Source organism: Micromonospora sp. NPDC048871 (genome assembly GCF_043198155.1).
In the GTDB taxonomy this organism is placed as follows: Bacteria; Actinomycetota; Actinomycetes; order Mycobacteriales; family Micromonosporaceae; genus Micromonospora.
Genome location: NZ_JBICUM010000003.1, coordinates 112,589 through 340,180, shown reverse-complemented (window position 1 = coordinate 340,180; position 227,592 = coordinate 112,589). Strand labels below are relative to the sequence as shown.

Here is a 227,592-nt window from a genome sequence, read left to right as displayed (position 1 = left end):
TGCCCGGCAAGCCGGTGGACATCGCCGCAGTGGGGGCACACCTCGAACTGGTCTGCGGCAGCGCCCGGTTCACCCTGCCCACCATGCCGGTGGAGGACTACCCCACCCTGCCGGAGATGCCGGAGAGCGCCGGCACGATCGACGCGGCCGCCTTCGCCGCCGCCGTCGCCCAGGTGGCCGTCGCGGCCAGCCGGGACGAGACCCTGCCGATGATGACCGGGGTCCGGGTCGAGTTGTCCGGTGGCACCCTGTCCATGCTCGCCACCGACCGCTACCGCCTGGCGCTGCGCGAGATGGAGTGGAACCCGGACGACCCGCAGATCAGCATCAACGCCCTGGTGCCGGCCCGCACCCTCAACGACACCGCCAAGGCCCTCGGGCCGCTGGGCGGCCAGGTCACCATGGCCCTGTCCCAGGGCTCGGCCGGCGAGGGGATGATCGGATTCTCCGGCGGCACCCGGCGCACCACCAGCCGGCTGCTCGACGGGGCCAACTACCCGCCGGTGCGCTCGCTCTTCCCCGCCAGCCACAACGCCGAGGCCCGGGTGCCGGTGAGCACCCTCATCGAGGTCGTCAAGCGGGTGGCCCTGGTCGCCGAACGCACCACCCCCGTACTGCTCAGCTTCAGCGCCGACGGGCTGGTCGTCGAGGCCGGCGGCACCGAGGAGGCCCGGGCCAGCGAGGCCATGGAGGCCACCTTCACCGGCGAACCCCTGACCATCGGTTTCAACCCGCAGTACCTCATCGACGGGCTGTCAAACCTCGGCGCCCAGTTCGCCGTACTGCAGTTCGTCGACGCCTTCAAGCCCGCGGTGATTTCCCCTGCCGGCGAGGATGGCGAGCTCATCGGTGGGTACCGGTACCTCATCATGCCGATCCGCGTATCCCGCTGATCGCAGAGCACCAGCACCCCACGAAAGGTAACCACGAGATGCAGCTCGGCCTGGTAGGCCTCGGTCGGATGGGCGGCAACATGCGCGAGCGACTGCGCGCCGCCGGACACGAGGTGGTCGGTTTGGACCACAACGCGGAGCTGAGTGATGTCGCGAACGTCGCGGAACTGGCCGAGAAGTTGGCGGCCCCCCGCGCGGTCTGGGTGATGGTGCCCGCCGCCGTCACCGACGCCACCATCGACGAACTGGCCGAGGTGCTCGGCGAAGGCGACATCATCATCGACGGCGGCAACTCGCGCTTCAGCGACGACGCCCCGCGCGCCGAACGCCTCAACAAGCGCGGCATCGGCTACGTCGACGTGGGGGTCTCCGGGGGTGTCTGGGGCCGGCAGAACGGCTACGGCCTGATGGTCGGAGGCTCCGAGGAGCACGTCGAGCGACTCATGCCGATCTTCGAGGCCCTCAAGCCCGAGAGCGAGTACGGCTTCGTGCACGCCGGTCCGGTCGGTGCCGGCCACTACGCCAAGATGGTGCACAACGGCATCGAGTACGGCCTGATGCACGCCTACGCCGAGGGCTACGAGCTGATGACCGCCTCCGAGCTGGTCACCAACGTGCCCGGGGTGATCAAGTCCTGGCGGGAAGGCACCGTGGTGCGCTCCTGGCTGCTGGACCTGCTCGACCGGGCGCTCGACGAGGACCCGGAGTTGGCCCAGCTGACCGACTACACCGAGGACACCGGCGAGGGCCGCTGGACGGTCGACGAGGCGGTCCGCCTGGCCGTACCCCTACACGTCATCACCGCCTCGCTGTACGCCCGGTTCGCCTCCCGCCAGGAGGAGTCGCCGGCCCTGAAGGCCGTCTCCGCACTGCGCCAACAGTTCGGCGGCCACGCCGTACGCAAGCGCTGACCGGCACCCGGCCCCCGTGTACGTCCGCCGGCTCGAACTGGTCGACTTCCGCTCGTACGAGCGGATCGGTGTCGACCTCGAACCGGGACCGAACATCCTGATCGGCGCCAACGGGGTCGGCAAGACCAACCTGGTGGAGGCGCTCGGCTACGTGGCGACCCTGGACTCCCACCGGGTCGCCACGGACGCGCCACTGGTCCGGATGGGTGCCTCCGCCGCGGTGATCCGGTGCGCGGTCGTACACCAGGGTCGGGAACTGCTCGTCGAACTGGAGATCGTGCCCGGTAAGGCCAACCGGGCCCGACTGGGCCGCTCCCCGGCCCGCCGCGCCCGCGACGTGCTCGGCGCACTACGGCTGGTGCTCTTCGCCCCGGAGGATCTCGAACTCGTCCGGGGCGACCCCGCCGAACGCCGCCGCTACCTGGACGACCTGCTGGTGCTGCGCCAACCCCGCTACGCGGGCGTACGCGCCGACTACGACCGGGTGGTCAAACAACGCAACGCCCTGCTGCGTACCGCGTACCTGGCCCGCAAGACCGGCGGCACCCGCGGCGGGGACCTGTCCACCCTGGCCGTCTGGGACACCCACCTGGCCCGACACGGCGCCGAACTGCTCGCCGGCCGACTGGAACTGGTCGCCGCGTTGACCCCACACGTCGCCAAGGCGTACGAGGCGGTCGCCGCCGGGCGGGGCGCGGCCACCATCGCCTACCGGCCCTGCGTCGAACTGACCGAGCCGATCGCCGACCGGGAGAACCTCGCCAAACTGCTCGCCGCCGCCCTGGAGCAGCAACGTTCCGCCGAGATCGAGCGGGGCACCACCCTGGTCGGCCCGCACCGCGACGACCTGACCCTCAGCCTCGGACCCCTGCCCGCCAAGGGGTACGCCAGCCACGGCGAATCCTGGTCGTACGCCCTGGCGCTGCGGCTGGCCGGCTACGACCTGCTGCGCGACGACGGCATCGAACCCGTACTCGTCCTCGACGACGTCTTCGCCGAACTGGACGCCGGCCGCCGGGAACGGCTCGCCGAACTGGTCAGCGGGGCCAGTCAACTGCTGGTCACCTGCGCGGTCGCCGACGACGTACCCGAGGCCCTCCGCGGCGCCCGGTACGAGGTGGCGGAGGGGACGGTACGACGTGCCGGATGAGTCGAAACACCCCGCCGAGGGCGGCGACCGGACACCGGGCGGGACTCCCGAGGTGCCGGAGGGGGTGTCCGGGCCGGAACTGGCCCGGGCGGTGCTCGACGCGGCCAAGGCCCGCCGGGCCACGGCCGCACGCCCCCGCCGCCGTACCACCGACGGGGCCGGCGGTGAACGGCGGCTGCGCGGCTACTCCGGCCCCGGACCGGACCCCCGCGACCCCCAACCCCTCGGTGCCGTGCTGAACCGACTGGTCAAGGCGCGAGGTTGGCAACAACCGGCCGCCGAGGCGACCGTCTTCGGGGCCTGGGAACGGGTCGTCGGGCCGGAGGTGGCCCAACACAGTCGACCGGTCAAGCTGGAGAACGGCGAACTGACCGTGGAGGCCCGGTCCACCGCCTGGGCCACCCAACTGCGCCTGCTAGCCGGCTCCCTACTGCAACAGATCGGCCGTGAGATCGGCCACAATGTCGTACGCAAACTGCACATCCACGGCCCGGCCGCGCCCTCCTGGTCCCGGGGCCCCCGCCGGGTACGCGGCCGAGGCCCCCGCGACACCTACGGCTGACGGCCTACGGCTGGACCGCCCGGCGCGGCGCCGCCGAGTCCGCGTACACCGCGAAGCCCCGGTCCGCGCAGCGCCGGTAGAAGGCCGCCACCACACTCAGCTCCGCACAGGTGAAGGTCCACTGGGGTGCGGCCCCGCTGTCGTCGCGCAGCGCCTCCAGCCGACTGTCCAGCCAACGCAGCTGCTGCTCGGCCAGGCGACCGTCGGCCAGCAGCGAGCGCAGCACCACCCCGACGGACTCGAAGCTGACCGCCTCACCGTGCGGCCGGTGCGCGGCGACGAACCGCTCGATGCCGCCGGCGATCCAGGCGCACCCGTCCGGGTCGATGACCGGATCCTCGTCCTCCGCCGCCGCCTCGGTGGCGTAGAGCACCCCGTCCAGACCGAGGATCAGATCCACCACCTCGGTGTACGCGGTCGCCCGGACGGTGCCGGTCTTCGCGATCAGTTCCGCTAGCGCGGCGGTCGGGGCCGAGATCCCCGGCACATCGACGATGTCGCCGAAGTCGACGAACTCGGCCGGTGCGACCGGGTCGTAGAAGCGGCCGGTCCGCGGCCACTGGACCGCGACGTTGTCCAGCCCCATCTGGTGTCCACCTCTCACATGCACAGGTCGAGTCTGATCGGGTCGATCGTCCGGTTCCGGCCCAGAAAGATCAAGGCCGACCGTTGACCCTGGTGCCGGAAAAAGCCCGCCGTGGACGGTACCGGCTCCGGGTCGGGGAGTGTCGGACCCCCGGCCTGCATCGCCGTCACGCGGCAGATCGGCTGATCATGCCTTGGCGTGTAGGGGGAGTCGCAGACGGCGCGGTTCGGCCCGCTACGTGAATCTGAGCCCCCGCGAAGGGGTGCCGAGTGGTGGTTCTATCGCCCCCGCACAGTAAGATTGGCGTGAGACGAAGACCCGGTGCGGAGCGACGCTTCGTGGGCCCGGTGCGGGCCGGCGAAACTTGTCCGACTCGGGTCGAGCCGATCGCGATCCGCGGGCAACCGCGGCGACCGGCGCGTTCGACCCGTACTCCGGAATTGTCCCAGGTACCGGTCCGCGCGCCGACGTCGCGCCCTGTCCGCCGAACCCGCGTCCGACGTGCCTGACGGCACGCCGGGTGCGAGAAAGTGGCCGAGGGTGGCAGCGCAGGAAAATCAGCAGTACGGGGCCGAGTCGATCACCGTCCTCGAAGGGCTGGAGGCGGTCCGCAAGCGGCCCGGTATGTACATCGGCTCGACCGGCGAACGCGGTCTGCACCACCTGGTGTGGGAGGTCGTCGACAACGCGGTCGACGAGGCGATGGCCGGATACTGCGACACCATCGACGTCGTGCTGCTCGCCGACGGCGGGGTCCGGGTCACCGACAACGGCCGGGGCTTCCCGGTCGACCTGCACCCCAAGCTGAAGAAGCCCGGAGTCGAGGTCGCGTTGACCGTGCTGCACGCCGGCGGCAAGTTCGACGGCAAGGCGTACGCCGTCTCCGGCGGCCTGCACGGCGTCGGCGTCTCCGTGGTGAACGCGCTCTCCACCAAGATGGCCGTCGAGATCCACAAGGACGGCTTCGTCTGGCGGCAGCAGTACGACCACTCCAAGCCCAGCACCCTGGAGAAGGGTGAGCCCACCGACCGCACCGGCTCGGCGGTCTCCTTCTGGCCCGACCCGGACGTCTTCGAGACGGTCGACTTCGACTTCCAGACCATCTACCGGCGCCTTCAGGAGATGGCCTTCCTCACCCGCGGCCTCACCATCCACCTGCTCGACGAGCGGGTCGCCGAGGACGAGGACGGCAAGCCGCGCGAGGTCACCTTCAAGTACGACGGCGGCATCGCCGACTTCGTCCGCCACCTCAACGCCTCGAAGACCCCGATCCACAAGACCGTGATCGAGTTCGGTTCCGAGGAAGAGGGCATGTCCCTCGAGATCGCCATGCAGTGGAACGAGTCGTACGGCGAGTCGGTCTACACCTTCGCCAACAACATCAACACCCACGAGGGCGGCACCCACGAGGAAGGCTTCCGGGCCGCGCTGACCAGCGTGGTCAACCGGTACGGCGCCGACAAGAAGCTGCTCAAGGGCGATGAGAAGCTCTCCGGTGAGGACATCCGCGAGGGCTTGGCCGCGATCATCTCGGTCAAGCTGACCAACCCGCAGTTCGAGGGTCAGACCAAGACCAAACTCGGCAACACCCCGGTCAAGAGCTTCGTCCAGCGGGTCTGCAATGACCGGCTGGTCGACTGGCTGGACCGCAACCCCGCCGAAGCGAAGATCATCATCACCAAGGCCTCCCAGGCCGCCCGCGCCCGCATCGCCGCCCAGCAGGCCCGCAAGCTGGCCCGCCGCAAGTCGCTGCTGGAATCCGGCTCGATGCCCGGCAAGCTGGCCGACTGCCAGTCCACCGACCCGCGCGAATCCGAGGTCTTCATCGTCGAGGGCGACTCGGCCGGCGGCTCGGCCAAGCAGGGTCGCGACCCGCGTACCCAGGCGATCCTGCCGATCCGCGGCAAGATCCTCAACGTGGAGAAGGCCCGGATCGACCGGGTGCTGAAGAACAACGAGGTCCAGGCGCTGATCACCGCCCTGGGCACCGGCATCCACGACGACTTCGACATGGAGAAGCTGCGCTACCACAAGGTGGTGCTGATGGCCGACGCCGACGTCGACGGCCAGCACATCCAGACCCTGCTGCTGACCCTGCTGTTCCGGTTCATGCGGCCGCTCGTCGAAATGGGCCACGTCTACCTGGCCGCCCCGCCGCTCTACAAGATCAAGTGGAACAAGAAGGGTGACGACGCCCAGTACGCCTACTCCGACCGGGAGCGCGACGGGCTGATCGCACTGCGCCAGCAGAAGAAGCCGAACGCCAAGCCGGACGACATCCAGCGGTTCAAGGGCCTCGGTGAGATGAACTACCCGGAGCTGTGGGAGACCACGATGAACCCGGCCACCCGTACCCTGCGCCGGGTCACCCTGGACGACGCGGCGACCGCCGACGAGTTGTTCAGCGTGCTGATGGGTGAGGACGTCGAGGCGCGCCGCTCATTTATCCAGCGCAACGCCAAGGACGTCCGCTTCCTGGACATCTGACCGGCCCGGCGGCCGGCCGGAGTCGATCCCGCGCCGGCCGTCGATCCACAGAGTTATCCACAGCTTGGCCGCTATCCACAGCTGTTATCCACAGCGCAAGTACGACTCTGAGTCTGATAAGGGTAAACAGTGACCGAATCTCCCGAGTCCACACCCAACGAGCCCGAGGTCCCCGAGGCGCTGGCCGCCGTCGTCTCGCACGACCGGATCGAGCCGGTCGGGCTCGAGGTGGAGATGCAGCGCTCCTACCTCGACTACGCGATGAGCGTGATCGTCGGTCGGGCGCTGCCGGACGTCCGGGACGGGCTCAAGCCGGTCCACCGCAAGATCCTGTACGCCATGTTCGACTCGGGCTACCGGCCCGACCGGGGCTACGTGAAGTGCTCCCGGGTCGTCGGCGACGTGATGGGCCAGTTCCACCCGCACGGCGACTCGGCCATCTACGACGCCCTGGTCCGGATGGCCCAGCCCTGGTCGCTGCGCTACCCCCTGGTCGACGGCAACGGCAACTTCGGTTCGCCTGGAAATGATCCAGCTGCGGCGATGCGTTATTGTCTGACCGGAGATGTCCGTATTCGTGCTGTCGACGGCAGTGTGCGGATCGGGGACGTGGTCCCGGGCGCAGCGCCGAGCAGCGAGACCGACATCGACCTCAAGGTCCGCGACCGCAACGGCGACCTGGTCCGGGCGTCGAAGTTCTTCCACTCCGGCGAGCACCCGACGCTTCGGCTGCGCACCCGCGAGGGGTACGAGCTGACCGGTACCCACAACCACCCGGTGCTCTGCCTGGTGGACGTGGCCGGGGTGCCGACCCTGCTCTGGAAGCTGCTCGCCGAGGTCTCCCCGGGCGACCGGGTGGTCCTCCAGCGCAGCGTGCCCGACGAGATCGGCTACCCGATGCTGGAGCACGTCGAGGCCGCCGTCCTCGCGGGCGCCTTCGTCAGCGAGGGATGGGTCTCCGAGAACCGAGCCGGCTTCAACAATGTCGACCGCGAGTTCTTCGTCCGCGTCTTGGCGGCCTACGACCTCGCCGTCGGCGGTTCTCGGTACGCCTCCGAGCGGGTCATCGCCTCCGGGAGCGTCCTGCACGAGCTCGACATCCAGGATCTGTCCGCGCTGCGGGCCAGCATCCTCGGTGAACTGGTCGGCGCGCGTAGCGCGGACAAGTTCGTGCCGGAGTTCGTCTGGCAGGGGCCGGCCGCGATCAAGCGAGCCTTCCTCCAGGCCCTCTTCGAGGGGGACGGCTCCTCCTCGCTGCTGCCCCGCAACACCATGCAGATCTCGTACTCCACCCGCAGCGAGCGACTCGCCCGCGAGGTGCAGCAGTTGCTGCTGGAGTTCGGTGTCGTCAGCTGGCAGTGCCGGTACGACGACGGTGAGATCAAGGTCGTGATCACCAACCGCCGCGACGCCCGGATCTTCGCCGCTCACGTCGGCTTCCTCGGCCGCAAGCAGGCCAAGCTGGAGTCGGAGCTGGCCTCCGTGCCAGCCAGCAGCACGGCCCTCTCCAGCGACCACGTGCCGCTGGTCGGTGACTTCATCCGCGAGCACGGCGCCAGCCGCTGGACCGAGCGGGACTGGCTGCGCCGGCACAACGTGGACCGGATCGAGCGGTGGGAGCGGGACCGCGACGAGATCGCCGCCCGGATCACCAACGCCGAAGTGCTCGACGTGGTCGAGCCGTTGGTCGACGGCCGCTTCTACTACGCCGAGGTGGCCGAGGTCGCCGACGCGGGCGTGCAGCCGGTCTACAGCATCCGGGTGGACACCGACGACCACTCGTTCGTCTCCGACGGGTTCGTCAGCCACAACACGGAGTGCAAGCTCGACCCGCTGGCGATGGAGATGCTGCGGGACATCGACGAGGACACCGTCGACCTGCAGGACAACTACGACGGTCGGGCCAAGGAGCCCACCATCCTGCCGTCCCGGATCCCGAACCTGCTGGTCAACGGCTCCGAGGGCATCGCGGTCGGCATGGCCACCAAGATCCCGCCGCACAACCTGCGGGAGATCGGGGCGGCGGTGCAGTGGTGCCTGGAGAACCCGGAGGCGGACGAGCCGACCACCCTCGAAGCGCTGCTGGGAATCGTCAAGGGCCCGGACTTCCCCACCTACGGTCTGATCGTCGGCCAGGCGGGCATTCAGGACGCGTACCGGACCGGTCGTGGTTCGATCCGGATGCGGGCCGTGGTCGAGGTCGAGGAGGACAAGCGCGGCCGGCCGGCCCTGGTGGTCAGCGAGCTGCCGTACCAGGTGAACCCGGACAACCTGGCCGAGCGGATCGCTGAGCTGATCAAGGAGGGCAAGCTAGCCGGCATCGCCGACATCCGCGACGAGTCCTCCGGGCGTACCGGTATGCGGATCGTGCTGGTGCTCAAGCGCGACGCCGTTGCGAAGGTGGTGCTGAACAACCTCTACAAGCACACCCAGCTTCAGGAGACCTTCGGCGCCAACATGCTGGCGCTGGTCGACGGGGTGCCGCGCACCTTGAACCTGGCGCAGTTCCTCCGCTACTACGTCGAGCACCAGATCGAGGTGATCCGGCGGCGGACGGCCTTCCGGCTGCGCAAGGCGGAGGAGCGGGCGCACATCCTGCGCGGTCTGTCCAAGGCGCTGGACGCCCTGGACGAGGTGATCGCTCTTATCCGGCGTTCGCCGACGGTGGAGGACGCCCGGCAGGGCCTGATCCGGCTGCTGGAGATCGACGAGATCCAGGCGACCGCGATTCTGGACATGCAGTTGCGTCGGCTGGCCGCGTTGGAGCGGCAGCGGATCCTCGACGACCTGGCCAAGTTGGAGCTGGAGATCGCCGACCTCAAGGACATCCTGGCCAAGCCGGAGCGGCAGCGGCGGATCGTCTCGGAGGAGTTGGGTGAGATCGTCGCGAAGTGGGGCGACGATCGGCGTACCCAGATCATCCCGTTCGACGGCGAGGTCTCCATGGAGGACCTCATCGCCCGGGAGGACGTGGTGGTCACGATCACCCGTACCGGGTACGCCAAGCGGACGAAGGTCGACCTTTACCGCTCTCAGCGGCGTGGTGGCAAGGGTGTCAGCGGGGCGACTCTGCGGCAGGACGACATCGTCAGCCACTTCTTCGTGTGCTCGACGCATGACTGGATCCTGTTCTTCACCAATAAGGGGCGGGTCTACCGGGCCAAGGCGTATGAGCTTCCTGAGGCCAGTAGGGTGGCCAAGGGTCAGCATGTGGCGAACCTGCTCGCCTTCCAACCGGATGAGCAGATCGCGCAGATCATCGAGATTCCGAACTACCAGGTGGCTCCCTATCTGGTCCTGGCGACGAAGAACGGCCTGGTGAAGAAGACGCGGCTTGAGGAGTTCGACTCCAACCGGTCCGGCGGCATCATCGCGATCAACCTGCGCGATGAGGACGAGCTGGTCGGTGCTGCGCTGGTTGGCCCCACCGATGATCTGCTGCTGGTCTCCAAGAACGCCCAGGCGATCCGGTTCAACGCCACTGATGAGGCGCTGCGGCCGATGGGTCGGGCCACTTCGGGTGTGATCGGTATGCGGTTCAGCGATGATGACGAGTTGTTGGCCATGGAGGTCGTCCGGGAGGGCCTGGACGTCCTGGTGGCCACGAACGGCGGATACGCGAAACGTACCCCGATCGAGGAATACCCGGTGCAGGGCCGGGGAGGTAAGGGTGTGCTGACTGCGAAGATCACCGAGCGGCGCGGTGGTCTGGTCGGCGCTGTGGTGATCGACCCGGACGACGAGCTGTTCGCCATCACCAGCAACGGTGGCGTCATCCGGACTCCGGTGAAGCCTGTACGCCGCACGCGTGACAGGAACACAATGGGGGTCAAGCTGATGGACCTTCCGGATGGCGTGACTATCGTGGCGATTGCTCGCAATGCCGACGAGCCTGACGAACAGGACTAGTTGAATGACGGAGACACAGGCGAAGTCGGGGAACGCGGGGACCTCGGCCAACCCGGTCGACGAGGAGGCCGCGCAGAACGGCACGCCAGCGACCGGCCGTGCGGCCGTAGGCCGGGCCACCGTTCCCGCCGACGCGCCTGCCCCGAAGTTCACTCGGGCTCCCGGTATGGCCCCGCCGCCTGACAAGCCCGGTGAGGATCAGGCGGCCGAGGCGGGGGCGGACGAGAAGTCGGGCGGCGAACCTGCCGCTGCGGCGGGGTCCGCCGGCGCCGCGGGTAAGCCCTCGGTCACCCAGCCGATCGCCACCCGGGCCGCCGGCCAGCCCGCCTCGGCGGGCACCACGGGTGTGTTGCCGACGACCGGTACGGGCATGACCGGCAGCCAGCCGCGGGTGACCGGGCTGGCCCCGAAACCGGACTCCTCCCGGCCGCTGAGCACCGGTCGTCCGGCCAACGGGGGCGGACTGCCCCCGGGGGTCGGCACGGCCGCCGTGGGAGCGGCGCGGGTGGGTGAGGCGGTACGCGCCGCCCGTTCCTCGGTGAGTTCGGCCGCCTCGCGTGGACCCCGCCGGGCCCGGCTGAACCTCAAGCGGATCGACCCCTGGTCCGTGATGAAGTTCGCCTTCGCCGTGTCGGTGGTGCTGTTCATCGTGATCGTCGTCGCGACCTCGGTGCTGTACCTGGCCTTGGATGCGATGGGCGTGTTCTCCAGCGTGAACGACAGCCTGAGCGATCTGGTCAACGCCGGTGGCGGTCAGGGCACCAACGGCTTCCAGATCACCGCCAAGGGCGTGATCTTCAGCTCGATGTTGATCGGGGCGGTCAACGTCGTGCTGTTCACGGCCCTGGCGACCCTCGGTGCCTTCGTCTACAACGTCTGCGCCGACCTGGTGGGCGGCATCGAGCTGACCCTCGCCGAGCGCGACTGACAGTTCTTCTGGACATCTCAGCCGGGCCGACCTCCAGGTCGGCCCGGCTGACTGTCTCCCGCCCCACCAGCCCGGCACCGACAGCGCCGACGCGCGGCGCTGACGTGGGGCGGCTGGCGTGGGGCGGCTGGCGTGGGGCGGCTGGCCCCGCCGTTTCGGCGTAACGGCGGGGTACGTGGTGCTGGGAAGCCGCCGTTTCGGCGTAACGGAGTCGATCACCGTGCAGCCGCCCGACCGGACTCCGCCGGCACGGGTATCTCGGTGGGCTCGGCGCCTGCTCTCCGGTAGGTTCAGGGGCGACGGCGTTGAGCAGGCTCCAGGCCGACCCCGATTTGGGGTGGCGTGGGCGGATGGGTTAATGTTGCTCGTCGCTACGCGGGGCTATAGCTCAGTCGGTTAGAGCGCAGAGCTGATAACTCTGAGGTCGCTGGTTCGATTCCAGCTAGCCCCACCGCACATGGTCCGACGGCCACGTCGAGCGTGAGGGGTAACCCCGATGTTCAAGAAGCTGCTGATCCTGGCTGGTGTCGTCGGTGTGGCCGCCGTGGTGGCCATGAAGATGAAGGAAGCCAACGACGAGCGCGCCCTCTGGCACGAGGCGACCACCTCGCCGGACCTGCGCTGATCGCGTACGCTCCGACCGCCCGGCGGCTCTGGCCGCCACGGGGCCCTAGCTCAACTGGCAGAGCACTGCCTTTGCAAGGCAGGGGTTAGGGGTTCGAGTCCCCTGGGCTCCACCAGCACTTTCCTTGGCTGATCTCGTTCCGAGTACAGCCAGCCGCTTACTTCGCGCGCACAGGAACCGCCCCGTTGACCATGAGGTTGACGGCAGTGTGGAGATCAACGAGTGCCGTCAACCTCATGATCAACCCGCTGTTAGTGGGTGGAGTTCGGGGTTAGGGGGCGGTGTATACCGCTAGGGCCCAGGAGGCGGGGGAGGCCGAGGGGATGTCGGCGAAGGTGTCCAGCTGTCGCCAGGCGAGCCGGAGTTGGTTCCCCGTCCGGGGCAGCCAGGCAGGGTCGATGGTCCGGGTCAGGTCCTGACCGTGGCGGTGCGGGCAGAGAAGGAACTGAGCGTCCTGGGTTTCCGGGGTGTCGGCCGCGTTGCCGCCGGTACGGGTCCACGACAGGTCCAGTTCGAGCGCGGAGTTTGCGCTGCTGGTGTGCAGGACCGCTAGCCGGCAGGAGGCGCGTACCACTATGGGTTGGGAGGTCGCCGGCACCTGGACGTCCACCGAGTCCTGGAAGGTCGTCCTCAGCGTGACCAGGTGGACCCGGTCGTAGGTTGCGCCGTTCACGGTGATCGACTGCGGCAGGTCGCTGGTGTTGGCGGTGGGCGGGAGGGTGAAGCCGATGATCAGGCCCGCGGCCAGGGCGACAGAGACGACGGCGACGGCCGCGACACCGATCAGCCACCGGGGTCTGTTGCCCTGCCCGATCACCATCATCCGAGTCTATGGACGAGGTCGTTCGGTTCGTCGAGCCCGATTCACGCGTTTCTTGGTCAGCCAGCGCATGACGTCCAGGGCGTGTGCCGCCGGGTAGCGGATCGGATGGAAGACATGCTCGATCAGGTCGTCGGCGACGATCAGGGTGAGTCGTTCGTACAGGGTCATGTCGCCGGCGGTGAAGGTGGGCAGGCCCAGGGCGGCGGCCAGGGTGAGTCGTGGGTCCGGGATCAGTGGGTACGGCAGCCTCAGCCGGTGTACGAGTTCCCGCTGGTAACCGGTGGACTGTGCGGACAGCCCGTAGACCCGGTCGGCCCCGGCGGTGCGCAGTTCGGCGTGGTGGTCGCGGAACCAGGTGGGTTGTTCGGTGTCCCGCAGCGCGCCGGTCACCTCCAGCAGGCTGTTCGGCAGGTCCAGGCCGGGGCGGCCGGTGAGGGGGTAGATGAAGATGACGCTTCGCCCCGGGCCGAGGGCGGCCAGGTCGACGGGTCGGCCGTCGGTGGCGTAGAAGTGCAGTGCCGGCAGGGGACGGCCGATCAGGTCATGCGGGTCGGTGCCGGTGGGTGACCGGGCGGGTACGAGGAGGCTGGCTGCCGCGTCCAGCCGGGCGTTGAGGGCGTCTCGTTGCGCGGTCAGTTTGCCGATGCGTTCCTGAAGTGCGGTGACGGTGCCGCGATAGGTGGCCAGTGCGGCGGCGCAGACATCGTCCTCGTCGGCTCCGGCGGCGATGGATTCGACGAAGGGTCGGGTCTCCTCGACGCTGAGTCCGAGGGCCATGAGTTCCCGGATCTGGGCTACCAGCCGGACCGCGATGGGGTCGTACTCGCGGTAGCCGTTGCCGAGACGGCGGGGGACGACCAGCCCGACGGACTCGTAGTACCGCAGGGCTCGGATGGTCGTTCCGGTTCGGCGCGCCAGCTCACCCACCCGCACGAGCCGATGCTAAACCCGCACCCTTGGGTACGGGTCAAGGTCGTGGGCGGACTTGACCCGTACCCCGAGGTGCGGGTTTAGCGTGCCCCGCATGAGGGGTGGCGCAGGTGACTTCGACTACGAGACCAAGGGCCAGGGGTACGCGGCGCAGCGGCGTACCGATCCGCGGATCGCGGAGCTGGTCCACACGGCGTTGGGTGAGGCCCGTACGGTCCTGAATGTGGGGGCGGGGGCCGGTTCCTACGAGCCCACCGACCGGTACGTGGTGGCGATCGAGCCCTCGGCCCGGATGCGTGGTCAGCGGCCGGCGACGACGGCACCGGCGTTGGATGCCACTGCCGAATCCATCCCGTTCGACGATGACGCCTTCGACGCGGTGATGGCGACCGTCACCGTGCACCAGTGGGCGGACACCGCCCGGGGCCTGGCCGAGATCCGCCGGGTCGCGCGGGGCCCGGTGGTGGTGCTCACCTTCGACGGTACGGCCCTGGATCGCTTCTGGCTGGCCGAGTACGCCCCGGAGTTGATCGCGGTGGAGCGCCGACGTTACCCGGCGATCAGCAGTATCGCGGCGGCCATCGGCTCCCAGGTGGAGGTCGTCGAGGTGCCGATTCCGGTGGACTGTGTGGACGGTTTCACGGAGGCCTTCTATGCCCGTCCGGAGCAGTTGCTCGATCCGGCGGTGCGGGCCGCTCAGTCGGCGTGGGGATTCGTCGACGAGGCGGCGGCGAGCCGGGCGGTCGAGCGGCTGCGGGCCGACCTCGACTCGGGGGCCTGGGAGGCCAGGTACGGGCATCTGCGCCACCAGCCGACCTTCCACGGCTCGCTGCGACTGATCGTGGGTCGGCCCTGAGGTGACCTGGGAGTCGACCGGTGGTGGCAGCGAATGTGATGAAGGGTCGGGGGTGCGGCGTCGGGTGACCGGCCACCGGCTAGCGTCGGGGGCGTGAACAGCGGCTCTCCTCGTGTCCTGCCCGCCGACGGTGATCTCGCCGAGGCGGCGTCCGTGCTGCGTACCGGCGGGTTGGTGGCTTTTCCCACCGAGACCGTCTACGGCCTGGGGGCGAACGCGTTGGATGCGCGGGCGGCGGCCCGGATCTTCGAGGCGAAGGCGCGGCCCAGCTTCGATCCGCTGATCACCCATCTGGCGGAGGTGGCCGACCTGGAGCCGCTGGTGGGGTCGGTGCCGCCGGCGGTGGCCGCGTTGGCGGCACGGTTCTGGCCGGGTCCGCTGACGCTGATCGTGGACCGGCCGGAGGTGGTGCCGCCGATCGTCACCTCCGGGCTGGCGACCATGGCGGTACGGGTGCCGGACAACGAGTACGCGCGGCGGCTGATCGCGGCAGCGGGGGTACCGGTGGCCGCGCCGAGCGCCAACCGGTTCGGTCAGCTCAGCCCGACCCGGGCCGAGCACGTGGTACGCGGACTGGGCGCCGCCGTGGACGTGGTGCTCGACGGTGGGCCGACCCGGTGCGGGATCGAGTCCACGATCGTGGACGCGCGGGGGGATCATCCGGTGGTGCTGCGGCTCGGCGCGTTGCCGGTCGAGGAGGTGGAGAAGGTCACCGGCCCGGTGATCATTCGGCTGGGCAACTCGGGCCAGCCGGTGGCGCCGGGTGCGCTGGCCGCGCACTATGCCCCGCGTACGCCGTTGCGGTTGCTGGCCGCCGGTGAGCCGCCGGCCGAGGGCGGAGAGCGGCGGGGTTACCTGGCCTTTCGGGACCGGCCGGCGGGCGACTGGGCGGCGGTGGAGGTGCTCTCGGTCTCCGGTGACCTGACCGAGGCGGCGGCGCGACTCTTCGAGGCGCTGCACCGGCTGGACGCGGCCGGCGTCGGCGAGATCGTGGCCGAGCCGGTGCCGGAGAACGGTGTCGGCCGGGCGGTCAACGACCGGCTGCGGCGGGCCGCCGCCACCTGGCGGCCCCGCTAGGCCGGGTGGACCGGGCCGGCCGGCTCGGGCGGGCGGCGCGGAGCCGGTGGTCGGCAGTGTCCGTCGAGTGCTCCCCACATCCGGTGTACCGATCGGTACAGAACGTGGGCCAGGTCACCAACTGACCGGTACAAAACCCTGCTACGGTTGACCCAGAACCGAGCGGTACAAAAAGCGGACATGTGTCCGCTCCGCTCGGACGGTCGATCGGGGTCAACCGGTCGGCGCCAAGAGAACGGAAGAATGATCATGGGCTCTGTTGCGACTGACTCGCGTATGTCTACCCAGGAACTGCGCGACTTCTACCTGCGGTATGTCGAGTTGGCGAACAAGCGTGAGTTCGAGCGCATGGCTGATTTCGCCCACGAAGAGGTCATCATGAACGGCACCCCGGTCAAGATGGCCGACATGGTGGCCGAGTTCTACAAGCACGTCGACGCCGTGCCGGATCTCCACTGGGAGATCCAGGAGATCGTCGTCGAGGGCGACCGGATCGCCGCTCGTCTGATCGACACCGGGACGCCGGTCAAGGAGTGGAACGGCCTGAACCCCACCGGGGCGTCGGTGACGTTCGCCGAGACCGCCTTCTACCAGCTCGAGGACGGCAAGTTCAAGTTCATGTGGTACCTGATGGACACCGACTCGGTGCGGCGACAGCTCGCCGGCTAACTGGTGCGGACCGGCTCGGCCCCGCCGTCCGGCTCGGGTGGACGGTGGGGTGTTCCGTCGGGCTGCGGCAGCCGGGCCACCAGGCGGGTCAGGGCGCCGTTGGCGAAGGTGGCGCCAAGGGCGGAACCGGTGGCGATGGTCCACCCGACCGGCCCCAGGGGGGTGCACCCGAAGAACTGACTGACCCCGGGGGTCTGCACCACCGCGGCCAGCGCGCCGAACGAGACGGCAGTGGAGGCGAGCACGGTGGGACTGGTGCCGCCGGCCAGCACGGTCTGCCCTAGTTGGGTACCGACCAGGGAGACCAGGGCGATCGTGCTGGCGCGGCGGCGACGACCGGTGTAGCGGGCCAAGGTCCAGCCGGCGGTCGCGCCCAGGGTGGTGGCCGCCGCCCGCAGCCCGATCTCCTTGGTCATGGTCTGGCCGAGGGAGGTGTCCGGGCCCTCGCGCAGCATGTCGTCGGCATGCTCGTCGGCGGGTGGCCGGACGGCGATGGCCATCGCGGGGGCCATGTCGGTGAGCAGGTTGACCAGGAGCAGTTGGCGTCCGTTGAGGGCGGCCTGACCGGTGGCGGCGGCGGTCAGCACGCTGAAGGCGATCTCGCCCAGGTTGCCGCCGACCAGGATGCTCAGGGCGTGGCGTACGGAGGACCACATCGCGCGGCCTTCGACCAGGGTGGCGATGATGGTCTCCAGCCGGTCGTCGGTGACGACCAGGTCGGCGGCGGCCCGGGCGGCCGGGGTTCCTCGTTGGCCCAGGGCGATGCCCACGTCGGCCAGCCGGATGGCGGGGGCGTCGTTGGCGCCGTCGCCGGTCATCGCCACGGTCCGCCCGCGCTTCTGCAACGCCTGGATGATCCGGACCTTGTGGGTAGGGGTGCAGCGGGCCACCACGTCGGTGGCGGTAAGGCGGTCGGCCAGGGCCTCGTCGTCGAGGTGGTCCAGTTCGGTGGCGGTGACGACCCGTTGGGCGTCGCCGTCGCTGATGGTGGCGGCGATCGCCTCGGCGGTGGCCGGATGATCACCGGTGATCATGATGGTGTGCACCCCGGCCTGCCGGATGCGGTGGACGGCCGGTGCGGCACTGGCGCGTACCCCGTCGGCGATGGCCAGGAATCCGGTGAAGGTCAGGCCGGTCACCTCGTCGTCGGTGATGTCGGGATCGGTGACGATGCATTCGGCGACGGCGAGGATGCGGTGCCCGGCGCCGGCGCGTTCGCTGAGTTGCCGTTGGAGGTCGGCTCGGCCGGCCTCGTCCAGGGGCTCCTCCCGACCTCCGGTGCGGTGGGTGGCGCACCGGGGCAGCACCTGCTCGGGTGCGCCCTTCACGCTGAGCAGCAGTCGGCCCTGGGTCTGCCCGACGCTGGCGTGGTAGCCCCGGGAGGGTTCGAAGGGCAGCCCGCCGGCCGCCCGCCAGTCCGGGGCCGCCTCCTGCTCGCAGACCCCGACGGCGCGGGCACCCTGCAGCACCGCCCGGTCGGTCTGCATGGCCAACTCTTTCGGATCATCCGCGGTGGGGGTGGCGCGCAGTGCGGCCGCCAGGGTTCGCCGCAACCGGTCGTCGAGTTCCTCCGGGCGGGCGTAGCCGTCCGCATCGCCGACCCCGGCCAGCACCAGGTGTCCTTCGGTCAGGGTGCCGGTCTTGTCGAAGCAGAGCACGTCGACCCGGCCCAGGGCCTCGATGGTGCGCGGGTTGCGGACCAGCGCGCCGTGCCCGGCCAGTCGCCGGGCGGCGGCCAGTTGGGCGGCGCTGACCAGGAAGGGCAGCCCCTCGGGCACCGAGGCCACGGCCAGGTTCGCGGCGGTCGCGGCCGTCTGGGCCAGGGGTACGCCGCGCAGCAGCCCGGCCCCGACCACCGCGACCGCCGATCCGGCGGCCAGGGGGATCGCGGCGCGGGTCAGGTTGCCCAGTCGGGCTTCCACCCCGCTGGCCGGTGGTGCCTGTCGGGCCAGGGCCAGGCTGCGTCCGGCCTCGGTGTCGGTGCCGATGGCCACCACCACTGCGGTGCCCTGTCCGGCGGCGATGGTGGTCCCCTCGTAGAGCATCGATCGGCGTTCGGCGACGGCTGCGGCGACCACCGGCTGGTCGGTCTTGGCCACCGGTAGGGACTCGCCGGTCAGGGAGGACTCGTCGGCCTCCAAGCCGACGGATTCCAGCACCCGGCAGTCGGCCGGTACGGCGTCGCCGGATTCCAGCACGATCACGTCACCGGGTACGAGGTCGTCGGCGGGTACCACTCGTTCGGTGCCGGAACGGCGGACCCGGGCGGTGACGGCGGACCGGGACAGCAGTTGGGCCAGGGACTTCTCGGTGTTGCGCTGGTGCACGGCGCCGATCAGGGCGGAGCCGCCGACCACTCCGCCGACCAGGGCCGCGTCTACCAGGGAGCCGAAGTTGGCCGACAGGGCCGCCCCGGCGATGAGGACCGGGGTGAGGGGGTTGACCAGTTCCTCGGCTACCGCCCGGAGCAGTCCGCCCGGCCCGGCGGCCTCGGCGGGACCGGCGGCCTGGCGCTGGTCGGCCTCGGTCTCGGTCAACCCCTCCGGGCTGCTGCCGAGCTGATCCAGCACGGTCGGCACCGGCATCAGGTGCCAGGCGGTGATCGCCGGGGCGGGTGTCTCGGCATGTTCGGAGAGCCGGGAGGCCCGCCACACCCCGTGACCGAAGGCCAGGGCCGCCGCGCCGTTGACCGCGGTCAGGGTACGGATGGGCAGGGCGGCCCGCTCGGCGGTCAGTGCGCTCAGGGCGCCGAGACCGGTGCCGGCCAGGCCGACGCGCAGGTTCTGGGCGGTCATCCGGCGGGCCACCCCGGCGGCCTCGATGATCAGGGCGGCGATCCGCAGGTCGGTGCCGATCAGCAGGTGGGCGCCCCAGGGCGGCAGGGCCTGCGGGTCGGCCACCCCCAGGCCGCAGTCTGCTGCGGCCAGCGCCGCCCGGTCGCCGGAGACGAGCATCACCATCGCGCCTTCGCGTTGCAGCCGGCGGATCGAGGCGGCCAGTTGGTCACCCCCGGGCAGCAGGGCGTCGGCGGTGGCGTGCCGTTGCGCGTCGTCGCCGGCCACGATGAGCCGCAGCCCGGCCTGCCGGGCGACCGCCGGCAGGCTGTCCACCCCGGGGGCGGGTTCGGGTTCCACCCGCAGCACCGCCGCCAGGGCGTCGCCCTGGGCCAGGCCTAGCAGGTTGCCGCCCCGCTCGCGCAGCCGACGGCTCTCCTCGGTGTCGCCGGGGTCGTGGGCGTCGAGCCGGTCCAGCGGGCCGAGTTGCCAGCCGTCGCGTCGGCGTACCTCGTCGGGGGCGTCCGGTTCGAACAGGGCGAACGCCCGGGTGGCCACCTGGGAGGTGTCCGCCCCGGGCAGCGGGGCCAGGTCGGCCAGGACGCCCCGGTCGGTGCCGAGGACCCGGGTGTCCAGCACCAGGGTGTCGATCCGGTCGAGTTCACGCAGCACGCTTCGGTCCATCGCGATGACCCCGCGCTTGGCCAGGATCCGGCCGAGCTGGGCGCCGTAGCCCTCACGACCGCTGCCGGGGGCCTTGGGCAGCGCGGACAGGCCCAGCGCGGCGGCCCGTTTCGGGCCGATCACCGGGCTGGCCGCGGCGAAGGCCGCCACCCCGGCGCCGAGCATCCGGGTTTTGTACTGGTCGACGGTGCTGTCCGGCTTGGGGCAGGGGCGCTCACCGTCCGGGTTACGGGCGACGGCCCGATCGGGTTCGCCGGTCAGTCGGGGCTCGGCCTTCTCCCAGGTGCGCAGCTGGGCCAGCCCTTCCCCCCACTGCACGATCCGCTGGGCTCCGTCGAGCACGATGCCGGTCCAGCCCCCGGCCAGCCCCTGCACCACCGCCTCGGCCAAGGGGAACAGCAGGTCGGCGCGGGGGTCGCTGCGGATGCCCAGCCCGGCCAGGGTGTGCAGTTTGGGGTGCAGGTCCACGGCGCCGAGCAGGCCGGCCACCTCGGCGGGGATGGGGGTGATGGGCAGGATGCGGGTGGCCGCGGAGATGGTCAGGCCCAGGGCGTCGGAGGCCAGGGCGCCGAGGGTACGGGCGGTTCGGGGTCCCTCCTCGGGCGGCTGCGGGGGTGGGATCTCCGGGTCCGGCTCGTGCGGGCAGGTGCGTTCGGTGCGGGCGATGGTGGCGATCAGGTCGCGCACCTTCGGCCCGGGTATGTCGACGGCGACGATGACCCGGCCGGAGGGGGCGTTGACCCGGGCCCACTGCACCCCGGGCATCCGTTGCAGGTCCGTCTCCACCTGGCGGGCCAGGAGGTCGCCGCCGTCCTGGCAGACCCCGTGCACCTCGATGTGGTGGCGTCCCGGCCGGGACCAGACCCGTCGGCTGCTCAGCCCGATGGTGCGGGCGAACCTGCTGACGGTGGCCCCGGCGTCCCGGGCGACATCCTGCACCAGCGGTACGTCGACCGGTGGCCGGAGGCGGCGGAGCAGACCGCCGAGCGATGTCATCGACGGCCGGGACGGATCGGGTGGTCGATCAGCCTTCCGCTGCTTCTGCCGTACCCCATCTCGCCTCCTACCGGTCGGGCCCGGCGGCCTGGCTTCCCGCCGGGGCGTCCCTTATGCCCGTCCGGGTGGGGGAAGTTTTCCGGTTCGGTCGGGCATGAGCTGGTTCGGTGGGTGGAATGCCGGATGACGACGGGCACGGGGAGGTCTGGATGAGGGTTGGCCGGTCGGGTCCGGCGGTGATCGGCCGCCGATGAGCTTCCTGACCTTGCTGCCCCTGGCGGTGGTCATGATCGCCGGAACCCAGTTGGTGGCGGCGGTCTTCTTCGCCTCGTCCGACCGACCCCGGGCCGCCTCGTGGGGCTATCTGGCCGGTGCGGCGATCGTGGTGGGCGGCGGTACGACAGTGGCCTGGGCGGCCCTGCGGCTGTTCCGGATCAGGTTCTCCACCGGGACGGAACGCGACGGGGTGGAACGGACCATCGACTGGCTCGTCCTCGGACTGCTGGTGGTGCTGGCGATCGCGGTCTTCCTGCTTCGTCACCGGGGTCCGCCGAGCTGGATGGGTCGGCTTCAGCACGCCAGCCCCGGGTACGCCTTCCGGGTCGGCCTGCTGCTGTTCCTGGCCAATCCGACCGACGGCCTGACGATGATCGCGGTCGGTGCTACCGCCGCCCGTCATGATCAGAGCTGGTGGCACCTGCTGCCGTTCGTGCTGCTGACCCTGACCCTGCTCGCCCTGCCCCTGCTCGCCCTGCTGCTGCTGGGCGACCGGGCCCGGGTGCTGCTGCCCAGGATCAGGACCTGGGCGGACACCCACTCGTGGATCGTCAGCGAGGCGGTGATCGCGCTGTTCTTCCTGCTCACCGTCGTCGACCTGGCCCGGTGACACCTTCGGGGGAACGGCGCCGAGGCGGGCCTGGTCCCCGGTCGGCCCGACCTACGGTCGAGTCATGCTCACGTTCGTCGTCACCAGCGTTCTGTACGTCTGTGGATTCGTCTTCCTGTACGGGGTGATCCGGCTGGCCGTCCGACACGCCCTTGAGGACGCCGAGATGCGCAGGGTGCAGACCCAACGCGCGGAGGAGGCGGCCGCGGCCCGGGATCGGGCCCTGCTGCACAAGCACGGCTTCCTCAACAACGGCTGAGACCCCTGCGGCCAGTTCGGGGAGACCGGGTGATTCGGGGCGGCTGCCGGCGGCCTGACCTGCGGCGGATGCGACGATCTCAGCTGTGATGGGAACGTTGAAGACCGAGCCTGCCCGTACCCGCCCCGACCTGCTGGCCGCGCCGGTGGCCGCCGCGCTGGCCGCCTGGCCGGCCGACGCCGTGGAGGTCGACTCGGTGCTGGTGGCACCGATCGACGCCGAACTCGCCGACACCGCACAGTTCTGTGCCGCGTACGAGGTGGGGCTGGACGAGTCGGCCAACTGCGTCGTGGTCGCCGGCAAGCGGGAGGGGGTCACCCGGTACGCGGCCTGCCTGGTGCTCGCCACCACCCGGGTGGACGTCAACGGGGTGGCCCGCCGGGCCCTGGACGTGCGCAAGGCCAGCTTCGCCCCGATGACCGACGCGGTCGAGTTGACCGGGATGGAGTACGGCGGGATCACCCCGATCGGCCTGCCGGCGCAGTGGCCGATCCTGGTCGACGCGCGGGTGGTGGCCGCGCCGTACGTCATCGTCGGTTCCGGCGTACGGCACAGCAAGATCGCGTTGCCCGGGGCGGCGCTGGCCACCCTGCCCAACGTGCGGGTGGTGGAGGATCTGGCCAAGCCGGTCTAGATACTCATCCTGCTCGATGTTGTTGCACGTGAAACATCGGGCGGCTCAGGCGCCGACGGCCTCGCGCTTCTCGACCTCGGCCAGGGCGGCCAGCAGGGTGGCCGGCTCCTGGGCACCGGCGACGACGTACTTCCCGGCGAACACGAAGGCGGGCACGCTGGTCACCCCCATCTGGCGGGCGGCATCCAGCTCGGCGGTGAGTTCGGCGACTCCCCGGTCGGAGTCGAGGAAGCCGCGGGCCTCGGTGCCGTCCAGGCCGACCTCGGCGGCCAGGGTGGCCAGGGCCTCCGTGGAGCCGATGTCCACCCCGTCGGTGAAATGGGCGCGGTGCAGCACCTCGACCATCTCAGCCCCGCGGCCCCGCTCCCCGGCCCAGTCGATCAGCCGGTGCGCGTCGAAGGTGTTGGCCGCGATCGCCCGGTCGAAACGGAAATCCAACCCCAGGTCCGCGCCGATCCCGGCTACCCGGTCGACCATCTGCCGGACCCGATCCGGTCCGCCGAACTTTGCGCTAAGCGCCTCCAGTAGGGGCCGGGGCTCCGTCACCGGGGTGGGATCGAGCTGGAAGGGCCGCTGCCGGATGGTGACCGGGCCTTCGTAGGAGGCGAGGGCCAGGTCCAGCTTGCGCCGACCGATCCAGCACCAGGGGCAGACCACGTCGGAGTAGATGTCGATCTCCATAACCCGGGTCAACCCCTCGGTTCGGCGATCTGTTCCCGCACCTGCCGCTTGAGCCGGCCCAGGATGGCGGTGCCGCCCCGCACCCGCAGCGGGGTGATCGCCTGCGCCAGACCCATCCGCTGGTACAGGTCGTCCGGCACGGCGAGCACCTGCTCGGCAGTGGCCCCGGCCAGCCCTTCGGCGAGGATGCCGGCGAAGGCCCGAGTGGTCGGCGCCTCCGGTGGGCAGTCGAACAAGGTCCGGACCGTGCCCTCGGGGGTCACCTCGGCGCGCAGGAAGAAGGGGGTCTGACACTCCGGCACCTGCTCCATGCCTTCGTGGCCCTCCTGGCCGGCGGGCAGCGGGGGCACCGCCTCGGAGTACTCCAGCAGCATCTCCAACACCACGTCCCGTGGCGCGGCGGCGAACTCGTCGACGATCTCGGCCAGCTTGCTCGGCATCTCGGGCATCCCGCCAGGCTACCGGCGTACCCCGGTCACAGGGTGGGGGCCTGCTCGCTGATCTGCCCTAGGGCGGACTGGGGGTCGAACTGCACCGCCAGGTCGCCGAGGGAGACGATGCCGACCAGCTTGCGTTCGACATCGCAGACCAGCACCCGGCGTACCCCCCGTTCGCGCATCAGGGCCGCCGCGTCACCGGCCGAGCAGTTCTGCTCGATCATCACCACCTCGCGGGTGGTGATCGAACCGATCGTCGTGGTGGTGGGGTCGCTGTTGGCGGCCACCGCCCGGACCACGATGTCGCGGTCGGTGAGCAGCCCGGCCAGGGTGGCCCCCTCGGTGACGACCACGTCACCGATGTCGGCCTCCTTCATCACCCGGGCCGCCTCGTCGAGGGTGGTTTCCGCCGGCAGGTAGATGACCTGTCGGGTCATCACGTCAGCGACGCGATAGTCGGACATGAGAGCCTCCAGAGAACGTTAGGTCGATCGGAATGCGGTACCCCGTTCTCCGGCTGCTACACCCCATCCGGCGCAGGCTCACCGGTCCTCGGTCAGATGGGGGAGCAGGTCGGCCAGCGGCAGTTCGGTGTGCTCGCCGGTGGCCCGGTCGCGCACTTCGACGTACCCCTCGGCCAGGCGGCGGCCGACCACGACGGTGCGGGGGATGCCGATCAGCTCGGCGTCGGTGAACTTCACCCCGGCCGAGACCCCGGTCCGGTCGTCCACCAGCACCCGCAGACCGGCCGCGGACAGCCGGGCACCCAGGTCGACCGCCGCCTCCAACTGCGGACCCTTGCCCGCCGCCACCAGATGCACATCGCAGGGTGCCACCGAGCGGGGCCAGACCAGTCCCCGCTCATCGTGGTGCTGTTCGGCGATGGCCGCCACCGCCCGGGACACCCCGATGCCGTAGCAGCCCATGGTCAGGCGTACCGGTTTGCCCTGCGGTCCGAGCACGTCCACGGCGAAGGCGTCCGTGTAGCGGCGGCCCAGCTGGAAGATGTGCCCGATCTCGATGCCTCGGCGCATCGTCAGCCGACCCTGGGCGCAGGCCGGGCAGGGGTCACCGGCGCGTACCTCGGCGGCCTCGACCGTGCCCTCGGGGGTAAAGTCCCGGCCACACACCACATTGGTGGCGTGCCGGCCCGGTTCGTTGGCACCGGTCAGCCAGGCCGTCCCCGGCACCACCCGGGGATCGACCAGGTAACGGATGCCCAGCTTGTCGAGCACCTGGGGGCCGAGGTAACCACGAACCAACTCGGGACGGTCGTCCCAGCCGTCGAAGATGTCCACAGTGGCGGGCGACAGTGCGGCGGCCAGCCGCTTCAGGTCCACCTCCCGGTCGCCCGGCACCCCGACGACCAGGAGCTCCACCTCCTCGACACCCGGATGGCGCAGGGTCAGCACCACGTTCTTCAAGGTGTCGGCGGCCGTCCAGTCGGTCCGACCGGCCAGGGCCCGGTCGTTGGCCAGGGCTACCAGGCCGGCGATGGTCGGGGTCTCCGGGGTGTCGTGCACCTCGACGGCGGGCTGCCGGTGCGGGTCACCGGCCGGAGGTGCCGGGGTGGTGACCGCCTCGGTGTTGGCCGCATAGGCGCAGTCGGTGCAGCCGACGTAGGTGTCCTCCCCGACCGGGGTGGTCGCCAGAAACTCCTCCGAGGCGGAACCCCCCATCGCCCCGGACACCGCGTGCACCACGCTGTAGTCCAGGCCCAGCCGGTCGAAGATCTTCTGGTACGCCGCGCGGTGCCGGGCGTACGCCGCCCGCAGGCCCTCGTCGTCCAGGTCGAAGGAGTACGCGTCCTTCATCAGGAACTCGCGTCCGCGCAGCAGCCCGGCCCGGGGACGGGCCTCGTCCCGGAACTTGGTCTGGATCTGGAACAGCGTCATCGGGAGATCCCGGTACGAGGTGAACAGGTCCTTCACCAGCAACGCGGCCATCTCCTCGTGGGTCGGCGCGAGCAGGTGCTCGGCCCCGCGCCGGTCGGCCAGGGTGAAGATGTCGTCGCCGTACTCCGTCCACCGTCCGCTGGTGCGGTACGGCTCCGCCGGCAGCAGCGCCGGGAAGTGCACCTCCTGGCCACCGATCGCGGCCATCTCGGCCCGGACGATCTCGGTGACCCGGTCCAGCACCAGCTTGCCCAGCGGCAGCCAGGTGTAGCCGCCCGGCGCGGCCCGCCGCAGGTAGCCGGCGCGCAGCAGCAGCCGATGGCTCGGCACCTCCGCATCGGCCGGGTCCTCGCGCAGGGTCCGGAGCAGGGTGGTGGACATCCGAAGCAGCATTGCCGCAGGGTACGACCGCAGGGGCGGTCTGGGCCAACGCATTGGGCACTAGGGCTCGCTGAGCCCGGACCGATGCGCGATCACCGCCAGGGCGGTACGGTCCCGGGCGTTCAGCTTGGTCAGCAGGCGACTCACATAGGTGCGTGCGGTCGCCGGACTGATGAACAGGGCCCGGCCGATCTCGTCGTTCGTCTCCCCCAGCCCGACCCGGGCCAGCACGGCCCGCTCCCGCTCGGTCAGCACGGCCAGCCGAGGATCGGGGCGGGCCGGTCGGGGCGCGGCGGCCAGCCGTTCCATCACCCGACGGGCGACCGAGGGGGACAACAGGTTCCCGCCCGCCGCCGCCGTCAGCACCGCCCGGCGCAGCTCCTCCGAGGGGGTGTCCTTCAGCAGGTACCCGGCGGCGCCCAGGCCGACCGCCTCGATGATGTCCTCCTCGTCGTCGAAGGTGGTGAGGATCACCACCCGGGTGGCGGCCAACTGCTCGTCGGCCCGGATCGCCGCGGTGGCGGCCAGGCCGTCCAGCACCGGCATCCGGATGTCCATGAGTACGACATCGGGCCGATGCTGCCGGGCCAGCCGCAGCCCGGAGCGGCCGTCGGCGGCCTCCCCGACCACCTCGATCCGAGGATCGGCCGACAGCAGGGTACGAATGCCGGCCCGGACCAGATCCTGGTCGTCGACGATCAGCACCCTGGTCATGCCGGCCCGACCAGCGGAAGTTCGGCGTGGACGGCGAAACCCCCCGGCACCGGGTCTGCGGTCAGCCGACCCCCCAGGCTCTCGGCCCGCTCCCGCATCCCGGCGATGCCGTGCCCGATGCTGGCCTTTGGTGCTTCGAGGCCCGGGTCGGCTCGGGCGTCGGCGCCGGTGTCGGTGACCGACAGGGTCAGGCGGGCCTCGTCCTGGCGTACCCGGACTTCGACCCGGCTGCCGGCGGAGTGTCGTACGACATTGGTTATCGCCTCCTGCACGATCCGGAAGGCGGCGGCCTCCACCGGACCCGGGACGGGGTTGTCCAGGTCGACCCGGAGGTCTACGTCGAACCCGGCGGCGCCGGCCGCCTGGGTTACCGCGTCGAGGTTGGCCAGCGAGACCACCGTGCGGCGCTGGTCCTCCGGTGAACGCAGCAGAGTCACCGTGCGGCGCAGGTCGACAAGGCTGCGGCCGGCCGCCGACCGGATCAGCTCCAGCGCCGAGCGGGCGGCGGCCTCGTCGCGGCCCAACGCCTCCCGGGCCACATCGGCGTGCAGGGCGATCACCGACACGGTGTGCCCCAGGGAATCGTGCAGGTCCCGGGCGATGGCCATCCGTTCGTGCTGGACCCGGGTGTGCGCCTCCTGCCGGTACCGTGCCGCGATCAGATCGGCGATCCGCCGGGCGTCCGCCTGCGCCGCCCGGCGCGACCGCACGCTGTCGCCGAGAGCGATCGCCGCCCCCATCAACAGCAGGTGCCCGGCCAACTCGTAGCCGACCACGAAGGAGAAGTCCTGCCCCTCGGCCAGGCGGAAGACCACCGAGACCACGGTGACCAGCACGGCGGCGGTGACGGCGGCGGCCAGTCGGGCGTACTCGGCGGCGGAGAAGAGGGCGGCGGCGACCGGCACGGCCAACCCGATCGCCGGGTAGCCGACGGCGTAGTAGGCGCACAGGCCCAGCACCGTAGCGGCCAGCACCGGCACCGGGTAGCGGCGACGGGCCAGCATCAGCGCCCCGAGGCCGACGGCCCACAGGTACGCGACCCCTTCCGGCCCGTGTCGGCCACCCTCGTTGGCACTGATCACGATCGAGACGACGGCGGCGACACCCACACCTAGCAGGAGGTCGAGGACCCAGGGGCGGCACGCCTGCTTCCTCGCACGACCGGCCACGAACTCAGCGTACGGCGCGGGCCCGACCCGGTGGAGTCGTCAGGAGGCGACCCCGACAGTCGCCCACGGACGTACCCGGTCCGGTGGGAAGGATCAGGGGCGTTTGGCGAAGGCGATGAAGCGACGCCAGGTGGGTGGGTCGAAGGTGAGCACCGGGCCGGTGATGTCCTTGCTGTCGCGTACGCCGATCACGCCCGGCAGGTTGTCGGCGACCTCGACGCACTCGCCGCTGGCGCTGCGGCTCGACTTGCGCCAGGTCGCCCCGGTCAGATCGTCCACGAGTCCATCACTTCCTTCATCAGCAGCTCGGACTGCGCCTTGGGCAGGGCGACGCTGCGGATGCCCTCCCACCTCGCCAGCACAGTTGCCATCTCCTCGTTTTCGTCGATGGTCGCGCCACCGACGTGGTTCTCCAGGTGTCCGACCCACTCGCCCTCGACACCGCGGGCCAGGGTCAGCGGGCCGGCGTGGCCGACGTGCACGCTCACCTCGGCGGGGATCAGGTGCACCAGCACACCGCCGCGTTTCACACAGTCGAGCAGGTGGTTGATCTGCTGGAGCATGATCCCTCGGAAACTCTCGTCGGCCCGGCGGAGCGTCGTCTCCTCGATCACCGCGATCAGCATCGGCGGATCGGGCCGGGTAAGGATGGCCTGCCGGTCCATCCGTACCGCCAGTCGCCGCTCCACCTCGTCGTCGCTGAGCAGATCATCGGCGCGGATCACCGCTCGGGCGTAGTGCTCGATCTGCAGCAGACCTGGCACCAGTGTGGGGTGATAGCAGCGCAGTTGGCGGGCGGCGCGTTCGGCATCCAGCCACGGCCGCAACCAGCTCGGCTGACCGTGCAGCTCGGCGATGCGCAGCAGCCCCAGCAGCAGGCCGTCGCTGTCGAGCACCTCGTCGGCGCGTTTGAGGAAGAGTCGGTCGAAGGGGCGTTGCCCCAGCTCGATGGCGGAGATCTGGGAGCCGGAGAAGTGCACCAGCCTGCCGAAATCCTCCTGGGTCATCCCGGCGGCCAGTCGCAGCCTGCGCAGCTGGGCCCGGATCAGTTCGGCGGTCGGCTCCGATTCCACAGTGCCTCCACGATCTCTTGGCCGCTCCCACGGGGTTCCCGGGCCGGCGTGGAGAACACCCCGGCCCGCGCGTTTGCCTTCCGACCGTAGTCGTGCGATCAGCAGAATGTCACGTAGCGGTCTTGCTCCCATCCACCGGGGACGGGGTGGGGCTGCCCAGGGGTCGCCTCAGACCAGATGGGACGGGGCGGCCCCGGCAACAGTCAGCGGGATGCCCGGCGGGCCACCCGGAAACCGACATCGTCGACCGTGAACGTCGGATGGCTGCGACGGCGTACGGAGGCGCGGCAGCTCCACTGCTCGTCGAACCAGCCCCCGCCGCGCAGCACCCGATAGCTGCCGTAGACCTCGGCGTCGTAGACGTCCCAACACCAGTTCCACACGTTGCCCAACATGTCGTACAGGCCCCAGGCGTTGGGTTGCTTGCCGGCCACCTCGTGGATCCGCTCGGCGGAGTTGCCGCGATACCAGGCGATCTCGTCCAGCGGTCCGTATCGGGGGCCGGTGGTGCCGGCCCGGCAGGCGTACTCCCACTCGGCCTCGGTCGGCAGCCGGTATCCCTCGGCGTCGACGGTCCAGTCGACCTGCTCGCCCTCGATCCGGTACGCCGGGGTCAGACCCTCCTGTTGGGACAGGGCGTTGCAGAAGCGGATCGCATCCCACCAGGAGACACTCTCGACCGGTAGCCGATCGCCGGTGGCCGCGCTGGGGTGCTCGCCGGTGACCTGTGCGTACTGCTCCTGGGTGATCGGGACGGCGGCGATGTCGTACGGCTGGAGTCGTACCGACCAGCGCCGCTGAGTACGCCGGTCCGACAGCGTCACCAACCCGGCCGGGACGGAAATCATGGCTAGCTGCGCCGTCACGAGCAGGGAGCGTACTCCAGTCGACGGGCAATGACCTCCGCCACGATCGCGTGTCCGGGGCAGCCGGACATGCCTGCCGGGTGCCAGACTCTGCGACGTTAAGAAGGGGCCCTTCCCATACCGCAGGCGTTAATAAGGTGCCCTTCCTTACTCCGCTCAAGGGAGCAGTGGTGCGCTGGGGTAGTTATGTCGCGGTCGGGGACAGCTTCACCGAAGGCCTGGACGACCCGTATCCGGACGGCACCTTCCGGGGCTGGGCCGATCTGGTCGCCACCCGCCTGGCGGCCGAGGCCGGCCCCGATTTCCAGTACGCCAACCTGGCCATCCGGGGACGCACCTTCCCGAACGTGGTGGCCGAGCAGGTGCCCATGGCGTTGGCGATGAGGCCGGACCTGATCAGCTTCGCTGCCGGTGGCAACGACGTGCTGCGTCGTACCTTCGACCCGGATGCCCTGGTCAGCCGCTTCGACCAGGTGGTGGGCCGGCTGCGGGCGGACGGCGCGGACGTGGTGCTGTTCCGGTTCGCCGACGTGATGGCCCGACTGCCCGGTCAGCGGTTCATCGCCCCCCGGGTGGCGCTGCTCAACCGGGCGGTCGGCGAGACCGCCGAGCGGCACGGCGCCATCCTGGTCGACCTGTACGCCGACGACACCTACCTGAACCCGATGCTGTGGAGCACGGATCGGCTGCACCTGTCTGCGGTCGGTCACCGTCGGGTCGCCGCCCAGGTGCTCACCGCCCTCGGGGTCGGCTGTGACGAACAGTGGTTGCTCGTACCGCCCTCCCCGCAGCCGACGCCCTGGCTCTCCGCCCGGGCGGCCGACCTGCGCTGGGCCGGACAGCACCTGGCTCCCTGGATCAAGCGCCGGATCACCGGCCGCTCCTCCGGCGACACCCTGACCGCCAAACGCCCCCTGCTCGGCCCTTTCTCGTCACCGCCGCCGCGCTGACCGGGAAGCCGCCGGCACGACGACTTCCCGGTCAAGCGTGCAGGGCTAGGCGTGCGGCAGACGGTTGCGGCGTCGGGTCAGCAGCAGCATGAGGCCGCCTCCGGCCAGCAGGACCAGACCGATTCCGGCGATCAGGGTGGTCTGTGACCCGGTGATCGGCAGCTCACCCCCGCCCCCGTTGCCGCCGTCGTCCCCACCGCTGCGGGGGGCGGCGACCACGACGGAGAAACCGTCCTGGTTGTCGCTGGCATCCACATCCGCCGCCGGTACGGCCACCGCGTTCGCCGGCAGCGTGGTGCCCACCCGGTCGGACTTGGCGACGACCTCCTCGGTCAGGCCCTCGACCTGCACGGTCCCGCCCTTGAAGGTGACCGGGGCCTTGGTGTCGGCCGGCACGGTAATCAGGTTGTGCAGCTCGACCGCGGAGTGGATGTCGTCCTTGGGGTCGGTGTCCTCGGCGACTGGTACGAGGGCCAGGGTGTCGTAGGTGCAGACCGCCGAGCCTGCGTCCTCGTCGACCGCGCACTCCTTGGGAGGCTGGGTGAAGGCGGTTCCCTCGGGCAGGCCCAGGGTGACCTTGACCCCGCTGACCGCCTTCCGGCCCTGGTTGACGATCCGGTAGCGCACGGCGGCCGTCTCGCCCGGGTTCAGCGGCCCGGTCGCTTCGAGCTTGCCGTCCGCCGCTACCCGCACGGACTGCTTCACGTCCGGGGCGATCACCGAAAGGTCAGCCTCGTCTTCGTCGACGATCTTGATCGTGAAGGTCTTCTTGACATCGGGCGACCTGACGTCGTCCCAGTACGCGAACACGGTCATCGACAACGTGCCCTCGAACGGTTCCTGCTTGTGCACATGTAGGTCGAGCGGAATCTCGACCGTCCCGCCGGGAGACGGCATGAACTCCGGATACCAGGAGTCAACAATGTGGCAGTAGAAGTGGTCGGGCTCGCCGTCGCACTCACCGATGTCAGTGCCCCGTCCCGGCCACTCGACGGCGGCATTCTGCCACGGTTCCGAGTTCATGGGGCCGAGGCTGAACTGCCACCCGGTCGGGGTCTCGTCAGACGTCAGGTTGGTGAATCTGAGATAGATTCGCTTCTTTTCGACTCCCACTGAAGCCGTCGTGCCGAGCAGATCGAAGTCGAACTTCGGCTCCGGATCCATTGCAGCGGCGGGACCAGCGGGAAGAGCTGTACCGGCAAGGACTAGCAGTGCGGCGGCCACCGTTCGTGACAGCCAGCGACGACCAACAGTCACAGCGAAACCTTCCAGGGGAACGGCGAGTGTCATTGCCGACGATATTCGGCCAGGCGCCGTCGCGCTGTCCCGTCATCGGAGCGGCCACCCGGCAGCTCACGACTGGGTACCTTGGGGACCATGCCTGTGCCGAGTGATCCCGATTCCCGACTCCAGTCCTACGCCGATCCCCAGCGGCTGGTCACCACCGAGTGGCTGGCCGAGCATCTGCACGACGAGGGTCTGGTCGTCGTCGAATCCGACGAGGACGTGCTGCTGTATGACACCGGGCACATTCCCGGTGCGGTGAAGGTCGACTGGCATCTGGAGTTGAACGACCAGGTGACCCGCGACTATCTGGATGCCGAACGGTTCGCCGAACTCTGCGCCGCCAAGGGCATCGGCCGTGACGACACGGTGGTCTTCTACGGCGACAACTTCAACTGGTGGGCCGCGTACGCCCTCTGGGTCTTCACCCTTTTCGGGCACGCCGATGTGCGCCTGCTCGACGGCGGGCGACAGAAGTGGATCGCCGAGGGGCGGGAGTTGACCCGTGACAAGCCGAACCGGCCCCGGGCCCAGTACCCGGTGCCGCAGCGCGACGACGCGCCGGTGCGGGCCTTCCGCGAGGAGGTGGCGGCGCACGTAGCGGCGGGTCAGCCGCTGGTGGATGTGCGTTCACCGGGTGAGTACACCGGCGAGATGCTGCACATGCCGGACTATCCGCAGGAGGGTGCGCTGCGGGGTGGGCACATCCCGGGTGCGGTGAGCAAGCCGTGGAAGTCCGCCGCCAACGACGACGGCACCTTCAAGTCGGCCGAGGAACTGCGCGCCATCTACGCCGATCAGCTCGGGCTGAGCCCGGAGGACGACGTGATCGCGTACTGCCGGATCGGGGAACGCTCCAGCCACACCTGGTTCGTGCTGCGCCACCTGCTCGGCTACCCCCAGGTTCGCAACTACGACGGTTCCTGGACCGAATGGGGCAACCTGGTGCGCGCCCCCGTCGTCAAGGGCCCCAACCCGACCTGATCCCTCGGGCCGATCGTCGAAGTCGCCGGGCGGGCCGTCCCCGGCGACTTCAACGATCGACGGGGGTCTCGTCCATCAGATAGCGCTGGATGGTGGGGGCCAGCCAGCCGCGCAACTCGGCCAGGGAGATGTCGACCATGGGTGGTATGCGCAGGACGTAGCGGGTGAGGGCCACCCCGAGTAGCTGGCCGGCGATCAGACCGGCCCGGCGGGGAGCCTGGGTGGGATCGGCGATGACCCGGGCCACTGCCGTGCCGAGCTGGGTGGCGCAGATGGTGCGTAGCCGCTCCGCTCCATTGGGGTTGGTGGACGCCGTACGCAGCAGGGCGGGCAGGGTGTCGTCGGCCTCCCAGCGGGTCAGGAAGTGTCCGACGAGGGTGTCGCCGAGGCGCTCGGGGGGCACCCCGCCGAGGTCCGGCAGGCGCAGGTCGAAATCGGCCGCCGCCGCGAACAACCCCTCCTTGTTGCCGTAGTAGCGCATCACCATCGAAGGATCGATCCGAGCGTCCGCCGCGATGGCGCGGATGGTCGCCCGGTCATAGCCGTCGGCCGCGAATCGGGCCCGGGCCGCTCGCAGGATGGCCGCCCGGGTCGCCTCCGAGCGACGCGTTCCCCGCACCCCGGCTGCCGGCTGCGCCTGCGATCCACCCTGCCGCTGGTGTACGCCTTCCGTCATCTGACCGACAGTATGCCAACGATCGTTGACTTCCGGTTCCGGGTCGACTTACCGTCAGGTCAACGGCTGTTGGCAAACAGATGTTGGCAGATGCCTCGGAGGTCGCCATGCTGCCCGAACGAACGGATGTCCTGATCGTCGGCGCCGGCCCGACCGGGCTGACCGCGGCGCTCACCCTGGCCCGTCACGGTGTCCAGGCCACCCTGGTCGACGAGCGGGAACGGCCCCAGGTGACCTCCCGGGCGGCGGTGGTGCACGCGTACACCCTGGAGATGCTGGACCGCATCGACGCCGCAGCCCTCCTGGTGGCGCGGGGATTGCCCTCCCGTCGGATCACCGTGCGGGACCGGGACCGGGTGCTGGTCACCGTGCCGTTCGACGGATTGCCGAGTCGACATCGGTACGCCCTGACGGTGTCCCAGTCGGTCACCGAGCAGGTGCTAGCCGAGCAGCTGGCCGAGGCGGGGGGTGAGGTGCTGCGTCCGTACCGGCTGACCGGCCTGGACCTCGACGATGCCGGCGCCCTGGCGCGGTTCGACGGCGCCACCGTGCGGGCCCGGTGGGTGATCGCGGCCGACGGAATGCACAGCACCGTACGCACGGCGGCCGGCATCCCCTTCACCGGGCGGGCCGACACGGAATCCTTCGTGCTGGCCGACGTGCTCATGGACAGCACCATGTCCCGCGAAGGGGCCTCGATCTTCCTGGCCCGGGGCGGTCCACTGGTCTGGGTGCCGCTGCCCGGCGACCAGGTCCGCCTGGTCGCCACGGTCACCGACCCGCCGGCCGAGCCCGATGCCGCATACCTGCAACGGATCCTCGACGAACGCGGCCCGGCCGCCCGCCCCGACCGGGTACGCGAGGTGCTGTGGTCCTCCCGTTTCCGGCAGCACCAGCGGGTGGCCGAGACCTTCCGCGCCGGGCCGATCCTGTTGGCCGGTGACTCCGGTCATGTGCACAGCCCTGCCGGGGGGCAGGGCATGAATCTGGGCATCCGTGACGCGATCGACCTGGGGGAAACCCTCGCCGAGGTGCTGGCCGGGGGGCCCGACCGGCTGCTCGACGAGTACGCCGCCCGGCGTCGTCCGCTGGCCGAGGAGGTGGCCGGCTTCGCCGGCCGGCTGACCCGGCTCGCCGTGGTGCCCCCGCCCGCCCGGCCGGCCCGGGACGTGCTGCTGCGCCTGGTCTCCGGGCTGCCCCCGGTACGCCGCCGGATCGCCCTGCGGCTGTCCGGGCTGCACCAGCGGGCGTGACCTCCAGCGGCCGATCCGCCCGCTGAGCTGGTGCGGGTGCTGTTCGTGACCGGTCGTCGGCGGCCATCGCCACGTGGGCGTTCCCGGCAGGCGGACTGGCGGGTAACCAAGCCTGCCCCCGGTCATCGGCCTCGGTCTAGGCTTGCCCGGTGACGGTGGAGCAGCGGGCCCGCAGCGCGAACAGCGGGGCTACGGGGACGGGGCGGCGCCGGTCCCGCAAGGACGAGATCCTGGAGATCGCGGTGGGGCTGTTCGCCTCCCGCGGCTACCACGGGGTGTCGATGGACGACATCGGCGCGGCGGCCGGGGTGACCGGCCCGGCCCTCTACCACCACTTCGCCGGCAAGGAGGCGATGCTGGTCGCCGCGCTGGTGCCGGTGAGCGAGGGACTGCTCGACGGAGGCCGTCAGCGCGCCGCCGGCCACCCGGGCGATCCAGGTGCCGCCCTGGAGTCGTTGATCGACTTTCATGTCGACTTCGCATTGGCCAATCCCGCAGTCATCGCGTTGCACCTGCACGAGTTGGACCGGCTGCCCGAGGAGCCCCGACGGCGCATCCGGCGCCTCCAGCGGCTCTACGTGGAGGAGTGGGTCACCGTGCTGACCGCCCTGCACGACGGGCTGCCCGACGGGGAGGCGCGGGTGCTGGCGCACGCCGCCTTCGGCCTGATGAACTCCACCCCCTTCCTCGGTGGTGAGGTGGACCGCCGCCGCCGGGCCGAACTGCTGCGCGCCGCCACCCTGGCCGCGCTGCTGGCCCCCACCGGACCGGCCTGAGGTCTCCTCCCCGGGGCTCCAGCAAGAGGGCCCTTCCTTGCTCCATGGCGGTGGGCCTGCCTAGCATGCGGTCCCACCATCTGGACGCTCGGAGGACCCATGATCGAGTCGTTGCTGGTCGCCAACCGGGGCGAGATCGCCCGCCGGATCATCCGTACCGCCAGGCGGCTCGGCGTACGCGCGATCGCGGTGCATTCCGAGGCGGACGCCGATCTGCCGTTCGTGCGGGAGGCCGACGAGGCGGTCTGTGTAGGGCCCGCCAACCCGGCGCAGAGTTACCGCAACACCGAGGCGATCCTCGCCGCCGCCGCCTCGACCGGGGCCCAGGCCATCCACCCCGGCTACGGCTTCCTGTCGGAGAACGCCGACTTCGCCCGTACCGTCGAGGCCGAGGGCCTGGTCTGGGTCGGACCGGGGGCGGACGCGATCAGCGCGATGGGCGACAAGATCAACGCGCGGAACCTGATGGCCGCCGCCGGGGTTCCGGTGGCCCCCGGCACCACCGAGCCGGCGGCCGACCTGCCCGCGGCGGTCGCGGCCGCGAACCAGATCGGGTACCCGGTCATGGTGAAGGCCGCCGCCGGCGGTGGCGGCATGGGCATGGGGGTGGCCGCCGACGAGAGCGCTCTGCGCACCGAGTACGACAAGGTGCGCGCGTTCGCGGAGCGGATGTTCGGCGACGGCTCGGTGTTGATCGAGCGCTACTTCCCCCGGGTACGGCACGTCGAGGTGCAGATCCTGGGGCTGGCCGACGGCCGGGTGGTGGCCCTGGGTGAGCGGGAGTGCTCCGTGCAGCGCCGCAACCAGAAGCTGGTCGAGGAGTCCCCCTCCCCGGCGGTGTCGCCGCAGCTGCGGGAACGCCTGCTGGCCGCGGCGGTACGGGCCGGTGAGGCGGTCGGCTACCGCAACGCCGGCACGGTGGAGTGTCTGCTGGTCCCGGGCACGGACGAGTTCTTCTTCCTGGAGATGAACACCCGGCTCCAGGTGGAGCACCCGGTCACCGAGCTGGTCTACGGCCTGGACCTGGTCGAGGAGCAGCTGCGGGTGGCCGCCGGCCTGCCGCCCACCTTCGACCCGGACGCGCTGAGTCCGCGCGGCCACGCCATCGAGTTGCGGATCAACGCCGAGGACCCGAAGCGGTTCCTGCCCGGCCCAGGGGTGATCAAGACCTGGGTGGAGCCCACCGGCGAGGGGGTACGGGTCGACTCCGGCTACGTCGAGGGCAACACGGTCACCCCCTTCTACGACAGCCTGATGGCCAAGCTCATCGTGTACGCCGACACCCGCTCCGAGGCCATCGCCCGGGCCCGTACCGCCGTGGCCGACTTCGCCCTGTCCGGCCCCAAGAACAACCTTCCCTTCTTCACCGAACTCCTGGACAACCAGGAGTTCACCTCCGGCACCTACGACACCACCCTGATAACCCGCATGCGCTGAACTTTTCGATCAACAGGGGTCGGGTGGGTGGGGTGGGATGCTGGAAAGGAAGCAGGGCTCGATGGGTGTCACAGTGAGGTGGCCAGGATGACGGAACTGCCGGGGTTTGTGTCCATCCGGGAGGTTGGACCGCGTGACGGGCTCCAGAACGAGGAGCCGATTCCGACCGAGGCTAAGGTGCGGCTGCTCGACGCGCTGTCCCACACCGGGGTACGGCGGATCGAGGCGGTGTCGTTCGTGCACCCGAAGGCGATCCCGCAGATGGCCGACGCCGACGAGGTGTGGCAGCGGGCGACGAAGGTCGACGGGGTGAACTACTCGGCGCTGGTGCCCAACTCCCGGGGCGCCCAGCGGGCCCTGGCCGCCGGGTTCACCGAGATCGAAGTCGTCGTCTCCGCCAGCGACACCCACAATCGGCGCAACGTCAACCGCGGCACGGACGAGTCGCTCGACGACATCGCCGAGCTGATCGACCTGCTGCACGGCGCCGGCGCCACCGCCGAGGTGATCATCGCTACCAGCTTCGGTTGCCCGTACGAGGGGGACATCGACCCCGGCCGGGTGGCCGCCATCGTGGACCGGGTGGTCCGTGACGGCGCCGACCGGGTGGCCTTCGGCGACACCACCGGCATGGGTACCCCCCGACGGGTCCGGGACCTGCTGGCCGCCGTACGCGAGCGCAACGCGGACATCCCGGTGCTGCTGCACTTCCACAACACCCGGGGTACCGCCCTGGCGAACCTGTTGACCGCGTTGGAGTTCGGGATCACCGAGTTCGACGCCAGCGTCGGTGGCCTGGGCGGCTGCCCGTACGCCCCCGGTGCCAGCGGCAACCTGGCCACTGAGGAGGCCGTGCACATGCTGCACGACATGGGCATCGACACCGGCATCGACCTCGACGCCCTGATCGAGGCCGCCAAACTCGCCGAGGAACTGACCGCCCGCCGCCTCCCCTCCGGCGTCCTCCGCGCTGGCCCCCGCACCCTCCTGACCCCCCTCCCCTAAACCCACCCCCACCCTCCCCCGCGATCTTGCAGTTTTGGTCGCCATGTATCGCCATGAAAGGTGCATATGGGCGACACAAAGTGCAAGATCGCGGGAGGGGTCGCGGGGGCGGGGCAGAGGGCGGGTGGGTGAGGCGTGGTGGGGGGTGGGGGGAGTGGGGTAGATTAACGATCGTTCAGGTCGGCTGGGGGTGGGGAGCCGTGGTGACGGTAGACGGTGGCGCGCTGGAGCAACTCGGTAAGCGGGTTCGGGCCGGCGGTGCGGAGAAGTACCACGCGGCGAACGCGGCCAAGGGCAAGCTGTTCGCCCGGGAGCGGGTGGCGCTGCTGGTCGATGAGGGATCCTTCGTCGAGGATGGACTCTTCGCCAACGCCCTAGCCGAGGGCCTGCCCGCCGACGGGGTGGTGACCGGCACGGCCACCATCGACGGGCGTCAGGTCTGCCTGATGGCCAACGATTCCACCGTCAAGGCCGGCAGCTGGGGCGCGCGTACCGTCGAGAAGATCATTCGGATCATCGAGCGGGCGTACGACACCGGGGTCCCGATGGTCTACCTGGTCGACTCGGCCGGGGCCCGGATCACCGACCAGGTGGAGCTGTTCCCGGGGCGCCGGGGTGCCGGCAAGATCTTCTGGAATCAGGTACGCGCCTCCGGCTCGATTCCCCAGGTCTGCGCACTGTTCGGGCCTAGCGCGGCCGGCGGCGCTTACATCCCGGCGTTCTGCGACGTGGTGGCCATGGTGGACGGCAACGCCAGCATGTACCTCGGCTCCGACCGGATGGTCGAGATGGTCACCGGGGAGAAGACCACCCTGGAGGCGATGGGCGGTGCCAAGGTGCACTGCGCCGAGTCGGGGGTCGGGCACTTCCTCTGCAAGACCGAGGCCGAGGCCCTCGACGTGGTCAAGCGCTACCTGTCGTACCTGCCGGCCAACTGGACCCAGCAGCCGCCGACGGCGGAGCCGGTCGAGGCCCCCGCCAAGGCGGACCTGGCCGCGCTGGTGCCGGCCAGCGAGCGGCAGGCCTTCGACATGCGGCGGTACGTCAAGGGGCTGCTCGACGAGGGTTCCTTCTTCGAGATCCAGGCCCTCTGGGCCAAGGAGTTGACCATCGGGTTCGGCCGGCTGAACGGCGAGGTCGTCGGCGTGATCGGCAACAACTCGATGTTCAAGGGCGGGGTGCTCTTCGTCGACTCGGCCGACAAGGCCAGCCGGTTCGTGCAGCTCTGCGACGCCTTCAACGTGCCGCTGCTGTTCCTGTCCGACGTGCCCGGATTCATGGTCGGCAGCGCGGTGGAGAAGCAGGGCATCATCCGGCACGGTGCAAAGATGATCACCGCGATCTCCGAGGCGACCGTACCCAAGATCTGTGTGGTGGTCCGCAAGGCGTACGGCGCTGGTCTTTATGCCATGGCCGGGCCGGGCTTCGAGCCGGACGCCACCATCGCCCTGCCCACCGCGAAGATCGCGGTGATGGGCGCGGAGGCCGCGGTCAACGCGGTGTATGCGAACAAGATCGCCGCGATCGAGGACGAGGCCGAGCGGGCTGCCTTCGTCGCCGCCAAGCGCGCCGAGTACGAGCAGGACATCGACATCGTCCGGTTGGCCAGTGAACTGGTCATCGACACGATCGTCGAGCCGCACGAGTTGCGCGCCGAACTGGTCCGCCGCTTCACCGCCGCCCGGAGCAAGGATCGGCACTTCTCCCGGCGTCGGCACGGCGTAACCCCCGTCTGAACCGGCGTACCCGCAGCAGTCATCACCGGCACCGTCGGCGGCGCCACAAGCGTCCGACGGCCGTCCACACAGGAGGAACCCGATGGACTTCCGGCTCTCCGAGGAGCACCAGGCCCTGCGCGACAGCGTGCGGGACTTCGCCCGCGAGGTGGTCGCGCCGGTCATCGCCGAGCACTACGAGCAGCACACCTTCCCGTACGAGATCATCCGGCAGATGGGCAAGATGGGCCTGTTCGGCCTGCCCTTCAGCGAGGAGTACGGCGGGATGGGCGGCGACTACTTCGCCCTCTGCCTGGCGTTGGAGGAGTTGGCCCGGGTCGACTCCAGCGTGGCGATCACCCTGGAGGCGGCGGTCTCCCTGGGCGCGATGCCGATCTACCGGTTCGGCACCGAGGAGCAGAAGGCCCGCTGGCTGCCGAAGCTGCTCAGCGGCGAGGCGCTGGCCGGGTTCGGGCTGACCGAGCCGGGCACCGGCTCGGACGCCGGGGGCACGGAGACCCGGGCCGTGCTGGAGGGCGACGAGTGGGTGATCAACGGTTCGAAGGCCTTCATCACCAACTCGGGCACGGACATCACCTCCATGGTCACCGTCACCGCGGTCACCGGCACCCGACCGGACGGCGCCAAGGAACTGTCCACCATCATCGTGCCGAGCGGCACCCCGGGCTTCACGGTCGCCCCCGGCTACTCCAAGGTCGGCTGGACCGCCTCGGACACCCACGAGTTGACCTTCGACGACTGCCGGGTGCCGGCGGAGAACCTGCTCGGCGAGCGGGGCCGGGGCTTCGCCCAGTTCCTGCGCATCCTCGACGAGGGTCGGATCGCCATCGCCGCCCTGGCCGTGGGGCTGGCCCAGGGCTGCGTCGACGAGTCGATCAAGTACGCCCGCGAGCGGCACGCCTTCGGCCAGCCGATCGGCAACTACCAGGCGATCCAGTTCAAGGTCGCCGACATGGAGATGAAGGCGCACACCGCCCGGCTGGCGTACTACGACGCGGCGGCCCGGATGCTGGCCGGCGAGCCGTTCAAGCGGCAGGCGGCGATCGCCAAGCTGCACGCCAGCACGATCGCGGTGGACAACGCCCGGGAGGCCACCCAGATCCACGGCGGGTACGGCTTCATGAACGAGTACCCGGTGGCCCGGTTCTGGCGGGACTCCAAGATCCTGGAGATCGGCGAGGGCACCTCCGAGGTGCAGCGCATGATCATCGCGCGGGACCTGGGGATGTGAGCCGAGCCGGGCAGCCGGGGCCAGGGCTCGACGGGCCACCTGTCCTGGCGCCGGCCCTGCGCGGCTGACCCCGGCTCATCCTGTCGGCTTTCCGCATCGACCGGTCGGGTGGCTGACGCTCGTGTGTCGGCTGTCGGTCCTGGCCCGTAATGTCCGTGGCCATGACGCTGGGTCATGATCCCTTCTCGGCCTCGGTCGAGCCGTCCGACCTCGCGCAGCTGCTGCGCGGCCACCGTCGAGCCGCCGGCCTGACCCAGGCCGAACTCGCGGCCCGGGCCGGTGTCGGCGTACGGACGGTCCGGGACCTGGAACGGGGACGCTCCCTGCGTCCGCAACGGACCACGATCGAGCTGCTGGCCGGTGCTCTGGGACTGACCGGTGCCGCCCGTACGACCTTCGTGGCAGCCGCTCGGGGAGCCGGTGACGACCCGGTCGGCTCCGGTACCCCGACACCCATCCCGCCACCACCCGAGCTGATCGGGCGGGAGGGTGACCTGGCCGAGCTGGTGGCCCTGCTGACCGGGCCGCACGGCCCCCAGGTGATCAGCCTGGTGGGCCTGGCCGGGGTCGGGAAGACCGCGCTGGCCCTGGCCGTCGGTCATGCCGTACACCCTGGGGAGGCCCGGGGGGTGCAAATCGGCGTCGGATCGGATGTCGCCGAGGTGCTCGCGGCCGTGCTGGAGGTCTTCGGGGCTGCCCGGGTCGCGGACCTGGCCGCCCGGATCGGCGATCGTCCGGGGTTGCTGTTGGTGGACGCGGCCGAACGGGCCCCCGAGGCGGTGGCCCGGACGGTGCCCCGCCTCGCCGAGGCGGCGCCCTCCCTGCGGGTACTGATCACCAGTCGGCATCCGCTGGGGCTGCCGGAGGAATGGGTCCGACCGGTCCCGCCCCTGGAGGTGCCGGCGCCGGAGGTCATCGATCCGGCGACCCTGGCGGCCTGTCCGGCGGTGGCCCTGTTCACCGCCCGGCTGGCGCAGGTCCGCCGGGAACCACCGGCCACCGAGGAGCTGCCTGCCCTGGCCACCCTGGTACGACGAACCGGCGGGCTGCCACTGGCCATCGAGCTGATGGCGGCACGCGGTCGACTGCTCAGCCTGACCGAACTGCTGGACCGGTACGGCGACCGGGTGCTGGATCTGGACCTGGCTGTCCGCAGCGGCTGGCAGGGTGGGCAGATGCGGCGGGACGAGCCCCGCGTACCGGTGCAGGAGACGCTGCGCGACGCGGTGGCGGCCAGCTACCGACTGCTGGACGACGAGGAACGTGCGGCGCTGCGGCGGTTCGCCGCGTTCGGCAACCGGTGGTCGCTGGAACTGGCCGAGGAGATGCTAGCCGGCACCGCCATCACCGCCGACCCCGTACGGTTGCTCGACCGGTTCCTGGAACTGGGGCTGCTGAACCTGCGCGGGGATGCACCGCTGCGCTTCCGGTTGCTCGACGCGGTCCGGGACTACGCGCTGGAGCGCGCCTCCGGCGCCGGTGAGTCGACCGTCATCCGTCGTCGGCACGCCCGGGTGATCGCGCGATTCGTGGAGCGCACCGTGGCGGGACTGGTCGACACCGAGGCCTGTCTACTCGACGAGGTCCGCGGGGACATCGATGCCGCGCTGGCGTACGCCGCAGTCGACGATCCCGGCACCGCCCTGCGTCTGGCGGTTGGCCTGCCGCCCTGGTGGCGGCGCCGCGGGCAGGAAGCCGTGGGGCGGGAGTGGCTGTCCCGGCTGCTGACCGATCCGGGTACCGCTGATGTCGATCCGCAACTGCGCGCCCGGGCGGCGCTGGAGGTGGCGGCGCTGGCCGGTGCGGGTGAGGCTGCTGGGGAGGAGTCGCCGAAGGGCCGGGATCGGTCGCGGCGACGGGGGGTGGTGGCGCGGACGAGAAAGCCCCCTGTTGTCACCCCTCGCTCATCGTCCGCGCCGGCACCCCCCTGCACGCCCCCGCGGACCCGAGACTAGCGAGACGGGGACAGGTCATCTGTCGGATTTGATGGTCTATCCCCGTTTGATCGATGGATTCTGCCGCCTTTTCTGCCGCTGCTGTCACCCTCGGCTGGTCGGCCGAACACCGGTAGTTCACAGCGGGGGTTGATCAGTAGCCACGGTCACGCGATGATCAACCTTCGGTGGGGCTGGTGTCCTCCGTACGGACGGACTCGTCGCTGCCGGCGGTCGCGCAGGGATGCACCGCATCCCGCACCCGGCGCAGGCCGTCGAGCAGTGCGCTCAGGGCTGCGGGATCCAGTTGGCCGGTGAACCAGTCCTCGATGAGTTGGAGGTGGCCGGGCAGGCATTCATCGAGTCGACGCAGGCCGGCGGGGGTCACCACGGCGAAGGAGCTACGTCGGTCGGAGGGGCAGGCCTGCCGGACGATCAGGCCGTCGCGCTCCATCCGGTCGACCACCCGGGTCACCCCGCTGGTGGACAGCGAGGTCTGGGCGGCGAGGTCGGTCATTCTCAGTTGGTTGTCGGGCGAGCGGGTCAGTCGGGTGAGCACCTCGAACTCGACCGAGGAAAGCCCGTGTTCTTCCAGCTGCGCGGCGAATCGTGCCGACAGCCCGGCGTACACCTCGAAGAGGAGGCCGACAGCGGTGATGCGTGAGTCGTTGAACACGTTCGGGTTCACCAGGCCATCCTATCAGTACTTGACACACGGAATATTGTTGAGAGTATAGTTGCTGAGTCAGTCGTTGACTTGCCGAACATTATCCCTGGAGGAAGTTCCCATGACCAGCACCGAGTCGGTTACCCGCGAATGGAACGGCCTGACCATCCCGGCGGCCGGCACCTACCTCCTGGACGCCGCGCACAAGCGGGTCGGCTTCCTGGCCCGGCACATGATGGTCTCCAAGGTGCGGGGTGAGTTCACCGAGGCCACCGCGACCATCACGATCGCCGAGGAGCCGTTGGAGTCGACCGTCAGCGCGACCATCCAGGCGGCCAGCATTACCACCGCCCAGGCCGACCGGGACGCACACCTGCGCAGCCCGGAGTTCCTCGACGTCGAGAAGTTCGCCACCCTGGAGTACCGCAGCACCGGGGTGAAGTCCCACAGCGGCAACGAGTTCGTCCTCGCCGGTGAGCTCACCATCAAGGACGTGACCCGCCCGGTCGACCTCAAGGTCGAGTTCGAGGGTGTCGGTCGCAGCCCCTTCGGCCAGGACATCTTCGGCTTCTCGGCGAGCGCCGAGATCGACCGTGAGGAGTTCGGCCTGACCTGGAACGTCGCCCTGGAGTCCGGTGGCGTCCTGGTCGGCAAGAAGATCAAGATTGAGATCGAGGGCGAGGGCGTCCGCCAGGCCTGATCCTGACACCCGCCGACAGGCCCGCGCTGAAGCTCGCGCGGGCCTTTCGGCGTTGTCCACCACGTCGCGCTGCCACCGGTGGCACGTGTCGGCGAAATGTCGGGAAAACCACGCCGGATGCCCGGACAACCATGCGGGACGCTGTGGCAACCACGGGGGCCGATGCTTAATGTCACAGATTGTTCGTCAGTTGGACCGTTGGCCACGACAGCCCGGCTGGGTAGGAAGTCTTCTAGCGCGTCCGATCGGGCCCGTCGCTGGTCAGAGCGGCGTTGCTGGGCGGTGGACTGCGGCAGGGAACCGATGTTCGGGGCAGCCAGGTTCGGCGCGTCAGCGAGTATGGTTCACACTGCGCTGCGGAACGGCACCGGTTCCGTCGCGTCGCGCCCCGGGAGGAACACATGGGCAGGGATGTCGACCGAGCCACATTCTCCCGTGAGGATCGGGTCCTCTACCGGCAGAAGGTCCGCCGCTGCCTGGATGTCTTCGCCCTGATGCTCGACGACTTCGGCTTCGACGCCGACCGGCCGATGACCGGGCTGGAGATCGAGCTGAACCTGGTCGATCAGGCGGCTGAACCCGCCATGCGCAACGAGGAGATCCTCGCCGCCATCGCCGATCCGCTGTTCCAGACCGAGCTGGGACAGTTCAACCTGGAGCTGAACGCGAGTCCGAGACTGATCTCCGGTGACGGCTTCGCCGACTACGAGCGGGGCCTGCTGGGCAGCCTCAACCGGGCGGGTGAGCGGGCGGCCCGCTCGGACACCCGGATCGTCCTGGTCGGCATCCTGCCCACCCTGACCGAGTGTCATCTGGTCGCCGACAATCTGTCCACGAACGAGCGTTACCGGGTGCTCAACGACCAGATCGTCGGTGCCCGGGGCGAGGACATCGAACTGGACATCCGCGGGGTGGAGCGGCTGCGTACCCACACCGACTCCATCGCCCCCGAAGCGGCCTGCACCAGCCTCCAGTTCCACCTCCAGGTGGCGCCGGACAGCTTCGCCGACTACTGGAACGCCTCCCAGGCGATCGCCGGAGCGCAGGTGGCGGTGGGGGCCAACTCCCCCTTCCTGTACGGCCGGCAACTATGGGCGGAGACCCGGATCGCCCTGTTCGAACAGGCCACCGACACCCGCCCGGATGAGTTGAAGGCGCAAGGGGTGCGACCCCGGGTGTGGTTCGGGGAACGCTGGATCACCTCGATCTTCGACCTCTTCGAGGAGAACGTCCGCTACTTCCCGCCGCTGCTGCCCATCTGCGAGAGCGAGGACCCGGTCGAGGTCCTGCACGCCGGCGGGGTGCCCGAACTCGCCGAGCTGAGGCTGCACAACGGCACGGTCTACCGCTGGAACCGCCCGGTGTACGACATCATGAACGGGCGCCCACATCTGCGGGTCGAGAACCGGGTGCTGCCGGCCGGGCCCACCGTGGTCGACATGCTGGCCAACGCCGCCTTCTACTTCGGGCTGGTCCGGGGCCTGGCCGAGGCAGACCGTCCGATCTGGAGCCAGCTGACCTTCAGCTCCGCCGAGGAGAACTTCCACGCCGCCGCCCGACGGGGCATGGACGCCGTAGTGCACTGGCCCCGCCTCGGTGAGGTGCCGGTGACCAAGCTGGTCCTCGACGTGTTGTTGCCCATCGCCTTCGACGGGCTGGACGGCTTCGGGGTGGCCCCGGCCGAACGCGACCGGCTGCTCGGCATCATCGAGCAGCGCTGTCGTACCGGCCGTAACGGTGCGGACTGGCAGACCTCGACCGTGTGGGCCGCCCAGCGGCAACGGGGCATGGACCGGCGGGCCGCCCTGCACCACATGCTTCAGCGGTACGCCGAGTTGCAGGGCAGCAACGAACCGGTGCACACCTGGCCGATCGACTGACCTCAGCGGGCTCGCCGCGAGGGCCGGGCAGGTCCCCTCCGGGTCTGCGGCCCCTCCGGTGACCCCTCGGCCCCGGGAGCCACATCCGACCCCTCCCGGACCCCGCCGGAGGTGATCTCCGCAGGCTCCGCCCCGGCCTGCTTATCCGACCTGGTGGGCTTGGCGCCGGCCACCCCGGCACCGTCCCCGGCTGCATTGGGGCGGTCGCCGGTCGGCTCGCCGGGGCTGTTGTTCTCGGTCGGCTCGCCGGTGACCCCGGAGGCGATGTCGTCGTCCCCGGAGCGCTGCCGAGGCAGCGGCGGGGTGGAGGGCTGATCGGCGACCGGCTGGTCCGACCGGCGTCGGGCGGCCCGCTGGGCGAGCGCGGCGACCAGGACGGATCCGCCGACTCCGACTATCGCCGCGTACGGGGCGATGAGGTGGGCGGACACCTGCTCGGGGCTGATCGCCGTCAACCTCGGTACGGCGAGGAAGTAGGCGATCGCCACCAGCAGAGGGCCGGCCGCACCGGAGGCGGTGGGGCCGACCCGCCGATCGGAGTCGCGTACCCCTCGCCAGGCGGCCAGGGCACCGATCGCCAGTGCCGAACCGAGCGAGAGGAGGGCTCCGGGCCAGTAGAAGTAGTCCCGGATCCAGAACTGGTCGCTGTCGGAGCTGAGCTGCCAGATGCCCAACTGTGCGGTGGTCAGACCCCGACCGGCCAGCACCGAGTCGACCACGGCGACGACCGCGAGCAGCCACAACCAGCCGGCGGTGGCGATCACATTGGTGGCTGCCGCCCGACAGCGCAGCGACCAGAGGGCCACCAAGGCACCCACCAGTACGCCGACTGCGGCGTACCCGGCGGCCATGTCCCGGGGCGCGGGGGTGTCCGGTACCACCGCGACCCGGGCGGGTACCGCGACCAGCAGCACGGTGATCAGTGCGCCCAGAGCGGCGGCCCCGGCCAACGCGATTGACCACCCGCCGTCACCGGGGCGTCGGCCGGTCTGCGAGGGTCGATCCGGGTCGCCTGTCGAGGTCGGGTCGGCCGGGCTGGGGTGCCGGTCGCGGAGCCGTTGGGCGCAGACCGCACCGAAGATGGTCGAGTTGGCGGCGATCCAGGTGGCCCAGATCAGACTGGCCACCCAGGCCGCCGTGCCGGCCGTCGGATCAGCCGGTGCCCAGTTCAGAATGCCCAGGCCGTACGCGAAACCCAGTTGGGCGGCACCGGCGCCGGCGGCTACGCCGGCTGCGGTGGCTATCGATCCTCCCCAGCCCTGTCTGGCCATGCCGGGCAGCGTAACCTCCTGTGCTCGGTGCGGCGAGTCGTGCGCCGTACCGGAGGGTGATGGTGACCGAGGGTGTCTGGCGTCGGTGATCACAGACGCCGATGATTGGGCGGTGGGGGCGATTCCCGGGTGTCGAGTACCGACCCGGAGGCCGGCAGCCTGGTGAAACGCGGTGTCGTAGTCGTGATCAATGTGATCGGGTCGCCACCGCCGACCGAGGTGCCGAACGTGCTGGGGACGGACTGCCGGGCGGCGGCGGCCGACCTCCTGCGCTACGGATTCGTCCCCCGCCATCCGGCCGGGCTGGACGGCGCGGTCACCGCCCAGGAACCTGCCGGTGGCACCCTCGGCCGGTGGGACGACGAGGTGCGCCTCGTCTGCGGGACCCCGGGGGACAGCCCGGATTCGCAGTGACCGGACGCCCGACACGCTGATGCCGGCCGATGGCCCGAGGAGGCGCTAGGTTGACCAGGGTGGGGATGTCGAGATGAGCGAGCGGGGCGAGGAACAGCCGGACGACCGGACACGTCCGTTGCCTTCGTCCGCCGCAGATCCCGACCACACCCGCCCCTTGCCTCCGGCTGCCGCAGATTCCGACTCCGCCGCAGATTCCGACCAGACCGCCATCCTGGGCGGCACCTCTGGACCCCCGGCGGCGGACCCGACCGTACCGGTGCCTCCGGTGCGACGGGCGGAGCCATGGTCGGGACGGGCCGAGGTGCCGCCGGCGGGTTCCGGTCAGGAGCGCGACCTGGCCGCCGGCGAGTGGTACGGCGACGACCCGGCCGGGCGGCGCTGGTGGCTGCCGATCGTCTGGGGCATCGCCCTGCTGCTGCTCCTGGCGCTGCTCGGGACAGGGCTGTGGCTGGCCCGTCAGGCGGTCGACGAGGGAGACTCCGGCCCGCCCTCGCCGCAGCCGACCACCTCGGCGGCACCCACGAGCGACTCGCCGTCACCCACCCGCTCGCCCTCGGCCACGCCGACGACCAGTGCGGCGCCGACCACCCTGCCGCTGCCCCCACTTGTCGGCCTCACCGAGGAGGCCGCCCGGGCCCTGCTGGACCGGCTGGATCTCGAACCCCAGGTGGAGTACCGCCCGTCGAACCAACCGGCGGGGACGGTGATCGCCACCGACCCGGGGGCGGGGGATCCCGTCGAGTCGGGCGACGTGGTCAGGTTGGTGGTCGCCAGGGCCGATCCGAGCCCGTCGACACCGGCCCCGGAGCCGCCGAGCACCGAGCCGACCACTGCACCGACGACCACTGATCCGACGGCCACGGCCAGCCCCACCAGGTGACCGTCGGAGGGCTCACCACTGGCGGCGTCTGGTACCCACCAGCCCCAGCCCGGCCAGGGAGATGGCCAGCCCGAACACCCCCGACCAGAACAGCGACCGACTGAGTTCGTCCGCGCTGTGCTCGCCGACGGTGTGACCGGTCCTGCCCGCCCGGTGGGGGGCGGAGGATTCGGGGCCGCCGGGCAGGTTGGCCGAGCCCTCGGGCGGCACGGCGAAGTCCTCGTCGGTGAACTCCTCCCAGGTGGGTGGGAAGTCCTCCGTCGGGGTGGCTTCCACCACCGTGATCTCGGGGGCGGGCACCGGTTCGGCCAGCCGGGTCGACGACAGGGCGGGATCCCGGATCAGCACCGCCAGGGTGGCGGCGGCACCCAGCAGTGCCAGGATTCCGAAGGCGTAGGCGATACGGGACCGATGGGGCCGCCGCGCGGACAGATTGACCATGGCCATCCCAGGTTCAGGGTCCTGGAGGCGCGGTGGAGAGGTGCCGGGGTGGGCACACCGATTCTATGGTGCCGGTGTGCCCCTCGGCGGCTGTTCCGAAGGCTCAGCCCGTCGTGGCTCGGCTGCTCAGGCCGTACGGATCGGGGTCCGGCTCACGGGCCGGCGGAGCGAGCGGACGGTGTGCGGCTGCGGCTGCGGCGCGGCCTGAAGCAGTCGCAGCCCATCCCGTTTGACGAAGATGGACCGGCGGTTGACCGCGTCTCCCACCGCGTTCAACTCGTAGCCTTCCAGCCAGAGCCAGCCGTCGTAGGTGGGCCGGTCCAGCACCCGGATCACCCGGAAGTGAATGGGCTTGGCGAACTGGACACTGGCCGCGCTGTTCACGTGCAGTACGTCACCGGAGCGGGGAAGCACATGGGCTCCTGAAGGTCGGCCGGCGGGGAAGGCCGGCAAGGCTGTGTGGGGGGCAGTGCGGACTTCCGGCGAGGAGGTCGTGTCTCTACACCGGTGCGGGACGATGACGGGTCGAGCGGTGCTGGTGGCCACCGGCCCGTCATGTCTCGGCTGTCACGGAAAGCGGCTGACGCTACCGCCTCCGATTGCACCGCGGTGATCACAGGGGGAGACTGGATCGAAACGGTGCGTAGCCTGGGTCATACGGACAGAGTGCATCAGCGTCGTGCTTCATGCAAGTTGCATGTCGACTTTTGCCGATACATGAGCGGCTCGCGCGAAACGACGCTTGAACGTTCCACCACCCAAACGGCACACTGGGACCGGTTTCGCCCGTCGCGGCCGGTCGAGGACCGGCTTCATCCCCCTTTGCCGCGAACGTCCGCCGCCCCATGGATCGCGCCCCAGGCGGCGGCACGCAGCGGCGCGTCGAGGCGGAAGGTGACACCGTGAGTGAGCGGCGTAGTCCGACCATCCGGCGACGCCGACTCGGCGCGGAACTTCGTCGCCAGCGGGAGACGGCCGGAATCACGATCGAGGCGGTCGCCGAGCAACTGGAGTGCTCGGCGTCGAAGATCTCCCGGATCGAGACCGGCCACACGACCGCGACCCCCCGGGACGTTCGGGACATGCTCCGCATCTACGGGGTGGTCGGCGCCGAGAGCGACGAGTTGGTGCAGATCGCGCGGGAGGCGCGGCAGAAGGGATGGTGGCATCCGTACAGCACGGTTCTGGTCGGGGCGTACGTGGGCCTGGAGGCCGCGGCCAGCTCGATCCGTGCGTACGAGCAGCAGGTCGTTCCGGGCCTACTGGAGACCGAGGACTACGCCAGCGCGATGATCCGTGCGGCCCGCCCTGACTTCACCGAGGAACAGGTGCGGCAACGAGTGCGTGTCCGACTCGGTCGTCAGTCGTTGTTGACGCAGGACGATCCGGTCGATCTGTGGGTGGTGCTCGATGAGGCGGTGATGAGCCGTCCGGTGGGCGGGGACGCGGTGATGCGCGCTCAGCTCCAGCAGTTGGTGGAGGTGGCCAAGCTGCCGAACGTGACGTTGCAGGTCCTGCCCTTCGAGGTGGGAGCTCACGCCGGCATGGACGGCACCTTCACGATTCTGGGCTTCCCTGAACCCGGTGATCCGGATGTCGTGTACGCGGAGAACGCCACGGGTGGGCTCTTCCTGGAGAAGAGCGACGAACTACAGAAGTACAACTTCATCTTCGATCACATTCGAGCAGCGGCCATGCGTCCGGAGGAGTCCGTCGGGTACATCGCAAAACTGGCAGAGGAGCCGCTGTGGAAATGGCGACGCAAGGATTCCCCGTGAACCTGACGCAGGCGCACTGGTTCAAGAGCTCGAAGAGCGGGCCGAACTGTGACAACTGCGTTGAGGTGGCGTATGTGACCGGGGCGGTCGGCGTCCGGGATTCGAAGGACAAGGCCGGACCGGCCCTGGTCTTCGCCCCGGGTGACTGGCGCGCCTTCGTCGCCGGCACACGGGACGGCGTCTTCGGACGGGACTGATCCCGTAGTAGTGACTGGTCCCCGATCGGCTCGTCCGGTCGGGGACCAGTTCGTGCCGACGGTCGGCACGGCTGCCGTCGCCACTTCGTGTCCGTCTCGTTGTACCTCTCGGTACGCGCTGGTCGACATCCCCCCGAGCAGGGCGGGTATCCGAACGAGGCAGGCGAGACGATGACGAGTATCGGGTCGGACAACCTCACCAACGGGCCGGGCAAGCCGGAGCGGTTCGGTGGGAAATATCGCGGGGCTCGGCGGGACACCGTGTTGACCGAGGTGGTCTCTACGGACCCCGAACACCCTGGGCGGGAGGCCAGCCCGACGGGCGAGCCGGCGGCTTCGCCGCTCACCCTGCCGTCGCTGGACCCCAATCCGCTCACCGAGCCGTCCTTCCCGGCGGCCGGTTGGTCGACCATGGACGAGGGCTCCCTGGCGGATCATCCGCTGCTGCGCGGCCTGCTGCTGGAGTTGCCCCCCAGGGGCAGTGTGCCGCCGCCGGGCTGGCTCGACCGCTGGTTCGAGGCGACCCGGGCGATCCTGGAACTGCTATACGTGCAGGGCACGGGCCGGGCTCGGTGAGCTGACGGCCCGCTGCGGCATGGCCCGCTCGGCCAGCCGGTTGTGCCGCAGCGCGTGGCGGACCCCGATGGCCACCACGCCCAACACTCCGATGGTGACCGCCGGTCCGGTGGCACCGGGGCCGAAGAACTGACCGACGCCGCTGGCCGCGATCAGGGCGGGCAGCAGGGCCAGTCCGGTCACCTGCAACGGCAGCCCGATCATCGGATGGGCGGCGGCGGCCCGCAGCCCGTGCGGGGCCGGGGTCGTGGCGGTGGCGGCCAGTGCCCCCGCTCCGGCCCGGAGCCGACGCACCCGGCGTACGGTGCAGATCGCCACCGTCAACGCGGGCAGGGCGGCCAGGGCCAGGCCACCGGCGGCCCGGTCGGCCAGGGTGGCACCGGCGGTGGTCAGGCCGGCGATCGGCAGAGCCACCGTCAGACCGAGCCCGACCAGGGTCAATCCGAGCAGCCAGCCGGTGTGTCGGCGCAGCCCGCGCGCGTGCCGCATCCGGGGCAGCCCCTCCGCGAGGTAGCCGGCGGCCCACCAGACGACTGCGACCGGGAGCAGGAGGACCAAGTGGTTCTGCATACCGGTCAGCCTTGCCCGTTTTTCGTGTCGGCGAATCCGGGTTGGTCCCCGGTCCCTCCCGTACCCGTACCCGTAGGGGGACCATCGCTTCGTGTTATGGGTGATCCGACATGTTTATCTGGTTGAACACCTCGAACTACCCTCTTCTTGATCGGCATCCTTCGATCTAGCTGTCCCGAGCAGGTGACGAAGGCTGTCGATGAGAGGGAGGTAGTAGGAAGATGGCTCTTCCACAAAGGTCCGTTCTCGTCGGGTTGGCTGCGTTGGCCATGGTGGCGGCAGCGACGCCGGCCATGGCCGCCGAACCGGTCGGCACCATCCGAAGCGCCGGCGGCGCCACCGCCGTCAAGGACAGCTACATCGTCGTGTTCAAGGACAGCGAGGTGAGCCGTACCGCGGTCGGTTCCTCGGTGGAACGCCTGCTGCGCCGCCACGGTGGAGCCACGGCCCGCACCTACAGCACCGCCATCCGGGGCGCCGAGCTGCGGATCAGCGCCAAGGCGGCGGCCCGGATCGCCGCGGATCCGGCGGTGGCGTACGTCGAGCAGAACCACACCGTGCAACTGGCGGCCACCCAGACCAACCCCCCGTCCTGGGGCCTGGACCGCATCGACCAGCGCAACCTGCCGCTGAACAGCTCCTACACGTACCCCAATACGGCCTCGAACGTGACCTCGTACATCATCGACACCGGCATCCGGACCTCCCACTCGGACTTCGGCGGCCGGGCGACCTGGGGCACCAACGCGGTCGACTCCAACAACACCGACTGCAACGGCCACGGCACCCACGTCGCCGGTACGGTCGGCGGCACCGCGTACGGCGTCGCCAAGGCGACCCGACTGGTGGCCGTCAAGGTGCTCAACTGCTCCGGCAGCGGCACCAACGCCGGGGTCATCGCCGGGGTCGACTGGGTCACCGCGAACGCGGTCAAGCCCGCCGTGGCCAACATGAGCCTCGGTGGCGGGGCGAACACCACCCTCGACAACGCGGTGATCAACTCGATCAACTCCGGTGTCACCTTCGTGGTGGCCGCCGGTAACGGCAACAGCCTCGGGGTCCGGCAGAACGCCTGCAACTACTCCCCGGCCCGAACCGCACCGGCGATCACGGTCGGCGCCACCCAGAACAACGACGCCGCCGCCAGTTTCTCCAACTTCGGCACCTGCGTCGACATCCTGGCGCCCGGCGTGAGCATCACGGCCCCGTGGATCACCAACGACACCTCGACGAACACCATCAGCGGTACCTCGATGGCCTCGCCGCATGTCGCCGGTGCCGCCGCCCTGGTGCTCTCGGCCAACCCGTCCTGGAGCAACCAGCAGGTGCGGGACTACCTGGTCAACAACTCCACCCCGAACGTGATCAGCAACGTGGGCACCGGTACCCCCAACCAGCTGCTCTACGTGGTCAACGGCAGCACCCCGCCGCCGACCAACGACTTCTCGGTCTCGGTCTCGCCGACCTCGGGTTCGGTCGCGCCGGGCGGTTCGGCGACCGCCTCGGTGTCCACCGCCACCACCAACGGCTCGGCCCAGTCGGTAAGCCTCTCGGCCAGCGGCCTGCCGTCCGGGGCGACCGCCTCGTTCAGCCCGGCCACGGTCACCTCGGGCGGGTCCTCGACCCTGACCATCAGCACCTCGGCCAGCACCCCGGCCGGCACCTACCCGGTGACCATCACCGGTAGCGCGGCCTCCGGCACCAAGACCGCCACCTACACCCTGACGGTGACCGGCAGCGGTAGCGGCAGCTGCTCCGGCACCAACGGCACGGACGTGTCGATCCCGGACGCCGGGTCGGCGGTCACCAGCTCGATCACCATCGCCGGCTGCAACCGCAACGCCTCGTCCAGCTCCACCGTCGCGGTGAACATCGTGCACACCTACCGTGGTGACCTGGTCATCGACCTGCTCGCCCCGGACGGTTCGTCCTACCGGCTGAAGAACAGCAGCGGTTCCGACAGCACGGACAACGTGAACACCACCTACACGGTGAACCTGTCCAGCGAGGCGGCGAACGGCACCTGGCGCCTTCAGGTGCGCGACGTCTACCGCGCTGACACCGGCTACCTCAACACCTGGACCCTGAACCTCTGACCCTCGTACGACATCGGGCCCTCGACCACTTGGTCGGGGGCCCGATCGTCGACACTTGCGGGAGTGCGGTCAGACCGCGAAACCGGTCGGTCGTTCGGTCGCCGGCGCGGGCGGCCGGGCCTTCCACAGGCCGACCTTCTGCGCGAACAACCGGCTCAGGTAGGCCGGGTTGAGGATCACATACCGCCGCCACAGCCGCTTCGGCTCCAGGCCGAGCCGCCAGAACCACTCCAGCCCGGCCCGCTGCATCCACGGCGGGGGCTGACGCAGCAGCCCGGCGTGGTAGTCGAAGGCGGCGCCGACGGCCATCAGGGGCATGTCCAGCAGCGGGCGCATCGCGTACGTGAAGACCTCCTGGCGGGGGCAGCCCAGGCCGACCAGGACCAGCCGGGCCCCGCTGGCCTTGATCCGGTCGGCGATCTCCACGTCCTCCCCCGGCTGCACGGCACGGAACTTGGAGGGCTCCACCCCGGCGATCTTGAGGGCCGGGAACATCCGCTCCAGTTCGGGAATCAGCCGGGCCAGGGTCTCCTCGGTCGAGCCGTACAGGTAGACCGGCAGGCCCTCGTCGGCGCAGCGGGACAGCACATGCAGGGTCAGTTGGGGCCCGTAGACCCGATCGGTCAGGCCCGCCCCGTGCAGCAGATTCAGCGCCCAGCGCACCGGCTGGCCGTCCGGGGTAACCAGGTCGAAGGAGTTCAACCGGGCGTTGTGCGCCGGGTCCAGCACCCCGGTCATCACCCCGTGCACGGCGAGCGCGGTCAGCGCCAGCGGGCGGCGCTCCTGGGCGGCGGCCACGACCTGCTCGGTCGCGGTCGCGTAGTCGGTGGCGTCGACCAGGACGCCGAGCACGTTGCGCTTGCTCACGACCGGACCTCGCCGTTGCTGGTCGGGACCCACTTGCCCACGTTGGCCTCGTAGATCTCTCGCATGATCATGGGTACGTCGTAGACCTGCTTCCAGTCCGGGTAGTCGGCCTGGAAGGCCTCGTTGGAGCCGATCCACCACTTGTGGTCGCCGATCCGGTTGGCCTCGACGTACTCGGTGATCATCTCCTGGCCGGTGATCTGCTCGGCCAGCGCGAACGCCTCCCGGTTGGAGATGTTGGAGTGTCGGCCGCCACCGAGGTTGTAGACCGCTGCCGAGCGGGGGTTGCGGAAGAAGGCCTCGAAGGCGGAGACAACGTCCGAGCTGTGGATGGCGTCCCGGACCTGCTTGCCCTGGTAGCCGAAGATCTTGTAGGTGCGGCGCTCCATGTTGGCCCGCATCACGTACCCGAGGAAACCGTGCAACTCCGTGGCGGAGTGGGCCGGCCCGGTCAGGGTGCCGCCCCGGAAGCAGGCCGTCTTCATCCCGAAGTACCGGCCGTACTCCTGCACCATCACGTCCGCCGCGACCTTGGAGGCCCCGAAGATGGAGTGCAGGCAGGCGTCGATCGACATGTCCTCCCGGATGCCCCGCTCGTACGGGTGCCCCGGCTCGATCTCCCAGCGGGTGGCCAACTCGACCAGGGGCAGGCTGTTCGGCCGGTCGCCGTAGACCTTGTTGGTCGAGCAGTGGATGAACGGCGCCTCGATGCAGTGTTCGCGGACGTTCTGGAGCACATTGAGGGTGCCCGCGGCGTTGACGTCGAAGTCGGTGAACGGATCGCGTACCGCCCAGTCGTGCGAGGGCTGGGCGGCGGTGTGGATCACCACCGCGATGTCCCGGCCGTACCGCTGGAACAGCGCACCCAGGGCGCTGCGGTCCCGGATGTCGATGCTGTGGTGCGAGTACGCCTCACCCAGCTCGTCGGTGAGCCGGCGTACGTTCCACGCGGTGGAGGCCTCCTCGCCGAAGAACTCCTGCCGCATGTCGTTGTCGATGCCGACCACGTCGAGACCCAGGCCGGCGAAGTGCCGGACCGCCTCAGAGCCGATCAACCCGCCCGAGCCGGTCACGAATGCGACACTCACGAGCCACTCCTGGTCCGTTGGAGGCAGAAACCAGCGAAGCATAGCGTGACATTCGGTATGCCCGATAAGCAGCGAGGGCCCCGCGAATTCGCGAGACCCTCGTCGACTGGTGGGGAAGGGGGGAGTTGAACCCCCACGTCCTTTCGGACACACGGACCTGAACCGTGCGCGTCTGCCATTCCGCCACTTCCCCGTGGCATGACCTCGGTCAGCGTAGTAAACCCCGACTCCGCTGTCTCCAGCGGGGCCTCGGCAATGCTACGTGGCTCCGGTCTTCGCCGCGAATGGCGTTCGCTGCTTCCAGCGGTTACCGTTCGTGGCGGACGAAAGAGTAGCACGACAATCCTGAGCCGTCCGAACGAGGCCTGGCCTGCCGGCCGAGCGGCGTGTGAGCTGCGTGCGCTCTGGACGGATACCATCATGTCCTCGGGACCCGAGGAGGAGCCGGTGAGCGTGCTGCAACGCTTCGAGAAGCGTCTGGAAGGCCTGGTCGAAGGAGCTTTCGCCAAGGTCTTCAAAGGGGTCGTGCACCCCGTGGAGATCCTCAACGCCATGCAGCGGGAGGCCGAGGCGCACAAGGCCATCCTGGCTGGCGGGCGCACGTTGGTGCCCAACCGCTACGTGATCGATCTCTCGCCGTACGACCACAGTCGGCTGGCGCCGTACGCCGCCGCGCTGGCCCAGGAACTGGCCCAGTCGCAGGCGGAGTTCATCGGCGAGCAGGCGTGGACGGTCTACGGCGACGTGATCGTCGAGATCGAGCGCGGGGAAGGGCTGGACACCGGCATGTTCCGGGTCACCGCCGAGGTCTACACCGGTGGCGAGGTCGCCCCGGTCGCCGCCCCGGGCTACGACGCCGGTCCCCCCGGATACCCCGCCTACGACCAGGGCGGCGGCTACGGCGCGCCGCCGGCGCACAGCGGCGGTCGTAACGTGCGACTGGTCTCCGGCGACGGCCGCACCTACCCCCTCCAGATGGGGTCGACCGTGATCGGTCGTGGCGACCAGGCCAATCTGCGCCTGCCGGACGTCGGCATCTCCCGCCGACACGCCCGGCTGGACTTCGACGGTGGGCAGGTTGTGCTGACCGACCTCGGCTCCACCAACGGCACCATGGTCAACGGTCAGCGGGTCTCCGCGGTGGCGCTGAACCCCGGCGACATGATCCAGCTCGGCACCACCACCCTCACCTTCCGCGTGGACGGCTGATCCGCCTTGCCGGAACTCGTCATCACCGTCGCCCGGTTCGGATTTCTCGTCCTGCTGTGGATTTTCGTGTTCACGGTGGTCGGCGTCATCCGGCGGGACCTCTTCGCCGGGGCCCGCTCCGGTCGGCTGGTGGCCGCGCCCCGCGCGGTAGGTGCGTCGACCGGCCAGGCGACGGCGAAGCCGGCGAAGGTGAAGCGGGGACGGGCGGCGCATCAACTGGTCGTGACCGCCGGTCAACTGGCCGGCACCAGGATCACGTTGGGCGAGGCTCAGATAACCATCGGTCGGGCCGAGGATTCCACCCTCGTCATCACGGACGACTACGCCTCGGCGCGACACGCCCGGCTCTTGCCCCGTGAAGGGCAGTGGTTCGTCGAAGACCTCGGTTCGACTAACGGGACGTACCTCGATCGCGCTAAGGTCACCGGACCGACCCCCGTACCCCTCGGCGTGCCGATCCGGATCGGCCGCACCTCTCTCGAATTACGGCCATGACTCTGACCCTGCGCTATGCGGCCCACAGCGACCGCGGTCTGATCCGAGACGGCAATCAGGATTCCGTCTACGCCGGACCGCGGCTACTCGCCGTCGCCGACGGCATGGGCGGTATGGCCGCCGGTGACGTCGCCAGCAACATCGTCATCGGTGCCATGGCGCCGCTCGACGAGGACGTCCCTGGGGATGCCCTGGTCGACGCGCTGCGCTCCGCCGTGGGCACCGCCAACCAACAGCTCCGCGAGACAGTGGACGCCAACCCGCAGTTGGAGGGGATGGGCACCACACTCACCGCGACCCTCTTCTCCGGCAGCAAGCTGGGGATGGTCCACATCGGTGACTCGCGCGCCTATCTGCTGCGTGACGGTGACTTCAACCAGATCACCAAGGACGACACCTACGTCCAGATGCTCGTCGACGAGGGTCGGATCAGCCCGGAGGAGGCCAGCAGTCACCCCCAGCGGTCGCTGCTGACCCGGGCCCTCGACGGTCGGGACATCGACCCGGAGTACTCCGTCCGCCAGGTGTTGCCGGGGGACCGCTACCTGATCTGCTCGGACGGCCTGTCCGGGGTGGTCAGTGCGGAGACCATCGCCGAGACCATGCGCGAGTACGCCGACCCGCAGCAGTGCGTAGAGCGACTCGTCCAACTGGCCCTGCGTGGCGGCGGTCCGGACAACATCACCGTGATCATCGCCGACGCCACCGACCGCGACATCGTCGAGGCCGCCCCGATCGTGGGTGGTGCGGCAGCCCGGGACCGGGGCATGGCGACCTCGGCGGACGTCTCCACCCCGGCGGCCCGCGCTTCGGCACTGTCCGCTCCCCGGCCGCCCGCGCCGGAGGAGCCGGCCGGAGATGACGACGAGCCGGAGGCCCGCCGCCGTCCGCTGCGTGCCGTGGCGATGACGGCCGCCCTCCTGGTGATCATCGGGGGTGGGGTCTTCGCCGGGTACGAATACACCCAGCGGCAGTACTACGTCGGGGCGACCGAGGACGGTCAGGTGGCCGTGTTCCGGGGCATCCAGGGTGAGATCGCCGGGATGGATCTCTCCTCGGTGCATTCCACCAGCACCGCTCGGCTGGACGACCTCACCCTCGCCGCTCAGGAGCAGGTCAAGCAGGGCATTCCGGCCAGGAGCGAGCCGGACGCGGAGCGCCGGCTGGCGGAGCTGACCATGGACAGCCCGACGAATGTCAACCTGAAGCCGCTCTGCCCGCCCACCTCGTCCCCGAGCACCGACCCCACGGCGGACTTCTTCTCCCCGGAGCCGAGCGCTCCGCCGAGCCGGGCCGCCAGCGGTTCGCCGGCACCCGACAGCAGTTCCCTGGCCCCGCCGGTGAGCACACCGGACGCCCCACCCGCCGATGCCTTCACGCCCACGGTCGACCCGGCGGCCTGCCGGTCGCCCGAGTAGGCGTCGGCTTCCGACCCGAGGACGATCGTGACCGCAGCGGCCACTCCGGCATCCTCGCCCGCCAACGCGGGCGAGCGACCCGGCGTACGCCTGGCCCGGTCCCGACGCAACGCCGAACTGTCGCTGCTGCTGCTGGCCATGGTGCTGGTCGCCGCGTACGGCGCGATGGTCGAGGCGAACGTGCTCGACACGGTCACCCCGAACTTCTGGGTGCCGGCCGCGGTGCTCACCGCCGTGTTCCTCGGCATCCATGTGGCGATCCGGTTCCTGGCCCCGCACGCCGACCCGGCCCTGCTGCCGGCGGTGGCGCTGCTCAACGGCCTGGGGGTCGGCTTCCTGCGCCGGCTGGACCTGGCCTACGCCGACCCGGAGGAGCGGGCCGACCTGGCCATCTTCGCTGGTATCGGTGGTCGGCAACTGGCCTGGACCCTGCTGTCGGTGCTGCTCGCGGCCGGCCTGCTGGTCCTGGTACGCGACCACCGTTCGATCTCGCGGTACGCGTACACCCTGGGGTTGGCCGGCATCGTGCTGGTGATGATCCCGGCGGTGCTGCCGGACCGGATTTCCGAGGTCAACGGCGCGAAGCTCTGGATCCGCATCGGCAGCTTCTCGATCCAGCCCGGCGAGTTCGCCAAGCTGGCCCTGCTGGCCTTCTTCGCCTACTACCTGGTCCGCAAGCGCGAGGTGCTCTCGCTGGCCAGTCACCGGTTCCTCGGCATCGACTTCCCGCGCGGCCGTGACCTGGGTCCGGTGGTGGTGGTCTGGGTGATCAGCCTGCTGGTGTTGATCTTCCAGAAGGACCTGGGCACCTCCCTGCTCTACTTCGGCATGTTCGTGGCGACGGTCTACATCGCTACCGAACGGGTCAGTTGGCTGCTCATCGGTCTGGTCCTGTTCTTCGGCGGCGCCTACCTGGCGTACGTGCTCGGCGAGGCGATCGGTGGGCCGTTCGCCAACTTCTACGTGCGGGCGCAGATCTGGCTCGACCCCTTCGCCAAGCCGTACGACGAGGGCTACCAGTTGGTGCAGGGGCTGCTGGCCCTGGGCACCGGTGGGTTGTTCGGGGCCGGGCCGGGCGGCGGCCAGCCGACGGAGCTGCCCGAGGTGCAGAACGACTTCATCTTCGCCGGGATCGGTGAGGAGATCGGCCTGTTCGGGCTCACCGCCCTGCTGGTGATCTACCTGCTGATCGTGGAGCGAGGACTGCGGGCCGGCCTGGCGGTGCGGGACTCCTTCGGCAAGCTGCTCGCCGGTGGCCTGGCCTTCACCCTGGCGTTGCAGGTCTTCGTGATCGTCGGCGGGATCAGCAAGCTCATCCCGCTGACCGGCCAGACCACCCCCTTCCTGTCCGCCGGTGGCTCCTCGCTGATGGCGAACTGGCTGCTCATCGCGGTGCTGCTGCGGGTCTCCGACGCCGGTCGTCGGCCGGTCACCGGCGGCGGCAAGGTGAACCGACCGACCGGGGGCCCGCCGGAGCAGTTGCACGGTGCCCCCACGGAGGTGATCAAGCCGTGAACGCACCCCTGCGCCGGGTCGGTGTCGTCGTCATCGTCCTGTTCGGTCTGCTCTTCGCCAACCTGAACTGGGTTCAGGGGTACAAGGCCGACGAGTACCGCACCAGCGACTACAACACCCGGGTCCAGTTGGCCGAGTACGAGCGTCGCCGGGGCAACATCGAGGCAGGCGGCACCGCCCTGGCGGTCAGCAAGGAGACCGACGGCAAGCTGACCTTCCTGCGTACCTACCCCGGTGGGGCGAAGTACGCCCATGTCCTCGGCTACAAGCCGGTCAACCTCGCCGACACCGGCATCGAGCGGTCCGAGAACGACTTCCTGGCCGGCACCAGCGACAAGCTCTTCGCCAACCGGATCAAGGACATGTTCACCGGCAACCGCACCGCCGGTGGCAACGTGCTGCTAACCCTCTCCCCGCGTGCTCAGGACGTCGCGTACGACCAGTTGCGCAACAACAACCGGGGGGCCAGCAAGGGGGCGGCGATCGCGATCGATCCGCGTACCGGGGCCGTGCAGGCCATGGTCTCCATGCCCAGCTTCGACCCGAACCCGCTGGCCAGCCACAACACCAACGAGGCCGTGGCGGCGTACAACAAGCTGGACCAGGACCGGTCCCGTCCGCTGCGCAACCGGGCCCTCGCGGAGGTGCTGCCACCCGGTTCCACCTTCAAGATCGTGGTGGCCGCCGCCGCGCTGGAGAACGGCATCGGCAAGGACACCAACATCTCGGCAGGCCCTAGCTACACCCCGCCCACCTCCGGTCAGTCGATCACCAACGCGGCGCCCTCGATCTGCCCCCAGGCGGAGGTGACCCTGATGAAGGCGGTCACCGACTCCTGCAACACCGGCTTCGCCAAGCTGGGGGTGCAGCTCGGCCCCGACGTGATCAAGAAGAAGGCCCAGGACTTCGGCTTCGAGCAGGAGGACCTGACCGTGGGCCGGCTCGGTGAGGGCGGTCAGGGCGTCGCGGCCAGCCGTACCGGCAGCATGGAGAACCCGGACGGCGGTCCCGACCCGGCCGCGCTGGCCCAGTCCTCCATCGGGCAGCGGGACGTGCGGATGACCCCCCTGGAAGGGGCCATGATCGCTGCGGCGGTCGCCAACGGCGGCAGCCAGATGCGGCCCTACCTGGTGCGTCAGCTGCTCGCGCCGGACCGCACCACGGTCTACGACACCGCCAACCCGCGCGAGCTGCGCCGCTCGGTCAGCGGTCAGGTCGCCGGCGACCTGCGGGACATGATGGTCAGCGTGGTGCGCAACGGCACCGGGCGCAACGCCCAGATCAACGGGTACACCGTGGGGGGCAAGACCGGTACCGCGCAGTCCGCGCCGGACCGGCCCGACCACGGCTGGTTCATCGGCTTCGCACTGGACTCCGACGGCAACCCGGTCTCGGCGGTCTGCGTCGTGCTGGAGGAGGCGGGCAGCGGCGGCAGCGCCGAGGCCGCCCGGATCGCCGGCCAGATCATGCGCGCCGCCATCGCCGACCCCGGGGGGCGCTGATGCTCAGTCCGGGAGTACAGCTGGGCAACCGGTACCGCCTGGACGAGCGGATCGCCAGCGGCGGCATGGGTGACGTCTGGCGCGGCACCGACCAGGTGCTGGGGCGTACGGTCGCGGTCAAGAGCCTGCTCCCGGCGTTGCTGGACGAGCCGGGTTTCGCCGAGCGGTTCCGGGGCGAGGCCCGGACCATGGCGACGATCAACCACCCCGGCGTGGTCGACGTCTACGACTTCGGCAGCGACCAGCAGATCGCCTTCCTGGTGATGGAGTACATCGAGGGTGATCCCCTGTCGGCCACCCTCAGCCGGGTCGGTCGGCTAACCCCGGCCCGGACCATGGCGCTGGTCGCGCAGGCCGCCGACGCCCTGCACGCCGCCCACGTCAAGGGGATCGTGCACCGGGACGTGAAGCCCGGCAACCTGCTGGTCCGCCCCAACGGCACCCTGGTGTTGACCGACTTCGGCATCGCCCGCTCCGAGCTGGTGGGTCAGCTCACCGCGGCCGGTTCCGTGCTCGGCACCGCCTCGTACATCTCGCCGGAGCAGGCCACCGGTCAGGTGGCCACCCCCGCCTCGGACGTGTACGCCCTCGGGGTGGTCGCCTATCAGTGTCTGGCCGGGCGTCGGCCGTTCGAGGGCGACAACCCCCTGGACATCGCCATGCGGCACGTCCGGGAGACCCCCCGGTCCCTGCCCTCGGACATCCCGCCGCAGGTCTGCGCGCTCGTCGAGCGGGCGATGGCCAAGGATCCGAAGGACCGCTGGGCCAGCGCCGCCATGCTGGCCGGAGCCGCCCGGCAGTTGAAGGCGGCCCTGTCCCGGCAGGCGCGCTCCGGTGGGTCGGCCCCCATCTCGGCGGCGCCGGCCTCCCCGGCCCCGGGGCGCCCGGCGGCATCCCCTCCCGGGCGGGCCCAGGTGCCGGCGCCGCAGCCGCCCCGCCCACCGGCCGCCCCGCACTCACCGGCCGCGCCCAGGCCGCAGGCTGCCCCCCACTCGCCCGCCGCACCCCGGCCGCCGGCCATCAACCGGCCCCCGGCGGCGGGCCACCTGCCGGTCGCCGGGCGGCAGCCGGTCGCCCAGCCCCGTCCGACGACGGTCGCACCGGCGGTGACCGGCTATCCACGCGGTGCGGCCCCGGTTCCCCCGGCGTACGCTCCGCAGGGCGGTCAGTCACGGCCTGCGCCCAGGCGGTCACGGTCCGGCATGGTGTTCCTGGCGATCCTGCTGGGCACACTGGTCGTGGTCTGTTCGGGCGTGGTTTCCTACAGGCTGAAGGACAGCATCAACAGCGGCATGCCGGTAGTGGGGTCCGTGCAGTCGGTGACGTCCGGCGCGCTGGGGCCCGACGGACGAGACGATCCGGCCCGGACGGCGTACCGTCGACTGGATCAGCCCCGAGCGGGCTACGAGACGATGACGAGCGAAGGACGACGGACGCGATGACAGCGCAGGCCCGCCTGCTCGGTGGCAGGTATCAGGTCGGCGAGCTGCTCGGGTATGGCGGCATGGCCGAGGTGCACCGGGGGCGTGACCTTCGGCTCGGCCGCGACGTCGCGATCAAGATGCTCCGCACGGACCTCGCCCGGGACGCCACCTTCCAGATGCGGTTTCGTCGGGAGGCCCAGAACGCCGCCTCCCTGAACCATCCGGCGATCGTCGCGGTCTACGACACCGGTGAGGAACAGGCACCCACCGGCGAGACCCTGCCGTTCATCGTGATGGAGTTCGTCAACGGGCGCACCCTCAAGGAGGTGCTCGGCGCCGAGGGGCGACTGCAACCCCGGCGGGCCCTGGAGATCTGCGCCGACATCTGCGCCGCCCTGGACTTCAGCCACCGGCACGGCATCATCCACCGCGACATCAAGCCCGGCAATGTGATGCTCACCCAGACCGGCCAGGTCAAGGTGATGGACTTCGGCATCGCCCGTGCCCTGGCCAGCGGCGCCACCACGATGACCCAGACCAGTGCGGTCATCGGTACGGCGCAGTATCTCTCCCCGGAGCAGGCCCGTGGCGAGGCCGTCGACGCCCGCTCCGACGTGTACGCCGCCGGTTGTGTGCTGTTCGAGTTGCTCTGCGGGCATCCGCCCTTCGTCGGTGACAGCCCGGTCAGTGTGGCGTACCAGCACGTCCGGGAGGCCCCGCCGACCCCGAGTGATATCAACCCGGACGTCAACCCGGCGGTCGACGCGATCGTGCTCAAGGCGCTGTCGAAGAACCCGCTCAACCGCTACCAGAGCGCCGGCGAGATGCGCGCGGACCTGCTCCGGGCGGCGGCGGGTCGGCCGGTGATGGCCACCCCGGTGCTGCGCGAGGACGAGACCGTGCCGATGGCCGCGGCCGGTGGCCCGGGCTACCCCTCGGCGGGAGCCACCCAGACCCGCCAGATCCCGGCCCGGGTGGGCGACCCTCGTCAGCGGCGTGCCTCGTCCTGGTTGATCGCCATGTTCGCCGCCCTCGGGGTACTGGCGGTGATCGCCCTGGTGGCCGCGCTGCTGCTCAACGACAAGGCGGCCGAGGAGGTGCCGGTCCCCACCCTGGCTGGGATGACCCAGCAGGAGGCGTTCGCCCGGATCGAGGCGGACGGCCTTCAGCCGGTGCGGGGTGACGACGAGTTCACCTCGGACTGCCGCAAGGGCCGGGTGACCACCCAGACCCCGCCCGCCGGAGAAAGGGTCGCCCCGAACAGCACGGTCACCGTGCGGCTCTGCGGCGGCAAGCCGGAGGCGATCGTTCCGGAGGGCCTGGTCGGCAGCAAGGTCGAAAGCGCCACGGCCCGCATCGAGGAGCGCAAGCTCCGGGTCAAGGTCGTGCAGAAGGACAGCGCCGACGCCGCCGGCCTGGTGCTTGACGTCGACCCCAAGGAAGGCGAGAAGGTCGCCGAGAACACCGTGATCACCCTGACCGTCTCCAACGGCAACGTGGTCCGGGTACCCAACGTGGAGAACCTCACCGAGGCCGACGCCAAGCGGGAACTGGAGAACGCCGGCTTCAAGGTGGATGTGGAGATCGGCCCGGAGGTACCCGCCGACCGGGCCGGCCGGGTGACCGACCAGAACCCGAACGCCGGCAGCCAGCGGACCAAGGGCAGCAAGGTGACCATCTTCGTCTCGGTGCCGGAGCCGGAGGACGACGAGCCTGCGCCCCCGACCCCGCCGACCGGGGAGCCGACCACCCCGCCGCCGGACGATGACGGTGGTGGCAGCGGTGGCGGCAGTGGCGACACCGGTCAGCTCTGGCCGGGCGTCCCGCCGTTGCGCCTACCCGTCGACTGAGCGGGCCCGACAAGCCGGATGAGTCGCCGATGGGCGGGGTGAGTCGGCGGCGACTCGTGCGCCGGGTGGCCCTCCTGGGGCTGATCGTCCTCCTGCTCACCAGCCTGCCCTGGATGTGGACGACCGCCACCGCGTACGGCCACCGTCATGCCGTCGACGAGGCCCCGGCCGTGGAGGTCGTGATCGTCCTGGGTACGGCGGTTACCGAGGAAGGACGTCAGCCGGGCATCCGGTTGGCGGGCCGGCTGGAGACCGCCGCCGAGCTGATACACCGGCAACGGGCCCGGGTCGTACTCGTCTCGGGCGACGGGAACGGGGCCTCCGGTGACGAGACTGCGGCGATGACCGCACACCTCACCGAGCGGCTGGGGGTCGATCCGCAGCGGGTCGTCGCCGACCCCTACGGCCTGGACACCTACGACAGCTGCCGCCGGGCCCGGGAGGTGTACGGGGTGCAGCGGGCCCTGATCGTGACCCAGTCCTACCACCTGTCCCGGGCGGTGACCCTCTGCCGGCAACTCGGTGTGGAGGCCGACGGGGTGCCGGCCCGCTGCTCCGGCTGCGGGGCGGGGCTGCTGGCGGAGAAGGCGGTACGGGACTACTTCGCCAGCGGCAAGGCCGCCTGGGACGCGATCCGGAACCGCCCCGCCGCAGTCGACTCCCCGGCGCACCCCGGGGTCAGGGACGCGCTGACCCGCTGAGAGCGGCAGATGGGCCTGGTCGGCCGTAGACCACGCCGCGGCGGATCTTCCCGCCCTCTCGGCTGACCCCGGCCGTGCTGCTCAGCTGGTGGCGAAGGCGGCCAGGCGGCGGGCGTCGACCTCGGCGGCCAGTTCCGGGGCGCGGTCCAACGCCTCCCGGTGACCACAGGTGGCCAGCCAGTTGGCCAACATCAGGTGGCCGCCCTCGGTGAGCACCGACTCGGGGTGGAACTGGACGCCCTCAATCGGCAGGGTGCGGTGCCGCATAGCCATCACGATGCCGGACTCGGTCCAGCCGGTGACCTCCAACTCCTCCGGCAGGGTCTCGCGGAGCACCGCCAGGGAGTGGTAACGGGTAGCGGTGAACGGGTCGGGCAGCCCGGCGAGGACCCCGGAGTTGTCGTGGTGGACCTGCGAGGTCTTGCCGTGCAGCAGCTCCGGGGCCCGAGTGACGGTGGCACCGAACGCCTCACCGATCGCCTGGTGGCCCAGGCAGACCCCGAAGATGGGCAGCTTGCCGGCGTACTCGCGGATGACCTCCAGGCAGATGCCGGCGCGATCCGGGCTACCCGGACCGGGCGAGAGCAGCACCCCGGCCCGGCCGAGTCGACCCACCTCGGCCAGGTCGATCTCGTCGTTGCGCCGTACCTCGCAGTCCACGCCGAGTTGGCCGAGGTACTGGACCAGGTTGAAAACGAAGGAATCGTAGTTGTCGATCACCAGGACGCGCATCGGTCTCACTCGTCCTCGTCAGGGGGTGGGGTGTTGTTCCGTTCGGTGTCGTACGGCAGGTCGTGTTCGTCGCCCGGCGGGGCCTCCTCGCCGGGTTCGGTGCCGGGCTCCACCTCACCCGGGGCACCCGGTATCTCGGAGTCCTGCTGGGTGACCTGCACGTCCTCGCCGGTGAAGGGGAGCAGCGGTCCGGCCCAGGGGAAGACCACGTACCAGAGCAGGGCCACCGCCGTGGTCACCAGCAGCAGACTGCCGATGAGCTTGCCGGGCAGTCCGAAGGGCAGCTTGCGCCAGATCCAGGCGTACATCAGGTCCCCAGCTCAGCCGGGCGCCCCTGGTCCTTGGACTGGGTACGCGTCAACTCCGCATGGATGATCAGGCGCTCGTAGTTGTCGAACTTCGGGTTGCAGGTGGTCAGGGTGAGCATCTTCTTCGTCGGCTTCGCCCCGGGTCGCCCGGGAACCGGGGCCACCACCTCGACCTGGTGCGGCTTGACGATCAGATTCTCGGTCACCTGGTAGACGTACCACTGGTCGCGGTCCTGGACGACGATCGGATCGCCCTTGCGAAGCTCGTCCAGCCGCCAGAAGGTGGCCCGGTTGCGGTGCCCGGCGACGGAGAAGTTGCCCACCTGACCCGGCAGGGCGCTGTCCGGATAATGGCCCGGGGCGTACCGGATGTCCTTCTGGGTCACGCCCTCCACCACTACCCATTCCTTGTCGAACTTCGGAATGTAGAGACCGGCGATGGGCTTGCCCTGCACCGGCGGCTTGGGTGAGGCGGAGGCGGACGGACTGGCCGGGGCAGCGACCGTAGGGTCGGTCTCCGGTGCCCAGGCCTGGGCCAACTGCTGGCTCAACTCGTCCTGATGGGCGTCCACGATCGCGGACTTACCCCAGATCTCGTACCCGGCGAAGAGCAACACCACCAGGCCGAAGGTGATCAGCAGTTCGCCACCGAACCGCAGGCCGGTGCGGAGCCGGGACCAGAAGGAGGGCCGGGTCAGCTCGGAGTAGACGCTCTTGTAGCCCTCGCCGGTCTGCTCCGGTCGCAACTGCACCACCCGGTCGCCCCGACGAGGCTTGGGCGGCTCGCTGGGCTGGTCGGCACCCTCGGGCTGGTCGACCTTCGGTGGCCGGGGCACCGCACCCATCAGGGCGGTCGAGTCCGTCGCGGGCGGAGCCCCCGGCCGTACGCCGTTGACGGCCGGAATCAGGGCGGTGGCCGCCTCATCGGTCCCGTTCGGTCCGTTCTGCGGCGGCTGCCCGCTCCGAGCCGCTCGCTGCTGGTCCGCCGCTTGAGGCCCCGCCGGCACCGGGCCGGACTGCTGGTGGGGTCCTGCCGGGTGGTTCGACGGTGCGCCGGGCCGCTGGTGGGACCCTGGCGGGGTCGGGCCGGTGGCAGAGTCTTGGATCTTGGGGATCAGGGCGGTCGGGCCCTCGGCAGACCAACCAGCCGGGTCCTGGGCGGGACGCTGCGGAGCGCCACCCTCGTCGGGGCGGTACGGCGTGGTGGGCCGTTGGTGGCCGATGGGCGGCTGCGGGCCCTGCGGTGCCGATGGGCCGCTCTGGGGGCGCTGCGGCGCCGGCGTACCGCTGGGGGGCTGCTGGTGGGCGGCGGGTACCTCCACCGGGGAGCGGTACCCGGGCGGTGGGGCCTGGGATTGTGGCGGGGCCTGCGGTGGCGGTACCGCCCGAGGCCCGGCCGGTGCCGGTGGTCCGAAGCCCGGCCCGGTCGGCGGTGACTGGCGGTCCTGCTGCGCGGCTGGGGGTGGCTGACGCTGGTGCTGCTGCCCGGTCGGCGGCTGGCTGCGCTGGGTGCCCTGGTCGGTGGGGCGGCTGGGCTCGAAGGCCGTCCGCCACGGGGTCGGCCCGACCGGAATGTCCGGCTGCCCGGAGGGCAGGGGTACTCCGGTGACCTGCGCCGCGCCCTCGCTGCGCGCCGGGGTGGACGGACGCGGCGGCATCGGATCGGGCCAGGCACCAGCCGGGCGGACCGGGGGCGGCGGGGTCGGCTCGGTGCGTTCGATCCTAGGCAGGAAGGCGGTGGCCTCGTCAGCCTGGTCGTGGTGTCGACCTTGGGGACGCTCACTCATGACGGCGCTTCGGCCCCGGCCCTCTGCTCGGCGATCCGCTTGCTCATGAGGGCCTCACTCCGGCACGGTCGCCGAACGCAGAGTGGTGGAATCCTCGAATGCGGGCACGGTGACCGTGGAGGCGTGCTCGGAGTATCCGAGTTGGTAGTTTTCCACCGCGTTCCTGAACCACCGGACTCCCTCGGAAGCGGCGAGGGCCTGCCGAAGCGCGCCGGGATCGCCAATTGCCACGATCTTGAAAGGTGGGGAGTACACCCGGCCATGCAGCAGCAGGGTGTTACCCACGCAGCGTACCGCGCTGGTAGCCAGAACGCGGACATTCATGATTGACATGGCCTCCGCGCCGCCGGCCCAGAGCGCGTTCACCACCGCCTGCACATCGCCCTGGTGTACGACGAGGTCGTCGTTGCTGGCTCCCTCGGGGAGCTTGCTGAGCTGTGGGGCGTCGTCGAGTTCGACAGTCAACCCGGGCCCGGTGAGGGCGGTGAAGCCGGCCGCGGTCAGGTTCTCGGCGGCCCGCTCCTGCTGTTCCTTGATCGGAGTGTCCGAGTTGGCCAGGTCGTTCGTACGATTTTCCACCTCCCGGCGCAGGGTCGCGGCCAGTTGCTCGTTGGCGGCAACCCGGTCCCTGCGGCCCTCGATCAACTCGGTGAGCTGAGGGCGGCGGTCCTCGCGCAGGGCGGTTCCGCCGGCGGTGGTAGCCGTGGTGGTGAAGAGCAGGCCAGCAGCGGCGGCGATCAGCGGTACCCCGATTGACCAGCCAGGACGTCGCCGCCGTCCACGCCGCAGCAGGCCGGCGACGAGGCGTCGCAGCACCTTCTGCCACGAGGCCGCGCCGGACGTGTACTCCACGACCGTCTCCCCCTGTCCTCGGCTCCGGCGACCGTACCCGTACGGTCGTGACGGCCCTTGTTCCGCCGTCCGCTGCCGGGGCGTCCGGCAACGGGTCTGGCCCCATTCGTGGATTGAGCGGGGCTTCCGGACTACGCTAGCTCTCGAACATTATTGGCCATGGACCGTCGCCCTCGCGCCCGGTTGCAGGCCGGACGAGGTCGTAACCCCTCTGGAGAGCGTCGTGCCCAAGTCTCAGGTCCGTAAGAAGAAGGTGTACACCCCGCCCACGGACGTCCGCCCGACGGCGACAGCGGCGACGCGTAAGCCCAGCCCGATCTGGCTGCCGGTCACCGCCGTGTCCCTGATCGTCTTCGGCATCGGTTGGTTGGTGGTCTACTACCTCTCCGAGCAGGAGTACCCCGTCATGGAGTTGGGGTACTGGAACCTGGCGGTGGGTTTCGGCGCCATGGTCGGCTCCCTGATCCTGCTTTCCCGCTGGCGCTGACCCCTGGGTCCTCCGACTACGGTCGGTGACGTGTCGAGCCCCGGCCGTGCGGCTGCTGCGATCGCCTCCTAAGGTGTGCGCAGGGCGGCGCGGCCCAGGTGCGAGAAGACTCACGTTACTGCTGGGTAACCTTGCGCGTAGGCTGCACTGCATGACCGAGCGGGAAGGTCATCGGCGGGTCCGGTTCCAGGTGCGGCAGCGGTTGAGATCGCGTACGCACCTATGACCCGGGCTCCGGTCGCCTAGCCGCTCGCCAGGCAGCAGACCGGGAGGCCAACTCGATGGGCAGCGTCCAGATCGTCACCACGATCCTCGCGGCCGCCATCACCGCTGTCGCGGTGTGGCTTGCGGTACGCGCGGTCATGCAGATGACGGCCGTGATCCGGCTGGGTCAGCCCGACCCGTCCCGGTTCGGTGACAAGGCCGGCCGTACCAAGACCATGCTCGCGGAGACCGCCGGGCACACCCGGATGCTGCGCTGGAGTGTGGTGGGCGCGGCGCACTGGGTGGTGATGGTCGGCTTCATCGTGCTGTCGCTGCTGGTGCTTGAGGCCTACTTCGAGGTGGTCTCCCCGACCGGTGGGCTGCCCCTGGTCGGCGGGTGGGCGCTCTACGGTCTGGTCACCGAGTGGATCGGCATCCTCGGCATCGTCGGGATCCTGGTGCTGATCGGCATCCGGGTGGCCAACCGGCCGAACCGGGCCGGTCGCCGGTCGCGGTTCACCGGGTCGACGATGTGGCAGGGCTACTTCGTCGAGGCGATCGTCCTCGCCGTACTGATCATGGGTTTCCTGATCCGGGGCTTCAAGGTGGCCACGGACCACTTCGAGTACCCGACCTGGGCCACCCCGCTCAGCCACGCGGTCGGCTCGGTGCTGCCGGACTGGGAGTCCGGGGTCAGCGTGGCCGCCCTGATCAAGATCGCGATCTCGATGACCTGGCTCATCGTGATCTCGCTGAACGTCACCATGGGCGTGGCCTGGCACCGCTTCCTGGCCTTCCCCAACATCTTCTTCAAGCGCAAGCCCGGATCGGCCGGCTCCGGTCTCGGTGCCCTGCGGCCGATGATGAGCGACGGCAAGCCGCTGGACTTCGAGGAGGCCGACCCCGAGTCCGACCAGTTCGGGGTGGCCCACGTCGAGCAGTTCACCTGGAAGGGCCTGCTGGACTTCAGCACCTGCACGGAGTGCGGCCGGTGCCAGTCGCAGTGCCCGGCCTGGAACACCGGCAAGCCGCTGTCGCCGAAGCTGCTGGTGCTGAGCCTGCGCGACCACGCGTACGCCAAGGCGCCCTACCTGCTGGCCGGTGGCGGCAAGGACCTCACCGGTGAGGAGAAGGCCACCGCGGCCCAGTTGGCCCACCTAGACGTGCTGGCCCTGGCCGAGGCGGACAAGCCCCTGATCGGCGACGCCGAGGCCGGCGGTGTGATCGACCCGGACGTGCTCTGGTCCTGCACCACCTGCGGCGCCTGCGTCGAACAGTGCCCGGTGGACATCGAGCACATCGACCACATCGTCGACATGCGGCGTTACCAGGTGCTCATCGAGTCCAGCTTCCCCTCCGAGGCCGGGGTGATGCTGCGCAACCTGGAGAACAAGGGCAACCCCTGGGGTGCCCCGCAGAACACCCGGGAGGACTGGACCAAGGGTCTGGACTTCGAGGTTCCCCGGGTCGGCGAGGTGGAGGACTTCGAGTACCTGTTCTGGGTGGGTTGTGCCGGTGCCTTCGAGGACCGGGCCAAGAAGACCACCCGGGCGGTGGCCACCCTGCTGAACGAGGCCGGGGTCTCCTTCGCCATCCTCGGTGAGGGCGAGACCTGCTCGGGTGACCCGGCCCGCCGGATCGGCAACGAGTTCGTCTTCCAGATGCTCGCCCAGCAGAACGTGGAGACCCTCAACGAGGCCTTCGAGGGCCGCGAGAAGGCCAAGCGCAAGATCGTCGCGACCTGCCCGCACTGCTTCAACACCCTGGGCAACGAGTACGGCCAGCTCGGCGGGGAGTTCGAGGTGGTGCACCACACCCAGTTGCTGGCCCACCTGGTCGCCACCGGCAAGCTCACCCCGGTGCAGCCGGTCGACGGCGGGGTCACCTACCACGACCCGTGCTACCTGGGGCGGCACAACCGGATCTTCACCCCGCCGCGCGAGGTGCTGGGTAGCGCGGTAAGCGCCGAGATCACCGAGATGCCGCGGAACAGTGAGCGTTCCTTCTGCTGCGGTGCCGGTGGCGCCCGGATGTGGATGGAGGAGCGGATCGGCAAGCGGATCAACGTGGACCGGGTCGAGGAGGCCATGTCGACCGGGGCGCGGACCATCGCGGTCGGCTGCCCGTTCTGCTCGACGATGCTCACCGACGGGGTGAACGGCAAGGGCGCCGGCGAGCAGGTCGAGGTGGTCGATGTGGCGAGCGTCCTACTGCGGTCGGTCCGGCCCGAGCAGGGTCGGGGCGTCGAGGAGAGCGAGCCGGTCGCCGGCTGACCAGCACGTGACCGTACGAGGTACGGCGGGCCGATGTGGCCCGCCGTACCTCATTTTTCTAATTGACGTGCGTGACTATAACGAAATGATCGACACCCTTTGTGTGCGGTTGGTTGCGCAAACGTGAATCGACCGTTGGTCGCCTTGATTCCACACCGCGCCTTCCCTAATGTTGGGCACCGACCGCCGCGGGTCGTCTGTCTCGCCCCTCAACCGCTCGCGGGACGCCCGGCGGTCGGCTGCAAAGGAGTCGCTGTCGGTGGCAACCATGCCCCTCCATCGTCCTGTGCCCGGATGGCCGCGTCGTCCAGGTGGCCTACGGAGAGCTGCGCACCGCCTGGTCGTGCTGGTGGCCGCCGCCGCGGTCGGTGCCGGCCTGATCGCCGCCCCCGCGTACGCGGAACCCTCCGTGGAGGAGATCGAGCGCCAGATCGACAAGCAGTGGCAGCAGCTTGAGCCCACCATCGAGCAGTACAACAAGGTGCGGTCGCAGCTGAAGGTCAACCGCAAGAAGGCCAGCGACCTGCAGAAGAAGATCCAGCCCCTGGCCCTGGAGGCCGAGCTGGCCATGAACCGGGTGGCCGACCTGGCCTCCCGGTACTACGTCAACGGGCCCTCCCAGGAACTCGGGGCGGTGCTGCTGAACGCCAAGCCGGACATGCTGGGCGAGCAGATGGCCCTGCTGGAGCGGCTGGCCGCGTACGAGCGGCAGCAGCTCGAGGGCGTGATGAAGGTCCGCAAGAAGTACGACGACCAGAAGGCCAAGCTCGACGCGCTGATCGCCGACCAGGAAACCAAGGAAAAGCAGCTGGCGGCGAAGAAGAAGCAGATCGACACCAAGATCAAGCAGCTTGAGCGGTCCCTGCCGGTGACCACGGTCAAGACCACCAACTGCCCGACCATCAACGGGGTGGTCAGCGAGGCGGCCCGGACCGCCATCCGGGTGGCCTGCGCCCAGGTCGGCAAGCCGTACGTCTGGGGTGCCACCGGCCCGAACTCGTTCGACTGCTCCGGCCTCACCCAGTACGCGTACAAGGCCGCCGGCATCTACCTGACGCACTTCACCGGCGCGCAGTGGAACGAGGGCAAGGCCATCTCCCGGGCCGAAGCCCGCCCCGGCGATCTGGTCTTCTTCCGCAGTGACCTCAGTCACGTCGGCCTCTATCTGGGCAACAATCAAATGGTGCACGCGCCCAGAGCGGGTAAACCGGTGAACGTTTCTCCGATCACCACCATGCCGATCGCCGGCTTCCGTCGACCCGGCTGAGGGATCGCACAGGAACATCGGCAGGGCCCCCGGTCAAGAGATCGGGGGCCCTGCTCTGTGTCGGATCTGGACACCCTGCGTCACGGCGTGGATCTGTTGTGTATCGACGGAGGTCGTCCCTAAGCTGGGCAATTGTCGGCCCGATGGCAGTTCAGCCCACCCGGGGCGGTGACGGTCCGACACCGCCGAGTCGCCTGTGCGAGCCGGGGACCCAGGTACCCGGGGTGAATCCGCGATCCGCGCGGTAGGGCGCCCCCTTCCCGCCCGAACCCGTCAGCTAACCCGGTAGGCGGTATGGGGAAGAAGGAGTTGGGAGCCCGGTGGCACACCATGCCCCGCGGCCACCGTCCCCCCGGGCGATGACGCCCGGCCCGGTGACGGCTGCGCCGCGATCTCACTGGTACCGCTGCACCACCGCACTAGCCGCCCTGTCCGCGACCGCCGTCATCCTCACCGGCGGCGCCACGGCGGCCCACGCCGACCCGTCCGTCGACGCCATCGAGCGCCGGATCGACGCGGACTGGAACCGGCTGGAACCACTCATCGAACGGCACAACGCCACCCGGCAGGATCTGGCCGGCAAGCGCCGGGAGGCGGACTCCCTGGCCGCCCGCATCGCCCCCCTCCAGCGCCAGGTCGACGAGGCGATGAGCCAGGTAGGCGCCCTGGCGGCACGGGCGTACATGGGTGACACTGTCGGTGCCGTCAACGCGCTGTTGGGCAGCAGATCCCCCGGCGAGGCCGTGGAGCAGATCGGCCTGCTCGACCGGTACGCCCACCACCAGCAGCAGGCCGTACGACAGGCTGCCGCGCTACGCGACGAACTCGCCGCCGCCAAGGCCCGGCTGGACGTGGCCATCGGCGAGTTGACCCGGACGGAGGTCGCACTCGCGGGGAAGCGACGCCAGATCGACGCCGAGATCGACCGGTTGCAGCGGCTGCGACTGCGGGCGTACGGCCGGGGTGGTGGCGGCCCGCTGCGGCCCGCGCCCTGTCCGGCCGACTATCCGGGCGGGGCGGCCGGGGTGGCGGTGAAGTTCGCCTGCGCCCAGATCGGCAAGCCGTACTCCTGGGGTGCTGAGGGACCCTACGCGTACGACTGCTCCGGTCTGATGCTCGCCGCGTGGGCGCGGGCCGGGGTGGCCCTGCCGCACAACGCGGCCCGGCAGCGTCAGGTGACCCGGTCGGTAGCCCGTAGCGCCCTACGCCCGGGTGACCTGGTCTTCTACTACCGGGATCTGCACCATGTCGGCATGTACGTCGGCGACGGCTGGGTGGTGCACGCCTCCCGCGCCGGTCAGCCGGTGAAGATGAAACGGATGGAGAGCAGCCCCGTCCACAGCTTCGGTCGGCCCGGCTGAGGTCAGCGGGTCGGCCAGGTGCGCCAGTTCTGCCAGGCCCGGCTCGGGGTCGGGCCGCGCTGGCCCTGGTAGCGGGAACCGTAGACGGCCGACCCGTACGGGTGCTCGGCCGGCGAGGAGAGCCGGAAGATGCAGAGCTGACCGATCTTCATGCCGGGCCAGAGGGTGATCGGCAGGTTCGCCACGTTGGACAGCTCCAGCGTGACGTGCCCGGAGAAGCCGGGGTCGATGAAGCCCGCGGTGGAGTGGGTGAGCAGACCCAGCCGACCCAGGCTTGACTTGCCCTCCAGTCGACCGGCGAGCTGGTCACCCAGGGAGATGACCTCCAGGGTGGAGGCGAGCACGAACTCGCCCGGGTGCAGCACGAAGGGCTCGCCGTCGGGCACCTCCACCGGGGAGGTCAGGTCGTCCTGCCGGGTCGCCGGGTCGATGTGGGTGTAGAGGTGGTTGTTGAAGACCCGGAACAACTTGTCCAGGCGTACGTCGATGCTGGAGGGCTGCACCAAGGTGGGCTCGAAAGGCTCCAGCGCGAGGGTGCCCGCCTTGATCTCGGAGACCAGGTCGCGGTCGGAGAGCAGCATCGCCACACCATACCGATATGGCTGACCTGCGTGTCGCGCTACCTGACTAGAACGTATGTTCGATAAGATGTCGGCATGGCTTCCTGGTCCGATTTCGCCGCCGACGAGCCCCGACTCGCCGACGCGATCCGCCTCCTCATGCAGCAGTACGGCCCGGGCTTCGGCTACCTGGCCACGGTCCGCCCCGACGGCGGGCCCCGGGTGCACCCGGTCTCCCCGGTGATCACCGATGACGGTCTCTACTGCTTCGTGATCGACTCTCCGAAGCGGCGTGACCTGGAACGCGACGGGCGCTACGCCCTGCACTCCTTCCCGCCCGAGGAGAGCGACGACGAGGCATACCTCGCCGGTCGGGCCTGGCCGGTGACGGACGACGCCACCGTGGCCCGCCTGGCGCTCGCCGCCCGCGCCGCGCCCCAGGTCGACTGGCGGCTGTTCGAGTTCACGATCGAGGTGGCGATGCTCAGCCGCCGTGGGCACGCCAACCCCGAGGTGCCCGGCGAGCACGGCGGGGTGCCGGCCGTCCAGGTCTGGCTCGACCCGGCGACCACCGCCCCCCAGGCCCAGCGGCCCGCCTCCCTGGCGGCCCACTCCGCCCGCCGCGCCCGCTGCGCGGCCTGACACCAGCCGGTGCCGGCCCCGTCGAACGGGACCGGCACCGGAGGCGGTACGTGCCGAAGGGCTCGCGTCAGGCGGCTCGGTAGGTGTTCCAGGCGCTGATCATGCGGCTGGCCTGGCCCGCCGTGAACTGGTACATGCAGGAGTCGTACGAGTAGTCCATGAAGTTGGTGATCGGGTCGAGGCCCGGGGCGGAGCAGGTGTCCCGACCGGTCGGGCAGCCGCTGGCCGGGGAAGCCTCCGCCGGGGTGTCCGAGACCTGGTCACCCGAGCCGGAGCAGCCGCCCTGGAAGGTGTGGTACAGGTTCAGCCAGTGACCGACCTCGTGGGTGCCGGTGTCGCCCTGGTTGTAGTTGGTGGCCGTGCCGCCGGGCAGCGACTCGCTCAGCACCACCACCCCGTCCATGCTGTTGAGCGTGCGCTGCGGGAAGGTCGCCCAACCGAGCAGGTTGTTGCTCAGCGCCCCCAGGTAGATGTTCAGGGTGTTCTTGCCGCCGACCCGCAACTGGGTCTTCATCTGCCGCTCGGCGGTGGTGCCCTGCCGGATCGGGTACCAGGAGGTGTTGGTGACCCGGTTGATGCTCTGCAACTGGAAGGCGAAGGCGGTCGCCGCCCCACCGGACGCCCCGCTGAAGGCCTGGTTGAGCACGTTGATCTGAGACTGGATCATCGAGTCGGGGATGTTTCCGCCGGCCCGGGTGGTGTCCCTGCGGATCACGTGCACCACGACCGGGATGGTGACCGACGCGGCGGCGGCCTGGGTGCCGAGGGAACGCTGGCCGACCCGCTTGGCCCGCTCCTGGAGCAGGTCGGCGAACTCGGCCTCCCGCTGGAGGACCTGGCTCTTGGTCAACTCGTTCGGGTCGTGCGCGAGGACGCCGCCATCACGGACCCGGGCCGCACTGCCGGTCGGGTCGGCGCACTCCTCGTCGGCGTGCGCGTGCGCGTGCCCGGCGGCCATCGCCGGGCTGGCGGAGATGGTGGCGGCCGGCAGCGCGCCGACCGTTACCAGGCCGAGCGTCACGGCCAGCGACGTCGATGCGATACCGGCGAGGCGCCGGTGCAGCAGGACGGGACGGAGTCCCATAAGCCCACCTCTTTCTGTCGACGCGACCGGGGGGTTGTGTCGCGCCGTGCGGAAAACGTGAGGCAGACGTTACAACCCATCGATAGATTTGAGAATGGGCATATGTTGCCGGCCTGAAACTTCTTGCCGGTCCGTGGGTCGGCCCGGCGGTCGGAGGACGATCGGGGTGCCTGGGTGCACCAGGCCGGTCGACTCAGGTACAGTGGTCCCGCTTGCGGGTGTAGTTCAATGGCAGAACATCAGCTTCCCAAGCTGACAGTGCGGGTTCGATTCCCGTCACCCGCTCCACGTACAGAAGCCCAGGTCAGGACATGTTCCCGACCTGGGCTTCATTCGTTCCGGTCACCTCCTGGGCTTGCCGTGCCCGCTACGTGCCCGATCCCGCCCCTTCTTGCACTGCTCGCTGAGCCCGTCCGCGAGGAGATCAGCGAGCAGTGCAAGGCCCGGAATGCACCGGGACTAGATCGGGGTGGCTGTGTCCGGTTTCCGTGAGGTGGCCGCCAGCGCGGCAGCGCCGATGGCGGCGGCGGACAGCCCCACCGCTCCGGCGATGGCGCCCGCCACGTTGGGGCCACTGGCGCGACCACCGTCACCAGTAGCCGGCCCACCCTTCGGCCACCCGATGAGGTACGGCCGCATCATCTCGTTGTCCTCGTGCTCCAGGATGTGGCAGTGCCACACGTAGCGGCCGGGCAGATCGAAGAAAGCCTTGATCCGGGTGATCTCACCCGGCAGGGCGATCACGGTGTCGAGGAAGCCGCTCTCCTGCGCGCTCGGCGGCTGGTTGCCGTCGGCTCCGCGGCCGACCACCTGGAACTGGATCTCGTGGACGTGGATAGGGTGCGCGTCCATCGTCCGGTTGTCGAGCTCCCAGATCTCGGTGGAATTGAGTGTCGGGTTCTCGGTGATCGGATCGTCCCACCGCAGCGGTACGGCCGTGCCGCCGGCCGTGACGGTGCCGAGCAGGGCCGCGATCGGACCGCAACCGGTTGAGGAAACCTGCTCGTTGAGCGAGAGCCGGCGGGTGTTGGTCGCCGTGCCCAGGGGTGTGAACTTGGGCAGGCGGAGCTGATCCGGCGGGACGCTCTTGTCCGCACCGATCCGGGGCCCGACGACGAACTTCATCACCTGTCCGGTCGTGTTGACGTCCGCGAACCCGTCGTCGGCAGGCACGCCGGTGAACGGCCCGTCCGGCCCCTCGTTGATGAGGAACAGCTCAGTGCCAGCCGGCACGTCGGTGAAGTCCACGATCACATCCGCCCGCTGGGCATTGCCGAGCAGGATCTGGTCGAGCCGCACCGGCTTGGGCAGGAAGCCGCCGTCGGTGCCGATCAGCCACATCGGCAGGGCCACGGCGGCAGGTCGCGGGGCTGTCGGGTTCGCCGCGATCTTCAGGACGAGGAAGCGCGAGTTGCAGCCGTTGAGCAGGCGCAGCCGGTACCGTCGCTTCTCGACCTTGAGCTTTGGCCACGTCCGCCCGTTGACCACCATCGTGTTCGCGAAGAACTCGGGGTTCCAGATCGGCGGCACGTCGCCATTCGGGATGTAGTCGGCCGGATTGGTGCAGTCGCCAGAGAACGCCCGCGTGCCCGGGTAGAAGAGCGACCCGTCCGGGTTGAACGACCGGTCCTGGATGGCCAGCGGGATTTCGTAGTAGCGGGTGCCAGGCTTGTCACCGATCGCGGGGGCGGGACCGGGCAGGACACCGGGGGGCAGGTCCGACTTGCCGCCCCGGAGAAGGTAGAAGCCGGCCGGGCCGGCGTACACGTTCTGCCGGGTCATGCCCAGGGTGTGATCGTGGAACCACGCGGTGGTCGCTCGCTGGTCGTTGTCGTAGTGGAAGGTGGCGGTCCCCGGCTTCCACTTGATCCCGTGTCGCCGCTCGAACTTCCGCCGGAACTCGTCATAGAAGCTGCCCACCGTTGCGAAGCCGGCGGGGATATTCTTCGCTCTCGGCAGATACCACGCCTCCGGGTACCCATCGCTCTCTTCCCGGCTGTGCCCGCCGTGCAGGTGGACGACCATCGGCACGGGACCGATGTACGGGCCGGGCGTCTCGGTGAACGTGGGCATGGAGTCCCGTCCGGCGATCCCGCCCGGGGGGTTGGCCCAGTGCAGGGTTGGGTCGACCGGCAGCAGGTGCGGCAGGAACTTCCCCCGCTTGTCGACCAGCTGGTTGATCCAGGTCACCCGCACCGGGTGATCCACCCGAGCGTTGATCGTGAACGACGGGAAGCTGAAAGTCCCCTTGTGCACGGCCGAGCCGTAGCCCCAGACCGTCGTGCTTGGCAGACCCGGTGGCAGGACCTGTTGCGAGAACTGCCGCACCCCGATCAGATATTCCTCGATCTTGTGCTTGCCGTGCTTGTGCGCCGGTGGCATGGCTGGCGGGATCAGCAACTCCGTCACGTACTTCTGGATGGTCGTGGGATCGAGTATCGGCTGCGCCAGCCGAATGGGCGCCGCCCATGCCCCACGCGGAGCGACCAGCAGGGCTGCGCTGCCAGCACCTGCGATCAGCAACTGCCTTCGCGAGATCACTATGTCTCCTTCATGCCGTGCTGTCCGGGGTGGGCATGAAGGCGAATTTAGTACCAGGGGCGGGGCTTCAGGCGAGGAAGCGGATAACTCGTCACTGGTTCCTGCCGAAGCCCGAAGTCCGCAGCCGCGTGCTTCAGACGGGAGAGCCATGGCCCAAGGCGGGGTGTGGCCGGCGTGCCGACGAGGGCCGGACTCCGGGTGGACTGCAAGGGGTCGGTTTCGGTGTTCACCCGGAGACCGACGTCGACCTGTTGATGGTGTCTCGTTGGACGGCCTCGGCCTGATCGACGCGACAACGGGTGCGAAGGTCGCGCGGGACCGTCACCCTGACCGATGACCTGTCACCGTCCGGGCCGGACCTGACCTGTCCGGGCACCACCTGGTGGCACGTCTTCCGTGGCACCTGTCAGGGGGATGGGCGAAGGCTGGCGGCCACCGCCCCGCGAACTGCTTGTTCGTACTGGTTTCGACGGAACACGAATGGACCGAAGTCCCCATAGTCGCGCTGGGGCCGGTAGGGCTGGGAGAAGCCGCGCCAGATCACCGATTCCTCAGTAGTGATCACCTGGGCTTCCAGGGGCCAGCAGCCGACCTCGCCGCAGTCGCAACCGAGTAGGGCGATCACACCTTTCCCGCGGTAGGCGGAGTTCGATCGTCCGGTGAGGTAGGCATCCAGGTCGCCGAAGTTGAAGTGATCGTGAACGATCCCGGCATATGCTCCGGGCACATCGTGACCGGCCGCGCGCTCGAAGTCCGAGACCAGGTCCACCAGGCTCACATTGTCGACGTACGGCAATAACTCGCGTGCCGGGTCGGGAGCCTGGCCCCACGGACCGATCTCGAAGCGAACCGTGCGAATCAGCGGCTGAGTTGGCACAAGGCCCGAGTCTGCCGTACGGCCGCTCTGCGGCCGGGTGTTGCGGGGCGCCAGGACGGTACTACCGGAGTACGCTGATCGGTATGACCACGGTGAAGAAGCTGTCGATCTCCGTCCCTCAGGATGTGGCTGAGACGTTGGAGCAGCAGGGCCCGGGCAAGGCGAGCGCCTACGTGACCAGGGCCGTGCGCGCCCAGAGGGCGTGGGAGCAGTTCCGTGACGAGCAGGCTCGCCGTGGAGTGACGGTGACCTCGGAGGGCATGGCCGCCGCCCGCGCCCGCCGGTACGCGGTGCAGGCCGAGTGGCCTGCGGAGCGATTCGCGTCGGTCCGCGAGCGGGCCCGCCAGCACATGGAGCAGGAGCAGGCCGACGGGGACCAGTCGGCGTCGGCCGCGTGAGCCCCGAGGACGAACTGCCCCCGGTCACGCTCGTGCTGGACCGCTCGGCGCTGCTGGCGTACGTAGCAGGATCGATCCACGCCGTAGAGCCAGTAGGCGAGGTCATCACCGACCGGCAGCGCTTCGGCGTCACCGCCGTCACCGTGGCCGAAGCCTTGAAGCTGGTGGCCGATTCGAAGGACCGGAAGGACCTCCACACACTGCTGGCGATGGATGCCTGCGCGGTGCTGCCCACGTGGGGCGAGGACTGGTTGGAGCTGTCGTACTGGCTGGGAATGACCAGTCGGGTCGACCTGGCCACGACGGTGCTGGCGTCGCTGGAGTACGGGGCGCAGATTCTGACCGGGGAGGGTCACCGCTACGGCGAGGGCCTGCCGATCAACAACATGCCGAATCAGTGACCGGGGCGCTGGCTCGCGGCTGATCCGTGAGGGGTCGGAAGAGGCTTGGGGCTGGATGTGTGGGCGCTGTCGAGCTGAATCGGTGGTGCTATCAGGCGGCAGCGCCATCGCGGCGGCCATGACGGGCGAACCAGGCGGACGCCGAGCCCGTACCCGCCACATCAGCGGCAGGTGACCCGTTTGAGCCCTCAGCTCGACAGCGCTCTGTGCACCCACTCCACCCGGCCTCGGTCATCTGGTGCCGATCGCCGATGAGGAATCGCCGATGAGGAGATGCCCTCAGTCGAGCCACCACGCCTGCAAGTCGGCACCAGCCGGAATGAAGCGGAGCACGGTAACCGCCACCCCGCCCACGATCCCGGCCAGCAGGAGGACCCGAGACCGCCGTGGCAGTTCGTGCCGCTTCCACGCCAGCAGCGCCGCCGAGTAGAGCGCCAGCAGCGGGCTGGCCAAGCCGCCGAGATAGAGCAGCGAGGTGATTCCGTACAGCCACAGGAAAGGGTTCCACCCGTGCATTCCGAACGGGATCAGGTCCTTCGGGTCGTACGCCCCTGTCTGCATTTCCGCTGGGCCCACCTCGGCGGCGGCCATCCGGCCGAGCCAGAGGGCTGCGACGATGGCGAAGGCGACGATCAGCGCCAACTGGGCGGCGGCGACGGTGCGCAAAAGCGGCGGGCGGCCCGCAGCAGCATCGGCCATGCTCGACATGCCGCCAGCGTAGATCGTCGGACCGTGCACGGGCGATAAGCAAGTGTTATCGGGGCCGCGTGAGGCCGCTGGCTACGGCGACCACGCGCTATTCAGCTGCGGTGTTGTACCGGTCGAGCGTTGCCTTCGAGGTGGAGGCGTCACGGAAGATGAGTTCCCAGGGGCCGGTGTTGACGTCCATGTCCTTGCCGAATCCGACCCACTTTCCGGCCATCCGTCGACCGGTGGGCTCGGCGAGTAGTTGGATCGCGCCGTGATAGCGGGCGCCCCGGTAGTAGCCGGCTGGGTCGGTCTGCTCGACCCACGTTCCGGTGGCCACGGCACCGTCCACGGTCAGATCGAGTGACAGAGACGATGACGCCGAGCCGGGCAGGCTACGCGCGGTCAGTCGGTCGCCGTGCTGGAGCATGACCAGGAAGTGTTGCCCGGCGAAGGAGTCTCCTCGGCCGCTGGAGTGGTACTGGTAGCGGCTGAGCCAGACACCTTCGTAGGACCTGTGGACCGTGGATGCTCTGGCGCTTGGCGTCGGCGTGGCCAGGTCGGACATGGGAGATGTCAGGTCGTGGCCACCGTGTTGATCGTCGGCTACGTGCTCGTTGGGCACGGCGGCGAAACCGAGCAGCGAGATGGGTAGGCCGGTGACGACCTCCAGCGCGCGGGCGTAGACCGGTCGTGGCGCGGTGATCGCGCCGGACTCCCATCGCTGGACGAGTCTCTTGTTGGCGTCGTTGGGCTCGCCGACGCGGTGGCCGGCGGCCTGGAGCGCGCGGGCGAAGTCGTCCTGGCTCATGCGCATCCCGGTGCGGACGGCACGCAGGGCGGTGTTCGGGACGGTCATGAGCGCCAACCATAGCGGCATGTCGCCTAAATGTCGCCGGACAAACAGCCAGATTATCGTTGTATGGCCTAATCGTAGGCGACATTCTGGCGTCGTTCGGTGACGACGTTTGGCGGCCGAGATTGTCACTGCGCTTTTGCTGACGCTGGGAACCCCGGCGTGTGAGGGGTTATGGGGTGGCTTGCCTGTCGGTAGCGTGGTGATTGCGGCCGATGGGTCGTGGTCTTCGCCGCGTTACGCGAGGAGGTTCCGGGTGGATTCCTTGCCGGAGTTGACGTTCGGGCAGCGGCTGAAGGTCTACCGGGAGCGGTCCGGGAAGACTCGTGCGGTGCTCGGTGGCCTGGTGGGGCGTAGCGCCGAGTGGGTCAAGGCGGTGGAGACCGATCGAATTCTGCCGCCGCGCATTCACATGCTGGATCGGATCGCGCGTGCCCTGAAGATCGACGTGTCGGTGTTGGCCGTGGAACTGGGTGACCGGTCTGCGACGGTCAACGGGCCAGAGCATCCCGCGCTGGCGTCGGTCCGGGACGCGGTGAACCGCATCCCCCTTACCGGTGACACCCCGGCGGAGTCGTTGGTCGGTCTGAGGGAGCGGCTTGCGGTGGCGTGGCGGGCGCGGCATCAGGCGTCGGATCACCGTACGGTGCTGGGCGGGTTGTTGCCGGGGTTGCTGCGCGACGGGCAGCGGGCCGTGTTGGCGTACGAGGGTGAGCAGCGGCGGCAGGCGCAGGCCCTGCTGGCGGAGACGCTCGGGCTGGCGCAGATGTACATCGCGTACCAGCCCGCTGCCGAACTGCTCTGGCGGGTGGCGGATCGGGCGATGGTGGCGGCGCAGGAGTCCGGTGATCCGGAGGCGATCGCCCGTGCGGGGTGGTTCCTGTGTCAGGTGCATCGGGACGCCGGAGACTGGGACACCGCGATGGCGGTGACCCTGGACGTGCTGTCGGCGCTGGAGTCGCGGGCAGCCGACGGAAGCACGAATCTGCTGGCCTTGTGGGGTGCGCTGAACTTCGAAGCCGCGTACACCGCTGCTCGTGCCGGTGAGGAAGGGCGGGCCTGGCGGTACTGGGACCGTGCGGACCAGGTGGCACAGCGCCTGCCGAAAGGCTTCTACCAGCCGCAGACGTCGTTCTCCCAGGTCATCATGGGCGCTCATGCGGTGACCGTGGCGGTGGAGCTGCAGAAATCCGGCGAGGCGGTGCGGCAGGCTAATCGACATGACGCGGCGGCGATCCCGTCGAGGCCGCGTCGAGCACGCCATCTCATCGAGGTCGCGCGGGCGCACCACGGCAAGGACGACAAGGAAGCGACCGTGGCGACGCTGCGAAAGGCGTACGAGTCGGCTCCGGAGACGATCCGCTTCAACGGGTACGCCCGCCAGATCACCTTGGACCTGCTCGACGGGCCGCGTTCCATCCGAGATGACGCCCGTGACCTCGCGGTCAAGGTCGGGCTCGTGCCGTGATCCAGGGGTAGGAACCTTACCCGTTCCGCCTCGCCACCGGCCGTAGCTTTCCGCTCACGGGATGCGGCGGGCGGTGCGATTAACGCCTGGTCGCCGCGTCCCCCGCAATCAGAGGGTGGCGGTAACAGCGCCCTCGTGATCGGCGAGGGAGGTTACGTGCGGCGCGTCTCGTACGACGAGTATCTCTCCGCTACGGCGTTGACGTTCGCGCGGCGGCATCGGCCGGTGTGGTCCTGGCAGCACTGGCGGCGCCTTTGCCGCTGCGGAGCCGAGTTGCCATGCCGTGCCCTGCACCGGATTCCGATCAACCGTGGTCACTGGCCGCAGGAGGGTGAGCAGTGACCGGCGGACCGGAGCGGGCGATTCTCGCCGTACACGTTCGTGGGCTCGATGGCATGTGTGCGGGTTGCCGGGCATGGTGGGCGCGGCTGGTGCCGTACCCGTGCTGGCAGGTGGAGTGGGCGACCAGTCGGCAGGCCCGCGCGAGCGTGGCCCGGTTTTTAGAGGGTGTGCGGTGAGCACCCACGGCCCGGTGTTGCCGATCTGGAGCTGTGGTGGCTGTGACCTGCCGTGGCCGTGCCCGACGCGGCGGCGTGAGCTACGGGCGGAGTATGCCGGTGCGCCGGTGTCGCTGGCCCTCTACCTCGGTGTCTGTCTTGTCCAGGCCGCCGAGGACATGCCCTGGGCGCCGGCTGGCGCACTGCACCGACGCTTCATCGGCTGGGCCAGGCAACTACCAGAAGGACAGCAACCGGGCCGACACGCCGGAACGAGATGAGCGTTGGCTCCGTTGACCACCGGACCCCGTAGGTAGCCGACGGTCTATACGCTGCGGCCATGGGTGCGATCAAACCGTGGCAACTGTCCCTTCTCAGCCTGTGCTGCCTGGTGCCGCTCGCCGCGGCGGCGGTAGCCGGCTTCTGGGTTTCGCGAAGGGACCGCAAGTAGAGGGCCACCCCTCGCCGTACCCTGGTGATCATGCGGATTGGCATCGTGATTCTGCCCGACCAGCGCTGGTCGGTGGCCCGGCACCGCTGGCAGCAGGCCGACGAGTGGGGGTTCGACCACGCCTGGACGTACGACCATCTGGGCTGGCGGGATCTGGTGGACGGGCCCTGGTTCGACTCGATGGCCACGCTGACCGCCGCCGCGACGGTGACCTCCCGGATCCGGCTCGGGACCCTGGTGGCCTCGCCCAACTTTCGGCATCCGGCCGCCTTCGCCCGGCAGGTGACGGCGCTCGACGACGTCTCCGAGGGGCGGGTGCTGCTAGGAATCGGTGCGGGCGGCATCGGCTTCGACTCGGCGGTGCTCGGTGGCGAGACCCTGCCACCACGGCAGCGGGTGGACCGGTTCGGCGAGTTCACCGAGCTGCTCGACGGGATCCTGCGCAACGACGGTACGACCTGGCGCGGCGACTGGTTCGCGGCGGTCGACGCGCGCAACAACCCCGGGTGCGTGCAGCAGCCTCGGGTGCCGTTCGTGGTCGCTGCGAACGGGCCGCGTTCGATGCGGCTCGCCGCCCGGTACGGCCAGGGTTGGGTGACCATCGGTGTCGGCGGCGACGACCTTGACGCCTGGTGGGCGGGGGTGGCCGAGACGGTGGCCCGGTTCGACTCGGTGCTGGCGGAGCAGGGGCGTGACCCGGCCGATCTGGACCGCTACCTCTCGTTGGACGCGGCCCCGGTCTTCTCGCTGAGCAGCGCCCAGTTCTTCGCCGACCAGGTGGGGCGGGCGGCCGAGTTGGGCTTCACCGACGTGATCACCCACTGGCCCCGGGAGAGCAGTTGGTACGCCGGTGACGAGGCGATCCTGGCGGAGGTCGCCACCGGCCTGCTGCCGCAGTTGCGCGGCTGAGGACGCCGGGGGTCAGGTGCTCAGGTCGCCGGTGGCGATGCCGCCATCCCCGGCGCTGACCAGACGGAAGCGGATGCAGACGATCTGGGTGTCGTCGGTGACCGGGGTGCCGATGCGGGCCCAGTAGGCGGCGTGACCGGCCCGCCACTCCTCGATCGAGCGGTCGCCCTCGCCCTCGGCGTGGGCGAAGTCCCAGGGCACCTCGGCGAAGCGGTACATCTGCACATCGGTCACCTGGACGACGCCCACCAGCGCGTCGTGGTCGTCGACCAGGACCAGCCGCTCGCCGACGTGTTCGAGTTCCTCGCCGTCGGTGGCGTACTCGTCGAGCAGGCCGGCGGTCGCGGTCTTCACCCCGTTCAACACCAGGGTGTTGAGGCTGGTTCGCAGCTCACCGGGGGTGCCGAGAGTCAGGGTGCGTAGTCCGCCGATCCGTGGCCACATCCTGCCGAGGTTACCGCCCGCACGGCCGGCCGTCCGGCGGTGTCGCTTCGGCCGTGCCGCTGCGGCTTCACTGGCGGTACGGTCGATGCCCGACAAGAAGGAGATGTCCATGGCGGACCGACGTGCGGTGCTCATTCCGGGCCGTGGCTACGACACCCGGTACCCACTGTTTCTCTATCTGGGTGAGGCGCTGCGGCGGGCCGGTTTCGGGCTGCACGGGATCTCCTGGCAGGTGCCGGAGGACTTCGACGTGGACACCATCGGCAGGTGGGTGTGCGACCAGGTGTCCCCGGCCCTGAACGAACGCACGGACCTGCTGGTCGGCAAGTCGCTCGGCACCCTGGCCGCGCCGTTGGCGGCGGCGCGGGGGTTGCCCGCCGTCTGGCTCACCCCGCTGCTGCACCGGGGCGAGCTGATCGACGCGCTGCGCCGGGCCACCGCCCCGTTCATCCTGGTCGGGGGTACGGCCGACTCCTCCTGGGACGGCGCGACCGCCCGGCGGCTGACCCCGCACGTGTTGGAGATCCCGGCGGCCGATCACGCGTTGATGGTGCCGGGGCCGCTGGCCCACTCCGCCGAGGCGCTCGGCCGGGTCTGCACGGTGGTCGAGGGCTTCGTCCGCTGAGCGAATCGCTTCACCCCGGCAGGGTGGTGAGGGCGTGGATGCGGAGGGTGGTCGCGACGGACGGGGGGCAGTCGACGACCACGGCCGAGGTGCCCAGGGGTTCCGCGCCCAGGCTGGCGCAGATGTCGTAGAGGGCCTGCACCTGGGCCCCGGTTGCCACCCAGTCGTCCACCACCAGCACTCGATCACCCGGGCCCAGGTGCCGGCTCGGCACCGCCAGGTCGACCCGTCGGCCACGGAAGTCGGGTGGGCTCTGCGCCCAGGTCAGCGGCCCGGCGGGTAGCCGCCCGTCGCCCGGTTTGTGGGCCGGTACGAAACCGACACCCAGGGCGGTGGCGGCCAGTGGGCCGAGCAGGAACCCGGTGACCGCCGGGGCGAGGACCACGGTGGGGCGGGCGGCCCGGAAGGGTGCCACCAGGGCGGGGCCCAGTTCGGCGAGGACCTGGGGGTCCCGCCACCAGCCGGAGACGTCGCTGACCAGGTGACTTGCCTCCGGGCCCGGATCGACCCAGCGGAACAACTCGACGAGACGCTGGCTGAGCTCGGCGGACATCCTTCTATCCTGCGCCGTGGTCGCCCGGGGCAGCGGGCCGCCCGGCCGATTGCGGGTCGGATGATCGGCTTCAGGTATCGCCGCAATTCCGGCTATACCGCCATGATCACGTTGACTTCCGAAGTGCTTCTCTCGTTATGGTCCGACCCGATTTGCTCCGCTGAGGAAAGGACCGGGCCGGTGACAGCCAAGCACCCCCGTACCCGCAGGATCACCTCGCCGGCCGGTCTCGCGGCCAGCGCGGTGGTGGCCGTCGCCCTGGCTGTCGGCGGCACCGTCGGCGCCGTCCGGTTGACCGCCGGCTCCGAGCCGGTGGCGATCGACCTCCCGCCGACCCCGGCCGCCTCGGCGGTGGCGAGCGGCTCGCCGAGTCCCAGCGCCAGCGCCTCGCCCACGGTGACCGCCAGCCCGACCCCGAGCCGTACCGCGCAGGCACCCTCGCGGAGCAAGCCGCGTACCCCCAAGGCGACCTCCACCGCGAAGCCGACCCCCACGGCGAAGAAGACCACCGCCCAGCCGGTGGTGGAGACGGGATCGTGCGGCGCGTCGTTCTACTGGCAGGGGCAGATGACGGCCAACGGCGAGACCTTCAACCCGGCGGAACTGACCGCCGCGCACAAGACCCTGCCGTTCAACTCCAAGGTGCGGGTGACCAATCCGGCCAACGGCAAGTCGGTCACCGTCCGGATCAACGACCGTGGTCCCTTCATCGCCGGTCGATGCCTGGACCTGTCCCGGGCGGCCTTCGCCCAGATAGCATCGCTCGATCTGGGACACATCGAAGTCCGGTACGAGGTGCTCGGCTGAGCCGGTGCCGGGCGGCGATCGGCTCTGAGCCGCGATCCTGGTGGCCAGATCCTGCTCGTACGAGGGGCCAGGTTCGTGCTTTCGGTCATATCCATCAGGCATGCTGTCGGACGTACGCACTCGACTCCTCCAGCCGGGCACTAGCCCGCTGAGCCCCGGATCCCGCGCCGGCCTCGGCGCGGCCCTCGTTCTGCTCGCGATCGTCTCCACCCTGGAACTGGCCGACGGCCACGCGGCGAACTATGTAGCCCTGATGGTGGCCGCACCCTTCCTGGCCGCCGCGTTGGCCTCCTGGCGGGTGGTGCTCGGGGTGGGTGCGGTGGCCGCCCTACTCGGGGCCGGCTTCGCGCTGGCCGAGCGGATGATGTCGTTGCCGGCTGCGGTGGGGGTGGCCGGCATCGTGGTGGGCACCGGCATCGCCGCCGCGGTGGCCTCCGTGCGGGAGCGACAGGACAAGCAGATCGCGGAGTTGTCGAAGCTGGCGATGGTCGCCCAGCAGGCGGTGCTGCGGCCCCTGGGCCCCCGGGTGGGCACCCTGTCGGTGGCCGGGCGCTACATCTCCTCCACCGCCCGGGCGGAGATCGGCGGTGACCTGTACGAGGCGATCGACACGCCGTACGGCGTACGCATGATCATCGGAGACGTACGCGGTAAGGGGCTGGAGGCGGTCCGGCTGGCCAGCATCGTGCTGGGCTCGTACCGCCATGTGGCCTACGAGCGGGCCGACCTGCGGGCCGTGGTGGCGGACCTGGACCGCGCGGTGGCCCGCAATGTCGGCGACGAGGATTTCGTCACCGCCGCCCTGGTGGAGGAGCGTGGCGGCACCCTGACCATCGTCAACTGCGGGCACCCCGCTCCGCTGCTGTTGCGCGGTGGTGCGGTGATCCCGCTGGAGCCTCCCGCCCCCGCCCCGCCGTTGGGGTTCATGCCGGTGGTCCGTCCCCGGGTGGAGCGGCTGGAGCCGGGCGACCGGCTGCTGCTGTTCACCGACGGCCTGGGCGAGGCCCGCCGGGACGGCGAGTTCTTCCCGACTGCGGACCGGGCCTGGCGGCTGCTCGGGCACGGGACGGTCGCCGACGGCCTGGCGTCGCTGGAGACCGCCCTCAAGGAGTGGGTGCACGGTCGACTGGACGACGACATCGCGCTGGTGTTGATGGAGTACACGGGCACTTCCAGCGGGATGACCGCGGTCGTACCGAGCTGGGAGGTCGGTGCGGCCGAGAGCTGACCGGACGGGTGTGTAATTGCCGTCACTTCGGCGAGCGACTTGTCGCTGTCTACCCGCGAGTAATACAGTCGGGGTTACTGATCGGTAACACCTGTCCGGAAGCGGGGCCAGCGGCATGACCCACTACAAGAGCAACCTTCGGGACCTCGAGTTCAACCTGTTCGAGGTGTTCGGGGCGGACCGGGCGTTCGGCCAGGAGCCGTACACCGAACTCGACGTCGACACGGCGCGCACCTTCCTAGCCGAGATGGACCGCCTGGCCCGTGAGGATCTGGCCGCCAGCTACACCGACAGCGACCGCAACCCGCCGGTCTTCGACCCGGCCACCCACACCGTGCCGCTGCCGGAGTCGTTCAAGAAGTCGTACCAGGCGTTCATGGACTCCGAGTTCTGGCGGCTGGACCTCCCCGCGGAGCTGGACGGCAGCAACGCCCCCCGGATGCTGTGGTGGGCCCTCGCCGAGCTGGTGCTCGGCTCGAACGCCCCGATCTGGATGTACGCCTCCGGCCCGTCCTTCGCCCACGTACTGCGGGTCGAGGGCACCGAGCGGCAGAAGAAGTGGGCCAAGCTCTTCGTAGACAAGCAGTGGGGCTCGACGATGGTGCTCACCGAGCCGGACGCCGGCTCGGACGTGGGCGCCGGCCGGGCCCGGGCCATCCCGCAGCCGGACGGCACCTGGCACATCGAGGGCGTGAAGCGCTTCATCACCTCCGGTGAGCACGACCTTAGCGACAACATCGTCCACTACGTGCTGGCCCGCCCGGTCGGCGTGGAGGGGGTGGGCGGCCCGGGCACCAAGGGCCTGTCGCTGTTCGTCGTGCCGAAGTACCACTTCGACGAGGAGACCGGCGAGCTGGGCGAGCGCAACGGCGTCTACGCCACCAACGTCGAGCACAAGATGGGCCTGAAGGTCTCCAACACCTGCGAGCTGACCTTCGGCGAGCACGGGGTGCCCGCCAAGGGTTGGCTGATGGGTGACAAGCACGACGGCATCCGGCAGATGTTCATGATCATCGAGTACGCCCGGATGCTGGTCGGCACCAAGGCGATCGCCACCCTCTCCACCGGCTACCTGAACGCCCTGGAGTACGCCAAGAACCGGGTGCAGGGCGCCGACCTGCTCCAGTCGACCGACAAGACCGCCCCCCGGGTCACCATCACCCACCACCCCGACGTACGCCGCTCGCTGCTGCTGCAGAAGTCGTACGCCGAGGGTCTGCGGGCCCTGGTCTGCTACACCGCCTCCTGGCAGGACAAGGTCGCCATCGCCGAGGCGGCCGGTGACGAGAAGGCCACCAAGCTGGCCAAGCGGGTCAACGACCTGCTGCTGCCCCTGGTCAAGGGGGTCGGCTCGGAGCGGGCGTACGAGCTGCTCGGGCACGAGTCCCTGCAGACCTTCGGTGGCTCCGGCTTCCTCCAGGACTACCCCTTGGAGCAGTACGTCCGGGACGCCAAGATCGACACCCTGTACGAGGGCACCACGGCGATCCAGAGCCTCGACCTGATCTTCCGGAAGATCGTCCGGGACAACGGCAAGGCCCTGATGGCGGTGGCCGCCGAGATCCAGGAGTTCATCACCACCGAGGGCGGCAACGGCCAGCTCAAGCAGGAGCGCCAGGCGCTCGGCAAGGCACTCGCCGAGATCCAGACCATCCTCGGCGTGCTGACCGGCTGGCTGGGCGAGGCGCAGGGTGGCGACACCCGCGCCCTCTACAAGGTCGGGCTGGCCAGCCGGCGGTTCCTGCTGGCGATCGGCGACCTGGTGGTCGGCTGGCTGCTCCAGAAGCAGGCGGACGTGGCGCTGAAGGCGCTGGCCGGGGAGGTCTCGGCGGCGGACAAGGCCTTCTACACCGGCAAGGTGGCCGCGGCCCGGTTCTTCTCCCGGGAGGTGCTGCCGCGCATCGGCGCCGACCGGCGGATCATCGAGGGCACCGACCTGGACATCATGGACCTCCCGGAGGAGATCTTCTGACCTGCGGGTGACGGCTCGGACGGCCGGTGGGCGTACTGCCCGCCGGCCGTCGGCGTTCCCAAACCGGTCCGTTCGCCCTTTCGGCACCGGACCCGGTCACCCCATACCGTTCGTCTGATTCGTCCCCCCGGTGGGCGGGGGTGTTCGCCCGGCGCGGCGCGGGTAACCCCGGTCCGGACGGGTAACCGTCGCGGGCCAGTCAACGTACGCCCAGAGCAACCGCACGGGGGAGTGCCGCGCACATGGGCATTGGTAGTGGGATCTTCCTGATCGCCATCGGTGCGATCCTGACCTTCGCCATCCGGGCAAACGTCTGGTGGATCGACCTGCGCGCGGTCGGGTGGGTGTTCATCCTGGCCGGCCTGGGCGTCCTGCTCACCACACTCTGGTTCTGGCAGGACCGCCGCAAGCGGGCCAGGACGCTGATCGTGGAGGAGAACCGGCTGTCTCATCCGACCGCGATGATGCCGCCACCTCCCGATCCGCCGCCACCCACCGCGCCACCGAGCTGAGGTGACGAGGCGCTGAGTCAGCGGAGCCGACCATCCGGCCCGCTGGCTCAGCGCTTTCGTGCTCAGCCTCGGGCGGTGTGCCGGGCGCCGATCGCCGCCGTACCCCGGGTCAGGTCCGCCCAGGGCAGGGTGGTGCGGTGCACCACCAGGTCACTGGTGCGCAGCCCGTCCGGATCGGCGCCGTACGGGTCGAGCAACCCCGACAGCAGGGAGATGCCCGGGTTGTGGGCGATCAGCAGCACCGTGCCGGCCCCTGGATCGACTCCGCGTACCAGCCTCAGCAGGTCCAGCGGGTGTGCCTCGTACGCCTCCGGTTCGTAGCTGACCGCCGGCACCGGGCCGGTCGGGCCGCCCTCCGAGGGTGACCCGGTCAGGCCCGTCTGCACCCCCTGCCAGGTCTGCCGGGTCCGCAGCGCCGCCGAGCAGAGCACCACCTCCGGCAGCAGCCCGTGCCGGGCCAGCCAGGCCCCGGCCGCAGCGGCGTCGGCCCGTCCCCGGGCGGACAGCGGGCGCTGCACGTCCCGCCCATCCTCGGCGGGCGGTTCCGCCTCGGCATGTCGTAGCAGCACCAGAGTGCGTTCCTGCCCCGGGGCGTCCCTCATGCCCCCAGCTTGCCCGATTGGCGATCTCCGTGTCGGGGTAAGTCAGGCGTGCCGCAACCTCATCGATGGCCGCGGCGAAGTGGAATGCCAGCTTCGATAGCCGAGGAGACAGAGAGATGGGCATCGGTGGCAGTATCTTCCTGATCGCGCTCGGCGCGATCTTCGCGTTCGCCGTGGAGGCGGATCTCGGCTGGCTCAACCTCAGCGTCGTCGGCTGGGTGCTGATGCTCACCGGGGTTGCCGGCCTGCTCGTGACGCTCTACTTCTGGAACTCGCGCCGCCGGGCCGTGGTCGCCCCGGTCCGTCAGGAGCGGGTGGTCGCCGACCGGGTCGTCCCGGTCCAGGAGGACCGGGTGGTGCAGGAATACCGCGAGGTGCGTCGGCCCGGTCCCACGGTCTGATCCAGGTACCCGACGGGGGTTGGTGGGCTCGCCCGCCAACCCCCCTCGGCGTACCCGGTCAGGCGAAGAGGGCGAAGTAGATGGCGATGTGGTGGCAGATCGCCGCCACCAGGGTGCAGGCGTGGAAGAACTCGTGATGCCCGAAGACCGTGGGCCACGGGTTCGGCCTGCGCAGGGCGTAGAAGACGGCCCCCACGGTGTAGATCAGCCCGCCGACGCTGAGCAGCACCAGCGCGGTGACCCCGCCCTGGTGCAGGATGTCCGGCAGGATCGCCACCGCCACCCAGCCCAGGGCCAGGTAGAGCGGAGCGGAGACCCACCGCGAGACGTGCGGCCAGACCATCTTGAGGGCCACTCCGGCCAGCGCGCCGCTCCAGACCACCGCCAGCATGGTCACGGTGGCGCGGTTGTCGAGCAGCAGCAGACAGAACGGTGTGTAGGTGCCGGCGATGAACAGGAAGATCATCGAGTGGTCCATCCGGCGCATCACCGCAAAGCCGCGCTTGGACCACACCCGACGGTGGTAGAGCGCGCTGGTGCCGAAGAGGCCGCAGACGGTGAGGCTGTAGACGAGGCAGCTGACCAGGGGTGTCCAGCCGGGTCTGGTCGCGGCGATCGAGCAGAGCACGATGCCACAGACCACGGCGACGAAGAACGCGTACGTGTGCAGCCAGCCGCGCATCCGGGGTTTCCCGATGTCGACCGGCCGGAGCCGGGACGGTGCTGAGGTGGTCACGACAATCAGGTTACGGCACCGTAGGTTACCTTCGGGTAGTGCGACCGGTCACGCCTCCTGCTGACAGGTCGAGACCGTCGGCGGGCCTGCGGTCGGCGAAGATGGCGGGATGCGGATCAGACCGGTGGGCAGGCACGCCCTGCTCCTCGACTTCACCGCACCCCCCACCGGGAGCGACTCCACCGGCTCGGTGGATCCCGCCCTGGTGCAGCGGTGGCTAGCCGAGCTGTGGCGCCGCCGGGAACAGGGTGAACTGGTGGCCACCGAGATCGTCCCGGCGGCCACCACCGTGCTGCTCGACGGGATACCGGACCCGGCCGCCACGGCCGCTGACATCAGCACCTGGACCCCGGCACCGGAGGTAGCCACGGCAGCCGAGGCCGAACTGGTCGAGATACCGGTGACCTACGACGGGCCGGACCTGCCCCGGGTCGCCGCACACTGGCACACCGAGGTGCCCTCCGTGGTACGCCGCCTGAGCCGGACCGAGTTCCGGGTGGCGTTCTGCGGCTTCGCACCCGGATTCGGCTACCTGACCGGGCTTCCCCCCGAACTGGCCGTGCCCCGGCTGGCCACGCCCCGACCCCGGGTGCCGGCCGGTTCGGTGGCCCTGGCCGGCCCGTACGCCGGGATCTATCCCACCGCCTCGCCCGGCGGATGGCTGCTGGTGGGGCGCACCACGGTGTCCCTGTTCGATGTGCGCGCCGACCCCCCGTCCCGGCTCACTCCCGGGGCCCGGGTGCGCCTGGTGCCGACATGATCGAGTTGGAGGTGCTGACCGCCGGTGCCCTGACCACCGTGCAGGATCTGGGCCGGCCCGGCTGGGCGCACCTGGGGGTCCCCCGGTCCGGCGCCCTCGATCCGGAGGCGTTGCGGCTGGCCAACCGGCTGGTCGGCAACCCGGAGGCGGCGGCCGGGCTGGAGATCACCATGACCGGCTGCGCGCTGCGCCCCACCCGGGCCACCACGGTCGCCGTCGTGGGGGCCGAGGTCGAGGTGCGGGTGGGCGAGCGGCCCGGCGACACCGGTCGCCCCCTGGCCGTACCCGCCGGGGCGGTGCTGCGGATCGGCCCGGCCCGACGGGGTCTGCGCTGCTGGCTGGCGGTGGCCGGCGGCATCGCCGTGGACCCGGTGCTGGGCAGCCGGGCCACCGACACCCTGGCCGGACTCGGACCGGCACCCCTGCGCGACGGAGACCGGCTGCCCCTGGGTCTCCCGATCAGCCCACCCGCCCCGGTAGACCTGACCCTGCCGGTGCCACTTCCCACGGAACTGCACCTCACCGCCCGACCCGGCCCGCGACACGACTGGTTCGACCCGGTGGCCCTGGACCGGCTGTACGGCTCGGCGTACACGGTGAGTCCGGTGAGCAACCGGGTGGGGGTCCGACTGACCGGCGCACCGCTGACCCGGGCGGTGTCCGGGGAACTGCCCAGCGAGGGAATCGTCCTCGGTGCGGTCCAGGTGCCGGCGGACGGCCAACCGTTGATCTTCCTCGCTGACCATCCCACCACGGGTGGATATCCCGTCATCGCCGTGGTGGACGAGGTGACCCCCCTCGCCCAGGCCCGACCAGGGACTACGGTCAGATTCCATGGACCTCAACGCTGATCTCGGTGAAGGCTTCGGTGTCTGGCAGCTCGGCGACGACGAGGCACTGTTGGACGTGGTCACCTCGGCGAATGTCGCCTGCGGTTTCCACGCCGGGGATCCGATGACGATGCGTCGGGTCTGCGCCGCCGCAGCCCAGCGCCAGGTAGCCATCGGTGCCCAGGTCGGCTACCGCGACCTGGCCGGATTCGGCCGTCGGCACATCGCCTACGAGTTCGCGGAGCTGCGTGACGAGATCCTCTACCAACTAGGGGCCCTGGACGCCTTCTGCCGCCCGTACCGCACCCGGGTCCGCTACCTCAAGCCGCACGGTGCGCTCTACCACGCGGCGGCCCGGGACGAGACCCAGGCGGCGGCCGTGGTCGCCGCGGTCAACGACTACGACCCCGAACTGCCCGTGCTCTGCCTGCCGGGTTCGGTGCTGGCCCAACTGGCCCAGGGGGCGGGGCTGCGGGTGGTGGCCGAGGGGTTCGCCGACCGCAACTACCTGCCCACCGGTCAACTGGTGCCGCGTACCTCGCCGCAGGCCCTGGTAGCCGACCCGCACGAGGTGGCCCGCCGGGCCGTCCGGATGGCCACCGAAGGCACCGTGGTCGCCACGGACGGCAGCGTGGTTCCCTGCGTCGTCGACTCGATCTGCCTGCACGGCGACAGCCCCGGCGCGGTGGCCGCCGCGGAACTGGTCCGCGCGGCCCTCGTCGACGCCAAGACCACCCCCACCCCCTTCACCTGAGGGGAAAGGAAGGGCACCTTATTAACGCCTGCGGTAGATAAGGGGTCCCCTCTTAACCACTCGTCGCGGTGTCCAGGCCGCGGAGCACCAGGGGGAGACGGGTCGCGGCCTCGGCGGCCACCCGTACCGGAACACCCCAGTCCTGCCGGGTCAGGTGGCAGGCCGCGTGCTCCACATCGGCGTCGCAGGTGGCCGCCTGGGCGGTCACCTGCAACACCCCCTCGGTCACCGAGTCGGAAAGCACCAGACGCCGGGACAGCGCGGTGTCGGTGCCGGCCCCCTCCACCAGCAGCTCCGGCGGGGAGGCGGAAACCACCAGCCGGGTGGAGGGGCCGTAGGTCTCGTCCAGCTTCTGACCCGGCGCCGGAGTGAAGATCACGTCCAGCGTCACCTCCCCGGCCGCCAGCAGAGTCGGCTTCCGCTCGGTGCGAAGCTGAGGACCCTGGACTGTGCTGGCACCCGCTGCGGAGAGGGCACCCGGGGCCAGCCGGGTGATCCGATGCCCGGCGGACTCCACCACCAGCACCGCACCCTCCGGGGTGAGCACCAGGTCGCTCGGCTCGGCCAGGTCGGTCGCCACGGTGAAGACCTGCTCCGTGGCCGGGTCGTAGCGTCGCACCGCCCCGTTGTAGGTGTCCGCGATCAGCACCGAGCCGTCCGGCAGCGCGCAGACCCCCAGCGGATGCTGGAGCAGCGCCTGCTTGGCCGGCCCGTCCACATGGCCGAAGTCGAACAGGCCCTGGCCGACCGCCGTACCCATGACGCCGTCCTCGACGTACCGCAGGGCACTGGTCTCGCTGTCGGCCACCCAGAGCCGGGCGCCGTCGGTGGAGACGGCCAACCCGGAGGGCTGAGCCAGCCAGGCCTGCTCCAGCGGGCCGTCCCGCAGCGCCTCCACGGTCGTGCCGGCGTACATCCCGGCGGTTCGCTTGATCGGATCGAACCACCACAGCTGGTGGATGCCGGCCATGGCGATGATGACCTTGCCGTCGTACCAGGCCAGGTCCCAGGGGGAGGAGAGGTCGATGGAGAGGGCGTCGTGGGCGTGGTCGTCGACCGTGGAACGCCACTGGCGCCCGGTGCCGGCCACGGTGACCACCTCACCGCTGCTCAGGCGTACGCCGCGCAGCAGGTGGTTGACCGTGTCGGCTACCACCAGGTCGTACCCGGCGACCTCGGCCGCGTGCTCCGGGAGCAGGCACAGCCCCTGTGGCTCGGAGAAGGTGGCGACCTCGGCCGTACCGTCGACCCGACCTCGGCTGCCGGTGCCGATCGTGCGCAGCAGGGTCTCCCCGTCCGGGGCCAGCTCGACCACCCGGTGCCGGGCCGAGTCCGACACCAGCAGGTTGCCCTCCGGACCGACCACCAGCTTGCCGGGGAAGCGCAGGGTGGTCGGCGGTTCCGCCGGGGGGACGTACGGGCCGTCGCCCCGGTGCAGGGTGCCCTTGGCCTCGTGGGTGGCGATCAGGTCGTCGATCAGCCGGGCCAATCCTTCGGCGTGGCCCTCGCCGGCCATCGTGGCCACCACGTAACCCTCAGGATCGATCACCGCGAGGGTCGGCCAGGCGCGGGCCGCATACTGCTGCCACATGTCCAGGTCAGGATCATCGAGTACGGGATGGTGCACCCCGTACCGCTCGACGGCGGCGGCCAGGGCCTCCGGGTCCTTCTCGTGCTCGAACTTCGGTGAGTGCACCCCGATCACGACGAGGACGTCCGCGTACTTCTCCTCAAGCGGGCGCAGTTCGTCCAGTACGTGCAGGCAGTTGATGCAGCAGAAGGTCCAGAAGTCGGCAACTACGATCTTGCCGCGGAGGTCGGCGAGGGTCAGTTCCCGCCCACCGGTGTTCAGCCAGCCCCGACCCCGCAACTCCGGCGCCCGTACGCGTGCACTCATGACCCCATCGTGCCGTACCGCCGGCCGGGGCCGGCCCGCTGGGCGTGATCTCGGGGGTGATCGACTCCGTTACGGCGAAGTTGCGGTATCCAAGCCGCCGGGATACCGCAATTCCGGCGCAACGGAGTTGATCGCCAAGCTAGGCCACCGGGGGCTTGCCGACCCGTTCCGCACGGGGAGTGATCACGGTCAACCGACCGGGATCCGCGCAGGTCCACAGCCCGGAACCGAACTCCGGTCGCAGCACCCAGATCGTCTCGTCGAGGACATCGGTGACGATGCCTGGCTCGGCGGCATCCTCGTCGTGGACCAGGTCGCCGACCCAGGCCCGGGGCGCTTCGCCGGGGAGCGGCGCGGGAAGTCGTCGGGTCGGCTCCCGGTCGACAGGGCTCGCCTGCCTGCGTGGCTCCGGCATGATCACCTACCTCTGGTCAGAACATGGGGGATGAGTTGCGGGCTCGCCGCGCATTCGTAGCTGACCTGCGCTGCTGCCATGCGGCGACACGTTGCCGATCACTTGGCCGGGGCGCGGGCGGATTGAGCTTCTGGACTCCGGCGTACTGGACGAAGACCTCTCGTCGGGTGACCGCGTCGCCCTTCTGGTCCAACTGATACCCGTCGAGCCATACCCATCCGTCGTAGGTCTGCCGGTCGAGCACCCGGATGAGGCGGAACATCATCGGCGTGCCGAACTGGACGCTGGCGGCTCGGGTGAGGTGCAGCAGGTCGCCGGCCTTGAGCCCGGCTACCGCTGCCGGTACCGATGCCATGCCGCGAGCCGAGTCCGCGCGACTTGAACCTCTGGACACCAAGCGCTGGCCGTGCAGCGCTCGCAGCGGTGATGCCGGTGGTATTCGAGTACGTACCAGGAGTGCTTGATCAGTTGGGGCGTTCGCCGCGCCGTCATGAACAACACCGGCGGTCCAGTGCGACAGGAGAGTCCCAGATTCGTTCCATTTGTCTCCGTCCCTGGCTGTCAACAGAGATGCGCGGGTCCGCCGCGAAAGATGCTGCTTTGTGTGGCGGGTCTGCTGATCGAGTGCGGGTGCCGCTAACCGTACTGCCTTACCGGGTAAGGCGCAAGTTAGGAGGGGAGGGCTTGCCAAGTAAGGCAGTAGAGTCGTTCACGCATGAGGAGGGAGAAGTCGTGTGAGTGGCTACGAGCAAGACAGCACGTCAGACCGATACATGACTCCCGGCAGCGGAGACGCGTGGGCCAAGGAAGCAGCTTCGACAGGCAAGCAAGGAACCCAGCGGATCATCGCAGCGGAAGAAGTTCTCGCGCCGCCAGAGGTGGCCGCGGCCCTGCGTCTAGCGCCGAACACGCGCGTCGTGCTCCGGCAGCGTGTAATGCTGCTGGATGGTCACGCCGTCGAGCTCGTCGACTCCTACTACCCGAGCAGCATCGCCGCCGGAACACCGTTGGCTGACTGCGCCAGAATCCCGGGCGGCTCGGTCACTCTGCTCGCCAACCTCGGATACACCCCCGACCGTGCGATAGACGACATCACCGCGCGTCGTCCCACGCTCCGAGAGCAACATGAACTCCGTATCTCCGAGCGAGACCCGGTGATCGTTCTCACCCGGCTCACATTCGCCGCCGACGGCACGCCGTTCGAATACAGCATCATGACCATGACTGCCGCCGGCCGTCACCTCCGCTATCAAACCAAGGCGTGACCATGCCTCGACCCAACAAGGACTCGCGTGCCCGCCACCAGCAGGTGGCCGCTGAGCTGCGGGCGATGATCCTCTCCAAGGACCTGCCGCCGGGTAGCAAGCTGCCGAGCACCGCGCAACTACAGCAGGAGTACGGCGTCCCCAACCAGACCGTGCAGAACGCCATCGCCGTCCTCAAGCGCGAGGGCTATGCCGACAGTTCGCCGGGCAAGGGCGTGTTCGTCCGTGAACGGCCGCAGCACGTCATCACGCCAGCAGCCTTCATCACCTCTTCGCCAGCCGGGCAGCCGTATCCCTGGCTGAGTGAGGCCGAACGGCGTGGACTCAAGGGGTCGGTTGACCTGCTACATGTCGGTGAGGTGACCCCGCCCGCTCAGGTCCGACTCGCGTTCGGCCTCGCGGATGGCGACGTGGCGGTGCTGCGCAAGCAGCTCATGCGACTCGATGACGAGCCCGCCGAACTTGTGCACTCCTATTATCCGGCCGACATCGCGCGGGAAACTCCACTCGCCGAGAAGCGGCGCATCAAGGGCGGCACGCCGCACGCCCTCCGTGAGATGGGGATCATCCCCCATGAGTTCGTCGACCAGGTGTCGACGCGTCCCCCGACCCCTGAGGAGTTCATCGCTCTGGAGCTACCGCCGGACATCTCGATCATGCGAACGTTCCGTGTCGTCTACGCGGAGGGTCGCCGCCCGATCGAGGCGACGGTCATGGTGAAGGCCGGGCACATGTACGAGTTGCAGTACCACCAAGTCGTGGACCCGACTTCCGGGTAGCTTTGTCGGCCCGCACCGCTCGGGCCTCAGCTCAACGAAGCCCCGACTTCGTGCATGTGGCGTTGTGGCAGTCCTGCTGTTCGACACGCCGGGCCGGGAGCAGCTGCACTGCCACGATCGGGCCGCCTCTGGACCACCGGAGTATGCGAAAGCGCCCGCCCTCTTGGTGAGGGCGGGCGCTTCGCGTTTCGGGTGGCGCCAGTGATCAGCCGGCGGCGTTCTTCAGGCAGAGCACCGGGTTCTCCACGTTGCCGCGCAACTCGACGTACGGCAGGGCCGGGTCGGGGCACTTGTCCTTCGAGTCGACCTTCGACACCACGCTGAACGTCTCCGGTTCCCCGCACACCGCCTCGATGGCGGTCTCGCCGGAGCGCTTGACGCAGGAGCCGACCGCCGGGTCGAAGGCGTTGTCGTCCGAGCCACCGAACTTGCCGAGCAGCAGCAGCAGGCCCAGCGGGATGGCGAGGATCAGCACGGCGGCCACCAGCACCGCGGCCAGCACCCGACCGTTGCGTACCTTCGGCGGCGGCGCGTCGGCGGCCGGCTCGGCTACCGGCTTGAACGCGTCGAATCGGCCCTGCTCCGGCTCGGCGGCCGGTGCGTCCGGGCTCCACGGGGCGTTCGCCTGCGGCCCCGAGGGGAAGGCCGTGGTGTGGTTGCCGCCGGAATCCGGGCGGGCAGGGGAGCCGTAGGTGACCCCGGGACGGTCGTTCGGGCCGCCGAAGGGGTCACGAGCGGCACCACCGGACGGGCCACCGAAAGGATCACCAGACGGGGCGCCGAAGGGGTCACCGGGCGACGTACCGAAGCGGTCACCGGGCGGGGCGCCGAAGGGATCACCGGAGGGGCCGCCGAAGCGGTCGGCGGGAGAGGGCGGTTCGGCGTGCGGCTTGACGCCGTTGACCGGGCGGTCGGTCGCCGGGGCGTCGGCGAAGGTCGGCAGGCCCGGCGGGAAGGCGGGTGAGGCCGGAGCGACCGCACCGGCGAAACCGCGCGGACCAGGCTGCTCGTGCTCCCCGAAGCGCGGGTCCGGACCCTGGTCGAACCGGGGCGCCGAGGGCTGCTCCTCCCGCTCCTGGACCGGCTCCTCCGGCTCCGGGCGGGCCGGTCGGCCGTACACCCGGGGTGCCGGGGTGCCGGTCGGGCGCACCACGTGGTCGGCTGGGGGAGTGACCCGGCTGGTCGTCGGTACGGAGGCGCTGGCCGAGACTGCGCCAGCGGCCGTCGGTGGGGTGGCCCGGCCGACGGACTCGGGCGAGGTCCGGGGGTTGGGGATCGCGGCGTCGGCCGAGGGCTGCGCCTCGTCCTGTCGTGGCTCGGGCTGGCCCCAGCCCGGCTGCTCGCCGCCGGTACGCGGGCCTTGCGGGTGCTGCTCGCCGGAGTACTGGCCCGGGGCGGGGTAGTCGGCCGGGGGTACGGCGGCCAGGCTGGCACCGGGGACCCGCTGTTCCTGCGGGGGCAGCGGGACCATGTTGGCCGGCGAGATGCCCGGAGCCGGAGCGGGCTGATAGACCGGGCTCTCGTCGGAGCGACCGGCCTCGGCCCGGGGTGCACCGGCCTCGGGCGCTCCGCTGCTGCCCCAGGCCTCACCGGGCGCCCATGGCTCGACCTCGCCCAGTGGCGCGCGGTCGCCGGTACGCGAGGGCAGGGGGGCAGCCGCACCCGGGGTCTCGGTGGGGGTCCAGGCGGCGGGACGGTCCTGACCCGGGGGCGACCATTGGGGCCGTTCGTCGGCCGGGCCGCCGCTGCCGGACCAGCCGGTCGGCTCGGCCTGCTGCGGGGTGGCCCAGTCGGGCTGTGCGGGTCGGTCGTTGCCGGGCTGCCGCTCGTCAGTCGACCGTTGGTCACCGGCCCAGCCGCCGGTCTCCGGCTGCCGGGCCTGGCCGCCGGTGGCCCAGCCGGGTTGTTCCTGCTGCTCGGCCGGCCAGGCACCGCCTCGGGCCGCGTCGTCACGACCGGCCATCTGCTGAGGCGTCGGGTCGGCCTGGGGTACCTGGGCCACGGCCCGGGCCCCCGGCTCGCTGCGGGTCGGCGGCTCGGCCCGGGTCACCGGCTGATCGGACTGAGCCCAGCCCGGCTGCCCGGACGGACCGGCCTGCCAATCCGGCTGAGCGGGCGAACCGGCCTGCTGCGCCCAATCGGGCTGGGCGGGTGCACCAACCTGCTGCGCCCAGTTCGGCTGAGCCGGCGAGCCACCCTGCGCCCAGTCGGGCTGCTGGGGAGACTCGGGCGGGCCTGCGGTGGTGGCCCAGCCTGGCGGCTGCTCATCGGGGCGGGGGGCGGCGTTCCACTCCGGCTGCTGGCCGGCAGCCCAGCCACCGGGCCGGGCGGAGCCGGGCTGGCCGCCGGTCGACTGGTCGGGGGCGGTCTGATGGGGAGTCCACTCAGCCGGTGAGGGAGTCTCCGATGTGGTGCCACCACCACCCCAGGCCGGGTTGCTCTGCCCACCGTTGGCCCAGGCAGGCTGGTCCGAGGTGGACGGCGCCGGCCAGTTGGCGGCGGGGTGCTCACCCTGGGCCGCCCAGGACGGCTGGCCACCGGCCGGTTGCTCGCCCTGTGCGTTCCAGGACGGCTGACCGCCGGCCGGTTGCTCACCCTGTGCCGCCCAGGCGGGCTGGCCGCTGGCGGGTTGCTCGTTCGGTGCGGTCCAGGAGGGCTGCCCGCCGGCGGGCGGTGCCCAGGTGCCGGAGTTCGGGCTCTGCGCCTGCCGGGTGGCCTGTGGGCCACCCCAACCCGCGCCCGGCTGACTCGCCCAAGCGGGGGCGGCCTGGTCAGGCCGGGCTGGTGGTGGCGGAGCCCAGCCGAGATCCGGGGCGGGTGCGCCGTATCCGTTGTCCTGCTGAACCGGGCGGTCGCCGTACGGCGCCGATCCACCGCCGCCCGGCGGCACCTCGTCCGGCTCGTGGCCGGGGTGGTGCGGGCCCTCGGACGTCATGCGTGCGCCTCCTCCATCACATGTCGGCCGCCGTCGCCGATGGTCTCGGCCGGGCAGCCGGCGGTGCCGGCGTACCGGCCGTGCCGGCTCCCCGCACCGTATCCGGTAGTCACCGGGGCGCATCCGGGGAGCGCCGATCGTCACTGTCTGTTGCCGGGCGATGTCGATCCGCATCTATCGCGTGACCTGCCCGGGGTGACGACCGTGAACCACCGTACCGGGCGCTGGGGCGAGGCGGTATCCCGGTGTCAGCGCCCGGGCCCAACGCCAACGACCCGCCCGGTGCGCCGGGCGGGTCGTGGTTGGGGAGGTGAGTTGAAGTCGGGTGGCGTCAGTGCGTGTGACGCTGGGCGATGGCGAGGATCTCGTCGCGGACGGACGGCGAACTCGCGGAGCGCAGGGCTCGCTCGATGGCGCGGGCGCGCCGGTTCGCGTCACGGCGGGTACGGATTCGCTCGATCATGCTCATGGTCTGTCTCTCCTGCTGTGCTATTCGGTTGTCGGCCCCTTGTGGTCTCTATTTAACCCCAGAACCGCGCAGGTATCCATCGATTATTAGGTGAGCTGCAACACGAACCTAAGAATCTTAGGTCCGGGGTGGAGTGTGGACCGGCATTCTTCGCCCAACGGCAACGGCCGGTGTGCCGGGCGTTCACCCGTGGCACACCGGCCGTCGTCGTACCGCGTCAGGTCCAGGCGAGCAGGGCCGCCTCGGGGTCGGTGAGGAAGTCACCGATGTCGCGCAGGAACTTCGAACCCAGCTCACCGTCGATGATCCGGTGGTCGAAGGAGAGGGCCAGGGTGGTGACCATGCGGGGCTTGACCTTGCCCTTGTGCACCCAGGGCTGCTCGCGTACGGCACCCAGGGCCAGGATCGCCGACTCCCCCGGCGGCAGGATCGGGGTCCCGGTGTCCACCCCGAACACACCGACGTTGGTGATGGTCAGGGTGCCGCCGGACATGGCGGCCGGTGAGGTCCTACCGGCCTTGGCGGTCTGCACCAGGTCGGTCAGCGCATCGGCCAACTCGCGCAGGGTCAGTCGCCCGGCATCCTTGATGTTCGGCACGATCAGGCCGCGCTCGGTGGCCGCCGCGATACCCAGGTTGACGTACTCCTTGACGACGATCTCGTCGCCGGCCCAGGTCGAGTTGACCATCGGGTGTCGCTTGACCGCCAGCAGCACCGCCTTCGCCACCAGCAGCAGTGGCGAGACCCGTACCTCGCGCCACTCACGTCGGCCACGCAGCCGGTCCAGGGCCTTCATCGCCCGGGTCACGTCGACGGTCAGGAACTCGGTGACATGGGGGGCGGTGAACGCCGAGCGGGACATGTTCTCGGCGGTGAGCTTGCGTACCCCCTTGACCGGGATGCGCTGCTCGCGGTCGGCGCCGAAACTCGCGGCGGAGGTGGTCGCCGCACCTACCGTCAGCGGCTCGGCCGCCGCCGGTGCCGCCACGGCCCGCTGTACGTCCTCCCGGGTGATCGAGCCCAGCGGACCCGAGCCGGTCAGGGTACGCAGGTCTACCCCGAGATCCTTGGCCAGCTTGCGGACCGGCGGCTTGGCCAGCACCGGCCCGGCCAGGTGACCGTTGCCGTTCACCGCCGCAGGAACCGGCGCCGGGGTGGCCGGAACCGGGGCGGTCTGGACCGGCACCGGAGCCGGGGCGGTGGCCTGGGCCGGGGTCGCGCCCTTGCGGGGCCGGCGCTTCGCGGCCGTGGTGCGGGGGCCGTAGCCGACCAGGACGGCGGTACGACCCCCCGGTGCGGGACCCCCGATCAGGCCCGGCTCGACCGCACCCTCCGCCGGGGCGATGTCGACCGCGGCCAGCGCGGCCGCCGAGGGGGTGGGCAGCTCCTCCGGCACCGGCCCGGCGCCCGGGTCGGTGTCGATCGCGATGATCGGCGTACCGACCTCGACCGTGGTGCCCTCCGGGTGGAAGATGGCCTGCACCTGACCGGCCCACTTGGCCGGGATCTCCACGGCCGCCTTGGCGGTCTCCACCTCGACGATCGGCTGGTTCAGCTCGATGATGTCGCCCACCTTGACCAGCCAGGCGAGGATCTCGCCCTCGGTCAGGCCCTCGCCGAGGTCGGGAAGGTTGAACTCCTTGATCCGGGACATGCCGCTCACCAGCCGAAGGTGCGGTCGACGGCGTCGAGCACCCGGTCGAGGTCGGGCAGGTACTCCTCCTCCACCCGGGCGGCCGGGTAGGGGGTGTCGAAGCCGGTCACCCGCAGCACGGGCGACTCCAGGGAGTAGAAGCACTCCTCGGTGATCCGGGCCGCGATCTCCGCACCCAGGCCCACATTGGAGGGTGCCTCGTGCACCACCACCGCGCGGCCGGTGCGCCGCACCGACTCGTACACCGCGCCCAGGTCCAGCGGGGAGAGGGTACGCAGGTCGATGACCTCCAGGTTGCGGCCGTCCTCGGCCGCGGCGGTCGCCGCGTCCAGGCAGGTACGCACCATCGGGCCGTACGCCAGCAGGGTGGCGTCCGTGCCGGGCCGGACCACCCGGGCCGAGTGCAGGGGGTACGCCTCGGACAGCGGGGCGTCCAGGTCGACCTGCCCCTTCTCCCAGTAGCGCCGCTTGGGCTCCAGGAACACGATCGGGTCGTCCGAGGCGATCGCCTGCTGGATCATCACGTACGCGTCCTGCGGGTTGGCGCAGGAGACGACCTTCAGGCCGGCGGTGTGGGCGAAGTACGCCTCGGGCGACTCCGAGTGGTGCTCCACCGCCCCGATGCCGCCACCGAAGGGAATCCGGATGACCATCGGGATGCGCAGCTTGCCGCCCGAGCGGTAGTGCATCTTCGCCACCTGCGACACGATCTGGTCGTACGCGGGGTAGACGAAGCCGTCGAACTGGATCTCGCAGATCGGCCGGTAGCCCCGGATGGCCAGGCCGACCGCGGTGCCGATGATGCCGGACTCGGCCAGCGGGGTGTCGATCACCCGCTGGTCACCGAAGTCCTTCTGCAATCCGTCGGTGATCCGGAAGACCCCGCCCAGCTTGCCGACGTCCTCGCCCATGATGACGACCTTGGGGTCGTTCTCCAGGGCCTTGCGCAGGCCGATGTTGAGGGCCTTGCCGAGGGTGAGCGTCTCCGTGGCCATCAGTGCGCGCTCCCCTCGAACGAGTCGAAGTACTTGTTGAACTGCGCGCGCTGCTCGTCGAGCAGCGGCGACCCGTTGGGGTAGACGTGGTCGAACATGGTGACCGGTGCCGGGTCCGGCATGGCCAGCACCCGCTCGCGCAGGTCGATCGCCTCCCGGCGGGCCTGCTCGTCGACCTCGGTGAAGAAGTCGCCGTCGGCGATCTTCTCCCGTTCCAGGAAGGCCTTCATCCGGGCGATCGGATCCTTGGCCTGCCAGGCCTCGACCTCGCTGGCGATGCGGTAGCGGGTCGGGTCGTCCGAGGTGGTGTGCGCCCCCATCCGGTAGGTGTACGCCTCGATCAGGCTGGGGCCCTGCCCCTGCCGGGCGTTGTCCAGGGCGTGCCGGGCCACCGCGTACGTGGCCAGCACGTCGTTGCCGTCCACCCGGACGCCGGGGAAGCCGAAACCGGCGGCCCGCCGGTACAGCGGAACCCGGGTCTGCCGCTCCAGGGGCTCGGAGATGGCGTACTGGTTGTTCTGGCAGAAGAACACCAGCGGGGCGTTGAAGACGCTGGCCCAGACGAAGGCCTCGTTGACGTCGCCCTGGCTGGTGGCACCGTCACCGAAGTAGGCGATGACCGCCTCGCCGTCCTCGCCGCCGGTCTTGCCGTCCATGACGACGCCCATGGCGTATCCGGTCGCGTGCAGGGTCTGCGCCCCGATCACGATCGTGTACATGTTGAACTTGAACTCGTTCGGATCCCAGCCGCCCTGGTCGACGCCGCGGAACAGGCCCAAGGGCATGATCGGATCGATGCCACGGCAGTAGAGGACGCCGTGCTCCCGGTAGGTCGGGAAGGCCATGTCCTGCGCGCGTAGCGCCCGACCGGAACCGACCTGCGCGGCCTCCTGGCCCAGCAGACTGGCCCACAGGCCCAGTTCGCCCTGCCGTTGCAGGGCGGTGGCCTCGGCGTCCAACTTCCGAACGAGGACCAGGTCGCGGTAGAGGCCGCGGTATTCCTCGTCGGTGAAGTCGACACGGTATTCGACGCCGTCCGGGCCGGTGACGCTGTCGATCCGCTCACCCGTCGGGGTGAGCAGTTGCACCAGCTCCGGGTCGCCGGTCGGGGCCTTCCTGGATCGGGGTGCGGCTCGTCGGCCGCGGGTGCTGGCCCCGGGGTCGCCCTTTGCCATCCGTCTCTCCCTGTCGTGTCTGCGTCGGCACCGGGGGGTCACCCGGCCGCGCGACTCGTGAGCCCGCCCCGGCTGGTGCCGGGATCGGTTCCTGGCGACCGCGCCTAGCCCCGGTGGGGGTTGCCGCGCGGCGTGAGCCGGATTCATGGCCGAACCCGGTTCGGGGAGCGTCGGCGCCCAGTCGCGCCTACCGCGTGGTGCGCGGAGGTCGCGGCTGCACTGCCGTCGTGGGTCCATATTCGCATCATGGGTGAGCCGTCCCACACCCTGCCTGCTCCGCATCCCGGCCGGGGTCCGGTTCGTTACCTGAAATGCCGAGGTGTCTGGTCCAGCGACTCCCGGCCGAACCGGCGATATTTATCGCCATTCGGTCAGATGGGGTGTTTCGCCACGCTGCGGGGGGTTGGCTGCGGCGCGGCCACTGACCCACGCTTCTCGGGTGGGCCCCGTGCCGACCTCGGTGGCCCCCCGGGCTGCTCATGGCGGTCCCGGCCCCGGTGACGGCGAGGAGTGCGTGGTGTCGGAACCAGCTGAGGGCGCGGAGACACCCGGTCGGCACCGGCCACCGGAGGGCTACCGCCGAGTGATCGGCGCCCACCGGGCGGTACGCACCGCCGGCCCCTCCCGGGGCTACCTGCTGACGGTCGCCCTGCTGGCCGGTACGGCCTCGATGCCGGTGCTGGCCGCGATCAGCACCGGCTCGGCGACCGTGGGCAGCACCGCCCTGCCGGACAGCGGCACCCCCTTCATCCCGACGCCCTCCGTGGGGCCGGTGGTCATTCCGCCACCCCCCACCGGCGCCGCGCCGGCCACCCCGACGGCCTTACCCTCGACCGCTCCGGCCGCCCCACCGGTCAGCCCGACTGACCGACCCGACCCCGGGCCGATCCCCCCTCCGGTGGACCTGACCCCGCAGCGTCAGGTGGCCCCACCGGCGAACTCCCCCCGGCCACCGCTGCCCACCCCCGCGCCGTACCCACGCCCCAGCCCGGCACCCACCCCCACCCCGACCCGGCCCCTGCCGGGCACCTCGCCCACGCCGAAGCCGACCCCCCCGAGCGAACCCCCCACCCCCTCGGTGTCGCCCGATCCGCCGGCCGAGCCCAGTGCCTCCCCGGACCCGGATCCGCCCGCCGAGCCCACTGCCTCGGCAGAACCACCGAACATGACCGACCCGGTGGCCAGCAGCCAGCCCTGCGTCACGACGGATCCGTCCACATCGGCGCAGCCCGGTAGCCCGACGGAGCCCGGGATCTCGGCCGAGCCGGCCCCCGCCGCCGAACACTGAGGAAGCACCCCTTCGCCGACGGTACGGTGAGCACGGCGGCACATCGCCCTCGACGGACCGGAGCGAAGCGGGGGATCGAATCTTGGTCGACCGTGACCTGGCCACCGACGAGGTCGCTGCGGTCCGGCCCGGCCCGGGGCTGCGACTGGCCCGGATCGTCACCGAGTTGACCGCGCCCGCCGTCCTGGTGTCGCTGCTGACCGTGGTGATCGGCTGGCACAGCGCCCAGGGCACGGCGAGGGGCCTGGGCTGGGGCCTGGTGGCCGTGGTCTTCGTCAGCCTGATCCCGATGGCGTACATCCTCGGTGGGGTGCGCCGGGGCCAGCTGACCGATCACCACATCCGGGTACGCGAACAACGGCGGGTGCCGCTGCTGTTCGGGCTCGGTTCGGTCGCCGCCGGGCTGGCCCTGCTGGCCGTGCTCGGCGCCCCCAGACCCGTACTGGCACTGGTCACCGCCGGACTGGTGGGCCTGCTGGTGGCGGTGACGGTCAGCCACTGGTGGAAGATGTCGATCCACTCTGCGGTGGCGGCCGGCACCCTCGTGGTGCTGGTCGTCACCTTCGGCGCCTGGCTGTTGCTCGCCACCCCGCTGCTCGGGCTGGTCGGCTGGTCCCGGGTCCGGTTGGGTGACCACACCCCCGCCCAGGTGCTCACCGGTGGCCTGCTCGGTGCCCTGGTAGCGGCGGTGGTCTACGCCCTGCTGCGCTGACCCGGGCGGGTCAGCCCTCGTCGGCCAGGCGGTGCCGGTTGGCGTCGATCCAGGCGTCCAGGGCGGCCGGGTCGTCCGGGTCCACCCCGTCGGCCATCAACTGGGCCACCGCGGCGGTCGCCGGGCTGCGCCGCTCACCGGTGGCGTAGAGCCGGACGAACTCCGGCACCATCTCCGCGATGGCGGTGTCCGTACCGATTGCGGCCGTCTCCGGCAGGCCACGCCTGCGGGCGGCGTACCCGGCCCAGGCCCGCAGCACCCGGGGCAGCATCGCGGCGTCGTCCATGTCCAGTACGGCCCGGCGGTGCACCCAGTCGAGCAGGAAGAACCCGGCCACGGTCGGGCTCCAGCGCAGGGGGTCGGCGTCGGCGAAGGTGGCCGCATGGTCCAGCAGCAGGCCCAGGCAGAAGTGCAGGGAGGCCAACTCCGCGCCGTCCAGGTCGTCGAACCCCGCCCGGACGGCCTCCGGGGAGGCCAGGAACCGTCGGATCTCGTCGCTGCGTACGGCGGCCGGCAGCGGATCGGCGGGGGGCACCGGCGCGGCGCCTCCCGGCCCGGCCGGGAGGATGGCCAGCCGGGCCCCGACCAGGGCGCGATCGGTGGCCAGGGAACTAGCCCCGGGCAACTGCCCGAGTTGGTCGGTGACGGCCAGATGCCGGGTCACCTCGTCACGCATCCGGCTCGGTTCCTCCTCCCGGAACCAGGTCAGCTCGTCCTCGGCGCACAACTGCCGCACCTGGGCCAGGATCCGGCTCGCCGGCCCGCCGATGAAGACGTCCTTGGCGATGCCGATGTTGTGGTCCACCAGCGCGATCAACGCGTGCTCCGGCCCACCCAGGGTGTCGTCGTAGGCGAAGGTGGCCAGATAGGAGGTCTGGTCGCCGTAGACGTCGCCGTACGCCCAGGTGCCGGTGAGATGCACCCGACCCAGCTGCCCGGACCAGGCCGGGGCAGCGGCACCGGGGCGAACCCGGTCCGCGCCCTCGGCGTCCGGCACCAGGGCGGCGAACACCGCGCGTACGGTGGTCGCGGCCAGGGCCCGCCGTCGGGAGGTCGCCGCCAGGAAACCGGCCACGAACTCGCGTACGGCCGTCTCCCGGTCGGTCTCCGCTACCTCGTACACGCTGCCCAGCAGCGCCGCACCGAGCATCTCCGCGTCGAGGGCGGTGTCGAGCTTGGTCACGTCGCGGGCGGCGTGCAGCACGGCTTCGTACGGGGTCTGTGGCGTGGCCATGTGCTGACACTACGCCGCCGAGGGCCCGACCAGGGGTGAGCGCAGTCCCCTCGGGGCGGTCACCGGTGTCGGGCCACCTCCAGGACGGTCCGGGCATCGGCGTGCGCGGCGATCACCGCCCGGACCGGTGCCAGCACGTACTCCTCGCCCACCTCGGCCACCGCGCTGGTCAACCGGGCCTCGGCGCGTCGGCGGGCCCGTCCGGCGGCCCACCGGGTAACCGGTCGGGTCAGGGCCGCCACCAGCAACCCGGCCAGCAGCCCGCCGAGCAGCAGCAGGGTCGGCACGGGCACCTCACCGACCATCGGATGACGCAGTTCCGGCAACCCCAGGGCCCGCAGGGCGTAGCCGAGGGCCAGCCAGCCGAGCCCGGCCACGGCGGCCAGGGTCACCAGCCACTGCACCGCCCCGACCAGTCGCCACCAGGTCCGGGGACGGTCCATCCCCAGGTCGGTGCCGGAGATCGCGCGGTCCAGGGCGTCCGGCAGGTCGCCCAGTCGGGACCGGGCCGCCGCGGTGACCGCGTTCGGCCAGCCGCTGGGCAGGCCGGCACCGGCCCCCTCGGCCACCGTGCGCACCGCCAGCCCCAACGCGGACCGGTCAGCGCTGCTGGGCTCCGGCACCGAGGTGGCGGCGACCAGACTCGCCGCCTCGGGTGCCGTACCGGATCGGTCGGGAAGGTGCAGCCGACGCAGCGGATCGGGGCGCAGCCGCCGCCAGGCCCGTACCAGCGGCCAGCCGGTGGTCGAGGCGGCCCGGTGCCGGTACGCCTGCTCCACCGCCGCCACGACGGTCGGTACCCCCGCGGCGGCTACCAGGGCCCGGTCCAGTGCGGCCACCGAGGGATCGCCAGTGCTCAGCGTCGCCTGCGGGGCCCCGACCATCTCGTCCAGGGCGGCGACCACGGCGTCCAGGTCACCGGAGAGCCGGCGCAGGGCGGCCTGCCGCTGGGCGACGCTGCGTTCCAGCGCCTCACGCAGCCCCTGGGTCCCGGCTGGGTCGGCGACCGTGGTGGCCAGCAGTGGCACCCCTTCCAGCCCGTCGGCGTCGAGCAGTCGACGCAGGTCGGCCAGCACCCGGGGTACCTCGGCCGGGGGCAGTCGGTCGACCTGGTTGAGCACGACCACGGTCACCTCGCGGTGCCGGCGGAACTCGCGCAGGTAGCTGTCGTGCACCACCCGGTCGGCGTACTTCTGCGGATCGACCACCCAGACCACCAGGTCGACCAGGCCGAGCAGCCGGTCCACCTCCAACCGGTGGGAGTGCTGCACGGAGTCGAAGTCCGGCAGGTCCAGCAGGATCAGCCCGTGCAGGGTGGACTCGTCGTCGCCGTCCAGCGCGCTCTCCCGGACGAACCGGTGCCGGGGCAGTACGCCGAGCCAGTCCAGCAGTCGGGTGCCACCGTCCAGGGGACCCCACACGCAGGCGTGGGCCACCCCGGTGGTCGGTCGCCGTACCCCGACAGTGGAGAGATCCATCCCGGCCATCGCGTTGAACAGGCTGGACTTGCCGCTGCCGGTCGCCCCGGCCAGGGCCACGACGGTGTGGTCGCGGGAGAGGGAGAGTCGGGTACCGGCCCGTTCGACTAGGGTGCGGGCCGGCACCAGCGGAGTGTCCGGCAGGTGGCCGTCGACGATGCCGAGGAACCGGCGGATCGCCTCCAGTCGGGCGACCAACTGGTCGGCGTCGACCCGGCCGTCCGCCCGCAACGCCTCACGCAGGCGTCCGCCCATCCCCATCATGGCCGCTCCCGGCTGGTCCATGCCCTCACGCCGACCGCCCCCGGTCGGCCGGCTCACTCAGGTCGGCGAATCCGCTGCTCACCCGGGCCGCCTCCACCTGCTCGGCGGCCTGGCGCAACGCCGTAGCGGTCTGCGCCAGCGGCCGGGCCTGCTCGGTCCGGGTCAGGTAGCGGTCGGCCTCCGTCTCCAGCAGGGTCCGCACCCGGTCCAGCAGGTCCTCCCGGGCCTTGTTGGCCAGGGTACGCACCGCCTGGTCGCCGAAGATCGCTTGCAGTACGGCCTGTCCGGCGACCGTGGTGCCCGCTCCGGTGGCGACCTCCAGCCCGGTAGGGATGAAGGCGGTCGAGGCGAAAACGGCGATCATGACAACCAGCCCGGTGGCGTTCACCGCGTAGGCCGCCGTACGGGCCACGAACCGCCGGTCGCCGCCCTCGTCGCGGACCAGTTCCAGCACCCCCCGCTGCCAGTCCCGGACCAGCCGCTCGGCGCGTTCGGGCAGGTCGGCACCGGGGTGGGCGAGGTCCGGGGTGAGTAGGGCGGCCCCGGCCGGATGGGCCCGCCAGCCGGTGTACGCCGCCTCGGCCGCCTCGGCGGCCACCGCCCGCAGCAGGGTGACCAGCTGGGATTCGATCGCCTCGCGTAGTTCGGTGGCGGGGGCCGGACGTCGGCTGAAGGCGGCCACCAGCCGGTCCCGCAGCCGGCCGATGCGTGCCTCCAGGGTGCGGAAGAAGTCGCCGGTGCCGACGAACTCCTGCCAGCGGGCCAGCACCTCGCCGCGCAGCAGCCGGCCGTCGCGCAGCCCCTGCTCGACGGTGTGGTTCGCGGCCCGGTACGCGGCGTGTACCCGATCATCCAGGGCCTCCGCGGCGGCCACCTGGTCGTCTGCGGCGACCGCCAGGCCCTCCACGGCCGGTTGCAGGGCGGCCAGGGCGCCGCCCAGGGTCTGCCGGATCACCGCCGACCGCGCGTCGGCGTCGGCGGCCAGCCGGGCGAACCAGTCGGCCAGGGGTGCGGTGACCCGGGCGGGCAGCAGACCCTGCCCGTCGACCCAGGTCTCCGGCAGCACGAACAGCGGGGCCGAGCCCAGACCCTGTTCGGCGAGCATCTCGGCCAGGTGGGCGGCCACCTCCTCGGTGGCCTCGGCCGGCACCCGGTCCAGCACCATGGCGATCACCGCGCCTCGGGCCCGGGCGCCGCGCAGCAGTTCCCAGGGCACGGCGTCGGCGTACCGGGCGGCCGTGGTCACGAAGAGCCAGAGGTCGGCGGCGGCCAGCAGTTGGCCGGCCAGGGCCCGGTTGGCGTCGACCACGGAGTCGATGTCGGGGGCGTCCAGGAAGGCCAGCCCGGGGGCCAGCGCCGGGGCGGTGACCAGGTGCAGGGTGCCCGGGTCGTCACTGGGCTGGTTGGTACGGGTCAGGCCGGGCAGCAGTTCCCCTCGGCGGAACCAGGGCGAGTCGGCCGGATTGCAGACCAGCACGGGTGAGCGGGTGGTCGGACGCAGCACCCCGGCGGCGCTGACCCGGGCCTGCACCAGGCTGTTGACCAGGGTCGACTTGCCGGCACCGGTGGATCCGCCGACCACCACGAGCAGCGGGGCGTCCAGGCGGGCCAGCCGGGGCAGCAGATAGTCGTCCAGTTGGGCGGCCAGGGCGACCCCGGTCCGCTCGGCGGGCTCGGCCGAGGGCAGGACGAGGGGGAAACCGGCGGCCCCGATCGCGGCGCGCAGGCCGGACAGGGCGTCGGGCAGGCGATCGTCCCCGGCGGGCCGGTCCTCCCCGGCGTCGGTCGGGCCGGTGCGGGCTGCGACGGCGGGCGCGCCGGGAGGTGAGCCGGGATCGCCGTTCGTCGTCACCGCTAAAGCGTGCCCGACCGACACAAGGTAAGACAACCGATCGCCCACCAGGCGGGTTGCGCCTGGTGGGCTCAACCCTGACTTGACGATTACAGTGGGCGTGGCACTATTGAGTCAAGTTCACTCAACTTGAGGTGGGGTCGCAGCGGGCGGCGCCTGCCGGGCGGGGTGACGGGAGGCCCGTCACCTGCTCAACGTTACGAAGCGAGGAAGCGAAGATGGCACGTGCGGTCGGTATCGACCTCGGCACGACGAACTCCTGCGTCAGCGTTCTGGAGGGCGGTGAGCCCACCGTCATCGCCAACGCTGAGGGCTCGCGGACGACCCCGTCGATCGTCGCGTTCGCCCGCAACGGCGAGGTGCTCGTCGGCGAGGTAGCCAAGCGTCAGGCGGTGACGAACCCGGACCGGACCATCCGTTCGGTCAAGCGGGAGATCGGCACCAACTGGTCCGTCGACATCGACGGCAAGAAGTACACCCCGCAGGAGATCTCGGCCCGCACCCTGATGAAGCTCAAGCGGGACGCCGAGGCCTACCTGGGCGAGCAGATCACCGACGCGGTGATCACCGTCCCGGCGTACTTCAACGACGGCCAGCGCCAGGCCACCAAGGAGGCCGGTGAGATCGCCGGCTTCAACGTGCTGCGGATTGTCAACGAGCCGACCGCGGCGGCCCTGGCGTACGGGCTGGACAAGGGCTCCAAGGAGCAGACCGTCCTGGTCTTCGACCTCGGTGGCGGCACCTTCGACGTGTCCCTGCTGGAGCTGGCCGAGGGGGTCATCGAGGTCAAGTCGACCAGCGGTGACAACCTGCTCGGCGGTGACGACTGGGACCAGCGGATCATGGATCACCTGGTCAAGACCTTCCGTGGTGAGCACGGCATCGACCTGTCGCAGGACAAGATGGCGATGCAGCGGCTCAAGGAGGCGGCCGAGAAGGCCAAGATCGAGCTGTCCGCCGCCACCACCACCAACATCAACCTGCCGTACATCACCGCCGGTGCGGCCGGCCCCCTGCACCTGGACGTGACGCTCAGCCGGGCCGAGTTCCAGCGCATGACGCAGGACCTGCTGGACCGCTGCAAGATCCCGTTTGAGCAGGCCGTCAAGGACGCCGGGATCAAGGTCGCCGACGTCGACCACGTGATCCTCGTCGGCGGCTCGACCCGGATGCCGGCCGTGACCGACCTGGTCAAGGAGCTCACCGGCCGGGAGCCCAACAAGGGTGTCAACCCGGACGAGGTCGTCGCCGTCGGCGCCGCCCTGCAGGCCGGTGTGCTCAAGGGTGAGGTCAAGGACGTCCTGCTGCTCGACGTGACCCCGCTGAGCCTGGGCATCGAGACCAAGGGTGGCATCTTCACCAAGCTGATCGAGCGCAACACCACCATCCCGACCAAGCGGTCCGAGGTCTTCACCACGGCCGACGACAACCAGCCGTCGGTGCTGATCCAGGTCTTCCAGGGTGAGCGCGACATCGCGGCGTACAACAAGAAGCTCGGCACCTTCGAGCTGACCGGTCTTCCGCCGGCCCCGCGTGGGGTGCCGCAGATCGAGGTCACCTTCGACATCGACGCCAACGGCATCGTCAACGTCCACGCGAAGGACCTGGGCACCGGCAAGGAGCAGAAGATGACCATCACCGGCGGCTCCTCGCTGCCGAAGGATGACATCGAGCGGATGCGCCGGGACGCCGAGGAGCACGCCGAGGAGGACAAGCGCCGCCGCGAGGAGGCGGAGACCCGCAACGTCGCCGAGGCCCTGCAGTGGCAGACCGAGAAGTTCCTCGCCGAGAACGGTGACAAGCTCCCCGCCGAGAACCGCGAGAAGCTCAACGAGGCCCTCGGTGAGCTGCGCGGTGCCCTGGGTGGCAGCGACATCGAGAAGATCAAGTCGGCCCACGAGCGGCTGGCGCAGGTCTCGCAGGAGGCGGGCTCGCTGCTCTACGCCCAGCAGGGCGAGCAGGCCCAGCCGGGTGACCCCGGTGCCGCCGGTGCGGCCGGTGCGGCCGGCGGAGCCCCGGGCGGTGCCCGGCCCGGTGCGGACGACGTGGTCGACGCGGAGATCGTCGACGAGGACAAGAAGTGAGGGACCGGACTACGCAGACTCACGGGCGCAGGGATGAGGTAGTCGTATGACGGAGAAGCCACGAGCCGCTGACCCGGGTGACACCGGGTCGGCGCCGGGTGGCTCGGCGTCGGAGCCGGCCACCGGTGACGCGCCGCGGGTCGTCATCCGCAACAACCGCAAGATCAACAAGTCCTCCGAGGCGGCCGGTGCGGCTGCCGACGCCGGATCGGACGTCTCGGCCGAAGGTCTGGTCGAGGACGCCGAGGTGGTGGTCGACACCATGAAGGTCGAGGCCTCAGCGTTGAGCGAACCCGCCACCGATGGCCCGCCGGTGGTGGACTCCCCGGCCAGTCCGGTCGGGGAGCCCACGGCCGAGAAGGCAGCGGAGGGGGCGGCCGGCGACCTGGCGGCGCTCCGCTCCGACCTGGAGGAGCGCACCCGGGACCTGCAGCGGGTCACGGCCGAGTACGCCAACTACCGCAAGCGGGTGGAGCGGGACCGTGGGCTGGTCACCGAACAGGCGACCGGTTCCGTACTCACCGCCCTGCTGCCGATCCTGGACGACCTGGACCGGGCCCGGGAGCACGGCGACCTGGTCGGCCCCTTCGGCTCGGTGGCCGAGCAACTGATCACCACGTTGGGCAAGTTCGGCCTGACTCCCTTCGGGGAGCAGGGCGATCCGTTCGACCCGACCCGGCACGAGGCGGTGGCCCACCAGACCTCGCCCGAGGTCACCGAACCGACCTGCGTGCAGGTGATGCGGCGGGGCTACCAGATGGGTGAACGACTGCTGCGGCCGGCGATGGTCGCGGTGGCCGATCCGGAATAGTGCGCGACGGTGCATCGGGCCGTCCCGTCCGCCGAGTCAGGGCGGGCGGGGCGGCCCGGCAGCGGGGAGGAGGTGGACGTTGAGTTCCAAGGACTGGATCGAGAAGGACTACTACGCGGTCCTGGGCGTGGCGAAGACCGCCTCCGCTGACGAGATCAAGAAGGCGTACCGGAAGCTGGCCCGGGAGTCCCATCCGGACCACAACCCCGGCGACCCCAAGGCCGAGGAGCGCTTCAAGGCGGTCTCCGAGGCGTACGCCGTGCTGGGCGAGGACACCAAGCGCCGCGAGTACGACGAGATGCGGTCGCTGTTCGGCTCGGGCGCGTTCCGGCGGGGCGCCCGCCAGGGCGGTCAGCCCGGTGGGACGCCCTTCGACGTCTCCGACCTGTTCGGCGGGGCCTCTCCCAGCGGCGGTCGGTTCGCCGGGGGCAACATCTCCGACCTGTTCAGTTCGATCTTCTCGGGCGGCCAGGGTGGTGCCGGGGGCGGTGCGCCCGGTCCGGCGCGGGGGCGGGACGTCGAGACCGAGGTGGCCCTCGACTTCAACGACGCCGTCCGGGGAGTGACCCTGCCCTTGACCCTGCGGGCCCCCGGGGTCTGCGAAACCTGCCACGGCAACGGTGCCAAGCCGGGCACCCAGCCGCGGGCCTGTCCGGTCTGCCACGGTGCCGGGGTGACCACCCGCAACCAGGGTGCCTTCAGCTTCTCCGAGCCCTGCCGCAACTGCCAGGGGGTCGGCACGGTCGTCGACGAGAAGTGCCCGGAGTGCCAAGGCACCGGCGGGGTGACCAAGACCCGTACCCTCAACGTCCGCTTCCCGGCGGGGGTGGCCGACGGCCAGCGGATCCGGCTGGCCGGCCGGGGTGAGCCGGGAGTCCGGGGCGGCCCGGCCGGGGACCTGTTCGTGCAGGTCAAGGTGCGCCCCGACGATCTGTTCGGGCGTACCGGCGACGACCTCACCCTGACCGTGCCGATCACCTTCACCGAGGCGGTGCTCGGCACTGATCTGCGGGTGCCGACCCTCGACGGTGCGGTGACCCTGCGGGTGCCGCCGGGTACCCCCAGCGGACGGATCCTGCGGGCCCGGGGCAAGGGGGTGACTCGCCGCGACGGGCAGGCCGGTGACCTGCTCGTCACCCTGGAGGTGGTGGTGCCGGCCCGGGTGTCCGACGAGGCGCGGGCGGCCCTGGAGACCTTCGCCGCGCAGAGCCCGCCGGCGGCCAGGGAACATCTCGACGCGCGGGTGCGTCGATTCAGTTGACTCGGTGAAGCGGTGCGGAGGTGAGCGGGATGGACGGGTTCGTCGGTTCGGATGACCCCGCCTACGAGGCCAAGGTGCTGATGATCTCGGTTGCGGCGCGGATGGCGGGGATGCATCCCCAGACCCTGCGTCAGTACGACCGGCTGGGCCTGGTGCAGGCCGGCCGGGCGGCCGGCGGCGGACGCCGGTACAGCGTCCGGGACGTGGTGCTGCTGCGCGAGGTGCAGCGGCTCAGTCAGGACGACGGGGTCAACCTGGCCGGGATCAAGCGGATCATCGGCCTGGAACAGCTGTTGGAGCAGGCCCAGCAGCGGGTGGCCCAGTTGGAGGCGGAGTTGGAGGCGGCGTACCGGCGGATGGCCGAACTGGAGTCGTTGGCCCGCTTCCCCGGCCGTGACCTGGTGCCGACCAACCGGACCTCCACCGCCCTGGTGGTCTGGCGCCCGCGCCGCGGCCCCGACCGCTGACCTGGCGGTCTGCGCGGCTGCTCAGCTCCGCCGCAGCGGACACCGATGGCCGGAAGGCGAAGCCCGTTTCCCCGAATCCGAGCGGGGGGCGGGCTGCCTTCGTTAGCCTCCACGACAAGGGGCCTGAGGCGGTCTCCCAGCTGGGCGGGAGGAGCCATGACGGAAGCCGCGAAGAAGGTGGCCGAAGATGCGGAGCACCGGTTCGACGACCTGACCGAGCGGGTCCGGGAGCGATTCGACCGGATCCTCAAGGGGCGCTTCTCCGATCAGGTCACCTCTGGTCGCTTCGGTCCGGCCCGACCCGGCAACCGCGGCGACGGTGGCGACCGCCGGGTACGGCCGGTGCCAGGTGGCCGGGGCGGACACGGCGCCGGCCAGGTACGCACCGACCAGCACCGCCGCGCCGGGGGCGGATCGCGTTGACGTGCGGGCCGGGAGCCACGGGGGGTCCCGGCCCGTTCGCGCGGTGACTCCTGAGCTTGACCCGCAGGCGGAGTTACAGCCGGCGGCCCTCCCGGACCAGCCCGCCCTCACACCATTCCCGGTAGACGAACAACTCCGGCCGGGCCAGCAGCACCCGGCTGTTGTGGGCCCAGGTACGCATCAGTTCGTCGCCGTTGCGCTCGGCCTGGTCCACCAGCTTGCGGAAGCGTCGCCGAGGATGTGCCCGGAAGTTCGTCCGGATGCCGTCGGCCGCGTAGATGTAGAGGCAGTGCAGGGCGAACCGGCGGGCCGGACAGCTCGGATCCATGGCCAGCTCGAACAGGGTCATCACCAGCCGGTCACCGGAGACCAGCAGATCCCAGTCCGGGGGCATGGAGGTCAACGGCACCGAGTCGGGGTTGTACGCCCAGGTCCGCAGTTCCGTCGGGCTGGGGTCGACAGGGTTGGCGAAGCCGCGGAACGTTGACTCCTGCACGCTCACCGGCCAACCTTCCGCTCTACCCGCGGGGCGTCGTCCGCCCACCGCGAACCCTGGCTGCTGGGGCGACACGGTAACGCGGTACCGACGGGTACGGGTAGCCCCTGCCCGAAGCATCTTCACCGTCCGTTGGACGGGTCGGATCCTCCGTACGACCGATCTCACGCGGGGCGGGGCCGCGAGTCCGTCATCAGGTGGTGGCGAACCTCTCAGGCTGGTGACGCTAGCCTGACCGGCACGAACACCAGCTCAGGTGACGGAGACTGGATGATCACCCGAACAAGACGTGGGATGGCGCTGCTGGCCGTGGTGCCGGTGCTGGCGGGTTGCTCCGTCGGGGACATCCGTCGGCCCCCGCCCACCCCGGTGCCCTCGACCTCGACGCCGTCGAGTCCGGCCCCGACCCGGGTCGCGGAGATCCGGGCCAGCCGACTGGCCGTACCGCAGCGCTACGACGAGCCGTATGTCGAGTTCGTCGACGCCACGCGGGGCTACGCCCTCTTCGGCTCCTGCGAGAGCCGGCCCTCCGGACCGGACTGCCCCGCCCTGATCTTCGCCACCGGGGACGGCGGCCGGTCCTGGCAGGGACTCCGGCATCCCCAGCCGGTCGCCGACAATCAGCAGTTGTACGCCGCGCCGGGGACGCTGGCCCTGTGGGCCGAGCCGCACGGCTGGTGGACCTCCACCGACGAGGGCCGGACCTTCCAGCACAGCCCGGGTGAGGCCGTGCCGCGGCAGTGGCAGGCCAGTCAGGGCAGGTTCCAGATCATCGAGGCGACCGGCGAGGTCGGCCGGTGGACCGGCAGGAGGTTGCGTCCCCTGGCCACCCAGCCGCGGCTGCCCAGGCTGGACTCGGTGGCGCTGGGCGGGGGATGGATGGTCCGCGACGGTACGGAGTACCGCGGGCCGCTGGTGGCGGCCGGGGCAGGCGAGGACGGCAGGCCGTACGCCGCGATCTCCTGGGACGAGGGGCGGCGCTGGCAGGAGACCTCGCTGCCCGCCCCCGACGGCGCGGTGTGGATGGTCCGGGCGGAGTCGGTGGCCGGGGAGATCTGGCTGGTCGGGGAGGCGGAGAACCGGGTCGACTTCCCGGCGCTGTGGCACCTGGAGGGCGACACCTGGCGAGGGGTACGCGCCGAGGGGCAGCCGGGCGCCGGACGGGCCGTTCCGTTGGGCTCCGGAATCGTGGCGGTGGTCAGTTCGCGCGGTGCGGGGGCCCTGCTCGGCGGCCGGTACCTGGACCTGTCCTGGCCGGTGACCGACCGGCACTACCTGCGGCGACTGCCCGACGGCACCCTGTTCGCCGGCACCTCGGACAGCATCCTGCTAGGCCTGGGTCAGCTCGGCGACCGCACCTGGGTGCAGGTGGTGCTGGAGCGGGACTGAGGCGTTGCTGTGGGGTAGCTCACACCCCCAGGGTTGAGCGGAATAGACTCAACTCTGGTTCTGTCGGTACCAGTGGACACGCCGAACCAGGGGAGCCCATGAACACCGAACGCCTCACCACCCGCAGCCGCGAAACCATCACCGGCGCCGTCGCCCTGGCCAACCAGCGCGGGCACGCCACCGTGGAGCCGTGGCACCTGCTGCTGTCGTTGCTCGACACCGAGGGCTCGACCGCTGCCGGCCTGCTGCGCGCCGTCGGGGCCGACCCCGCCGAGCTGCGCCGCGCCGCCCAACGGGCCCTAGACGCGTTGCCCGCCGCCCGGGGTTCCAGCATCGCCGAGCCGACCTTGGCCCGGGAGTTCGTCAACGCCATCGGTGCGGCCGAGCAGATCGCTCGCCCGCTCGGCGACGAGTACACCTCCACCGAACACCTGCTGGCCGGGCTGGCCCGGGTGGGTGGGGCGGTCTCCGGGGCACTGAAGGCCGCCGGGGCCACCGAGGAGACCCTGGTGGCCGCCTTCCCGACCGTACGGGGTGGGGACCGCCGGGTCACCAGCGCCGACCCGGAGCAGACCTACCAGGCCCTGGCCAAGTACGGGGTGGACCTGACCGCGAGTGCCCGGGACGGCAAGATCGACCCGGTGATCGGCCGGGACTCCGAGATCCGTCGGGTGATCCAGGTGCTGTCCCGGCGTACCAAGAACAACCCGGTGCTGATCGGTGAGCCGGGCGTGGGCAAGACCGCCATCGTGGAGGGCCTGGCCCAGCGCATCGTCGCCGGTGACGTGCCGGAGTCGTTGCGCGACAAGAAGCTGGTCTCACTCGACCTGGGGGCGATGGTCGCTGGCGCCTCCTACCGGGGGCAGTTCGAGGAGCGGCTCAAGTCCGTCCTGGAAGAGATCAAGAACTCCGACGGGAAGGTCATCACCTTCCTGGACGAGCTGCACACCGTCGTCGGCGCCGGCAAGGGCGAGGGCTCGATGGACGCCGGCAACATGCTCAAGCCGATGCTGGCCCGTGGTGAGCTGCGGATGGTCGGTGCGACCACCCTGGACGAGTACCGCGAGCACATCGAGAAGGACCCGGCCCTGGAACGCCGCTTCCAGCCGGTGCTGGTCGGGGAACCGACCGTCGAGGACACCATCGGCATCCTGCGCGGGCTCAAGGAGCGCTACGAGGTGCACCACGGGGTACGCATCACCGACGCCGCCCTGGTCGCCGCCGCTGCCCTGTCCGACCGGTACATCACCGACCGGTTCCTGCCGGACAAGGCGATCGACCTGGTCGACGAGTCGGCCTCCCGGCTCCGGATGGAGATCGACTCCCGGCCGGTAGAAGTGGACGAGATCGAGCGGGCGGTTCGCCGGCTGGAGATCGAGGAGATGGCGCTGGCCAAGGAGCCGGACCCGGCCTCCGCCGAGCGCCTGGACCGGTTGCGCAAGGAGCTGGCCGACAAGCGGGAACAGCTCACCGCCCTGTCCGAGCGGTGGAAGTTGGAGAAGGCCCACATCACCAAGCTCTCCACCGCCAAGGAGGAGTTGGAGCGCCTCGGCGGAGAGGCTGAGCGGGCCGAGCGGGACGGGGAGTTGGAACGCGCCGCCGAGCTGCGGTACGGCCGCATCCCGGCGCTGAACAACGAGCTGAAGCAGGCGGCGGAGGAACTGGCCCGGCTCCAGGCCGACGGCGCGATGCTCAAGGAGGAGGTCGGCGCGGACGACATCGCCGCGGTGGTCGCCTCCTGGACCGGCATCCCCGCCGGTCGGCTGCTGGAGGGCGAGACCGCCAAGCTGCTGCGGATGGAGGAGTCCCTGCGGGAGCGGGTGGTCGGCCAGGCCGAGGCGGTCGGCGCGGTCTCCGACGCGGTACGCCGGGCCCGGGCCGGGGTCGCCGACCCGGACCGCCCGACCGGCAGCTTCCTGTTCCTCGGCCCCACCGGGGTCGGCAAGACCGAGCTGGCCAAGGCGCTTGCCGAGTTCCTCTTCGACGACGAGCGGGCCATGGTCCGCATCGACATGAGCGAGTACGGCGAGAAGCACTCCGTGGCCCGCCTGGTCGGTGCCCCACCCGGTTACATCGGGTACGAGGAGGGCGGCCAGCTCACCGAGGCGGTACGTCGTCGGCCCTACTCGGTGATCCTGCTGGACGAGGTGGAGAAGGCCCACCCGGACGTCTTCGACATCCTGCTCCAGGTGCTCGACGACGGTCGCCTGACCGACGGCCAGGGCCGTACGGTCGACTTCCGTAACGCCATCCTGATCCTCACCTCCAACCTGGGATCGGCGGTGATCAGCGACCTGACCCTGGCCGAGGAGCAGCGCCGCGAAGGGGTGCTGGCGGTGGTCCGGTCGCACTTCAAGCCGGAGTTCCTCAACCGGCTGGACGACATCGTGGTCTTCGCCGCCCTCCAGGGCGAGGATCTGCGGGCCATCGTGGACATCCAGATCGCCCGGCTGCGGCGTCGGCTCGCCGACCGGAGGTTGACCCTCGAGGTCACCGACGCCGCGCGCACCTGGCTGGCCGAGCACGGGTACGACCCGATCTACGGGGCCCGGCCGCTGCGTCGGCTGGTCCAGTCCGCGATCGGTGACCAGTTGGCCAAGGCTCTGCTGGCCGGCACGATCCGCGACGGTGACCCGGTGCGGGTCGACCTGGCCGACAGCAAGGACGCCCTCTCGGTGACGGCCGCCTGACGATCGCATCCACCCTCCGGGGCCCGCATCGCGTCCAGTCGCGCTGCGGGCCCCGAGTGGTTCCGGGCCCGGGATCGCTGCGGGCCCTGAGTGGTCACAGGCGCCCCTGGTCGCTGCGGGCCCGGGTCGTTGCGAGGCCAGGGGCGTCGGGACGGGATGCGCCGCCGGCCGGGTCGGGTCAGGATGGAGGCATGTTCGGGATGGGACGACAGCGCGACGAGTTGGCGGCGGCGATGGCGGCCCTGGCCGAGGCGGAGACCCTCACCTTCGGCGGGGTGGGGCTGGCCGGGACGATGTTGCCGGAGACCGAGGCGTATCAGCACATCGAGCAGGCGGCGGCCGACCGCCCCGAGCAGGTACGCGGACAGCTCGAACGACTGCTGTCGGCGGGCTCACCGGCCGCCCGGGTCTACGCGGCCACCCTCCTGGAACAGCTCGACCCGCAGGCCGGGCAGGCGGCCTGGAAGCGGCTGCGAGCCGACCCGGCGCCCCTACAGACCGCCACCGGCTGCGTCCTGGACAGCACCACGGTCGGGGCGTACGCCGCGAATCGACTGGCCGAGTCCTGAACCCTGGCTGGCCCACACCGCGCACCTCGGACCCACCGATCTCGGAGGTGACCAGCTGGAAAAGCCGATGCTGTATCTGTTGACGGCGCTGGGCTGCCTGCTCGGGTTGACCCTGGTGGCCATGCTGCTCGGTCGACGGCGGCCCACCACCGGGCGGTCGCCCGGTCCCCGGGTGGACCCCCGCCGCATCGAGGTCGGGGACATCGTCGAGATCGGCGACCTGACCTATCCGGTACGCGGCTCGATCCGCCTGGTCGAGGGCGAGTGGACCTGGGCCGAGCATCTGCTCGACGATCCCGACGGCCGCTGCCGACTGTCCGTGGCGGAGAGCCCCGAGTTCGAACTGGTGCTCTGGTGGTCCGAATCCGGCGACGCCGGTACCGCCGGGGCCCCTGTGATCGAGTTCGCCGGCCGACGGTTCAGCTGGCGCGAGTCCGGCGAGGCCCGCTACACCGCCACCGGCGACACCGGGCTGGCCCCCAGCGGGATCATGCGCTACCACGACTACCGCGCCCCCGGCGGCGCCCGGCTCACCTTCGAGGCGTACGGCGAATCCGGTTGGCAGGTGGCCCGGGGCGAGCGGTTGGATCGCGCGGAGGTGATCGTTCATCCCCAGAGCCGATGACACGTCACCACAGGTGACGCGCGGTACGGCTCTGCTCCTGTGCCGTGCCGAACTGGTCGGGTGCCGATACGGTGATGCGCGTTGCAAGGAAGGAGAGAGATGGCCGATCCTCAGAGCACCCCAACCCGGTCACGTCCGGGTGTGGTGAGCATTTCCACGTATTTGCTATTGCTGTTCGCAGTTTGCCAGCTGATCAGCGCAATCATCACCTTGGCCACCATCGGCGACGTACGCAACGCGATGGAGGACGCGCTACGGGACAGTGGGGGCGAAGGGCTGGAGGGGATCGCGGACCTGACGGTCGCCGTCGGTGTCGGCACCGCCCTGCTCACCCTGGCGTTGGCACTGGCCGTGGCCGGTCTGGGTCTGGTGAACCTGCGAGGCAAGAACGGCTCGCGCATCGCCACCTGGATCGTGGGCGGCATCCTGTTCTGCTGCAACGGGTTCAGCCTCCTCAGCGGTCTGGGTGGGGGCCTCACCACTCCGGCCGACACCAGCGGAGACATGCCGAGCCCTGAGGAACTCCAGCGTCGGATCGAGGAGGCCCTGCCCTCCTGGGTCACCCCGGTCACCGTCCTGCTCGGGGTGATCAGCCTGATCTCGCTGCTGGCGGCGCTGATCCTGCTGGCCCTGCCGAAGGCCAACGAGTTCTTCCGCAAGCCGACCCCCCAGTGGGAGCCACCGGCTCCCGGCGCCACCTACCCCGGCACCCCGGGCTACCCGGGCTACCCCCCGGCGCCGGGCGGCTACCCCGGTCAGCCGGGCGCTCACCCCGGTCAGCCGGGCGGCTACCCCGGTCAGCCGGGTGGCTACCCCGGCCAGTCGGGTGAACCCGGTTACCCGCCGGCACCCGGCCAGTCGGGCGAGCCTGGTTACCCGCCCCCGCCCGGCCAGTCGGGCGAACCCGGCTATCCGCCCCCGCCCGGTCAGCCGGGGCAGTCGTCCGGCGAACCCGGTTACCCGCCGATTCCCGGTCAGCCCTCCTCCGGTCAGCCCGGCGACCAGGGTGGACCGAACCCGCCGGGTTCTCAGCCGCCCGGCGGCAACCCCAGCTGATCTAGGGTCAGCGGCACGGTCCGGCCCGCTTCCGGAGCCCCGACACGCCCGAAGGTCACGACGGTGACGGTCCCTCCGAGTAGGTTGCTTCCCGAACGCCTACCGGAGGGACTCGTCGTGTCGTACCCCGCACAGGCGCCGGTTCGTCGGCCCAGGGTGCTCTGGCTGGCCGTGGCACTGCTGGCGGTGATGGCGATCGGGGCCCTCGGGTACGCCCTGGCCGGCCTGCTCATCTTCGGTGGGGTCGGAGATCGGCTGCGGGAGGCGGCCGTCGGTGCCCAGGTGAGCGCCAGCGAGGTGGACATGATGGCCACCCTGGTGCGGACCTCGATCCTGGTGTCGGTGATGGTCAGTGGGCTGGCCGGGCTGCTCCTCGCCGGTCTGGCCCTCGGCGTGGCGGCGGGTCGGCAGGGTGCCCGGGTGGGCACCTGGGTGGTGGCCGGCCTCGGGATGCTGTTCGGTTGCTGCGGCCTCGTGGTGCAACTCCTCCAGCGGGCCACTCCGATAGATTTCGGCAACGACCAGGCCACCGCGGAACTCTTCGGGCTGATCGGGGACGCCTACCCCTCCTGGTGGATTCCGCTCACCGTGACCCTTTCGGTCGGCCAGGTGCTCGGTTACCTTGTGGTAGCCATAGTGCTGGCGCTGCCCTCGGTCGGTGCCTCGTTCCGTCGTCCCACCCCACCGGTGCGGGCGCCCGCTCCGCCCCCGATGGGACCACCACCCCCGCCGCACCACTATCCGCCGTTTGCCCAACCGCCGAGGTGAGTAACTCCGTGACCCCCGAACCAGCCTCCTCCGACTCCTCGGACGCCGGGCGCTGGGCACTGATCACCGGGGCGACCGCCGGCATCGGAGCGGCCTTCGCGCAGCGACTGGCCACCGACGGGTGGCACCTGGTGCTGGTAGCCCGTGACCGCACCCGACTGGCGGCTCAGGCCGCCGAGTTGACCGGTCGGTACGGCGTGCAGACCGAGGTCCTGACCGCCGATCTGTCCACGGACGACGGCTGCGAGCTGGTGGAGGAACGCCTGGCCGCCGACCCGTCGGTCGAGCTGTTGGTGAACAATGCCGGAATCAGCCTGAATACTTCATTCCTGCGGTCTTCCGTGGCGGACGAGACCCGTTTGCTCCGGCTCAACGTGCACGCGGTCATGCGACTGACCCTGGCCGCGCTGCCGATGATGACCGAGCGGCGCAGTGGGGCAGTGATTAATGTCTCCTCCGTGGCCGGATTCGGCGCCCTCATGCCGGGATCGACGTACTCGGCCAGCAAGGCCTGGGTCATCAATTTCAGCGAGTCCGTGGGTCAGGCCGCGCGTCCCTTCGGGGTACGAGTGATGGCGCTGTGCCCCGGCTACACCCGTACGGAGTTTCACCAACGGGCCGGCATCGACATGTCGAAAACCCCGGAATGGATGTGGCTCAGCGCCCCGGCCGTGGTCGACGACGCCCTGCGTGACCTGGGAAAAGGCAAGTTCATCAGTGTCCCGTCGTGGAAGTACAAGCTGGCGGTGGTCGGCTTGCGGCATGCACCCCGTCGACTGCTCGAACTGGTGGCCCGGGACACCCGGGGCCGCATCGGTCGGGACCGAGGCTGACCGGCTGGGCGGGAGCGCGCGATTCCGGAGTGGATCACCGGATCCGCGCCAGTGGGTGACCCACTGTAACGGGCATCGTCATTCATCGGTCGCCCGGAAGAGTTGCCGCAGGTAGCCCGCGCACGCGGCGTACAGGTATGAGCAGTACCCTCTACCCCCATGGGGGACCACGACGACCTGCGTAAATTCATCTCTGACCTGGCTGTGGTCCACGGCCGGGTGGTGCTCTCCTCAGGGCAGGAGGCCGACTGGTACGTCGACCTCAGGCGCGTCACACTCCATCACCGGGCGGCACCGTTGGTCGGCCGGGTGATGCGGGAACTGACCGCCGACTGGTCGTACGACGCAGTCGGTGGTCTGACTCTGGGCGCTGATCCGATCGCTCTGTCGATGCTGCACGCTCCCGGACGTCCGTTGGACGCTTTCGTGGTGCGCAAGGCGGGCAAGGCGCACGGGCTACAGCGGAGGATCGAGGGCCCCGAGGTGGCCGGTCGTCGGGTGTTGGCGGTGGAAGACACCTCCACTACCGGTGGAAGTGTGTTGACCGCTGTCGAAGCACTTCGCGAGGCCGGGGCCGATGTCGTGGGGGTGGCCGTAATCGTTGACCGTGGTGCCGGCGATGCGGTGCGAGCCGCCGGATTGTCCTATCGGGCGGCCTATACGTTGGCTGACCTCGGCCTTGTGGCGTAAAAGTTTGCCGATTCGGATCTGCTGATATGCAGGCGGATCGATGCTGCTGGTGGAAGGATGGAATACGTGGGAACTGCGTTGGCCGAAATGACTATGCCTCAGATCTCGCCGCTTGCCGGTGAGCCGATCGAACGTGCCGATGCCGAGCGGCTGGCCGGGGTCCTCAAGGCCCTTGCCGACCCCGCCCGGTTGCGGCTACTCAGCCTGATCCAGTCGGCGCCAGAGGGCGAGGCGTGCGTGTGCGATCTGACCGCACCGCTCGGCCTCTCCCAGCCGACGGTCAGCCACCACCTGCGGATCCTCACCGAGGCCGGCTTGCTGGAGCGGGAGAAGCGCGGTGTGTGGGCCTACTACCGACTGGTCCCGAGCGCGATCGCCACGATCGCCGACCTGCTGACCCCGCCGCGTAAGCGGGCCACCAAGAAGGCTCGCTGACTCGCCGCCGCCTGGTGGCTACCGTGGGCAGCCACCAGGCGGCGAGGTCAGCGCAGCTGTGAGGTCGCGTACGCCTCCTCGGTGAGGTCCTGCGCCGCGCGACGAAGCCGTCGACGCTCGGCGAGGACCATCGCCGCGACCACGGCGACCCCGACCAGGAACAGCGCGACGATGGGCAGGATGTTGTCGCCCGGGGCGTGCAGGTTCCGCTCGTCGGACTGCCATGGCCACAGTGCCCGCAGGCTGCCCAGCAGGGCACCGGACATCACCGCGAGGGTTATCCGGCGGTGCTGTTCCAACAACCATTGAAGCAGCTTGACGAAGAGCGACAGGCCGATCACCATGCCGGTCGCGAAGATCGCCAGGTAGCCGAAGTCGCGATCGTTCAACGCGGTGATCGTCGGCTCGTACAGGCCCACGGTCAGCAGTAGGAACGACCCGGACACCCCGGGCATCACCAGGGCGCAGACCGCCACGGCCGCGGCCACCAACACGATCAGCGGATGCGGATCCAGGGTGGCCTGCGGCAGACCGGTCAAGGCGAACGCGCCCACCGCGGCGAGGACCAGGCCGGTGATCTCCTTCCACTGTTAGGGTGCGCCGGGCACCATGCCGATCAGCAGCGGGATGACCACCTCCCAGTGCACCGTGCCCCAACCGTTCGCCCAAAGCCATGAACAATCCGTTCCGTCGATCGCCGGAGGTCACCCGGACGGCCTCCGGCAAGGGCACCCAGGCTACCGGTACGTGATCCATTCGCCGGGCGTGGTCACAGCCGAGGGTCGACCGGCTCGGACTCACAGGCCAGGATCGCGAAGACGAACTCGTGTCGGCGCCACAGCGGTGCCCCCTCGGCCAGGGCGTCCAGCGCGGCCAGCCCCAGGGCGTGTTCGCGCAGGGCCAGGCCCCGCTTGCGGCCCAGTGACCGGCCCCGCAGGGTGGCCAACTGCCCGGGATCGAGGTAGCTAGGGCCGTAGATGAGGCGCAGATACTCCCGTCCTCGACACTTGATCCCCGGCTGGAGCAGGGCACCCTTGGCGCTGCGGGCGGCCGGGCCGGCGTACGGCTTGACGACCATGCCCTCGCCGCCCTCGGCGGTCAAGGTCGACCACCATTCGGTGGCGGCGCGTACCCCCTCGGTGTCGGAGAGGTCGACCACCTGACGACGGGTGGGGGTGAACAACCCCGGGTCCGCCGCGCAGAGCCGGTCGGCCAGGGCCAGGTGCCAGCCGTGATCCCGGTCGGCGTAGCTGGCCTTCCGGCCCGCCAGCACCGCGAAGGGTGCCAGGGTCACGCCCCGCAGGCCCTCCGTCGGACGCACGTACGCCCGGTAGGCCGCCGTGTAGGCCAGCAGGTCGTCGCGTCGCCCGGCCATCCGCTCGCGTAGGGCCCCCACCTCCAGCCCTCGGTCGGCTGCCGCATCCAGCGCGGCCAAGGCGGCCGGCAAGGCCGCCCGACCGGCGGCGCCGACGCTCGCGTACTGCTCACGGATCAGTCCCTCGGCCTTGGCCGACCAGGGCAACACCTCGCAGTCCAGCAGCAGCCAGTCGGTGTCCAACTCCTCCCACAGCCCGGCGGCGGACACTGCGGCCCGGACCCGGGTCAGCAGATCGGCCTCCAACCCGGCCGGGAAGAAGGGCCTGCCGGTGCGGGTGTGCACCACCCCGCGGCCCGGCGAGAACGGGCCGCCCTCGTCCTCCCGGCAGACCAGCACGACCGCCCGGGAGCCCATGTGCTTCTCCTCGCAGATCACCCGGTCCACCCCGGCCGCCCGGTAGTCGGCGAAGGCCTCCGCCGGATGCTCCAGGTAACCGTCGAGCTTCGAGGTCGAGCAGGGCGCCATGGTCGGCGGCAGCCACACCAGCCAGCGGGGATCGACCGCGAAGCGGCTCATCACCTCCAACGCGGCGGCGGCGTTCTCCGCCGGCACGGTCAGCGAGCCGTACGGGTGCTCGATGTGCCGGCGGCCGACCACATCGGTCAGTTCCAGCACCTCGTCCGGTCGGGCGGGTGCGGCGGTCAGCGGGCGGACCGGGGCGTACCACTCACGCTCCGCCGGTACCCCCACCAACTCCCGTTCCGGGTAGCGCAGGGCGGTCAGCCGGCCACCGAACACGCAGCCGGTGTCGATGCAGATGGTGTTGTTGACCCATTCCGGCTCCGGAGTGGGGGTGTGGCCGTAGACCACCGTGGCCGTACCCCGGTACTCCCGGGCCCAGGGGTAGCGCACCGGCAGGCCGTACTCGTCGGTCTCCCCGGTGGTCTCGCCGTACAGGGCGAAGGCGCGTACCCGCCCGGAGGCCCGGCCCTGGTATTCCTCCTTGAGCCCGGCGTGGGCCACCACCAACCGGCCGCCGTCGAGCACGTAGTGGCTGACCAGGCCGTCGACGAAGGCGGCCACCTCGGCGCTGAACTCTGCCGGCTCGGCGGCCAGCTGTTCCAGGGTCTCCGCCAGGCCGTGGGCCACCTTCACCGTGCGCCCGCGCAGACTGCGCAGCAGCTTCTGCTCGTGGTTGCCGGGCACGCAGAGGGCGTGCCCGGCCGCGACCATGCCCATCACCAGGCGGAGCACCCCCGGGGAGTCCGGGCCCCGGTCCACCAGGTCCCCCACGAACACTGCGGTACGCCCCGCCGGGTGGGTGGCGTCGACCGGCCGACCGGCCTCGTCGCGGTGCACCTGCCAACCCAGCCGGTCCAGCAGCCTCTCCAACTCGGCGCGGCAGCCGTGCACGTCACCGACGATGTCGAAGGGCCCGGTCAGCTCCCGCCGGTCGTTGAACAGCCGCTCGATGCGGATCTGGGCGGCCTCGATCTCCTCGACCCCCCGCAGCACATGCACCTTGCGGAAACCCTCCCGAGCCAACTGGGAGTACGTCCGGCGCAGGTCGCGGGACATCCGGGCCAGCACCTGCCGACCGAAGGTCCGGTCGGCTCGGGCCTCGGTACGCGCCCAGGCCAACTCCTCCGGTACGTCCAGCACGATCGCCACCGGCAGGACGTCGTGTTCCCGGGCCACCCGGACCAGGGCGGCCCGGGCGTGCGGCTGGAGGTTCGTGGCGTCGACGACGGTCAGCCGACCGGCCCGCAGTCGCTTGCCGGCCACGTAGTACAGCGCGTCGAAGGCGTCCGCCGAGGCGGACTGGTCGTTCTCGTCGTCGGCGACCATCGCCCGGAAGGCGTCCGAGGAGAGCACCTGGCTGGGCGCGAAGTGCCGGCGGGCGAAGGTGGACTTGCCGGACCCGGAGACGCCGACCAGCGCCACCAGCGACAGCTCAGGCACATCCAGTACAGCCATCGCACCTCCTTGAAAGGAAGGGCCCCTTGTTAACGCCTCCGGTAGAGCAGGGGCCCCCTGTTAACACTCAGGTCCGGGTGAACACGGCCAGTTGGGTCGGCGCCCCCAGCCCGGGGTCCACCTCGCCGATCCCGCGTACGACCGCCGAGTAGCCGTAGGTCGTGCAGACCCGGTCCACCCACCCGGCGAACTCCGTACGGGTCCACTCGAAGCGGTGGTCGCCGTGCCGGAAGCCGCCCGCGGACAGACCCTCGTACCGGAGGTTGTACTCCACGTTGGGGGTGGTCACCACGACCGTGGTCGGTCGGGCGTGACCGAAGACGGTGTCCTCCAACGCCGGCAGCCGGGGCGGATCGAGGTGCTCGACGACCTCCATCAACACGGCGGCGTCGTACCCGCGCAGCCGCTCGTCCCGGTAGGTCAGGGCGGACTGGTGCAGGGTGACCCGGTTGCGTTGCCGCTCGGGGAGCCGGTCTAGGCGCAGCCGACGAGCGGCCAGGTCCAGGGCCCGGGTCGAGACGTCCGTGCCGACGATCTCGGTGAACCGGCGGTCTCCGATCAGGGTGGCCAGCAGGGCACCGGAACCACACCCCAGATCCAGTACCCGCTGGGCACCGGCCTCGACCAGCGCGGCGTGCACCGCCTCGCGTCGCTGGGCGGCCAGGGAGGCCCGGGGGGTCGGCTGGTCGGTCGCCTCCTCCTCGCCGCCCGGCTCGTCCGTGGGGCACTGTGCGGCCAGCCGTTCCAGGGCCTGGGCGGCCAGCGCCCGCCGGTGGGCCAGGTAGCGGCGCACGATCAAGGCGCGCTCCGGGTGGTCGGCCAGCCAACCGGCACCCACCCGCAGCAGCTTGTCCACCTCGTCCGGCGTCACCCAGTAGTGCTTCGCGTCGTCCAGCACGGGCAGCATGACGTACAGGTGGTGCAGGGCCTCGGCCACCCGCAGGGTGCCGGTGAGGGTGAGGTCGAGGTACGGGCTGTCACCCCACTGCGGGTGCCCCTCGTCCAAGGCGATGGGGGTGGCCGTGACCTGCCAGCCTAGCGGAGTGAACAACCGGGCGGCGACCTCGGCGCCACCCCGGCAGCGCAGCACGGGCACCCGGACTTCCAGCGGAATGGGGGTGGCGGCCAACTCCGGGCGTTCCCGGGAGTCGCCCCGCAGGGCCGACCGGTACACCCGCGACAGGGCGGAGGCGAGCAGGCTGGACGCGGCGTACGGCCGGTCGTTGACGTACCGCCCGAGGGTGAAGTCTGCCGGGGTGGTGGTCGGCTGCCGCCCACGACCCCTGCCCCGCGCGGCGGCCAGCTTCGTGGGGTCGACCTCAAGCAGGAGGGCGGCCGTGCAGCGTGCATCGTCGGCCTGCGGATAGAAGACGTGCGCGGTACCGACCGGCAGGTCGAAGGCGTGCGTACGACCGGGATGCTTGACCAGCAGGTGACCGAGGTCGGTCGCCGGCCGGTGGGTGGTGGTCAGGGTCAGCAGCACCGGCCCATGGTGTCAGCTCGATCGATCTTGCGTCGCCCCGATTCTCGGGTCAGCGGTAGTCCTCCTCGTCGGCGGCGACCACCCGGGCCTGCTCCATCGCGTCCCAGTCGTCGACCTCGAAGCCGCGGTGCGGTTCCTCTTCACCGTGCGCGGGGTCGATGACGGCGGCCTGCTCGATGGCGTCGGCCGGCTCAGCCTCCAGGTCGCGCTCCTCCGGGCCGAGGTGGTCGCCGGGGGCGAAGTCCTCTTCGGGCTGACCCATTCGATGCCTCCGGGTAATCGGTGGACAGTTCCCACCCACCGTACGGGCTGAGTCGGCACCTCGCTGGGAACCGACCTGCCGGGCGCGTGAGGGTACGCCGTACTCGCAGGTCAGTCGGGCCGAACCGGCCCGCCGGCGGCTACCCGGTGCCAGGATGTTGTCGTGGGCTTCCTCATCCGACTGGCGACGACCGCGGTCGCACTGTGGGTCACCACGTTGATCGTGCCCGGGGTCGAGGTGACCGGACGCAGGTTCTCCGACACCGCCTTCACCCTGATCATCGTGGCGTTGATCTTCGGGGTGATCAACGCGGTGCTCAAGCCGGTCATCAAGGTGGTGGGCTGTGTCTTCTACCTGGCGACTCTCGGCCTGTTCGCCCTGGTGGTCAATGCTCTGCTGTTCCTGCTGACCGACTGGATAGCGGGGTCGCTGGACCTGCCGTTCCATGTCCGGGGCTTCTGGGCGGCCTTCTGGGGCGCCATCGTGATGGCCGTGGTCACCTGGCTGATCAGTGTCATCGTGCCGGACTCGATGGATCGACGGTGAACCCCCGGCGCGCTGGCCCGGTTGTGCCCGGCTGTGTGAGCTACGGGATACTTCCCGCGGAGGACAGCGCGGTCCGGCGTGCCCATTGGATTCAGGCGCCGTAAACCGGCACGCAAGGAGAACAGCGGCCGCACGGCCGACAGCGGCAAGTAAGGAGCGTTCGACATGCCCATCGCTTCCCCCGAGGCTTACGCCGAGATGCTGGACCGCGCCAAGGCGGGCCGGTACGCGTACCCGGCGATCAACGTGACGTCCTCGCAGACGCTCAACGCGGCGCTCAAGGGCTTCGCCGACGCGGAGAGCGACGGCATCATCCAGGTCTCCACCGGTGGCGCCGAGTACCTCTCCGGCCCCTCGATCAAGGACATGGTCACCGGCGCGGTGGCGTTCGCCGCGTACGCGCACGAGGTGGCCAAGAAGTACCCGGTCAACATCGCCCTGCACACCGACCACTGCCCCAAGGACAAGCTGGACAAGTTCGTCCGGCCGCTGATGGCCATCTCCCAGGAGCGGGTGAAGGCCGGCCAGGAGCCGCTGTTCCAGTCGCACATGTGGGACGGCTCGGCCGTGCCGGTGGCGGAGAACCTGGAGATCGCCGAGCAGCTGCTCGCCGAGGCAGCCAAGGGCAAGATCGTCCTGGAGATCGAGGTCGGCGTCGTCGGCGGCGAGGAGGACGGTGTCGAGAACGCCATCAACGACAAGCTCTACACCACCGTCGAGGACGGCCTGGCCATGGTCGAGGCGCTCGGCCTGGGCGAGAAGGGCCGCTACATGGCGGCGCTGACCTTCGGCAACGTGCACGGGGTCTACAAGCCGGGCAACGTCAAGCTCCGCCCCGAGGTGCTCAAGCACATCCAGGAGGCGGTCGGCGCCAAGTACGGCAAGGAGAAGCCGCTCAGCCTGGTCTTCCACGGTGGCTCCGGCTCGCTGCTGTCGGAGATCCGCGAGGCCCTGGACTACGGCGTGGTGAAGATGAACATCGACACCGACACCCAGTACACCTTCTCCCGCCCGGTCGCCGACCACATGTTCCGCAACTACGACGGCGTACTCAAGGTCGACGGCGAGGTCGGCAACAAGAAGATGTACGACCCGCGGGTGTGGGGCAAGGCCGCCGAGGCCGGCATGGCCGCCCGGGTGGCGGAGGCCTGCGAGCACCTGCGCTCGACCGGTACCACGATGACCAAGTGACGCACTGACGTCGTGACGACGGCGGCCAGACTCCCTCCCGGAGCCCCTGGCCGCCGTCGCTTTGTTAATAGGGGGCCCTTCCTCTACCGGAGGCGTTAATAAGGTGCCCTTCCTTACCGCAGCAGGAGCCGGACGGCCTCGTGGGCGTCGTCGGTCAGGTGCACCGTGCCGGACAGGTCACCGAACGGGGAGCCGGCCAGCAGCGGGCGCAGCAGGGCCTCCACCGGCAGTTCCTCCGTCCAGTAGGTGCGGTCCAGGAAGACGTACGCCCCACTGGCCCCGTCGGTGCCGTAGTAGGTCTTGGTAGCCGCCTGGAACACCTCCTGCACCGTGCCGGCCCGGCCGGGGGCGAAGACGATTCCGCCTCGGGCCAGCCGCAGGATGGTGTCCTCCCGGATGGCGTTCGAGAAGTACTTGGCGATCCGCCCGGCGAACAGGTTCGCCGGTTCGTGGCCGTAGAGCCAGGTGGGAACGGCCAGCCCGCCGCAGTGGGCCCAGTCCAGGTCACCGGTGGCCAGCTCGGTCGAGTCGGCCCGGTACGCCGTCAGCGGATCGGTGCCCTCCGGTGGTGGGGTGACTGACCGGCCGTACAGTTCCCGGACCCGAAGGGCCGCCGCCGTGTACCGGTCGTGGTCGGTGTAGTCGGGGGCGGTGGCCAGCAGGTCGATGGCGGCGGTCAGGTCCTCGGCCGGGCGGGTCGACAGGTAGGCGCCCAGGTTGGCGGCCTCCATCACCCCCGGCCCCCCACCGGTGACCACCAGCCGCTGAGCCCGCGCCAGCTCCCGGCCGAGCACCGCGGCCATCCGGTACGACCGGCTGCCCCGGCGTACCGCGTGCCCGCCCATCACCCCCACCACCGACTGCGGCCCGTGCGCGGTCAGCCAGGCGCGGGTGGCGTCGGCCAGGGCGTTGTCCACCCCGTGGTCGTGCAGCCGCTGGCTGAGGGCCTCCCGCACGTCGGGCAGGGCCCCGCCGTGGTCCCGGAAGTGCGCGTACACCCGGTTGTCGTACATCGCCTGGTAGCCGCCCTCGGCGAAGCCGGCGGCCAGCTCCTCCGGGGTGTAGAGGTGCGGCGGCTGGGTCGGGTAGGGCAGCCCGGAGAAGGGGGGCACCACGTTGGCGCCGCGCCGGACCAGGTCGGCGCCGACCTGTCGGGAGGCGAAGCGGCAGCCGACGAAGAGGGTCCCGGCCACCTCGACGGAGGTGAAGTCGGGGACCGGCGCCAGATCCAGCCGAAGCCCTTGAATGGTCAGCCCGACCAGGCTTCCGCCGGCCAGCCGCCGATCGAATTCGGCCCGGGTCTGAATCTCGTTCGTCCAGGTGTGCGGCTCGATGACGTCCGCGGGGGGTGGGGTCGGCACCCGGTCATCCTGCCCGGCCGGTTCAACCCGCGCCGAGCGGCCCCGGCCCGGATTCCGGCGGCCTGACCGGGGCCTGTGGGCCGATCGGTCGGCGCGCCTGCCGGACCCGCTCGCACACCCTCGCGCGAAGCGGGTTGAATGGGGCGATGCAGAACCTCCTACCTGAGCCACCCGCCACCCTCCTGCCCGCCCACGAGGAGGCCGACGCCGCCCTGGCGGCGGCGGAGCAGGCCGGCAGCGACGAGGCGTACACCGCCGCGGCGGGCCGGTTCCCGAACCACAGCGCCGCCTGGGCGGCACTGGCCACCCGGGCCTTCGCCGAGGACCAGGCCGTCACGGCGTACGCGTACGCCCGTACCGGCTACCACCGTGGCCTGGACCAGCTGCGCCGCAACGGCTGGAAGGGGCACGGTCCGGTGCCCTGGTCGCACAAGCCGAACCGGGGCTTCCTGCGGTGCCTGTACGTGCTGTCCCGGGCTGCGGACGAGATCGGCGAGGCCGACGAGGCGGCCCGCTGTGCCCAGTTCCTCCGCGACTGCGACCCGGCCGCAGCCGACGCCCTGGCCAGCAACTGACCCACCTGGCCGCGCTGCGACGCTGACGCCGCCAGGCATGATCGCGCTCGATCTCGGATCGAGTGGTCTCCCGCGCTCTGGAAGCCACTCGATCCCGGATCGAGCGCGCCGCTCCCCGCCCGGGTCTACAGGCCCTCGGCGACCGCTGCGGCGATCTTTAGCCAGGCGTCTCGGGTGGCCGCGGAGAGTCCGGCGTACCGGATGGGTTCGCCGGTGTCGATGAGCCGCTCGTACGGGGCCAGCAGCACCGCCCGGGTGCGCGCGGCGAAGTGCTCCTGGATGGCCGGCAGGTCGATCTCCTTGCGCGAGGGCGGCATCGAGACCACCGTCACCGCCTGCCGGACCAGCCGTTGCCGTCCGCTCTGCTCCAGATGGTCGAGCATCCGGGCGGCGGTCTCGGCCGAGTCGTTACGGGCCGACATGGTGACCACCAGTTGATCGGTGGCGTCCATCGCCGCCTGCCAGTTCTGCGCCCGGACGTTGTTGCCGGTGTCCACGAAGATCAACTTGTAGAACCGGCTGACCACCTCGCGGATCTCACCGAAGGCCGCGGCGGTGAGCATCTCGCCACCGGTAGCGGACTCGTCCGAGGCCAGCACGTCGAACATGCCCTCGCCCTGCGAGCGGACGTACTGCGACAGGTCCCCGACCCGGCCGTGCGCCCCGTGGAACTGCCCCAGATCACGCAGCAGGTCCCGCACCGTACGGGAGTGGAAGTCCTGCTGGGCCCGCATCCCCAGGGTGCCCTGGGTCTCGTTGTTGTCCCAGGCCAGCACGTAACCGCCACGCTTCTGCCCGAAGGTCATGGCGAGCAGCAGGATGGCCACCGTCTTGCCGGCCCCACCCTTGGGGTTGACCACGGTGACCTGACGCAGCCCACCGAAGTTGCGCCGCACCATCTCGATGTCCCGCTTGAGTTCCAGCTCGTGCCGACCCGGTGGCAGCTTCACCAGGCCGGTCTTGTTGACCACCGCGCGGAGCCCGATGGTCGCCACCGGTTCGGTGGGGCGTACCTGCCGCCGCCGGGCGAAGTCCTCCGCGGTGGGTGCCCCGCCGGTCTCCTGGGTCCAACCCTGGTCGGCGTACCCGGGAGGGGTCCGGGAGGCGGTCTCCACCGGCTGATACGGCGCGGTGGCCGCCGGCGGGCCCTGCTGCTGCCAGGACGCCGGCTGCCAGGCCGGTTGTGGTGGGAAGGGACCGGGCGGGGTCGCATACGCCGGCCCGACCTGAGGTGCTCCCGGCCCGACCTGGGGTGCGGCCGGCCCGGGAGGGGGCGCGACGGGCGTCCTACCGTCGGCCGAGGGCGCTGGCACCTGCGCTGCGGCCGTGAAGGGCGGCACCTGGGCGGTGGCCGTCAGAGGCGGCCCTGGCTGGAGTACGGGCGACTCGACGGCCTCCGGGTCGCCGTGCTGCGCCGAGGTCGCGTGCCGTCCCTGCTCACCGTGCTGCGGTGCCACGGCATAGCCGCCCTGCTGGGCCGAGGAGTCGCCGCCCTGGTGGGCCGAGGGGTCACCGTGCGGGTGTGCCGGGGTGAGGGGCTGATGCGGGCCGGGCTGTGGGGGTACCGCCGGGCCGGGCTGCGGGGGTATCGCGGCGCCGGAGAAGGGGGCGGTGGGAATCGGCGGCAGCGGCTGGGCCCGTCCGGCCCAGGTGGGGCGTGGTGTGACCGCGGAGGCCACCCCCCGCTCGCCGGTCTCCGGCGGGGTGGCGGCACCGGACCGCTGCGGTGGTTGCGCCCAGGGGGACTCCGCCGTCGGTCGGGCCGGTGTCGGCTCGCCGCCGTCCGGAGCGGTCTCCGGCGCGGAGTCCGGGTGAGCCGGGTCCGCGTTGTCGTTGGCCGTGGACGCCGCACCCTCCCGGTTCGGGGTAAGGGCGGTCGGCGGGTCGAGGGTGAACGGCAGGTTCAGGTCGACCTGACCGGCCTCCGGCTGAGGCCCGACGGGCACCACGGCCCGCCCCGACGCGGCGGCGGTGCCGGCACTGTCCGCCCCCGGCCCCCAAGCGCTGCCCTCAGCCCCTGGACCCCAAGCGCTGCCCGATCCGGCGGTGGTGCCGGCGCTGTCCGTGTCCGACCCCCATGCGCTGCCCGACGCGGCGAAGTCCGGACCGGCGGGCACCCCCGGATCCGGTTGGTTGGCCGTGGCCGGTGCCCAACCGCTGGCGACCGGCCCGCCGGTCAGCGAGGGGTAATCGGCCGGCGAGGGGGGTACGGCGTTCGGGTACCCGCCCGGCACCCCCGGCTGGGTGGCCGAGGGCACCGGGTGTACGCCGGGCGGCGTGGCCGGATGTACGCCGGGTGGTGTGGTCGGGCGGACACCGGGTGGTGTGGCGGCGGGCGGCGGTGGATCCCATCCGGACGCGCCGAAGCCGTCGATCTGGTCCGGTGGCCAGAGTGGTTCGATGTCCCGTTCCGGCACCCCATGCTGGCCGGGCGCGGGCACCCGGTCGGCGTTCTCGTCCACCACGGTTCCTCCCCATTCCTCCAGCCGAGGATAGGCCCACCGGCCGATCTCGGCCGCCGGTGCGGGACGCGGTCAGGCGGTCCAGACCGCCCAGGCCCCCGGCTCGGTCCACCAGGACCGCTTACGGGTCAACTCAGCCTGCACACCGTCGTCCAGGTAGGGCAGTGCGGCATCGTCGCGGGGCAGCACGGAGGCGGCCCGGCCACGTGCCCGGCGTACCTCCAGGCGTACCCGCCGACGGCCCAGCCGGGACCGGGTGACCACCGGTACGGCCACCGCCACCTCGACCAGCCCGTCGGTCGGATCCGGGTCGGCCAGCAGGGTTACCTCGTCGAGCCGGGCGTAGCCCCCTGCGTTGCCGATCACGCAGGCCAGCAGGGGATCGTCGCCGTTGGACAGGACGGCGTCGTCGACCTCGACCCGGCCGCGCCAGTGCAGGGGTCGCCCGTCCTCACTGGCCGCCCCGAGCAGGGCGCCGTCCAGGGTGACCGAGCCGCCGTCGTTGCGCAGCAGATCGAGCCGCCGGGGGGTGCCGTCGAGTACCGCGGCGGCCACCCCCGCCGGGTCGCGCGGCAGGCCGAGCTGCGCGGCCAGGTCACGGTGGGTGGTGCTGCGGGCCGGGTCCAGCGGCAGTACGCCGATCGGCGGCAGGTCCGGCACGGTCCGGTTGCCGGCCAGGTCCGCCGGGCGACGGCTGGGGGGTGGGGCGTACCGCCGGACCAGTCGGCGCAGCACGGCGCGCAACTGTGCGTCACCGGCGACGGCCACCACCAGGCGGGTCTTGGAGTCCGGATCCGGCCAGGTGAGGCCGTCGGGCCGGGCCGGGCCGTCGAGCCGGGCCAGCACCTCGTCGATCTCCGCGTCCGACCGGGCCGTCACCGTCTCGACCCGGGCACCCCGGGCGGTCAGCGCGTCCGCACAGGCCAACACGGGTACGCGGGGGGTCTCGCAACGCTCCTCACGGTCCTTGGCAGCCGCCGTCACCGCACCGCCACAGCAGGCTTCGCCGCTGCCGCACCCAGCTCCGGGAGCGTCCCGCTCCGAGCCCAGTGTGAGCAGCACCACGTCGTACACGGGTAGCTCCTCCTGCTTATCGCGCGACCCCTGCCGGTCGTGCCGTCACTACTTGTTAACCTGACACCCCGGGCTCGCTGACCGGTCGCCATCTGGCACCCGAGCCTTCTGGAGGCGAGAAGATGCCAGCGATCGTGCTCCTCGGCGCTCAGTGGGGCGACGAGGGCAAGGGCAAGGTTACCGACCAGCTGGGTGAGCGGGTCGACTACGTCGTCCGTTACTCGGGCGGCAACAACGCAGGCCACACGGTGATCACCCCGGACGGCCAGAAGTACGCCCTGCACCTCATGCCCTCGGGGGCACTCTCCCCGAACGCCGTGATCGTCATCGGCAACGGTGTGGTGGTCGACCCGAAGGTGCTGCTCAGCGAGATCGACGGGCTGGCCGAGCGGGGCGTCGACGTCTCCCGGCTCCGGATCTCCGGCGACGCACACCTGATCATGCCGCACCACCGGGCGCTGGACCGGGTGGTGGAGCGCTACCTGGGCAGCTCCCGCATCGGCACCACCGGCCGGGGCATCGGCCCCGCGTACGGCGACAAGGTCGCCCGGATGGGCATCCGGGTGCAGGACCTGCTCGACCCGGGCATCCTGCGCAAGAAGCTGGAACTCGCGCTGCGCGAGAAGAACCAGGTGATGTTCAAGGTCTACAACCGCAAGGGCATCGACCTGGACGCCACCATCGAGGAGTACCTGGAGTACGCGGAGCGGCTGCGGCCGTACATCGCGGAGACCCGGTCGATGCTCTGGGACGCCCTGGACCGGGGCGACACCGTCCTGCTGGAGGGTGCCCAGGCCACCATGCTCGACATGGACCACGGCACCTACCCCTTCGTCACCTCGTCGAACCCGACGGCCGGCGGGGCGTGTGTGGGCGCGGGCATCCCGCCGACCGCCATCACGAAGGTGATCGCGGTGAGCAAGGCGTACACCACCCGGGTCGGCTCGGGCCCCTTCCCGACCGAACTGTTCGACGACAACGGCGCCCACCTGCGCAAGGTCGGCCACGAGTACGGCACCACCACCGGCCGGGAACGTCGCTGCGGCTGGTTCGACGCCGTGGTCGCCCGCTACGCCTGCCGCCTGAACGGCGTCACCGACCTGGTGATCACCAAGCTGGACGTGCTGACCGGCCTGGCCACGGTCCCCATCTGCGTCGGGTACGAGATCAACGGCAAGCGGGTCGACGACATGCCGATGACCCAGACCGACTTCCACCATGCCACCCCGATCTACGAGGAGCACGACGGCTGGTCGGAGGACATCACCAAGGCCAGGACCGAGGAAGACCTCCCGGAGAACGCCCGGCGCTACATCGCCCGCATCGAGGAACTCTGCAACACCAAGGTCTCAGTGGTAGGCGTAGGCCCCGGCCGCGAAGAAAACGTAACCCGCCATCCCCTCCTTCCCTGACCCCCTCTCCCCTTTCCGTGTTGATCGAAAGGTTTGGTCTCGGTTAGCCGGATCTGAGACGTAAACCTCTTGATCAACAGGGGTCGGGGTGGGGGTGGGTAGGATTCCGGGTCGTGCGGGTTTTGTTGCTGGGTGGTGGCGGGCGGGAGCATGCGCTCGCGCTGCGGCTTGCCGAGGATGCGTCCGTTTCCGAGTTGATCTGTGCGCCGGGTAACCCCGGGATCGCGCAGGTCGCCCAACAGCGGTCGGTGGACATCGTCGATCCGGGTGCCGTCACGGCGCTCGCCGTCGAGGTGGCCGCGGACCTGGTGGTGATCGGGCCGGAGGCGCCGCTGGTCGCCGGGGTAGCCGACGCGGTACGCGCCAAGGGCATCCCGGTGTTCGGCCCGAGCGGCGAGGCGGCCCGGCTGGAAGGGTCGAAGACCTTCGCCAAGGACGTGATGACCGCCGCCGGAGTCCCCACCGCACGGGCCTACACCTGCACCGAGGAGCAGAGCGTCGGCCGGGCGCTCGACGAGTTCGGCCCGCCGTACGTGGTGAAGAACGACGGGCTCGCCGCCGGCAAGGGGGTCGTCGTCACCGAGGACCGGGCGGCGGCACTGGAGCACGCCCGGCAGTGCGGTCGGGTGGTGATCGAGGAGTACCTCGCCGGGCCTGAGGTGTCGCTGTTCGTGGTGACCGACGGGGACGCGGCCGTGCCGCTGCTGCCGGCCCAGGACTTCAAGCGGGTCGGCGACGGCGACACCGGCCCGAACACCGGGGGCATGGGGGCGTACGCTCCGCTGCCCTGGGCCCCGGCCGGTCTGGTCGACGAGGTCATGCGCGACGTGGTGTACCCGACCCTGACCGAGATGCGTCGCCGGGGCACCCCCTTCGCCGGTCTGCTCTACGTCGGGCTGGCGATCACCGCCAAGGGCCCTCGGGTGATCGAGTTCAACGCCCGCTTCGGTGACCCGGAGACCCAGGTGGTGCTGGCTCTGCTGGAGACTCCGCTGGCCGGGCTGCTGCACGCCGCCGCCACCGGCACCCTGGCCGAGCACCCGCCGCTGCGCTGGCGTCCCGGTGCCGCCGTCACCGTGGTGGTCGCCGCCGAGGGTTACCCGGCCAAGCCGCGTACCGGTGACGTGATCACCGGGGCGGACCGCCCCGGGATCATCCACGCCGGCACCCGTCAGGACCCCGACGGCGCCTTGCTCTCCGCCGGGGGCCGGGTCCTCTGCGGTACGGCCACCGGCGAGAACCTGGCCGCCGCGCGCGATGCGGCCTACCAGTTGGTACGCGAGGTGACCCTGGAAGGCTCGCATCACCGCTCCGACATCGCCGCCGTCGCGATCGAAGGCGGCATCGTCATCCCCCACTGACCAGCGCCGGTGCCACCACGGGCGGTGGCGATGTCGTCTGGACCGGTGGTGCTGGTGCCCGCCCGGACCGAGGAGGCACGGTGAGTGGGTTCTCCACGCTGGTGACCGTGGTGGCACTGGGTGGGGCCCTGCTGCTGCTCGTGGCCGGGGTCGGTCATGCCGTGCACCCGCAGCGGGTCCGGGCCCTGCTGGCCCGGCAGGCTCTGCTGCCCTCCGTGATGCAAACCTGGGCCGGCCGGCTGCTGGGCGCCACCGAGGTGGGTCTGGCCCTGGTGGTCCTCGGTGTCGTGCTGCTCGCCCCGCACCTGTCCGCCGCCGGGTACGCCCTGCTGGCGGGCACCTACCTCGTCTTGGCGGGCTACGCCGAGGTGCTCCGAAGGCGTCGCCCCGGTACTCCCTGCGGCTGCCTGGCGGGTGCCCGATCCACCGGCCTCCCGGTGGTGATCCGCGCGCTGATCTTCGCGGCGGCAGCCGCTGCCGCAGCCGGGTCGGTCGCCGTGGCGGCAGCGGCATCCCAAGCCGAGTCGGTGCTCCGACCCGGTCTCGAAGTGTGGCTGGCCGCCGGCGTGACGGCCACCGCCGGATGGCTGGTGCCGGAACTGTTCTGACTCCACTGTGGTCTTGGCCTCAGCCGAGGGCGACAAAGCCGCACAGAACTCCAAGATCAGGTTTAGTCGCTTCGAAGGGATCTACCCACCGAGAATCGACGCCCTGAATCGGCGATTTGGATTGGTCCGGGGGGTAAAGCCCGAAGCCGTGCCGGGCCAAGATTTTGGTCGCATAAGGACATTGCCCCAAATGCCGTGCAGGACATTGCTTTCCCTGGTGCCGTTGCTACGGTCTGACCACCAGGAAGGGAGATCAAGTGCCCGTTCAAAGTCTTGAGTTGGTGGCACCGAGCGCTGCGGTGGTAAATGTCGAGTTGGCCGAATTCCCCCGGGTCACCAGCGTCGCGGCCCATGTCCGTTTCGCCAGTGGGGCGTACGGGCGCGGATTCCAGATAGGACCGCGCGGTTACCACGAATTCGCGTGCACCTACATGGTGGCCGCGAACCCGGTCGACCGCCTGGTTGTGCACGGCCGCGAGGTGGTCGTGTCGGAGTCGCTGGACAAGCACACCTCGGTAGCCACCCTGATCGGTGACTACCACGAGCTGATGACGGTGTTCGGTGGTCCGGCCCCGCGCCGGGAGAAGCTGGTCGAGCTGTTCTCCAGCCTGGAGATCGCCGACCAGGTTCGTGGGATGGCGCTGCGGCCCAGACGGGAGACCCTGCTGGGCACGATGAGCGAGCACATCGCGATCTTCGCCGAAGGGCTGGGCTCGCTGTCGATCCCGGGGCCCGGCCACGCGGCCGGTCACCAGCCGCGCCATCAGGGTGCCCGGACTAAGTTCGGTGAGGTGTGGCGGTCGCCCCTGCCCGGGGTCGCCTCGGCCACCCAGTTGACCGACTACACGTACACCCTCGGTTTTCCCTCCGCCATGGCGGAGGTGGTCTTCGCCGACGGCGACGACAAGGCGACCGATGCCGACAAGCTGAGCTGGTTGGAGCAGATCAACATTTCCTGGGCGGCCGGCTGATGTCACCGTCGGTGGCGCTGACCATCCTGAACTGGACCGCCATCCTGATTCTGTTCCTGGCGGTCGGGGCCCTCCTGCGGGAGATCAGGATGCTCCGGGCGCTGGTGGTCCGCGAGGTCAGCTATTCCTCCGCCGGGCCGGACGTGGTGATGGGTGCCACCGTGACGGGTGGCTCGGATCGCATCGTCGTCGCCTCGGACACCGGCTGCCCGCTGTGCGGTGCGGTGACGGCACGGCTCGCGGAACTGTCCGCTGCGGCGGGTGTCCGCCCGGTCCTGCTCACCTACGAGGAGGTCGAGCAGTGGCCGGCGCCGATCCGGCAGGAGTTCGATGTCGTGTCCGACCGGGACGAGTGGCAGAAGATCGCCCATCTGAGCCCGCCGGTGTTGATGGCCGTCCGAGCCGACGGCCAGGTGGTCGATCTCGCCCTGCCGGTCGATGTCGGGTCGGCCGAGCGGCAGTTCGACATGTTGCGAAAGAAGATCGTGCACAGCGAGGGGAGTTCGTCATGGCGTTGACGCTCGACCAGATTCCAGACCTGTCCGTAGCCCCGCCCAACGCGCCGCGCAGCCGGGCCCTGACCGAACTGCGGGTGAAGCCGCAGCGCCGTACGGTGTTGCGCGGCATCGCCTTCAGCGCCTTCGCGGTGGGTGGGTTCGTGGCCTCCACCACCGCCCGGTTCGCCTCCCCGGCCCACGCCGAGACCGGGCCCGGCGGCCTGACCGGTTGGGACCGCAACGACTGCAAGGATGCGTACCCCAACGGCTACTCGGAGCAGAAGGACAACGTCGGGGCGTACACCTCCCGGGCGGGTGCCTGCTTCGGTGGCGTGTACCGGGGCAGCACCTACTGCGCCTCCGGCTGGCACCGCTCCGGCACGGTGCGGGACGCCCCGGTCGTCTACTACTACAAGCCGGTGTCGAACGCCTGCGGTACGACCACGAAGAAGAACGCGTGGCGGTGGACCACCCCCGACGGGGTCTGGTGGCGGTGCTCGGACGGGAACACCACGGTCTCGGCCGGCGGCACCAGCAACACCTACTTCACCATCTGCCGGTACTGACCATGCTCGAACGCAGAAGTGCCGTGCTGCGGCGGCGGTTCTGGCATCCGTTCACCGGCATGGCCTGGGTGGTCGGGTTGACCCTGGTCGTGGCCGCAGTGGGTCTGGAGTACGCCGGGTGGTGGGTCACCACGCCGCTGGTGGCGGGCCTGGCCCTGACGGCCGGGTTCGCCACCAGCGGCTCCACTTGAAGCAAGAACTCAGCCGCCGTGCTGAGCTCGCCGGTCTGGCGAGGTTTTCCTGCTTTCTGCTTCTGCCTCGGGCTGGTCGCCGGGGGAATCGTCATCGCGGCGGTCCTGCTGCTGGTCGGTTCTCTGGTGCGGGCGCCCCTGCCGGTGCCGGTGCGGATCGGGATCGTGCTGGTCGCCGCCGTGCTGGTGACCTTGCGTGAACTCGGTGTGCTGCGCTTCGCGCTGCCGGAGAACCAGCGACTGGTGCCGGAGAGCGTCTTCCGGCTGGGACGGTTCGCCGGGCCCTTCCAGTTCGGTCTGGAGATGGGCACCGGGGTGCGGACCTACCTGCCCAGCGGGCTGGCCTATCTGACCGCGGTGCTGCTGCTGCTCTTCGCCACTCCGGTGACGGCCCTGGCCGCCGGGGTCGGGTTCGGCCTGGGCCGGTCCCTGATGACCATGTCGGCCCTGCACTTCGACGACTCCGGGGGCTGGAACCTGGAGTGGGATCACCGGTCCACGGCGGTCAAGCGGGCCCTGCTGCTCGCCTACCTGGCCGCCCTGGCGGTGCTGATCTCGTCGCTGCTGCCGTGAGCACTCCGGTCGGCCGATCGGTTCGATCGGCCGACCGGATCCGCGTGCAACAGAACGCCGTGCCGGTGGCGTACTAGTGGCGAGGGAGGTGGGATGGAAGCCGACGAGTTCGAGATGTTCGTCCGCCAGTCCACGCCGGCGCTGCGCCGGTACGCGCGTGCGGTGGCCGCTGACCCGGACCAGGCCGAGGACCTCCTCCAGGAGACCTACGTGCGGATGGCCGGCGCGTGGCACCGCCTGCTGGTCGAAGGCAACCCACTCGGGTACGCGAAGACCACCATGGTCCGACTGCACATCAGTTGGATGCGGACCCTGGTCCGCCGGGCCCGGCTGACCCCACCGGCCCGCCCCCTGGTCGCCGACGGGGGACTGGGCCGGGTCGACGACCACGACCAGCTCCGCCGGATGCTGGCCGACCTTCCTCCCTTGCAGCGGGTGGTGCTCGTGTTGTCGTACCTGGACGACCTGAGTGACGAGGCGATCGCCGAGGCCATCGGACGGCGACCGGCCACGGTCCGTTCGCTGCGTCATCGAGCCCTGGGCGCGATTCGCGCCGAGCTGCCCACCCATGTCGGCGCTGATCGGGAGGTCGCGGGATGAGCGATGTGCGGGAAGCCCTCCGTGCGGTCTGGGACTCCGACCCCGACCACTATCCGACCGGCTCGGATCCCCTGCCGGGGGTACGCGCCCGGCTGCGTCGGCGTCGTCGGGTGCAGACGGCGGGAGCGGGGCTGGCCCTGTCCGCAGTGGTCGGCATCGGGACCTTCGGGGTCATGGTGGCCGAGCGCAGCGAGGCACCGCCGACCGGGCCCACCTCCGCCAGCCCGGCCGATTCCGCCAGCCCCTTCGCACCCGATCTGTGGGGACTGCCGCCCTACCTGGATCGGGTGGATGCCACCGAGGCGGTGCTGCGGTCGGCCCGACCTCAGCTGGTGCCGACCGGTGTCCGGGCAGCGTACGAGGGCCGGGGTCCGGTGACCCGGGTGATCGCGGTGTACGACTTCACCGCGCCGACCGGGCTGCCCGGAACGCCACGCGAGGTGAGTGTCCCTAGTGGAGCTCAGGTGCTGACCACGGACGACTCGGCGACCTCGACGGCGTACCTGACGGCGTGGCGGCCGGACGGCAGTTCGCTGTTCCTGGCCGTGACCGCGGATCAGGTCGAGGTCCGATCCGCAACGATCGACGCACTGATTCAGGCCAATCTCAGCTGATGTCGCCCGATCCGGCCGGTGGCATTGGGTCGATCGGCCGCCCTGGAGATTGACATACCGTGTCACGATCATCGTGGTCGGTCCGAGCCGCCGACCACGGGGAGGAGGACGCGGTGACCGGTTTTCTCGGCGCGGCACTCAGCTTTCCCACCGTACTGTTCAGCTTTCTGCTGGTGGTGGTGGTCGGCTACTGGCTGCTGGTGTTGACCGGCGTGCTGGATCTGGGCGACGACCTGGACGTCGACGGCGGGGCGGGTGCCTTCCTCGCCGGCCTAGGTCTGGGGGGTGTGCCCAGCGCCATCATCTTCTCCCTGCTCGTCGCCGTCGCCTGGTTCGTCAGCCTGGCCGGCACCGCCCTCCTCGACGGCCTGGGCTTCGGCTCGGGCACCCGGATCCTGGTCTCGATCGGTGTTCTGCTGGCCGCCGCGTTCTGCGCGTGGCTGGTGACCCGGTTGGTCGCCATCCCCCTGGAGCGCCTCTTCCCGACCGAGTCGGACGCCACCCGGCACGCCTTCGTCGGCAGCCTGTGTGTGGTGCGTACCGGCACGGTCACGGCCGACTTCGGTCAGGCCGAGGTGACCGCGGCCGACGGCTCCTCGGCGGTGGTGCAGGTCCGGCAGCCGGGCGAGGAGAAGATGCCGGCGGGCAGTTCCGCCCTGATCTACGACTACGACACCGAGGGCGAGTTCTTCTGGGTCATGCCCGCCGGTCCCGCCTTCGATCCACTCAGACATTCCGCCCCGTAGCCGCCCCGGTGTAACCGCCCTGCCTGCGGATCACCCCGACCGGGGCAGCCGCCCCGATCGCCGGCCCGTCCCACGCCGCCCCTGAGACGTCTCGAAAGGAGGATGCGCGGGCGTTCGCCCGGCCGCTGCCGCCGGGCCGCCAACCGCCCGCGCGCCCAACCATGGAAGTCATCACCACTGGAATCGGCATACTCCTCGCCGTCGTCCTGCTCGTCGCGCTCGGCGTGGTGTTCATGGTCAGTCGGTTGTTCCGCAAGGTCGAGCAGGGCAAGGCGCTGATCGTCTCCAAGGTCCGGCGGGTCGATGTGACCTTCACCGGCGCGGTCGTGATGCCCGTCCTGCACAAGGCCGAGATCATGGACATCTCGGTCAAGACCATCGACATCGAACGGACCGGCAACGAGGGCCTGATCTGCCGCGACAACATCCGGGCCGACATCCGGATCACCTTCTTCGTCCGGGTCAACAAGACCGTCGAAGACGTGATCAAGGTGGCGCAGGCGATCGGCACCGCGCGGGCCAGCGACCGGGAGACCCTGCAGGAGCTGTTCAACGCCAAGTTCTCCGAGGCGCTCAAGACGGTAGGTAAGCAGCTCGACTTCGTCGACCTCTACACCAAGCGTGACGAGTTCCGCGACCAGATCATCCGGGTGATCGGCACCGACCTCAACGGGTACAGCCTGGAGGACGCGGCGATCGACTTCCTGGAGCAGACGCCGATGTCGCAGCTCGACCCGGCGAACATCCTGGACGCCCAGGGCATCCGGAAGATCACCGAGCTGACCACCCAGGAGAACGTCCGGACCAACGAGTTCCGGCGCAGCGAGGAGAAGGAGATCACCCGCCAGAACGTCGACGCCAAGGAAGCGATCCTTGAGCTTGAGCGACGGCAGGCGGACGCCGAGGCCAAGCAGCAGCGCGAGATCGAGACCGTACGGGCCCGTGAGCAGGCCGAGGTCACCCGGGTACGTGCCGAGGAGCGGCTGCGCGCCGAGACCGCGAACATCCGTACCGACGAGCAGTTGGGCATCCAGCACGAGAACCGGGCCCGCGAGATCGCGGTGGCCGAGAAGAACCGCGAGCGGGTCATCGCCATCGAGACCGAGCGGATCGAGAAGGACCGCATGCTGGAGGTCATCGGCCGGGAGCGGGAGACCGAGCTGAGCACGATCGCCAAGAACAAGGAGGTCGAGGCCGAGAAGCGGGCCATCGCCGAGGTCGTCCGGGAGCGGATCGCGGTGGAGAAGACCGTGGCCGAGCAGGAGGAGAACATCAAGCGGCTGCGGGTGGTCGAGGAGGCCGAGCGGACCCGCCAGGCGGTGATCATCCAGGCCGAGGCCGAGGCGCAGGAGAACCTGGTCAAGGACATCAAGGCCGCGGAGGCAGCCGAGGCGGCCGCCAAGCACAAGGCCCGCGAGCAACTGGTGCTGGCCGAGGCCCGGCAGCAGGCCGCCGAGTTGGAGACCCGGGCGAAGATCCGGTTGGCCGAGGGCGTCCAGGCCGAGACCGCCGCGGCCGGCCTGGCCGAGGTGCAGGTGCAGGAGCGCAGCGCCGAGGCGATCGAGAAGGTCGGCCGCGCGGAGGTCGCGGTGGAGCGGGAGAAGCTGCTGGCCGCCGCCGACGCGGTACGCGAGAAGCTGAAGGGCGAGGCCGAGGGCCTCACCGAGAAGGCCGCCGCGATGGCCGCGCTGGACGACGCCACCCGAGAGCACGAGGAGTACCGGCTGCGCCTGGAGTTGGAGAAGGAGGTCCGCCTCGCCGGGCTGGACACCCAACGGCAGGTCGCCGAGGCGCAGGCCAAGCTGGTCGCCACCGGCCTGGAGAAGGCGAACATCGACATCGTCGGCGGGGACAGCGTCTTCTTCGACCGGCTGCTCAGCTCGATCTCGTTCGGCAAGAGTGTGGACGGTTTCGTGGCCCACTCGGACGTGGCGAAGAACCTGACCAAGCCGTGGCTCGACGGCAGCGCCAGCTTCACCGACGACCTGGCCCGGATGGTCGGCTCGCTGAACAGCGCCGACGTGCAGAACCTCACCCTGTCGGCCTTCCTGGCACAGCAGATGCGCGCCGGTGGCGCCGACCAGGGCAAGCTCCAGGAGTTGCTGAAGGCCGCGCAGCGGCTGGGCGTGGCGGAGACCCCGGTCGCCGCCCTGACCGGCTCGCGGCAGCGCGCCGGTGAGTGAGCCGACCGCCGGTGGTGGGGGGGGGGGGGGGCCCCCCCCCCCCCCCCCCCCCCCCCCCCCCCCCCCCCCCCCCCCCCCCGCCCCCCCCCCCCCCCCCCCCCCCCGGGGCGCCGCCCGCGGGCGGGGGTGCGCGCCCCCCGCGGGGGGGGGGGGGGGCGCCCCCCCCCCCCCCCACCGGCCCGGCCCCGGGAACCCGACCCGGCGAAGCGGAGGCGGCCGTCCGCAGCGTGGACGCGGAGGGCGCGACCGGCTCCCCGGGGCTGGACGACGGCAGCTACGAGGTGCTGCGCAGGCGGCTGGCCGCCCAGGCCGCCGAGTTGGCCCAGCGGGCCGAAGCGCTCAACGCCCGGCGGCTGGAGGTCTTCGGCAGCACCGAACTGCGGCTGCTGAGCACCGAGCGGATCCGTACCGAGCACAACTGCGTGCCCCGGGACATCGTCTCCGTCGGCGGGTTGATGCTGTTCGGCTACAACGTCTTCATCGGCCTCAAGCCGGAGACGAGCGTCGACGACGTCTTCTCCCTGCACCGGTTCGTCCGCGAGTCGGCCGGTGAGACGGAGGCCTTCCGGTTCGACGAGGCCGGTCACGACGAACTGCCCGGTCTGCTGCGCCACCCGCAGTTCGTCCGCGACTTCTCCGAGCTGTACCGCTACTACCGGCAGGCCCGGCTGCTGCAACTGCGCCGGGTGGACGGCCGACTGCTGGCGGTGTTCCAGACCGGGCCGCGCACCGAGGACATCCGGGTGCTGCGCTGGCAGGTCGGTGTCGACGGGGTGCCGGAGTACCTGGACAGCCGGGGGGAGCGGGACCACGTCTTCCCGCCCAGCCACGACTTCGAGTGGATCGAGACCACCCGCGAGGACCACGTCCTCGGCCGGCACCCGCACATCTCCATCGACGGTGAGGTCTTCGTCGAGACCGTGGGCGGCACCCTGACCGTCAAGGTGGAGAACAACACCGAGGTCGGCGAGGGCATCTACAGCGAGCCGGTGGACGAGCCGTTGCAGAGCCTGGCCGACGCCGACGTGCACTGGGCGCGGGTCGGCACGTTGATCCTGATGCGGCTGCGGCCGTACAAGGAGACCCAGTGGCGGCACCTGGTCTTCAACACCATCAGCCGTGAGGTCATCCGGCTGGACGGCATCGGGGTGGCCTGCCAACGGCTGCCGGAGGACCACGGCATCATCTTCCCCGGCGGCTACCACCTGGCCACCGGGGTCACCCGCACCTTCGACACCGAGGTCACCGGCCTGGAGTTCGAGCGGGTGGTGCGCTCGCCGAACGGCGAGGACGTGCTCTACGTCTTCCACGCCCGCGACGACGGGCGCTCGCTGCTGCTGCCGTACAACGCGATCCGCAAGGAGGTCGCCGCACCGATCCCGTGTCACGGGTTCTCGCTGTTCGACGACGGCACCCTGGTGGTGTTCCGGGCGGTCTCCGAGGAGCCGACCCGGGTCCACCCGATGCAGATCTGGCAGACCCCGTACGTCTCGGACGCGTACGCCGCCGCGCAGCCGGCCGGCACCGGGCCCCTGGAGCGGATCGGCAACGCGGACCTGGTCCGGGGCATCTCCGACTCGCTGTCGGCGGCCCGGATGGTCGAGGGCACCGCCACGGCCGAGGTGTACGAGGCGCTGATCGCCGCCTGTGGCCGGATCAGCGACCACTACCACTGGCTGGGCGAGGAGGAACTCGGCGACCTGGCCACCCCGTTGGTCGGACTGCGGCGGACCGCCACCGCCGTGCTGGAGGAGCACGAGAAGGTTCGTACCCTCACCGAGCAGGCCCGAGTCGAGGTGGAGGCCAGCGCCGAGCAGATCGCCTCGCTGGCCCGCCGGGCCCGGGGCGAGGCGCCGCTGACCGCGGACGACTGGGTGGCCCAACTGGGTGGCCTGCGGCGGGCCCGGGGACACCTGGAGACCCTGCGCGAGCTGCGGTACGTCGATCATGCCCGGATCGACGAGCTGGCCGGGCGGCTGGACGAGGAACTGGCAGTGGCCGGCCGCCGGGCGGTGGAGTTCCTCCGCCGGGACGAGGCGTTCACCGGCTACCAGCAGGAGGTGGACCGGCTGGCCGCCCGGTCCGCCGAGATCGGCACGGTGGCCGAGGCCGGGACGGTCAGCGAGGAGTTGGCCGCCCGCACCGAAGGGCTCCAGACCATCACCGATGTGGTGGGTGGGCTGGACATCGCCGACGCGACCGTCCGTACCGCCATTCTGGGTCGGGTCGGCGAGGTGCTGGGGGCGGTCAACCGGGCGCGGGCGGTGCTCGACAAGCGCCGTCGTGAGCTGGCCGCCGTGGAGGGGCGGGCCGGTTTCGCGGCCGAGTTCGCGCTGCTGGGGCAGGCGGTGGCCGGTGCGCTGGCGGCGGCCGACACGGCCGAACGCTGCGACGAGCAACTGGGTCGGCTGCTGCTGCGGGTGGAGGAGCTGGAGTCGCGGTTCGGGGAGTTCGACGACTTCCTGGCCGAACTGGCCACCCGGCGTACCGACATCTACGAGGCCTTCTCCAGCCGCAAGCAGGCCCTGCTGGACGAGCGGTCCCGCCGCGCCGACCGGCTGGTCGCCTCCGCCGAGCGGATCATGGTCAGTGTGCACCGGCGGGCCGGCACCCTGGGCTCACTGGACGAGATCAACACCTACTTCGCGGCCGATCCGATGGTCGGCAAGCTGCGTGCGGTGGTCGAGGAGTTGCGTACCCTCGGCGACGCGGTGCGGGCCGAGGAGCTGGACGGCCGGGTCCGGGCCGCCCGCCAGGAGGCCGGGCGCGGCCTGCGCGACCGGCTGGACCTGTACGCCGACGGTGGCGAGACCATCCGGCTGGGTCGGCACCGGTTCGCAGTGAACACCCAGCCCATCGATGTGGCCGTGGTGCCGCACGAGGGCCGGATGGCGGTCGCGGTGACCGGCACGGACTACCGGGCCCCGGTGCGCGACGAGGAGTTCCAGCAGACCCAGCGGTTCTGGGACCAGCTCCTGGTTTCCGAGTCGCCGCAGGTGTACCGGGCGGAACACCTGGCCGCCACCATCCTGTCCGCCGCCGAGGCCGGCCGCGACGGGCTGACTCTGGACGCCCTGCACACCGCGGCGGTCGACGGCGATGACCTGCGGGACCTGGTCCAGCGGATCGCCGAGACCCGCTACGACGAGGGGTACGAGCGCGGTGTGCACGACCACGACGCCGCCGAGATCCTGCGGGTGCTGCTGCGCCTGCACGCCGGGGCGGAACTGCTGCGCTACCCACCCGCCGACCGCGCCGCCGCCTGCCTGTTCTGGCGGTACGGCACCGAGGAGTCGACCCGGACGGCCTGGACGGCACGGGCCGCCTCGCTGGCCCGGGCCCGCAAGCGGTTCGGTCGACCCGACGGTCAAGACGCCGCCGACGGGCTCTGCGCCGAGCTGGCCACCGCGATCGAGGGGTTCCTGCGGGAGACCGGGCTGCCCGTACCGGAGGGCGGGACCAACCTGGCCGGGGAGTACCTGTTCGAGGAGCTGTCCGTACCCCCGGTGCGGTTCGTCACCGGCAGTGGGGCCCTGACCATGCTGGAGCGGTTCCGGCGGGCCCTGGGGGGTACCCAGTCACGCTCCTCCCGGGAGTTCGACGAGGACCTGCGGGCCCTCGGCGGTGACCTGGCCGGTCGCCACCAGTTGGTGCAGGCCTGGCTGACCGCCTTCCTCGCCACCGACGACGGCGACCTGTCCGCCTACGACCTGCCGGAGGCGGTCGCCGTCGAGCTGTGCGGCACCGACCTGCCCCGGGAGAACAGCACCGCCGCCATGTCGGAGACCGTCGGCGGACTGCTCGGGGCCCACCCCCGGATCGAGGGCTCCACCCTGGCGGTACGCCTGGACGAGATGCTGGCCCGCACCCGGGCCTTCCGCACCGACCTGATCCCGGCGTACCGGGACTACCAGCGGCGACGCAACGCCCTGGTGGACTCCGAGCGGGACCGGTTGCGGCTGGAGGAGTACCGGCCGAAGGTGATGAACGCCTTCGTCCGCAACCGGCTGCTCGACGAGGTGTACCTGCCGCTGATCGGTGACAACCTGGCCCGGCAGCTCGGCGCCACCGGCGACGGCAAGCGGGTCGACCAGTCCGGCCTGCTGCTGCTGATCTCCCCGCCCGGCTACGGCAAGACCACCCTGATGGAGTACGTGGCCAGCCGCCTCGGCCTGGTCTTCGTCAAGGTCAACGGGCCGGCCCTGGGTACGAAGGTCACCTCCCTGGACCCGGCGGAGGCCCCGGACGCCACCGCCCGACAGGAGGTGGAGAAGATCTCCTTCGCCCTGGAGTTGGGCAACAACGTCCTGCTCTACCTGGACGACATCCAGCACACCAACCCGGAGCTGCTGCAGAAGTTCATCTCCCTGTGCGACGGGCAGCGCCGGATGGAGGGGGTCTGGGGCGGCCGGACCCGCACCTACGACCTGCGGGGCAAGCGGTTCGCGGTGTGCATGGCCGGCAACCCGTACACCGAATCGGGCAAGCGGTTCCGGATCCCGGACATGCTCGCCAACCGGGCCGACGTGTGGAACCTCGGCGATGTGCTCTCCGGCCGGGAGGAGGTCTTCGCGCTCAGCTACATCGAGAACTCGCTGACCGCCAATCCGGTGCTGGCGCCGCTGGCCGGACGGGAACGCGCCGACCTGGAACTGCTGGTCCGGATGGCGCGGGGCGACGACAGCGTACGACCCGATCAGCTGTCGCATGCGTACCAGCCGGTGGAGTTGGAACAGATCGTCTCGGTGCTGCGCAAACTGCTGCGGGTGCAGCAGGTGGTGCTGGCCAACAACCAGGCGTACATCGCCTCGGCGGCGCAGTCCGACGACGCCCGCACCGAGCCGCCGTTCCAGCTCCAGGGGTCGTACCGAAACATGAACAAGCTGGCCGAGCGGGTCGTCCCGGTGCTCACCGACGACGAGTTGGAAGCGGTGATCGACGACCACTACCTGGGCGAGGCGCAGACCCTGGCCGCGGGCGCGGAGGCGAACCTGCTCAAACTCGCCGAGCTGCGCGGCCGGCTCACCCCCGAGCAGGCCGCCCGCTGGGCCGAGGTGAAGGGCGCCTTCCAACGCACCCGGGCCCTCGGCGGTGCCGGCGACGACCCGGTCGACCGGGCCGTCGGCGCCCTCGGCCTGCTCGCCGACCGGGTCAACAGCATCGCCGCCGCCATTGTGAAAGGAAGGGCACCTTATTAACGCCTCGTGTATAGGAAGGGCCCCTTCTTAACAACTGCCCGGTGCCGGACCGGAGCATCCGGCCCGGCACCGGCGCTCAGGTGAGCGCCAGGATGGCACCGAGAAGCCGCTGAGCGAGTGCGGACTGCCCGTCGGCCTTGGCGTCGGTCGGGGTGGCGGCGAACGCGACCCGCAGGTCACCGTTCCCGATGCCGCCGATGAGCGCCTGGTAGCCGTAGCGGGCACCGGATTTGCCCCAGAAGATACGACCGTCGGGGAGCCGTACCGAGGAGAGTCCGCCGTTGCTCAGTTCCGCGCCGGCCCACGGGTGGCTGAACAGTTCGCGCTGCTGGGCGGGGGCGAGCAACCGGCCGCCGAACAGGGCGGCGGTGAACCGGTCCAGGTCGGCGAGGGTCGAGATGAGATCACCGGAGGCGGGCGTGAAAGTCTGGCTCCACCGGGTGGCGTCCACCAGTTCGGTACCCCCGTCGCGGATCACCTTCTGGTAGCCCCGGACGTGTGGACCCCGGATGCCGGTGGCGGCACCGGGCGCGTACGTGTCGCGCAACCCGAGCGGCTGGAAGATCCGCTGCCGCATCTGCTCCGCGTACGACCTGCCGGTCACCCGCTCAATCAGGATGCCGGCGAGGATGTAGCCCATGTTGGTGTAGCGCTGCGCCGTGCCGGGCTGGTACTCCGGTGGGTTCACCAGCGCCGTCCGGACGATCTCCTCAGGGGTCCAGCGGTCGTAGCGGTGGGCCAGCTGCCAGTCGAGCCCGTCGGGCAGGACCGGGCTGGGCAGGCCGCTGGTGTGGGCGAGCAACTGCCGCACGGTGATCGCCGGCCAGTGGGCTGGGACCAGGTCCGGCAGGTACGGCCGTACCGGCGCGTCGAGGTCCAGTTGGCCCTCCGCCACCAACTGGTAGACGACCACGGCGGTGAAGACTTTGGTCACGCTGCCGATCCGGAACCGGGCGTACGGCGGCACCGGTGCCGCAGACCGCAGGTCGCGGACGCCGAAGGTGTCGTTGAAGCATCCGGCTGGGGTGGTGACCCGCAGGTGGACGCTGGTGGTGGTGAGTTTCTGGTCGGGGATGGTGCCGACCGCTGCCACCAGCCCGCTGGGATCGAGGGCACCGAGGTGGCAGCCCCGGTGCGCGGTGGGGACCGCACCGGCGGGGGTGGGCACGGTGCCGGCCAGCACGGCGCCGAGGGCGACACCGGCGATGAGGGTACGTCTGAAGCTCCACATGGGACGAGCCTGGCGGGCGGGCGGGGGCAGCCGGATCGGGGAACCCCCTGGACTCTGCCCCGAGCCGCTGCCAGTAGGGGTGTTCGTCACCGCGCGTACGCCGTTACGGCCGCATGGCGGATCCCGCTGTTCCGAATACCGCCACTCCGCAGAAACGGGGTTGATCTCGCCGCCGCAGGTCAACCGATGTAGTCGCGTAGTTCGCGGGTCAACACCTTGCCGGTGGCGTTGCGGGGCAGGTACTTGACGAAGACGACGTCCCGGGGCACGGAGAACCGGGCGAGATAGTGCCGGACGTATTCGCGGACCGCGTCGGCGTCGAGGGTCTCGCCGGGGTACAGGCCGAGGAAGGCGGCGAGCCGCTGACCGTACTCGGGGTCGGGGACCCCGACGACGGCGGCCTCGCGTACCTGGGGCAGTAGGGCCAGCAGGTTCTCCACCTCGGAGGGAAAGACGTTCTCCCCGCCGGAGACGATCATGTCGTCGGCCCGGCCGTCGACGAAGAGGAGCCCGTCGGTGTTGAGCCGACCCAGGTCCCCGGTGTCCAGCAGGCCGTCGTGGCGTTCCCGGTCGGCTCCGGAGGTGTAGCCCTCGAAGAGCATCTCGTTGCCGACGAAGATGCGTCCCACCTGGCCCGCCGGGACCGGCTGGTCGGTGTCGTCGAGGATCGCCAGCCGGGTACCGTGCGGCGGGCGGCCGGCGGTGGTGGGGGCCTGACGCAGGTCGGCGGGGACCGCGATGGAGGCCCAGGAGGCCTCCGTCGAGCCGTACAGGTTGTAGAGCACCTCGCCGTAGCGGTCCATGAAGGCCGAGGGCAGGCCGCCGGGCAGTGCCGATCCGCTCACCGCCACCACCTTCAGGAGCGGCCGGTGCTCCGGCGGTGGCACCTCCATCAGGCGTTGCAGCATCACCGGCACCGCGAACAGGGCCTGGCACCGGTGGCGTTCCAGGGCCTCCAGGGTGGTGGCCGGGTCGAAGCGGCGGTGCAGCACGATGGTGGCCCGCAGGGCCAGGCAGACCTGAAGGGCCGCGTACCCCCAGGTGTGAAAGACCGGGGCGGCGATCATCACCCGGTCCCGGACGTGCAGCGGGATCCGGTCGATGATGGCGACCAGCGGACCGAACCCGGTGGGGGTGGGGCGGCGGGCGCCCTTCGGCGCTCCGGTGGTGCCGGAGGTGAGCACGATGATCCGGCCGTCCCGCTCGGGGGGTTGCAGCTCGCCGGGGAGGGCGGTGCGGATCAGTTCCTCCCGGGCCCGCTCGTCGAGGCGGCGCAGGTCGGCCGGCAGCCCGAGGATCCGTTCGGCGAACTCGTCGTCGTGCACCAGGACCCGTAGCTGCTGTTCCTGCGCCACTGTGGTCAGCTGTGCCGGGGAGAGGCCGGTGTTGATCAGTACGGCGTCCGCACCGAGCAGGGTGGCCGCGACGATGGTCTCCACCAGGCCCGGATGGTTGCGGCCGAACACGCCGATCCGGTCCCCGGGGGCGACGCCCAGTCCGGCGCGCAGCGCGCGGGCCAGCCGCAGGCAGCGGTCGAGCAGTTCGGCGTACGTCAGCTGGGTGCCCTGGTCGTCGATGATCGCGATCCGGTCGGGGTCGCGCGCCGCGGCCTGGCGGAGTTCACCGGCCAGGCTCCAACCCCAGGTGCGTAGCGCGCTGAGCTGGGAGGCGACCCGGATCGGCCGCCCCGGGGTGAGCAGGCCCCGCCGGGTCAGGGTGGCGACGACGAATGGCAGCTCCACGACCGCGTACCTCCTTCGGTTCCCCGCCCGGACGGCTCGAATTCCTTCCGATCATCCATCGGGAGGTGGCCGGACGCCAGACGGCCGACACCCGTTCGCCGGGTGCCGGCCGGAGGTGACGCGCCGGTGAGGTCCACGGCCGGGCCGAGGCGGTCAGCGGATCTGCATGCCGGAGATCGCCCGCGAGATGACCAGACGCTGGATCTCCGAGGTGCCCTCGAAGATGGTGTAGATCTTGGCGTCCCGGTACCACCGCTCCACCGGGTGGTCACGCAGGAAGCCGGCCCCGCCGAGCAGTTGGACGGCCTTCTCGGTGACCGAGACGGCCACCTCACCGGCCTTGAGCTTCGACATCGAGCCCTCCCCGGCGGTGAAGGGCCGGTTGTTGCGGCCCATCCAGGAGGCCCGCCAGACCAGCAACCGGGCGGCGTCGATCTCCATCTTCATGTCGGCCAGGGTGAAGGCGACCGCCTGGTTGGTGATGATCGGCCGACCGAACTGGACCCGGTCCTTGGCGTAGTCGAGGGCGTACTCGTAGGCGGCCCGGGCCACCCCGAGAGCCTGCGCGCCGACGGTGGGCCGGGACAACTCGAAGGTCCGCATCGCGGCCTGACCGGAGGAGCGCTTCCCGGCCCGGGCGCGGGCCAGCCGCTCGTCGAGGGCCTCCTTGCCCCCGAGCAGGCACCGCCCGGGAACCCGTACCTCGTCGAGGAAGACATCAGCGGTGTGCGAGGCCCGCAGGCCCAGTTTGCGCAGCTTGCGGGTGGCGCTGAGCCCGGGGGGGCCCGGGGGTACGACGAACGCCGCCTGGCCGCGCGAGCCGAGTTCCGGGTCGACCGAGGCGACCACCACGTGCACCCCGGCGATCCCCCCGTTGGTGGCGTACGCCTTCTGTCCGCGCAGCACCCACTCGTCGGTCGCCTCGTCGTAGCTGGCCCGGGTACGCATGGCAGCGACATCCGAACCGGCTTCCGGCTCGCTGGAACAGAAGGCGGCGACGGCCGGGGAGTCGACATCGCCGAAGCACTGGGGGACCCATTCGACGAGCTGGTCGGGGGTGCCGGTGCCGTAGATCGCGGCCACCGCCAGCCCGGTGCCGAAGATGCTCAGGCCGATGCCGGCGTCACCCCAGAAGAGTTCCTCGCTGGCGATCGGCAGGGACAGGCCGGTCGGGTCGGCCCAGCAGGTGGCGAGGAACTCGAAGCCGTACAGGCCGACCTTCGCCGCCTCTCCGATGATCGGCCAGGGGGTCTCCTCGCGGGCGTCCCACTCGGCCGCGGCCGGGCGCACGACCTCGCTGGCGAAGCCGTGCACCCAGTCGCGCAGATCCCGCTGTTCCTCGGTCAGGTCGAGCGAGAACTCGACCATCTCAGGCCTTGGGGATGTCGAAGAGGTTCGCGATGTTGGCGGCCAGGCCCAGGTCACCCTTTGCCTTGAGCTTGCCGGTCATGAACATCATGACCGGGTTGGCGCCACCGGAGACGACCTTGAGGAACTCGACCGGGCCCAGGGTCAGGCTCAGCCGCGGGTCGTGCTGCGGGGTCTCGTTGACCGTGCAGGCGCCGTCGGCGACGACCACCTCGTAGGTGTCCGTGCCGCCGTCGGGGGCGCCGGTGATGTTCCAGTGGATGACCGCGTTCGTCGCGCCGGCCCGGTCGGCGCGGAACAGCTGCGGCATCCGCCCGAAGACCTCTCCGAGGATCTTGCCGCGCAGCTCACCGGACATCACCTCGTTCAGCTTGCTGTCCGGCGTGGACTTGACGAGCTGAGCGAACTCCTTCGGGCCGACGTTGGCGAAGTTGGCCGGGTCGAAGTCAGTCATGAAAGGCACCTCTCGGACAGTAGTTACTCCGGCGTAACCTTACGTGTGAGTAGGTATGCTGGCAAGGTGTCCACCAGGCCCACCTTCCGACGCTTACCCAGGGCTGTGCGTGAGCAACAGATGCTCGACGCCGCCGTACGGGTCTTCGCCCGCCATGGCTACCACGGGGCCAGCATGGACGAGGTCGCCGAGCGAGCCGGCATCTCCAAACCCATGGTCTACGCCTATCTCGGCACCAAGGAGGAGCTCTTCGTCGCCTGCCTGCACCGCGAGGGCACCCGGATGATGGAGGCCATCGCCGCTGCCGCGATGCCCGATCTGAAGGCCGACGAACGGCTCTGGCGTGGATTGCGGGCCTTCTTCGGCTTCGTCGGGGCCCACCGGGACGGCTGGGCGGTGCTCTACCGCCAGGCCCGTGCCGAGCGGGGGTTCGCGGACGAACTGGCCGGAATGCGGGCGCGGATCATCGAGGTGGTCGCCGGGATGCTCGACGACGCACTGCGCGCCGAGGGGCGCGAGGTGGCCGAAACCGAGCTGGAAGTGGTCGCGTACGCCCTGGTCGGGGCGACCGAGTCGTTGGGTGACTGGCTGGCCGACCACCCGGAGGCCGACCCGGAGAAGACCGCCACCCGGATGATGAACGTCGCCTGGCTAGGTGCCGGTCAACTCCTGCACGGCAACACCTGGCACCCACCCGAGCAGTAAGGAAGGGCACCTTATTAACGCCTCGTGTAGAGGAAGGGCCCCCTTTTAACACTCGCGATTCGACGTGCATGCGGCCCGACGGTGGGCGCGGTGGCGCAGCCAGCGGATCAGCTCAAGTCCCAGGGTGATCGCCACCGACAGGCCGATGCCGGCCAGGATTCCGTGCAACGGATTGCGCTCGAAGGCCAGCCCGCCGAAGATGCCGAGCAGCACGCAGTAGAACGCCCAGGTGACCGCTGCGATCAGGTCGTACAGCAGGAACGACCGCAGGGGATAACGGACCGCTCCCATGGTCAGGGTGACCGCCGTCCGCCCGCCGGGGACGTAGCGGGCCACCACCAGGATCATGCCGCCGCGCCGGTCCACCGCCCGCCGGGCCCACTCCGACCCGGCCCGGCGGCGGCTGTCGGCCGGGGAGTGGTCTAGCTTGCGTGATCCGCCGCCGCGCCCCACGGCGTACGAGAGGTGGTCGCCCGCGGCGGCACCGAGCGCGGCCACCACGAGGACCAGCGCCAGGTTCGGTTCACCACCGGTGGCCAGCACGGTGACCGTGATCAGCGCCGCCTCGGCCGGCACCACCGGGAAGATCGCGTCGACCGCGGTCAGCCCGAACAGCAGCAGGTACACCCAGGGTGAGCTGAGGGTCTGCCGGAGCAGGTCGAGCGCGGTCTCCATGACTCCATGCTCAGGGCACCGGCTGTTAATAAGGGGCCCTTCCTCTACACGAGGCGTTAATAAGGTGCCCTTCCTTACACCCTCGCGAGCAGCTTCTTGTCGGCGGCGGTGGGGCCGTGTGAGGTGAGCAGGACCGGTGCGCCGAGCGCCTCGACCACCGCCTGTGGCCAGTCGGTGGGGGAGTCCTCGTCGTACACCGGGCGGGCCCGCAGCAGGCGGGCGGTCAGCTCGGCCTGCCGGTCGAGATCGCCCGGCGGGCCGGGCAGGAGCCGGTCCAGCCCGTCGTAGCGGCGGCAGATGCGCAGGTCCAGACCACGTTCGGCGAGATCCAGGTGGGTCAGCGCCAGGCCGTCCACCCCACCCGCGACCGCCAGGGCGTACGCGTGGGCGACCGCGTCGAAGTGGCCGAACCGGAAGCGCCCCTGCCAGGGGTTGGTCGGGTTGTGCGGGTCGGTCAGCGGCAGGGTGGGGTCCTCGGTGACCAGGGGGCCCGGCCCGTGCCGGGTGGTGACCGTCCGCAGCACCCCCAGTCGGGTCGCCGTCCCGCCCATCCCGGCCTCGGCCAGCAGCGACTCCGCGTTGGCGAAGGTGGTAGTGCTCCAGGTGGTGTACGGGTGGAAGCCGTGCCACTCGTCCAGCAGCACCCCCTGCGCCCCCTCGAACACGCACGGCCCGGCCCGCAGCGCCCCGGCCAGCCAGGAGCGGTCGACGATCGCCACCCGCTCGGCGAAGGCGGTGAAGGCCGGCAGGCAGTCCTCGACCGGTGGTGCGTCCAATGGGCCCAGTTCGGCGGCCAGCCGGTCCCGCAGTGCGGTCAACCGACGGCGCAGCCGCCGGGGGCTGTGGCAGTCGGCCACCCGGGGGGCCTCGTCGGGGTGGGTGAGGCCGTACGCGACGGCCTCACCCACCCCCAGCCCGCAGGAACCGTGCCGGTCGGCTCCCCGGGACAACTCCCGCGCCCGGTTGGCGGCCCGGTGGTACGGGGTGGCCAGCAGGGCCTCCCCGTCCACCGTCAGCCGGTCGAGGGCGTCCGGCACCCCGACGGCGGCCAGGTGATCGGCCTCGGCGGCCAGGGCCAACGGGTCGACCACGACGTGCCGGGACAGGTGGGTCCAGACCCCGGGGTGGAAGGTGCCGGCGCCGAACTGGGCGAAGGTGTGATGCCGTCCATCGGGCAGGACGACATTGTGTGCCGCCTGCGCGCCCCCGTTGAACCGGACGACCATCTGCACCGGCCGGGTGGCGCAGAGCCAGTCCACGACCGTGCCCTTTCCGGCGTCGCCGTACCCGAGGTCGACCACGATGGTGTGTTCGTCGTCCAGCCCGTCCCGGCCCGTCATCAGCCCGTTCACAGCCGCACGACTCCGCCACGGCCGGTCCCGGTGGCCGGCAGCCGGGACGTCTCGGTGCGTCGTCCGGTGTTGCCGAGGCGGGCCAGGGCCTTCGACACCGTGCCGGTGGCCGTCGACCCGACCCGGTCCAGGTCCCGCAGGCCGGTGTCGAGGTCGATGGCCTGTTCGCCGAGACCGACCGTGAGGGCGATGGTCTCGCAGACCGCGTCCAGGTCGTCGAGTTCCAGGGTGTTCTGGCCGAGCAGGCCGCGCCAGAAGTCCAGCACCTTGCGGTTGCCGGCGTAGTGGCTGCCGGCGGGGAGCAGGTAGTAGGTGTCCCAGCGGCGGGTCACCTCCTCGACGATCTCCTTCAGCCGCACGTCCTCGCGCAGGTTGCCGCCGAGCAGCCGGGTCACCTCGGCGGCCTTCACCTTCGGGTACGCCAGCTCGTCGCCGATGATGAACAGGTAGCCCCGCCGACCGCGCTTTTCCCAACTGTCCGTGACGGTGTGCCGGGCCATGAAGTACAGGGCGAGTTCGTACGACTCCATCATCTGGCCGCCACCGCCGCCCTCCAGCACGATCCGGCCGAGGTCGTCGTCCATCCGGTTGTCGGACTCGAACTGCCCCACCTGCAAGGGCACCCGGTCGCAGGTGGCGTCGCCGATGGCCCCGAACATGATCTGGGGGTCCCGGGCGTACCCCTGGCGCAGCAGCAGCCCCAGCAGTTTCGGCAGCTTGGCCTGGAGGGTGCGGGGCACGTGCCCCATCGAGCCGGTCACGTCGAAGAGCACCGCCACCGGGGTCGACTGCGGGTGCTCCGCGGAGTCGCGGCTCTCCCGCATCGCATCGCGGGGGTCCAGCGCCGGGTGCACCTTCCGGGCACCGCTGTCGCTGTAGGCGAAGGCGCTGGTGCCGGTGGCCCGGCGGTACCGGTCGGCGGCGTCGTACACGTCGGTGGACCACATTCCGCTGCCCATGGCAGCCTCCTTACGGGTTGAGGGTGAAGGGTCGGAAGGTGCGGGGGCCGTAGAGGCGTTCCAGCACCTCGTCGAGTTCGCCCAGCAGTCGCCAGGCGTCGTCCGGGCGGGCGGCCAGGTGGGGCTGGCGGCAGCCCTTGATGAAGGCCCGCAGCTCCGCTGGGGCGTGTCCGTCCATCAGCCAGGCCATGCAGTGGGCGGCCATGGCGATGTCGGTGCCGGGCCCGGCGGGCTGGCCGCCGGTCACCTCGGGCGGGTACCAGTCCTGGTAGTCGGGCACCATGGCCGGCACGACCCCGCCGGGCTCGGTGGAGAAGCACCAGTCGACCAGGACGACACCGTGCGCCTCCGGCTCGATCAGCACGTGTGGCGGCAGCACCGCGCCGTGCACCACCCCGGCCCGGTGGGCCAGGCCGAGCGCCACCAGCAGCCGTCGCCACATCCAGGCCACGTCGCGGGCGTCCAGCCCGTCCGGGTACGCCTGGCGTACCTCTACCAGGCTGTGCAGGCCGGGTGCGGTGGCCAGGACGTTGATCCGCCGCTCGGCTCTGGTGGCGGTGTCCTGGTGGGCGAAGCTGTCGACCAGCCGGGGCACGTAGGGCAGCCAGCGGGGGTCGCCGCGCTCGGCGAGCTGACGCAGCGCGCGTTCCTCCCGCAGCATCAGGTCGTTGTCGTGCGGGACCCGGGGGAGCTTGAGCAGCCGATCCTCCCCTACGTCGTACAGGTCGGCCAGGTCGCCGGAGTGCACCGGTTGGCCGCAGCGGTAGCCGTGCAGCTCGGTCACCTGACGGTTGCGCCAACGGGTGGTGACCTCTACGAAGGCTGCGGTGGCCTCGGCCCGTACCCCGGGCCCGGCCGAGCCGAGCCGGTCGGGGTGCAGGGCGGCGACCAGTTCCCGGTAGCGGCTCTGCGGCTCGTCCAGACCGAACAGTTCGTCATCGTCGCGGGCCCCGCCGACCAGGCGGATCGCCTCGTCGGTCCTCATCGCACCGCGTCCTCTCGGGTCGGCCGCAGTAGGGCCGGGTGCAGCAGTTGGGCGTCACCGGCCCGGTAGAGCCGGGCCCGTGGGCCGCCTCGGCTGCCGCCGCGCTCGGTGCTCGTGCCGGTGCTCTCCACGAACCCGGGCACCGAGAGCACCTTGCGGTGGAAGTTGCCGGCGTGCAGGGGCTGCCCCCAGACCGTCTCGTAGACCGACCGCAGCTCGCCGATGGTGAACTCGGGACCCAGGAAGCGGGTGGCCAGCGGGGTGTACTCCAGCTTCGACCGGGCCCGCTCCAACCCGTCGGCGACGATCTGGCGGTGGTCGAAGGCGAGGTCCCGGTTCGGCAGCTCGGCGACCGGTAGCCAGAGGGCCTCCTCGGCGTCCGTGCCGGCGGTCGCGTCGGGCAGGTCCGGGGCGAAGGCCAGGTGCGCCACCGAGAAGACCCGCATCCTGGGGTCCCGCTCGGGGGCCCCGTAGCTGGCCAACTGCTCCAGGTGGACCCGGCGCAACCGGTCACCGCCCAGGCCGGTCTCCTCGGCCAGCTCCCGCTGGGCGGCGGCGGCCAGGTCCTCGTCGGGTCGGACGAAGCCGCCGGGCAGCGCCCAGTGGCCCGCGTAGGGCTGTTCGGCGCGGCGGATCAGCAGCAGGTGCAGCGCGTTGTCCCGGATGGTCAGGGCGACCACGTCGACGGTGACCGCGGTGGCGGGGTAGGCCGACGGGTCGTACGCGGCGAGGAAGTCCTGCTCGTTCACGATAATCACTCTCACTTTGAGAACATCTCTATGTGAGAACAACCTAGCGTGAAAACCAGGGCCGGGCAAGTGCCCGGCCCTGGTTCAGCCGATGGAGCCCACCAACTGCGGGCGTCCCCGCTGGTCGTGCAGGGCGAAGTCCCAGTCGTCGCCGGAGCGCTCGGCGTGGAAGGCGACCGTGCTGGGCAACGGCACCGGGAGCTTGAAGGCCACCTGCACCGTGTACGCCTGCGGCAGCCGGTTCTCCAGGGCGGCCAGGCACCGGGCCTTGCTCCACATGCCGTGCACGATCGGCCGGGGGAAACCGAACAGCCGGGCACCCAGCCGGGAGGTGTGGATCGGGTTGTGGTCCCCGGAGACCCGGGCGTACTCCGTACCGATGCGGGGTTCCACCCGCCAACGGGCGGAAGGGGCCGGCGGCGCGGGCCGCTCCGGCCGGTCGCGCCGCTCACCGCCGTCCGGGGTGCGCTGCTTCCCCAGGTACGTCGAGACCCCGCGCCACACCTCCTCCCCGTCGACCGACCCGACGAGTACGACATCCACCTGCCGTCCACGATCGTGGGGCCGCAGGTTCTCCGCCCAGGCGGTGAAGTCCAGCCGATCCGTCACGGTGACCGGCCGGTGCACCGTGATCAGGTTGCCGACGTGCACCACCCCGGTCAGCGGGATCGGGAACTCCGAGGCGGTGATCAGGCGCAGGGCCAGCGGGAAGCCCATGACGTGCGGGAAGGTCGCCGGCAGGGTGTCCGCCAACCGGAATCCGCACACCCGGTCGTAGTCGGCCAGGCGCTGCGGATCCACCGCCACCCCCCTGACCACCAGTTCCACCGCCGGCAGCTCCGCACCCCGCCGACCGCCCAGCCCCGGCACCACCCCCAGCAACGCCCGGCGATACAACGGCCCCGGCGCGGGCAGTTGGGACAACTCCACCCGCTCCCGAGCCGCCGGCCCCACGACCGACGCGGCGGCACTGGTCAGATCCTGGGTGGCCCCGGCGTCGTGGCCCTCCCAGACGAGTGCGGCGGCGCTGGTCAGATCCTGGGTGGCCGCCGGATCGCGGCCCTCACCGGCGAGCGCGGCGGCCAGCATTTCCCGGTTCAGGATCTCCGTGGGCCCGTCGATCAACTCCCCGACGGACAGGTCGTCGGGTTCCTCGTGCGGACTGCGTCGGGCCATCACGCCCCCAGCAGGCTCTGGCCGCAGACCCGGACCACGTTGCCGCTGATCGCGCCGGAGGCCGGCCAGGCCAGCCAACCGATGGTCTCGGCCACGTCCACCGGCAGCCCGCCCTGGGCCAGACTGTTCATCCGCCGACCCGCCTCCCGCACCACCAGCGGAATCCGGGCGGTCAGCCGGGTCTCGATGAACCCGGGCGCCACCGCGTTCACGCTGATCCCCCGCTCCCGCAGCACCGGGGCCAGCGAGTCGACCAGCCCGATCACCCCGGCCTTGCTGGTGGCGTAGTTGGTCTGCCCCCGGTTGCCGGCGATCCCGGCGATCGAGGAGACCCCGACGATCCGCCCACCGGCCGGAATCAGCTTCCGCTCCAACAGCAGGTCGTTGATCCGCTCCTGACTGGACAGGTTGACGTCGATGACCTGGTTCCAGCGGTCGGGGTCCATCCGGCCCAGGGTCTTGTCCCGGGTGATGCCGGCGTTGTGCACCACCACATCCACCCGCCCGTGCCGACCGGCCAGGTATTCCGCCAGTCGGGTAGGCGCGTCCGTGGCGGTCAGGTCGAGCTGCACCGCGCTGCCGCCGATCTCGTTGGCCACCGCAGCCAACTCGTCCCCGGCCGCCGGGATGTCCAGGGCCAGCACGGTAGCCCCGTCGCGGGCCAGCACCCGGGCCAGGGCCGCACCGATACCCCGGGCTGCCCCGGTGACCAGCACCACCTGCCCGTCGAGGGGGTGGTCCCAGTCCACCGGCGCGGTCGCCTGACCGGCACCGACCCGGATCACCTGCCCGGAGACGTACGCCGACCGGCCGGAGAGCAGGAACCGCAGGGTCGCCTCCAGGCTGGTCCAGGTGCCCTCGTCGGCCTCCCGGGTCACATGGACCAGTTGAGCGGTGGTGCCGCGGCCGAACTCCTTGCCGATGCTGCGGGTCAGCCCCTCCAGGGCCCGCTGGGCGGTCGCCTCGCGGGGAGTGGCGCACTCGCCCGGCGGAGTGCCCAACACGATCACCCGGCCGCTGGGCTGCACCGCCCGGGCCTGCGGGTGGAAGAAGTCGTAGAGCTGGCTCAGCCCGGTCGAGTCGGTGATGCCGGTGGCGTCGTAGACCAGGGCGGCGCTGTCCGGCGTACGGCCGGTCGTCGGATCGGGCACGGCGGTGGCCGGATCGCGCAGGGCCAGCCCGGCGGCGGCCAGGATCTTGCCGACCGGCTCGGCCAGGCGACCACCCGAGGCGCTGCCGAGCAGCACCGGCCCGGGGAGAATCGGCTCACCGGGGGCGTACCGGCGCAGCCGCGGCGGATCGGGCAGGCCGAGGCGCTTGACCAGCGCCCTACCGGCGCCCGACTGGACGAAGCTCGCGTACCTGTCGCTCATAGGCGTAGCCTACTGGTGAGTAAGGTGCGGGCAACACTTTCGAGGAGGCGGATCGTGCAGAACGTTCGACGGGTCGCGGTGATCGGCGGCAACCGCATCCCCTTCGCCCGCTCCAACTCCCGCTACGCCAGCGCCAGCAACTCCGACATGCTCGGCGCTGCCCTGGACGGCCTGATCGCCCGATTCGGCCTGGCCGGACAGCAGGTCGGCGAGGTGGTCGCCGGGGCGGTGCTCAAGCACTCCAAGGACTTCAACCTCACCCGCGAGGTGGTGCTCGGCTCCAAGCTGGACCCGCGCACCCCGGCGTACGACATCCAGCAGGCCTGCGGCACCGGCCTGGAAGCCGCCATCCTGATCGCCAACAAGATCGCCCTGGGGCAGATCGAGGTGGGCATCGCCGGTGGGGTCGACACCACCTCGGACGCCCCGCTGGCCATCAACGAGGACCTGCGTCGCACCCTGCTCCAGCTCAACTCCGCCCGGACCATGGGCGAGCGCATGAAGGTCGCCGCGAAGCTGCGTCCGGGCCAGGCATTCAAGCCGGAGATCCCCCGCAACGCCGAGCCGCGTACCGGCCTGTCCATGGGGGAGCACACCGCACAGACGGCGCTGCGCTGGAACATCGACCGGCAGGCCCAGGACGAGCTCGCCCTCCGTTCCCACCAGCGGCTGGCCGCCGCGTACGACCGGGGGTTCTTCGACGACCTGATGACCCCCTACCTGGGGCTGACCCGCGACCAGAACCTCCGCCCCGACACCACCCTGGAGAAGCTCGGCACCCTAAAGCCGGCCTTCGGTGCCAAGGGTCCGGACGCCGACCGGGCCACCATGACCGCCGGCAACTCCTCCCCCCTGACCGACGGCGCCTCCACCGTGCTGCTGGCCAGCGAACAGTGGGCCGCCGAGCACAACCTGCCCGTACTGGCCTGGTTCTCCTGGTCCGAGACCGCCGCGGTCGACTTCGTACACGGTGACGAGGGACTGCTGATGGCACCCGCGTACGCGGTACCCCGGCTGCTCGCCCGCGCGGGCCTGACCCTGCAGGACTTCGACTACTACGAGATCCACGAGGCGTTCGCCGCCCAGGTGCTGGCCACCCTGGCCGCGTGGGAGTCGGAGGAGTTCTGCGTCGAGCGGCTCGGCCTGGACGCCCCGCTGGGTGCGATCGACACCGACAAGCTCAACGTCAACGGCTCCTCGCTGGCCGCCGGACACCCCTTCGCCGCCACCGGCGGACGGATCGTCGCCACCCTGGCCAAACTCCTAGACGAGAAGGGCGGCGGTCGCGGACTCATCTCGATCTGCGCCGCCGGCGGCCAGGGCGTCACCGCCATTCTGGAACGCTGATCGCCGGATCAGGTCAACTCGCCGCCGACCCGGTCGGATCATCCTCGCCCGGGTCGGGCAGCCAACCCAGGAACCGCCCGTAGAGGTTCGCGGGCGGCACCTGGTGCAGATCCGACACCGCATCGACCAACTGGGTGGCGAGGTAGACCGCGAGGGCTACCCGCTGGCCCGCGTACCGATCCAACAGCCGACGCCGCCGGTCGGGGCATGGCCACGGCCGCCCGCAGCCCGAGCAGTCCCAACTCGGCCGGGCGGGCACATGCGCGACCCAGGCGGGGGCGACACTGAGGCGTACGGCGTCGAGCCGGGCCAGCACCCGACGCTGCCGTGGGCCGCGCGGATCGCCGAGATCGACACCGCGTAGGCAGACCCAGACCCCGTCGCTGTGTCGCTCCCGGCGACCGATCTCCACGATCCGCAAGGAGAGGGTGCCCAGGGCGTAGCAGTAATGCTGCTCGGGCACCTGCACCACCGCGCCGACCCGCAACGGCGGCCCGCCGGTCAGTCCCATCTCCCACTCCCGTCAGGCGAGGGGCGGGCGCACGGTATCGCCACCGGGCCGCAGGGGGAATCGCGGCCACAGGCGGGGGCTGCCGGGCGGCGGGCGTACGCCCGCCCCGTCACGGACCGGTGCGGGCAGGCTCGACCCGACACCGGAGTACGACCGGAAGCGGCCACCATGGACACACCACGCCGATCACCGGGTACGCGCGTCGAGCGCCTTCGGTGGTAGACAGAAGGGGAGTCGATCCCCGGGTGCGTCCAGCGTGACTGTTCCCTTCGACTCGTTTCGGACCGGGAGTGGGAGAGGCCGCCAAACCGCCCCACCCCGGTCCACTCTTATTTGGCGACGGTGACGCCGCCATCACTGTAAGTACAAGCAGCATGCATGCAGAGTGGCGTTTATGCAAGCTTGCATTTTCCGTGTTTCTCGATGACTCTTAAGTGGGAGCTGAGGAGGCGACATGGTGAAGGCGGCGACGCTACGCGCTCAGTGGCTCGGCCAGCAGCTCCGGGAGATGCGCGAGTCAGCCGGGCTGACCCTCAAAGACGTGGGCGACTACATCAATCGCAACGCCTCGACCGTCAGTCGCCTTGAGTCCGGTGTCGTGGCGGCCCGGGTGCCCGAAGTGCTCGCCTACCTCGACATCTGCGGTGTGGACGATGGTCGGCGTCGCGCCGACCTGACCACCATGGCGAAGGATGTCTGGCAGAAGGGCTGGTGGGACGGTTTTGCCGCCGACGTTGTCGGCTCGCTGATCGACTGGATCTGGTTGGAGAGTCGGGCGACGGAGATCTACTCCTTCGACGTCGCCGTGCTCCCCGGCCTGCTGCAAACCAAGGCGTATGCCGAGGCGATCATCCGAGCGGTGGACATCGACGCCACCGAGGAGCAGATCACCCGCTATGTCGAGATCCGGCTCGCCCGTCAGCGCCGACTCGACGGTGACGAGCCGGTGAGGCTCTCCGTCGTCATCGACGAGGGCGCTCTCCGCAGAACCGTGGGCGGAGCCACCGTGATGCGGGAACAGCTGGAGCACTTGTCCACGATGGCCACGCGGAGTCACATCGAACTGCTGGTGTTGCCCTCCGCTGCGGGCGCGCATCCGAGCCCCGAGGGAGGCTTCAACGTCTTTCGGATGCGTCCGCCGTATCCGCTCGCCGGGTGCATCTGGACGCCTGCCGGCAGCCTCGTCGTCGAAGATGGCCTGGCGGAGTCGTTACTCCGGACCTACGATCGGCTGCGCGGGATGGCTCTCCCCGCGCAGACAGGGCTCGCACTCGTGTCTGACCTGATCGATCAGTTGGAGTAGACGGCGATGAGGCACACGGCGGCATCCGCGCTACTCCTGCCGCCGGTGGCCTGGCATGTGAGCACGAGGAGCCCGAGCGGCGGCGGCAACTGTGTCGAGGCCGGACCGATTCTCGATGGCAGTGGCCGGGTGGCCGTCCGGGACAGCAAGGACCGCAACGGTCCCGTGCTCATCTGTGCCTTCGGCAGCTGGAATAGCTTTCTCTCGGCAGTTCGCAACGGCCCCCTTGATTGATGGTGCTCCCCCGGTGTGCGCGGAAACGCCGGTAGGTTCGAGATCCTTCTGAGTGCGGCTCTATTTGCAGGTCGCGAGCCGCTGCACCCGGTCTACGAAGCGGGTGAGGATCGCGTCGCTCGCCGTGGTCGGAAGCTATTGTTAGTCGTCTCTACTGTGGACCACAGCCTGCGCCCCGGAGCCACCGGCGGCGCGCTTCCGAGGAGTGGTCATGAGTGGTCAAGTCCTGCTCCGTACATCCATCGTCGCCCTGACCGTTGTCCTTGTGGTCAGCGGCTGCACTACCACCGGCACCAGCCCGGAGTCCGCCTCGACTGCGGCGGCGCCCAGCGCACCGGCAACCACTGATCCGACCGCAGCGTCCGATCTGGCCGCCGTATCCGACCCGACCGCTGCCTCTGAGCCCACCGCAGGTGGTTCGACTGACGGTGGTTCGACCGGCGGCGGCTCCACCGGCAACAACTCGACCGGGGGCGGCTCGACCGGCGGGGGACAGTCCGGGACCAAGTCGGGCAGCGGGCCGACCATCACCTACTTCCGGGTTGCCCAGAAGCCCTCCTGCCCGGCCGGGACGAACGTCAACCCGATCCCCGGCTCGCCGGTCGTCCTGGATTGGAAGGTCGGCAACGTCGACTCCGTCGCCCTCTCCGTCGACGGCCAGGGCGTGTACGCCGACAACTATCCGCCCACCGGCAGCGAAACCCTCACCTTTCCCTGCGAGGGAGCCGGGGGTGACGTGCAACGGCACACCTACCAGTTGACCGTGCGCAACTCCCACGGCAAGCAGACGAAGACCCTGGTGGTGACCGCGACCGTGAATGAGGTGCCGGAGGTGTGATCCGGCCGCACGGCGACGTGATCCGTTTGCGCTAGCAGCTCGACAGGAACTACGACTCAGGTACGCGAGGCGCGACGCCACCCGGATCCCGCCGCCAGTCGGTCCACGACAACGTTTCATTTCTGAAAGCGGTAAGGGCTGATGCAGAAAGCGAAGAGGGCCACCGGTTCGGGTGGCCCTCTTCGAGGTCTTAACCCCAGCGGTTTGGCCTGCCGACACGCGACTACCAGGGACCGGTCTGGGGTCTTCGCGCTCGCACTCTACCGCTGGAACGGCGCCCCGGGAGGGGGTCTACTGGGAAGACGTTCTTGCCGAGCAAGTACCACGCTCGAGGCACCGGGCCCGCCTCCACCGGGAACCGTCACTGCTGGTGAGGGGTGGTCGAGGGCTGGCTGGTGGGTGCCGGAGAATGACGGGGTGACGACGATCCCGAACGTGCTCGCCAACCGGTACGCCTCGCCCGAACTGGTCGCCCTCTGGTCCCCGGAGGAGAAGATCCGCCTGGAGCGGCAACTCTGGCTCGCCGTGCTCAAGGCACAGCGCGACCTCGGTGTGGCTGTGCCCGACGGGGTGGTCGAGGCGTACGAGCGGGTGTTGGACGAGGTCGACCTGGACTCGATCGCGGCGCGGGAGCGGGTGACCCGCCACGACGTCAAGGCGCGGATCGAGGAGTTCAGTGCGCTGGCCGGGCACGAGCACGTGCACAAGGGCATGACCTCTCGGGATCTCACCGAGAACGTCGAGCAGCTTCAGGTACGCCGGTCGCTGGAGCTGATCCGGGATCGGGTGGTGGCGACCCTGGCCCGGCTGGCCTCGCACGCCCACGAGTACTCCGAGGTGGTGATGGCCGGGCGGTCGCACAACGTCGCGGCGCAGGCCACCACGCTGGGCAAGCGCTTCGCGTCGGCCGCCGAGGAGCTGATCATCGCGTACGAGCGGCTGACCGACCTGATCGACCGCTACCCGCTGCGCGGGATCAAGGGGCCGGTGGGTACCGCCGCCGACCAGATGGACCTCTTCGACGGCGACGCCGAGAAGGTGGCCGAGTTGGAGCGGCGGGTCGCCGAACACCTCGGCTTCAACCGGGTGTTGGACAGTGTGGGGCAGGTCTACCCGCGTTCGCTCGACTTCGACGTGCTCTCGGCGCTGGCGCAGACCGCTGCCGCGCCTTCGTCGCTGGCCACCACGATCCGGCTGATGGTTGGGCAGGAGTTGGCCACCGAGGGCTTCAAGCCGGGCCAGGTCGGCTCCAGCGCGATGCCGCACAAGATGAACACCCGTTCCTCGGAGCGGGTCAACGGCTTCGCGGTGATCATCCGGGGGTACCTGTCGATGGTCGGTGAGCTGGCCGGCGACCAGTGGAACGAGGGCGACGTGTCCTGCTCGGTGGTGCGTCGGGTGGCCCTGCCGGACGCCTTCTTCGCCGCCGACGGGCTGTTCCAGACCTTCCTCACCGTGCTGGACGAGTTCGGGGCCTACCCGGCGGTGATCAACCGGGAGTTGGAGCGGTTCCTGCCCTTCCTGGCCACCACGAAGATCCTGGTGGCGGCCGTCCGCCGAGGCGTCGGCCGGGAAACCGCCCATGAGGCGATCAAGGAGCATGCGGTCGCGGTGGCCCTGGCCATGCGGGAGAAGGGCAGCCCCGACAACGACCTCTTCGACCGCCTGGCCGCCGACTCCCGCCTGGGCCTGTCCCGCCCCGAGATCGACGCCCTGGTAGCCGACCGCGCCGCCTTCGTAGGCGCTGCCCCCGCCCAGATCCAGGCGGTGACCACCCGCATCTCCAAGATCGTCCAGTCCCACCCCCAAGCCGCCACCTACACCCCACCCCCCATCCTCTAACCACCCCCACCCCCACCCCTCCCGCCCTGCCCCCGCACGCCCTCCGCCCTCGCCCGCCCCCGCCTCGCGCGCCGATCTTGCACTTTCTGCCGGGACATCAGCGGGCGAAAGCCGCATATCGGCGACCGAAAGTGCAAGATCGGCGCGGACAGGGGTCGGTGGGCCGCGGGGGTCGCGGGCAAGGGCCGCGGGCGGCAGGGCAGCGGCGTGGGTCAGCTGTCGCGGGTGGGGGTTTCTGGGGCGGTGCGGAGGTTGGGGGCGCTGGCGGGTTCGGCGATGCCGCCGGGAGTGTCGGCGAAGGCCGGGTCGGTGGCGGTTTCGGCGGCGATCAGCGGCTGGTCCGGGGGCATGACGTCGGGGACCTTGGGTGCCACGATGACGGCCGTGCCGTAGGCGCAGATCTCCATCCACATCTCGCCGCAGTCGCGGCTGTCGAACCGCATCCCCACCACGGCGTTCGCGCCGAGCCGGCGGGCCTCCTCGCCGAGTCGGGCCACCGAGTCGGTACGCCACCGGGTGAGGTTGTCCGGCGCCATCGGGTCGTACGCGCCACCTCGGAGATTCTTGACCCCTTCGCGGTACGGGTTGCGGGTCCTGGCCATCGAGGAGACCACCTCGCCGAGGATCTGGCGGATCTCGTAGCCGGGAAGTTGATCCGTCGTCACGACCAGCACGGTTTCGATGCTGTCAGGCGCCGACACCGAGCAACGTGAGCCTTGTTCACCTGCTCGGATGCTGAAAAACGACGCGGCGCGGACGGCGGGCGCGTAGCCCACCTTCCGCGCCGCTTCGGACGCTTTCCGTCAGACACCGGCCACGGAGGTGATCCAAGCCCGGTTGTACGCGACACTGCCGTAGTTCTGGATGCTCTGGCCGTCGGCGGTGGAGGCGACCCCGACCTGGGCGCCGTTGTAGAACTGCGGGCCGCCGGAGTCGCCCCGCCAGGCGTTGCCGTTGATCCGGGTGCTCCGGATCGCCTGCCCGCCGTACGCGTCGGTGACGCTGTTGCTGGTCACCCGGACGGACGCGGTCTTGAGCTGGGTGGAGGCCGAGCAGCCGCTGTAGCAGGTCATGCCCCAGCCGAAGATGGTGTTGGTCGAGTTGAGCGGCGGGTTGCTGTTGGCCAGCGTGACGTAGGTGGTGCTCACCGCGCTGGACAGGCGCATCAGGGCCAGGTCGTAGCGGCCGTAGGTGGCGCTGACCGTGCGGGTGACCCCGCCGGAGGTGCGGTTGACGCTGCCCACCCGGACGGACATGGTGCCGCCGAGGCAGTGCCGGGCGGTGAGTACCCACTGCGGGGCGATGATCGTGCCGGAGCAGGTGAACGAGCCGTTGCTGAGCACCGCCGCGGCCCACGGCGCGGAGGAGACGGTCCCGCCGCCGATGATGTACGGGCCGATGGGGGCGGCGACGGCGCCGGAGCTGGCGCCGAGCACGCCGGCCAGGGCTGTGGCGAGGACCGCGAGCAGGGATCGGATGCGCATCGGTAGGGCTCCTTCGGGGGTCGCGGGACCCGGGTTACCGGGTCGACCTGCGGCGACGGGTAGGGGGTGATCCGTCGCCGCTACGTCGATAAATCGACGTCTGACGATGTACCGTAGAGCCGGGTGAGGTGTTTCACAAGAGGTACATAGAAACAGGGTGATGTAACAGTCGGATTTCCCGAAGTCGGCCCGCCCGGCCATCCCCCGTCCGACTTCCGACCGGCTCTGCCGAACTGTCCCCGATGATCCGTTACGCAACGCGCCGGGAGATCGGACAACAAAGCCGTATCGGGACAGCAACGAACCCGTATCGATCCTGAAAGGGCCGAGCGGGCGGCCACCGGCGCTGTCCGACGCCCCTCCCACCGGTGCGTCCGGCGCGACTCCTGCCAGGTAGGCTGGCTGCGCTCGCCCGTTGTGGGTCGGCACCCAACTGCGTACACAGTCAGGAGTGCCCAGTGCCTCGCGTCGTCGTCGACGTCATGCTCAAGCCCGAGATCCTCGATCCGCAGGGCCAGGCCGTCGCAAACGCGCTGCCCCGGCTCGGTGTCAACGATGTCGCCTCGGTGCGGATCGGTCGGCGCATCGAGATCGACTTCACCGGTGAACCGGACCTGGACCGGGCCCGGGAGATCGCCGACAAGCTGCTCGCCAACCCGGTCATCGAGGACTTCACCGTCCGCCTGGTCGAGGCCGACGAGCCTGCGGAAGCCCGGTCGTGACCGCGCGGGTCGGTGTGGTGACCTTCCCCGGCTCGCTCGACGACGGGGACGCCGCCCGGGCGGTCCGGATCGCCGGCGCCCAACCGGTACGTCTCTGGCACGGAGACCCGGAGTTGCACGGGGTGGACGCGGTCGTCCTGCCCGGCGGCTTCTCCTACGGTGACTACCTGCGCTGCGGGGCCATCGCCCGGTTCGCCCCGGTGATGGAGACCATCATCGACGCCGCCGCCGGTGGCCTGCCGGTGCTCGGCATCTGCAACGGCTTCCAGATCCTCTGCGAGGCCCACCTGCTGCCCGGGGCGCTCACCCGCAACCAGCACCTGCACTTCCGCAACCGCGACCAGATCCTGCGCATCGAGTCGGCTGGCACCGCTTGGACGAACGCCTTCCAGCCTGGCCAGGAGGTGCTGATCCCGGTCAAGAACGGTGAGGGTTGCTACGTCGCCGACCCCGCCACCCTGGACGCCCTCGAGGCCGAGGGCCGGGTGGTCGCCCGGTACGTCGGGGTCAACCCCAACGGCTCGCAGCGGGACATCGCGGCCATCACCAATTCGGCCGGCAACGTGGTCGGCATCATGCCGCACCCCGAGCACGCGGTGGAGGCCCTCACCGGCCCCTCCCTCGACGGCCTCGGCTTCTTCACCTCGGTGCTCAAGCACCTGGTGGGGGCGCCGGCGTGACCGTCCGCGTCGGGATCATCGGTCGGCTCACCCGCCGGTACGGCGGCGAGCGCAACGAGGAGAGGTCATGACTACGCATCCGGACCCGGTACGGGAGACCCCGGAGGCAGTCCCGGCCACGCCGGCACAGCCGGTCCAGCCATATCCGGCCGCCGCGCCGGTCCGGCACGCCTCCGGGCAGGCCGAGTGGGCGGATCGGGTGGACACCGTGCCGCGCGCCGAGGGCACCCCGGAGGAACTTCAGCCGTACGCCGAACTGGGGCTCCGGGACGACGAGTACGACCGCATCCGGCACATCCTGGGCCGCCGGCCCACCCAGTCCGAGCTGGCGATGTACTCGATCATGTGGAGCGAGCACTGCTCCTACAAGTCCAGCAAGGTGCACCTGCGCCAGTTCGGCGAGAAGGCCCCGCCGAGTGACCGGCTGCTCGCCGGCATCGGGGAGAACGCCGGTGTGGTGCGGGTCTCCGACGAGCTGGCGGTGACCTTCAAGGTCGAGTCGCACAACCACCCGAGCTTCGTCGAGCCGTACCAGGGTGCGGCCACCGGGGTCGGCGGCATCGTCCGGGACATCCTCGCCATGGGCGCTCGTCCGGTAGCGGTGATGGACCCGCTGCGCTTCGGCGCGGCCGACCACCCCGACACCGCCCGGGTACTGCCCGGGGTGGTGGCCGGAGTCGGCGGGTACGGCAACTGCCTGGGCCTGCCCAACATCGGCGGCGAGGTGGTCTTCGACCCCTGCTACCAGGGCAACCCCCTGGTCAACGCCCTCTGCCTCGGCGTACTGCCGGTCAGCCGCCTGCAGAACAAGGCCGCGGTCGGCCCCGGCAATGTCGTGGTGCTGATGGGTGCCAAGACCGGGCGCGACGGCATCGGCGGCGTGTCGGTGCTGGCCAGCGCGACCTTCTCCGAGGGCAGCGAGCAGCGTCGCCCCTCCGTGCAGGTCGGTGACCCCTTCATCGAGAAGCTGCTGATCGAGGCATGCCTGGAGCTGTACGACGCCGAACTGGTCGCCGGCATCCAGGACCTCGGCGGGGCCGGGCTGACCTGCGCCCTCACCGAGACCGCCGCGGCGGCCGGCACCGGCATGCGGGTCTGGCTGGAGCGGGTGCCGCTGCGCGAGCCCTCGATGGACCCGCACGAGATCCTGGCCAGCGAGTCCCAGGAGCGGATGCTGCTGGTCGTCGAGCCGGCCAAGCTCGAGACCGTCCTGAAGACCTGCGAGAAGTGGGGGGTGCTGGCCACCGCCATCGGTGAGGTCACCCCGCCCGAGCCGGACGGCCAGCCGGGTCGACTGCTGATCACCTGGCGGGACCAGCTGGTGGTCGACGTGCCGCCGGGTTCGCTGGTGGACGACGGTCCGGTCTACGCCCGCCCGATGCGGGAGCCGGCCGACCTGATCCTGCTCCAGGCCGACCGGGCCGAGACCCTGCCCCGGCCCAGCGACCCGGACGCGCTGCGGGAGACCGTGCTGCGCATGATCGCCTCGCCGAACCTGTGCGACAAGACCTGGGTCACCGAGCAGTACGACCGCTACGTGCTGGGCAACACCGTGCTCGCCCAGCCCGAGGACTCCGGCGTGATCCGGATCGACGAGCGGACCGGCCTGGGAGTGGCCCTGTCGGTCGACGGCAACGGCCGGTACGCCCGCCTCGACCCGTACCACGGCGCCAAGCTGGCCCTGGCCGAGGCGTACCGCAACGTGGTGGTCACCGGCGCGACCCCGATCGCGGTCACGGACTGCCTGAACTTCGGCTCCCCGGAGGACCCGGGCGTGATGTGGCAGTTCGCCGAGGCGGTACGCGGCCTCGCCGACGGCTGCGCCGAGCTGGGCATCCCGGTCACCGGCGGAAACGTCAGCTTCTACAACCAGACCGGGGCGGCGGCCATCCACCCGACCCCGGTCGTCGGGGTGCTCGGCGTCTTGGAGAACGTCGCCGAGCGGGTGGCGATGGGCTTCGTCCCGCGGCCCAGCGGCGACCACGACCAGCTCTTCCTGCTCGGCGAGACCCATGTGGAACTCTCCGGCTCGGAATGGGCCTGGGTGACCCACCAGCACCTCGGTGGCGTACCCCCGCATGTCGACCTGGCCCGGGAGAAGCAGCTCGGTGAGCTGCTGGCCGCCGCCGCCCGAGTCGGTCACCTCAGCTCGGCGCACGACCTCTCCGACGGGGGTCTCGCGCAGAGCCTGGTGGAGTCCTGCCTGCGGCACGGCGTCGGCGCCCGGATCGCGGTGCCGGAGCGTTTCGAGGGCAACTCCATGCCCTTCGTCTTCCTGTTCAGCGAGTCCGCCGGCCGGGTGCTGGTCTCGGTGCCCCGGGGCCACGAGAAGGCGTTCACCGCCCTCTGCACGGACTACGGCGTGCCGTGGGAACCGATCGGGGTCGCCGACCCCTCCGCCGGTGCGCTTGAGGTGCTCGGCCAGTTCCGGATCGGCCTGGACGAGCTGCGCGAGGCGCACAGCGCCACCCTGCCGGCCCTGTTCGGCGGGGTCACCCCGGTCGAGTCGGCCCCGGACGCCGCGGTCGAGGCCGCGCCGGTGGTCGAGTCTGCCCCGGTGAGCGAGGCCGAGGCCGGGGCGACCGCCGAGGGCGAGCAGGCCGGCGTGGCGGCGCCTTCGGAGGAGGACCCCGAGTCGTCCGCACCAGAGGCGGCGGGTGCCGAACCGACCGTCGAGCAGGTCGAGCGGGCGGCACCGCCGGTCCGCCGGCCGACCGGTGAGGGTGACCCCACCGCCGAGGCGCCGGGAACGCAGCCGACCGCCGACGAACGCTGAGGTGTCGGCCGGGCCCGACCTGACCCAGTCCGGTTCCGGGCCCGGTTCGACTGGGGCCTGGCCGGGGCGGCCGAACTAGGCCGGGTCTGTGCCGTGCTGGTGGTGGTGGACGTGTTGTCGTTCACCACCACCGTCGAGGTGGCGGTCGGGCGCGGTCGCCGTCGGGCACTGGCTGCTGAGCCAGGGGTACGGCTCGACGACCGCACCGATCGGGGTGATCGCGGCGGGGAACGCTGGCCGGACGGCTCGCTGCGCCCGGCGGTGGAGGATCAACTCGGTGCGGCGAGCGTGCTCGATGCGCTGTCCGGGGTGACCGGTGGCCTCTCCGTGGAAGCCGCCGTGGCACTGGCCGCCCTGGCCAGCATTCCGGACGTACCGGCGGCGATCCGGGGCTGTGTCTCCGGCCGTGAACTGATCGACGCCGGCTTCGCCGAGGATGTCGAGATCGCCGTACGCCTGGACACCTCGGCCGTGGTCCCACTGCTGCGGCAGGGCGTCTTCACCCGGGCTTAGCGAGGACGTCTTCGTCCTCGCGGCTGGCGACACCAAAGGCTGGACGCGCCGGGGAGGACGACGGGCGGCTGCGGCAGATGATGCCCGCCGTCACCGCTCCGTCGTCCTCCTCAGGCGTCGCTTCAGTCGTCCAGCCAGTCGAGCCGGCGTCCGCCGCGCTCTCCCGGGCCGGCTTCCGGCCGGGCGCGGCCGGCCTGTGCCGGATCGGCGCCGTAGCCAGCGCCCTGCTCGTAGCCGCTGTCGTAGCTCTCGCGCTGGCGCGGCGGCTGCTCCTGGCCGTACCCGCCGCCCTGCTCGTAGCCGCTGCCGTAGCCACCGCGCTGCTGCGGCTGCTCCTGGCCGTAGCCACCGCCCTGGCCGTAGCCGCCGTAGCGACTGGCGTCGTCGTACCCGCCGGGCTGGCCGTAGCCCTCCGCCGGTTGTCCGTACCCGCCGGGCTGCGCCGGGTAGCCGCCGGTCGGCTCGGCCTGGCCGTACCCGCCGGCAGGCTCACCCCGGCCGTAGCCGGTGGGCTCGCTCTGGCCGTAGCTGGTCGGTTCGCTCTTGCCATACCCGGTGGGCTCGCTCGGGCCGTAGCTGGTCGGTTCGCTCTTGCCATACCCGGTGGGCTCGCTCGGGCCGTAGCTGGTGGGGGTGCTGGAGGCGTATCCGCCCGCCGGCCCAGCCTGGCCGTACCCGCCGGTCGGCTCACTCTGGCCGTACCCGCTGGTGGCTGCGCTGCCGTAACCACCGGTCGGCTCGCCCCGGCCGTAGTCCGGCTCCGTCGAACCGTAGGCGCTGGTCGACCCGGCCTGGCCGTAGCCGGGCTGGTCGGCCTGGCCGTACCCGCTCGTGGGCTCGGTCCGGCCGTATCCGCCGGTCGGCTCGCTCTTGCCGTAGCCACCGGACTCACCCCGGCCGTATCCGCCGGTCTCCCCACGGCCGTAGCCGGTGGGTTCGCTCTGGCCGTAACCCTGGCCCGCGTCCTGCTCGTACAGGCCGGTCGCGTAGGGGTCGGCGGGCGCGGGGTAACGGGTCTCGTCACCGGTGTAACGGCCGGTCGGCTCGTCGTACCGCTCGCCGTAGCCGGCAGCGCCACCGCCAGCCGGGGGGTAGTCCGCCCCGGCACCGCCGGCACCGTAGTCACGGCCGCCATACCCGGCACCCGACGACGGGGTGCTGCCATAGCCGGGGGTGCCGTAGCCGGCGGGCTCGTCGCCGTAGCGACCGCCCGACCAGGCCTGGCCGGCTCCGCCCGCAGCGCCGTAGGGCTGTGCGGGTGCGCCGTACGGGTCCGGGGGAACGTCGTCGACCACCGGCTGGTGCATCATCGTCGGCGCGTTGCTGATCCCGGCACCGGCGACCATGGTCGGGTCGGGCGTGGCGCCGACCCGGTTGACTACGCGGGTCTGGTCGTCCGCGCTGACGAAGTTGCCTCGGGCCGCCGGAACAGCGCCAGCGGGGGCGGCGGCGGGGGCGTCCCCGTCGACGTCGCCGTCCTCGTTCTCCTTACGCCTCATCCACAGCAGCACGATCGTGCCGACACCGACGGCAACGAACAGACCGCCGAGCAGCACCAGCAGCCAACTGCCGAAGCCACCGGAGTCCTCGTTGCCGGCCTGGGCCGGTGGGGCCGCAGACTCGCCGGGGGGAGTCTCCTCATCCTCGGCGAACTCGTCGTCGAAGGGGTCCTCCGTCGGCACCGCGGACTCGCTGGCCGACGGGGTGGGACTCGGGCTGTTCGAGGCCTGGATCGCCAGGGTGATCCGCTGTCCGGTGACGCTCTGACCGGCGTTCGCCGTGAAGCTCACGACCTCCCGGACACTGTTCGCGCTGGCACCGATGTCGATCCGGCCCGGCGCGATGGGGCGGTCGTTGCTGCCGGTGAAGCGGAAGTTGCCGTCGGAGTTCGTGTTGGTCTCGTACTGCTTACCGGCGCTGTCCTTGAGCAGGACGTACGCGTTCGCCACCCCGTCACCGGCCTGGTTGACCACCTTGCCGGAGATCGACCGGACCGTCTGCGGCGCCTGAGTGGTCGGCGGCGGGGGAGCAGCGACCATCGTCACGTTCGTCGAGGCCTCGGCATCCCGCCGAATCACACCCTGAGACTCAACGGCCTTGACGGTAATCGTGGCTGACCCGTTGGAGGCGTCATTTGCGAGTTGGAAGGTGGCTTGGAGAGTGCCAGCTGCATCAACGCGCCTGCGCTCACAGCCGTCGACGCACCTCAATTTTCCGTTGTTCGAGCTGACGGTGATGTCCACCGGGACGGCGTCGTCACCGAAGCTCAGCGAGTAACTCACGGTGGTGGTCTTACCCGCCTCAACGGCGCTCGGAGATGCCGAGACGTTGTTGACGCTGGGGGCGGCGAGGGCGGGTGTGGCGGGGACCGCGAGCAGGGCACCCACAATCAGCGCCACGACCACACCGGCCCGCGTTTGCCAGGCTCGTCGGTGTGTTGACACGTCCACCGCCTTCCGGACTGATCTTCCCTGGCCGGCGGGGTGCCAGGCCTGGGGAACATCACGGTACGAATACGCCGTCGGCAACTATGCCTTGTCGGGGCGGATCGGCGCGACCCAGGGCCAGCGTGAAGCGTGGCGGGGCGAGGCCGTATCGTCCCGTCGTGTCCTCTCCGTGCGATAAGTCCGCCGCGGTCGCGGCGGTGATGGCGGCGCTCGATGAGGGCCGCACACCTGAACGGTCGGTCATCCGTGCGGCGGTAAGGGCCTTATTGACCACCCTTGCGGATCGTGCCCCCGGCCGATCGGTGGAGGTGCGCGTCCCACCTTACGGTGCAGTTCAGTGCGTTCCGGGTCCGCGACACACCCGCGGTACACCTCCGAACACGGTCGAGATGGATCCGCAAACCTGGCTCGAGTTGGCCACCGGACGACTCGACTGGGCCCAAGCGGTCACGGAGGGTCGCGTACGGGCGAGTGGTGCTCGCGCGGACCTCTCCCCGTACCTGCCCCTCGAACTGGAGTGACGCATGTTGCCGCTGACCTTTAGCGGTGACAACGTGACTGTATGTGGCGACTTGGATTCGCGTACACTGTCAGGCGACGACAGTGTGGTCCCGGCCAATCAGCGGAGCAGGCCCTTTGGGGTTCCGCCAGGCCAGTCCAGACCAGCAAGAGGGAGCGGTAGGTGCCCCGAGGCGACGGCCGGCTGAGCCACGACCTTGATCCCCAACGACCTGGCCCCCAGGACGCCTGTGGCGTCTTCGGCGTCTGGGCGCCGGAGGAAGAGGTCGCCAATCTCACCTACTTCGGGCTGTACGCACTACAGCACCGGGGGCAGGAGGCGGCCGGGATAGCGGTCAGCGACGGCTCCGGCGTGGTGGTCTACAAGGATCTCGGCCTGGTGGCCCAGGTCTTCGACGAGCCGACCCTGGCCAGCCTGCGCGGGCATCTCGCGATCGGGCACACCCGCTACTCCACGACGGGTGGTTCCACCTGGGAGAACGCCCAGCCGACCATCCGGGCCACCAGCGCCGGCACCACGATCGCCCTGGCGCACAACGGCAACCTGGTCAACACCGCCGAGTTGCAGCGTGAGGCGGCCGAGCGGGGCCTGAGCGCGGACGGGTCGACCAACGACACCTCCCTGGTCACCATGCTGCTGGCCAGTCGACCGGATCTCTCCGTGGAGGCGGCGGCCCTGGAGGTCCTGCCCCGGCTGCGCGGCGCGTTCAGCTTCGTCTTCATGGACGAGAGCACCCTCTACGCCGCCCGCGACCAGCACGGCGTACGCCCCCTGGTGCTCGGCCGGTTGGAGCGGGGCTGGGTGGTGGCCAGCGAGACGGCGGCGTTGGACATCGTGGGTGCCAGCGTGGTCCGTGAGGTCGAGCCCGGCGAGCTGATCGCGATCGACGCCGAGGGGCTGCGGTCCACCCGGTTCGCCGCCCCCGAGCCCAAGGGCTGCCTCTTCGAGTACGTCTACATCGCCCGTCCGGACGCCACCATCGCCGGTCGCAACGTGCACGCGGCCCGGGTGCAGATCGGCCGGCAGTTGGCCAAGGAACACCCGGTAGAGGCCGACCTGGTCATCCCGGTTCCGGAGTCGGGCACCCCGGCGGCGATCGGCTACGCCGAGGAGTCCGGCATCACCTACGGCGCCGGCCTGATGAAGAACCCGTACGTCGGACGCACCTTCATCCAGCCGTCGCAGACCCTGCGCCAGCTGGGCATCCGACTCAAGCTCAACCCGCTTCGGCAGAACGTACGCGGCAAGCGCCTGGTCGTGGTCGACGACTCCATCGTCCGGGGCAACACCCAGCGGGCGATCGTCCGGATGCTGCGCGAGGCCGGCGCCCTGGAGGTGCACGTCCGCATCTCCTCTCCGCCGGTGTCCTGGCCCTGCTTCTACGGCATCGACTTCGCCACCCGGGCCGAGTTGCTGGCCAACGGCCTGGACAACGAGGGCATCCGGCGTTCCATCGGTGCCGACACCCTGGGTTACGTCTCACTGTCCGGCCTGATCGCCGCGACCGAGCAGCCCAAGACCCGTCTGTGCCGGGCCTGTTTCGACGGGGAGTATCCGATCGAACTTCCCGTCGGCAACCTGATCGGCAAGCACGTTCTAGAAGGAATCGGCCGTCGCGTCGCCCACAACTCGGACGACACCGACTCCGTCGAGCAAACCGTCCCTCCGCTCGTCGCCGCTGCGGGGGCCGACGACGATCTCAGCCGGGCACGCCGTACCTCGCGCTCCGACCTGAAGATGTCGGCCACCACAAACCGCCCGTAGCATCGCCCGGTTGCGGTCGGTCACCGTCGACCAGCAGCCGAGAACCACAAAGGGGAGAACCGTGACGCACGTGTCCGAGCGCAGCGGCGCAGGAAGCAGCCCGACCGGCGCTGGCGGCGACCGCCAGCCCTGGACTGCCGGCACCGGCCGTCAGGCTCGCAAACGTTCGGTCTCGTACGCGGACGCCGGTGTGTCGATCGAGGCGGGTGACCGCGCCGTCGAGCTGCTGAAGTCCAAGGTCAAGCAGACTCGCCGGCCGGAGGTGATGGGCGACCTCGGCGGTTTCGCCGGCCTGTTCCGGCTCGACACCACCAAGTACAAGAACCCGATCCTGGCCTCCTCCACCGACGGGGTCGGCACCAAGCTGGTGATCGCCCAGCAGATGAACATCCACGACACGGTCGGCATCGACCTGGTCGCGATGGTCGTCGACGATCTCGTCGCCTGCGGCGCCGAGCCGCTGTTCCTGCTCGACTACATCGCCACCGGCGAGGTCGTGCCGGACAGGGTCGCCGAGATCGGCGCCGGCATCGCCGACGGCTGCCGCTACGCGGGCTGCGCGCTGCTCGGTGGCGAGACCGCCGAGCACCCGGGCGTGCTGCGTCCGGACGAGTACGACATCTCCGCCACCGGTGTCGGGGTGGTGGAGGAGAGCGAGATCCTCAGCCCCGCGCGGGTCGAGGTGGGCGACGTGGTGATCGCGATGCGCTCGTCCGGTCTGCACTCGAACGGCTACTCCCTCGTCCGGCACGTGCTGCTCGGCGCGGGACGGATGCGGTTGGACGTGGTGATCGACGACTTCGGTCGGCAGCGGACCCTGGGCGAGGAGCTGCTCACCCCCACCAAGATCTACGCCCAGGACTGCCTCAAGCTGATCGCCGAGGCCGAGGTGCGGGCGCTGGCCCACGTCACCGGCGGCGGCATCCCCGGCAACCTGGTGCGGATCCTGCCCGAGCACGTGGACGCGGTGGTCGACCGCTCCACCTGGCGCCCGCAGCCGATCTTCGACCTGATCCAGTCCAAGGGACGGATCGAGGACCCGGAGATGGAGTCGACCTTCAACATGGGGGTCGGCATGTTCGCGATCGTCTCGGCCGAGGACGCCGACCGGGCCCTGGCCACCCTCACCGGCCGGGGGGTCGACGCCTGGCAGGTGGGCGAGGTCATCGAGGGCACCGGCGAGGTGAAGATGGTCGGCCAGCACACCCGCGGCTGAGGTGACCCGATCTTCCGGGCGCCTGGTCCGGGGTTCACCCGAGCAGCCGTCGCGGCCTAGCCTGTAGGGCACCCTCAACGCTGCGGGGCATGACCTGCCGGGGTGTCCCGGCAGCCTTCTACCGCTATGAGGAGGGCGATGGCTGCACGGGGACGACCGATACCCGGGATGCGTGGGCTGACCGCCGTTCCGTCGTACGTCGTGATGCAGCCCACCACCCTCTGCAACCTGGACTGCGCCTACTGCTATCTGCCCCTGCGGGCGGTCGACCGGCGGATGTCCGTCGAGGTGGCGCAGGCGGTGGCCGCCTCGGTGAACCCCTGGGCAGCGGAGGCCCGGTTCTCCGTGGTCTGGCACGGGGGTGAGCCGCTGGCCGCCGGTCGTGAGCAGTTGGCCGCGCTGATGGCACCCTTCGGCCCGGAGGTGGAGCACCACGTCCAGACCAACGCCACCTTGATCGACGACGCCTGGTGCGAGTTCTTCGTGACCCATCGCATGCGGGTCAGCGTCAGCGTGGACGGTCCCCGGGAGCGCAACACCGAGCGGGTGACCCGCTCCGGCCGGCCCGCGTACGACCGGATCGTCCGTGGGGTGGCGGCCCTGCGCCGGCACGGGCTGCCGTTCTCGGCGCTGGCGGTGGTGAACGACCCGGCTCCTGGCCGGGCGGCGGAGCTGTACGACTACTGCCTCGACCTCGGCTGTGAGGTGCTCGGGGTGAACATCGAGGAGACCGAGGGAGTCAACACCCGGGACAACGCCCACGATCCGGCCCTGGTGACCGGGTTCTGGGCCGAGTTGGTGGCCGCCTGGCGCCGGCAGCCGCAGATCCATCTGCGGGAGGTCGAGTGGTCGCTCCGGTACGCCGCCGCGGTGCTGAACGACACCGCGGATGATCTGCTGCCTCGGCGACTCGACCCGATCCCGACGATCGCCTACGACGGCTCGGTGGTGGTGCTCTCGCCCGAACTGGCCGGCTTCACCGACCCGCGGTACGGCGATTTCAGCAGCGGAAACGTGCTCCGCACCCCGCTGCACACGATCCTCGAGGAGGCCACCGAGCGGACGGCCTGGGTCGGGGAGTTCCTGACCGGGGTGGAGGCCTGCCGTTCCTCCTGCCCCTACTTCGGATTCTGTGGCGGGGGCCACGCGGCCAACCGGTACTTCGAGCTGGGGCGTTTTGACGGTACGGAGACCGAGCACTGCCGCAACAGCAAGATCCGCTTACTGGAGGGAGTGTTGGAGCATGCCCGAAACCACCAGCCGTCGGGAACCTGAGCCAGCGACCGGAGAGGATTGCGACCAGGTCGGCGCCAAGGTGCGGGAGGCCGCTGCCGGGCTCACCGCTCTCCTGCACGAGGCCGATGCCGCGCGACGGTCACGGGCGGAGGTGGCAGGTGGTGACGGCGCCAGCGCGGTCTGCGCCTGGAACCACTTCGAGAACATCCCGACGTTCTACAACTGGAACAACCGGCCACGATGAGCCGACCGGGCTGATTCAAGGGCCTGCCACGCTACCGGATTCTGGTCCGGGCATGGCAGGCCCTTGAGTCGTCGGGTGTTGCGCCGCCTTGGCGGGCACATACGTGAGCACGCGGGGAGTTACCGCGTGCTCAGATGCGACCAGGGGTCAGCGGGTCGGGCGGACCCACTTGTCCGGGTCGTCCCCGGTATGGTCCTCGTCTTCGTCGACGTACTCGTTGTAGTCGTCGTCGAAGTTGCGGTCCGACTTGCCGCCGCCGCCGAGTTCTCGCTGCAAGGCGGCGAGGTCGGTGTTCGGGGAGTGATACTTCAACTCCCGGGCCACCTTTGTCTGCTTGGCCTTAGCACGGCCGCGCCCCATGGCTCGACCCCCTCGCACAGAATGCGGGGCAGCCCGAAGGCGGGCCCCGATGACGTCAGGCATCTCTCGTGGCTCTTACGGTACATGGGGATGCCACCGTTCGGCACCTCGGGTTACCGTCGACCGCCCCCGCGCGTTGCGGCAGGCGGTCGTCACCCATTGTACCCGGTAAGGAGCGATGCCGGGAACGGTCGTGACAGGGGGCGAACCTGGCGAATGCGTCGTGTTCCCAGCGTAACCGGGATCGACCGGCCGGGGCGGGCGGGATCGGCCCACCCGCCCCTACCGGAGAGTCGTCAGCGCAGGTGGATGGCGCGCAGGCGGCCGATCTCGGCCATCCGCCGCTCGGCCAACCGGTCGGCCGCCACCGCGGGCGGAACGCCCTCGTCGTCGGCGAGCCGCAGGATCTGCCGGGTGGTGTCGTAGATCCGGGTGGCGCGCAGCTTGGCCCGCTCGAAGTCGAAGCCCTCGATCTCGTCCGCGACCTGGATCACACCACCGGCGTTCACCACGTAATCGGGGGCGTAGAGGATGCCCCGGTCGGCCAGCAGCTTCTCGACTCCCGGGTGGGCCAGCTGGTTGTTGGCCGCACCGGTGATCACCTTGGCGCGCAGGGCCGCCACGGTGTCGTCGTTCAGCGCACCACCCAGGGCACACGGGGCGTATACGTCGATGTCCGCCGCCACCAGCGCAGAGGCGTCGTCCAGCAGCGAGACCTGGGGGTGGGTGGTGCGGGCCCACTCCAGGGCCTGCGGGCTGACATCGGTGGCCACCACCTCGGCGCCGTCCTCGATGAGGTGCCCGACCAGGTACTTACCGACCTTGCCCAGACCGGCCACACCGACCCGCTTGCCGTGCAGGGTCGGCACCCCCCAGACGTGCTCGGCCGCGGCCCGCATGCCCTGGAAGACACCCCAGGCGGTGAGGATGGAGGAGTCACCGGCTCCGCCGTGCTCCACACTGCGACCGGTGACGTAGCGGGTCTCGCGGGCGATCACGTCCATGTCCGGCACGTAGGTGCCCACGTCGCAGGCGGTGTAGTAGCGCCCGCCCAGGGACTCCACGAAGCGGCCGTACGCCCGCAGTAGCGCCTCGGTCTTGATCTGCGCCGGGTCACCCCAGATGACCGCCTTGCCGCCGCCCAGGTCCAGACCGGCCAGGGCGTTCTTGTACGCCATGCCGCGAGACAGATCGAGGACGTCCGCCAGGGCCGCCTCTTCGCTGTCGTACGGGTAGAAGCGGGTGCCACCGAGGGCGGGGCCCAGCGCGGTGGAGTAGATGCCGATGATCGCCTTGAGGCCGGTCTGCTTGTCCTGGCAGAACACGACCTGCTCGTGGCCGGTGGATTCCGGATCGTCGGTGCTGGCGAATACGCCCATGGCTGACTCCTGTGTCGGCGGGCGCCCTCGTGGGACGCGGACCTGGTCTACGCCGGCGGGGATGCTGCCGGTGCTGCGAAGCCTAGTATCGACCTGGCCCGGGATGCCCTCGCCAGTCGGCCGTCCCGTCCAGCGGGCACCCACCGGTGCAGGCCACGGTGACGCCGAGCAACGCTCGGCTTGCGATTCGTGGGAGGATCGCGCCGTGCCGTCGCTCTTCGCTTCATACCTGCGCGTGTACGAGCCGTTGACCGCCTTCGACCGGGACCGCCAGGCGTACTGGCGCCGCTATGTCGAACAGGGGCGGGCAGTGGCGCCCGTGGAGGGGCCGGGCCGACAACGGACCTCGGTGATCGAGGCGCTCGGCGCCGGCTGGACCCGGCTGCCCGATCTGCCCGAGGAGGCCTACGTCCTGGAGGCCGACGAGGGGCTGCTGGTGTGCCCGTGGAACCTGCGGATCCGGGTGGCCGAGGCGGCGTTGAGCGCCCGGGACGGAGTGCCGCCGGTGCTGGCGGACGCCTTCGTCCCACCCGTGCTGGCCGGGCAGGCCAAGGCCGTGGTGGAGGACTGGCGCAGCGGTGCCCGGGTGCTGGAGCGGGGGGTGCCCCGGGTGCACGAGCAGATCGCCACCTGGGGGGTGCCGCTGCGCTGGTTCGTGCTGTTCGACCCCGAGGAGCGGCAGCACGTCACCGCCCCGGATCGCCGGGCCCTGCGCTTCCGTACGGAGATCTCCAAGGCTCGGCGGCGCTCCTCCCGGGCGCTGTCCGTGCTGCGCAAGTCGGTAGGGGACGCCCCGATCACCGAGGCGGTCGAGGAGGCGGCCCGGTGGCTGGAGGAGTTCCACCCGCGCTCCGTGGTCGAGCTGGACTACGGCGGCCTGGTGGACCTGCTCTCGGACGAGACCCTGGTCGAGGACGATTCGCCGGAACTGGTCGCGGCGGGACTGGCCGGGCTGTCCGAGGGCGAGGCCGAGGAGGCCTCGGCGGCGTACGACAAATTGGTCGCTCGGTGGCGTGCCGTGCAACTTCTGGAGCGGTGTAACTAGTCCGACATTGTCCGAGCAACTCATCCGACAATGCCCGACAATGTCCGTTCACAATCTGAGGTTCCTTCGTAGTTGATGCATCACGAACCGTGATCATGAGTCCGAATAAGGTAGGTTCTGGCGTGTAAAGGTGGCATAAATCGGGCATGGTTCATCCGTCCGTCTAGGGACGTTCGGCCGTTCGGCCCATGTCGGACATCGGGGACTAGCCGGACCATGGGAGGCGCGTCGGCCGGCGGGACCCCGGCCGATGTCTATACATGTGGAGGAGTGACCGATGGCATCGCGAACGCACGAACCAGAGCCGCTACTTACACCGGCCGAGGTGGCGTCGATGTTCCGTGTCGACCCGAAGACGGTGACCCGTTGGGCCAAGGCTGGCAAGCTCAGTGCCATCCGGACCCTGGGCGGCCACCGCCGTTACCGGGAGTCGGAGGTCAGAGCGCTGCTACAGGGGCAGATCCCGCAGCAGCGCCAAGGGGACTGACCGGCCGACAGATAACGAAGCTCGCCTGAAGGGCGGCGGATCTGATGATTCGCCGCCCTTCAGCTCGTCTCAGCCATGAAAACCGGGCGTCCTGGGGTCGGGACCTCGACATACGGCCGCCCGGCGGCTGACTGGCCGCTCAGCCGGTTTGCCGGGCTGGTCAGATCGGATCGGTCAGTCCGAGTCCGTGAGTTCGAGTCGGATGCCGATCGTGCCGCCCTGGCCGCGCCGCAGCCGACTGCCGAGCAGGCTCAGCCGACCCAACACCCGGTACTTCTGCTTGATCAGCCCACGGATGCGCTCCATGGCGCCCGGGTCGTAGAGGGTCGCCATGGCCGGTACGGCCGTGCCGTGTGGCCGACCACGGACGTCGCAGGGCGCCACCGTGACCTCGCCGCTGCGCCGGATCCGTTTCACCTTGCCGGCGTCTGCGGCGGTCCACACCGCCAGGGCGTCACCGTCGCGGACCGCCCAGACCGGGGTCGGCACGGCTCGGCCGTCCTTACGGAAGGTCGTCAGGAGGATGTACTTCTCCGCTGCGAGGCGATCCAAGGTGGTCACCCCCTCAGAGTACGGGCGTCAGCCAGGTATGAGCAGGCCGATAGCGTGGCGGATGTGACGACAGAACCGCGAATCGGTGACGTCTTCGGGGAGCTGCTGCGCGACGCGCTGGCCGTGGCGACCGGAGTCGGCCCCCGCCCGCTGGCCGGCGGGCGGGTACCCCGCCCGGTCATCGAGATCATCGAGAGGGACGACGGACTGGTCAACGGGGCGCCCGCCGCCCAGTACCTCGAAGAGCCGTCGCAGTGGCAACCCCACGACCACCGGGCGGTGCAGCGGGTACGCGGCGCCACCCTGGACATCGGTGTCGGCGCCGGCCGGATCGCGCTGCTGCTCCAGGAGCGTGGCGTAGCCGTCACCGGGTTGGACGTCTCGCCGGGCGCGCTGGCGGTGTGCCGCCGTCGGGGCGTACGCGATCTGGTGCTCGGCACTGTGGACGAGCACGCCGCCAGCGGACGGCGGTACGACACCTTCCTGCTGCTCGGCAACAACCTGGGGCTGCTGGAGGGCCGGGAACGGGCCCCGGCCTTCCTCACCGCGCTGGCCGCGATGGCCAACCCGGGGGCGCAGGTGATCGCCCAGGGCACCGATCCCTACGGCACCCGCGATCCGGTGCACACCGGCTACCACGAGGCCAACCGGCGCCGGGGCCGCCTCGGTGGGCAACTGCGGCTGCGGCTGCGCTACCGCGAGTTGAGTACCCCCTGGTTCGACTACCTGGTCTGCTCCCCGGCCGAACTGGCCGACCTGGTCCGGGGCACTCCGTGGAAGCTGACCGACATCGACGACCGCGACGCCCCGTACTACCTGGCCACCCTGCACCTGCCCGGCTGAGCGGGTGGAAGGTTGAGAAGGGCCCCCTGCCGTACCGCAAGGGGCCCTTCCGTAACGCTCAGACCTGGACGGTGGGGGGAAGCTGCTCCGGGGGGAGGCCGCCGTCGCCGTCCACGACCTCGTCGGGCTGGCCGTCCTCGTCGATGTCGACCATCGTGACGTCCACCTTGCCGTCGCCGTCGGTGTCGAACTGGAACAGGTCGGCCTTGCCGTCGCCGTCGGTGTCGACCACCCAGACGTCCGTACGGCCGTCGTTGTTGGTGTCGGCGCGCAGCAGTTCGACACGCTCGTCGCCGCGCGTCTCGACGGTCTCCTGGGCCTCCGTACCGGTCTCCGGTGCCTGGCTCATCAGTTCGTCCCTTCCCTTGGTTGTCAGCGGTCCTACCCGATCTCGGCCGCCCCCACGCACGCGACGATGATCGTGCTGCATAGGGTCGCACCATGACTGAGCGGAGGGTACGGACCAGCTTCGGCGTGGCGGTGATCCCGCGCGCCAACGGCGCGGCGGAGACCGAGGGTCGTCACGGTGCGGTGATCGGCCGATGACGCAGCGATTCGTGGTGGTCGGTGCCGGCACGATGGGTCTGGGCATCGCGTACGTGGCAGCCGGTGCGGGTTACGCCGTGGAACTGGTCGAGGTGGACCGGGACCGGGGTGCAGCGGCCGTCGAACGACTCGGCCAACTGTGGGACCGGGCGGTGCGGCGCGGCAAGTTGACCGCCGAGCAGGCCGCCTCCAGCCGGGCTGCGGTGACCCTGCGGGCCGGGCTGGGCGAGGTCGCCCCCGCCCCGGAGGTGATCGTGGAGGCGGTACCGGAGCGGCTGGAGCTCAAGCGGGCCGTGCTGGCCGAGGCGGAGCGACTGGAGCCGGCCCTGCTGGGCAGCAACACCTCAAGCATCTCCATCGCCGACCTGGCCGCCGGACTGGCCCGACCGGAGCGGTTCTGCGGGTTGCACTTCTTCAACCCGGTCTGGGTCATGGCCCTGCTGGAGATCGTGGTCGGCCCGGCCACCGCCGAGGAGACCACCGAGGCGGCCCGCGCCCTGGCCGGTCGGCTGGGCAAGGACCCCGTCGTCGTACGCGACATGCCCGGCTTCGCCACCTCCCGGCTCGGGGTCACCCTGGGGCTGGAGGCCATCCGGATGCTCGCCGACGAGGTGGCCAGCCCGGCCGACATCGACAAGGCGATGGTGCTCGGCTACCGGCACCCGGTGGGCCCGCTGGAACTGACCGATCTGGTGGGTCTGGACGTGCGCCTGGACATCGCCCGCACCCTTCAGGCCGCCTACGGCGACCGGTTCGCCCCGCCACCGCTGCTGGTGGAGATGGTCGCGGCCGGTCGCCTGGGCAAGAAGTCCGGCCACGGCTTCTACCGCTGGGTCGACGGGGTCCGCAGCGACGGTACCGAGTGGACGGCCCCGGGATCGGATCCCGCGACAGGAGCGGCGCAGTGAGCGGCGGGCTGCGGATCGAGGAGCACCCGGACCGGCTGGTGGTCACCCTGGACCGGCCGGAGAAGCGCAACGCCATCGACGCCGACCTCATCGCGGCCCTGCACGAGGTCTGCGCCGAGTTGGAGGCCCGGCCCCGGATGCTGCTGCTGACCGGTGGCACCGAGGGAATCTTCGCGGGCGGGGCGGACATCGCCCAACTGCGCGAACGGGGTCGGCTGGACGCCCTGGCCGCGATCAATTCGGCCGCCTTCGCCCGCATCCGGGCCCTGCCCATGCCGACCGTCGCGGCCATCGACGGCCCGGCGCTCGGCGGCGGCGCCGAACTGGCGTACGGCTGCGATCTTCGGGTGTGCACGGAGCGGGCGGTGTTCGGCCAGCCTGAGGTGCGGCTGGGCATCCTGGCCGGAGCCGGGGCCACCCACCGCCTGCCGGCGCTGGTCGGTGAGGCCCGGGCCAAGGAACTGCTGTTCACCGGGCGGCGGGTGGACGCCGCGGAGGCGCTGCGGATCGGCCTGGTCAACCGGGTGGTGGCGACCCCGGAGGAACTGTTGCCGGCCGCCCACGAACTGATCGACGAGATGGCCAAGGGTTCCGCGCTGGCGCTTCGGTTGACCAAGCTGGCCGTCGACGCCCCGCCGGCCGCGCACCCGCACCTGGACCTGGTCAGTCAGGCGGTGCTCTTCGAGGACGAGGAGAAGCGTCGCCGGATGACGGAGTTCCTGGACCGTCGACGCGGACGCTGAGACAACCGGAAAGGTCCGCACCGACCTGGTCGGTGCGGACCTTTCCGGTTGTCCTCAGGTCGGCTCAGCGGCCCAGCGCCGCCAGGGGTACCTCCGCGTCCGCGAGTGCCCGGATGACCGCGGCGGACTCACCGAAACCGATGATCAGGATGGCGTCGGCACCGAAATCCTTGATCTCCTTGGCGCCCTCGCTGAAGTCGATCGGGGCGGCGTCGGCCTCCTCGCCGGGTTGGTAGTTGAGCAGCTTCACCTTGTCGCCGCCGAACCCGGCCCGTTCCAGCTCACCCTGGACGGTCTTCTGAAGGCCCTCACCGTAGGAGTCCTTGCGGGCCACGATCGCGATCTTGTGCGGGCCGTCCCGGAGGATCACGTCCGCCAGGGCCCGGCCCTGCAGCCCGTCCGGCGGGGCGGTGCGGAAGTAGAGCCCTCGGTCGTCCACCTCGGTCAGGCTGGCCGCCGTGTTGGAGGGAGAGAACAGGATCCGGCCCGCCTTGACCACGTCCTCCAGGACGGCGGCGGAGATGCCGGAGCCGCCGGCGCCGATCATCACGTGGACCCCGGCCCGGACGTGTCGGTCCACGGTCTCCTTGGCGATCGCCGGGTTGGTGCCGTCGTCACCGTCGACCCAGACCACCTCCTCGCCGAGCACCCCACCGGCCGCGTTGATCTCCTGGATCGCCAGTGCCGCACCAGCGGCCAGCGGCGGGTACGCGATCGCCAGGTCGCCGCTCTTGGGCAGCAACCCGCCGAAGACCAGAGGTGCCCCGCTGGACTGGGCGCTGCCGCGCGGCGGTCGCTTGCTACTCGCGGCGGACTCGTCACCGGCGCCGACGAACTCCGTCTTGGCGTCGTTGAGCTGCTGCCCGTCGAAGTGCTGGGTGGCGTAGCTGGCGGTCGCCGGCTCACCGGCGTCGGTGAACCCGGCCCGGGTGATCGAGACGCTGCGGTACTCGATGTCCTCACCGTCGCGGATCAACTGGAGGCACTGGTCCACCGCCCCGCAGCGGGTGCCGTGGTTGGTGACCCCGACGATCTGCTTGGCGATGGCCGGCGGATCGGTGGTGCCGGCGAGTTCCGCAGCGAGAGCACTGATCACCACCGCGTCGTACGCCTCTGCGGAGTAGAGGAAACCGTCCAGACTCGGATCCACGGACAGTAGCCGCTTCTTGAAGTCCTCCGAGAGCGGTGTGAGGGGGATGGTGCCCTTCATACCGTCTACCAGGTTGGCACGATCTCCCAGCTCCTCCGCGTACGAGTTCGACATGTTGCCGTCGGTGCCGTAGAGGCGCACCTGTTGGGCGGTCGTCTCTTCGCGCTCATCGTTCCCGCAGGCGCTGGTGGCGAGCAGGACCGTGGCGCAGACCGCCAGAACAGCGCTCCGCGTGCCGCGTGACATGTGCATTGTCGTCCTTCCTCCGCGAAGGTCCGCTGCGCAGACTAACGTGCCGCGAAGGGCGACGGGACCGTGGAGGGCCGTCTATCCGCAGGTCGCCTCCCGTATGTGCGGAGAGTGACACAAGCGGGTTCCTTGACCGGAGCACTTACTGTGCGGTGCGTGACCGACTCGCCACAGCAGACCCTTGCCGACGCCACCGCGATCCTCAGCTCGGCGCTCGACGGAGACTCCGACGCCGTGGTGGGGACCTTCGATGCGGTCGTCGACCGGGACGGCCTGACCGGTGCGTACGACGTGGCCTGGTGTCTGGCCGCGACCATGGTCGGTGACCCGGTGCCCCCGGGAGCCTGCGCCCTGGACTTCCCCGGCATCGACCAGGCCGAGTACGACGCCCGGTGGGTGGCCCGCTTCGTCAGCGCGTACGCCAACTCCGACCTGGAGACGGGACGGGCGCTGTTCGGTGCGGCGGCGGCCGACGGACTCCTGCCGGACTGCCTGCTGACCCTCGCCGGGTCGACCATCGCCACCCTGCGGCACCGATCCACCTGAAGGCTCGCGCGGCCCGGCCTCACCCCGGGCGGTCGACGACTGTCGCGGCGAACCGGGAGAGCAGCTCGGACCAGCCGGCGGTGAGGGCCTGCCGGTAGCCCTCGGCCGCCTCGCCATGCCGGTCGAAATGCCGGTGTGTGACCTCGACCAGCGTGCCCGCTGCCGCCGGTGTGAACTGCACCTCAACCTCGCTGGCCAGGGCCGGGTCCGGCACCGGCGCCCGATCCGGGCCGATCTGCCAGGTGAACACCAGCCGACCGGGCGGATCCCAGATCAGCACCCGACCCCAGCAGGTGCCCTTCTTCATCCCGATGCCCTCGGCGGCGGCAAGAGCGCTGTTCGCGGTGGCCCTGCTTCTTGTCGGGGCCGCGGTGGGTTGGTATCTCTGGCGACAGGACTAGCTGCTCCGGTGGCCATGAGCCCAGGGGCACTTGACTGCTTTGCCCCTGCTTGGTGGCAAGTACGATGTGTCGATGCCAGTCGACATCTACGCAGGCATCTCGGTGGACGACTATCCCGCCGCCCTGGCCTGGTACGAGAAGCTTCTCGGCGTTCCGCCGTCCTACGTGGCCAGCGACACGGAAGCCGTGTGGGAGCTGGCCGAACACCGGTCGATCTTCATCGAGCACCGACCGGCCCATGCGGGCCACACGCTGCTCACCATCTTCGTGGACGACCTCGACGGGTTCGTCGCCGCTGCCGCGGACCGGGGGGTCGAGCCAGCGAAGCGGGAGACCTACCCCAACGGGGTACGCAAAGCGGACTTCTACGACCCGGACGGCAACGAGCTGAGCTTCGGCGGGGCACCGCTGAGACAGCACCTGGATTTCCCTCGTCCGCCGTGATCTGAGGCCGTGTGAGGAAGGCCACGGCGGATGATCGGCGATCAGGGCAGATAGCAAGATCCCCACCTGCGTTTCCGCTGGTGGGGACCTCTGTAGCCCGGCGAAAGGCTATGTGGCCAGGGGCGGGGTCGAACCGCCGACCTTCCGATTTTCAGTCGGACGCTCGTACCAACTGAGCTACCTGGCCGTGGTGCTCGGGTCATGTTACCCGGTTGGCGGGAGCGCCACCGAACGGGTCACCTGTCCCGATACGCAGAACGCCGCGCGAATGGCGCGGCGTCAGCGCTTGCGGTCCTGACGGGACTTGAACCCGCGACCTCCGCCTTGACAGGGCGGCGAGCACTCCAACTGCTCCACAGGACCTAGCTAGTGTTGCATCCGGCCGAAGCCGGACCGTGCCCCCAACGGGATTCGAACCCGTGCTACCGCCTTGAAAGGGCGGCGTCCTGGGCCGCTAGACGATGAGGGCGGCCCCGCCATCATTGCACATTCGCAACTCTGTGCGGACTTGCTCCCATCCGGCCCCGCCGGAGGCTTGGAAAGCATACGTGATGTCTGACCGGACGACCAAACCGGTATGCCTCCAGCCGCAGAAGCTCCCGAAACCGCAGGTCAGCGGGGTGCTAGCGGAGTCGGGTGATCCCGTGGTCGCGCTTGAGGGCGGCGATCACCTTGGGGCAGGCGGCCAGGGTGGCGGCCCGATTGCCGCCTCCGTCGTGCAGCAGGACCACCGAGCCGGGCCGGGCGGCCCGCTGCACCCGCTTCTGGATGGTGGCGGCGGTGGGTCGGGTCCAGTCCTGGGGGTCGACCGACCAGTGCAGGGATCGCATGTCCAACTGCTTGGCCACCTTGACCACCTCGGCGGTCCAGCGACCGCCGGGCTGCCGGTAGTACGGCACCTTCGCGTCGGCCACCGCGCGCCGGATCTCCCGGTTGGTCCGGGCCAGGTCGGCGCGGATCTCGGCGACCGGCCGCCGGGCCAGGTCCAGGTCGTGGTTCCAGCTGTGGTTGCAGAGCTGGTGCCCCTCCCGGACGACCCGCCGGACCAGCTCGGGATGTTTGCGGACCTGGGTACCCACCACACAGAAGGTGGCCTTGACCTTGGCGGCCTTCAGCAGGTCCAGCACCTTCGGGGTCCAGGCCGGGTCCGGACCGTCGTCGAAGGTGAGCGCCACCTTCGTACCGCCGGTGGTGCGCACCAGGCCGGCGGGCAGCTTGGCGGGCAGGGGCCGCAACCGGGGCTTGGGGGAGGCGGTGGGGCTGGGGGCCGCCGCCTCCGGCGGCAGGGCGGCCGAGGGTGGCGGGCTGGTGGGGGCCGGGGTGGGCTCGGAGGTACCCGGGCCGCAGCCGGCCAGCAGCAGGAGGGTCAGCCCGGTCAGGCAGGTGCGCAGCAGACGAGGATGCATCGTTCGCTCCCGAGAGGGGTTCGGGTATGCAAGCCTCGAACGCTAGTTCACCCCTTTTCGGCGGATAGCGGCGGGTAGGGGAGGTGGGCGCGGGCTCAGGAGGCGGCCGGTCGGCCCAGCGAGTCGCGTACGGAGATCGCCAGCTCGACCGCCTCGGCCAGATCGCCGAGGTGCACCACCCCGGCGGGCAGGGTGTCGACCCGCCAACCCGGCCCGGCGGCAAGCAGCAGCAGGGGCCGGCGGGGCGCACTGAGCAGCGCGTTGAGCTGGGTCGGGTCGGCGGTGGCCCGGATGTGTGACCAGATCATCACCGCGGCCGGCCCGGTCCGCTCTACCGCGTCCAGCAGGGCCGTCGGCGGCACCCGGGCGCCGAGCATCCGATGGTTGACCCCGACCTCGGCCAGCGCCGCTGCCAGCGCCTCCAGGGGCAGGCTGTGCTGCTCCTCGTCGGCACAGGCGAGCAGGATGCGGGGCGGTTGCCCGGCCGGAGCGGGACGGGCCGCCACGACCGCCGCGAAGGCGGTCGACACGCACCGGGAGATCAGGTGCTCCACCTCGACCAGGGCAGCCGTGGCGGCGTGCCGCTCCCCGATGCCGACCAGCACCGGGCGGAGCAGGTGGTCCCAGGTGTCGACCACCCCGTCGGTGGCGATCGCCCGGGTGATGGTCTCGCTGATCGCCTCGGCGTCCAGGCGCATCGCGGCTCGGGCCAGGCCACGGGCCACCGGACCGGCCCGGTGCACCGGGATGGTGGCCCCGCCACCGGCTCGGGCCTTCGTCGACCCCACCGGGCGCGGCGTCCGGACGGACCCCGGCTCCGGGGCCTGCCGGGCCCAGCGGGCCGCCTCCGCCGGGCTGACACCGTCCGCGGTGAGTCGCCGCATGACCTCCAGCCGGGCCAGGTCGGCCGTGGTGTAGCGCCGGTGGTGCCCGGGGACGTGTTGGCTAGGCCCCAGACCGTACCGCTGGTGCCAGGTGCGCAGGGTGGTGACTGCGATACCCAACCGTCGGGCTACCGCCCCGGCGCTCAGCGCCTCATCGACCACCCGACCGCTCCGACGCGTCGCTGGCCGGCAACTGGGCCGGGCCCGACGGGCGCAGGAGTCGGTCCAGCACCCCGCCCAGCCACGGGGCGTACGCCTCGGGGTCCTCGATCAGTTCAGCGGAGAGGGTCACCGGATCCGCCCAGCGGAGTTCGGCGACCTCGGCGGGCTGCGGGTGCAGGGGCGCTTCCGGCTCGAACTCGCCGCGCAGGACGTGGTCGTACTCGACCTCGACCCGTCCGGTGGCCGGATCCTCGGCACGGTAGATGTGCACCCCGACCTCGGTCAGCGGGACCGGCCCGACCCCCAACTCCTCCGCCAGCCGCCGGTTGGCCGCCTCGGCCAGGGACTCACCCGGCTGGGGATGGCCGCAGCAGGCGTTGGCCCAGCGCAGTGGAAACCGGGTCTTCACCGCGGCTCGACGTTGCAGCAGCACCCGACCGTCCGGTGCCACCAGCAGCACGGAGAAGGCACGATGCAGCCGGCCGGGGGGCTGGTGGGCCGTAGCGACCGTGGTCGAGCCGATGGGCTGACCGGTCTCGTCCACCAACTCGACCAGATGACTCTCCCGGGACGGGGACATCAGTGCATACCTCTGTTCGCGACTTCGGGGTTCGGCTGCGCTGTACCGTACGACCTCACCGGTCGGCCCCGGTGATCCGGCCTGCGGCGAGTTTGCCGGAGATGAGCACCATCGGGACGCCGACCCCGGGTTGGGTGCCGGAACCGACGAACACCACGTTGGGCAGTGACCGGTGCAGGTTCGCCGGCCGGAAGGGGCCGGTCTGGAACAGGCTGTGCGAGGCGGCGAAGGGAGTGCCCGCGGCCATGCCCTGTTCCGCCCACTCCGCCGGAGTGATCGCCTGGAGCACCTCTACCCCGGCGCCGAAGCCGACATAGCCGCGTTCCTCGAGGGTGGCGATCAGTTGGTCGGTGTAGCGGGCGGTGAGGTCGCCGCGCCAGTCGAAGGGGGCCCGGTCGAGGTTGGGCACCGGGGCCAGCACGTAGTAGGTGTGCCGACCGGCCGGGGCCACCGCCGGATCGGTCCGGCTCGGGTTGGTGACCAGCAGGGAGGGGTCGGTCATCAGCTCCCCCCGCCGGATCACCTCGTCGAAGGTGCCCTTCCAGGCCCGGCCGAAGTGGATGTTGTGGTGGGCGATCCGCCCGTACCCCTGGGTCGAGCCGACATGCAGCACCACGCAGGAGGGCGAGTAGGCCAGCCGGCGCTGGCGGGCCGGCGGGAGCAGGTCACGGTAGGCCACCGGCAGATCGGGGTTGAGCACCACCGCGTCCGCCGGCACGAACTCGCCGTCGGCGGTCAGCACCCCGGTGGCCCGACCGTTCGCGGTCTCCACCCGGGTCACCGTGGTGCCGTACCGGATGCGTACGCCGTGTTTCTCCGCCGCCCCGGCCAGGGCCCGGGAGACCGCGTGGACCCCGCCGCGGGGGAAGTAGACCCCCGCGACCGAGTCGAGGTACGCGATCACGGCGTAGATGGCCAGGGCGTCGTGCGGCGACAGCCCGGCGTACATCGCCTGGAAGGAGAAGATGCGTCGGGTACGCGGGTCGCGGAAGAACTGGTCGATCTTGGTTTGCAGCCGCCGGAAGGCCCCGGTGGCCATCAGCTTGAGCAGGTTGGCGGTGAGCAGGTCGGTCGGCGCGTCGAAGTTGCGCTCGATGAAGTCGGCCCGCTCCAGCCGCCACAGGTTGCGGGCGAAGTCGACGAACCGCAGGTAGCCGTCGGCCTCACGGGGCCCGCAGACCCGGGAGATCTCCGCCGCCATCCGGGCCGTGTCGGTGATCACGTCCAGGGTCGACCCGTCCGGGTAGTAGGCCCGATAGGCCGGATCCAGGGGGACCAGGTCGAGCCAGTCGCTCAACTCCTCCCCGACCGCCCCGAGAGCCTCCGCGATGAGGTCGGGCATGGTCAGCACGGTCGGCCCGGTGTCGAACTCGTACCCGTCGAGACTGAGTCGGCCCGCCCGACCACCCGGCAGCGGCTCGCGTTCCAGCAGGGTGACCTGCCGCCCGCTGCCGGCCAGGTGCAGGGCGCAGGCCAGCCCGCCCAGGCCGGCTCCGACCACGACCACCCGATCCGTACGCCCGGCGACCGTGCGCGCCGACGATCTCCTGCTGGCCATCATGCCCTCCGGTCGGTGGCTGCGCTGGCCAGGGCGAACAGCGCGGTGCGGGCGGTCTCGTCGATGGTGACCGTGGCCAGCGCGGCCACCGCCTCCTGGACCCGTTCGTCGATCATCCGCTCGATCCGGCCGACCGCCCCGGTGTCGAGCACGATCTCGGCCAGGCGGGCCACCTCCGGCTCGGTGGAAACCGAACCGCTGCCCTCCAGGGCTCGGCGCTGGGCCGGTGAGGCCAGCTCGCGGGCCAGCATCAGCAGGGCGGTCGGTTTGCCGGTGCGCAGGTCGTCACCGGCGGGTTTGCCGGTGGTACGCGGATCGCCGTAGACCCCGAGCAGGTCGTCGCGGAGTTGGAAGGCCTCTCCGACCGCCAGCCCGTAGCGGGTGTACGCGGCGGCCAGTGGGGCGTCGTCGTGGACCCCGGCCAGGCTGGCCCCGAACAGCAGGGGGCGCTGGACGGTGTAGCTGGCGGTCTTGTATCGGGCCACCCGCAGGGCCCGGTCGACCGACCAGTTCTGCGGATCGCTCTCACCGAGGACGTCCAGGTACTGCCCGGCGATGGTCTCCACCCGCATCCGGTCGTAACCGCGGCGTACCTGAAGCAGGCGCTCCGGGGCCAGCCCGGAGCGGGCCAGCAACTCATCCGCCCAGACCAGGCAGAGGTCCCCGATCAGCACCGCGACGGCCTCGCCGAACCGGCCGGAGTCGCCGCTGCGGCCGGCTGCGGCGTGTTGGGCGGCCACCGCCACGTGGGCGGTGGGACGCCCTCGTCGGGTGGCGGAGTGGTCCATCACGTCGTCGTGGACCAGGGCGAAGGCGTGCAGAAGCTCCAGGGTGGCCAGTGCGGGCAGCACGGTGTCCAGCGGCTCGGCATCGCCGACCGCGCCACGCCATCCCCAGTAGCCGAAGATTGGGCGGACTCGTTTACCACCAGCGAGAACGCAGTCACGGGCCGTGGCGGCGAAGCCGCCCATCGCCGGATCGATCGCGGCCAACGCCGCTACTTCGGCGTCGAGGAAACCGGCGAGGGTCTGCTCCACCGCGAGGACGAGATCCCGGGTGTACGCGGCCAGGACGGCCGGAATCGGTTCGTCTCCACCGACCGGCTGTTCAGGCAACACGCGAAGGAGGTTACCCGTTAGTCGGTCGTTGGCCATGCGGCTGAGCGTACCCTAGGGTCTCTAGTTGCGTCGATTGGTGCGTCGATTCCTGGGAGGGCGAATGGATCTGGACCTCGCCACCGCTTACGGTCGGTGCCGTGACCTGCACAGACAGCACGGACGCACGTACTATCTCGCTACCCGGCTGCTGCCCGCATGGAAACGCCGACATGTTCATGCCCTTTATGGATTCACCCGGTACGCCGACGAGATCGTCGATCAGACGGAGGCGCTGCCGCCGGCCGAGCGGGCGGCCCTGCTGGACGACTGGGGTGGGCGGTTCGTGGCCGGGCTGCACGGCGAGCCGGTCGACGACCCGTTACTGCCGGCGGTGCTGCACACCATCGCCGTCTTCGACCTGGATCGGGAGGATTTCGCCTCGTTCCTCAAGAGCATGGCGATGGACCTGACGGTCACCTCCTACCGCACCTATGACCACCTGCTGGACTACATGGAGGGATCGGCCGCAGTCATCGGCACGATGATGCTGCCGATCCTGGGCAGCCCCTCCCTGGCGGCGGCCCGGGAGCCGGCTCGTCAGCTCGGCTTCGCCTTCCAGCTCACCAACTTCATCCGGGACGTGGCCGAGGACCTGGACCGGGGCCGGACCTACCTGCCGGAGGAGGACCTGGCGAAGTTCGGGGTGACCCGCGACGATCTGCTGGCCTGCCGGGCCGCCGGTCGGACAACCGAGCCGGTGCGTGAGTTGATCCGGTACGAGGTCACCCGGGCCCAGGCCCACTACGCCGCCGCCGCCCCCGGGGTGCTCCTGCTGGAGCCCGGCTCGCAGTCCTGCATCCGCACCGCGTACCTGCTCTACGGGGGCATCCTGGACGAGGTGGCCGCGCAGGATTACGACGTGTTCGTCCGGCGGGCCACCGTCGGGCAGCGACGCCGGATGTCCGTGGCGGCTCGGGCCCTGCTCACCCCGACCGGCGCCCCGGTGGCCCTGCCGGGGCCTCCGGCGCCTTGATCGGGGCCGGTGGGTCGTAGCCGTTTCGCCGGGATGGCGGGGTCGGCGGCGGGTTGATTCCGCCGTTTCGGGGTGACGGAGTCGAGCGATCCCGACCCGCAGGGGTGGGATCGGGTGGTCGGGCTGGCGGTCTAGCCTGTCGCAGTGTCGAGAAGCTCTGAGTCCAGCGGCGGGTTCTCCGGAACGCTTCGGGCGATCCTGGGTTCGGTGACGGCGCTGGCGGTCGCCGCAGGTGCCATCTACGTGTTCGGACCCTGGTCCTCCGAGGAGCCCGCGCCGATCGGCACACCCCGTCCGATCGCCGCCGCGGAGAAGGTCTCCGGTCGCACGATCTCGGTGATCGGCTCCGGCGACATCCTCGTACACCCGGAGTTGTGGGATCAGGCCCGCCGGGACGGTGCCGGCGGCCTGGACTTCGGGCCGATGCTGGAGCACGTACGCGAGACGGTCTCCGCAGCCGACCTGGCCCTGTGTCACCTGGAGACCCCGGTGGCCCCGCCGGGTGGGCCGTACATCGGCTTTCCCAAGTTCAGCGTGCCCCGAGAGATCGTGCAGGGCATCAAGGCCGCCGGGTACGACGGCTGCTCGACCGCCTCGAACCACACCATCGACCAGGGGATGGAGGGGGTCAAGCGCACTCTGGACGCCCTCGATGAGGTCGGCCTCGGTCACACCGGCAGCTACCGGACCAAGCGGGGAGCCGGTGCCGCCAAGATCTACGAGGTCAAGGGTGTCAAGGTCGGGCACCTCAGCTACACCAAGAGCTACAACGGTCTGCGTCCGCCCGCCGGCAAGGAGTGGGTGTCGAATCTGATCGACCCGCAGGCCATCCGGCGCGAGGCCGCGGCGGCCCGGCAGTCCGGCGCGGAGATCGTCGTGGTCAGCCTGCACTGGGGCACCGAGTACGAGCACGAGCCCGACGTCGACCAGCAGACCTGGGCGCGCGCGGTCGCCGAGATCGACGATGTGGACCTGGTCTTCGGGCACCACGCGCATGTGGTGCAGCCGGTCGAGCGGATCGGGGACACCTGGATCGTCTACGGCATGGGCAACCACATCGCCCGGCATGCCCAGCCCGTGAACACCAACCGGGACGGGGTGATGATCCGAGCGGTGTTCGGCCCGGCGGGCGATACGAACCGGTGGAAGGTGGTGGCCATTGAGGCCATTCCCACCTTCGTTGATCTTAATCCGGATATCCGTTTGGTTGATCTTGAGCGGAAACTGGCCGATCCTGCCCTGCCCCCGGGGCGGCGCACGATCTACGAGGCGGCGGTCGACCGGATCGAGGGCAGCTTGTTGACCAGGGGTGCCGACACCGAAGGGCTGGTCGTCCGGGGGGCGCGACCGGGGTCCTGACCGTAAATACCGGACCCTCGGTGAACGTGAGCCTTGCTAGCATCTGCCCGGCCTGGCGTCCCTGCCTGGCATTGAGCTGGGCGGACAGGTCTTCATGGCAGCCTGGCCACCCCCGGAAGGTTGTCCTCAGGTGCGAAGCGGTTCGGCCCAAGGTGCGCCACAGCAGCCGATAGGCGGTTCGGTCAACGACCAGGCGCAACTGGTGGCATGGCGACGCCGTGCTCTGGAGCAGCAGTTGCCGGCGGCGGCCTTCCCGGCGGGGACCAACGCCCCCTCCCTGGTCTACCTCCTGGCGACGATGTTCGTCGTCGTCGCGGCCGTCCTCGGCTTCGCGGTGAACGCCCAGCACGGCGCGCTGCCGGCCGTGGTCGACTCGCAGCGGGACATCGTCGCCAAGCTGGCCTCCAGCATCCGGCTGGACGCCACCGCCCGACGCGATGAACTGACCCGGATGGTGCAGAACCGCGGCGAGAGCACCGACGCCGAGCTGCTGAACCGCCTGATCAGCGGAGGACGCAACATCAGCGGGGCGTTGATCATGGACGCCGGGACCCGGCAGGTGATCACGGCCAAGGGCACGGAGCTGCCACTTGAGCTGCTGCCCGCGGAACTGCCGATCGGCTCCACCCTGGCGGTGACCAACGCCGACGGACCCCTCATGGTGTACGGGATCGCGCTGGACGAGACCCGGGTCGTCCTGGCCACCCAGCCGCTCACCATGCGGAACCTGCGACTCAACCCGGACGCCGGACACGGCATCCACGCCCTGACCCCGGACGGCACGATCAGCCTGATGCAGGGGGCCAACGCGGTCGAGGCGGCCCACCTGCCGGCGATCTTCGAGGGGCTGGTCGAGGCCGGCTCCCGGCAGAGCCGACAGGTCGTCGTCAAGGAATGGTCGGACCGGCGACTGCTGATCTCCTCCGCCCCGGTGGGCAGCTCCGGCCTGGTGATCGTCTCCCTGCTCACCACCGAGGTGAGCACCGGAACCTCGGTGCGCAAGGGCCTGCTGCTGGGACTCAGCCTGCTGGCCGTCGGCCTGCTCAGCTTCTGGATCATGCGCAGGTCGCTGTTCCTGCCCGTACGGGTGCTGCTCAGCCAGGCCAAGGCGGACGCCTGCGGGGCCATCACCGCCCGGCGGCCGAAGCTGCGCATCCGGGAGGCCCACCGGATCGCCCGCGCCCTGGCCCTGACCTCCGGTGAGCAGTTCCCCACCGACCGGCGCTGGCGCCCGACCGTGCTCCAGGGCCTCAGCGTCGCCCTCGTCATCGCCCTGCTCTGGCCGGCGGCGGTCGTCGCGCTCGGACTGCGGGCTCCGGACCCGACCGTTCCGGTGCAACTCATGCGCGACGAGGAGAACCGTGCCGAGGAGGCCAGCAGCGCGCTGGGCAACCTCCTCGACGGTGGACTGGTCACGGTCTCGCGGACCTCGTACGGCTTCAACGTGCAGGACCTGGAGCAGGCCGGCAGGCGACTCGACCGGGAACTCGACACCGACGATCGGTTGCGGGCCCTCTACCTGGTGGATCGGGACGGCACAGTGCTGGCCAGCGCGGGCCGCCGTCCGCTGCGTACGGTCGAGCCACTGCCCGGCGAGATCGGCATCCACCTGGACCGGACGGTGCAGCGCCTACCCGTCGTGTACGCCTACAACCAGATGGCCGACGGCTACTCGATCGTCGGCGAGTTCGACCCGGACCGGCTGCTGGGCCTGGTGCGCCGGGTCAGCGGGCGTACCTATGTGGTTGACGCCGAGTTGCGTACCGTGCTGGATTCCGAGGGCTTCCAGGCCTTCCAACCCTTGCAGGGTGACCTGGTCCGGGAGGCCGCCGTGGAGGCCCTGCCGGGCGGGACGGTCGGCCGGTCACGTACCGCCGAGGGGGAGCCCGCCCTGGTCGCCGCCGCCGGCCTGTCCGCGCCCGGGACGGTGGCCCACCTGGAGTGGGCGGTCGTGATCGAGCAGGACACCTCCGGGCTGCGGCTGCCGGAACTGGTCGAGCAGCGCTGGACCCTGCTGATGGCCGGAGCGGCCGTCGGGGTCGTGCTGCTGACCCATGTATGGCAGCTCTACATCTTCGTCCGGCCCCTGCGTCGGTTGGCGAATGTCGCCGACCGGATGAGCGAGGGCAACGTCGAGCTGCCGGTGCCGCCGCAACGGCACGACGACATCGGTGCGATCGCGATGTGTCTGGAGATCTGCCGCCAGGTCCGGCACACCGGCTCGGCGAGATTCGGCGGGGCCCTGCGGCTGCGGGGCGCCGGGGCCGACCGCACCACCGTCCTGCCGAGGGTGCGTTCGGCGGCGGGCACCGGTCGGGGGACGAAGGGCTGACATGTTCTACCTGTACACCGTCTACAGCTTGTGCTGTCTCGCCCTGGTCGTGGCGGGAGTGATCGAGCAGCGCAACCACTACCGCAACCTGAACACCATCCCGCACCGGGTGCTGGTCAACGGCATTCGGGGCAAGAGTTCCATCACCCGGCTGTGCGCCGGTGCCCTGCGCGGGGGGAACAAGGTAGTGGTGGCCAAGACCACCGGCACCGCGGCCCGGTTCATCTTCCCGGACGCCAGCGAGGAGCCGGTGCACCGCAAGTTCGGCATCGCCAACGTGGTGGAGCAGATCGGCATCGTCCGGCGGGCGGCGGTCTACCACCCGGACGCCCTGGTCATCGAGTGCATGGCGGTCATGCCGGCGCTTCAGGAGATCAACCAGAGCAAGTTGATCCGGTCGAACATCGGGGTGCTGTGCAACGTCCGCGAGGATCACCTGGCCGAGATGGGGCCCACCCTCGACGACGTGGCCCGGTCGTTGAGTCGGTCCATGCCGGAGGGTGGCATCTGCATCACCGCCGAGAAGGACCGGCTGGCCATCCTGGAACAGGAGGCCGCCAAGCGGAACTGCCGACTGATCTCGGTCGACCCGGAGTCGGTGACCGACCAGGAGATGGCCGGCTTCGGCTGGATCACCTTCAAGGAGAACGTGGCGATCGCCCTGGCCGTCGCCGCGGAACTGGGAGTGGACCGGCGCAGCGCCCTGGCCGGGATGTGGGCGGCACCCCCCGACCCCGGGGTGCTCTCCGTGGCCCGGGTGCTCCACCAGGACAAGCGGGTGCGCTTCGCGAACATCTTCGCCGCGAACGACCCCGAGTCGACCTTCATGAACATCCAGCAGTTGGAGCAGCAGCAGTTGATCAACCGGCCATTGACCATGGTGATCAACTGTCGTCCGGACCGGGTGGAACGCAACGGGCAGATGGGCACCCTGGCCGGTCGCGTACAGCCCCAGCGGATCGTGCTGATCGGCGAGATGACCCGCAGCGCCCGGGTCAACGTGCCGGCGGACCTTCAGGGCCGGGTGGTCGACCTGGGCGGCAAGCTGCCCCCCGAACGGCTGCTCGCCGAGGTGATGGCCGCCACCGCCTCGGACGGCTCGGTGATCGCGGTCGGCAACATCCACGGCCAGGGTGAGGTGCTGCTGCACGAGTTGGCCGCCCTGCCGAGTTGGGAGCCGCGCGGCCGTGACCGCGCCGAATCGATGTTGCGTACGCCGAGCACGCCCGGGTTCGACGTGGACGCCGAGACCGTTTTCCTGGGAGGGATCCGGCGATGATTTTCGGGGGAGAGCTGAGTGCTCAGCTCGCGACCGCCTGCCTGGGCATCGGCCTGGTCTTCGCGTTGCTGTGTTACCTGACCACCAACCTGTCCCCGGGCGGAATGATCACGCCCGGCTGGATCGCGTTGGCGCTGATCGAGGACCCGCTCCAGGCCGGGGTGATCGTGGTGATGACCGTGGTCACCTACGGCCTGACCCGGCTGATGCAGCGCATGGTGATCCTCTACGGCAAGCGACTGTTCGCCGCGATCGTGCTGCTCAGCGTTTTCCTGCAGATGACGCTGTTCATCATCGTCCAACGCGATCTACCGTTGCTCTTCGCCCACCAGACCCTGGGCTTCGTCGCGCCGGGACTGATCGCCTACCAGCTCGTCCGGCAGCCGCCGAAGGCCACCGTGCTGGCCACCATCATGGTCACCGCCATCACCTACGGGGTCGCGGTGAGCGGCGTCGTGGCCGGCTTCGTGCCGGTCACCTGAGCACCGATCGAAGAGGTAACGGGGAATGAACTACCGGACCTACTCGCGCAGCCAGGCGGCGCTGATGGTGATCGCCGCCTTCACCCTGCTGGCCGGCGGCGGCACCTTCACCTATGTGGCCGTCCGGCACTCCATCCCGGCTCCGCTCGAACTGAGCCTGGGTCCGCAGGCCGCACAGGCCGCCACCCCGGCGGCTACCAGCGGGCTGCGCTACATCCGGATGACCGCCCCGGACCGGACCCAGGTGCTCGACGACAAAGGCAAGACCATCGCGATCATGACCGACGGTTCCCGTACGGTCCATCTGATCGGCAAGAAGCGGACCTTCGCCGAGCCTCGGTTCACCAAGGCCAAGCTGCACACCGAGTTCTGGGTACGGCTGGCCCCCCGCCAGTGGCGGGCCGGGGCGGAGGAGGAGAAGTGGTTCATCGACTGGTTCGCCAAGGCGCGTAAGGACCGGTCGGCGGACATCCTCGCCCTGGCGATGGAGTACACCTACCTGGGCCAGCCCAAGCGGGACCGGGAGGGTCGGCAGTACTCCGGGGACGCCGCCTTCGGCCCCCTGTCGAACATCGACCCGGACGGCCGGGCGGAGAACTCCGACTTCTACGACTACCTGGGGATCTCGTGGAGCTTCCCGGACAAGGAGGAACGGCCCAGCCCGTCGCACTTCCTCAGCCTGGACTGCTCGGGCTTCGTCCGGATGGTGTACGGCTACCGGGCCGGCTACCCCCTGCTCGGCACCAACAACGCCGGTCCCGGCCTGCCCCGCCGGGCCACCGCGATGGCCTCGGTCGGACCGGGCACCCAGCTGATGCCGAACACCGGCAAGCGGGCCCGCGAGCTGGACCGTCTGCTCCCGGGCGACATGCTCTTCTTCAACGCCGGCCCGATCCAGGGCGCGAACATCGAGCACATGGGCATCTACCTCGGTGTCGACGACCGTGGTCACCACCGCTTCATCTCCAGCCGTACCACCGCCAACGGGCCCACCATGGGTGACCTGGGCGGCGAGTCCATCCTCGACGGCACCGGCTACTGGGCGCTGCGGTTCCGGACCGCCCGCCGAGTGTGAGCCTCGCGGCGGCTCGTCGGGGTCAGTCCTCGGCGAGCCGCTCCGCCAGCGCCGCCACCACCCGGTCGCCGGTGGCCGAGTCGCTGCGGATCGACCAGTTCAACTCCAGGTGGACGAAGCCCCTCCCGGCCTCGGCGGCGGCGCGCCCCTGCTCGTTGGTGCGTCCCTCCAGTTGACCGCAGCGGCGTACCCAGGACCGGCAGGTGCGCAGACCAAGCTCGGAGAGGCTGTCGGCGATCCGGCGGGCCAGCCGGTTCGTCGGTGCCGAACCGGTAGACACGACGACGTCCGAGGAGGGCAGATTGCGGTCGGCGAAGCCGTGCAGCTGGATCTCGTCCAGGCCGGCCTCGGCGAAGGTCACGGCCAGACTGTGGAACAGGGAACGGTTGTTGTGGGCCACGTCGGCGGCGCCGGCAGCGGCCTGCCGGTGGGCACCGGCGACCAGCAGCACACTGCCGGGGACCCGGCGGTGCAACGCCAGCCCGATCTTCTCGGTGTTGATGTCGAACCCGGGGTGCGGCACCTCGATCACCGTGCGGGGGGTGGCGGACCGGTCGACCAGTACCGCCCCCCAGGTCCGGCTGTCGGAACCCCCGGCAAGGTAGCTGCTGCACTCCCGACCGGTAGCCGAATCGACCCCGTGCCGAGCCTGGAACCCCAGGTCGGCGAAGAGCCGGTCGGCCTCCGCCGTCTTGTCGCCCCCTGCCGTCTTGTCGCCCCCGGCCACCAGCGCCCGAGCCGCCCGCGCAGCCGTACGCCGTTCCGCCGAATCCGGATCACGGTACGGCTCGTTCGCCGACAACGACCCGGTCAACTCGTCAACAAGCCCCGCCAGATCCAACTCGGTGGCAGCTGATGAAGGGCCCGGACCACACCCCCCGCCGAGCAGCCCGACCGCCGTGGCCGCAGCCAACACCGTCCGTCGCCTAGCCCCCACGCCCCCCGCCTGTTCCCCCACCCGAAGCAGGCTAACCCACCCACCCCCACCCCGCCCCTCCCCGCCGATCTTGCACTTTTTGCCTCGACAAATCCGCCTGGAAGGGGTATATCGGCGACCAAAAGTGCAAGATCGGCGGGGAGAGGGGGTGGGGCGTGGGGGAGATTGAGGGGTGGGGGGCGGTTTGGGGGGGCCTGGGGTGGGAAGTCGGTAGTCGTGCGAGAGCTATTGACGAAGATTGAGCAGAACTCCCGCCTTGACCGGTTCGGCGACCGGTTGCAGCGCGCGGTACAGGGCACCCTGCGGGGGCAGCGGGTCCGGGATCTGCTGCACGGGGTCTGGCTGGGGCATCCGCTGCACCCCGCGATGGTGCAGGTCACGGTCGGTTCCTGGATGAGTGCGGCCGTACTGGATCTGCTGCCGGGTCAGCGGCGGGCGGCCACCGCCCTCATCGCGGTCGGCACCGCCAGCGCCGTGCCCTCCGCGGTGGCGGGGCTCAACGACTGGGCGGCCCTGGCCCGTGACCAGCGCCGGGTCGGCCTGGTGCACGCCGCCTCGAACAGCGTGGCCCTGGTGTTGTACGGGGGCTCGCTGGCCGCCCGGCTGTCCGGCCGCCACGGCCTCGGCCGCGCCCTGGGCTTCCTCGGACTCAGTGCCGCTAGTGCCGGGGCGTACATCGGTGGACACCTGGCGTACAAGCAGGGTGCCCAGGTGAATGTCGCCGTCTCCGACCTGCACCTGATCGGCGATGGGTGGCACACCATCGGGGAGATGGCCAGCCTGCCCCAACGGGAACTGGTCACCCGCAAGGTCGACGAGGTGTCGGTGATCCTCTACCGGCACGGGGACGATGTGACCGTGATGCTGGAGCGCTGCCCCCACCAGAGCGGGCCGCTCGGCGAGGGTGAGGTACGCGAGATCGACGGACACGCCTGCGTGGTCTGCCCCTGGCACGGCAGCACCTTCCGCCTCAACGGCGGCGAGGTGGTGCACGGCCCCTCCTCGAACGACCAGCAGATCCTGCCCACCCGCGTGGTCAACGGCAAGCTCGAGGCACGCCTGCCCTGACTTGCGAGCCGCTGGCGCCGGATCGGCAGTTCCTCAGTCCTTGCGGTGCCGGCCAGTGGGAAGTTCGCGGGGCGCGCTGCTGCGCCGGTGCTGCCAGGTGCTGCTGGCCGTGGTGGTGACGGGCCGTCGGCGCAGGCCCAGCACGGCGCCGATCTGCGCGCCGACGATGCTGGCCACGGCCAGTACGGCGGAGATGGCCAACGGACGGTTCACCCGGTCGGGATCGCCGGCCCGGGCCGCGCCCACCGTCACCACCGGAGGCTGATCCTCGGCGGCCTCGTCACGGGGCGCGGTCGGCTGCCGATCCTCCGGCGAGACGGGCACGGTCGTGGCCGACCCCGGCTGCGGCGTGGTCTGGCTCGGCTGTGGCGTCGCCGACCCCGGCTGTGGCGAGGGTCGGGCCGGGGTCGCCTTCGGGGTGACCAGCCGACCGGTGGCGTGCGGCCGTACCCCCTGGTCCTGGGCCTGAGCCGGAAGCTTGATCAGTTGGCCGGGGCGGATCTGGTCCGGGTTGCGCAGCCCGTTGAGGGTGGCCAGTTCGCGGTAGTCCTCGAAGTCGTCCAGGTACCGGTCGGCGACCTTACCCAGGTAGTCGCCCTTGGCCACCTGATAGACCGGGGCGTGGTCCGCCCGTACGGTCGCCTGGATATCCGATCCCGTCGCCGTCAGGCCGGTCGCGGAGGAGGCGTAGGCGACCGTCGCGGTGGGGGCGGCCTGGTACGGCCCGGTGGTGTACGCGGCGGTGGCGGCGGCGGCCGGACTGGCGACGAGGATCAGCGCGACCGAGCCGACCAGGGCGGCGGCGGCCCGCTGCTGTCGGCCCATCCCGGGCAGCCGGGGGGCGGGTCGGCGCAGGGTCTGGGCACCCAGTTCCACCAGCACCGAGAGGGCGAAGGTGGCCCAACCGAACCAGCCGACCAGGGCCAACGCCCGCAGGAACAGTTGACCGTCGTCCCGGCTGGTCAGGGTGGTGCCGATCTCCGCCAGGGTCGGTACGTGGTCCGGCAACGGGTTGCCGGCGAAGGCCAGCAACGCGATCGGCCCGCCGACCAGCAGGCCGACCAGCACGACCAGGGCACCGAAGCCGGTCAGGATGCGACCGAGGCGCCGTACGGCGGTACCACCCGATGCGGCCATGACGACCTCCTTCTCTCAGGGGAGCCCGGTCAGCGGCCGCGCGGTCGCCTCACCGGAGACGGTGACGGTGTTGGAGAAGCCGAAGAGACCGAGCATGGCCCGGCGGTAGGTGACCGTGACGCGTACCCGGATCTGGGTTTCGCCGTCGACCACCGGGAAGCTGACGGTGTGGCCACTGGCCCCGGCGGCGGCCAGGTAGTCCGCTACGGCGCGGCGGGCCTGCCGCTGGTTGATCCGCTTGGGGCCGCCCTCGATGGCGGCGGCCCGGTCGATGGCCTGCCCGCCGGCCCGCGCCGCCTCGGCGGCCAGGTTCTCGGCCCGCTGGAGGGTACGCAGTTGCCCTGCGCCGTCGAAGGCCATGCCGATGATGGCCAGCACCCCGACGAGGGCTACGGCGAGGAAGATGCTCACCCGCCCGGCGTCGCCCCGGCCGGCGGTCATCCCCGACTCCGGTAGCGGTCCAGGGGGGAGGTGAACGAGACGGTGATCCGGTTGCCCGTCGGCGTCCTGTTCAGCACCGGAAGCCTGATGTCCTGGTAGGACACCGTGCAGGCGAGTTCCACCGTGACGGATGCCTCCTGCCCGACCCGGCTGCGGAAGGCCGCGTTGAAGGTGGTGGACCGGCCGTCGACCGTACCCCGGAAGGTGAGCTGTGGGGCGCCGGTGCAGGCGATGCCGCGCCAGTCGAGTTGCTGCCGGGCCGCCTCCCGGGCCTCCCGGCGGGCGGTGGGGGCGTCCCGGGAGATCGAGGCCGCGCGGGCGGCGTCGTGGGCGGCGGCCTCCAGGGCCTCACTGGCCACGGCGGTACGACCGGCGACCCCGGCCAGTACCATCAGCGCCACGAAGGCCGGTGCCAGCACGGCCACCTCGATCGAGACCGAGCCCCGGCTCATGGATCGGTCCATCGTTCCACCGTCCCGTGTGCGCTCTGTTGAACGGAGAAGGTGACACCCGGTACGACCGACAGGGCTCGACCGGTCACCGTGCAGGTCACCTCGGTGGCCGTGGTGACACAACTGGGCCCCGGCTCCTTCCAGTCGACCAGCCAGTCGCCCGCCTGGTTGAGGAAGGTCGTCGCCCGCTGGGCACCGGCGTCCGGGGCGGCCTCGTGCAGCCGTTGGGCGTTGACACCGCTCTGCGCGGCGTTGAGCGCGGTCGAGCGGGCCACGAAGACCGCGGCGACCTGGATCGCGGCGAACAGCATCAGCAGGATCGCCGGCAGGGTCACGGCCAACTCGACCGGGTTGCCACCCCGTTCGCCGTCGCCCGAGCGCCGGTGGTGCCGGATGGCCGTGACCATCCGGCACCCTACGGCGGAGAGAGCGCGGCGCATCGGTCAGCGCGTCGTCGGGTTCTGGTGGGTGGGGATGTTGTCCATCCAGTCGTTCGCCGCGCCGAGGGCGGCGGCGGTCACCGCCATCGCCACGGCCACCAGGCCGAAGATGATCACGGCGGTGGGCACCGGGCTGTCGCCACGGTCCCCGCGCATTTCCGTCAGGCGGGTCTGAAGCGCCACGTGCAGCTGGGTCAGTCGCGCGTTCAGCGCGCCCGGCAGTGTGGTGAGGGCGGACATGGGCTGCTCCTTCGCTTGGGGGTCGGATTCAGAGGCGGGCAAGGAACGGATAGATGGCGAAGCCGAGCAGGACGAAGACCAGCAGGGCCCCGGGGATGTCGAGCCGACTGGTCACCCCCTCGGCCCGAGCCAGGTTGTCGGTACGGATCTGGTCGCGCAGTGAGTCGGCCCGGCTGCGCAGGGTCTCGTGCACCTGGGCACCCTCGCTGCCGGAGGAGCGCATGATCGCCCCGACGTCGCCCAACTCCGGGATGCCGATCCGGTCGGCGAGGTCACGCAACTCGTCCCAGGGGGAGTGCATCTGCATCTGGGCGATCCGCAGCGCCTCGGAGATCCGGTCGAAGACCCAGCCCTCGCAGATCGCCGCGGCCCGTTCCAGCGACTGCACCGGGCCGTGCGCGGCAGCCAACTGCAACGCCACCAGGTCCAGGTAGGTGCAGACTGCCTGGCGGAACTCCTCCCGGGCGGCCTCGGCCCGGGTCAGCACCGCCCGATGCGCCACCAGGGCACAGAGGGCCGCCAGGCCCAGGCTGCCCAGCACCGGTACGGCCACCGGCAGCGAGATGCCGACGGCGAACAGGGTGAAGCTGAGCAGGGCCGGTGCGGCGAGCCCGATCAGGGCCGACAACACCATGGAGAGGGCGTACTGCTCCGGGGTGCGGTCCAGCAGGGCCAGCTGTCGGTGCGGGGGGCGCAGCCAGCGGGCCAGGCCGGTTAGCCAGTCCAGTCGACGGTCGACCGGGGTGGGTCGGGCGGCTCCGGGCGGCGGGTGCAGCCGGCGCAATGCCGGGCCCAGTGCGGGGGTGGCCGGCACCAGTTCGCGTACCACCAGGAAGACCCCCAGCCCGACCGCCGCTCCGGCGACCACGGCGATGGTGAGATGCAGGTTCACGCCACCACCTCGTGGGGATCGGGGGTGGGCAGGAAGCGGGCCGGTCGGGGCGGCTGGCTCATCGAGCGCACCCAGGCCAGCAGGCCGACGAAGGCGGCACCCAGCACCGCCATCACCAACTGCCCGAAGAAGGTGCCGTACGGCTGCACGTACTCGGCGTTGAACAGCCCGTACGCGATGGTGGCCAGGGTCATCCCGGTGAGGAACCGGACCGCGAACCGGGGCTGGGTGCGCTTGGCCTCGATCTCCCGGCGGGTGGTCACCTCGGCCGCCGCCGCCGAGGCAATGGAACCGAGCACGTCGCCGAGCCGTTCCCCCCGGTCGGTCAGGTGCAGGATCAGGGCCGCCACCACCTGGTCGCAGACCGGGTCGCCGATCTCGTCGGCGAAGGCCAGCAGGGCGGAGCGGGCCAGCCAACCGGCCTGGAGCCGGGCGGCGAGCAGCCGTACCTCCTCCTGGATCTCCTCCGGCGCGGTGCCGACCGTGCCGATGATCGCCTGCTGGAGTCCCTGCCCGGTGGCGGAGACGTCCTTGAGTCGGCGGGTCCACTCACCGACCGCCTCGATCCGGGCGATGGCCCGCTGTTCGGCCCGGCCGACCGAGAACAGCCAGGGGGTGCCCGGCACCGCGACCGCTACCAGCAGACCGACCACCGGCAGCCCGGTCAACAGGAAGGCCAGGGCGCCCGCGACCACCGCGCCGAGCAGCAGGGCCTGATGGGCCTGCTGCTCGCGGAGGGTGGTGCCGGAGCCGCGCCACAACCGGCTGATCCCCGGGCCCGCGCCCGGTGCGGGGCCGGGCGGGCGGCGGGTGCCGACCAGGGCCACGACGGTCAACACCAGCCCGGCCACGCAGGCCGCCCCGGAGACCACGGCGAGGAGTTCGATGTTGTCGAGCACCGCTCACCGCCGACCTAGTCGGGTCTGCTTGGGGCGGCGCCAGGCACCCTGCCCGGCCTCGATCCAGCGACTCAACAGCCGGGCGTCGTAGCCCACCCGCAGCAACTGGTCCCGCACCCGTTCGGGCAGGTGTCGGGGCACCGCCCGACCGTCCGGGCCGGGCGCGAACACCTTCGTGGTGGTGATCCGGTTGCCGTCACCGACCCCGATCACCTCCTCGATGTGGGAGACGAACCGGTGCTTGCGCCCGCCGATGCCGGTCTCGTCCTCTACGGTGACGTAGACGATCAGGTCGAGCGCGTTGCCGGCCATCCGGCGGGCCTGGTCGACCGTCATCTCCCGGCCGTGGGCCAGGGCCAACTCGATGATCCGTTCGCTGACCCCACCCGGGGTACGGGCGTGGATCGTGCACATCGACCCCCGGCTGGTGGTCATCGCCTGGAGCATCGGCACGATCTCCCGGGACCGCACCTCACCGACGATGATCCGCAGTACCCCCATCCGCAGTGACACCGGGATCAGGTCGGCGATGCTGATCTCACCGGCCGGTCGACCGTCCGGCCCGCGTTCACCGTGCCCCTCGCGGGCCTCGAAGCTCATCACCGCCCGGTGCCGTCCGGTCCGGCGGGCCGGCAGCAACTCCCGGCTCTCCTCCAGCAGCACGTACGGCTCGTCGGGTGGGATCTCGCTCATCAGGGCCCGGATGACCGTGGTCTTACCGGCCCCGGCCAGCCCGGCGACCATGATGTTCAGTCCGGCCCGCATCGAGGCGCGGAGGAAGTCCCGCACCAGGGGGTCGATCATCTCGTCCAGGTCGGCTCGGCTGCCGGCCAGGTCGTCCAGGGTCACCTCGAGGGTGTTGTGCTTGCGGATCACCGCGTACGGGCGGTGGCTGACCAGGAACACCGCCGCCAGTCGGCTGCCGTCGGGCAGTTGCAGGTCCAGGGTCGGCTTCGAGGTGGACAGGGACCGTTCGGTGGCCCCGGCCCGGCGGGCCGCCGCCTGGAGGATCTCCACCAACTCGTCGTCGCTGTCCGCGATCGGCTCGACCCAGTCCACCCCACCCCCGTGCCGGGTGATCCGCACCTGGTCGCAGCCGAGGATGTGCACCTCCTCGATGGTGTCGTCGACCAGCAGGGTCTGAAGTCGACCGAGACCGGCCAGTTCGGCGGTGACCTGGTCGAGCAGCAGCCGTTCCTCCCCGGCGGCCATCGGGGTGCCGGCCCGGCGCACCGAGTCGGCGTACTCGGCCACCAGCAGCACCGCCAGCCGGGCCCGCTCGGTGTCCTCCTCGTCGACACTGAACTCCCGGCCCCGCTGCCACCGGGTCAGCTCCTCGCTGAGCTGACGGCGCAGCTCCCGGACCACCTGGAAGTCCACCCGGGCCCGGGGTGCGGGTTCGGCCGTCGCCGGCACCGCCGACACCGGCACCGGCGGGGCGGTGTGGTGTCTACCGTTGGCCGGGGGCAACGGCGGGGCGATCGAGGTGGCTCCGGGTGGCTGCCGACGAGGATCCGAGGAGACCGGCTCAAAGCGCATCCGGCACCCCCTGCGAGACCGGCCAGGCCAGGCGGGCTCGGCGCCGTTCCAGCAGGGCCCCGACCGGCACCTCCAGCTCGCGGGCGGCCCGCAGCAACGGCCGCCCGGCGCGCACCGTGCCGCCCAGGCTCAACACCCCGGCGGTACGCGGATCGTGCGGCAGCCGGGCGATCACCGGTAGCTGGAGGGCCTTGCTGATCTCGCCCTTGCCGTGGCCGTCGCCGATCAGCAGCAGCCGCAGGGTGCCGGGCTCCACCCGATGCTCGGCGAAGTCCCGTTCCAGGGTCTTGAGCATGGCCCGGGTGCCGGACAGGTCGGGTAGCTGCGCCCGGGTGACCACCAGCACCACCGAGGCGGCCCGCAGCAGGGGCCAGGGCGGGCCGACCACCTGCAGCCGACCACAGTCGACGATCACGTCGTACGGGGGGTCGCCGTGTTCCAGCCCGGTGAAGAAGTCCGCGAACCGCTGCCACAGCGGGATGACACTGCCGGCCTGGGCCGGGTCCACCACGCCGGGCAACAGCAGACGTTCCCGACGCGGCGCGTCCAGATCGACAAGCTGCGACCAGAAGGCCGTGTCCAGGTTGCCGTCGCGCAGTTCCCCGACGGCCAGTTCACCCAGGCCGCGTGGGCCCTCCAGCGCGCCGCCGAGATAACCGGCGAGGATCGAGCCGCCGGCCGGGTCGCACTCGGCCAGGACCACCCGGCGGTGCCAGCTCAGCGCGCAGGCCAGCGCCGTGGTGGTCACCCCGGGCGAGCCCTTGGCCGAAACCAACGCGATGAGCGCCATCAGGCCGCCTTGGTGAGTACGACCGCGAGACGGTCCTGCGCGGCCAACGCCACCACCGCCGGTACGTCCCGGACGGCCAGGGCCAGGTAGACCACCACCTCGTCGCGGCCGTCCGTGCTGACCGCGTCGGTGACGGTGGCGGTGAACCGGGTGGTGCCGGAGGACGAGTTGCTGCTGTTGTCGTCGCGGGGGGTGCTGACCAGCAGAATCTGGTCGCCGGGGCGAAGCTTGGGGGCCGGCACCTGGGCGGTACGCAACCCCAGGGCGATCTGCTGCTGACCCGGGCCTAGCAGGGGCTTGTCGGTGAGCTGCGCCATGGTCAGCAAGGTGCCGGGGGCCAGCGAGACGGCGGCCCGCATGCCTACCACCTCGGCCAGTCGACCGGCCGGCACCGGGTCGAGCCCCTGCCCACCGGCCACCTGCACGGAGACCAGGTCACTGGCGCTGAGCACGCTGCCGACCTCCACCGACCGGGCGATCGCCAGGTAGCTGCCGGTCGCCCGGACCGAGGTGACCGCGAAGGCCGAACCCAGCCCACCCAGGGCGATCAGCAGTACGGCCAGCCCGAGCAGCCCGGGGCGGACCCGGCGTTGCCGGACCACCTTGGGTGGGGCGACCGGTGCGTCCACTGGAGAGGGTCCGTTGCGGGTCGCCACGCTCATCGGGTCACCACCTGAAGCTCGTTGATCTGGATTTCCACCGGGCCGGTGGTGCGCGTGACCCCACCGATGCTCCCGGTCGTGCCGCTGCTGCTGCGCCAGGTGACGCTCCAGTGCGTCGTGGCCTGAACCCGGTAGGTGCCGGCCTTGGTGTAGCCGTTGTGGTAGCCGCAGTCGGGGGAGCGCTGCCCGGCGTGTCGACCCCGCCGGTCGTACGCGGTGCCGGGGCCGTCGCAGGTCACCTTGTCGCCGTTGCCCATGTCCCAGACGATCCGGTCGACCTCGGCCTCGATGGTGACCGTCAGACCTCGATCGGAGGCGGAGGCGCCTTGCGGGCCGAAGTAGGTGGGACCTCGGCTGGCCCACATCCAGACCGGCAGCCCGACCAGCCCGGGGCCGATGTCCTTGCGGGGGGCGACGGCCGCTCGGGGGGCCAGCAGGGTGATCGAGGCGAAGGCCCGGCGGGCCAGCTCCTCCGGGTCCGGCGGAGCACCGAAGCCCGGCGGCGGCTCCTCCCTCAGCTCGGTGCGTACGCTGCCCAGCGAGATGGCGTCGCAGGTGACCGTGTACCACTGCCACCCCTCGGGTGCCTCCTGCTGAGGCTCGGAGAGCTGGTAGTAGCAGCCGTCTGAGCTGTTGAACCAGCCCGCGTCCTCGTGGTAGCAGGGGACGGTCTGCCCCCGCCACTGGCAGACTCCGCCGCCGCCACTTCCACCACCGTTGTTCCCGCCGTCGTCGCCACCGTTGCCCCCGCCACCGGGGGTGCCCGGGTCGTCGTCCCAGACGTTGCAGTTGGGTTGGGCCGGTGGGCATTCGGCGCCCGGGTCGGCCGCACCGGCCGGCACCTGCGGGCCGGTGACCAGCAACAGGGTCAGAGTGGCGCCGAGCAGCACCCGGCGCAGCGCCCGGCGGGGCGCCCGGTGGTGTGCCGCCCGGGTCAGCACGGCTGGTCCGGGTGGGCGGAGCCGCTGCTGATCAGCCAGCGACCGTCCGGATAGCGGGTGGCCGTGGCGGTGGCCAGGTGACGGGTGCCCCGGGTGCCCGGCACGACCTTCTTCTTGTCGGCGACGTAGACCAGCCGGTAGCCGGTGGCGTCGACACAGTCCTGTATCTCCACGGCCGGTGGTTTGCCGTCCAGGTCGATCGAGATGACCTCGGGATCGGAGCGCAGGGTTCCCGCGCTGACCGCACCGTTGGCGCGAGCCTGCACGAGGCTCAGCCGGACCCGGGTCAGCAGGGGGTCGGCCAGGAACCGGGTGAGTTCCGGATGTTGCGGGTCACTGTTGCGGCTGGCCGCGCGGGAGGCGGTCAGATAACCGGCGTACGCCTTCAGGGCCGCCTTCTCGGCGGCCTTCTCCTCGGCGGCCCGTTCGTCGCCGGTGGTCCGGCTGCGGTCCGGTAAGGGTCCGCCGGTGGCCTCCGGTGGGCTGGCGCAGGCGGTGGTCGCGCCGACCGTGGCCACCGCGACCAGGCCGGCCGTCCAGCGACTCAACTGCCGTGCTCGCACCGTGCCTCCTCGGTACCGACCCGGCGACCGCCGTCGCCGACTCTTTGGGCGTGCGGCGGCGCGACCGGATGTTCCTCTCCGGGCCGGTCCGATACGCAGTCGCATTTGCCCTTGTGGATCTTCCGCAAATGCACTGTCCTGGGTGGTTATGGCCACCGGACGTGGGTTGCGTCACATCCAAGGGGCGAGCATAAGCTGACGCCGGCCGATGCAACAGAGGCAATTCATGTGACTACTCTGGGTCATGGACGGTGGTGGTGCTCGATGGTTACCGCAGGGTTGCCGAGGCCGGTCGGGGAGGTGTTGACGGGGCTGGGGCCCGGGCGGCGCCCGGCGGGAATCCAGTCCCGTGGACAGGAGGCCGAGGCCCGCCGGGGTGGGGTGGGAAGTGGCTTGTGGACCGATCCGTCCCCCGATCAGGCGCGCATAATCGACCGTCAATTGCGCACCGTGGGAATTCCACCAACGCCGGGAGGGTTGGTCGGCCCAGTCGCGGTCGACCTTGAGGGTTCCGTTTCGCAACCTCCGGTTGACCACGGCATCCGAGCGGTCAGACTACGTACCGTGTTCACTTCGGTGGGGTGGTCGGCGTGACCCGGCCCTCCGCCACCGAGCCGGCGCCCTCCGACAGCCCGGCCCGCCGACCTGCCACCTCCGCTGGCCGGTGGTCCCGGCTGGCGGCCGGACTGACCCTCATCCCGCTGCTGCGGTACGCCGTCGCCCGGCACGCCGTACCCCCGGGAACCGAACGCCGCAGCGGCTGCGCGGCCTGCGGCACCCCGATCCGCCTGGACCGGCCCTGGCCGGCACTGGGCCCGACCGCCCGCTGCGGCACCTGCCGCGCCCGCATCGGGGCCCCACCGGGCACGGTGGAACTGGTCACCCTGGTCGCCGTCGTCCTGCTGCTGCTGGCCGGTCCGCCCGCAGGGGAACTGATCGCCGCGGCCTGGTGGCTGGGCTTCGCGGTGCCGCTGATCTTCATCGACCTGGCGGTACACCGGCTGCCCGACCGGCTGACCCTGCCCGCCGCCGCCGGCACCTGGCTGCTGCTCGGCCTGACCGCGCTGATCGACACCGGGCCGACCCCATGGCTGAGGGCCAGCGCCTCGGCCCTCGGTCTGGCCGGCTTCTTCGCCCTGACCACCCTGCTGTTCGGGGCCCGGGGCTTCGGTATCGGGGACGCCAAACTGGCCCTGGGGGCGGGCGCCCTGCTCGGCTGGTACGGCTGGGCCATGCCGGTGCTGGGGTTGCTGCTAGCGGTGACCATGTCCGGCCTGGTGGCCCTCGGGCTGCTGGTCACCGGTCGGGCCCGCTGGTCGTCGCACCTGCCCTTCGGGCCGTACCTGGTGCTCGGCACCCTGGGGGCGCTGCTGCTGGTGTGGTGAGCGGGGCGACGGGGAATTGGGTCTGCCACCCTTTCGAACCCCCGTCAGGAGGCGTAGTGCAGCGCACCCCCGATCGCTCGTCGGAGCCGGACGAGTGCTGGCGGATCCGGCGTACCCACGAGGACCTGGATCGGCTCGGTGAGACCGAGTCGGTGTTCGCGTTGAGCAACGGCTGGCTGGGCTGGCGCGGCACCCTCGACGAGGGCCGCCCCTGCGACATGCCCGGCAGCTACCTCAACGGCTTCCACGAGCGGCGCAAGCTGAACTACCCCGAGGACGGCTACGCCTTCCCGCAACTGTCCGACACGGTGATCAGCGCACCGAACGCCAGCCTCATCCGGCTCTGGGTCGACGGCGACCCCCTGGACGTCCGGACCGGGACCCTGCACGACCACGAGCAGGTGCTCGACCTGCGCGCCGGGGTGCTGCACCGCCGTACCGAATGGACCTCCCCCGGCGGGCATCCGGTCCGGATACGCAGCACCCGACTGGTGTCCCTGCGACGTCGCCGGGTGGGGGCGGTCGAGTGGACGGTGGAAGCCCTGGACGAGCCGGTCGAGCTGAGGATCTGCGCCGACCTGGTGGCCAACGAGCCCATCCCGGACCGCGCCGACGACCCGCGCGCCGCCGCCGTCATCGACGATCCGCTGGCCGGTGAGCTGCACCAGGTCGACGGCACCGCCGGGGTGCTGGTGCACCGCACCGAGCACAGCGGCCAGCGGGTGGCCGTCGCGGTGGCACACCAGCCGACGACACCCGATCACTTCTCGGACAGCCTGGACGCCACCGAGGACCGGATCCGGCTGAGCCTCACCGGGACCCTGTCCCCCGGTGAGCGGGTCACCCTGACCACCTTCGCGGCGTACGAGTGGGAGCCGGTCGACGGCACCTCGCCCGGCGACCTGGCCGACCAGGTGATGACCGAGGCGCTGGCCGCCCGGACGGACGGCTTCGCCGCCCTGCGCGAGGAACAACGGGCCGCCCTGGACGCCGCCTGGCGTACCGCCGATGTGCTTCTCGTCGGTGACGACAAGCTGCAACAGGCGATCCGGTTCGCGATGTTCCACCTGATCCAGGCGGGCCGCCCAGACGGGGACCGGACCATCCCCGCCAAGGGGCTGACCGGCAACGGGTACGACGGCCATGTGCTCTGGGACACCGAAGGCTACGTCCTGCCGGTGCTCACCTATGTGGCGCCCGAGGTGGCCCGATCGGCGTTGCGCTGGCGGCACGCGCACCTGCCGCAGGCGGTGGAGCGGGCGGCGGAGCTGCGGCTGACCGGGGCCACCTTCCCGTGGCGCACCATCGGGGGACAGGAGTGCTCCGGGTACTGGCCCGCCGGCACGGCCGGGCTGCACGTCAACGCCGACATCGCGGACGCGGTGCTGCGTTACGTCACCGCCACCGGCGACGAGGAGTTCCTGGCCGGGCCCGGACTGGACCTGCTGGTGGCCACCGCCCGGCTGTGGGCCGGATACGGGCACTACACCGACGACGGCCGCTTCCACATCACCGGGGTCACCGGCCCGGACGAGTACTCGGCCCTGGTCGAC

At 70.7% G+C, this 227,592-nt stretch carries 213 protein-coding genes, 7 tRNA genes, 4 pseudogenes and 1 riboswitch (2 of these 225 only partly in view); of the genes and pseudogenes, 126 read left to right on the top strand and 98 right to left on the bottom strand.

Translation table 11 applies throughout. The annotated features are described in order from the left end of the window. The 4 genes in view from dnaN to ACGFIK_RS10520 are tightly spaced (at most 38 nt apart) and all read left to right on the top strand, a layout consistent with a single transcriptional unit that may run on beyond the window. On the top strand, positions 1-893 hold the 3' portion of the coding sequence (dnaN, locus tag ACGFIK_RS10535; protein WP_327023509.1) for a DNA polymerase III subunit beta. It extends 241 nt beyond the left edge of the window; 893 of the gene's 1,134 nt are visible here — the last part of the coding sequence; the start codon falls outside the window, past its left edge; it ends in the stop codon at positions 891-893. A gap of 38 nt (positions 894-931) precedes the next feature. Beyond that, entirely contained in the window at positions 932-1,804 is an 873-nt protein-coding gene (gene gnd, locus ACGFIK_RS10530; protein WP_327023508.1) for a phosphogluconate dehydrogenase (NAD(+)-dependent, decarboxylating), read from the top strand. 16 nt (positions 1,805-1,820) lie between these two features. Beyond that, positions 1,821-2,954 carry a DNA replication/repair protein RecF gene (gene recF, locus ACGFIK_RS10525; protein ID WP_327023507.1) on the top strand — a complete coding sequence of 378 codons (1,134 nt, stop codon included), beginning with the start codon at positions 1,821-1,823 and terminating at the stop codon, positions 2,952-2,954. Beyond that, positions 2,944-3,516, top strand: a complete 573-nt coding sequence (locus ACGFIK_RS10520; RefSeq protein ID WP_393338862.1) for a DUF721 domain-containing protein — start codon at positions 2,944-2,946, stop codon at positions 3,514-3,516. Before recF ends, ACGFIK_RS10520 begins: the two co-directional genes overlap by 11 nt. A gap of 4 nt (positions 3,517-3,520) precedes the next feature. Here the strand turns inward: ACGFIK_RS10520 and ACGFIK_RS10515 are convergent, their stop codons facing one another. Next, positions 3,521-4,102, bottom strand: coding sequence for a hypothetical protein (locus ACGFIK_RS10515; RefSeq protein WP_327023506.1), 582 nt, complete (start codon positions 4,100-4,102; stop codon positions 3,521-3,523). A gap of 540 nt (positions 4,103-4,642) precedes the next feature. On the opposite strand from ACGFIK_RS10515, the gene gyrB reads away from it, so the two are divergent. From gyrB to ACGFIK_RS10485, 6 genes are all read left to right on the top strand, one after another. Then, positions 4,643-6,589: a DNA topoisomerase (ATP-hydrolyzing) subunit B gene (gyrB, locus tag ACGFIK_RS10510; RefSeq protein ID WP_327023505.1), complete on the top strand. Its 1,947-nt coding sequence runs from the start codon at positions 4,643-4,645 to the stop codon at positions 6,587-6,589. A 234-nt stretch (positions 6,590-6,823) separates the two neighbouring features. After that, entirely contained in the window at positions 6,824-10,498 is a 3,675-nt protein-coding gene (gyrA, locus tag ACGFIK_RS10505; protein WP_393339004.1) for an intein-containing DNA gyrase subunit A, read from the top strand. A 4-nt stretch (positions 10,499-10,502) separates the two neighbouring features. After that, positions 10,503-11,426, top strand: coding sequence for a DUF3566 domain-containing protein (locus ACGFIK_RS10500; RefSeq protein WP_327023503.1), 924 nt, complete (start codon positions 10,503-10,505; stop codon positions 11,424-11,426). 377 nt (positions 11,427-11,803) lie between these two features. Then, positions 11,804-11,877 (top strand) — tRNA-Ile (locus ACGFIK_RS10495). Positions 11,878-11,922: 45 nt separating this feature from the next. Continuing rightward, positions 11,923-12,051: a DLW-39 family protein gene (locus tag ACGFIK_RS10490; protein ID WP_327023502.1), complete on the top strand. Its 129-nt coding sequence runs from the start codon at positions 11,923-11,925 to the stop codon at positions 12,049-12,051. Between the two features lie 39 nt (positions 12,052-12,090). Further along, a tRNA-Ala gene (locus ACGFIK_RS10485) sits at positions 12,091-12,166 on the top strand. 156 nt (positions 12,167-12,322) lie between these two features. On the opposite strand, the gene ACGFIK_RS10480 is transcribed toward ACGFIK_RS10485, so the two are convergent. After that, positions 12,323-12,871 (bottom strand): hypothetical protein, encoded by a 549-nt coding sequence (locus tag ACGFIK_RS10480; protein WP_327023501.1) that lies wholly within the window; start codon positions 12,869-12,871, stop codon positions 12,323-12,325. A gap of 9 nt (positions 12,872-12,880) precedes the next feature. Continuing rightward, positions 12,881-13,807 carry a MerR family transcriptional regulator gene (locus tag ACGFIK_RS10475; protein ID WP_327023500.1) on the bottom strand — a complete coding sequence of 309 codons (927 nt, stop codon included), beginning with the start codon at positions 13,805-13,807 and terminating at the stop codon, positions 12,881-12,883. A gap of 91 nt (positions 13,808-13,898) precedes the next feature. Here ACGFIK_RS10475 and ACGFIK_RS10470 point away from each other — a divergent pair, with 91 nt between their 5' ends. The 3 genes from ACGFIK_RS10470 (at position 13,899) to ACGFIK_RS10460 (ending at position 16,406) form a co-directional block, all read left to right on the top strand. After that, positions 13,899-14,660 (top strand): class I SAM-dependent methyltransferase, encoded by a 762-nt coding sequence (locus ACGFIK_RS10470; protein WP_327023499.1) that lies wholly within the window; start codon positions 13,899-13,901, stop codon positions 14,658-14,660. Between the two features lie 117 nt (positions 14,661-14,777). Continuing rightward, a complete protein-coding gene (locus tag ACGFIK_RS10465) occupies positions 14,778-15,737 on the top strand; it encodes an L-threonylcarbamoyladenylate synthase (protein ID WP_327027339.1) in 960 nt (319 codons plus the stop codon). Between the two features lie 276 nt (positions 15,738-16,013). After that, positions 16,014-16,406, top strand: coding sequence for an ester cyclase (locus ACGFIK_RS10460; RefSeq protein WP_327023498.1), 393 nt, complete (start codon positions 16,014-16,016; stop codon positions 16,404-16,406). Here the strand turns inward: ACGFIK_RS10460 and ACGFIK_RS10455 are convergent. Beyond that, on the bottom strand, positions 16,403-20,860 hold the full coding sequence (locus tag ACGFIK_RS10455) for an HAD-IC family P-type ATPase (protein ID WP_327023497.1): 4,458 nt from the start codon (positions 20,858-20,860) through the stop codon (positions 16,403-16,405). The genes ACGFIK_RS10460 and ACGFIK_RS10455 overlap by 4 nt on opposite strands. Positions 20,861-21,110: 250 nt before the next feature. Here ACGFIK_RS10455 and ACGFIK_RS10450 point away from each other — a divergent pair, with 250 nt between their 5' ends. The 3 genes from ACGFIK_RS10450 to ACGFIK_RS10440 all read left to right on the top strand — a co-directional run bounded on the left by ACGFIK_RS10450 (position 21,111) and on the right by ACGFIK_RS10440 (position 22,639). Continuing rightward, on the top strand, positions 21,111-21,746 hold the full coding sequence (locus ACGFIK_RS10450; protein WP_327023496.1) for a GAP family protein: 636 nt from the start codon (positions 21,111-21,113) through the stop codon (positions 21,744-21,746). Positions 21,747-21,810: 64 nt separating this feature from the next. Beyond that, on the top strand, positions 21,811-22,005 hold the full coding sequence (locus ACGFIK_RS10445) for a hypothetical protein (RefSeq protein WP_327023495.1): 195 nt from the start codon (positions 21,811-21,813) through the stop codon (positions 22,003-22,005). Positions 22,006-22,093: 88 nt separating this feature from the next. Beyond that, complete coding sequence (locus ACGFIK_RS10440) at positions 22,094-22,639, top strand: YbaK/EbsC family protein (protein ID WP_327027338.1); 546 nt, start codon at positions 22,094-22,096, stop codon at positions 22,637-22,639. A 45-nt stretch (positions 22,640-22,684) separates the two neighbouring features. Here ACGFIK_RS10440 and ACGFIK_RS10435 read toward each other — a convergent pair whose 3' ends face one another. From ACGFIK_RS10435 to ACGFIK_RS10395, 9 genes are all read right to left on the bottom strand, one after another. After that, positions 22,685-23,320 (bottom strand): DsbA family oxidoreductase, encoded by a 636-nt coding sequence (locus ACGFIK_RS10435; protein ID WP_327023494.1) that lies wholly within the window; start codon positions 23,318-23,320, stop codon positions 22,685-22,687. Between the two features lie 8 nt (positions 23,321-23,328). After that, positions 23,329-23,769, bottom strand: a complete 441-nt coding sequence (locus ACGFIK_RS10430; RefSeq protein WP_327023493.1) for a SufE family protein — start codon at positions 23,767-23,769, stop codon at positions 23,329-23,331. 26 nt (positions 23,770-23,795) lie between these two features. Continuing rightward, positions 23,796-24,221: a CBS domain-containing protein gene (locus ACGFIK_RS10425; RefSeq protein WP_327023492.1), complete on the bottom strand. Its 426-nt coding sequence runs from the start codon at positions 24,219-24,221 to the stop codon at positions 23,796-23,798. A gap of 78 nt (positions 24,222-24,299) precedes the next feature. Then, positions 24,300-26,045, bottom strand: a complete 1,746-nt coding sequence (locus ACGFIK_RS10420) for a proline--tRNA ligase (protein WP_327023491.1) — start codon at positions 26,043-26,045, stop codon at positions 24,300-24,302. A 48-nt stretch (positions 26,046-26,093) separates the two neighbouring features. Further along, positions 26,094-26,747: a response regulator transcription factor gene (locus ACGFIK_RS10415; RefSeq protein ID WP_327023490.1), complete on the bottom strand. Its 654-nt coding sequence runs from the start codon at positions 26,745-26,747 to the stop codon at positions 26,094-26,096. Then, positions 26,744-27,916 (bottom strand): histidine kinase, encoded by a 1,173-nt coding sequence (locus ACGFIK_RS10410; RefSeq protein WP_327023489.1) that lies wholly within the window; start codon positions 27,914-27,916, stop codon positions 26,744-26,746. The genes ACGFIK_RS10415 and ACGFIK_RS10410 overlap by 4 nt, the downstream gene beginning before the upstream one ends. Before the next feature lie 93 nt (positions 27,917-28,009). Next, positions 28,010-28,195 carry a DUF397 domain-containing protein gene (locus tag ACGFIK_RS10405; RefSeq protein WP_327023488.1) on the bottom strand — a complete coding sequence of 62 codons (186 nt, stop codon included), beginning with the start codon at positions 28,193-28,195 and terminating at the stop codon, positions 28,010-28,012. Continuing rightward, positions 28,183-28,989, bottom strand: a complete 807-nt coding sequence (locus ACGFIK_RS10400) for a helix-turn-helix transcriptional regulator (protein ID WP_327023487.1) — start codon at positions 28,987-28,989, stop codon at positions 28,183-28,185. Before ACGFIK_RS10400 ends, ACGFIK_RS10405 begins: the two co-directional genes overlap by 13 nt. Before the next feature lie 203 nt (positions 28,990-29,192). Continuing rightward, positions 29,193-29,837 carry an SUMF1/EgtB/PvdO family nonheme iron enzyme gene (locus tag ACGFIK_RS10395; RefSeq protein ID WP_327027337.1) on the bottom strand — a complete coding sequence of 215 codons (645 nt, stop codon included), beginning with the start codon at positions 29,835-29,837 and terminating at the stop codon, positions 29,193-29,195. 188 nt (positions 29,838-30,025) lie between these two features. On the opposite strand from ACGFIK_RS10395, the gene ACGFIK_RS10390 reads away from it, so the two are divergent. Further along, entirely contained in the window at positions 30,026-30,805 is a 780-nt protein-coding gene (locus tag ACGFIK_RS10390; RefSeq protein WP_327023486.1) for an SGNH/GDSL hydrolase family protein, read from the top strand. 45 nt (positions 30,806-30,850) lie between these two features. Here ACGFIK_RS10390 and ACGFIK_RS10385 read toward each other — a convergent pair whose 3' ends face one another. Beyond that, positions 30,851-31,828 carry an LPXTG cell wall anchor domain-containing protein gene (locus tag ACGFIK_RS10385; RefSeq protein WP_327023485.1) on the bottom strand — a complete coding sequence of 326 codons (978 nt, stop codon included), beginning with the start codon at positions 31,826-31,828 and terminating at the stop codon, positions 30,851-30,853. A gap of 354 nt (positions 31,829-32,182) precedes the next feature. Between ACGFIK_RS10385 and ACGFIK_RS10380 the strand changes: the two genes are divergently transcribed. Further along, positions 32,183-33,073 (top strand): sulfurtransferase, encoded by an 891-nt coding sequence (locus tag ACGFIK_RS10380; protein ID WP_327023484.1) that lies wholly within the window; start codon positions 32,183-32,185, stop codon positions 33,071-33,073. Between the two features lie 49 nt (positions 33,074-33,122). Here the strand turns inward: ACGFIK_RS10380 and ACGFIK_RS10375 are convergent, their stop codons facing one another. Beyond that, complete coding sequence (locus ACGFIK_RS10375) at positions 33,123-33,749, bottom strand: TetR family transcriptional regulator (protein ID WP_327023483.1); 627 nt, start codon at positions 33,747-33,749, stop codon at positions 33,123-33,125. 107 nt (positions 33,750-33,856) lie between these two features. On the opposite strand from ACGFIK_RS10375, the gene ACGFIK_RS10370 reads away from it, so the two are divergent. The 7 genes and pseudogenes from ACGFIK_RS10370 to ACGFIK_RS10340 form a co-directional block, all read left to right on the top strand. Then, complete coding sequence (locus tag ACGFIK_RS10370) at positions 33,857-35,002, top strand: FAD-dependent oxidoreductase (protein WP_327023482.1); 1,146 nt, start codon at positions 33,857-33,859, stop codon at positions 35,000-35,002. Positions 35,003-35,151: 149 nt separating this feature from the next. Continuing rightward, a complete protein-coding gene (locus ACGFIK_RS10365; RefSeq protein ID WP_327023481.1) occupies positions 35,152-35,778 on the top strand; it encodes a TetR/AcrR family transcriptional regulator in 627 nt (208 codons plus the stop codon). 99 nt (positions 35,779-35,877) lie between these two features. Beyond that, positions 35,878-37,215, top strand: a complete 1,338-nt coding sequence (locus tag ACGFIK_RS10360; protein ID WP_327023480.1) for a biotin carboxylase N-terminal domain-containing protein — start codon at positions 35,878-35,880, stop codon at positions 37,213-37,215. Positions 37,216-37,311: 96 nt separating this feature from the next. Then, the gene (locus tag ACGFIK_RS10355) at positions 37,312-38,220 is read left to right on the top strand and encodes a hydroxymethylglutaryl-CoA lyase (protein ID WP_327027335.1); all 909 of its coding nucleotides are present in this window, start codon (positions 37,312-37,314) and stop codon (positions 38,218-38,220) included. 203 nt (positions 38,221-38,423) lie between these two features. Continuing rightward, positions 38,424-39,956, top strand: coding sequence for an acyl-CoA carboxylase subunit beta (locus ACGFIK_RS10350; RefSeq protein WP_327023479.1), 1,533 nt, complete (start codon positions 38,424-38,426; stop codon positions 39,954-39,956). Between the two features lie 82 nt (positions 39,957-40,038). Then, positions 40,039-41,187, top strand: coding sequence for an acyl-CoA dehydrogenase family protein (locus ACGFIK_RS10345; RefSeq protein WP_327023478.1), 1,149 nt, complete (start codon positions 40,039-40,041; stop codon positions 41,185-41,187). A gap of 161 nt (positions 41,188-41,348) precedes the next feature. Beyond that, a pseudogene (locus tag ACGFIK_RS10340) lies at positions 41,349-43,028 on the top strand (ATP-binding protein); the annotation flags it as partial. 271 nt (positions 43,029-43,299) lie between these two features. Here the strand turns inward: ACGFIK_RS10340 and ACGFIK_RS10335 are convergent. Then, entirely contained in the window at positions 43,300-43,809 is a 510-nt protein-coding gene (locus ACGFIK_RS10335) for a MarR family transcriptional regulator (RefSeq protein WP_327023477.1), read from the bottom strand. Positions 43,810-43,909: 100 nt separating this feature from the next. Here ACGFIK_RS10335 and ACGFIK_RS10330 point away from each other — a divergent pair, with 100 nt between their 5' ends. Together ACGFIK_RS10330 and ACGFIK_RS10325 are read left to right on the top strand one after the other, a co-directional pair. Further along, complete coding sequence (locus ACGFIK_RS10330; RefSeq protein ID WP_327023476.1) at positions 43,910-44,488, top strand: YceI family protein; 579 nt, start codon at positions 43,910-43,912, stop codon at positions 44,486-44,488. A gap of 401 nt (positions 44,489-44,889) precedes the next feature. Next, entirely contained in the window at positions 44,890-46,368 is a 1,479-nt protein-coding gene (locus ACGFIK_RS10325; RefSeq protein WP_327023475.1) for a glutamate--cysteine ligase, read from the top strand. A 2-nt stretch (positions 46,369-46,370) separates the two neighbouring features. Here the strand turns inward: ACGFIK_RS10325 and ACGFIK_RS10320 are convergent, their stop codons facing one another. Then, positions 46,371-47,639 (bottom strand): hypothetical protein, encoded by a 1,269-nt coding sequence (locus tag ACGFIK_RS10320; protein WP_327023474.1) that lies wholly within the window; start codon positions 47,637-47,639, stop codon positions 46,371-46,373. A gap of 129 nt (positions 47,640-47,768) precedes the next feature. Between ACGFIK_RS10320 and ACGFIK_RS10315 the strand changes: the two genes are divergently transcribed. Both ACGFIK_RS10315 and ACGFIK_RS10310 read left to right on the top strand, forming a co-directional pair. After that, on the top strand, positions 47,769-48,053 hold the full coding sequence (locus ACGFIK_RS10315; protein WP_327023473.1) for a PASTA domain-containing protein: 285 nt from the start codon (positions 47,769-47,771) through the stop codon (positions 48,051-48,053). 268 nt (positions 48,054-48,321) lie between these two features. Beyond that, on the top strand, positions 48,322-48,936 hold the full coding sequence (locus tag ACGFIK_RS10310; RefSeq protein ID WP_327023472.1) for a PASTA domain-containing protein: 615 nt from the start codon (positions 48,322-48,324) through the stop codon (positions 48,934-48,936). A 12-nt stretch (positions 48,937-48,948) separates the two neighbouring features. On the opposite strand, the gene ACGFIK_RS10305 is transcribed toward ACGFIK_RS10310, so the two are convergent. After that, a complete protein-coding gene (locus tag ACGFIK_RS10305; RefSeq protein ID WP_327023471.1) occupies positions 48,949-49,377 on the bottom strand; it encodes a hypothetical protein in 429 nt (142 codons plus the stop codon). Between the two features lie 126 nt (positions 49,378-49,503). Continuing rightward, the gene (locus tag ACGFIK_RS10300) at positions 49,504-49,791 is read right to left on the bottom strand and encodes a hypothetical protein (RefSeq protein WP_327023470.1); all 288 of its coding nucleotides are present in this window, start codon (positions 49,789-49,791) and stop codon (positions 49,504-49,506) included. Positions 49,792-50,279: 488 nt separating this feature from the next. On the opposite strand from ACGFIK_RS10300, the gene ACGFIK_RS10295 reads away from it, so the two are divergent. The 3 genes from ACGFIK_RS10295 (at position 50,280) to ACGFIK_RS10285 (ending at position 51,928) form a co-directional block, all read left to right on the top strand. After that, on the top strand, positions 50,280-51,155 hold the full coding sequence (locus ACGFIK_RS10295) for a helix-turn-helix transcriptional regulator (RefSeq protein ID WP_327023469.1): 876 nt from the start codon (positions 50,280-50,282) through the stop codon (positions 51,153-51,155). Beyond that, complete coding sequence (locus ACGFIK_RS10290) at positions 51,131-51,352, top strand: DUF397 domain-containing protein (RefSeq protein ID WP_327027334.1); 222 nt, start codon at positions 51,131-51,133, stop codon at positions 51,350-51,352. The genes ACGFIK_RS10295 and ACGFIK_RS10290 overlap by 25 nt, the downstream gene beginning before the upstream one ends. 171 nt (positions 51,353-51,523) lie before the next feature. Next, complete coding sequence (locus tag ACGFIK_RS10285; RefSeq protein ID WP_327023468.1) at positions 51,524-51,928, top strand: hypothetical protein; 405 nt, start codon at positions 51,524-51,526, stop codon at positions 51,926-51,928. Here the strand turns inward: ACGFIK_RS10285 and ACGFIK_RS10280 are convergent. Then, positions 51,896-52,498: a hypothetical protein gene (locus tag ACGFIK_RS10280; RefSeq protein WP_327023467.1), complete on the bottom strand. Its 603-nt coding sequence runs from the start codon at positions 52,496-52,498 to the stop codon at positions 51,896-51,898. The genes ACGFIK_RS10285 and ACGFIK_RS10280 overlap by 33 nt on opposite strands. A gap of 221 nt (positions 52,499-52,719) precedes the next feature. Between ACGFIK_RS10280 and ACGFIK_RS10275 the strand changes: the two genes are divergently transcribed. After that, the gene (locus tag ACGFIK_RS10275; protein WP_327023466.1) at positions 52,720-54,594 is read left to right on the top strand and encodes a S8 family serine peptidase; all 1,875 of its coding nucleotides are present in this window, start codon (positions 52,720-52,722) and stop codon (positions 54,592-54,594) included. 69 nt (positions 54,595-54,663) lie between these two features. Here ACGFIK_RS10275 and ACGFIK_RS10270 read toward each other — a convergent pair whose 3' ends face one another. The 3 genes from ACGFIK_RS10270 to ACGFIK_RS10260 form a co-directional block, all read right to left on the bottom strand. Continuing rightward, positions 54,664-55,461: a WecB/TagA/CpsF family glycosyltransferase gene (locus tag ACGFIK_RS10270; RefSeq protein WP_327023465.1), complete on the bottom strand. Its 798-nt coding sequence runs from the start codon at positions 55,459-55,461 to the stop codon at positions 54,664-54,666. After that, the gene (locus tag ACGFIK_RS10265) at positions 55,458-56,591 is read right to left on the bottom strand and encodes an NAD-dependent epimerase/dehydratase family protein (protein WP_327023464.1); all 1,134 of its coding nucleotides are present in this window, start codon (positions 56,589-56,591) and stop codon (positions 55,458-55,460) included. The genes ACGFIK_RS10270 and ACGFIK_RS10265 overlap by 4 nt, the downstream gene beginning before the upstream one ends. A 65-nt stretch (positions 56,592-56,656) precedes the next feature. Further along, positions 56,657-56,742 (bottom strand) — tRNA-Leu (locus ACGFIK_RS10260). 227 nt (positions 56,743-56,969) lie between these two features. On the opposite strand from ACGFIK_RS10260, the gene ACGFIK_RS10255 reads away from it, so the two are divergent. Genes ACGFIK_RS10255 through ACGFIK_RS10220 form a run of 8 tightly spaced genes read left to right on the top strand, consistent with a single transcriptional unit; the run spans position 56,970 to position 66,663 of the window. Continuing rightward, positions 56,970-57,758, top strand: a complete 789-nt coding sequence (locus tag ACGFIK_RS10255) for a DUF3662 and FHA domain-containing protein (protein ID WP_327023463.1) — start codon at positions 56,970-56,972, stop codon at positions 57,756-57,758. A 6-nt stretch (positions 57,759-57,764) separates the two neighbouring features. After that, the gene (locus ACGFIK_RS10250; protein WP_327023462.1) at positions 57,765-58,253 is read left to right on the top strand and encodes an FHA domain-containing protein; all 489 of its coding nucleotides are present in this window, start codon (positions 57,765-57,767) and stop codon (positions 58,251-58,253) included. Beyond that, the gene (locus tag ACGFIK_RS10245; RefSeq protein ID WP_327023461.1) at positions 58,250-59,671 is read left to right on the top strand and encodes a protein phosphatase 2C domain-containing protein; all 1,422 of its coding nucleotides are present in this window, start codon (positions 58,250-58,252) and stop codon (positions 59,669-59,671) included. Before ACGFIK_RS10250 ends, ACGFIK_RS10245 begins: the two co-directional genes overlap by 4 nt. A gap of 27 nt (positions 59,672-59,698) precedes the next feature. Next, positions 59,699-61,186 (top strand): FtsW/RodA/SpoVE family cell cycle protein, encoded by a 1,488-nt coding sequence (locus ACGFIK_RS10240; protein ID WP_393338836.1) that lies wholly within the window; start codon positions 59,699-59,701, stop codon positions 61,184-61,186. Further along, positions 61,183-62,688 carry a penicillin-binding protein 2 gene (locus ACGFIK_RS10235; RefSeq protein WP_327023460.1) on the top strand — a complete coding sequence of 502 codons (1,506 nt, stop codon included), beginning with the start codon at positions 61,183-61,185 and terminating at the stop codon, positions 62,686-62,688. The genes ACGFIK_RS10240 and ACGFIK_RS10235 overlap by 4 nt, the downstream gene beginning before the upstream one ends. Continuing rightward, a complete protein-coding gene (locus ACGFIK_RS10230; protein WP_327023459.1) occupies positions 62,688-64,130 on the top strand; it encodes a protein kinase in 1,443 nt (480 codons plus the stop codon). The genes ACGFIK_RS10235 and ACGFIK_RS10230 overlap by 1 nt, the downstream gene beginning before the upstream one ends. Further along, positions 64,127-65,962, top strand: coding sequence for a Stk1 family PASTA domain-containing Ser/Thr kinase (gene pknB / locus ACGFIK_RS10225; protein WP_327023458.1), 1,836 nt, complete (start codon positions 64,127-64,129; stop codon positions 65,960-65,962). Before ACGFIK_RS10230 ends, pknB begins: the two co-directional genes overlap by 4 nt. Positions 65,963-65,991: 29 nt before the next feature. Next, entirely contained in the window at positions 65,992-66,663 is a 672-nt protein-coding gene (locus tag ACGFIK_RS10220) for an ElyC/SanA/YdcF family protein (protein WP_327023457.1), read from the top strand. A gap of 81 nt (positions 66,664-66,744) precedes the next feature. Here the strand turns inward: ACGFIK_RS10220 and ACGFIK_RS10215 are convergent, their stop codons facing one another. From ACGFIK_RS10215 to ACGFIK_RS10200, 4 genes are read right to left on the bottom strand one after another with little or no spacing between them, the layout of a single operon-like run. Further along, entirely contained in the window at positions 66,745-67,395 is a 651-nt protein-coding gene (locus ACGFIK_RS10215) for an aminodeoxychorismate/anthranilate synthase component II (RefSeq protein WP_327023456.1), read from the bottom strand. 5 nt (positions 67,396-67,400) lie between these two features. Continuing rightward, positions 67,401-67,703: a hypothetical protein gene (locus tag ACGFIK_RS10210; RefSeq protein WP_327023455.1), complete on the bottom strand. Its 303-nt coding sequence runs from the start codon at positions 67,701-67,703 to the stop codon at positions 67,401-67,403. Next, on the bottom strand, positions 67,703-69,490 hold the full coding sequence (locus ACGFIK_RS10205) for a class E sortase (RefSeq protein ID WP_327023454.1): 1,788 nt from the start codon (positions 69,488-69,490) through the stop codon (positions 67,703-67,705). The genes ACGFIK_RS10210 and ACGFIK_RS10205 overlap by 1 nt, the downstream gene beginning before the upstream one ends. A 54-nt stretch (positions 69,491-69,544) precedes the next feature. Continuing rightward, positions 69,545-70,342, bottom strand: a complete 798-nt coding sequence (locus ACGFIK_RS10200; protein ID WP_327023453.1) for a DUF881 domain-containing protein — start codon at positions 70,340-70,342, stop codon at positions 69,545-69,547. A gap of 223 nt (positions 70,343-70,565) precedes the next feature. Between ACGFIK_RS10200 and ACGFIK_RS10195 the strand changes: the two genes are divergently transcribed. The 4 genes from ACGFIK_RS10195 to ACGFIK_RS10180 all read left to right on the top strand — a co-directional run bounded on the left by ACGFIK_RS10195 (position 70,566) and on the right by ACGFIK_RS10180 (position 75,934). Further along, a complete protein-coding gene (locus ACGFIK_RS10195; RefSeq protein WP_327023452.1) occupies positions 70,566-70,829 on the top strand; it encodes a cell division protein CrgA in 264 nt (87 codons plus the stop codon). A gap of 281 nt (positions 70,830-71,110) precedes the next feature. Continuing rightward, positions 71,111-73,306, top strand: a complete 2,196-nt coding sequence (locus ACGFIK_RS10190; RefSeq protein ID WP_327023451.1) for a (Fe-S)-binding protein — start codon at positions 71,111-71,113, stop codon at positions 73,304-73,306. A gap of 268 nt (positions 73,307-73,574) precedes the next feature. After that, on the top strand, positions 73,575-74,573 hold the full coding sequence (locus tag ACGFIK_RS10185) for an NlpC/P60 family protein (RefSeq protein WP_393338999.1): 999 nt from the start codon (positions 73,575-73,577) through the stop codon (positions 74,571-74,573). A 173-nt stretch (positions 74,574-74,746) separates the two neighbouring features. Further along, positions 74,747-74,880: riboswitch (cyclic di-AMP (ydaO/yuaA leader) on the top strand. A 67-nt stretch (positions 74,881-74,947) separates the two neighbouring features. Next, a complete protein-coding gene (locus tag ACGFIK_RS10180; protein ID WP_327023450.1) occupies positions 74,948-75,934 on the top strand; it encodes an NlpC/P60 family protein in 987 nt (328 codons plus the stop codon). A 2-nt stretch (positions 75,935-75,936) separates the two neighbouring features. Here ACGFIK_RS10180 and dcd read toward each other — a convergent pair whose 3' ends face one another. Next, entirely contained in the window at positions 75,937-76,515 is a 579-nt protein-coding gene (gene dcd, locus ACGFIK_RS10175; protein WP_013730777.1) for a dCTP deaminase, read from the bottom strand. Between the two features lie 75 nt (positions 76,516-76,590). On the opposite strand from dcd, the gene ACGFIK_RS10170 reads away from it, so the two are divergent. Continuing rightward, positions 76,591-77,136 carry a pyridoxamine 5'-phosphate oxidase family protein gene (locus tag ACGFIK_RS10170; RefSeq protein ID WP_327023449.1) on the top strand — a complete coding sequence of 182 codons (546 nt, stop codon included), beginning with the start codon at positions 76,591-76,593 and terminating at the stop codon, positions 77,134-77,136. Positions 77,137-77,203: 67 nt separating this feature from the next. Here the strand turns inward: ACGFIK_RS10170 and ACGFIK_RS10165 are convergent, their stop codons facing one another. Further along, positions 77,204-78,220, bottom strand: coding sequence for a zinc metalloprotease (locus tag ACGFIK_RS10165; RefSeq protein ID WP_327023448.1), 1,017 nt, complete (start codon positions 78,218-78,220; stop codon positions 77,204-77,206). A 214-nt stretch (positions 78,221-78,434) separates the two neighbouring features. Between ACGFIK_RS10165 and ACGFIK_RS10160 the strand changes: the two genes are divergently transcribed. After that, positions 78,435-78,508 (top strand) — tRNA-Gly (locus ACGFIK_RS10160). 171 nt (positions 78,509-78,679) lie between these two features. Here the strand turns inward: ACGFIK_RS10160 and ACGFIK_RS10155 are convergent. Together ACGFIK_RS10155 and ACGFIK_RS10150 are read right to left on the bottom strand one after the other, a co-directional pair. Next, positions 78,680-80,761 carry a multicopper oxidase gene (locus ACGFIK_RS10155; RefSeq protein ID WP_327023447.1) on the bottom strand — a complete coding sequence of 694 codons (2,082 nt, stop codon included), beginning with the start codon at positions 80,759-80,761 and terminating at the stop codon, positions 78,680-78,682. Positions 80,762-81,167: 406 nt separating this feature from the next. Further along, positions 81,168-81,638 carry a hypothetical protein gene (locus tag ACGFIK_RS10150; protein ID WP_393338828.1) on the bottom strand — a complete coding sequence of 157 codons (471 nt, stop codon included), beginning with the start codon at positions 81,636-81,638 and terminating at the stop codon, positions 81,168-81,170. An 83-nt stretch (positions 81,639-81,721) separates the two neighbouring features. On the opposite strand from ACGFIK_RS10150, the gene ACGFIK_RS10145 reads away from it, so the two are divergent. Together ACGFIK_RS10145 and ACGFIK_RS10140 are read left to right on the top strand one after the other, a co-directional pair. Next, positions 81,722-82,036: a hypothetical protein gene (locus tag ACGFIK_RS10145; protein WP_327023445.1), complete on the top strand. Its 315-nt coding sequence runs from the start codon at positions 81,722-81,724 to the stop codon at positions 82,034-82,036. Next, positions 82,033-82,437, top strand: coding sequence for a hypothetical protein (locus ACGFIK_RS10140; protein ID WP_327023444.1), 405 nt, complete (start codon positions 82,033-82,035; stop codon positions 82,435-82,437). The genes ACGFIK_RS10145 and ACGFIK_RS10140 overlap by 4 nt, the downstream gene beginning before the upstream one ends. A 279-nt stretch (positions 82,438-82,716) precedes the next feature. On the opposite strand, the gene ACGFIK_RS10135 is transcribed toward ACGFIK_RS10140, so the two are convergent. Next, positions 82,717-83,145, bottom strand: coding sequence for a hypothetical protein (locus ACGFIK_RS10135; RefSeq protein WP_327023443.1), 429 nt, complete (start codon positions 83,143-83,145; stop codon positions 82,717-82,719). 88 nt (positions 83,146-83,233) lie between these two features. Continuing rightward, complete coding sequence (locus ACGFIK_RS10130) at positions 83,234-83,992, bottom strand: XRE family transcriptional regulator (protein WP_327027329.1); 759 nt, start codon at positions 83,990-83,992, stop codon at positions 83,234-83,236. A 244-nt stretch (positions 83,993-84,236) separates the two neighbouring features. Here ACGFIK_RS10130 and ACGFIK_RS10125 point away from each other — a divergent pair, with 244 nt between their 5' ends. The 3 genes and pseudogenes from ACGFIK_RS10125 (at position 84,237) to ACGFIK_RS10115 (ending at position 87,305) form a co-directional block, all read left to right on the top strand. Beyond that, positions 84,237-85,448 carry a helix-turn-helix transcriptional regulator gene (locus tag ACGFIK_RS10125; protein WP_327023442.1) on the top strand — a complete coding sequence of 404 codons (1,212 nt, stop codon included), beginning with the start codon at positions 84,237-84,239 and terminating at the stop codon, positions 85,446-85,448. Between the two features lie 152 nt (positions 85,449-85,600). Then, positions 85,601-85,966, top strand: a pseudogene (locus ACGFIK_RS10120) (hypothetical protein); the annotation flags it as partial. 454 nt (positions 85,967-86,420) lie between these two features. Beyond that, positions 86,421-87,305 carry an LLM class flavin-dependent oxidoreductase gene (locus tag ACGFIK_RS10115; RefSeq protein WP_393338824.1) on the top strand — a complete coding sequence of 295 codons (885 nt, stop codon included), beginning with the start codon at positions 86,421-86,423 and terminating at the stop codon, positions 87,303-87,305. Between the two features lie 12 nt (positions 87,306-87,317). Here the strand turns inward: ACGFIK_RS10115 and ACGFIK_RS10110 are convergent, their stop codons facing one another. After that, complete coding sequence (locus ACGFIK_RS10110) at positions 87,318-87,749, bottom strand: ASCH domain-containing protein (protein WP_393338821.1); 432 nt, start codon at positions 87,747-87,749, stop codon at positions 87,318-87,320. 109 nt (positions 87,750-87,858) lie between these two features. Between ACGFIK_RS10110 and ACGFIK_RS10105 the strand changes: the two genes are divergently transcribed. Continuing rightward, entirely contained in the window at positions 87,859-88,374 is a 516-nt protein-coding gene (locus ACGFIK_RS10105; RefSeq protein WP_393338818.1) for an alpha/beta hydrolase, read from the top strand. A gap of 10 nt (positions 88,375-88,384) precedes the next feature. Here ACGFIK_RS10105 and ACGFIK_RS10100 read toward each other — a convergent pair whose 3' ends face one another. Next, on the bottom strand, positions 88,385-88,927 hold the full coding sequence (locus tag ACGFIK_RS10100; RefSeq protein WP_393338816.1) for a phosphoribosyltransferase: 543 nt from the start codon (positions 88,925-88,927) through the stop codon (positions 88,385-88,387). Between the two features lie 180 nt (positions 88,928-89,107). On the opposite strand from ACGFIK_RS10100, the gene ACGFIK_RS10095 reads away from it, so the two are divergent. The 4 genes from ACGFIK_RS10095 to ACGFIK_RS10080 all read left to right on the top strand — a co-directional run bounded on the left by ACGFIK_RS10095 (position 89,108) and on the right by ACGFIK_RS10080 (position 93,446). After that, positions 89,108-89,734 (top strand): septal ring lytic transglycosylase RlpA family protein, encoded by a 627-nt coding sequence (locus ACGFIK_RS10095; protein WP_393338814.1) that lies wholly within the window; start codon positions 89,108-89,110, stop codon positions 89,732-89,734. Between the two features lie 100 nt (positions 89,735-89,834). Then, a complete protein-coding gene (locus ACGFIK_RS10090; RefSeq protein WP_393338812.1) occupies positions 89,835-90,962 on the top strand; it encodes a PP2C family protein-serine/threonine phosphatase in 1,128 nt (375 codons plus the stop codon). A 115-nt stretch (positions 90,963-91,077) separates the two neighbouring features. Further along, a complete protein-coding gene (locus ACGFIK_RS10085) occupies positions 91,078-92,934 on the top strand; it encodes an acyl-CoA dehydrogenase (protein WP_327023435.1) in 1,857 nt (618 codons plus the stop codon). Between the two features lie 242 nt (positions 92,935-93,176). Continuing rightward, the gene (locus ACGFIK_RS10080) at positions 93,177-93,446 is read left to right on the top strand and encodes a DUF6458 family protein (RefSeq protein WP_250792029.1); all 270 of its coding nucleotides are present in this window, start codon (positions 93,177-93,179) and stop codon (positions 93,444-93,446) included. A gap of 62 nt (positions 93,447-93,508) precedes the next feature. On the opposite strand, the gene ACGFIK_RS10075 is transcribed toward ACGFIK_RS10080, so the two are convergent. Beyond that, positions 93,509-94,048, bottom strand: a complete 540-nt coding sequence (locus tag ACGFIK_RS10075) for a SixA phosphatase family protein (protein WP_393338808.1) — start codon at positions 94,046-94,048, stop codon at positions 93,509-93,511. 116 nt (positions 94,049-94,164) lie between these two features. Between ACGFIK_RS10075 and ACGFIK_RS10070 the strand changes: the two genes are divergently transcribed. Next, on the top strand, positions 94,165-94,449 hold the full coding sequence (locus ACGFIK_RS10070) for a DUF6458 family protein (protein ID WP_327023433.1): 285 nt from the start codon (positions 94,165-94,167) through the stop codon (positions 94,447-94,449). 58 nt (positions 94,450-94,507) lie between these two features. Here the strand turns inward: ACGFIK_RS10070 and ACGFIK_RS10065 are convergent, their stop codons facing one another. Next, entirely contained in the window at positions 94,508-95,185 is a 678-nt protein-coding gene (locus tag ACGFIK_RS10065; protein ID WP_393338804.1) for a hemolysin III family protein, read from the bottom strand. A gap of 109 nt (positions 95,186-95,294) precedes the next feature. Here ACGFIK_RS10065 and ACGFIK_RS10060 point away from each other — a divergent pair, with 109 nt between their 5' ends. Genes ACGFIK_RS10060 through ACGFIK_RS10050 form a run of 3 tightly spaced genes read left to right on the top strand, consistent with a single transcriptional unit; the run spans position 95,295 to position 97,529 of the window. Further along, positions 95,295-95,945 (top strand): allophanate hydrolase subunit 1, encoded by a 651-nt coding sequence (locus tag ACGFIK_RS10060; protein WP_393338802.1) that lies wholly within the window; start codon positions 95,295-95,297, stop codon positions 95,943-95,945. After that, positions 95,942-96,796 carry a biotin-dependent carboxyltransferase family protein gene (locus tag ACGFIK_RS10055; protein WP_393338799.1) on the top strand — a complete coding sequence of 285 codons (855 nt, stop codon included), beginning with the start codon at positions 95,942-95,944 and terminating at the stop codon, positions 96,794-96,796. Before ACGFIK_RS10060 ends, ACGFIK_RS10055 begins: the two co-directional genes overlap by 4 nt. Then, positions 96,780-97,529 (top strand): LamB/YcsF family protein, encoded by a 750-nt coding sequence (locus ACGFIK_RS10050; RefSeq protein ID WP_393338797.1) that lies wholly within the window; start codon positions 96,780-96,782, stop codon positions 97,527-97,529. The genes ACGFIK_RS10055 and ACGFIK_RS10050 overlap by 17 nt, the downstream gene beginning before the upstream one ends. A 52-nt stretch (positions 97,530-97,581) precedes the next feature. On the opposite strand, the gene ACGFIK_RS10045 is transcribed toward ACGFIK_RS10050, so the two are convergent. The 3 genes from ACGFIK_RS10045 to ACGFIK_RS10035 all read right to left on the bottom strand — a co-directional run bounded on the left by ACGFIK_RS10045 (position 97,582) and on the right by ACGFIK_RS10035 (position 100,196). Beyond that, positions 97,582-99,426, bottom strand: a complete 1,845-nt coding sequence (locus ACGFIK_RS10045) for an NHL domain-containing thioredoxin family protein (RefSeq protein ID WP_393338795.1) — start codon at positions 99,424-99,426, stop codon at positions 97,582-97,584. Positions 99,427-99,565: 139 nt separating this feature from the next. Continuing rightward, a complete protein-coding gene (locus tag ACGFIK_RS10040; RefSeq protein ID WP_393338792.1) occupies positions 99,566-99,841 on the bottom strand; it encodes a hypothetical protein in 276 nt (91 codons plus the stop codon). A 16-nt stretch (positions 99,842-99,857) separates the two neighbouring features. Further along, positions 99,858-100,196, bottom strand: a complete 339-nt coding sequence (locus tag ACGFIK_RS10035) for a hypothetical protein (RefSeq protein ID WP_393338789.1) — start codon at positions 100,194-100,196, stop codon at positions 99,858-99,860. A gap of 379 nt (positions 100,197-100,575) precedes the next feature. Between ACGFIK_RS10035 and ACGFIK_RS10030 the strand changes: the two genes are divergently transcribed. Both ACGFIK_RS10030 and ACGFIK_RS10025 read left to right on the top strand, forming a co-directional pair. Beyond that, positions 100,576-101,106 carry a GntR family transcriptional regulator gene (locus ACGFIK_RS10030; protein ID WP_393338787.1) on the top strand — a complete coding sequence of 177 codons (531 nt, stop codon included), beginning with the start codon at positions 100,576-100,578 and terminating at the stop codon, positions 101,104-101,106. A 2-nt stretch (positions 101,107-101,108) separates the two neighbouring features. Next, on the top strand, positions 101,109-101,885 hold the full coding sequence (locus ACGFIK_RS10025) for a GntR family transcriptional regulator (RefSeq protein WP_393338785.1): 777 nt from the start codon (positions 101,109-101,111) through the stop codon (positions 101,883-101,885). A gap of 205 nt (positions 101,886-102,090) precedes the next feature. Here the strand turns inward: ACGFIK_RS10025 and ACGFIK_RS10020 are convergent, their stop codons facing one another. The 5 genes from ACGFIK_RS10020 to pdhA all read right to left on the bottom strand — a co-directional run bounded on the left by ACGFIK_RS10020 (position 102,091) and on the right by pdhA (position 109,113). Beyond that, the gene (locus ACGFIK_RS10020) at positions 102,091-104,820 is read right to left on the bottom strand and encodes a hypothetical protein (RefSeq protein WP_393338783.1); all 2,730 of its coding nucleotides are present in this window, start codon (positions 104,818-104,820) and stop codon (positions 102,091-102,093) included. Between the two features lie 331 nt (positions 104,821-105,151). Then, positions 105,152-105,289: a hypothetical protein gene (locus ACGFIK_RS10015; protein WP_327023419.1), complete on the bottom strand. Its 138-nt coding sequence runs from the start codon at positions 105,287-105,289 to the stop codon at positions 105,152-105,154. A gap of 217 nt (positions 105,290-105,506) precedes the next feature. After that, on the bottom strand, positions 105,507-106,943 hold the full coding sequence (locus tag ACGFIK_RS10010) for a dihydrolipoamide acetyltransferase family protein (RefSeq protein WP_393338997.1): 1,437 nt from the start codon (positions 106,941-106,943) through the stop codon (positions 105,507-105,509). 5 nt (positions 106,944-106,948) lie between these two features. Then, the gene (locus tag ACGFIK_RS10005; protein WP_393338781.1) at positions 106,949-107,938 is read right to left on the bottom strand and encodes an alpha-ketoacid dehydrogenase subunit beta; all 990 of its coding nucleotides are present in this window, start codon (positions 107,936-107,938) and stop codon (positions 106,949-106,951) included. Next, positions 107,938-109,113, bottom strand: a complete 1,176-nt coding sequence (pdhA, locus tag ACGFIK_RS10000) for a pyruvate dehydrogenase (acetyl-transferring) E1 component subunit alpha (RefSeq protein WP_393338779.1) — start codon at positions 109,111-109,113, stop codon at positions 107,938-107,940. The genes ACGFIK_RS10005 and pdhA overlap by 1 nt, the downstream gene beginning before the upstream one ends. Before the next feature lie 517 nt (positions 109,114-109,630). Here pdhA and ACGFIK_RS09995 point away from each other — a divergent pair. Continuing rightward, positions 109,631-110,401, top strand: a complete 771-nt coding sequence (locus tag ACGFIK_RS09995) for a hypothetical protein (RefSeq protein ID WP_393338777.1) — start codon at positions 109,631-109,633, stop codon at positions 110,399-110,401. A gap of 82 nt (positions 110,402-110,483) precedes the next feature. Then, complete coding sequence (locus ACGFIK_RS09990) at positions 110,484-111,113, top strand: phosphatase PAP2 family protein (protein ID WP_327023415.1); 630 nt, start codon at positions 110,484-110,486, stop codon at positions 111,111-111,113. Positions 111,114-111,123: 10 nt separating this feature from the next. Here ACGFIK_RS09990 and ACGFIK_RS09985 read toward each other — a convergent pair whose 3' ends face one another. From ACGFIK_RS09985 to ACGFIK_RS09975, 3 genes are read right to left on the bottom strand one after another with little or no spacing between them, the layout of a single operon-like run. Beyond that, a complete protein-coding gene (locus tag ACGFIK_RS09985) occupies positions 111,124-112,347 on the bottom strand; it encodes a hypothetical protein (protein ID WP_327023414.1) in 1,224 nt (407 codons plus the stop codon). A gap of 59 nt (positions 112,348-112,406) precedes the next feature. Then, positions 112,407-114,110, bottom strand: a complete 1,704-nt coding sequence (locus ACGFIK_RS09980) for a GTPase (RefSeq protein ID WP_393338773.1) — start codon at positions 114,108-114,110, stop codon at positions 112,407-112,409. Between the two features lie 4 nt (positions 114,111-114,114). Further along, positions 114,115-115,941, bottom strand: coding sequence for an ABC transporter (locus ACGFIK_RS09975; RefSeq protein ID WP_327023413.1), 1,827 nt, complete (start codon positions 115,939-115,941; stop codon positions 114,115-114,117). A gap of 218 nt (positions 115,942-116,159) precedes the next feature. On the opposite strand from ACGFIK_RS09975, the gene dnaK reads away from it, so the two are divergent. The 5 genes from dnaK (at position 116,160) to ACGFIK_RS09950 (ending at position 120,987) form a co-directional block, all read left to right on the top strand. Then, positions 116,160-118,025, top strand: coding sequence for a molecular chaperone DnaK (gene dnaK / locus ACGFIK_RS09970; protein WP_327023412.1), 1,866 nt, complete (start codon positions 116,160-116,162; stop codon positions 118,023-118,025). Positions 118,026-118,071: 46 nt separating this feature from the next. Continuing rightward, positions 118,072-118,836: a nucleotide exchange factor GrpE gene (gene grpE, locus ACGFIK_RS09965; protein ID WP_327023411.1), complete on the top strand. Its 765-nt coding sequence runs from the start codon at positions 118,072-118,074 to the stop codon at positions 118,834-118,836. A 79-nt stretch (positions 118,837-118,915) separates the two neighbouring features. After that, entirely contained in the window at positions 118,916-120,097 is a 1,182-nt protein-coding gene (gene dnaJ / locus ACGFIK_RS09960) for a molecular chaperone DnaJ (protein WP_327023410.1), read from the top strand. 29 nt (positions 120,098-120,126) lie between these two features. After that, complete coding sequence (locus tag ACGFIK_RS09955) at positions 120,127-120,564, top strand: heat shock protein transcriptional repressor HspR (protein ID WP_327023409.1); 438 nt, start codon at positions 120,127-120,129, stop codon at positions 120,562-120,564. 156 nt (positions 120,565-120,720) lie between these two features. Continuing rightward, positions 120,721-120,987, top strand: coding sequence for a hypothetical protein (locus tag ACGFIK_RS09950; RefSeq protein WP_327023408.1), 267 nt, complete (start codon positions 120,721-120,723; stop codon positions 120,985-120,987). 73 nt (positions 120,988-121,060) lie between these two features. Here ACGFIK_RS09950 and ACGFIK_RS09945 read toward each other — a convergent pair whose 3' ends face one another. Continuing rightward, positions 121,061-121,489 carry a hypothetical protein gene (locus ACGFIK_RS09945; protein ID WP_327023407.1) on the bottom strand — a complete coding sequence of 143 codons (429 nt, stop codon included), beginning with the start codon at positions 121,487-121,489 and terminating at the stop codon, positions 121,061-121,063. Between the two features lie 264 nt (positions 121,490-121,753). Between ACGFIK_RS09945 and ACGFIK_RS09940 the strand changes: the two genes are divergently transcribed. The 9 genes from ACGFIK_RS09940 (at position 121,754) to ACGFIK_RS09900 (ending at position 130,538) form a co-directional block, all read left to right on the top strand. Further along, positions 121,754-122,872 (top strand): hypothetical protein, encoded by a 1,119-nt coding sequence (locus ACGFIK_RS09940; RefSeq protein ID WP_327023406.1) that lies wholly within the window; start codon positions 121,754-121,756, stop codon positions 122,870-122,872. 98 nt (positions 122,873-122,970) lie between these two features. Continuing rightward, complete coding sequence (gene clpB / locus ACGFIK_RS09935) at positions 122,971-125,562, top strand: ATP-dependent chaperone ClpB (RefSeq protein ID WP_327023405.1); 2,592 nt, start codon at positions 122,971-122,973, stop codon at positions 125,560-125,562. A gap of 191 nt (positions 125,563-125,753) precedes the next feature. Beyond that, the gene (locus ACGFIK_RS09930) at positions 125,754-126,131 is read left to right on the top strand and encodes a hypothetical protein (RefSeq protein WP_327027324.1); all 378 of its coding nucleotides are present in this window, start codon (positions 125,754-125,756) and stop codon (positions 126,129-126,131) included. Between the two features lie 55 nt (positions 126,132-126,186). Beyond that, entirely contained in the window at positions 126,187-126,756 is a 570-nt protein-coding gene (locus ACGFIK_RS09925) for a DUF4178 domain-containing protein (RefSeq protein WP_327027323.1), read from the top strand. Positions 126,757-126,966: 210 nt separating this feature from the next. After that, on the top strand, positions 126,967-127,812 hold the full coding sequence (locus ACGFIK_RS09920) for a hypothetical protein (protein ID WP_327023404.1): 846 nt from the start codon (positions 126,967-126,969) through the stop codon (positions 127,810-127,812). Between the two features lie 117 nt (positions 127,813-127,929). Next, a complete protein-coding gene (locus ACGFIK_RS09915) occupies positions 127,930-128,580 on the top strand; it encodes a hypothetical protein (RefSeq protein ID WP_327023403.1) in 651 nt (216 codons plus the stop codon). A gap of 8 nt (positions 128,581-128,588) precedes the next feature. Beyond that, on the top strand, positions 128,589-129,413 hold the full coding sequence (locus ACGFIK_RS09910) for an SDR family oxidoreductase (RefSeq protein WP_327023402.1): 825 nt from the start codon (positions 128,589-128,591) through the stop codon (positions 129,411-129,413). Positions 129,414-129,572: 159 nt separating this feature from the next. Further along, positions 129,573-130,103: an orotate phosphoribosyltransferase gene (locus ACGFIK_RS09905; protein WP_327023401.1), complete on the top strand. Its 531-nt coding sequence runs from the start codon at positions 129,573-129,575 to the stop codon at positions 130,101-130,103. Positions 130,104-130,160: 57 nt separating this feature from the next. Beyond that, complete coding sequence (locus ACGFIK_RS09900) at positions 130,161-130,538, top strand: helix-turn-helix transcriptional regulator (RefSeq protein WP_007454255.1); 378 nt, start codon at positions 130,161-130,163, stop codon at positions 130,536-130,538. Between the two features lie 47 nt (positions 130,539-130,585). On the opposite strand, the gene ACGFIK_RS09895 is transcribed toward ACGFIK_RS09900, so the two are convergent. The 4 genes from ACGFIK_RS09895 to ACGFIK_RS09880 form a co-directional block, all read right to left on the bottom strand. Then, a complete protein-coding gene (locus tag ACGFIK_RS09895; protein WP_327027322.1) occupies positions 130,586-131,116 on the bottom strand; it encodes an undecaprenyl phosphate translocase family protein in 531 nt (176 codons plus the stop codon). 191 nt (positions 131,117-131,307) lie between these two features. Continuing rightward, positions 131,308-133,833, bottom strand: a complete 2,526-nt coding sequence (locus ACGFIK_RS09890; RefSeq protein ID WP_327023400.1) for a polynucleotide kinase-phosphatase — start codon at positions 133,831-133,833, stop codon at positions 131,308-131,310. Between the two features lie 67 nt (positions 133,834-133,900). Beyond that, on the bottom strand, positions 133,901-135,316 hold the full coding sequence (locus tag ACGFIK_RS09885; protein ID WP_327023399.1) for a 3' terminal RNA ribose 2'-O-methyltransferase Hen1: 1,416 nt from the start codon (positions 135,314-135,316) through the stop codon (positions 133,901-133,903). Between the two features lie 49 nt (positions 135,317-135,365). Beyond that, the gene (locus tag ACGFIK_RS09880) at positions 135,366-135,578 is read right to left on the bottom strand and encodes a hypothetical protein (RefSeq protein ID WP_327023398.1); all 213 of its coding nucleotides are present in this window, start codon (positions 135,576-135,578) and stop codon (positions 135,366-135,368) included. 162 nt (positions 135,579-135,740) lie between these two features. On the opposite strand from ACGFIK_RS09880, the gene ACGFIK_RS09875 reads away from it, so the two are divergent. Both ACGFIK_RS09875 and fbaA read left to right on the top strand, forming a co-directional pair. Continuing rightward, complete coding sequence (locus tag ACGFIK_RS09875) at positions 135,741-136,124, top strand: phage holin family protein (protein WP_327023397.1); 384 nt, start codon at positions 135,741-135,743, stop codon at positions 136,122-136,124. 165 nt (positions 136,125-136,289) lie between these two features. Next, on the top strand, positions 136,290-137,315 hold the full coding sequence (gene fbaA, locus ACGFIK_RS09870; RefSeq protein WP_203221708.1) for a class II fructose-bisphosphate aldolase: 1,026 nt from the start codon (positions 136,290-136,292) through the stop codon (positions 137,313-137,315). 113 nt (positions 137,316-137,428) lie between these two features. Here fbaA and ACGFIK_RS09865 read toward each other — a convergent pair whose 3' ends face one another. Next, on the bottom strand, positions 137,429-138,676 hold the full coding sequence (locus tag ACGFIK_RS09865; protein ID WP_327023396.1) for a hypothetical protein: 1,248 nt from the start codon (positions 138,674-138,676) through the stop codon (positions 137,429-137,431). A gap of 146 nt (positions 138,677-138,822) precedes the next feature. Between ACGFIK_RS09865 and ACGFIK_RS09860 the strand changes: the two genes are divergently transcribed. Then, the gene (locus ACGFIK_RS09860) at positions 138,823-139,251 is read left to right on the top strand and encodes a DUF3151 domain-containing protein (protein ID WP_327023395.1); all 429 of its coding nucleotides are present in this window, start codon (positions 138,823-138,825) and stop codon (positions 139,249-139,251) included. Between the two features lie 125 nt (positions 139,252-139,376). Here ACGFIK_RS09860 and ACGFIK_RS09855 read toward each other — a convergent pair whose 3' ends face one another. Both ACGFIK_RS09855 and ACGFIK_RS09850 read right to left on the bottom strand, forming a co-directional pair. Next, positions 139,377-141,368 (bottom strand): chromosome partitioning protein, encoded by a 1,992-nt coding sequence (locus ACGFIK_RS09855; RefSeq protein ID WP_393338993.1) that lies wholly within the window; start codon positions 141,366-141,368, stop codon positions 139,377-139,379. A gap of 417 nt (positions 141,369-141,785) precedes the next feature. Beyond that, a complete protein-coding gene (locus ACGFIK_RS09850; protein ID WP_327023393.1) occupies positions 141,786-142,787 on the bottom strand; it encodes a hypothetical protein in 1,002 nt (333 codons plus the stop codon). A gap of 122 nt (positions 142,788-142,909) precedes the next feature. Here ACGFIK_RS09850 and ACGFIK_RS09845 point away from each other — a divergent pair, with 122 nt between their 5' ends. The 13 genes from ACGFIK_RS09845 (at position 142,910) to ACGFIK_RS09785 (ending at position 158,307) form a co-directional block, all read left to right on the top strand. Beyond that, on the top strand, positions 142,910-144,199 hold the full coding sequence (locus tag ACGFIK_RS09845; protein WP_327023392.1) for an adenylosuccinate synthase: 1,290 nt from the start codon (positions 142,910-142,912) through the stop codon (positions 144,197-144,199). Positions 144,200-144,312: 113 nt separating this feature from the next. Beyond that, positions 144,313-145,560 (top strand): phosphoribosylamine--glycine ligase, encoded by a 1,248-nt coding sequence (gene purD, locus ACGFIK_RS09840; protein WP_327023391.1) that lies wholly within the window; start codon positions 144,313-144,315, stop codon positions 145,558-145,560. 80 nt (positions 145,561-145,640) lie between these two features. Beyond that, complete coding sequence (locus tag ACGFIK_RS09835; RefSeq protein WP_327023390.1) at positions 145,641-146,168, top strand: MauE/DoxX family redox-associated membrane protein; 528 nt, start codon at positions 145,641-145,643, stop codon at positions 146,166-146,168. Positions 146,169-146,425: 257 nt separating this feature from the next. Further along, entirely contained in the window at positions 146,426-147,139 is a 714-nt protein-coding gene (locus tag ACGFIK_RS09830; RefSeq protein WP_327023389.1) for a hypothetical protein, read from the top strand. Next, entirely contained in the window at positions 147,139-147,657 is a 519-nt protein-coding gene (locus tag ACGFIK_RS09825; RefSeq protein ID WP_327023388.1) for a hypothetical protein, read from the top strand. Before ACGFIK_RS09830 ends, ACGFIK_RS09825 begins: the two co-directional genes overlap by 1 nt. Beyond that, a complete protein-coding gene (locus ACGFIK_RS09820; protein ID WP_327023387.1) occupies positions 147,648-148,202 on the top strand; it encodes a hypothetical protein in 555 nt (184 codons plus the stop codon). The genes ACGFIK_RS09825 and ACGFIK_RS09820 overlap by 10 nt, the downstream gene beginning before the upstream one ends. 2 nt (positions 148,203-148,204) lie before the next feature. After that, positions 148,205-148,393: a hypothetical protein gene (locus ACGFIK_RS09815; RefSeq protein WP_327023386.1), complete on the top strand. Its 189-nt coding sequence runs from the start codon at positions 148,205-148,207 to the stop codon at positions 148,391-148,393. A gap of 18 nt (positions 148,394-148,411) precedes the next feature. Continuing rightward, entirely contained in the window at positions 148,412-148,966 is a 555-nt protein-coding gene (locus ACGFIK_RS09810) for a hypothetical protein (RefSeq protein ID WP_327023385.1), read from the top strand. A 93-nt stretch (positions 148,967-149,059) separates the two neighbouring features. Continuing rightward, on the top strand, positions 149,060-149,566 hold the full coding sequence (locus ACGFIK_RS09805; RefSeq protein ID WP_327023384.1) for a SigE family RNA polymerase sigma factor: 507 nt from the start codon (positions 149,060-149,062) through the stop codon (positions 149,564-149,566). Continuing rightward, on the top strand, positions 149,563-150,180 hold the full coding sequence (locus ACGFIK_RS09800) for a hypothetical protein (RefSeq protein ID WP_393338757.1): 618 nt from the start codon (positions 149,563-149,565) through the stop codon (positions 150,178-150,180). The genes ACGFIK_RS09805 and ACGFIK_RS09800 overlap by 4 nt, the downstream gene beginning before the upstream one ends. 113 nt (positions 150,181-150,293) lie before the next feature. Continuing rightward, a complete protein-coding gene (locus ACGFIK_RS09795) occupies positions 150,294-150,926 on the top strand; it encodes a hypothetical protein (protein WP_327023382.1) in 633 nt (210 codons plus the stop codon). A gap of 161 nt (positions 150,927-151,087) precedes the next feature. Further along, on the top strand, positions 151,088-153,109 hold the full coding sequence (locus ACGFIK_RS09790) for a flotillin family protein (protein ID WP_327023381.1): 2,022 nt from the start codon (positions 151,088-151,090) through the stop codon (positions 153,107-153,109). A gap of 227 nt (positions 153,110-153,336) precedes the next feature. Further along, complete coding sequence (locus ACGFIK_RS09785) at positions 153,337-158,307, top strand: DNA repair ATPase (protein WP_393338754.1); 4,971 nt, start codon at positions 153,337-153,339, stop codon at positions 158,305-158,307. A 76-nt stretch (positions 158,308-158,383) separates the two neighbouring features. Here the strand turns inward: ACGFIK_RS09785 and ACGFIK_RS09780 are convergent, their stop codons facing one another. From ACGFIK_RS09780 to ACGFIK_RS09765, 4 genes are all read right to left on the bottom strand, one after another. Further along, positions 158,384-159,538 (bottom strand): serine hydrolase domain-containing protein, encoded by a 1,155-nt coding sequence (locus ACGFIK_RS09780; RefSeq protein ID WP_327023379.1) that lies wholly within the window; start codon positions 159,536-159,538, stop codon positions 158,384-158,386. Positions 159,539-159,717: 179 nt separating this feature from the next. Beyond that, positions 159,718-161,280, bottom strand: a complete 1,563-nt coding sequence (locus ACGFIK_RS09775; RefSeq protein ID WP_327023378.1) for an AMP-binding protein — start codon at positions 161,278-161,280, stop codon at positions 159,718-159,720. Positions 161,281-161,433: 153 nt separating this feature from the next. Beyond that, the gene (locus ACGFIK_RS09770) at positions 161,434-162,648 is read right to left on the bottom strand and encodes an acyl-CoA dehydrogenase family protein (RefSeq protein WP_327023377.1); all 1,215 of its coding nucleotides are present in this window, start codon (positions 162,646-162,648) and stop codon (positions 161,434-161,436) included. 1 nt (position 162,649) lies between these two features. Beyond that, positions 162,650-163,102, bottom strand: a complete 453-nt coding sequence (locus tag ACGFIK_RS09765) for an SCP2 sterol-binding domain-containing protein (protein ID WP_327023376.1) — start codon at positions 163,100-163,102, stop codon at positions 162,650-162,652. 66 nt (positions 163,103-163,168) lie between these two features. Here ACGFIK_RS09765 and ACGFIK_RS09760 point away from each other — a divergent pair, with 66 nt between their 5' ends. Beyond that, entirely contained in the window at positions 163,169-163,807 is a 639-nt protein-coding gene (locus ACGFIK_RS09760; protein WP_327023375.1) for a TetR/AcrR family transcriptional regulator, read from the top strand. 45 nt (positions 163,808-163,852) lie between these two features. Here ACGFIK_RS09760 and ACGFIK_RS09755 read toward each other — a convergent pair whose 3' ends face one another. The 7 genes and pseudogenes from ACGFIK_RS09755 to ACGFIK_RS09725 all read right to left on the bottom strand — a co-directional run bounded on the left by ACGFIK_RS09755 (position 163,853) and on the right by ACGFIK_RS09725 (position 171,076). Then, positions 163,853-164,482: a DedA family protein gene (locus tag ACGFIK_RS09755; protein ID WP_327023374.1), complete on the bottom strand. Its 630-nt coding sequence runs from the start codon at positions 164,480-164,482 to the stop codon at positions 163,853-163,855. Between the two features lie 77 nt (positions 164,483-164,559). After that, a pseudogene (locus tag ACGFIK_RS09750) lies at positions 164,560-165,822 on the bottom strand (adenylosuccinate synthetase); the annotation flags it as partial. Positions 165,823-165,830: 8 nt separating this feature from the next. Beyond that, positions 165,831-166,793: a hypothetical protein gene (locus ACGFIK_RS09745; protein WP_393338749.1), complete on the bottom strand. Its 963-nt coding sequence runs from the start codon at positions 166,791-166,793 to the stop codon at positions 165,831-165,833. A 10-nt stretch (positions 166,794-166,803) separates the two neighbouring features. After that, positions 166,804-167,778: a serine/threonine protein kinase gene (locus ACGFIK_RS09740; RefSeq protein ID WP_393338746.1), complete on the bottom strand. Its 975-nt coding sequence runs from the start codon at positions 167,776-167,778 to the stop codon at positions 166,804-166,806. Next, entirely contained in the window at positions 167,775-168,533 is a 759-nt protein-coding gene (locus tag ACGFIK_RS09735) for an NUDIX domain-containing protein (RefSeq protein WP_393338990.1), read from the bottom strand. Before ACGFIK_RS09735 ends, ACGFIK_RS09740 begins: the two co-directional genes overlap by 4 nt. Positions 168,534-168,611: 78 nt before the next feature. Further along, positions 168,612-169,703 (bottom strand): MaoC/PaaZ C-terminal domain-containing protein, encoded by a 1,092-nt coding sequence (locus ACGFIK_RS09730; protein ID WP_393338743.1) that lies wholly within the window; start codon positions 169,701-169,703, stop codon positions 168,612-168,614. Next, positions 169,703-171,076, bottom strand: coding sequence for a 3-oxoacyl-ACP reductase (locus ACGFIK_RS09725; RefSeq protein WP_327023369.1), 1,374 nt, complete (start codon positions 171,074-171,076; stop codon positions 169,703-169,705). The genes ACGFIK_RS09730 and ACGFIK_RS09725 overlap by 1 nt, the downstream gene beginning before the upstream one ends. Before the next feature lie 54 nt (positions 171,077-171,130). Here ACGFIK_RS09725 and ACGFIK_RS09720 point away from each other — a divergent pair, with 54 nt between their 5' ends. Continuing rightward, positions 171,131-172,423, top strand: a complete 1,293-nt coding sequence (locus ACGFIK_RS09720; RefSeq protein WP_327023368.1) for an acetyl-CoA C-acetyltransferase — start codon at positions 171,131-171,133, stop codon at positions 172,421-172,423. A 13-nt stretch (positions 172,424-172,436) separates the two neighbouring features. On the opposite strand, the gene ACGFIK_RS09715 is transcribed toward ACGFIK_RS09720, so the two are convergent. Next, positions 172,437-172,928: a hypothetical protein gene (locus ACGFIK_RS09715; protein WP_393338988.1), complete on the bottom strand. Its 492-nt coding sequence runs from the start codon at positions 172,926-172,928 to the stop codon at positions 172,437-172,439. A 460-nt stretch (positions 172,929-173,388) separates the two neighbouring features. Here ACGFIK_RS09715 and ACGFIK_RS09710 point away from each other — a divergent pair, with 460 nt between their 5' ends. The 4 genes from ACGFIK_RS09710 (at position 173,389) to purB (ending at position 177,151) form a co-directional block, all read left to right on the top strand. Next, on the top strand, positions 173,389-174,237 hold the full coding sequence (locus tag ACGFIK_RS09710; RefSeq protein WP_393338739.1) for a helix-turn-helix domain-containing protein: 849 nt from the start codon (positions 173,389-173,391) through the stop codon (positions 174,235-174,237). A 6-nt stretch (positions 174,238-174,243) separates the two neighbouring features. Next, positions 174,244-174,471, top strand: coding sequence for a DUF397 domain-containing protein (locus ACGFIK_RS09705; protein ID WP_393338736.1), 228 nt, complete (start codon positions 174,244-174,246; stop codon positions 174,469-174,471). A 211-nt stretch (positions 174,472-174,682) separates the two neighbouring features. Continuing rightward, entirely contained in the window at positions 174,683-175,309 is a 627-nt protein-coding gene (locus ACGFIK_RS09700) for a hypothetical protein (protein ID WP_393338733.1), read from the top strand. A 417-nt stretch (positions 175,310-175,726) separates the two neighbouring features. Continuing rightward, complete coding sequence (purB, locus tag ACGFIK_RS09695; RefSeq protein WP_393338730.1) at positions 175,727-177,151, top strand: adenylosuccinate lyase; 1,425 nt, start codon at positions 175,727-175,729, stop codon at positions 177,149-177,151. Positions 177,152-177,363: 212 nt separating this feature from the next. Here purB and ACGFIK_RS09690 read toward each other — a convergent pair whose 3' ends face one another. Continuing rightward, entirely contained in the window at positions 177,364-177,927 is a 564-nt protein-coding gene (locus ACGFIK_RS09690) for a YbjQ family protein (protein WP_393338728.1), read from the bottom strand. A 27-nt stretch (positions 177,928-177,954) separates the two neighbouring features. Then, positions 177,955-178,635 carry a S1 family peptidase gene (locus ACGFIK_RS09685; protein WP_393338725.1) on the bottom strand — a complete coding sequence of 227 codons (681 nt, stop codon included), beginning with the start codon at positions 178,633-178,635 and terminating at the stop codon, positions 177,955-177,957. 458 nt (positions 178,636-179,093) lie between these two features. On the opposite strand from ACGFIK_RS09685, the gene purS reads away from it, so the two are divergent. The 4 genes and pseudogenes from purS to ACGFIK_RS09665 all read left to right on the top strand — a co-directional run bounded on the left by purS (position 179,094) and on the right by ACGFIK_RS09665 (position 183,326). Next, positions 179,094-179,357: a phosphoribosylformylglycinamidine synthase subunit PurS gene (purS, locus tag ACGFIK_RS09680; RefSeq protein ID WP_203999093.1), complete on the top strand. Its 264-nt coding sequence runs from the start codon at positions 179,094-179,096 to the stop codon at positions 179,355-179,357. Next, complete coding sequence (gene purQ, locus ACGFIK_RS09675) at positions 179,354-180,037, top strand: phosphoribosylformylglycinamidine synthase subunit PurQ (protein WP_327023360.1); 684 nt, start codon at positions 179,354-179,356, stop codon at positions 180,035-180,037. Before purS ends, purQ begins: the two co-directional genes overlap by 4 nt. A gap of 67 nt (positions 180,038-180,104) precedes the next feature. Next, complete coding sequence (gene purL, locus ACGFIK_RS09670) at positions 180,105-182,813, top strand: phosphoribosylformylglycinamidine synthase subunit PurL (protein ID WP_393338721.1); 2,709 nt, start codon at positions 180,105-180,107, stop codon at positions 182,811-182,813. 57 nt (positions 182,814-182,870) lie between these two features. Beyond that, positions 182,871-183,326, top strand: a pseudogene (locus ACGFIK_RS09665) (2-phosphosulfolactate phosphatase). 122 nt (positions 183,327-183,448) lie between these two features. Here ACGFIK_RS09665 and ACGFIK_RS09660 read toward each other — a convergent pair. Further along, positions 183,449-185,404 (bottom strand): carboxypeptidase regulatory-like domain-containing protein, encoded by a 1,956-nt coding sequence (locus tag ACGFIK_RS09660; RefSeq protein WP_393338718.1) that lies wholly within the window; start codon positions 185,402-185,404, stop codon positions 183,449-183,451. A 527-nt stretch (positions 185,405-185,931) separates the two neighbouring features. On the opposite strand from ACGFIK_RS09660, the gene ACGFIK_RS09655 reads away from it, so the two are divergent. From ACGFIK_RS09655 to amcA, 5 genes are all read left to right on the top strand, one after another. After that, the gene (locus tag ACGFIK_RS09655; RefSeq protein WP_327023357.1) at positions 185,932-186,294 is read left to right on the top strand and encodes a sterol carrier family protein; all 363 of its coding nucleotides are present in this window, start codon (positions 185,932-185,934) and stop codon (positions 186,292-186,294) included. 161 nt (positions 186,295-186,455) lie between these two features. After that, positions 186,456-188,057 (top strand): amidophosphoribosyltransferase, encoded by a 1,602-nt coding sequence (gene purF, locus ACGFIK_RS09650; protein WP_327023356.1) that lies wholly within the window; start codon positions 186,456-186,458, stop codon positions 188,055-188,057. Positions 188,058-188,118: 61 nt separating this feature from the next. Then, positions 188,119-189,273 carry a phosphoribosylformylglycinamidine cyclo-ligase gene (purM, locus tag ACGFIK_RS09645; RefSeq protein ID WP_327023355.1) on the top strand — a complete coding sequence of 385 codons (1,155 nt, stop codon included), beginning with the start codon at positions 188,119-188,121 and terminating at the stop codon, positions 189,271-189,273. Between the two features lie 168 nt (positions 189,274-189,441). Then, complete coding sequence (gene amcB / locus ACGFIK_RS09640) at positions 189,442-190,548, top strand: cyclophane-forming radical SAM peptide maturase AmcB (RefSeq protein WP_327027321.1); 1,107 nt, start codon at positions 189,442-189,444, stop codon at positions 190,546-190,548. Beyond that, positions 190,517-190,753 (top strand): multiple cyclophane-containing RiPP AmcA, encoded by a 237-nt coding sequence (amcA, locus tag ACGFIK_RS09635; protein WP_327023354.1) that lies wholly within the window; start codon positions 190,517-190,519, stop codon positions 190,751-190,753. The genes amcB and amcA overlap by 32 nt, the downstream gene beginning before the upstream one ends. A gap of 147 nt (positions 190,754-190,900) precedes the next feature. Here amcA and ACGFIK_RS09630 read toward each other — a convergent pair whose 3' ends face one another. After that, on the bottom strand, positions 190,901-191,113 hold the full coding sequence (locus tag ACGFIK_RS09630) for a DUF3073 domain-containing protein (protein WP_327023353.1): 213 nt from the start codon (positions 191,111-191,113) through the stop codon (positions 190,901-190,903). Between the two features lie 296 nt (positions 191,114-191,409). Continuing rightward, positions 191,410-192,492 (bottom strand): Glu/Leu/Phe/Val dehydrogenase, encoded by a 1,083-nt coding sequence (locus ACGFIK_RS09625; protein WP_327023352.1) that lies wholly within the window; start codon positions 192,490-192,492, stop codon positions 191,410-191,412. Positions 192,493-192,697: 205 nt separating this feature from the next. On the opposite strand from ACGFIK_RS09625, the gene ACGFIK_RS09620 reads away from it, so the two are divergent. Together ACGFIK_RS09620 and ACGFIK_RS09615 are read left to right on the top strand one after the other, a co-directional pair. Then, positions 192,698-193,537: a hypothetical protein gene (locus ACGFIK_RS09620; protein WP_327023351.1), complete on the top strand. Its 840-nt coding sequence runs from the start codon at positions 192,698-192,700 to the stop codon at positions 193,535-193,537. Between the two features lie 277 nt (positions 193,538-193,814). Further along, positions 193,815-194,024, top strand: coding sequence for a BldC family transcriptional regulator (locus ACGFIK_RS09615; protein WP_007073996.1), 210 nt, complete (start codon positions 193,815-193,817; stop codon positions 194,022-194,024). 174 nt (positions 194,025-194,198) lie between these two features. Here ACGFIK_RS09615 and ACGFIK_RS09610 read toward each other — a convergent pair whose 3' ends face one another. Next, positions 194,199-194,585, bottom strand: coding sequence for a PPOX class F420-dependent oxidoreductase (locus tag ACGFIK_RS09610; RefSeq protein WP_327023349.1), 387 nt, complete (start codon positions 194,583-194,585; stop codon positions 194,199-194,201). 54 nt (positions 194,586-194,639) lie between these two features. Here ACGFIK_RS09610 and ACGFIK_RS09605 point away from each other — a divergent pair, with 54 nt between their 5' ends. Then, on the top strand, positions 194,640-195,419 hold the full coding sequence (locus ACGFIK_RS09605; RefSeq protein ID WP_393338710.1) for a class I SAM-dependent methyltransferase: 780 nt from the start codon (positions 194,640-194,642) through the stop codon (positions 195,417-195,419). 58 nt (positions 195,420-195,477) lie between these two features. Here ACGFIK_RS09605 and ACGFIK_RS09600 read toward each other — a convergent pair whose 3' ends face one another. After that, complete coding sequence (locus tag ACGFIK_RS09600; RefSeq protein ID WP_013730883.1) at positions 195,478-195,768, bottom strand: hypothetical protein; 291 nt, start codon at positions 195,766-195,768, stop codon at positions 195,478-195,480. Positions 195,769-195,961: 193 nt separating this feature from the next. Between ACGFIK_RS09600 and ACGFIK_RS09595 the strand changes: the two genes are divergently transcribed. Together ACGFIK_RS09595 and ACGFIK_RS09590 are read left to right on the top strand one after the other, a co-directional pair. Beyond that, positions 195,962-196,873: a 3-hydroxyacyl-CoA dehydrogenase family protein gene (locus ACGFIK_RS09595; RefSeq protein WP_327023347.1), complete on the top strand. Its 912-nt coding sequence runs from the start codon at positions 195,962-195,964 to the stop codon at positions 196,871-196,873. Next, positions 196,870-197,616, top strand: a complete 747-nt coding sequence (locus ACGFIK_RS09590) for an enoyl-CoA hydratase/isomerase family protein (RefSeq protein WP_327023346.1) — start codon at positions 196,870-196,872, stop codon at positions 197,614-197,616. Before ACGFIK_RS09595 ends, ACGFIK_RS09590 begins: the two co-directional genes overlap by 4 nt. Before the next feature lie 64 nt (positions 197,617-197,680). Here the strand turns inward: ACGFIK_RS09590 and ACGFIK_RS09585 are convergent, their stop codons facing one another. Then, the gene (locus ACGFIK_RS09585; protein WP_327023345.1) at positions 197,681-199,018 is read right to left on the bottom strand and encodes an ABC transporter substrate-binding protein; all 1,338 of its coding nucleotides are present in this window, start codon (positions 199,016-199,018) and stop codon (positions 197,681-197,683) included. Positions 199,019-199,171: 153 nt separating this feature from the next. On the opposite strand from ACGFIK_RS09585, the gene ACGFIK_RS09580 reads away from it, so the two are divergent. Beyond that, complete coding sequence (locus ACGFIK_RS09580; RefSeq protein WP_327023344.1) at positions 199,172-199,561, top strand: hypothetical protein; 390 nt, start codon at positions 199,172-199,174, stop codon at positions 199,559-199,561. Positions 199,562-199,580: 19 nt separating this feature from the next. On the opposite strand, the gene ACGFIK_RS09575 is transcribed toward ACGFIK_RS09580, so the two are convergent. Continuing rightward, positions 199,581-199,868, bottom strand: coding sequence for an SRPBCC domain-containing protein (locus ACGFIK_RS09575; RefSeq protein WP_327023343.1), 288 nt, complete (start codon positions 199,866-199,868; stop codon positions 199,581-199,583). A 166-nt stretch (positions 199,869-200,034) separates the two neighbouring features. Here ACGFIK_RS09575 and ACGFIK_RS09570 point away from each other — a divergent pair, with 166 nt between their 5' ends. Further along, positions 200,035-200,406, top strand: a complete 372-nt coding sequence (locus tag ACGFIK_RS09570) for a VOC family protein (RefSeq protein ID WP_327023342.1) — start codon at positions 200,035-200,037, stop codon at positions 200,404-200,406. Between the two features lie 113 nt (positions 200,407-200,519). Here ACGFIK_RS09570 and ACGFIK_RS09565 read toward each other — a convergent pair. The 8 genes from ACGFIK_RS09565 to ACGFIK_RS09530 all read right to left on the bottom strand — a co-directional run bounded on the left by ACGFIK_RS09565 (position 200,520) and on the right by ACGFIK_RS09530 (position 206,150). Beyond that, positions 200,520-200,593, bottom strand: a tRNA-Phe gene (locus tag ACGFIK_RS09565). A 102-nt stretch (positions 200,594-200,695) separates the two neighbouring features. Beyond that, a tRNA-Asp gene (locus ACGFIK_RS09560) sits at positions 200,696-200,769 on the bottom strand. Positions 200,770-200,802: 33 nt separating this feature from the next. After that, positions 200,803-200,875: transfer RNA gene (locus ACGFIK_RS09555), tRNA-Glu, on the bottom strand. A 154-nt stretch (positions 200,876-201,029) separates the two neighbouring features. After that, positions 201,030-201,812, bottom strand: a complete 783-nt coding sequence (locus ACGFIK_RS09550; protein WP_327023341.1) for a polysaccharide deacetylase family protein — start codon at positions 201,810-201,812, stop codon at positions 201,030-201,032. Between the two features lie 95 nt (positions 201,813-201,907). Then, positions 201,908-202,858, bottom strand: a complete 951-nt coding sequence (locus tag ACGFIK_RS09545; RefSeq protein ID WP_327023340.1) for a MerR family transcriptional regulator — start codon at positions 202,856-202,858, stop codon at positions 201,908-201,910. Next, positions 202,848-203,438 carry an isopentenyl-diphosphate Delta-isomerase gene (gene idi / locus ACGFIK_RS09540; RefSeq protein WP_327023339.1) on the bottom strand — a complete coding sequence of 197 codons (591 nt, stop codon included), beginning with the start codon at positions 203,436-203,438 and terminating at the stop codon, positions 202,848-202,850. The genes ACGFIK_RS09545 and idi overlap by 11 nt, the downstream gene beginning before the upstream one ends. Positions 203,439-203,493: 55 nt before the next feature. Then, positions 203,494-204,996: a phytoene desaturase family protein gene (gene crtI, locus ACGFIK_RS09535; RefSeq protein ID WP_393338702.1), complete on the bottom strand. Its 1,503-nt coding sequence runs from the start codon at positions 204,994-204,996 to the stop codon at positions 203,494-203,496. Then, on the bottom strand, positions 204,996-206,150 hold the full coding sequence (locus ACGFIK_RS09530; protein WP_327023337.1) for a polyprenyl synthetase family protein: 1,155 nt from the start codon (positions 206,148-206,150) through the stop codon (positions 204,996-204,998). Before ACGFIK_RS09530 ends, crtI begins: the two co-directional genes overlap by 1 nt. A 64-nt stretch (positions 206,151-206,214) precedes the next feature. Between ACGFIK_RS09530 and ACGFIK_RS09525 the strand changes: the two genes are divergently transcribed. The 6 genes from ACGFIK_RS09525 (at position 206,215) to ACGFIK_RS09500 (ending at position 213,653) form a co-directional block, all read left to right on the top strand. After that, positions 206,215-207,126, top strand: a complete 912-nt coding sequence (locus ACGFIK_RS09525; protein WP_327023336.1) for a phytoene/squalene synthase family protein — start codon at positions 206,215-206,217, stop codon at positions 207,124-207,126. 144 nt (positions 207,127-207,270) lie between these two features. Beyond that, a complete protein-coding gene (locus tag ACGFIK_RS09520; protein ID WP_327023335.1) occupies positions 207,271-208,485 on the top strand; it encodes a CapA family protein in 1,215 nt (404 codons plus the stop codon). Positions 208,486-208,615: 130 nt separating this feature from the next. Next, the gene (locus tag ACGFIK_RS09515; protein ID WP_393338699.1) at positions 208,616-210,817 is read left to right on the top strand and encodes a HAMP domain-containing protein; all 2,202 of its coding nucleotides are present in this window, start codon (positions 208,616-208,618) and stop codon (positions 210,815-210,817) included. A gap of 1 nt (position 210,818) precedes the next feature. Further along, complete coding sequence (gene pgsB / locus ACGFIK_RS09510) at positions 210,819-212,096, top strand: poly-gamma-glutamate synthase PgsB (protein ID WP_327023333.1); 1,278 nt, start codon at positions 210,819-210,821, stop codon at positions 212,094-212,096. Then, positions 212,093-212,578 carry a poly-gamma-glutamate biosynthesis protein PgsC/CapC gene (locus tag ACGFIK_RS09505; protein ID WP_327023332.1) on the top strand — a complete coding sequence of 162 codons (486 nt, stop codon included), beginning with the start codon at positions 212,093-212,095 and terminating at the stop codon, positions 212,576-212,578. Before pgsB ends, ACGFIK_RS09505 begins: the two co-directional genes overlap by 4 nt. 25 nt (positions 212,579-212,603) lie before the next feature. Further along, positions 212,604-213,653: a C40 family peptidase gene (locus ACGFIK_RS09500; protein WP_393338695.1), complete on the top strand. Its 1,050-nt coding sequence runs from the start codon at positions 212,604-212,606 to the stop codon at positions 213,651-213,653. A gap of 22 nt (positions 213,654-213,675) precedes the next feature. Here ACGFIK_RS09500 and ACGFIK_RS09495 read toward each other — a convergent pair whose 3' ends face one another. Next, complete coding sequence (locus tag ACGFIK_RS09495) at positions 213,676-214,611, bottom strand: hypothetical protein (protein ID WP_393338693.1); 936 nt, start codon at positions 214,609-214,611, stop codon at positions 213,676-213,678. 195 nt (positions 214,612-214,806) lie between these two features. Between ACGFIK_RS09495 and ACGFIK_RS09490 the strand changes: the two genes are divergently transcribed. Then, positions 214,807-215,658, top strand: coding sequence for a Rieske (2Fe-2S) protein (locus tag ACGFIK_RS09490; RefSeq protein WP_327023329.1), 852 nt, complete (start codon positions 214,807-214,809; stop codon positions 215,656-215,658). Between the two features lie 33 nt (positions 215,659-215,691). Here the strand turns inward: ACGFIK_RS09490 and ACGFIK_RS09485 are convergent, their stop codons facing one another. The 12 genes from ACGFIK_RS09485 to ACGFIK_RS09430 are packed head-to-tail and all read right to left on the bottom strand — an operon-like array spanning position 215,692 to position 224,654. After that, a complete protein-coding gene (locus ACGFIK_RS09485; protein WP_327023328.1) occupies positions 215,692-216,795 on the bottom strand; it encodes a LysM peptidoglycan-binding domain-containing protein in 1,104 nt (367 codons plus the stop codon). A 15-nt stretch (positions 216,796-216,810) separates the two neighbouring features. Further along, entirely contained in the window at positions 216,811-217,236 is a 426-nt protein-coding gene (locus tag ACGFIK_RS09480; protein WP_393338690.1) for a pilus assembly protein TadG-related protein, read from the bottom strand. Continuing rightward, on the bottom strand, positions 217,233-217,700 hold the full coding sequence (locus ACGFIK_RS09475; protein WP_393338687.1) for a TadE/TadG family type IV pilus assembly protein: 468 nt from the start codon (positions 217,698-217,700) through the stop codon (positions 217,233-217,235). The genes ACGFIK_RS09480 and ACGFIK_RS09475 overlap by 4 nt, the downstream gene beginning before the upstream one ends. After that, positions 217,685-218,128 (bottom strand): TadE family protein, encoded by a 444-nt coding sequence (locus tag ACGFIK_RS09470; RefSeq protein ID WP_393338685.1) that lies wholly within the window; start codon positions 218,126-218,128, stop codon positions 217,685-217,687. The genes ACGFIK_RS09475 and ACGFIK_RS09470 overlap by 16 nt, the downstream gene beginning before the upstream one ends. Positions 218,129-218,131: 3 nt before the next feature. Then, on the bottom strand, positions 218,132-218,368 hold the full coding sequence (locus ACGFIK_RS09465; RefSeq protein ID WP_327023324.1) for a hypothetical protein: 237 nt from the start codon (positions 218,366-218,368) through the stop codon (positions 218,132-218,134). Between the two features lie 28 nt (positions 218,369-218,396). Continuing rightward, on the bottom strand, positions 218,397-219,260 hold the full coding sequence (locus ACGFIK_RS09460) for a type II secretion system F family protein (RefSeq protein WP_327023323.1): 864 nt from the start codon (positions 219,258-219,260) through the stop codon (positions 218,397-218,399). After that, the gene (locus ACGFIK_RS09455; RefSeq protein WP_327023322.1) at positions 219,257-220,159 is read right to left on the bottom strand and encodes a type II secretion system F family protein; all 903 of its coding nucleotides are present in this window, start codon (positions 220,157-220,159) and stop codon (positions 219,257-219,259) included. The genes ACGFIK_RS09460 and ACGFIK_RS09455 overlap by 4 nt, the downstream gene beginning before the upstream one ends. Before the next feature lie 3 nt (positions 220,160-220,162). Further along, a complete protein-coding gene (locus tag ACGFIK_RS09450) occupies positions 220,163-221,698 on the bottom strand; it encodes an ATPase, T2SS/T4P/T4SS family (protein WP_327023321.1) in 1,536 nt (511 codons plus the stop codon). Beyond that, positions 221,688-222,488 (bottom strand): ParA family protein, encoded by an 801-nt coding sequence (locus ACGFIK_RS09445; protein WP_327023320.1) that lies wholly within the window; start codon positions 222,486-222,488, stop codon positions 221,688-221,690. Before ACGFIK_RS09445 ends, ACGFIK_RS09450 begins: the two co-directional genes overlap by 11 nt. Next, complete coding sequence (locus tag ACGFIK_RS09440) at positions 222,488-223,150, bottom strand: SAF domain-containing protein (protein ID WP_327023319.1); 663 nt, start codon at positions 223,148-223,150, stop codon at positions 222,488-222,490. Before ACGFIK_RS09440 ends, ACGFIK_RS09445 begins: the two co-directional genes overlap by 1 nt. Next, the gene (locus ACGFIK_RS09435) at positions 223,147-224,091 is read right to left on the bottom strand and encodes a hypothetical protein (protein WP_393338680.1); all 945 of its coding nucleotides are present in this window, start codon (positions 224,089-224,091) and stop codon (positions 223,147-223,149) included. The genes ACGFIK_RS09440 and ACGFIK_RS09435 overlap by 4 nt, the downstream gene beginning before the upstream one ends. Further along, a complete protein-coding gene (locus ACGFIK_RS09430; protein ID WP_327023318.1) occupies positions 224,085-224,654 on the bottom strand; it encodes a hypothetical protein in 570 nt (189 codons plus the stop codon). The genes ACGFIK_RS09435 and ACGFIK_RS09430 overlap by 7 nt, the downstream gene beginning before the upstream one ends. A gap of 674 nt (positions 224,655-225,328) precedes the next feature. Between ACGFIK_RS09430 and ACGFIK_RS09425 the strand changes: the two genes are divergently transcribed. Together ACGFIK_RS09425 and ACGFIK_RS09420 are read left to right on the top strand one after the other, a co-directional pair. Next, positions 225,329-226,039 carry an A24 family peptidase gene (locus ACGFIK_RS09425; protein ID WP_357529686.1) on the top strand — a complete coding sequence of 237 codons (711 nt, stop codon included), beginning with the start codon at positions 225,329-225,331 and terminating at the stop codon, positions 226,037-226,039. Between the two features lie 56 nt (positions 226,040-226,095). Then, positions 226,096-227,592, top strand: partial view of a glycoside hydrolase family 65 protein gene (locus ACGFIK_RS09420; protein WP_393338677.1) — the 5' portion only. The gene runs 873 nt beyond the window's last position; 1,497 of the gene's 2,370 nt are visible here — the first part of the coding sequence; the start codon lies at positions 226,096-226,098; the stop codon falls past the right edge of the window.

Coding starts and splice junctions, on each gene's coding strand:
- gnd (WP_327023508.1), top strand. CDS start 932: ATGCAGCTCGGCCTGGTAGGCCTCGGTCGGATGGGCGGCAACATGCGC.
- ACGFIK_RS10515 (WP_327023506.1), bottom strand. CDS start 4,102: ATGGGGCTGGACAACGTCGCGGTCCAGTGGCCGCGGACCGGCCGCTTC.
- gyrA (WP_393339004.1), top strand. CDS start 6,824: ATGCAGCGCTCCTACCTCGACTACGCGATGAGCGTGATCGTCGGTCGG.
- ACGFIK_RS10500 (WP_327023503.1), top strand. CDS start 10,503: ATGACGGAGACACAGGCGAAGTCGGGGAACGCGGGGACCTCGGCCAAC.
- ACGFIK_RS10490 (WP_327023502.1), top strand. CDS start 11,923: ATGTTCAAGAAGCTGCTGATCCTGGCTGGTGTCGTCGGTGTGGCCGCC.
- ACGFIK_RS10480 (WP_327023501.1), bottom strand. CDS start 12,871: ATGGTGATCGGGCAGGGCAACAGACCCCGGTGGCTGATCGGTGTCGCG.
- ACGFIK_RS10470 (WP_327023499.1), top strand. CDS start 13,899: ATGAGGGGTGGCGCAGGTGACTTCGACTACGAGACCAAGGGCCAGGGG.
- ACGFIK_RS10460 (WP_327023498.1), top strand. CDS start 16,014: ATGTCTACCCAGGAACTGCGCGACTTCTACCTGCGGTATGTCGAGTTG.
- ACGFIK_RS10455 (WP_327023497.1), bottom strand. CDS start 20,860: ATGACATCGCTCGGCGGTCTGCTCCGCCGCCTCCGGCCACCGGTCGAC.
- ACGFIK_RS10450 (WP_327023496.1), top strand. CDS start 21,111: ATGAGCTTCCTGACCTTGCTGCCCCTGGCGGTGGTCATGATCGCCGGA.
- ACGFIK_RS10445 (WP_327023495.1), top strand. CDS start 21,811: ATGCTCACGTTCGTCGTCACCAGCGTTCTGTACGTCTGTGGATTCGTC.
- ACGFIK_RS10440 (WP_327027338.1), top strand. CDS start 22,094: ATGGGAACGTTGAAGACCGAGCCTGCCCGTACCCGCCCCGACCTGCTG.
- ACGFIK_RS10435 (WP_327023494.1), bottom strand. CDS start 23,320: ATGGAGATCGACATCTACTCCGACGTGGTCTGCCCCTGGTGCTGGATC.
- ACGFIK_RS10430 (WP_327023493.1), bottom strand. CDS start 23,769: ATGCCCGAGATGCCGAGCAAGCTGGCCGAGATCGTCGACGAGTTCGCC.
- ACGFIK_RS10425 (WP_327023492.1), bottom strand. CDS start 24,221: ATGTCCGACTATCGCGTCGCTGACGTGATGACCCGACAGGTCATCTAC.
- ACGFIK_RS10420 (WP_327023491.1), bottom strand. CDS start 26,045: ATGCTGCTTCGGATGTCCACCACCCTGCTCCGGACCCTGCGCGAGGAC.
- ACGFIK_RS10415 (WP_327023490.1), bottom strand. CDS start 26,747: ATGACCAGGGTGCTGATCGTCGACGACCAGGATCTGGTCCGGGCCGGC.
- ACGFIK_RS10395 (WP_327027337.1), bottom strand. CDS start 29,837: ATGATTTCCGTCCCGGCCGGGTTGGTGACGCTGTCGGACCGGCGTACT.
- ACGFIK_RS10385 (WP_327023485.1), bottom strand. CDS start 31,828: ATGAACTCGGAACCGTGGCAGAATGCCGCCGTCGAGTGGCCGGGACGG.
- ACGFIK_RS10380 (WP_327023484.1), top strand. CDS start 32,183: ATGCCTGTGCCGAGTGATCCCGATTCCCGACTCCAGTCCTACGCCGAT.
- ACGFIK_RS10375 (WP_327023483.1), bottom strand. CDS start 33,749: ATGACGGAAGGCGTACACCAGCGGCAGGGTGGATCGCAGGCGCAGCCG.
- ACGFIK_RS10370 (WP_327023482.1), top strand. CDS start 33,857: ATGCTGCCCGAACGAACGGATGTCCTGATCGTCGGCGCCGGCCCGACC.
- ACGFIK_RS10360 (WP_327023480.1), top strand. CDS start 35,878: ATGATCGAGTCGTTGCTGGTCGCCAACCGGGGCGAGATCGCCCGCCGG.
- ACGFIK_RS10345 (WP_327023478.1), top strand. CDS start 40,039: ATGGACTTCCGGCTCTCCGAGGAGCACCAGGCCCTGCGCGACAGCGTG.
- ACGFIK_RS10330 (WP_327023476.1), top strand. CDS start 43,910: ATGACCAGCACCGAGTCGGTTACCCGCGAATGGAACGGCCTGACCATC.
- ACGFIK_RS10325 (WP_327023475.1), top strand. CDS start 44,890: ATGGGCAGGGATGTCGACCGAGCCACATTCTCCCGTGAGGATCGGGTC.
- ACGFIK_RS10320 (WP_327023474.1), bottom strand. CDS start 47,639: ATGGCCAGACAGGGCTGGGGAGGATCGATAGCCACCGCAGCCGGCGTA.
- ACGFIK_RS10305 (WP_327023471.1), bottom strand. CDS start 49,377: ATGGTCAATCTGTCCGCGCGGCGGCCCCATCGGTCCCGTATCGCCTAC.
- ACGFIK_RS10290 (WP_327027334.1), top strand. CDS start 51,131: ATGGCGACGCAAGGATTCCCCGTGAACCTGACGCAGGCGCACTGGTTC.
- ACGFIK_RS10285 (WP_327023468.1), top strand. CDS start 51,524: ATGACGAGTATCGGGTCGGACAACCTCACCAACGGGCCGGGCAAGCCG.
- ACGFIK_RS10280 (WP_327023467.1), bottom strand. CDS start 52,498: ATGCAGAACCACTTGGTCCTCCTGCTCCCGGTCGCAGTCGTCTGGTGG.
- ACGFIK_RS10275 (WP_327023466.1), top strand. CDS start 52,720: ATGGCTCTTCCACAAAGGTCCGTTCTCGTCGGGTTGGCTGCGTTGGCC.
- ACGFIK_RS10265 (WP_327023464.1), bottom strand. CDS start 56,591: ATGCTTCGCTGGTTTCTGCCTCCAACGGACCAGGAGTGGCTCGTGAGT.
- ACGFIK_RS10255 (WP_327023463.1), top strand. CDS start 56,970: ATGTCCTCGGGACCCGAGGAGGAGCCGGTGAGCGTGCTGCAACGCTTC.
- ACGFIK_RS10245 (WP_327023461.1), top strand. CDS start 58,250: ATGACTCTGACCCTGCGCTATGCGGCCCACAGCGACCGCGGTCTGATC.
- ACGFIK_RS10230 (WP_327023459.1), top strand. CDS start 62,688: ATGCTCAGTCCGGGAGTACAGCTGGGCAACCGGTACCGCCTGGACGAG.
- pknB (WP_327023458.1), top strand. CDS start 64,127: ATGACAGCGCAGGCCCGCCTGCTCGGTGGCAGGTATCAGGTCGGCGAG.
- ACGFIK_RS10220 (WP_327023457.1), top strand. CDS start 65,992: ATGGGCGGGGTGAGTCGGCGGCGACTCGTGCGCCGGGTGGCCCTCCTG.
- ACGFIK_RS10215 (WP_327023456.1), bottom strand. CDS start 67,395: ATGCGCGTCCTGGTGATCGACAACTACGATTCCTTCGTTTTCAACCTG.
- ACGFIK_RS10210 (WP_327023455.1), bottom strand. CDS start 67,703: ATGTACGCCTGGATCTGGCGCAAGCTGCCCTTCGGACTGCCCGGCAAG.
- ACGFIK_RS10205 (WP_327023454.1), bottom strand. CDS start 69,490: ATGAGTGAGCGTCCCCAAGGTCGACACCACGACCAGGCTGACGAGGCC.
- ACGFIK_RS10190 (WP_327023451.1), top strand. CDS start 71,111: ATGGGCAGCGTCCAGATCGTCACCACGATCCTCGCGGCCGCCATCACC.
- ACGFIK_RS10185 (WP_393338999.1), top strand. CDS start 73,575: ATGCCCCTCCATCGTCCTGTGCCCGGATGGCCGCGTCGTCCAGGTGGC.
- dcd (WP_013730777.1), bottom strand. CDS start 76,515: ATGCTGCTCTCCGACCGCGACCTGGTCTCCGAGATCAAGGCGGGCACC.
- ACGFIK_RS10170 (WP_327023449.1), top strand. CDS start 76,591: ATGGCTTCCTGGTCCGATTTCGCCGCCGACGAGCCCCGACTCGCCGAC.
- ACGFIK_RS10165 (WP_327023448.1), bottom strand. CDS start 78,220: ATGGGACTCCGTCCCGTCCTGCTGCACCGGCGCCTCGCCGGTATCGCA.
- ACGFIK_RS10145 (WP_327023445.1), top strand. CDS start 81,722: ATGACCACGGTGAAGAAGCTGTCGATCTCCGTCCCTCAGGATGTGGCT.
- ACGFIK_RS10135 (WP_327023443.1), bottom strand. CDS start 83,145: ATGTCGAGCATGGCCGATGCTGCTGCGGGCCGCCCGCCGCTTTTGCGC.
- ACGFIK_RS10110 (WP_393338821.1), bottom strand. CDS start 87,749: ATGTGGCCACGGATCGGCGGACTACGCACCCTGACTCTCGGCACCCCC.
- ACGFIK_RS10105 (WP_393338818.1), top strand. CDS start 87,859: ATGGCGGACCGACGTGCGGTGCTCATTCCGGGCCGTGGCTACGACACC.
- ACGFIK_RS10100 (WP_393338816.1), bottom strand. CDS start 88,927: ATGTCCGCCGAGCTCAGCCAGCGTCTCGTCGAGTTGTTCCGCTGGGTC.
- ACGFIK_RS10090 (WP_393338812.1), top strand. CDS start 89,835: ATGCTGTCGGACGTACGCACTCGACTCCTCCAGCCGGGCACTAGCCCG.
- ACGFIK_RS10085 (WP_327023435.1), top strand. CDS start 91,078: ATGACCCACTACAAGAGCAACCTTCGGGACCTCGAGTTCAACCTGTTC.
- ACGFIK_RS10080 (WP_250792029.1), top strand. CDS start 93,177: ATGGGCATTGGTAGTGGGATCTTCCTGATCGCCATCGGTGCGATCCTG.
- ACGFIK_RS10075 (WP_393338808.1), bottom strand. CDS start 94,048: ATGAGGGACGCCCCGGGGCAGGAACGCACTCTGGTGCTGCTACGACAT.
- ACGFIK_RS10070 (WP_327023433.1), top strand. CDS start 94,165: ATGGGCATCGGTGGCAGTATCTTCCTGATCGCGCTCGGCGCGATCTTC.
- ACGFIK_RS10060 (WP_393338802.1), top strand. CDS start 95,295: ATGCGGATCAGACCGGTGGGCAGGCACGCCCTGCTCCTCGACTTCACC.
- ACGFIK_RS10055 (WP_393338799.1), top strand. CDS start 95,942: ATGATCGAGTTGGAGGTGCTGACCGCCGGTGCCCTGACCACCGTGCAG.
- ACGFIK_RS10050 (WP_393338797.1), top strand. CDS start 96,780: ATGGACCTCAACGCTGATCTCGGTGAAGGCTTCGGTGTCTGGCAGCTC.
- ACGFIK_RS10045 (WP_393338795.1), bottom strand. CDS start 99,426: ATGAGTGCACGCGTACGGGCGCCGGAGTTGCGGGGTCGGGGCTGGCTG.
- ACGFIK_RS10040 (WP_393338792.1), bottom strand. CDS start 99,841: ATGCCGGAGCCACGCAGGCAGGCGAGCCCTGTCGACCGGGAGCCGACC.
- ACGFIK_RS10035 (WP_393338789.1), bottom strand. CDS start 100,196: ATGGCATCGGTACCGGCAGCGGTAGCCGGGCTCAAGGCCGGCGACCTG.
- ACGFIK_RS10025 (WP_393338785.1), top strand. CDS start 101,109: ATGCCTCGACCCAACAAGGACTCGCGTGCCCGCCACCAGCAGGTGGCC.
- ACGFIK_RS10020 (WP_393338783.1), bottom strand. CDS start 104,820: ATGACGTCCGAGGGCCCGCACCACCCCGGCCACGAGCCGGACGAGGTG.
- ACGFIK_RS10015 (WP_327023419.1), bottom strand. CDS start 105,289: ATGAGCATGATCGAGCGAATCCGTACCCGCCGTGACGCGAACCGGCGC.
- ACGFIK_RS10010 (WP_393338997.1), bottom strand. CDS start 106,943: ATGTCCCGGATCAAGGAGTTCAACCTTCCCGACCTCGGCGAGGGCCTG.
- ACGFIK_RS10005 (WP_393338781.1), bottom strand. CDS start 107,938: ATGGCCACGGAGACGCTCACCCTCGGCAAGGCCCTCAACATCGGCCTG.
- pdhA (WP_393338779.1), bottom strand. CDS start 109,113: ATGGCAAAGGGCGACCCCGGGGCCAGCACCCGCGGCCGACGAGCCGCA.
- ACGFIK_RS09985 (WP_327023414.1), bottom strand. CDS start 112,347: ATGGCCACGCCACAGACCCCGTACGAAGCCGTGCTGCACGCCGCCCGC.
- ACGFIK_RS09980 (WP_393338773.1), bottom strand. CDS start 114,110: ATGGACCAGCCGGGAGCGGCCATGATGGGGATGGGCGGACGCCTGCGT.
- dnaK (WP_327023412.1), top strand. CDS start 116,160: ATGGCACGTGCGGTCGGTATCGACCTCGGCACGACGAACTCCTGCGTC.
- grpE (WP_327023411.1), top strand. CDS start 118,072: ATGACGGAGAAGCCACGAGCCGCTGACCCGGGTGACACCGGGTCGGCG.
- ACGFIK_RS09955 (WP_327023409.1), top strand. CDS start 120,127: ATGGACGGGTTCGTCGGTTCGGATGACCCCGCCTACGAGGCCAAGGTG.
- ACGFIK_RS09950 (WP_327023408.1), top strand. CDS start 120,721: ATGACGGAAGCCGCGAAGAAGGTGGCCGAAGATGCGGAGCACCGGTTC.
- ACGFIK_RS09940 (WP_327023406.1), top strand. CDS start 121,754: ATGATCACCCGAACAAGACGTGGGATGGCGCTGCTGGCCGTGGTGCCG.
- clpB (WP_327023405.1), top strand. CDS start 122,971: ATGAACACCGAACGCCTCACCACCCGCAGCCGCGAAACCATCACCGGC.
- ACGFIK_RS09930 (WP_327027324.1), top strand. CDS start 125,754: ATGTTCGGGATGGGACGACAGCGCGACGAGTTGGCGGCGGCGATGGCG.
- ACGFIK_RS09905 (WP_327023401.1), top strand. CDS start 129,573: ATGGGGGACCACGACGACCTGCGTAAATTCATCTCTGACCTGGCTGTG.
- ACGFIK_RS09900 (WP_007454255.1), top strand. CDS start 130,161: ATGGAATACGTGGGAACTGCGTTGGCCGAAATGACTATGCCTCAGATC.
- ACGFIK_RS09890 (WP_327023400.1), bottom strand. CDS start 133,833: ATGGCTGTACTGGATGTGCCTGAGCTGTCGCTGGTGGCGCTGGTCGGC.
- ACGFIK_RS09880 (WP_327023398.1), bottom strand. CDS start 135,578: ATGGGTCAGCCCGAAGAGGACTTCGCCCCCGGCGACCACCTCGGCCCG.
- fbaA (WP_203221708.1), top strand. CDS start 136,290: ATGCCCATCGCTTCCCCCGAGGCTTACGCCGAGATGCTGGACCGCGCC.
- ACGFIK_RS09860 (WP_327023395.1), top strand. CDS start 138,823: ATGCAGAACCTCCTACCTGAGCCACCCGCCACCCTCCTGCCCGCCCAC.
- ACGFIK_RS09845 (WP_327023392.1), top strand. CDS start 142,910: ATGCCAGCGATCGTGCTCCTCGGCGCTCAGTGGGGCGACGAGGGCAAG.
- ACGFIK_RS09825 (WP_327023388.1), top strand. CDS start 147,139: ATGTCACCGTCGGTGGCGCTGACCATCCTGAACTGGACCGCCATCCTG.
- ACGFIK_RS09820 (WP_327023387.1), top strand. CDS start 147,648: ATGGCGTTGACGCTCGACCAGATTCCAGACCTGTCCGTAGCCCCGCCC.
- ACGFIK_RS09815 (WP_327023386.1), top strand. CDS start 148,205: ATGCTCGAACGCAGAAGTGCCGTGCTGCGGCGGCGGTTCTGGCATCCG.
- ACGFIK_RS09805 (WP_327023384.1), top strand. CDS start 149,060: ATGGAAGCCGACGAGTTCGAGATGTTCGTCCGCCAGTCCACGCCGGCG.
- ACGFIK_RS09800 (WP_393338757.1), top strand. CDS start 149,563: ATGAGCGATGTGCGGGAAGCCCTCCGTGCGGTCTGGGACTCCGACCCC.
- ACGFIK_RS09790 (WP_327023381.1), top strand. CDS start 151,088: ATGGAAGTCATCACCACTGGAATCGGCATACTCCTCGCCGTCGTCCTG.
- ACGFIK_RS09780 (WP_327023379.1), bottom strand. CDS start 159,538: ATGTGGAGCTTCAGACGTACCCTCATCGCCGGTGTCGCCCTCGGCGCC.
- ACGFIK_RS09770 (WP_327023377.1), bottom strand. CDS start 162,648: ATGGTCGAGTTCTCGCTCGACCTGACCGAGGAACAGCGGGATCTGCGC.
- ACGFIK_RS09765 (WP_327023376.1), bottom strand. CDS start 163,102: ATGACTGACTTCGACCCGGCCAACTTCGCCAACGTCGGCCCGAAGGAG.
- ACGFIK_RS09755 (WP_327023374.1), bottom strand. CDS start 164,482: ATGGAGACCGCGCTCGACCTGCTCCGGCAGACCCTCAGCTCACCCTGG.
- ACGFIK_RS09745 (WP_393338749.1), bottom strand. CDS start 166,793: ATGGGCAGCGGAATGTGGTCCACCGACGTGTACGACGCCGCCGACCGG.
- ACGFIK_RS09740 (WP_393338746.1), bottom strand. CDS start 167,778: ATGAGGACCGACGAGGCGATCCGCCTGGTCGGCGGGGCCCGCGACGAT.
- ACGFIK_RS09730 (WP_393338743.1), bottom strand. CDS start 169,703: ATGGCCCGACGCAGTCCGCACGAGGAACCCGACGACCTGTCCGTCGGG.
- ACGFIK_RS09725 (WP_327023369.1), bottom strand. CDS start 171,076: ATGAGCGACAGGTACGCGAGCTTCGTCCAGTCGGGCGCCGGTAGGGCG.
- ACGFIK_RS09710 (WP_393338739.1), top strand. CDS start 173,389: ATGGTGAAGGCGGCGACGCTACGCGCTCAGTGGCTCGGCCAGCAGCTC.
- ACGFIK_RS09705 (WP_393338736.1), top strand. CDS start 174,244: ATGAGGCACACGGCGGCATCCGCGCTACTCCTGCCGCCGGTGGCCTGG.
- ACGFIK_RS09700 (WP_393338733.1), top strand. CDS start 174,683: ATGAGTGGTCAAGTCCTGCTCCGTACATCCATCGTCGCCCTGACCGTT.
- ACGFIK_RS09685 (WP_393338725.1), bottom strand. CDS start 178,635: ATGCGCATCCGATCCCTGCTCGCGGTCCTCGCCACAGCCCTGGCCGGC.
- purL (WP_393338721.1), top strand. CDS start 180,105: ATGACTACGCATCCGGACCCGGTACGGGAGACCCCGGAGGCAGTCCCG.
- amcB (WP_327027321.1), top strand. CDS start 189,442: ATGCGTGGGCTGACCGCCGTTCCGTCGTACGTCGTGATGCAGCCCACC.
- amcA (WP_327023354.1), top strand. CDS start 190,517: ATGCCCGAAACCACCAGCCGTCGGGAACCTGAGCCAGCGACCGGAGAG.
- ACGFIK_RS09630 (WP_327023353.1), bottom strand. CDS start 191,113: ATGGGGCGCGGCCGTGCTAAGGCCAAGCAGACAAAGGTGGCCCGGGAG.
- ACGFIK_RS09625 (WP_327023352.1), bottom strand. CDS start 192,492: ATGGGCGTATTCGCCAGCACCGACGATCCGGAATCCACCGGCCACGAG.
- ACGFIK_RS09615 (WP_007073996.1), top strand. CDS start 193,815: ATGGCATCGCGAACGCACGAACCAGAGCCGCTACTTACACCGGCCGAG.
- ACGFIK_RS09600 (WP_013730883.1), bottom strand. CDS start 195,768: ATGAGCCAGGCACCGGAGACCGGTACGGAGGCCCAGGAGACCGTCGAG.
- ACGFIK_RS09595 (WP_327023347.1), top strand. CDS start 195,962: ATGACGCAGCGATTCGTGGTGGTCGGTGCCGGCACGATGGGTCTGGGC.
- ACGFIK_RS09585 (WP_327023345.1), bottom strand. CDS start 199,018: ATGCACATGTCACGCGGCACGCGGAGCGCTGTTCTGGCGGTCTGCGCC.
- ACGFIK_RS09575 (WP_327023343.1), bottom strand. CDS start 199,868: ATGAAGAAGGGCACCTGCTGGGGTCGGGTGCTGATCTGGGATCCGCCC.
- ACGFIK_RS09570 (WP_327023342.1), top strand. CDS start 200,035: ATGCCAGTCGACATCTACGCAGGCATCTCGGTGGACGACTATCCCGCC.
- ACGFIK_RS09550 (WP_327023341.1), bottom strand. CDS start 201,812: ATGCATCCTCGTCTGCTGCGCACCTGCCTGACCGGGCTGACCCTCCTG.
- idi (WP_327023339.1), bottom strand. CDS start 203,438: ATGTCCCCGTCCCGGGAGAGTCATCTGGTCGAGTTGGTGGACGAGACC.
- crtI (WP_393338702.1), bottom strand. CDS start 204,996: ATGGCCAGCAGGAGATCGTCGGCGCGCACGGTCGCCGGGCGTACGGAT.
- ACGFIK_RS09530 (WP_327023337.1), bottom strand. CDS start 206,150: ATGGCCAACGACCGACTAACGGGTAACCTCCTTCGCGTGTTGCCTGAA.
- ACGFIK_RS09525 (WP_327023336.1), top strand. CDS start 206,215: ATGGATCTGGACCTCGCCACCGCTTACGGTCGGTGCCGTGACCTGCAC.
- pgsB (WP_327023333.1), top strand. CDS start 210,819: ATGTTCTACCTGTACACCGTCTACAGCTTGTGCTGTCTCGCCCTGGTC.
- ACGFIK_RS09505 (WP_327023332.1), top strand. CDS start 212,093: ATGATTTTCGGGGGAGAGCTGAGTGCTCAGCTCGCGACCGCCTGCCTG.
- ACGFIK_RS09500 (WP_393338695.1), top strand. CDS start 212,604: ATGAACTACCGGACCTACTCGCGCAGCCAGGCGGCGCTGATGGTGATC.
- ACGFIK_RS09485 (WP_327023328.1), bottom strand. CDS start 216,795: ATGGCCGCATCGGGTGGTACCGCCGTACGGCGCCTCGGTCGCATCCTG.
- ACGFIK_RS09480 (WP_393338690.1), bottom strand. CDS start 217,236: ATGACCGCCGGCCGGGGCGACGCCGGGCGGGTGAGCATCTTCCTCGCC.
- ACGFIK_RS09475 (WP_393338687.1), bottom strand. CDS start 217,700: ATGGACCGATCCATGAGCCGGGGCTCGGTCTCGATCGAGGTGGCCGTG.
- ACGFIK_RS09470 (WP_393338685.1), bottom strand. CDS start 218,128: ATGCGCCGCGCTCTCTCCGCCGTAGGGTGCCGGATGGTCACGGCCATC.
- ACGFIK_RS09465 (WP_327023324.1), bottom strand. CDS start 218,368: ATGTCCGCCCTCACCACACTGCCGGGCGCGCTGAACGCGCGACTGACC.
- ACGFIK_RS09450 (WP_327023321.1), bottom strand. CDS start 221,698: ATGCGCTTTGAGCCGGTCTCCTCGGATCCTCGTCGGCAGCCACCCGGA.
- ACGFIK_RS09445 (WP_327023320.1), bottom strand. CDS start 222,488: ATGGCGCTCATCGCGTTGGTTTCGGCCAAGGGCTCGCCCGGGGTGACC.
- ACGFIK_RS09440 (WP_327023319.1), bottom strand. CDS start 223,150: ATGAGCGTGGCGACCCGCAACGGACCCTCTCCAGTGGACGCACCGGTC.